The following is a 228,322-nucleotide window of genomic DNA, read 5'->3' on the forward strand; positions in this document are numbered from 1 at the left end:
TGAGACCTCGCGCGACTTTCGTCGAAACGATCATCTGCGTCACTTCACTGCGGCTGGAAATCATGGCGTGCTCCTGTTGAACATATCGGGCGGTTGTCTTCATTGCCGGCACGGTCGTGCCGATTACCTCGTCTGTCGTCACGCTTCGGGCGCATCTGCGTCGATTCGAGTATGACACCCTGCAATCACGATATCAGCGGCAAGGTCACACTAACCTGCAATCCCCCGCATTCCCGGTTGCGAAGCGCGATATCGCCGCCATGAGCGCGGATGACGGCGCGCGCCGATGTCAGTCCCAGGCCCATCCCTCCGGTGCTGCGGTTTCGCGATTGCTCGAGGCGGAAGAACGGCGCGAATACCTGCTCGAGCGCGTGAGGCGGAATGCCGGCGCCTCGATCGCTGATCTCGACCACGATTTCCGTCGCGGAATGGTTCAGTTGCAGCTCCGCCCTATGGCCGTATTTCAGCGCATTGTCGACGAGGTTCATGCACGCCCGCCGCAGTGAGAACGGCCGCCCGTTGAACGCGAGGCGATCGGGGCCGGCATACGAGACGGGCTGCCCCTGGTCGCCATAATCGTCGGTGATGGTGCGCAGAAGTCCCGCGAAATCGAAAACCGTGGTCTCCTCGTCCTTGTAGTCGTCCCTGAAAAAGGACAGGGCCGAGTCCGCCATCGCCTGCAAGTCGTCGACGTCGCGAAAGAGGCGCGCCCGTTGCTCGTCGTCCTCGATGAACTCGCCGCGAAGCCGGATCTTCGTGAGCGGCGTGCGCAGATCATGCGACATGGCGGCGAGCATCACCGTTCGGTCCTCGACGAATTTGCGCACTTGCGCCTGCAATGCGTTGAACGCCGCGATCGCCGCGCGCAGTTCTCCCGGCCCGGTTTCGCGGACGGGACCGGCGCGCGGATCGCCGCCGATGCGGCGCAGTTCGTCCGCGAACTGCCGGATCGGCTTCGAGAGAAAGTAAGTCGCAAGCACCGACGCCGCGAGAATCGACAACCCGACACATCCCAGTGCCACGGCGATCTGGCGGGGTTGCAGCAACCCCCAGTCACGCTGTGTGGCGATGAAGACAACCCAGCTTTCGTCGCGCAGTTCAACGGCAAGAAAATAGGCGCGGGAATGTTGACCGCGATCAAACCGGATGCCGGCGGAGAGCGGATCGTCCGAGCTGAAAAATACGCGAGGACGCTGGCGACCCTCGATCAGAAACCACCTGGACAGATCGGAATCCGCATCGGGCGGTTGCGCCACGGCCAGGCTGCGAGCGACCGTCGAGTTGGCCGCATACCATTCGGCCCGGTTGGACTCGATTTGCACCGCGCGGGCCAGTCGCGGGCGATCGATCGCCGACGCCGCATCGATCATGCGGACCGTGTCGTCGGCCCGGTCGAGCAACGCGGTCTCTCGGGCCGTCGGACCGGCAAGCTGGCTAAAGAGCACGGCGAGCCCGAGCACGCCGATGATGGCCGCGCCGACCGTGAGCGCAATCCGCCACGCGATGGTGTCCGGCGGACGCAACCGGATGCTCATCCGCGTCGAACCGCTGGCGTGAACATATAGCCGCCGCCCCGAACCGTACGAATGACGGAAGGCGTTTCGGCGTCGGCGTCGAGTTTTCGGCGCAGACGGCCGACCTGCACGTCGATGCTCCGGTCATAGACCTCGTGCGACGACCCGCGCGTGAGGTCGAGCAGTTGATCGCGCGTCAGCACCCGCTGAGCGTGCTCGGCAAACACGAGCAGCAGATCGAATTCGCTGCTGGAAAGAATGATCAGTGTGTTGTCCGCCGAGCGCAGTTCGCGCCGGGCGATATCCAGACGCCACCCGCCAAACGACAGTACCGGTCTGGTGTGGGTGCCCACCACCGCGGCCCCGGTTTGCGTCGTCCTGCGCAGCACGGCCTTGACTCGCGCGAGCAGTTCCCTTGCATCGAATGGCTTGACCAGGTAATCGTCGGCGCCCATCTCGAGACCCACTACCCGATCGACGTGATCCGCCACCGCCGTGAGCATGATGACCGGCACTTTCGAGGTTGCGCGTATCCGCCGGCACAGGCTGAAGCCGTCCTCGCCCGGCAGCATGACATCCAGAATGACGATATCGACGTGCTGGACATCGAGTGCCGCGAACAGGCTGTGTCCGTCGGTCGCGATGCTCACCTCGTGGCCATGCTTGCGCAAAAAGCCGGTCAGCAAGGACCGGATGTCCTCCTCGTCGTCAACCACCAGTACGTGCGGCATATCAGTCATTCCCAAATGCTAACCGGAGCGGCCCGACGATTGATGTCAGCCGTTCATCCCCAGTATTTCAGGGGCGACACATTGTATCGGCGCCGTAAAAAACCGCACATCATGCCGTTGAATCTCCTGCGTAATCTCGGGCTCCCCGACTGGAGGTTCCTGAATGGCAATTTCATCGAAAACGGCGCGGCGTGAAGGCGCCGCATTGGCGCATGCCGCGAGAAAAAATCGTCGCCGCGAATACCGGGCGCTGCTGGCCGCCGCCTCGCTTATGCTGGGTTCCGGCAGCGTCCGGGCGCAGAACGCGACCAATCCCGACGATTCCGGCTTCACCGTCCTGAGCAATGCCACCAACGTCACCCACTGGGGACTGGGCGCCGGCGTCGGTATCGAACCCTCGCCGTACAAGGGCGACAGCGCGAGGATCACGCCGATTCCGCTTTTCTACGTCGATAACAAATGGATCAGCGCGTTCGCCACGACGCTCGATCTGAAAGTCGGGCAATGGAACGGCGTCACCTTGGCCCTGCGTGGCAAAGTGGGCATTCTGGAGGGCTACAAGGGCTCCGACGCGCCGATCCTCAACGGCATGGAGAACCGGAAGAGCGTCACCTTCTGGTACGGCCCGGCACTCGGGTGGCAGAGCGGATTCGGCACGCTGACCGCCAGTTACCTCGTCGGCGGAAACAAAGGGCAGCAGGCCGCCGTCGACTTTAGAAAAGCCTTCGAATTCGGCAAATGGACCGTCGAACCGCATGTCGACACGAGGTGGCTGAGCGACAAATACGTCGACTACTACTATGGCGTGACGCAGTCGGAGGCGCGTGCGGGACGGCCGGCTTACGACGGGACATCCACGCTGAACACCACCATCGGGACGCGGGTCGCTTACCGGCTCACGCAGCAGCAGTCCGTCAGCCTCGATCTGCAGGTCACCCATCTCGGCGGCGGCATTTCCGATAGCCCGCTCGTCGGCAAGCGTTTCATTCCCGCGGCCCGGCTGGGCTACATGTATCAATTCAAGTAAAGCCGGTCATGTCGCGTGGTCCGGCGCTTGGGCCGCCGGAGCACGCTCGTTATCGACTCAAACCCGCTCAGACTCGCTCAAACCCGGCCAAACGCAGCCGCTTGCCTTTAGCGGCCTCGCGCCTGGCTTCGCATTTCACAGGAGCAGCTCGATGCTGTTTGGTCCGTCTCGCACAACACAGCGTTGCCACGCCACCTTCGACGAGAGCGCGGAAAGCGACCGCATGGACAGCCGGCATGTCGCTCGCGGGGGCTTGCGGCCCAACGAAGTCCCTGGCTCGGGTTTGGCGGGCAGCGTCCTCTCCGGCTGGAAAGCGTGGACGTCGAACCTGGGCCAAACAGATGCGCTGTGGAGCAACGATCTGGCCGAGAGCATGAATCTCCTGGAAGCGCTTCAACAGAATCGGCAGCTTCGCAAGAAGCTCGATGAAACACGGCAGGAAGTCGAGGTGCTGGTCGAGGCGCTGGAATACGCGAGAAGCATTGCCCCCTGCCAAAAGCTCAGGTCAGCCTTACCGGAATAGCTGGCGACACACCAAAAATACATTACAAAAACCAAACTAAAATTCAACGCCATTAATACGATAATTACATCTCTCCGACATTCACCCTGCATTGAGATTGTGTAAGTCAATTGCGCTGCGATTAATCCGGATATTCGCCTGTTCGATTCAATGCAAGCGCTTGACAGTCGGCGTACACTCGCTCGAAGCCAATGCCACAGGCATACGGCTCGCATAGCCGCCCGCGGTTGAACGGGTATCTGGGGGACTCTGGAGAACAATCAATGAGTTGGACACGGGAACAAAGAAACGTCACGATCGCCGCCTATCTCGGCTGGACACTCGACGCATTCGATTTCTTTCTCATGGTGTTCGTATTGAAAGATATCGCGGCGGAATTCAATACGAATATCCCGGCGGTCGCGTTCGGCATCATGCTGACCTTGATGATGCGTCCGGTCGGCGCATTGATCTTCGGCTGGCTCGCCGACAAGTATGGCCGTCGCCCCACGCTGATGGTCAACATCGCGTGCTTCTCGCTGCTGGAATTGCTGTCCGGCTTCTCGCCGAATCTCATCACCCTGCTGGTGCTGCGCGCGCTGTTCGGTATCGCGATGGGCGGCGAATGGGGCGTGGGCGGCGCACTGACCATGGAGACCGTGCCGCCGAAGTCGCGCGGCGCCGTCTCCGGCCTGTTGCAAGCCGGTTATCCGAGCGGCTATCTGCTCGCGTCGGTCGTGTTCGGCGTTTTCTATCAATACATCGGCTGGCGCGGCATGTTCTTCGTCGGCGTGCTGCCCGCGCTGCTCGTGCTGTACGTGCGCGCGCACGTGCCGGAGTCGCCGGCCTTCCAGACGCTCGAAAAGCGGGCGCGTCCGGGCCTCGTCGCCACGCTCAAGCGCAATGTCGGGCTGTCGCTCTATGCGATCGTCCTCATGACCGCGTTCAACTTCTTCTCGCACGGCTCGCAGGACCTGTATCCGACCTTCCTGCGCGTGCAGCATCAGTTCGACGCGCATACCGTCTCGTGGATCACGATCACGCTGAACGTCGGCGCGATTATCGGCGGACTGTTCTTCGGTTTCGCGTCGGAGAGAATCGGCCGCAAGCGCGCGATCCTCATCGCCGCGCTGATCGCGCTGCCGGTGCTGCCGCTGTGGGCTTTCTCGAGCACGCCGGTTCTGCTCGCGGCAGGCGCCTTTCTCATGCAGATTTCGGTGCAAGGCGCATGGGGTGTCATTCCGGTGCACCTGAATGAAATCTCGCCCGACGAAATTCGCGCGACGTTCCCAGGCCTCGTGTATCAACTCGGCAATCTGATCGCCTCGGTCAACGGCCCGCTGCAAGCCAGCGCCGCCGAAGCGCACGGCAACAACTACGCGCTCGTGATGGCGGTGGTGATCGGCATCGTGGCGCTGGTGATCGCCGCGCTGATTCCGTTCAGCCGCGAGCGCCGCGGCATCGACATGACGCAGTCGGCACGACAGGTCGCGGCACGCGTCACCTGAAACAGTCCGCCTGGGAGAAGCAAGCCCCGCGAGGCCGTTCCGATTACGATCGGAACGGCCTTTTCATTTCCGCGCGCTCCGACGCGCCGCGCGTCACGACAAGACCGGCCTTCGTCGGGTCCTCTAGAGGAGTTAGTCCACGGACGGCCTTGATCGCCATCGTCATCCTTCTTATCCTCAAAAAAACGCCTGTTTCAAATTCGCACTTGAATCGCTTGTTCGCGGGCCGCACGGCCGGCAACCAGGAGACGCCCATGGCAGTTCGCACGACAGGCCGGCATGCCGGCGACACGAAGTCCCGCATCCTCGACGCCGCCGAAACGCTCTTCATCGAATGCGGTTATGAGGCGATGTCGCTGCGTCAGATCACTTCGCGTGCCGAAGTCAATCTCGCGGCGGTCAACTATCACTTCGGCAGCAAGGAATCGCTGATTCACGCGATGCTGTCGCGCCGGCTCGACCGGCTCAACCAGGAGCGGCTCAAGCTGCTCGACCGCTTCGACCAGATGCTCGGCGCGCGGCTCACCTGCGAGCACGTGCTCGGCGCGATGTTCATTCCGGCGCTGCGGCTCTCACGCGATCCGCGCGCCGGCGGCAAGGCGTTTCTACGGCTGCTGGGGCGCGCTTATACCGATCCGTCGGCGTTCATCCGCGACTTTCTGAAGGCGCACTACGAGTCGGTGGCCGTGCGCTTTTTCGATGCGTTCCAGCGCGCGCTGCCGCATCTGCCGCGCGAGGAACTCGGCTGGCGTCTGCACTTCGCGATCGGCGCGCTCTCCGGCGTGCTGGCGGGCGCCGATACCGACGACCTGATTGCCGAGTTCTCGCAGGGCAAGTCGATGAACGACCTGCAACTGATCGCGCGCCTCGCCTCGCTGATGGTCGCCGCGCTGAAGGCGCCGTTGCCGGACAGCACGCAACTGGCCGCATTCGCGGCGGTGCTGGGCGACGCCACCGAAAGCGGCCTGACGGATACAGGCGAATGCCCGAGTGCGGGTGCGGCGGGTGCGGGTGCGGATGCGGATGCGGATGCGGATGCGGATGCGGATGCTGGTGCTGGTGCTGGTGCTGGTGCTGGTGCTGGTGCTGGTGCTGGTGCTGGTGCTGGTGCTGGTGCTGGTGCAGCCGCTGCGGCTGCGGCGGCAGACGCGCAGCAGGCGCAAGGCGGTAAGCGACCGCCACCTGCTTCCATGCCGGAAACCGAGCGCGCTGGCGGCAATCTCCCGGCGAACTCGTTTCATCATGCGTCGCAAGGGGCGGCTTAGCGAGGAAGCGGCACGGAGAATGCGGGCGATATACCTTAAGGAACCGGCCGGTCCACAGCCGAACGCCGTGAGCGCCGTCTACCCGCGCCGCACATCCAGGTCCCGCATCTCAGCGACGTCACGCTGCCGAACTGGTGATTGGACGCGAAGCGCAAGCAGGCGCGACCCGAAGCCGCGAGCAGGCCGCCCGGCAAAGTCGTCGCCCAGGCGTCCAGGCGAAGCAACCGAACCGAACCGTCAGCTTTAAAAAAACAACATGACGGCGAACGCATCCGCGCCCGTCGATGCGTTCGCACGCAGCGAAAAGATCCAGCGAAAAGGGAGGAAACGTCATGCCGTGGTTCATCCTGGTGCTCGTCATTGCGGCGCTCGCGCTCGTCTACGTTCAGGCGCGCGCGTCATGGTGGCTCGCCTGCATGCTCGTCTGGGTAGCGGCCGCGCAGGTCAGCGGAGCCGCGGGTCCGGCCGCGACGGTCTTGCTTGCCGTTCTGTTCGTCCTCCCCGCCCTCCTGCTGACCATCAAACCGCTGCGCCGCGCGTGGCTCGCGAAGCCGCTGCTCGAGCTCTTCCGCAAGATCCTGCCGCAGATGTCGCCGACCGAGCGCGACGCGATCGAAGCCGGCACCGTCTGGTGGGACGCCGAACTGTTCTCGGGGCGCCCGCATTGGGACACGCTGCTCGGCTACGGCCCGGCCACGCTTACCGCCGAGGAGCAAGCGTTTCTCGACGTCGAATGCGAGCATTTGTGCGACCTCGCAAACGACTGGGAAACCACGATGGTGTGGCAGGACCTCTCGCCGCAAAGCTGGCAATACATCAAGGAGCGCGGCTTTCTCGGCATGATCATTCCGAGGCAGTACGGCGGCAAGCAGTTCTCCGCCTACGCGCATTCGCAGGTCATCATGAAGCTCGCCACGCGCTGCTCGGCCGCCGCCGTCTCGGTGATGGTGCCGAACTCGCTCGGCCCCGCCGAACTGCTGATGCACTACGGCACCGAAGCACAAAAGAACCACTACCTGCCGCGCCTCGCGCGCGGCGAGGACATCCCCTGCTTCGCGTTGACGAGCCCCTACGCGGGCTCGGACGCCGCGGCGATTCCCGACGTGGGCATCGTCTGCAAGGGCGCCTTCGAAGGCCGCGAAACGCTAGGTTTTCGCGTGACGTGGGACAAGCGCTATATCACGCTCGGCCCGATCGCGACCGTGCTCGGCCTCGCATTTCGCGCGCTCGATCCCGACCATCTGCTCGGCGCCGATGACGAACCCGGCATCACCTGCGCGCTGATTCCGACCCGCCACCCCGGCGTCAATATCGGCCGCCGTCACTGGCCGCTGAACGCGGTGTTCCAGAACGGCCCGAACTCGGGCAAGGACGTCTTCATTCCCATCGACTGGGTGATCGGCGGACGCGCGCAGGTCGGCAACGGCTGGCGCATGCTGATGGAATGTCTCGCGGCGGGCCGGGCGATTTCGCTGCCGTCGTCGAACGTGGGCATGGCGAAGATCGCCGTGCGCGGCACCGGCGCCTACGCCGCGATGCGCCGCCAGTTCCGCACCGCCGTCGGCAAGTTCGAGGGCGTGCAGGAAGCGCTCGGCCGCATGGGCGGCAATCTGTACGTGATGGATGCCGCGCGCCGCCTGTCCGCGCAGGCGGTGGACCTCGGCGAGAAGCCCTCGGTGATTTCGGCGATCGCCAAGTATCACATCACCGAACGCGCGCGCACGGTCATCAACGACGGCATGGATGTGGTCGCCGGCAAGGGCGTTTGCATGGGGCCGTCGAACTTTCTCGCGCGCGCCTATCAGCAGGTGCCGATCTCGATCACCGTCGAAGGCGCGAACATTCTGACGCGCTGCCTGATCATCTTCGGCCAGGGGGCGATTCGCTGCCATCCGTATGTGCTGAAGGAAATGGCCGCGACGCGCGAAACCGATCGCGCCCGCGCGCTGCGCGATTTCGACGCGGCGTTCTTCGGCCACGCGGGCTTCACGCTCTCCAACGTGGTGCGCGGTTTCGTCCACGGTGTGACGGGCGGCGCGTTCATCGCGAGGCCGCGCGCGGCGCACGGTCCGCTGCTGCCGTATTACCGCGCGGCGACCCGCCTCTCGACCGTGTTCGCGTTGCTCGCCGACGTCTCCATGTTCGTGCTCGGCGCCGATCTGAAACGGCGCGAACGTATTTCCGCGCGCCTCGGCGACGTGCTCTCGCAGCTCTACCTGATCTCGGCGACGCTCAAGCGTTTCGAGGACGAAGGCCGTCAGGAAGAAGATATGCCGCTGGTGCGCTGGGGCGTCGAGGATTCGCTGTACAAAGCGCAGCACGCGCTCGACGGCGTGCTCGCGAACTACCCGAACCGCTTCGCCGCCTGCCTCGTGCGCGCGCTGGCGTTTCCATTCGGCCTGCCGTACCGCGAGCCGTCCGACCGGCTCGGCAGCGACATCGCCGAATTGATGCAGACGCCCGGCGCGGCGCGCGAACGTCTCGTGGCCGATTCGTATGTACCGCGTCCCGATGTGGATGCGCTCGGCTACGGCGAGCTGGCGTTCCAGTTGAACCCGCGCTTCATGCGGATCGAGCAGAAGCTGCGTGAAGCGGTCAAGCAAGGGCTGCTCGAACCGATGCCGCAGAGCTTCGCGCAACTGCCCGGGTGGACCGCGTCCGCCGAGCAGAAAGGCTTGCTCGACGCCGACGAGCGCCGCGTGCTCGACGACTATGCGCGCTACGGCGCGGAAGTCGTGAAGGTCGATGATTTCGCGGCCGACTTCGACATGCTCGCCGGTCTGCAACAACGCAAGGAGGCGCTCGACAAGGCGTTGGAAGCCGCAGCCTGACAAGGTTGCGAGCGTCTTGACGAGCGCCTGCAAAAAACATCCCGGCGAGGCACCCCGGATGCGTCCAACTCAGTGCACACTGACACACGTCCGACGCCCGCAAGGGGCACTTCCCGCGGCGCGCTGTCAGCGGAGCAACGACCGATATGAACGACTCTTATCTGAACTTCGTCAACTCGCCGCTCGGCGCGCGCCTCGCGCGCTCGCTCGGCTTGCCGAAGCCCGAGGTGCTGCGCCGCCATCGCGCGGACGAGCCCGAGTTCGGCGGCGTGGCGGCGATCGGCGCGGGACGTGAACCGCAGTTGCTCGATGCGCTCGCGAATCTGGTGGCGAGCATCGGCGTGACGAGCGTCGCGCATGAAAGCGCCGGGCTGTGGGTGCCGCTCGCGACTCACCACGGCTTGATGACGGGCCGTTTCGAACCGGCGGATTCCGGCTCGCCCGGCAGGCTCGCCGCACTGCTGTTCGATGCAAGCGGCATCAACGACAGCAGCCAGCTCGAACCGCTGCACGGATTCTTCCACGACACCTTGCGCTCGCTCGGCAAGTGCGGGCGCATCGTCGTGTTGGGGCGTCCGCCGGAAAGCTGCGCGAGCCCGCGCCAATGGACCGCGCAGCGCGCGCTCGAAGGTTTCACGCGTTCGCTCGGCAAGGAAGCGCGGCGCGGCATCACCGCGAATCTCGTCTATGTCGAGCACGGCGCGGAAAGCGGCGTTGAAACCTCGCTGCGATTCTTTCTGTCGCCGCGTTCCGCGTATGTGTCGGGCCAGGTCGTGCGCATCGGCAGCGCTGCTGGCACGGGCCCGCAAGCCGCCGCACCCGCGTTCGACTGGAAAGCGCCGCTCGCGGGCCGGCGCGCGCTCGTGACGGGCGCCGCGCGCGGCATCGGCGCGTCGATTGCGAGCGTGCTGGCCGCCGAGGGCGCGCATGTGATCGGCATCGACATTCCCGCCGCGCGCGACGCGCTCGATCTGACCATGCGTCAGTTGAACGGCACGGCCCTCGCCTTCGACATCGCAGCGCCCGAAGCGCCCGCGCAAATCGCGGCGGCGCTCGACGAACAGGGTGTGGATATCGTCGTGCACAACGCCGGCATCACCCGCGACAAAACCATCGCGAAGATGACCGCCTCGGTGTGGCAAAGCGTGATCGACATCAACCTGTGCGCGCAGGAACGGATCGACGACGCGCTGCTCGCCGCCGGCATCGTGCGAGACGGCGGGCGCATCATCGGCGTGTCGTCGATCAGCGGCATCGCGGGCAATCTCGGGCAAACCAATTACGCGACCTCGAAGGCCGGCGTGATCGGCCGCGTCCAAGGCATGGCGCCGCATCTTCGCGCGCGCGGCATCACGATCAATGCGGTCGCGCCGGGCTTCATCGAAACGCAGATGACCGCCAGGATGCCGTTCACGCTGCGCGAGGCCGGCCGCCGCATGAACGCGATGAGCCAGGGCGGCCAGCCGGTCGACGTCGCGCAAACCATCGCATGGCTCGCGCATCCGGGCTCGGCGGGCATCACCGGCCAGGTCGTGCGCGTGTGCGGACAAAGCCTGATTGGAGCGTGACCATGCGTGAGCCGGGTGATCCGTTCGGGGGCGGTCTTACCGTGAGCGCGGCGCGCCCGAAAACCGTGGTCGTCGAGCCCTTGCCCGCGCCGGCCAAGCTCTATGCGCGCGCGTTGAGCGGCATCGTCAAGCGCGCTCGCGCCACGCAACTGCCGGCGCTGCGCCTCGTGCGCCCCGCCGTCGCGCTCGATCCCGGGCCGATCTGGCGTTATGCGCGCGTGTGCGGCTTCATCCCCGAGCACGGCGTGCCGCTCACCTATCCGCATCTGCTTGCGTTTCCGTTGCATCTGCTGATGCTGACCGACCCGGCGTTTCCCTGGCCCGCGCTCGGCCTCGTGCATCTGGCCAATCATGTGCGGCTGCGCCGGCCGCTCGCGTACAAGGACGTCTTGCGCGTCGAGGTGGAATTCGGCGCGCTGCTGCGGCACGACAAGGGCCAGGCGTTCGTGCTGCATACGCGCATGTATCGCCGCGGCGAAGCGGTGTGGGACGGCGACAGCGTCTATCTGAAACGCGGCGTGCCGCCGACCGGCAATCCGCTCGATCCGCTCGAACTCGGCCCCGCCGCGCTGGAACGCATCGCGCGCTGGCAACTCGCGCCGCAACTCGGCCGCGACTATGCGGGCGTGTCCGGCGACTACAACCCGATTCACCTCACCGCGCTATCCGCGAAGGCGTTCGGCTTTCCGCGCGCGATCGCGCACGGCATGTGGACGCTCGCGCGCGCGGCCTCCGCGCTGCAACCGCCGAAGCCGCTCGCCGAGGCCACGCTGAGCGCCGAATTCAAGGTGCCGATGCTGCTGCCGGGCGAAGCGTCGCTGTGGAGCGCGTCGCCCTCGCTGATCGAACGCGACATCGAGGTGCGGGATATCGCCGGAGACAAACCGCATTTGCGCGGCCGCATGCAGTGGCGGCTGCAATGAGGCACGCAGGCGTGCGCGGGATTTCATCCATGCATGGAATTCGCGCCGCCGCGAATCGTTGTTGAATCAGGACGCCTTGAACCGATCGCAGTTCGCATCATTGAATCACCCGGGCACGACCCAAAGGAGCCGAGCATGTCCAACCCGCTGCCAGCCGTGCGCCGCGTCGCCATCGTGGGGGCCAACCGGATTCCGTTCGCCCGCTCGAACACCGCTTACGCGAGCGCGTCGAATCAGGACATGCTGACCTTCACGCTGCAAGGCCTGGTCGACCGCTACGACCTGCATGGCGAACGTCTGGGCGAAGTCGCGGCGGGCGCGGTCATCAAGCATTCGCGCGACTTCAATCTGACGCGCGAGTCCGTGCTGTCCACCACGCTCGCGAAGGAAACGCCCGCCTACGACGTGCAGCAAGCCTGCGGCACGGGACTCGAAGCGGCGATTCTGGTCGCCAACAAGATCGCGCTCGGGCAGATCGACGCGGGCATCGCGGGCGGTGTCGACACGACCTCCGATGCGCCGATCGCCGTCAACGAACGGATGCGCCAGATCCTGCTCGAAGCGAATCGCGGCAAGAGCGCCGGGCAGCGCATCGGCGCGCTGGCGAAGCTGCGTCCCGGCATGTTTTTCAAGCCGCTGCTGCCGCGCAACGGCGAGCCGCGCACCCGGCTTTCGATGGGCGAGCATTGCGAACTGATGGCCAAACGCTGGAACATCTCGCGCGAAGCCCAGGACGTGCTCGCTTACGAGAGCCACCGCAAGCTCGGCGACGCGTATGCGCGCGGCTTCGTCAACGATCTGATGACGCCGTACCGGGGCCTCGCGCGCGACAACAACCTGCGCCCTGACCTGACGCTCGAAAAACTCAGCGGCCTGAAGCCGGCATTCGACCGCGACGCCGGCACGCTCACCGCGGGCAATTCCACGCCGCTCACCGACGGCGCCTCGGCCGTGCTGCTCGCGAGCGATGAATGGGCCGCGCAACACGGCTTGCCGGTGCTCGCCTATCTGAGCTGGTCGGAGACCGCCGCGGTCGACTATTTCGACAAGCAGGAAGGGCTGCTGATGGCGCCCGCCTACGCGGTGCCGCGCATGCTGGCGCGCGCCGGGCTCGGCTTGCAGGACTTCGATCTGTACGAAATCCACGAAGCGTTCGCGGCGCAGGTGTTGTGCACGCTCGCGGCGTGGCAGGATGATGAATATTGCCGCACGCAGCTCGGTTTGCCGGGTCCGCTCGGCGCGATCGACCGGACGAAACTGAACGTGAACGGCGGTTCGCTCGCCACGGGTCATCCGTTTGCCGCGACGGGCGGGCGCATCGTCGCCGGCCTCGCGAAAATGCTCGCGCAACTCGACAAGCCGGCCGGCGCCGCGCGCGGGCTGATCTCGATCTGCGCGGCGGGCGGCCAGGGTGTGGTGGCGATTCTCGAACGCTGAGCGTCGCTCCGTTTCAACGTTGTTTTAGCACTTGTTTCACCGCATGTTTTCGCTTCGAACGCTATCGCCAGATTTGCCTTGATTGCTTCAATGACTGGCCGCGAGACCAGCACACGAATAGACGAAGCCACCGCTTCAGGAGACGACCGATGACCCAGCCCAACCCAGCCCCGCCCTCGACGCCGACCGAGTCCGCGTCATCGGCCAACGCGGCGAGCGAGGTTCCCGCTCAGGCGCCGAATCCGGCGTCGGCCAACGCGCCCGCCCAGGCGCCCAACACCGACGGCATCTGGTACGCGTCCTACCCCGCCGACGTGCCGCACGAAATCGACGTCACGCAATACGAATCGCTCGTGCAGTTCTTCGACGAATGCATCGCGAAGTTCCGCGAGCGCGTGGCGTATGTGAGCGTGGGCGCGAGCCTGACCTACGGCGAACTCGGCCGCAAGGCGACCGCGTTCGCCGCGTATCTGCAAAGTATCGGCGTGAAGCCGGGCGAGCGCGTCGCGATCATGCTGCCGAATACGTTCCAGTATCCGGTGTCGCTGTTCGGCGTGTTGAAGGCCGGCGCGGTGGTGGTGAACGTGAATCCGCTCTACACGGTGCGCGAGCTCGCGCATCAACTGAAGGACAGCGGCGCGCAAACCATCGTCGTGTTCGAGAACTTCGCGAAGGTGGTCGAGGAGGCGCTGCCGGGCACGAAGGTGCGGAACGTCATCGTGACGGGTCTCGGCGATCTGCTCGCCGACGGGCTGAATCTGAAGGGACGTCTGCTCAATTTCATGCTGCGTCACGTGAAAAAGATGGTGCCCGCGTATAACCTGCCGAAAGCGGTGCCGCTGCTCGAAGCGCTCGCGATCGGCTACTCGCGGCCCTTGACGCCCGTGCGCCCCACGCATGACGACATCGCCTTCCTGCAATACACCGGCGGCACGACCGGCGTCGCCAAGGGCGCGATGCTCACGCACAGGAACATCGTCGCCAATCTGCTGCAGGCGAAGGCGTGGGCCGAGGGGCAATTGAGCGGCGACGCGGAAACGGTGCTCACGCCGCTGCCGCTCTATCACATCTATTCGCTCACCGTGAACGCGCTGATTTTCATGGGACTCGGCGGGCGCAACATCCTGATCGCCAATCCGCGCGACATGAAGCGCGTGATGATGATCATCCGTCACGAGAAGTTCACCGGCATGACGGCGGTGAACACGCTCTACAACGCGTTCCTCGAAAACGAGGAGTTTCGCCAGCGCGATTTCTCCAACCTGAAGCTCGCGATGGCGGGCGGCATGGCGACGCAAAAGTCGGTGGCCGAGCGCTTCAAGGCGGTGACCGGCAAACCGATCATCGAAGGCTACGGGCTCACCGAATGCTCGCCGATCGTCTCGATGAATCCCGTCGACCTCATCCATCTGCGCGACTTCGAAGGTTCGATCGGCTTGCCCGCGCCCTCCACCCAGGTGCGCTTCAGGAAGGACGACGGCACGTGGGCGAACATCGGCGAAGCGGGCGAATTGTGCGTGAAGGGTCCGCAGGTGATGAAAGGCTACTGGAACCGCCCGGAAGAAACCGCGAGGACGATCGACAGCGACGGCTGGCTCGCCACCGGCGACATCGGCGTGATGGATTCGCGCGGCTACATTCGTCTGATCGACCGGAAGAAAGACATGATCCTGGTGTCGGGCTTCAACGTCTATCCGAACGAAATCGAAGACGTGATCGCGGCGCATCCCGACGTGCGCGAAGTCGCGGCGATCGGCGTGCCCGACGCGGCGCAAGGCGAGCGGGTGAAGGTGTTCATCGTCAAACGCAACCCGTCGTTGACCGAGGAACAGGTGATCGCCCATTGCCGCAAGAATCTGACGGGCTACAAGATACCGAAGCAGGTGGAGTTCCGCGATGAGTTGCCGCAAACCAACGTCGGCAAGATTCTGCGCCGCGCGCTGCGAGACGAGGAACTCGCGAAGCAAAAACCTGCCTGACAGGTAAGGCGCTGCTTGCACGAGCTTCATGCACATTGGCGCTCTATTCGTGGAGAGAGACTCGTGAAGCACAGTATGTCCGTGAGCTTGCGCCGATTGAGCAACATGCGTTCATGGCGGCCGTTGCTTGCCGGCTTGTCGCGGCAATGTTTGCTCGGCGCGCTGGGGGCCTGCCTCGCGGTGTTGGCCATGCCGCCGGCCCTCGCGCAAAACGACGACACGCCGCCCCCGCTGGAAACCGCGAGCGCCGTCAAGGCGCCGGCCACGCCGGCTTCGCAGGTCGGCAAGCTCACGCTGGATCAGCAGGTCAAATGGCTGCGCGCCGCGCAACAAAGCGGCGCGCTCGCAGCGCTTGACGACGCGCAACTGGTCGCGCTGTTCCAGTCGCTCGATCCGCTCGCGTTGCCGCGCTACATCAAGGCGGGGCCGAACGGCTATGCGTCCTACGAGTTCACGATGTCGCGCTCGGAACGCATTCGCGGTCAATGGCCCGATAAGCCCGATCACATGCTCGTGCGCCTCGCGCGCGACCCGCTGCGAATCTACGCGAAGTGGCTGCCCGACGGCACGCACGCGGGCCAGGAGATCATCTACGACGAGTCCAAACGCGCCGACGAAATGTATGGGCACCTCGGCGGCATGCTGAACGTCATGCCGCTGTGGACCTCGCTGAACGGCGCCCTCGCCCGTTCGCAATCGAATCATCACGTGCGCGATCTCGGCACCGAGTACATCGCCAGGCAGTACCTTGCCGAGGGCAAGAAATACATCGAGGCCGGCTTGCCGCGCTCGGTTCAGGTGGAAGTCAAAACGATCGAAGGCGTGCGCGTGGTGGCCTTCACGTTCGAAACGCCGATCGGCCAGCCGCGCTTCTACGCGAAGAAAGAGACGCTCGGGCTCGATCTGCGGCATCCGTATTTCCGCAGCGTCGAGTCTTACGACAACGACGGCAAGATCTTCGAACGAATCGTTTTCGAAACCATCACGCCGAAGACTTTCGACGACTCGACCTTCGATCCGAAGAACAAGGCGTACAAGTTCTAGCGGATCGCGCGCGGGGCCAGCACGAATGCGATGTGGGGTGCTTGCGCGTCGCCTGCCCGATGGTCTACCCGGTGGTCCACATCACGCCCCGCGCTCTGTTCATGGCTGTGCGCCACCATCTGGCCCGCGCGCACGGCGAGTTCCTTGAGCACGAAGTAATCCGACGCGCGCGTGAGGCCGATCAGCGATGCGGGCGCCGGCGCGAGCGTGCGGCTGAGAAGCGGCGCCAGCGTCGTGTACCAGAGCGCGCCGATGTCGTCGCCGGTGTCGAACGCGGGCAGCTTCATGCGCGCGACGTACCCGGCGAACGCGGGGCCGCACGCCAGCGTCGAATCGACCACCGCCAGCGTGTTGCCGCGCGCGGCCGCCTGCGCGAGCCACGGCCATGCGCCGCCCGCCGTGGTGGACAGCCATGCGCCTGTCAATACGAACGTGCGTCGGTCCATTGTTCGATCCGCTTGCCGTTTCAGGCCGCGCGTGCGTTGTGCCACGCGCGGACGCGCCTCACGTATAACCGCGCCGGTCGCGCCACGCCGCCGGCCAGATGCCCTGCTTGCCGGGCGCGAGAATGCCGTTCGGGTCGAGCGCGTCCTTGATCGTTTCCGAGAGCCGCAGCAACGCGCCGTCGTTGAAACTGTACTGCGCCGCGGCCAGATCCATGTACGCGAGATGCGCGCGATATTCGCCGTAGCCGGCCGCGCGCGCGTCGCTCATCAGCGAGCGCAGCAGCAAGCCGGCCTGCTCGACCTGGTTGGCGTCGTCGCGGTCGAAGATCGCCGCGAAAATATGATGCAGATGACGCACGCCCGCCGTGAAGCCGCCGTAGTAATCGAAGCCGTATTCCGCGGCGCGCGCCTTGACCATCGTGTATTGGCGCAGCGCGTCGCGGCCGGTCGCCGGACAGATCGGCGCGAAGTCCACATGCGCGCCCGCGCCGCCGCGCCAGTCGAGCATGCGAAACGCGCTCATCGCCGGAATGCCGGCGAGGTTGCGATCGCCGCCTGCGGTGGGCTCGGCGTCGCCCGCGTAACGCGCGGCGAAGAACCTTGCCTGCGGCACGCGAGCGAACGCGCGCTGCACGATCGCATAGCGCGCGTCGATCAGTTCGGGCGTGCCGTACAGCGCGAAATGCAGGTTCCAGCGGCCGACGTTCAGCTTCTCCAGCATCGCCGTCACCGCGCCCTCGGGCATCGCGCCCTTGCCCTCGTACCAGTGCGCGCGCGCCGACAATCCGGCGGCACGCCGCACGCCGCCCTCGATCACCGCGTGATTGCGGATCGTGTCATCGAGCCGCAAGGGCCGCAGGATGTCCACGATCGCTTCGAGATCCGCTTCGTGGCGAAACTGGATCTCGCCGAGCAGATACGCGGGCGGCGCGGGCATCAGCCAGACGCCCAGCTTGGTGACGATGCCGTAGTTCGACTGCATGAACATCGCGTCGAACGACGGCCCATAGCCCGGCTGATACAACTGCCATGCCGTGCCGATGTCGATCCCGCCCATGCCGGTGCGCAACACGTCGCCGTTGGCGAGCACCACTTCCATGCCGCATTGCGTCGCCGCGTGATCGCCGTAAGCGGTGTAGCCGAAGCCGCGCTCGAGCGTATTGCCGACCACGCTGCCCCAACCCGCCGCCGGCGGATCGACCCACAGCCGGTAGCCCTTCTCGCGCAGATGCGCGTGCAGCTCGAAGTAGCTGACGCCCGGCTCCACCAGCGCGTAGGCCAGCGTCTCGTTCACCTCGATGATGCGGTTCATCCGCTGCAGATCGAGCACCACCGAACCCGGCAGCCGTGGCGCGGCGCCGCCATAGGCGAAGTTGCGTCCGGTCGAGACCGTCCACAACGGAATGCGGAATTCGTTGGCGATCCGTAGCACCGCGCGAATCTCGTCGACGGAGGCGGGCAACACCGCGGCGCTCGCCGAAAACGCGGCGGGCTCGCCAGGCGCGAACGGATCGAGATACGCGGCAAGTCCGGCCGCGGAGCTCACCACCTGCGCTTCGCCGACGATCGCGCGCCAGCCGGCGAGCACGCGGTCGAACTGGGCGGCGGAGACGTTCGGCGGCAGGCTGCGGGTCAAGGTGTGTCCCTCGTGAGATGTCGACGATGCATTGGCGTGCGCCTCACTGCCACGCCTCCGGCTTGCCGCCGAGCGCGCTGCATACCTCGACGGCGATCGAGCGCAGCTTGCCTTCCGCGATCGGCCCGGACAACGCGTAGCCCATGCCGTCGCTGACCCAGTAGAAGGTGCGCCGGTTGCCGTCGCGCAACAGGCGGAACGCGGTTTCGTCGCGCGCGCTGCCGGTCACGTACAGCGTGAGCCGCGCGCCGCTCTGATTCTCGTACATGAATTGCGCGGCCGGCCCCGCTTCGCCGGGCAACAGACGCCCGCCCACCAGCGAATAGCCGTACTCCTGCAACGACGGCACCGAGAGCGGCCGGTTCAGGCGTTTGGACAGCCAGCTGATCAGATGCTCTTCCTCGCTCGCGGCCACTTCCACCGGATGACGCCGCTCCGGCGTGTACACCGCATAGGCGATATCGGCGCGCTCGGCGAAGCTCGGCGGCTGGCCGCCCAAGCCGCTCCACGCGCCGCCCGTCAGGCGCGGCGCGAGCGGCCCCAAGGCAAGCGCGAGCCCCGCGCCGGCCGCGAGCCAGCATGCCGCGATGCCGGCGCGCTGCCACCACGGCGCAGGCCGGCGCACCACGATGAAGGCCGGCTCGTCGGCCTCGTTGCGCTCATGGCGCGCGTCGGCTTCGCTGTGCCGCGGCGCGCCGCACAGCGCCCGCAACGCGGCTTTCTGCGCGCGCCACGCGGCCACGCGCGCGGCGGCCTGCGGGTGCTCCCGCAGTTGCGCCTCGACCGCGGCACGCTCCGCGTCCGGCAATTCGCCGTCGATAAACGCCGACAGCGCTCGCAGATCGAGCCCGCCGGGCAAGCTGGAATCGTGGTCGTCGTTATTCATCACGGATTTCTCACTACTTTTAACGGCGCGCTCTTACGCGCCGTTCCCGCGGCCGCCCCGTCGGCCGGCCCCACCGTCAGCAACACGCGCATGTGCTCACGCGCGCGCGAGAGCCGCGACATCACCGTGCCGATCGGCACGCCGAGCGCCTTCGACGCTTCCTGATAAGACAGTTCCTCCACGCACACCAGCAACAGCACTTCGCGCTGCTCGACCGGCAGGCAATACAGCGCGCGCTGCAGATCGCGCAGCACCAGACCGTCGACTTCGCCATGCGGCGCTTCGAGATTGCGCCACGGCGCGCTTTCGTCGTCGACGGCGATCTCGCGGCGGCCGCGCAATTGATCGATATACAGATGCCGCAGGATCGTCAGAAGCCAGGCGCGCAGATTGCTGTCGGGCCGGAACGCCGACCAGCGCGCGAGCGCGCGCTCCGCCGTGTCCTGCACGAGGTCGTCGGCCCACGCGCGGTCGCCCGTCAGTGCGCGCGCATAGCGGCGCAACTGCGGGAGCCACGCAACCACTTCCGCTTCGAAGCTCACCCGGCGCGCAAACGCTCAGTAGCCGCCGCTACTGCTGCCGCCGCTGGTGCTCGACGCGCTGTTGTCCGCCGTCGTGCACGCGCTCGTCGCGAGCGTGCCGAGTGCGAGCGCCATCATCACGAAGAGGATGGAAAAAATGCGGGATGCGTTCATATGAGTCTCCTGATGAGCGCCCGGCTCGAGGCGGGCGCGTGAATGGAGTGTGGGCCGCCGGCTGCAATCCGTCCGATTGCGTGCGGGATGCGAAATGCGTTATGCGTTATGTGCGATGTAACGCCGCCATGCCTGACTTAACGCTGGCACGTGGTGATTTATTCCGCGCGAACGTCACGCCGGCTATCTTTTTCCGCCACACCTATTCCGGCGGCCCGCGCATGGCGGAAGAAAGCGCGATTCGTCGGCAGATTCGTAACTCAACGTTACAGTCAATAGTTATCAGGTGCTTCCCTGCGCACAAGCCGTTATAGTGGTCGCAGTTCGCCCGCCGACGCGTTCCACCCTCATACAGGGTAGAATCGCGGCGAACAACCGTCTTTCTAACCTGAATTGTCCATGGCTTCCGCAGAATCGCATCCGCAAAACGACTTCATGAACGCTGCGCGCAAAGAACGAAAGCGCGTCGAGATCTATCTGGTCAACGGCATTCGCCTGACCGGGTGCATCGAGTCGTTCGATCAGTATCTGGTGATGCTGCGCACGCCTGTCGGCCTGCAAGGCATCTACAAGCGCGCGATCTCGACGATCCAGCTCGACACCGGCACGCGTCCGGCACCGCGCGCGGGGCGGCCTTCGCACGGCGAGCACACCACGCGTGGTCCGCATGGATCGCGCGAACCACGCGATCATCGTGAGCCGCGCGAACCGCGTGAACCGCGCGAGTCGTATGGCGCGCCGTCTTCGGAGCGTTCGTCGTCCGAGCGCGGCAACAGCACGTCCGACGGCCCCGTGGTCGTCACGCGCCGTCGGCGTCTGTTCGGCACCGGCGGCGACGGTAATCACGGCGGCGGCAATCATGGTGGTAACGGCGGCAATGGTGGGAACGGCGGTAACGGCGCCAACGAATAAACGGCCGCCGCGGCGGCCCGCTAGTCCGCCGGATGACCGAGCCGCTGCAAGATCTTCTCCAGACGCATCACCTGTCGTTCCGTCAACTCAAATCCGCTTTTAACCGCCAGCACGCGGCGCCGCCAGTAACCGGCGCTCAGCATGCGCAGCGCCGGTTGTCTCGTTGCCCACTCCAGGTGTTCCAACTCAGCTTCCACGACGTGTGACGCGTTAAAGCGCCGCGTGCGTGCGGGGTCTTTTCGATTCATGCTGTTCGCTGCCTTGTCGTTCGCTGGTCCTTTCCTGCTCCCTTCCCGACTGGACAACCCCGGGTTCACGGCATGCGGCGGATGTGTAGGTGTTCCCGCTCTGCTTTCCTGCGACACTCGGAGCACGAGTCAATGCAGCATGCTTTTAACTCGCCGCGACTCGCTTTGCGTTATGCTGAAATCATTGACTCGCGTCCAACGGAGCATGTCATGACCAGGCAGAAACAGCCCGTACCCCGCAATCCCATGAAAGCGCGGCCGTCCGCCGAGCCGGTTCAGTCCGCCGAGAGCCGGCTTGACGAAGCACTCGAGGAAAGCTTTCCCGCCAGCGATCCGATCGCCGTCGATATGACGGATCCGCATCACGTGTCGGTGAAAGAGGTGTCGTCGGCGGGCAAGAAGCGGCATTAGAGTCGGCGAGTCGGCGAGTCGCCGCCTCTCGCGCACGGCGTGTGTGCGCTGGCGAGACGAGCACGAACCCGGAAGATGATCCGCCGTAATTTGAGGGGAATTATTCCGGGCCGCAGCGGAAAACCAGCGGCTCACGCTCACGCGCTATCGTTCATCCGGCAAACCTGCCGCGCCGATTCGTTGTGGGATGTGTGCCGCGGAAAACAGCGGCGGTAGCCGCTTATGGACCCGCGATTCGAGCGCGGCTAGAAACAGCCCGCGCGAGGTGCCCCGCGGTGACTCGAGCGGCGGCGATCGATGCCGCCGCCTTACCCTCTGGCAGCCTTCAAACCATCGCGCTCAGTGCGAGGGCAAGCCGCTTTCCAATTGACGCTGCAGATCGCGCACCTGGCGTTGCGCGGCGCGCAGTTGCTCCTGCGCGGCGGCCTTTTGCTGCGCGAGCGCCGTTGCTTCGGCGCGGGTCTGCTGCTGCTGGCTCGCGACGATGGTCTGCTGCCGGTGCGCCACGTCGAGGTCGGCTTGCAGGCGGTTCGCGCGGTCTTGCGACAATGCGATCATCCGGTCCGTGAACGCCTTCTGCGCCTCGAGTTGCGTGCGGCGAATCTCGACGTCCGACAGTTGCAGCGTCTGACGCACGAAATCCTTGTAGATCATGTCGGCGCGCGTCGCGTCCTGCGTCTTGATGACGCGCCAGAAATTCTTCTGCTGGAACAAGGCCACGTAGTACGTCATCTCCTTGCCGTAAAACAGCAAGCTCGCGCCGTAACTGCCGTTGTATGTCGTGCGCAATTCGCTCACGTCCGAGCCGCGGATCATCTGCTGCAATTCCGCAACGTTCCCCGCGGCGGATTGCTTCGCTTCGTCCGGCGTCAGCACGGTGGTCTGCGCTTGTCCAGACTGAGCGGGCTGGTCACCCTGCGCGGCGCCCGGCTGGGAAACGACGCCAGCGCTCGCGCCGCTATCCGTCATCGCCTGCGCGGCGACGCCTTGCACGGCCCCCATCGTGACCAGTGCGGCCAAGGCAATCTGTCGTAGTTTCGACTTGTGGTCCATGTAAATCCTGCTTAAACAGTTTTTGTTTTAGTACAACCGTCTCATTATTACTCAGTTTCGCGTGTTTCGGGCTCTTCGTCAAAAATTTGGTACTTGCGCATTTTTCCCCACAACATCTTGCGGCTGATGCCCAGATTGAGCGCTGTATCCTGGCGGCGCCAGCCGTTGCGTCGAGCGGCGCAAGCACGCGGTTGGGCTCCGCCATGTCCCATTTGCCGCGGTCCACCCACGCTTGCGCGGCGCTTTCGGCCGGCACCGGCTGGCTTGCGCTCGCAAGCGCGGGCGATGCAATTGCAGGCCGACTACCTCAGCGTGCGAACGGGTTAGGTGCGCCTGAGAGTTTCAATGTGGCGAAGGCGTTCGATATTCCGAGGGCGTCGAAATCCGACGACTCGGACCTTCCTGACTTGCCGGGTCATCAATCCGGCGTCGATCAACTTCGTGCGTACAGGTGCAAGCTTTTCGCTAACCAACGAGTGGCCGCTGAAAATCGGCACCGCCATCGCACTCACCGGTCAATACAGCGCGGTCTCGCTCGCGACCTTTGAACGGATGTCGTTCGGCGCGCAGCGTTTTGCGCAAGGCCATCAACCGGGCGAAGCGTCAGGCGATTCCGATTGGAGCGATGTTCGCAGGCAACTGTTCGTTCACGCCGAGCTTCACGTATCGGCGCACATTCACGCCCTATGTTTCGTTCGACACGGCGCGTGTCGGTGTGCATGCGAGTAGCACTTCGCGGTCGAGGCTTGCGTCGATTGCGCTCGGTTTCAGGATCTCGGACGCGAAGTACTACAGCCTGGGATCTTGCAGTGGCCAAAGCGATCGGCGACGCGTCTTTGGAAGGCGCATCGCGCAGCCCGCGCATCAACGCGACCTTCTCGTACCAGCTGAATCGATGCGCACGGCGCGGCGTGCTGATTAGAGGTTCCACTATCAAACGACGCACGCGCTTTCACGTATTCTGCGCAAACGCTCTCGACCGGCGGGCGTGCAAGCCGCGAGTCGAGAGTCGCAAGTGGCAAGTCAATACCCCTGAAGCAAGAACCCAAGCGCCATATCAGGCATCACGGCGGCGAGTGACTCAAGTCCGCCCGAGATGCCAATCACGCCGCGCGCTCATGATCGCGCCGTCTTTTATCAAGGAGGAAGACAATGACGCAGTTCACCCAACGCACCCGTGCAATCGCGCTTCGCGCAGCCAGGCATGCAGCGCTCGCCGGCGTACTGCTCGCCGGCGCCGTCACGGCAATGGCGCAGACCGACAGCCCGGTCGGCACATGGCAAACCATCGACGATCACACCGGTCAGCCCAAAGCGCTCGTGCAGATCGCTCAGGACGACGACGGTTCGCTCAACGGCAAGGTGATCAAGGGACTGGGCCCGAACGACCAGCCGGGTCGCCGGTGCACCGCATGCACGGACGCGCGCAAGGATCAGCCGATTCTCGGCATGACGATCATCAACGATATGAAAAAGGACGGCGACGGCTGGGACCACGGCCAGATTCTCGATCCGGAAAACGGCAAGGTCTACAAGTGCAAGATGCACCTGGAAGATGGCGGGAACAAGTTGGTGGTGCGCGGCTATATCGGCGTTTCGCTGCTGGGCCGCTCGCAGACCTGGGTACGTCAGCAATAGCCCACGGACAATCCAGGCGCCGACGCCTGATCGCCTGTTAAGACGGATTGGCAGCCAGTTGGACGTTGGAGCCGCCTACGTGCCGCAGCCCCGATAGAAAAGAAAACGGCCGACGATCATTATCGTTCGGCCGTTTTTGTGCCTGAAATCGGCTAGGTGTAGTTGTCATGCAGCGTGCTTGAAGGGCGACGCATACGCGAACGGCGAGGACGGCTGTGGTTTGGACGGTGCCGGACTGTACCCCGCGGGGGCCGCAATCTGGGTCGTAGCCTCTTGTGCTTCAACGCTCTTCTGTTCCGCGCTCGCGTGGGTACGCATGCGGGCTTCCATTAAATTGCAGAGTTCTTCGCTTGCCGCGCCGAACAGTTGCTCCATTACACGTTTGAGGACGCCGGATTCGTGCCAGGCCTTGAAGCGACGATGGCAGGTTTGGTAGGACGGGTATTTGCGCGGCATGGCGGACCAGGTAGCGCCGCTGTACATCACCCACAGCACGCCATTCAGTACGGAACGGGTATTGGCAAGCGGCCGGCCGCGCAGTTCGGAACGCGGACGCAGCTCGGGCAACAACGGTGCGACGCGTTGCCATTCTTCGTCATTGATGTCACGGTACGGATTCATGGTTTCTCCTTTGTCAGAATCACGACAAAAGATATCCAGTCGTCCGGTGAGGGAATATAAGACGAGTCCGAATCTTGAAAATACGCCGCCGGACCGCGTGTATTCGCGTAGCGGATCGTGATCTATCGCGAAAGCATCACGGCCCGCTCCCGGCAGCGCTTCAGGTCAACGACGTATCGACGATCCGGCGCGGCGCGTCGAGATACTCCTTCGACTGCATTTCGACGATGCGCGACACCGTGCGCGTAAATTCGTTAGCCATCGGTCCGTCGACGTACAACTGCTCGGCCGGCACCGCGGCGGACATCAACAGCTTGACCTTGTGGTCGTAGAACACGTCGATCAGCCAGGTGAAACGGCGCGCCTCCGAGGCCATGCGCGCCGACATCTGCGGCACGCCGGAGAGAATCACCGCGTGAAAGCGGCTCGCCAGTTCGAGGTAATCGTTCTGCGAGCGCGGCCCGCCGCATAGCGTGGCGAAATCGAACCACACGACACCGTCCGCGCGGCGCAGCGCTTTCAGCTCGCGTTTTTCGATGTGCAGAATCGGGCTCTCGTCAGGCACGGCGGCGAGACGCGCGAAAGCGTCGCGCAACGCCTTGTCGGCGGCCGCGCCGAGCGGCGTGTGATACACCTCGACCTGAGCCAGCGTGCGTTGCCGGTAGTCGACGCCGGCGTCGACGTTGATCACGTCGACCTTCTCCTTGATCAGTTCGATCGCCGGCAGCATGCGATCACGGTGCAGGCCATCCGGATACAACGTGTCCGGCGCGTAATTGGACGTCATCACGAACTGCACGCCGTTCTCGAACAGCTTGTCGAGCAGACGGTACAGGATCATCGCATCGGCAATGTCGGACACGTGGAATTCGTCGAAACAGATCAGCCGGTAGCGCTTGGCGATACGAAGCGCGAGTTCGTCGAGCGGATCGGCCCGACCCTTCAGTTCTTCCAGTTCGCGATGCACCTCGCGCATGAACTCGTGGAAATGCAGCCGCGTTTTGCGCTGCACCGGCACGATCATGTAGAAGCTGTCCATGAGGAAGCTCTTGCCCCGCCCCACGCCGCCCCACATGTACACGCCGCGCGGCCGGTCCGGGTGGATGATCAGTTTCTTGAACGCATTGGAGCGGCGCGATTTGTATTCGACCCACTCTTCATAGCACCGTTGCAGACGGTCGACCGCCGCGCGCTGCGCCGGGTCCGATTGATAACCCCGCGTCTGCAGTTCTTTTTCGTAGTATTCGGTGACGTTCATTGTGTTGCTGCAAAAAGAAAGGCGGGAGGGATTGAACCCGCCCGCCTTTGTGGTGATGCGAAAGTGCTGCGATCAGTCAGGCGTGCGCGTCATTACATGTTCAGCGCGCGCTTGTCGACGGCCAGCGCCGCCTCGCGCATGACTTCCGACAGCGACGGGTGCGGATGGCAAATACGGCCGAGATCTTCCGACGCCGCCTTGAACTCCATCGCCACGACGGCTTCCGCGATCAGGTCCGACGCATTCGCCGAAATGATGTGCACGCCGAGCAGTTCGTCGGTCTTCGCGTCGGCGATCATCTTGACGAAACCATCCGCCTTGTTGATGCCGAGCGCGCGGCCGTTCGCCATGAACGGGAACTGACCCGTCTTGATCTCGCGGCCTTCCGCCTTCAGTTGCTGCTCCGTCTTGCCGACCCATGCGATTTCCGGTTCGGTGTAGATGACCCACGGAACGCAGTTGTAGTCGATGTGCGGCTTCTGACCGTCGATGATTTCCGCGACCAGCACGCCTTCGTCCTCGGCCTTGTGCGCGAGCATCGGGCCACGCACCACGTCGCCGATTGCGTACACGTTCGGCACCGCGGTCGCGCAGTGATCGTCGACGTCGATGAAGCCGCGGTCGTTGGCCTTCAGGCCGATGGCTTCGAGACCGAGGTTGTCGGTGTTCGGCACGCGGCCGATCGACACGATCAGGCGGTCGGCTTCGAGCGTTTGCGCGTTGCCGTCCTTGTCCGTGTAAGCGATCGTGACGCTGTTCGCGGTGGTCTTCACTTCGCCGACCTTCACGCCGACGTGAATGTCGAGACCCTGCTTCTTGAACTGCTTGGCGGCTTCTTTCGCGAGCGCCTGGTCGGCGGCGCCGAGGAATTCCGGCAGCGCTTCGAGCACGGTCACTTCCGCGCCGAGACGGCGCCACACCGAGCCCAGTTCCAGACCGATCACGCCCGCGCCGATCACGGCCAGCTTCTTCGGCGCCGTGTCGAAGCTCAAGGCGCCTTCGTTGTCCGACACGATCTTGTTGTCGACCGGCACGTTCGGCAGATGACGCGCCTTCGAGCCCGTCGCGATGATCACGTTCTTCGCCGTGACCACTTCGGTTTCGCCTTCGCCGCTCACTTCGATCTGCACGCCGGCGTCCGTCCTGCCGGTGAACTTGCCGTGACCTTTGAGCCACGTGATCTTGTTCTTGCGGAACAGGAATTCGATACCCTTCGTCATCTTCTCGACGATGCCTTCCTTGCGGGCCAGCATCTTCGTGATGTCGATCTTCACGTCCGACACGTTGATGCCGTGATCGGCGAGATGGTGCTGCGCGTTTTCAAATTCCTCCGACGAGGCGAGCAGCGCCTTCGACGGAATGCAGCCCACGTTCAGACACGTGCCGCCGAGCTTCAGCGCGCCGGCCGGGTTCTTCCATTTTTCGATACATGCAACCGTCTTGCCGAGCTGTGCGGCGCGAATTGCAGCGATATAGCCGCCGGGGCCTGCGCCGATCACGACGACGTCAAATTCTTTGGACATGACAATCCTTTTTATGACGGAACGGCGCGCGGCCACGTTTCGTGGCGCGCCCTGTTCCTGTACTGCGGAATGCGAAAGACGTGATGCTTATAGGGCGCCAGTTTGCGCAATGGCAACCGGCGCCGGCCGGAGCGGCTTTTACAGGTCGAGCAGCAGGCGCGCCGGGTCTTCCAGCGCGTCCTTCATGGCGACCAGCGACAGCACCGCTTCGCGGCCGTCGATGATCCGGTGGTCGTATGACAGCGCCAGATAGTTCATCGGACGGATCACGATCTGGCCGTTTTCGACCACGGCGCGTTCCTTGGTGGCGTGCACGCCGAGAATCGCGGATTGCGGCGGGTTGATGATCGGGGTCGACAGCATCGAACCGAACACACCGCCGTTCGAGATCGAGAACGTACCGCCGGTCATTTCGTCGATCGACAGCTTGCCGTCTTTCGCCTTCTGGCCGAATTCGGCGATCTTCTTCTCGATTTCCGCGAGGCTCAACTGATCCGCGTTGCGCAGGATCGGCACCACCAGACCGCGCGGCGAACCGACAGCGATACCGATGTCGAAATAGCCGTGATAGACGATGTCGTTACCGTCGATCGACGCATTCACCAGCGGGAACTTCTTCAGCGCGTGAACGGCCGCCTTCACGAAGAACGACATGAAGCCGAGCTTCACGCCATGTTCCTTCTCGAACTTGTCCTTGTACTTGTTGCGCAGGTCCATCACCGGCGCCATGTTCACTTCGTTGAACGTGGTGAGGATGGCGTTGGTTTGCTGCGACTCGAGCAGACGCTCGGCGATACGCGCGCGCAGACGCGACATCGGCACGCGTTGTTCCGGGCGGTCTTTCAGCCATTGATCAGCCGACGCCGGCGCCTTGACGTCCGGCAGCGACGGCTTGGCAGCCTTCGGTGCGGCGGCCGGTGCCGGTGCCGCGGCCTTGGCGGCGGGAGCGCCCGCGGTCAGCACGTCGCCCTTGGTGATGCGGCCGTCGCGGCCCGTGCCGGCGACGTCGCCGGACGACAGACCCTTCTCGGCCATCAGCTTGCCGGCAGCCGGCGAAGCAGCTGTGTTCGCACCCGTTGCGGATGCGGCTTGAGCCGCCGGTGCGGCAGCCGGTGCGGCGACAGGCGCCGGCTTGACTTCGGCTTCGACAGCAGCGGCGCCGGCCGTGCCTTCGGTGTCGATCTTGGCGATGACCTGATCGGCGGTGACGGTGTCGCCGTCGTTCGCGATGACTTGCGCGAGCACGCCGGCCGAGGGTGCCGGCACTTCGAGCACGACCTTGTCGGTCTCGATTTCGATGAGAATTTCGTCTTGAGCCACAGCCTCGCCGGGCTTCTTCTTCCACTGCAGCATCGTGGCTTCCGAAACCGACTCGGAAAGCTGGGGAACCTTGACTTCAACAATAGCCATTATGAATATCCTGAATACGTATCGGGTGACGGCGCGCGATCCATGGACTCGACGACCGCCTGCGAACCATGTCTGCCGCGAATGAACCCTCAATGGTCACTGGATGCGGCACGGGAAAGCGCGTGGCGCTTTCCCGGTTCGTCTGTTTTCGTTATTTAGCGATCGACGCGCTCTTGAGGCGGCCGAAAGCGCCTTCGACCAGCGCCTTCTGCTGCTCGTAGTGCTTCGCGTAGTAGCCGACTGCCGGCGAAGCCGAAGCCGGACGACCGCTGTATGCCAGCTTCTGCCCGTCCTTCATGCCTTCCTTCAGGTGGTGCTCGATGTAGAACCACGGGCCCTGATTCTGCGGCTCGTCCTGCACCCACACCACTTCGGTCGCGTTGTCGTACTTCTTCATTTCCGCTTCGAACTGCTTATGCGCGAACGGATAGAGCTGTTCGATACGGATGATCGCGACGTCGTTCGACTTCGATTCACGGCGATGCGCGAGCAGGTCGTAATAGACGCGGCCCGAGCAAATCACGACGCGCTTGACCTTCTTCGCGTCGATGGCCTGATCGATCTCACCGATTACCGGCTGGAACGAACCGTTGGCCAGTTCCGACAGATCCGACACGGCTTCCTTGTGACGCAGCAGCGACTTCGGCGTGGCGACGATCAGCGGCTTGCGGAACAGGCGGATCATCTGACGGCGCAGCAGGTGGAAAATCTGCGCCGGCGTGGTCGGCTGAACGACCTGCATGTTGTGGTCCGCGCACAGTTGCAGGAAACGTTCGATCCGCGCCGACGAGTGCTCAGGACCCTGGCCTTCGTAGCCGTGCGGCAGCAGCATGGTAAGGCCCGACACACGGCCCCACTTCACTTCACCCGACGAGATGAACTGGTCGATCACGACTTGCGCGCCGTTCACGAAGTCGCCGAACTGCGCTTCCCATGCGACGAACGTATTCGGTTCAGCGGTCGAGTAGCCGTATTCGAAGCCGAGCACCGCTTCTTCCGACAACACCGAGTCGATCACCGTGAACTTCGCCTGACCTTCGGCGATGTTCTGCAGCGGCACGTAGGTGCCGTCGTTCCAGCGTTCGCGATTCTGATCGTGCAGCACCGCGTGACGGTGCGTGAACGTGCCGCGGCCCGAGTCCTGACCGGTCAGGCGCACTGCGTAGCCCGACGCGACCAGCGACGCGAACGCGAGGTGTTCGCCCATGCCCCAGTCGAGCTTCGCTTCGCCACGGCCCATTGCGCGGCGGTCATTGATGACGCGCTCGACCAGCGGGTGAACCTTGAAGTTTTCGGGAATCGTGGTGATGCGCTCGGCGAGGCGCTTCAATTCGGCGAGCGGCACGGCCGTGTCGGCTGCGTCGGTCCATTTGCGGTTCAGAAACGGCACCCAATCCACCGCGTACTTGCTCTTGTAGTTCGAGAGCACCGGGTCGACGGTGTGATGGCCTTCGTCCATCGCCTTGCGGTAAGCCTTGACGTATTCGTCCGCGTCGGTCGCCGTGATCACGCCTTGCTGCGTCAGCTTTTCAGCGTACAGCGCGCGCGTGCCCGGATGCTTGGCGATCGTCTTGTACATCAGCGGCTGCGTGACAGCCGGCGTGTCCTGCTCGTTGTGGCCGAGCTTACGGAAGCAGACGATGTCGACGACGACGTCCTTGTGGAACTGCATCCGGAAGTCGATGGCCAACTGTGTGGCCAGCACGACCGCTTCCGGATCGTCGCCGTTCACGTGCAGCACCGGCGCCTCGATCATCTTGACGACGTCCGAGCAGTACAACGTGGAGCGCGAATCGCGCGGGTCCGACGTCGTGAAACCGATCTGGTTGTTGATGACGATATGCAGCGTGCCGTGCGTGCCGTAACCACGCGTTTGCGCGAGGTTCAGCGTTTCCATCACGACGCCCTGGCCCGCGAAGGCCGCGTCGCCATGGATCTGCACCGGCAGCACTTGCAGGCCGTTGTCGTCGCCGCGACGATCCATGCGCGCCTTCGCCGAACCTTCGACCACCGGGTTGACGATTTCGAGGTGCGACGGATTGAACGCGAGCGACAGGTGAACCGGGCCGCCGTCGGTTGAGATATCCGACGAGAAACCCTTGTGGTATTTCACGTCGCCGGCCGGCAGGTCGTCGACATGCTTGCCTTCGAATTCGGCGAACAGATCGGCCGGCATCTTGCCGAGCGTATTGACCAGCACGTTCAGACGGCCACGGTGAGCCATGCCGATGACGATTTCCTGCACGCCGCGGGCGCCGCCATGACGCACGACTTCGTCCATCGACGCGATGAAGCTTTCGCCGCCTTCGAGCGAGAAGCGCTTCTGGCCGACGTACTTGGTGTGCAGGAAGCGCTCGAGGCCTTCGGCGGCCGTCAGGCGATTCAGGATGTGCTTTTTCTTTTCGTTGGAGAAGTTCGGCGTCGAGCGAATCGACTCGAGCTTCTCCTTCCACCAGCGCTTCTGTTCCGGATCGCTGAGGTACATGTACTCGGCGCCGATCGTGCCGCAGTACGTGTCGCGCAATGCCTTGACGATCTCGCGCAGCGAAGCGCGCTCGAATCCGAAATACAGATTCGTTGCGCTGAACTCCTGGTCCATGTCGGCTTCGGTGAAGTCGTAGAACGCGGGTTCAAGCTCGGGGATCGCGGGACGTTCGCGGCGCTTCAGAGGATCGAGATTGGCCCATTGCGAGCCGAGGAAGCGATATGCGCCGATGAGGGACTGCACATAGACTTGCTTTCGCGCAGTGGCGAGATCTTCGCCACCGGTTGCCGTGCGCGGGATGAAGGCGTTGGCCTTGGCCCGTTGAGCAAACGATTCGACGATCGGGCCGTGGGCCACGTCGTTGGCACTGGTGCCATCCGATGCAGGGACGTTCTGCAACGCGTCGAAATAGCTGCGCCAGTTCTCGGGCACTGACGCCGGATTGTCGAGATATGCTTCGTACATTTCTTCAACGTACGGAGCATTGCCGCCGAACAGATAAGAGTTCGACTGGAATTGCTTCATCATTTTTACGCTCACCTTTCTTCGAGTTTCTCGAGAAATAGCGGGTTACAGAACCTTCCGCGACACGGCCTGACCGTTTAGCGGATTGCGCGAATCAAGTCTTGCTTGGAAGGACCTAAAACTTTGCACCCGGGGAGCATAGCACAGATCAAATAGTCCAGATAGCCGACGGTTTGCCGCTCAAGCCCGCCGCGACGGGCTTTGCGGCCGGTATCCAGTGCGCGCAACGGTCTTTCTGCGATAAACGTGGACGAACGCGCATCAACGGTTTGCCAACCGCTAGCAACTACGCACAGCGCGATTCGCGCGCCAGAAACGGCAAAAGCCACCCGGAGGTGGCTTTTGCCTGTCTTACCTTGCCATCATGCCGCGCAAGGCGAGGTCAATCAGTCCACGGCGCCCTTACGGCTTGCGCTGCGGCGCTCGTGTTCCTTCAGATAACGCTTGCGCAGACGGATCGATTGCGGCGTGACTTCGACCAGTTCATCGTCGTCGATGAATTCAACCGCGTATTCCAGCGACATCTGGATCGGCGGCACGAGGCGCACCGCTTCGTCGGTACCCGACGAACGCACGTTGGTCAATTGCTTGCCCTTGATCGGGTTCACGACCAGGTCGTTGTCCCGGCTGTGAATGCCGATGATCATGCCTTCGTACAGCGGCTCGCCCGGCGACACGAACATACGGCCGCGATCCTGCAATTTCCACAGCGCGTAAGCGACTGCCGCGCCGTCGTCCTGCGAAATCAGCACGCCGTTGCGACGCTCGCCGACCGCGCCTTCCCTGACCGGCTGATACGAGTCGAACGTGTGGCTCATCAGGCCCGTGCCGCGCGTGAGCGTGAGGAATTCCGACTGGAAGCCGATCAGACCACGTGCCGAAATGCGGTACTCGAGACGCGTGCGGCCACGGCCGTCCGACGCCATGTCGAGCATTTCGCCCTTACGGCGGCCGAGTTCTTCCATCACGCCGCCCTGGTGGGCGTCTTCCATGTCGACGGTCAGGTTTTCGTACGGCTCGTGCTTCACACCGTCGATTTCCTGCATCACCACGCGCGGACGCGACACGGCCAGCTCGTAGCCTTCACGGCGCATGTTTTCGACGAGAATGGTCAGGTGCAATTCACCGCGGCCGGCCACTTCGAAGGTGGTTTCGTCGCCGGTTTCCTTCACGCGCAGTGCGACGTTGTGGTTCAGCTCCTTCATCAGACGGTCGCGAATCTGACGGCTCGTGACGAACTTGCCTTCGCGGCCAGCGAGCGGCGACGAGTTGACGAGGAAGTTCATGGTCAGCGTGGGTTCGTCGACGGTGATCATCGGCAGCGCTTCCGGCTGTTCGGGCGAGCAGATGGTCACGCCGATGCCGATTTCCTCGATACCGTTGATCAGCACGATGTCGCCGGCCTCGGCCGATTCGACCTGCACGCGCTCCAGGCCCTTGAACGACAGCACCTGGTTGATCTTGCGATTCAGGATCGCGCCGTCGGGGCCCGAACGCACGGCTACGGCCATGCCCGGCTTGATGCGGCCGCGCGTGATGCGGCCCACGCCGATACGGCCAACATACGACGAATAGTCGAGCGACGTGATCTGCAGTTGCAGCGGCGCTTCCGGATCGGCCGGGCGAACCGGTACGTGTTGCAGCACGGCGTCGAACAGCGGACGCATGTCGCCTTCACGCACGTCCGGCGTCAGGCCGGCGTAGCCGTTCAAGCCCGATGCGTAGACGATCGGGAAGTCGAGCTGCTCGTCCGACGCGCCCAGCTTGTCAAACAGGTCGAAGGTCTGGTTGATCACCCAGTCGATGCGCGCGCCCGGACGGTCCACCTTGTTGATCACGACGATCGGCTTCAGGCCGAGCGCCAGCGCTTTCTTGGTCACGAAGCGCGTTTGCGGCATCGGGCCTTCGACGGCATCCACCAGCAGCAGCACCGAGTCGACCATCGACAGCACGCGCTCCACTTCACCGCCGAAGTCGGCGTGGCCCGGCGTGTCGACGATATTGATGTGCGTGCCTTCGTATTCGACCGCGCAGTTCTTCGACAGAATCGTGATGCCACGTTCTTTTTCGATGTCGTTCGAGTCCATCACGCGTTCGACGACCTGCTGGTTCTCGCGGAACGTGGCGGTCTGGCGGAGGAGCTGGTCGACGAGCGTGGTCTTGCCGTGGTCGACGTGGGCAATGATGGCGATGTTGCGTAGGGCGCGGGTCATAGGAAACCTGGGGACAGTTGGAGTGCGCCGAATGCTCATGCCGGTTACTTGGTTACTTCTCATGAACCACGACAAGCCCAAAGCGCACTTTTGGGAACCCAACATTATAGCACGCACGAATGAAGCTTTCTGGTATTCCCTGATAGAGCGAGCATCTTCGGCGCAGCGAAGCGTAGGAAACCATGCGACTTTCGCCGGGAAAATCCCACGCAAAACCGGTCAACGTATAACCTTGAGCAGCAAAAGTTCCTTGCCTAAGCTGTGGTAACGCTTGCCGCGTCAATCAACCCCGTCTTATAATCCTGCCTAGACAACCATTGCATTCGCACGAGAGTCATGACGAAGCCGTCCCCCACCCCGCCGCCCGAGATCAGCGAATACCAGGTCGGCGAAAGCGTCGGCTACCTGATCACGCGAGTGAGATCGACCATGTCGAATCTGGTCACGCAGCGCAGCATGGCCGAACTGGGCATCACCAGCCAGCAAGGCAGCATCCTGTTCATGGTGGCCAGCGGCAAATGCCTGCTGGCGGCCGAACTGGCCCGTGAATACGGCATTGACGCAAGCGCCGTCACGCGTCTGGTCGACCGGTTGGAAAAACGCGGCCTGCTGACGAGAGTGCGCAGCAACGAAGACCGACGCGTGGTTCGTCTCGCGCTGACGCCCGAAGGCCAAGCGATCGCCGCCAGGATGCCCGCGATTTTCACTGGCGTGCTGAACAGCCTGCTGGGCGGTTTCACTCCCGAAGAAGTGGGCTTTCTGAAAAGCATGCTGCGCCGCGTGCTGGTCAACGCCGGCGAACAAACGGGAGTTACCCGTGATGCAGCAAGCAAACCCGACAGCAAATCGTAAGAATTTGCTTGCAGTGTCCATCATTATCTTCACTCAAAGAGTCGAGCGAATGAAATCCCTTTCCCTGTCCGTGCCCGCACTTTCGAGCCGGGCCGCTGTCGCCGCCGCTGTGACGGCGCTCGCCCTCACGGGGTGCGCGAACTACTTCGGTATGAAAAGCGACAAGCAGATGTCGTCGCCGGCTCAGTACGAGTCCGCTCGGAGTCTGCCCAGCGAGAGCGGCCAATGGCCGTCGTTCGACTGGGCCAACCAGTTCGGCGACCCGCAACTGCCCAAGCTGATCGCGGAGGCGCTCGAAGGCAGTCCGTCGATCGCCCAGGCGCAGGCGCGCGTGGCCAAGGCTTCGTCGTATATCGAGAGCTCACGCTCGGCGCTGTATCCGAAGGTCACCGGCAGCTATTCGTGGACCCGCGAGCTGTTCTCGGGCAACGCGCTCTACCCGCCTCCGTACGGCGGCACCTGGTATAGCGAAAATAACGTGCTCGCGAGCGCGTCATGGGATCTCGACCTGTGGGGCAAAAACCGCCAGCGCCTCGGCCAGGCGGTGTCGCAGGAAAAAGCCGCTGAAGCCGACATGCAGCAGGCGCGCGTGACGCTCGCCGCGTCGGTGGCGAGCACGTACAACCAGCTCGCGCAGCTATACGCGCTGCGCGACATCGCCGCGCGTGAAATCGCCAACCGTCAGGAAATCGGCCGCATTACGAACGGGCGCGTCGCCGCCGGTCTCGACACCAACGTCGAGCGGCAAACCGCGAACGGCAACATCGCAACCAGCCAGTCGACGCTGACCGACCTCGACGGCCAGATCACCGTGGTGCGCTATCAGTTGGGCGCGCTGCTGGGCAAGGGTCCCGACCGCGGCCTGCAGATCGCCCAGCCGGTCCTGACCACCGGCGACACCGTGGCGCTGCCGAACAACCTGCCGGCCGATCTCGTGGCGCGCCGCGCGGACATCGTCGCCGCGCGCTGGCAGGTCGAAGCCGCGATGCACGACGTGAAGGAAGCGAAAGCGGAGTTCTTCCCGGACGTCAACCTCGCCGCCGGCTTCGGTTTCGACGCGTTCGGCTGGGGCCGCTTCCTCAAGGCGGGCAGCCGCCAGATGCAATTCGGCCCCGCCATCCACCTGCCGATCTTCGACGCCGGCGCGCTGCGCTCGCAGTTGAAGGGACGCTACGCCGATTTCGATCTGGATGTGGCGAACTACAACCAGACGCTGATCAACGCCCTCTCTGACGTGGCGACGCAAGTGTCGTCGATCCGTTCGATCGACCAGCAATCGGGCGACGCGCAGCGCGCGCTCGACGCGTCCACCAAGGCGTATCAGTTGGCCGTGATCCGCTACAAGGCCGGTTTGTCGCCGCAGTTGCAGGTGCTGACCGCCGACCAGAACCGCCTTGCCGCCGAACAGACGGTAACGAGCCTGAAGATGCGCCGCCGCGATATGCAGATCGGTCTCGTCAAGGCGCTCGGCGGCGGTTTCGACGCGACCCAGACCGGCCTCGTGGTGCCGACCGATGCCCCGGCGTCGGCCACCGCCGCGACCGCCGCCGCGAACTGACACGGCATCGGCACCAGACCCGCCCGCACACCCGAATAAACGACGACGCTTGAGAGAACCCGGAGCACATCAATGAGCACCCCCCAGCAGCCCGCTGCCCCCGCACAACCGGCCAACAACGGCAAACGCAAGCGCATGATGACGCTGCTCGTCATCGTGATCCTGATCGCCGCGATCGCGTACGGCCTGTACTACTTCCTCGTCGCGCGCTTCCACGAAGACACCGACGACGCGTACGTGAACGGCAATGTCGTGCAAATCACGCCGCAGGTCACCGGCACCGTCGTCGCCGTGAATGCGGACGACACGCAAACCGTAAAGGCCGGCGACCCGCTCGTCGTGCTCGACCCGGCGGACGCGCGCGTCGCGCTGGAACAGGCCGAAGCGAATCTCGCGCAAACGGTGCGCCAGGTGCGCGGCCTGTTCGCCGACGACAACCAATACCAGGCGCAAGTCGCCGTCCGCCAGGCCGATCTGTCGCGCGCTCAGGACGACCTGAAGCGCCGCCTGACGGTCGCGCAAACCGGCGCTGTGTCGCTCGAGGAAATCTCGCACGCGCGCGACGCCGTGAAGAGCGCGCAAGCCGCCGTCGACGCCGCCCAGCAGCAGTTGGCCTCGAACCGCGCGCTGACCGCCAACACCTCGATCGCGAATCACCCGAACGTGCTGTCCGCCGCCGCCAAGGTCCGCGACGCGTACCTGAACAACGCGCGCAACAACCTGCCGGCGCCGGTCACGGGCTATGTCGCGAAGCGCTCGGTGCAGGTCGGCCAGCGCGTCTCGCCGGGCACGCCGCTGATGGCCATCGTGCCGCTCGGCAGCGTGTGGGTCGACGCGAACTTCAAGGAAGTGCAGTTGAAGCACATGCGCATCGGCCAGCCGGTCGAACTGACGGCCGACGTGTACGGTTCGTCGGTGGTGTATCACGGCAAGGTGGTCGGTTTCTCGGCGGGCACGGGCTCGGCCTTCTCGCTGCTGCCCGCGCAGAACGCGACCGGCAACTGGATCAAGGTGGTGCAGCGCCTGCCGGTACGGATCGCGCTCGACCCGAAGGAGCTCGAACAGCATCCGCTGCGCATCGGCCTGTCGATGCAAGCCGACGTGACCATCAAGGACGACCAGGGCGGCCAGCTCGGCCAGGCGCCGAACACGGTCTATCAAACCACCGTGTTCGAGAAGTACGGCGACGAAGCCGACGCGGAAATCGCCCGCATCATCGCGGAAAACGCGGGGCCGAACGGCGGCACGCAGAAGTCGGCGCAAGCCGGCGGCGCGAAGCCCGCCGCCGCCGCTACGGCCGCGGCCGCGAAATTGATGTAAGCCGCGCAACGATTCCTACAAGGTTTTTCGCTTAATGGCTCAGGCTCAGGCGCAAGTTCCTCATCCGCCGCTCGAGGGCGCGCAACTGGTGATCGGCACCATTGCGGTGTCGCTCGCCGTCTTTATGAACGTGCTCGACACGTCGATTGCGAACGTCTCGATTCCGTCCATTTCGGGCGACCTCGGCGTGTCGTCCGACCAGGGCACGTGGGTAATCACCTCGTTCGCGGTGGCGAACGCGATCTCCGTGCCGCTCACCGGCTGGCTCACCGACCGCATCGGTCAGGTGCGCCTGTTCATGGCGTCGATCGTGCTGTTCGTGATCTCGTCGTGGCTGTGCGGCCTCGCGCCCACGCTGCCGTTCCTGCTGGCGTCGCGCGTGCTGCAAGGCGCCGTGGCCGGCCCGATGATTCCGCTGTCGCAAACGCTGCTGCTCGCCAGCTATCCGCGCGCCAAGGCGCCGATGGCGTTGTCGATGTGGGCGATGACCACGCTGATCGCGCCGGTGGCCGGGCCGATTCTCGGCGGCTGGATCTCGGACAACATCTCCTGGCCGTGGATTTTCTACGTCAACATTCCGGTCGGCGCGATTGCCGCCGCGGCCACGTGGATGATCTTCCGCAATCGCGATTCGGTGATTAAAAAAGCGCCGATCGACGGCGTCGGTCTCGGCCTGCTGATCCTTTGGGTCGGCGCGTTGCAGATCATGCTCGACAAAGGCAAGGACCTCGACTGGTTTTCGTCGACCACCATCGTCGTGCTGACGCTGGTTGCGGTGATCGCGCTCGCGTTCTTCGTGGTGTGGGAGCTGACGGCCGAGCATCCGGTGGTCGATCTGTCGCTCTTCAGCAAGCGTAATTTCACGGGCGGCACGGTTGCGCTGTCGGTCGGCTATGGCCTGTACTTCGGCAATCTCGTGCTGCTGCCGTTGTGGCTGCAAACCGATATCGGTTACACGGCAACCGAGGCGGGACTGGTCATGGCGCCGGTCGGCCTGTTCGCCGTGCTGCTGTCGCCGATCACAGGCAAGATCTTGCCGCGTACCGATCCGCGCTATATCGCGACGCTGTCGTTCCTCGTATTCGCGTTGTGTTTCTGGATGCGCTCGCGTTATACGACCGGCGTCGATACGTATTCGCTGCTGCTGCCCACGTTGATTCAAGGCATCGGCATGGCCGGGTTCTTCATTCCGCTGGTGTCGATCACGCTTTCGGGCTTGCCCGGCAACCGGATTCCGGCCGCATCGGGTTTGTCGAATTTCGTGCGGATCATGTGCGGCGGCATCGGCACCTCGATCTTCCAGACGGCGTGGGATCACCGCACCATCATGCATCACGCGCAACTGGCCGAACAGGCTAGCGCGTACAACCCGGTGTTCGATCAGTCGATCCGGCAAATGGGTGCGGCCGGTTTCAGTCAGCCGCAAGCTTATGGATTGTTCAACACGATGGCCACGCAACAGGCCGCGCAGTTGGGCGTGAACGATCTGTTCTTCGTGTCGGCCGGCATTTTTGTCGCGCTGATCGCGCTGATCTGGATCACCAGGCCGGAGCGTGCAGGCGGTGACGCCGGCGCGGCGGCGGCGGCCGCGCATTGAAGTTGTTGCGTCTTTCCGGGCGCGGCGAAGTGGAATGGAAAAAGGCGGGGCCGCTTTCGAGCGGTCCCGCCTTTTTTCCTTGCTTGGGCTTGGGCTTCTAGCGCTTTAACGCGGCCTGGCTCGCCGTCGTCACCACCAGCCGTTCCGGTGCGAGCACGCCTTCGCCTTGTTTCGCGACACCGAGCAGGCGGCCTTCCCCGTCATACACACGCACGCGCGGCGCATTCACCGCGTCGCCGGTGATCGCCAACTCCGACAGCTTCAGGCGTTGACCGTGCAGAAAGCGGCGAGTCGCGTCCTCATCCAGCCTGACGAGCGGGAACGTGGACAGCAGCGCGTCGACCGGTTGCAGCCACGCGTCCCGCTCGCTTTCCGGCGCGCTCGACAGAGCATCGAGCGTCACCGCGTGTTCCAGCGTCAGCGCGCCGACGCCGGTGCGCCGCAACGCCACCAGATGCGCGCCGCAACCCAACGCTTCGCCGATGTCCTCGGCGAGCGTGCGCACATACGTGCCCTTGCTGCACGTCACGCGAAAGGTCACGTCCGGCAGCGCGCAGGCGAGCAATTCGAGCGCGTGGATCGTCACCTGCCGCCCTTCCCGTTCGACCGTCTGACCGGCGCGCGCGTATTCGTACAGCGGCTTGCCGTCGCGCTTGAGCGCCGAATACATCGGCGGAACCTGGATGATGTCGCCGAGAAACTTCGGCAAAGCCGCAAGGACCGCCGCCTGATCGCACGTCACCTCGCGTGTGTCGATGGTCTCGCCTTCGGCGTCGCCGGTGGTCGTGCGAATGCCGAGGCGCATCGTGGCCTCGTAGGTCTTGTCGGCTTCGAGCAGATCCTGCGAGAACTTGGTGGCTTCGCCGAAGCACAGCGGCAGCAAGCCGGTGGCGAGCGGGTCGAGCGTGCCGGTGTGGCCCGCCTTTTTCGCCAGATAGAGACGTTTCGCGCGAATCAGCGCGTCGTTGCTCGACAGGCCGAGCGGCTTGTCGAGCAGCAGCACGCCGTCGAGCGCGCGCCGCGGCACGCGGGGGCGTTGAGGTGCGGTCATGTCAGAAAGACGGATCTTCGAGGTAAACGGAAAGCAAAACGGAAGGCGGCGCCAGGCGCATTGCAGTCAACGGCACGGCAGCGGGTAACGCCTGCTCAGTCTTCTTTCGCGCGGTTGGCATTCGCCTCGTCGATCAGACGCGACATTTCGACGGCCCGCTCGATCGTCTCATCGTAGTGGAAATGCAGCGTCGGCACGGTATGGATATGCAAGCGCTTGAACAGCTGATTGTGCAGATGACCGGCCGCATGCGTGAGCGCTTCCAGCGTCTGCTGCGGGTCGCCCGTCAGCGTCGTGAAATAGACCTTCGCGTGCGCGTAGTCCGGCGTCAGCTCGACGCTTTGAATCGTGACGATGCCGATGCGCGGATCCTTGACCTCACGCAGCAGTTCGGACAGGTCGCGCTGGATCTGATCGGCGATCTGCACGTTGCGATTGGGAGAAGAACGTTTTTTAGGCATGGTGTTGTGTGATCCGTTATGACGGATGCAAAAAGTTGATCGCGTAGCCGCGGTCTTCGTCATGCGGGCGGCATGTGAGCGGCTCGATGACCGTGGGCGGCTGCGGGCGCCATAGGCGACAGGCGCGCCGCCGTGGCTCAAAAAACAACGGGCGGAGCGGGCGCTAAAGCCCGCTCCGCCCGTTGAGCCGTGTCGCGTGAATTACAGCGTACGCGCGACTTCGGTGACCTCGAAGACTTCGAACTGATCGCCTTCGACGATATCGTTGAAGTTCTTGATCGACATACCGCACTCGAAGCCCTGACGGACTTCCTTCACGTCGTCCTTGAAGCGCTTGAGCGAATCGAGCTCGCCCGTGAAGATGACGACGTTGTTGCGCAGCACGCGCACCGACGACGAGCGCTTGACGAAACCGTCCGTGACCATACAGCCGGCCACCGCGCCGATCTTCGGCACCTTGAAGACCTGGCGCACTTCGACGGTGCCCGTCACGACTTCGCGCTTCTCCGGCGCCAGCATGCCCGACATCGCGGCCTTCACCTCATCCACTGCGTCGTAGATGATGTTGTAGTAGCGAATATCGACACCATTGGCTTCCGCCAGCTTGCGCGCCTGCGCATCCGCACGGGTGTTGAAGCCGATGATCACCGCCTTCGAAGCCGTTGCCAGGTTGACGTCGGACTCGCTGATGCCGCCCACGGCGCCGTGCACGATCTGCACGCGGACTTCGTCGGTGGAGAGCTTGAGCAGCGACTGCACCAGCGCTTCCTGCGAACCCTGCACGTCGGCCTTGACGATGAGCGGCATGTACTGCACTTCGCCTTCGCCCATCTGTTCCAGCATGTTTTCGAGCTTCGCGGCCTGTTGCTTGGCCAGCTTGACGTCGCGGAACTTGCCTTGACGGAACAGCGCGACTTCACGCGCCTTGCGGTCGTCCGGCATGACGATGACTTCTTCGCCGGCTTGCGGCACTTCCGACAGACCCTGGATTTCCACCGGGATCGACGGGCCGGCGGACTTGGTCGGCTTGCCGGTTTCGTCGAGCATGGCTCGCACGCGGCCGTAAGCGCTACCCGCCAGCACCACGTCGCCACGGTTCAGCGTACCGGACTGGACGAGGATCGTTGCGACCGGACCCTTACCCTTGTCGAGCTTCGCTTCGATGACGAGACCCTTGGCCGCCGCTTCGACCGGCGCCTTCAGTTCCAGCACTTCGGCTTGCAGCAGCACGTTTTCGAGCAGGTCGTCGATGCCCGCGCCGGTTTTCGCCGACACCGACACGAACGGCGAGTCGCCACCGTATTCTTCCGGCACGACGCCTTCCGCGACGAGTTCCTGCTTCACGCGCTCCGGATTCGCATCCGGCTTGTCGATCTTGTTGATCGCGACGACGAGCGGCACGCCGCCTGCCTTCGCGTGGGCGATCGCTTCCTTCGTTTGCGGCATCACGCCGTCGTCGGCTGCGACCACCAGAATCACGATGTCGGTTGCTTTCGCGCCGCGGGCACGCATGGCCGTAAAGGCCTCGTGACCCGGCGTATCGAGGAACGTGATGACGCCGCGCGGCGTTTCGACGTGATAGGCGCCGATGTGCTGCGTGATCCCGCCCGCTTCACCCGCTGCCACCTTGGCGCGGCGGATGTAGTCGAGCAGCGAGGTCTTGCCGTGGTCGACGTGACCCATGACCGTGACGACCGGCGGACGCGGCAATGCTTCCGCATCGCTGATTTCGCCTTCGACCAGCATCGCTTCCGGGTCGTCCAGCTTGGCCGCGACCGCATGGTGGCCCAATTCCTCGACGATGATCATCGCCGTTTCCTGGTCCAGCATCTGGTTGATCGTGACCATCTGGCCGAGCTTCATCATCGACTTGATGACTTCCGACGCCTTCACCGCCATCTTGTGCGCCAGATCGGCGACCGTGATGGTTTCCGGCACGTGCACTTCACGCACGATCGGTTCGGTCGGCGCCTGGAACGTGGTGCTCTGATCCTGATGCTTGCCGCGACCCTTCGGGCCGCCGCGCCAGCCGCGATCGACGCCGCCGCTGGTATCGCCGCGCGTCTTGATGCCGCGGCGCTTGGCTGCGTCGTCCTGCCAGTTGCCCTTGCCCGCCGGCTTCTTCTTGTCGCCCGCCGACGGCGCCGTCGTGGCGGCCGGAGCCGCGACAGCCGGCTTCCTGGCGGCCGGGCGTGCCGTTGCTTCACCTGCCGGACGTGCCGGCTTGTGCAGCGTGCCCTTGGCTTCGGCGGCCTTGGCCGGCTCAGCGGGCTTCGGTGCCGGCTCCGGCGCCTTGACCTGCGCCTTGCGCGGCGTGTTCATCATTTCGCGAATCGCACGCGCCTCGGCTTCAGCCGCTGCGCGACGCTTGGCGATTTCTTCCTGTTCGGCGCGCGCTTTCTCAGCGGCTTGACGCGCCGCGTCTTCCGCCTTCTTCGCAGCCTCGCGTTGCGCCGCGCGTTCCGCCGCGGCACGTTCGTCGTCCTGCTCGACGGCGGGTTGCGCAGCCTTGGCAGCCGCCGGTTCGGCTTTCGCCGTGACCGGCTGCGCAGCTTGCGCCGGCTGCTGAGGCTTCTCGCGAGCCGCCGCTTCGGCCGCAGCCGCCGCGCGCTTCTTCGCCGCTTCTTCTTCGGCACGGCGGCGCTCGGCTTCAGCAGCCTGCTCGCGCGCCTGACGTTCGGCTTCCTCGCGTTCGAGTTGTTCCTGACGCGCTTTCAGCTCCTGAGCCTGCTTTTCGAGCAGCTCGGCTTCGTGACGCGCTTCCTCTTCACGACGCTGGAGTTCCAGATCGTCGACGTCGGCCTCGGCCACATGATTCGATGCTTCCGCGCCTTCACTGACGGTTTCGTCGCGGCGGACGAAAGTGCGCTTCTTACGCACCTCGACCTGAATGGTGCGAGCCTTGCCCGTCGCGTCGGACTGCTTGATCTCCGACGTATGCCGTTTCGTCAGCGTGATCTTGCGCTTGTCCGCATCAGTCGAGCCGTGAGACTTGCGCAAGTGGTCGAGCAGACGCGCCTTGTCCGTTTCGGACAGGGTGTCGTCTTCGCTCGCTTTGGTGACGCCCGCCGCCTGCAGCTGCTCGAGCAGCACGCCTGCAGGCATTTTCAGTTCCGCGGCAAATTGGGCTACGTTGTTACTCGCCATTCATTCCTCTTAATGCAAGGACCGATTCCTTGCGGTTAGCATCGGGTCATGCGGCCTGACGGCCGCGTTCAATTTAGTGCGCCATGGTCATTTCTCACTGGAACCAGTGTTCACGTGCTTTCATGATCAACGCCTTAGCGGCATCCTCTTCCATTCCGGTCATCTCGACCAGTTCATCCACAGCCAGCTCGGCGAGTTCGTCGCGCGTCTGGATCTGGTGTTCGGACAGCTTGGCGAGCAGGTCGGCGTCGACGCCTTCCACGCTCTTCAGGTCGAGCGCTACATTTTCGACCTTTTCTTCGTTCGCGATCGCCATCGTCAGCAATGCATCGCGCGAGCGATTACGCAGTTCGTGAACGGTGTCTTCGTCGAATGCCTCGATTTCGAGCATCTCGTTGAGCGGCACATAAGCGATCTCTTCGAGGCTCGTGAAGCCTTCGTCGATCAGGATGTCGGCGACTTCCTCGTCGACATCGAGACGCGCCATGAACAGGTCACGCAATACACCGCGTTCCTGATTCTGCTTTTGCGCGGATTCGTCCGGCGTCATGATGTTGATCTGCCAGCCGGTGAGTTCGCTGGCAAGACGCACGTTCTGGCCGCTGCGGCCGATCGCGACCGCCAGCTCGTTTTCGTCGACGACGACGTCCATCGAATGCTTTTCTTCATCGACGACGATCGACTGGACGGCTGCCGGCGCGAGCGCGCCGATCACGAACTGTGCGGGATCTTCCGACCATAGCACGATGTCGACGTTTTCGCCACCGAGCTCGTTACGCACCGCCTGTACGCGCGAGCCGCGAATGCCGACGCAAGTGCCGATCGGATCGATACGTTTGTCGTAAGCGATCACGCCGATCTTGGCGCGCACACCCGGATCGCGGGCCGCCGCCTTGATTTCCAGCAGGCCCTGTTCGATTTCCGGCACTTCCATCTCGAACAGCTTCATGAGGAATTCGGGCGCGGTACGTGACAGTTCGATCTGCGGGCCGCGCGCGGTGCGATCGACCTTGGCGATATAGGCGCGCACGCGGTCGCCCACGCGCAGGTTTTCCTTCGGAATCAGTTGATCGCGGCGCAAAAGCGCTTCGACACGGCCGGTTTCGACGATGAAGTTGCCCTTGTCGAGACGCTTCACCGAGCCGGTCATGATGTGCTCGCCACGCTCGAGGAAGTCGTTCAGGATCTGTTCGCGTTCCGCGTCGCGCACCTTTTGCAGGATCACCTGCTTGGCGGCCTGCGCGCCGATGCGGCCGAATTCGATCGACGGCACCGGTTCCTCGATGTATTCGTCGAGTTGAATGTCGGGCTTCTGTTCACGCGCCTCGAACAGCAGGATTTCCTGATCCGGCTCCTGCAAACCGGCTTCGTCCGGCACCACGCGCCAGCGGCGAAACGTTTCGTGTTCGCCGCTTTCACGGTCGATATGGACGCGGATATCCGCGTCTTCTTCGAAGAGTTTCTTGGAGGCCGAAGCGAGAGCCGCCTCGAGCGCGGCAAATACCACGTCTTTGTCGACGTTCTTCTCGCGTGCCAGCGCATCCACCAGCATCAACACTTCGCGACTCATTGTTTGCGGCTCCTAAAGTCAACTTTCGGAACGAGGCGTGCTTTATCCATGTCCGCGAGCGTGAAATCAAGCATCGCGGCGCCTTCCTTCCCTTCAAATTCCAGACCGATCGTCTCGCCTTGCGGAGCATGCAGGATGCCCCGGTACGATTTCCGTCCGTCCAATGGCTTTTTCAATGTGATTACCACTTCGCTGCCTGCGAAGCGTTCAAAATCCGCCAGTTTTTTCAGCGGGCGGTCGAGACCCGGCGACGACACTTCGAGCCGCTCGTAATCGATATTTTCGACCGTCAGAACGTGCTGGAGCTGACGCGTGACTTTCTCGCAGTCTTCGATCGCAATGCCGGCCGGCTGGTCGATATAAATACACAACATGCCGCGCCCGGTGTGCTCGAGATCGACGAGCTCGTAGCCGAGTCCCACGACCGTGGTTTCAATCAGTTCCGTCAGTTGCACAGTGCCCTCTTAGATGTTCGCGCAGCGAGCCTGCCGCCTGTTTTGCAAACAACCAATGCGGGCCGCGCGCCAAGCCGGCGCACGTTCGTGCTACCCGAGATGCCAAACCACATAAACTGAGCGGCAAAAAAAAATGGGCTAAACGCCCATCATCTTATTGCCGGTGGTCGCACCTGAGCCGCACATGAAAAGCCGCACGCCCAGCGACTTCGCGATTGTAGCCATTTTTCGGGACAAACGCAAACCCGCAGAACGCCGCGTGAAGCGCATTTCCGCTTGATTTCATGGGAAATCGTTCGAACGATATGGCGACGCTTTGGGCCTTTTTGCAAGGCGGTTTGCGCGGCCCGCTCCTGGCTTGGCGAGCAAGCAGAGCGACTCTGCCCCGATTTGCGCTCACGCCGCGATTTTTATGCGCCGCATGAAATGCGCGGCGCTCGTCGATCGATTCCGCCGAGGGCCGCACGTATTAGGGAGCGCGATACGCGACAGCCCGCCACGCGCGACTTCGTTACCGCTTAACGGCCACGTGAGCGGCCGCGCGGCGCGCCGCCGCCGCGATTGGCGCCACCCGCATTGGCATTGCCGCCGCCCGCACGGTTGCCCGCACCGCCGCTGCCGCCGCGATTGCCGCCCGGCCCGCGACCGCCGCCGCCCGGATTGCCGCCAGCGCCGCCGACGCGCTTGCCGCCGCCTGCCGCCCGATTGCTATTGCCCGACGGCGCACGATTGCCGTCGACGTCACGTCCGCCACGCGGACCGCCCGTGCCGCCGCCCATCGGGCCGCTGAAGCCGCCGCCGGCCCCACGCCCCGCTCCACGGCTGCCATAGCCGCCGCCAAAGCCGGTGCCCGCACCGCCGCCGAAGCCGCCGCCCGCCGCACCACGACGACCCTGGCCGCGCGGCTGCTGCTCGAAACGGCCGTGTGACATCAGCACCGGCTCACGATTGATGAAGCCCATCGACGTTTGCATCGGATCCGGCTGCTTACGCTCCGGCGCGGCGCCGCGACCGCCCTTTTCTTCTGTCGGCGCCTTCAGGCCGACCGACGCCATCAGCGCGCGAACCTGATTGTCCTCGAGCTCTTCCCAGCGGCCGCGCTTCAAACCCTTCGGCAGCGAAATCGGGCCGTGACGGGTACGGATCAGACGGCTGACCATCAGGCCGGCCGCTTCGAACATGCGGCGCACTTCGCGATTACGCCCTTCGGCGAGGGCGACGTGATACCAGTGATTAGTGCCTTCGCCGCCGCCGTCGCGAATACGCAGGAAATTCGCCGGACCGTCTTCCAGCTCGACGCCATGCAGCAGCTTCTGACGCATGCCTTCGGCCAGTTCGCCGACCACGCGCACCGCATATTCACGCTCGACGCTATAACGCGGGTGCATGAAACGGTTCGCCAGATCGCCCGACGTGGTCAGCATCAGCAGACCTTCCGTATTGAAGTCGAGGCGGCCGACCGCGAGCCACTTGGCGGTTTTCATCGGCGGCAGCTTGTCGAATACCGACGGACGGCCTTCCGGATCGGCGTGACTGACGATTTCGCCGGTCGGTTTGTGATACAGCAGCACGCGCGGCGGCTTGTTGGCCAGCTTGCGCTTGACCGGCTTGCCGTTGATGCGAACCTGGTCGGTCGGCATGATGCGCTGTCCGATGTGAGCCGGCTCGCCGTTCACCGACACGCGGCCGGCGACGATCAGCTCTTCCATGTCGCGGCGCGAGCCCATGCCGGCTTCGGCCAGCACCTTGTGCAGCTTCGGCGCGTCGTCGTCCGCCGCCAGCACGCGCTTGGGCGCAGCCGGCTTGCCACGGCGCAGCATCGGCGCGCGCACGCCGCCGGTGGCGCTGTTGTCGGCATCGAATGCGGGCGAGGTGACGTACGAGAACAGATCGTCCTGGCCGGCTTCCGTGGCCGCGGCCGCCGGTGCTTCGGCGCCGCGGCGGTTCTGACGCTGACCGCCTTCACGCGGCTGACGCTCGCCGCGCCCACCTTCGCGGGCGCCGCCCTCGCGGGGTGCGCCTTCACGTGGACCACCTTCGCGTTTCGCCCCGCCGGCATTGCGCCGCGGACCCTGGCCCTTGGCGCCGGCTTCCTTGCGCGGCATGCGCACTTGCGCGACCACCTCGCCGTCAGGCGGGGCCTCGGTGACGACCGGCGCTCCTTGCGCGGGCGCGCCTTCGGCGCCCTTCGTCTTCGCTCCGGCGCGGCGCCGCGCGATCAGGCTGCGCGGCCCGCGACGCAGGCCGCGGCGCGGACGGTCCTCGCCGTCTGCTTCCGTGGTCTGCGCCGGGCGCTCGCCCTCGCCTGCCGATGCTTGCGTGGCGTGCGTCTCGTCAGCGCGCGCCGACGGCACGGCGCGCTCGGATTCGGACGAATCGGTGTCGTGGGTATGTGTCAAAACAACCTCAAAATGTCAGGTCGCGCGCGCCCATTGCGGGCGCGGCAAAAAAGTTCGGTTACGTCAGGCGCTGCGCGACTCGGGTTCGTCGTCGGTCAGAATGCCTGCGTCCTGTGCGGCATCGCGACGATCTTTACGATCGCCGTGCGCCGCCGTGGTCGGGTTCGGCTCGGCGGCGCGCTCCGTATTGCGGAGCACGCCCGAGTCGCGCGCGGGTATTGCGGGATCGGCCTGGGAGACCGGATCGTGATTCAGTGCAGGTTCGGCGGCGCCGGCCTGCGGTACAACCTTTGCCGCTTCTTCAGCATGTTCTTGCGCGGCCGGTGCGCCGGCAGCGTCGTCTTGCGACTCGGACGCCGCTGCGATATCCGCCGCTTTAACCGCCGTCTCCGCTGACTCCCTGTGTTCAGCATGCGGCGCTTGATACTCTTCAGCTATTTCCGTTCCCGCCGTTCCAGGCGTCTCTTCGACATGGCCGGTGTCTTCATGGCTGGCTGCGTCCGCCGATCCGGCCAGCGGCGCTTCGTTCGCTGCTTGCGAGGCTTCGTGCGGTTCGCCGCCAACGCTCGCGCCATGCGATTCGTCGACTGCCTCGTTCGTGCCGGAGTCGGCCGGCTCTTCGATCACGGCCTCTTCGCTCGCCGCCAATGCCTGAGCCGCTTCCACATCCGAAAACTCGATTGCGTGCTGCCCGAGAAGATCGGCGTTCAGTTGCGCGGACGGATCGGCGAGCGGCGGCAATTCGTCGAGCGCCGTCAAACCGAGGTCGTCGAGAAACTGCCGCGTGGTCGCATACAGCGCCGGACGGCCCGGTACGTCGCGATGACCGATCACCTCGATCCAGCCGCGGTCCTCGAGTTGCTTGACGACCTGCGTATTCACGGTGACGCCGCGAATCTCCTCGATATCGCCGCGCGTGACCGGCTGCCGGTAGGCGATGATCGCGAGCGTCTCGAGCACCGCGCGCGAATATTTCGGCGGCTTCTCGGGATGCAAACGATCCAGATACGAACGCATCGCGGGCTTGCTTTGAAATCGCCACCCCGACGCCAACCCGACCAGCTCCACACCGCGCCCGGACCAATCGCGCTTGAGGTCCTCGAGCAAAGTTCGAACGGTGTCTGCCGACACGCCGTCGGCAAAGAGCTTGCGCAACTCGCCGAGCTTTAACGGCTCCTGCGCGCAGATCAAGGCAGTCTCGAGGACGATCTTCGCCTCTTGGGTATTCATGCAGCCAGGTCGACCTTATGAGTTAGGGTCAAAGAACCGGATCAAACAGACGATGTGGAACTGAAGACGCGCTCGCCCGATTCTGATCGGTCATATTGATGGGAGCACGCACCGGGGGGAGGCGAAACAGGCATCGAGCCAAACCCAGCCGGACGGAGCAGCGATATTCCTGAAAGGAATCGCGTGACTGAGCGCCATATTACGCAAAAACAATCAGTGCGTAAAGGCGAAATCCCCCGCGCATATCCGGTCCCGCCTTGATCGGCGCACTTCAGCGCAACGACGCGTGCAAACGGATGGAAGCCGCTTTGCGCAAAAGAGCTTTAAACTTCCGTCCGGTCCGCCCGCTCGGCTTCGCTCATCACGGTGCGGCACGTTGCGCGAGGAACTGCTTCAGCCGTTCGACACCCGCATCCAGCCGCGCCGTGTCGCAGGCGTAGCACCACCGCACGAAACCCTCGCCTTGCGGGCCGAACGCGCTGCCAGGCGCCACACCCAGGCCGACCTCGCGCACCATCGCCTTGCACAGTTCAAGACTGCGCGAGGCGCCGGGCATCGAAAAGAACAGATACATGGCGCCCGGCGGCGCCTTCACGTCGACACCCGGCACCGCGGACAGCGCCCGCACCAGATGGTCGCGCGATGCCTTCAGGTCGAGCACGAGTTCCTGCGTGAAGCGCTCGCCCTGCTCGACGGCCGTGATGCCCGCCTGCTGAACGAACGCCGGCGCGCACGAGGTGTTGTACTCGACCAGTTTGCCCAGATCGTCCATCAGCGTGGCCGGCGCGACGATCCAGCCGAGCCGCCAGCCGGTCATCAGCCACGCCTTCGAGAACGAGTTCACGCAGATCACGCGTTCGTCGCGACCGGCGAGGTCGAGAAACGATGGCGCGGTGCGTGAGTGCGTGCCGCTCGCGCCGGGATCGGCGTCCGCGTAGTAAAGGCGTTCGTAAACCTCGTCGGCGACGAGCCAGATGCCGTGGCGCCGGCAATGCGCAAGCACGGTGCGCTGCTCGTCGCGGCTCATCACCCAGCCGGTCGGATTGTTCGGCGAGTTGATGAGCAGCATTCGGGTGTCCGGCGTCAGCGCAGCCAGTAGCCGCTCGATGTCGAGTTGCCAGCCGCGCTCGCCGTAGCCCAACGCAACGGTCTCGACATGCGCGCCGAGAATCTTGGGAATCTCGACCAGATTCGGCCACAGCGGTGTGACCGCGACGACTCGGTCGCCCGCGCCCACCACCAGTTGCGCGGCCAGCATCAGCGCATTGACACCCGCGCTCGTCACCGCGACGTGGTCCGGCGACGTCGGCCCATGCAATTCGCCGACGTAGCGGGCGAGCGCCGCGCGCAACGGCGCGATGCCCAGGTTGTGCGTGTAGAAAGTCGCGCCCGCGGCCAGCGCGGCGCTGGCCGAATCGCGGATGAACGACGGCGTGACGCGGTCGGACTCGCCGAACCAGAACGGCAGCACGTCGTCGACGCCGAATCCGGCGTTCGCGACTTCACGGATCTGCGAAGGACGCAGGGCGCGCACGGCATCGCGCGCATTCGGGATGGATGGCACAGGCAGATCCGATTCGCTCATCGAGGCTTCCAGACGGTGTCGGCTAGGGGTTGAGATTGCGCAGAGGCGATAGTGTAGCGTGGCGCCTGTCGTCAGGACGGCGAAGTCGGCGGTCAATCAGGCGCCGAGCCGAACCGCGACCCGCATCAGCCCAGCTCCTCCGCCCGTGCCGGCAATTGACGAATCAGTTCCCACACCGCCTCGGCCGCCGGCGATAACGAACGGTCGCGCCGCCGCACCAGTTCGACCGTGCGTTGCGCACGCGGCACCAGCGGCCGCGCCACCAGCGTGGCGCCCGCCGGCAGCGGCAACGCGAGCCAGGGGAGCACGCTCACGCCGACGCCCGCCTCGATCAGCCCAAAGACGGTCGCGGAATGACCCAGTTCCTGCACCACCGTCGCGTTGACACCGTGCTCCTGCATCACGGCGTCGATGATCGGCCGGCTGCCTGACGCGTAATCGAGCATGACGAGCTGCTGGCCCTCGAGGTCCGTCCATGCCACCTGCTTGCGGGCCGCCAACGGATGGTCGCCGCGCAAAACGACGCAGAACGAATCCGTCATCAGCGATTCGCTGAGTAGATCGTCGGCCGAAAAGGGGCCGATGATCACGCCGAAATCGACCTCGCCCGATTTGACCTTGCGGACCACGTCGCTTTGCACGTCGTCGCGCAAACCCAGTGTGATGTACGGAAACTGCCGTCCGCACGACGCCACCACGCCCGGCATCAACCGGCAGGCGACCGTCGGACTGGCGGCCACCATGACTCGTCCACGGCGCTGCTCGCCGATTTCGCGAATCTCGCGCAGCGCGTCGTCGAGGTCGTTCAATAGACGCGACACGCTCGCAACCAGATTGCCGCCGACATCGGTTAGCTGCACTTCGCGCGTCGTGCGGTCGATCAGCTTGAGGCCGATTTCCCCCTCCAGTTCGCGCACGCAGCGGCTAACGGCCGATTGCGTCAGGCCGATTTCATCGCCCGCCCGACTGAAGCTCTGCAAGCGGGCGACCTCGATGAAAACCCTGAGCTGGCGCAGCGTGACATTCATTTACCAACCTCATCAATGACGCATTTTGATGCGCATTGTATTCGCAAATTTCGCGTCGCAGCGGCGCAGCGGCTTTCGCTGCAATGCAGCGGGAAGGCGCAAACGCACGCTGGCCGGGCCTGATTGCACAAGATTGGTGATTGTCCCGATTTGCGTGATGGGTTTTTTGGATTCTCATACGCCCCTAGCTAGCGCCCGCGCTGGCCCGCCGCTACAGGGCTTCAGGCTGTTGGACTTATGTTGGCACAGTTCCTGCATTTACATGCACACAGGATCGGCGCCATGAGTTCTGACTGCATACAGGACCGTGGCAAGCCCGACCCCCTTGGCACTCGCCTATCGAGTGCATGGAGAGTGCGCGGCGCGGGGCAGCGCACCGGAGTTAGCTTCGCTGAGGTGAAACATGATGCTGTTCGACGATTTGAGAGACAACGAGTGGGCGCTGGTCGAGGCGTTGTTCTGTGCGGAGCCTGCACGGAGCGAACGGCGCGGTCGGCCACGCGTGGAAGCGCGCGCGGTCGTCAACGCCGTGCTTTGGGTGCTGTCGACCGGCGAAGGCTGGTCCAAGCTGCCCGGCCGCTATCCGTCGCCGCCGACTTGCCGCCGCCGCTTCGACGAGTGGCAGGCCGATGGTACGCTCGCCGAAATAGTCAAGCGACTCGGAACGAGCGGCCGCGAAATTTCGCTGCGCGGGCGGATCGGCGCCACCGCTGCGAAACCGCCAGCACCGCCGAGCCGCGACCGTCTGCGCGGCGCATTCTGGACCAATCCGGAATCGTGGCGCGCGCCGGTCAAGATGGCCTGACGCGAATCGTTTCACCCGGGCCCCTTATGGGCGCCCGGCACCTGTACAGGCCTTCGTGCGCCGCCTCTCGACGCCCGCCTGACTCGTCATGGGCACCGCTCGCCGGCGCGCCCAACGCAGTCGTCCCTTTCCACCCTGGCCTGCGCGCTGCGTCAGACGTCCGATGCAGCGAGAGCGTTGCGGGTGAAACATCCATTTACTATTACTTACAGCGTGCTTTCGTCGGTCGGCCTACCTTAGGGGTATGAAAACAGGCCTTGAGTCGATCGGCTTGACGGGAGCTCCAGCATGAAACCAATGTCACTGCTTCTGTGCGGCATTGTGGTTTCATCGATGGCCGCAGCGGCGCTTGCACAGCAACGGCCGGAAGGCTGGAACTGGCGGCCTGACCGCACCGCCAGCCTTCAAGCCTGGCAGCAGCGCGACGCGCGCAGTCGTGACTTCACGCCACCCGCGCCGCGCGGAGATTTGCGTGGCGACATCGCGAGCAACGTGCGCACTCGGCCGGAACCGCCCGGCGAGGATCCAGCGCGCCGGCGTTAGGGAGGGAGCGTCGATCAGAATTCGAATGGAAGCCCGAGCGTCCCGCTGAGTCATCCGCCCCGTTTGCTAATACCGAATGATTTGCTGTGACTTCGCCGTAGCCGTGAGCCCATTGCGGCAGTGCGAAGCGGATCGATTGGGGAACCACTGGATCCCGCCAACAGTCTCATTCAACGCCATTAGCACAGCGTGGCAGTAGTAATTCCGGTAGCCCGTATCCTCAAGATACGGGCTTTTTTTCATGACCGGACACGAGCCGACGCGCGAGCCACTTCGGCGGAAAGCGCCGGAATATGCCCGCAGTTTGCAGAACAACGAAATAACCGCCAGCCTCGTGCAACGGTCCGGAAACCAGCGTTAGCCGTGCGCCGAAGCTAGGGCCGCACTTCGAGCGCGGCGGTGGGCCGTGAGTCGGCGGTGGCGACGACGTAGTCGTTCATTCGCTGGTCCGTCCAGCTAAGCAACCGCTCGTCATGTGCGAGCCGCGCAAACTCAGCCTTGCCGCGCTCGGTGAGCACGGCGATGTCGACAGGTGCGTGAAAGCCCGGAGCCGGCGCGACGGTGCGCTGCCGAACGGTATCCATCAGGCCAAGCGCGCGAAGATATTGGAAAACGCCCGGCCGTCTGGCCCATGGGACCTGGCGATATTGCGCCCGCCGCAGCGCTTCAAGTACCGCTTCGTTGGAATACGTGGTCATCTCACTTCTTTCTTAAAGTGCAGCCATGACACATTTATGCCCAACACGTCACCGCGCCACCAGTGACGCGCGTAGCACCCGCCCTGGGCTGGAAGCGGGCTGCAAGTCATGCAGCCGGATTTCCGCCAGGTGCTGCCTGGTCTCGTTTTCGGAACCCCCGTCTGAACAGCGTGTTAGCGTTCTGTCCACGGCCGGCGATGCAACCGCTGCGGCGCGATAGCAGGTTCGTGGATTTGTCCCGAAAGTCATACGTTACCCCATCTAAATTGATTCTATTCACTTTATTAGCGCTTTTTTTTGCAGCAATCGTGCTATGGAAAAGCGCCCGCCGCCCGCTCGCCGTTTGTCTGCTCGCCCTGTTCTGGCTGCTCTCGGCCGGCTGGCTCACCGCGCCATTGCTGCAACTGGCGCAACCGCACCGGCAATCCCCTGCGCCCGCCACGTTCGCGCCGCGCACCGCGATCATCCTGCTCGGCGGCGGCACGATTTACGACGCCCACGATGTGCTCGTGCCGCCACGCGACGTGCTCACGCGCATCGCGGTGAGCGCGGCCAACTATGCGAACTGCAAACGCATGGCGCTCACCTGCGAGGTGATCGTGAGCGGTGGCAACCCACAGCGGCATCGCGCGACCGAAGCCGACACCTATCTGCCCTATCTGCTGGACAAGCAGGTGCCCCGCGCGGACATCGTGCTGGAAAACAGCAGCCGAACGACTTACGAAAACGCGCGCAACGTGTCGACCATTCTCGAGCGATCACATTACGATTCCTTGATACTCGTCACATCCGCGTATCACATGCCGCGCGCATTAATGAACTTCCAGTTATTCGGTCTCTCACCGCAGCCTGTCATCTCGAGCGCGCGGCGCGCCCATGTCGGTGTACTCCCGCGGTATGAAAATCTTGTGAACGCCGAGATCGCGTTGCACGAGCTGATTGGAATCGCACAGTTTCGTATTTATCGCGCAATCGGATGGTTCTGAAATGCGAGACATCGCAAAAGCCACGTTATTTAGAGATGCGAATATTCGCCGCGACAGCTCACCGAGTTGGAGGGCGCAGAAATCAACTGTAAATCTGACAACAGTCCTTGGACGGCAGTAACAGGATGTAACTAATTGTCATGGTCGTTACAAAGCGTCTGCTGGAGCGGATATTGCTGGCTAGAATGCACTGTCTTTCCATTTGGGTAGACAAATGTTCGGGTCCATAAACCACTCTGCGGAGGTAACGATGAAGAAAGTGTCCCTGGCGATCCTGGTTTCCCTCAGTGCCGTGACGGGCGCAGCTTATGCGCAAGACAGCGGCGTCACGATGAGCACCGATCCGGCCAAGGCCGCCGACGTCGAACAACGCGCGCAAGATTTGCAAAACCGGCAGCAAGCCATGGACAGCGCGCCGGCAGCACCCGCCCAACACCACAAGATGTCGCCGCATCACAAGAAGAAGGCCGCCAAGGCCGATGCCGCCAGTTCGTAAGCGCGGCTAGCCAGGTCATCGGCAGCATCGCCCGCTGCCTCGCCGTGAAGATTGAAAGCCGAAGCCGGCACGCCGGTTTCGGCTTTTTGTTGTCTAATGGCCTTCAGACTTGCAAAGGGACATTGCGACGTACTCACAGGCCTTCGACAAGCAGGCACCGACGGCCTGCCACGGCCTTCAGCACCGAGGCGCTGAAGGCAGCCAACGCCGCGCCGCAAGAGCCCCGTGCGGGCGCTCCAAGCCCGCTGCATCCGGCCGACGGTATGCTAAAGTCGCGCACCGACCGGCGCCCAGCCGGCATCCCCTAACCCGTGCGCACCCTGGTGCGGAGGACAGCATGAGCAACATCCAGCTAGATATCGAATGGACTGAAGCAGCATCCCGCAAGATCGAAAAATTGATGCCGCGCGGCGGTCAGGAAGCGTTCCTCGCGCTGCCGCCCGTCGAATGCCTGCCGATGGAAGGCGACGTGCTGTTTCTCGGCCCGGACGGCAAGCAGCAACCGTTCATCGTCGCCGAACGCCAGTATCACCACGACGGCGATGCCGACTGGACCATCATCCTGATTCTCGACGTCCCGCAAGCGACCCACTGAGCACAAACGGCACGCACCGCCCGGCGCCCGCCGTCGCGCGGCGCTCACCACCGCTCACGAACGCTCAGGCGATCTTCGACACCACGCGGATTTCCGCGTGTTCCACCCAATCCGCCACGGCTTTCCCGTAAGCCTCGATGTGCGCGGATTTCGCATGCGCCGCCAGCGCCTCCTGGCTTTCCCAACGCTCGACGAACACGAACCGGCGCGGCTCCTGCACATCGCGGTGCAGGTCGTACTGCAGCGCGCCTTGCTCGTTGCGCGTCGGCCCGACGATGCCTTCGAGCGCTTCGCGCAGCTGCTCTTCGTAGCCCGGCTTCGCCACCGAGATTGCGACCACCGCGATTTCCGACATACCGTCCCCCTTTTCACGAAAAGCAGCAGCATACCCGCCGTCTTTCAAACCTGCAGGCTGGCTCGCGCGTGCATCTGGCCGCCATTCGCGCGCGTCGTATGGGCTGACGAAAAGCGCGTGGAAAAGCGCATAACGTCTGAGTACCGTCTCGCCTGGAGTTTGGCGGGCGGCCACTCGCCACCCTGCTACGCTCGCCTCATGCACACGGCAGATCACGACGGGCCGCGACGGCGGCGATGAATGTGTCGCGCACGGCAAGCGCGCGCCATGCTCTCGCGCGAAGTCATGCCGGACGCCTCGCCGCAGCTGGTCGCAGGGTGATCAAATGACGTTATGCGTCTGTGATAACCCGCACATTCATGCAAATCGCAAACTGCTAGACTGGTTTGACCAATCCGCCGGAGTCCAGCATGGCTGGCATCGTTCTCCGCGTTCCCGCGCGCTTCGCGCCCCACCCCGCCGACGCCTGGGCTGTGCTTTCGTGGCGCGCTGAAACGCGCGCCGAATCGGTCTGCGCACCCCGTCATCCGCTTGCCGCGATGCCACTATGCCCGCTCTCATGCCTGCCCTTATGCCAACCGTCAGCGAATTGACCCTGAGCGGCCTGCTCCCGCATCTGGTCCGGGACGAGTCCGGCTGGACCGCGACGTGGCGCGCGCTGACCCTGCACAGCGCGTTCCAGCCCGTGCTCTCGGTCACGCACCAGTGCGTGGTCGGCTACGAAGCGCTGCTGCGCGCCTTTGATCCGGTGGGCTTGCCGGTCTCGCCGGAAGTGCTGTTCTCCGGCACGCGCTCCGCCGCCGACGCGCGCGAGCTCGACCGCATCGCGCGCTGCCTGCATGTGGCGAATTTCATGGAGCAGGGCATCAGCACTGGCTGGCTGTTCCTGAACACGCGCCCGCAGGTGTTCGAGACGGACTGGCCGCAACGCACCTTCATCGATGAGCTGTCCGCGCACTTCGGCCTGCCGCAGGAGCGCATCGTGATCGAGGTGCTCGAACAGCCCGCCGACGATGAATCCGCGGTCGCCAGCATGCTGGCCGCCTCGCAACCGCGCGACTTCCTGATCGCGATCGACGACTTCGGCACCGGCTTTTCGAATTTCGACCGCGTGTGGCGCTTCCGCCCCGACATCGTCAAACTCGACCGTTCGCTGGTCGCGCGCGCCGGCAAGCGCGAGGGCGACGATTCGATGATCAGCCACCTGATCGCGATGCTCCATCAATCCGGCACGCTGGTGCTGGCCGAAGGCGTCGAGACCGACGAGGAACTGATGATTCTGATGCAGGCCGACGTGGATTTCGTGCAGGGTTTCTGGCTCGGTCAGCCGCAGAGTTCGGTGCAGGCGGCGTGCGCCAAGGTGCCCGCGTTGCTCGAGTCGATGTGGGGCAAATTCGCCGACTACGAACGCGCGCACGCGCGCCATCAGCGGATCGGTTTTGAAGGTTTTGCGGAGGCGGTGCTGGCCGCGGCCGACGCCTACAAGCTCAGCGGCGATCTGCGCGACGCGGCGCAAGAAGTGTCGCATCTGCGCGAAGCGCGCCGGGTGTTCATCACCGATAGTCGCGGCGAGCAGACCCAGCCGTCGATCACCGCCGTTAGCGTGCCGCCGCCTCCGCTGCGGCTCGCGCCGCTTTACACGAACACGCGCAGCAACTGGTCGCGGCGCGCCTATTTCAAGCATGCGCTCGCGGCGCCGGGGCGCGTCGCCATGATGGGTCCGCACTATTCGCTGGCCGACGGCGAGGACTGCTACACCGCAGCCATCGCGTTCGAGCATGACGGCATGCATGTGCTTTGCGTCGACTTCGTGCCGACGAGCCCGAGCGCCATTGCACGCGCCGGCGGACGCGGCGGCAAGCGTTAATCGTCCACTCGTCCGCGGCCGGATTTGATTTCGCTGCGCTTGGCCTTGCTGTCGAGACGCCTCAGATTCGACGCGCGCGTCGGCCGGGTCGCGAAGCGCGGCTTGCGCGTGACGCTGACGCTTTCGATCAGTTCGTCGAGCCGCGCGAGCGCCGCCGCGCGATTCATCTCCTGAGTGCGATGCTCCTGCGCCTTGATGATGACCACGCCGTCACGCGTAAGCCGGTGATCGGACAGCGCGAGCAGACGCATTTTCAGCACCTCCGGCAACGACGACGCGCGCACGTCGAAACGCAGATGAATGGCGCTCGAGACCTTGTTGACGTTTTGACCGCCCGCTCCCTGCGCGCGCACCGCGGTCAGTTCGATTTCGTTCGGCGGGATCGGATAGCGGGATGTCATGGCATGCGATTGCGTAAAGAGATGCAAGTGTACACAGCGGCCGCGACGCCGAAAACCGCTTGCGCCGTCGGCATGGCCGCTTCATCGATAGCGCCGCCGCCATGGCGCACCGCTACGCGTTACCCGACGCCTCCGCGATTCTTGCGGCCAGCCCCGAGTCACGCTGCGTCGGCGTCTCGATAGCCTGCGCCAGCACGGCCCGCGAACCGATCACTTCCACCCGCTCGCGCGCCCGGGTGATCGCCGTGTACACGAGTTCGCGCGACAACACCCGGCTGAACGCCGACGGCAGCATCAGCACCGCGTGTTCGAACTCGGAGCCTTGCGACTTGTGGACCGTGAGCGCGAACGCCGTGTCGTGCGGCGGGAGCGCGGCCGGCGAGACCGCCCGCAGACCGCCGTCACCGGTACGAAAGTACACCCGCAACGCACCGCCCGCGCCCGGCAGCGCGATGCCGATATCGCCGTTGAACAGGCCCAGCGCGTAATCGTTGCGCGTGACCATCACCGGCCGTCCCGCGAACCATTGCGCGCCCACGGCGAGCGTCACGCCGGCCGAGCGTCTCACTTGAGCCGCCATGACCGCATTCACCTGATCGACGCCACGCGGCCCCGAACGCGTCGCGCACAACACGCGGAAGCGGTTCAACGCATCGAAAAGCGGCAACGGGTCCGGCGTTTCGGCGGCGAGCGCCGCGGCGAGCGCGTCCGCATACGGCGCGAAGCCCGCGGCCAGCCGCGCGACCGTGCGCTCGGCAAGCGTCGCGTGGGTATCTTCGTGAAGCGCCGCGGCGCACGGTTCGAGCGGATCGAGGCTCATGACGTCGAGCGCCGCGTTCGCCGAGCCGTTGCGGATCGCGAGCGACAAGCGGCCGATCGGCGATTCGAGGCCGAAGCGATAATTGCGCTCGAGCCAGACGACACAGTCGGCTAGCGGGCTTTGAAGCGGTGATGCCGCCGATCCCATCGCCGACGCGTAGGCAGACGAGACGGCGTGTTCGAACAGATCATCATCGGAGCGCGCAACGACAGCATCCGGCGCATCGGCACGCGCGAACAGATCGTCGGACGGTGCATGAAAATCGTCCGGCGCTTCTTCACGAGTGGACCGGCCGCCTCGCTGCTCGTGGACGCTTCGCGATGCACGCGGCAATGCTTGCGCGAGCCGCGCCTCCTCGATACCCAACGCGGCGGCGATCCGCTGCATCCCGGCTGGCGTGAAGTCCGGACGCGCGCTGAGTTCCGCGAACACCGCGCCGGCCTCGACGGCGGCCAACTGATCCTTGTCTCCGAGCATCACGAGACGCGTGCGCGGGGCGATCGCATCGAGCAGATGCGCGGCCATCGCGACGTCGATCATCGACGCCTCGTCGATCACCACAACGTCATACGGCAACGGATTGTCGCGATGATGCCGGAAACGCCCCCCCGGTCCCGAGCCAAGCAGACGATGCAGCGTGTACGAAGTCTGCGGCAAGCGCGCGGCGAGCGCGGGTGGCAATTCGCCGGCGCGCGCGAGCAAGGCTTCCTGCATCCGCTGCGCCGCCTTGCCGGTCGGCGCAGCGAGCGCGATTCGCAGATCGGCGCGCGCATCGAGCAAGCAGGCAAGCACGCCCACCACGGTCGTGGTCTTGCCCGTGCCCGGTCCGCCGCTGACGATGGTGAGCCATCCTGACAGCGCCATGACGGCCGCGACGCGCTGCCAGTCGAGCTCGTCGTCCTTCGGCGGACCGAAATAACGCAGCAGGCGCTCGTGCAGTGTTTTGGCGCTGGCGTCGGCGCTCGCATCCGCGCCGGTCGCGGCGTCGCCACCGCCCGCAACATGATCACGACCCCGGGCCTGGTCCTCGCGCACCCGCTGTGCCGCCGCACCCGCGTGCGCCACCAGCGAGCGCGCTAGCCGCCGCTCGTAGTCGTAGTAGCGCGCCAGATACAACCGCCCTTGCCCATCGACCACCAACGGACGCAACGCCGCGGCGCTCTGCGAACCGTCGCTCGCCATGCCGCTTGCGAACAGCGCCGCGCGCACCTCCGCGCCCGATGCCTCGAAGCGTCGCGCCAGCACCGCGAGCGGCACGCATACGTGCCCTTCGGCCGTCGCGCGGCTCGCGGCGAACGCGCCCCGCGCCGCCCATTTCACCGCCTCGCCCGACGCGCCGCCGCGCCGCGCCAGGGTGCCGATGCGGCGCGCGAAACCCTCGGCGAGCGCGATGCTGAAATCGGCCGGCGCAGGCAGATTCACGCCGATGTCGATGTCATCGAGTTCCGGCGGCGTCGAACCAGTGTGTTCGAGCCTGCTCATGCGGCACCTCCGATCATCGCCGCGTCGAGCAGCGCGACCAGTTCGAATGGGGGCCTGCGCCCATGCACGCCCGCCGGGCCGTCGGCATCGCGCCACTGCGGACGCACGCCGCGCACGAACAGATACAGATAGCCGCCAATGTGCGTGTCATACGAGTAGTCGCGCAGCCGCGTTTTCAGGTAACGATGCAGCGCGACCGTATAAAGCAGCGCTTGCAGGTGATACGCATGGCTCGCCATGGCCGCCTGGAGCGGCGCGTCGGCGTAGTCGGCGGCACTGTCGCCCAGATGGTTCGATTTCCAGTCGACGATCCAGAAGCGTCCGTCGTGTTCGACGATCATGTCGATGAATCCCTTGACGAAACCGCGCAACACGCCGGGTTCCAGCGCGACGTCGGGATAGCCGTGTTCGATCAGCAACTCGCGCAATGCCGGGAAATCGAGCGACGGCGCCGCGAACAGAAACTCCAGTTCATTGATTCGGCGGCGCGGGTCGAGTTTGGACAGCACCATGCCGGGCACGAGTTCGGTGGTCACGACGTCCGCGATCAGCTTGTGCATCATCGCGGGTAGACGCGTTGCGAGTTCGGGCACGGCCGGCGCCGGGCGCTCGCGCAACGCGCCGCGAATCGCGTCGGGCCAGGTTTGCGGTTTGGTGAAATCCGCCAGTTCGAACATGCGATGCAGGCAGTCGCCCGCCGCCGCGCCGCGCGGAAACGCGAGAATGTCGTCCTCGGCGTAAGACGGCGCCTGCTGCGCGCGCACTGGCACGAGCGGCGGCGCGGACACGAGCGCATCGGCGATCTCGTCGTGATCGGGCCGCACTTCTTCCACCGGCGCGTGCATCTCCTCGGTCTTGCTTCCCGCGGCGATCAGACCGCTGAAGCTCGCCATGCGCCACTGATCGCGCAAGGGCCGGCGATTGGCGCGCGCCTGCATCCGCGCGCCGCTGTCCTGGATGCTTTCCAACGGTACGCGGCGCGCCACTTTCGGCAACGCCTGCAACGTGATCGGACCGCCCGCCAGCGCCTGCCAGCTTGCCGACAAAGCGGCTTCGTCGGGCGGATCGGTGAGCCAGTCGTCAAAGCCGTGACCGCTGCCGCCCACCAGCCAGTTCAACACGCTGCGGCGCGACTCCCGGGTGGAACGCGACGACAGATACGTGCCCGCAACCAGATAGCAACGGTAGACAGCGCGCGTCAACGCGACGTAGACGAGCCGCGCCCGCTCCGCCGCCTGTTCGCGCACCGCGTGACGCGCCGCGCGCTCGGCCTCCTCGTCGTCGCAACCGTAATGCAGCACCGCGTCGCCCGTTTCGTCGTGATACTCGCGCGCGTCCGGCAAGCCGGAAGACGGCGGCTCACGCAGCGCGCCGTCGTTCAGGAACGGACAGAACACCACTGCATATTCCAGCCCCTTCGATTTGTGAACGGTAACGATCTGCACGAGGTTGCGATCCGATTCGAGCCGCAACTGCGCGTCTTCGCCGCCACCTTGCGTGCGTTGCGCGGCGAGCCAGCGCAAGGTCGGCGCGATGCCGGGTTGCGTGGCGGCGCGCGCCTGCACGAGTTCGGCCAGGTGGTTCACGTTCGTCAAACGACGCTCGCCGTCGGCTCCGGCGACCAGCCGTTGCGCGACGCGCAGTTCGCGCATCAGCGTGCGCCACATCACGGCAAAGCCGCGCTCGTGCCACAGCATCCGGTAGCGTGAAAAACGCTCGACCCAGCCCATCGCGTCCGCGGCATGCGCGGGGTCGTCGGCGGGTGCGGGCGCATCGGCGGCCTGTTCGAGACGCCACAACGCGGCGGCGTCGAGCCCGAGCCAGTCGGTCGCCAGCGCGGCGCGCAGGCGGCGCAGATCGCCGGGCGTGTCGACCGCGGCCAGCACGCGTTCGATCTGCTCCGCGTCGAGCGTCGCGAACACCGAGGCCTGCGCCAGTTCCACGCTGCCGACGCCCCACGCCGCCAGCACGCGTTTGATCAGACTGCCCTGTTTATGCGTTTGCACCAGCACCGCGATGTTGCCCGGTGCAAGCGGCGCGCCGCCGATCGTCACGGCGCCTTCACGCGCGCCGCGCAACAGCCGCACGATCTCGGCCGCGCACGCTTCGCTCGCTTCGCGCTGAGCCTCGCGCTTGGTCAATGCGGCGTCGCCTTGCGGCAGGCTCCAGATGCGGAAGTCGCCGGCGCTCGCGTCGGGGTCGGAGAAAGGCGGCCTGCGACGCTCGCCCGCGCGCACCGGCTGATAGTCGAGACCGTCGAGCACGAACGCCTGCGGATTGGCTTCGAAGAGCCGGTTGCAAGCCTCGACGATCGGCGCGGTGGAGCGCTGATTGACCGCGAGCGTGTAGCACGCCGAAGCCGCCGCGCGCGCCGCCAGATAGGTATGCAGATCCGCCGCGCGAAAACTGTAGATCGCCTGCTTCGGATCGCCGACGAGAAAGAGCGGCCCGGCCGGCGCGAAGATGCGGCTGAAGATCGCGAACTGCAACGGATCGGTGTCCTGGAACTCGTCGATCAGCGCGGCCGGATAGCGCGTGCGCAATGCATCGGCAAGCCAGGGGTGCGCCGCAAGCGCGCGGTAGAGGTTCGACAGCAGATCGTCGAACGAGACCACGCGGCGCGTGCGCTTGCGCGCCGCCAGTTCGGCCGGCGCGTAATCGAGCCAGGCCTGAACGAGCGAGAGCCAACGCGCGCGTTGCGCGGCTTCGGCCGCGACCACCGCGGCCGCCAATGCTTCGGCATGTTCGAAGAACGCGTGCTCGGGCGGTTCGAACTTCACCTTGGTGGCCTTCTTCAATGCCGACGCCGTCAGCTTCAACGCGGCCCGCGGCGGCGGCGCATGACAATCGCCCTGCGCGAAGTATTCGCTCCACGCGGCGATCGCCGCGCTCACGTGATCCGGCTTGTGCGTGGTCTTGCTGAGACGCTCTTGCGCCTGCGCGAGCAGACCGACGATCGCGTCGCGCTCCGCACACCAGACTTCGCAGGCCGCATCGAAATCGGCTTGCGGATCGGCGCCGCTTGCGCCCGGATCGGCCTTGCCCCAGCGCAACCGCGCCAACGGCTTCTTCAGACGACGCGCAAGCTGCTCGTCGAGTGAAGCGGGGCCCGCGCGTTTCGCCACCAGCCAGGCGGCGAACGCGGGATGCGCATGGGCCACCGGCTCGACCTGCTCGCGCCAGAAATCAGCCGCCATCTCGAAGCGCAACGCCGCGTCGTCGGCTTCCATTTCGAAGGCGAACGGCATGGCGGCGGCGAACGGCGCCTCCTGCAACGCGCGCTGACAGAATGCATGGATCGTGTGAATCGCGGCCTGGTCGAATGTGCGCAATGCGCGGCGCACTACCTTCAACGCGGCGTCACGCTCGATGCCCCCCTCGGGCGCGAGCGTCGTTTCAAAGAGACGCTGGATGAACGGATCGCCGCCGTCGTCGTCCAGGTCGATTGCCCGATGCAGTTCAGCGAGACGGCCGCGAATGCGCTCGTGCAATTCAGCGGTGGCCGCCTTGGTGAACGTGACGACGAGAATCTGATCCGCGTTCAGGTTCTTTTCGAGCAGCAGGCGCACGTACAACGCGCAAATGTTCCAGGTCTTGCCGGTTCCCGCCGACGCCTCGATCTGGTTGACGCCGTCGAGCGAACAGGCGAATACGTCGAGTTCCTCGGCAACCAGCGCGTGATGCTGAAGGGCGCGGTTCATGACGCGCTCCGCAGATGCTGCACGAGCGGCCTGAAAACGATCGACGCGAGATTGCCGAACGGTTCGTCGAGCGTGAGCGGCGTGCCGCGTAGCGCGATGCGCAACGCCGCATCGTCGGATTCGCCGCGCACGCGATCATTGACCCACACGCCCAGAGCCGCCGAATCGCTTTCGCTCACCTTGGTCCAGGCGCTCTTCGGGAAAAACCGCAGCGGCAACCTGCGCCCTGCTCTGAACAAGGCGGCAAGCGGCGCCAGTTCATCGAGCGGCGCGGCGACCGGCGCGAGTTCGAAGCTCTCGCCGCTGCCGTGCCACACAGTACGGCGCGGGCCATCCGGCTGCGCGGCGCAATAGACCAGATGCGCGAGCCACGCGGACAGATAGTCGCGCGCGGTGGGTTTGGCGTAGCGGAAAATCACTTGTCCGGTTTCCGTCAGCAAATTCAACGTGCCGTGCAATTGCAATGGCGCTTCGGCGGCTTCACGCAGCGCCGGGTCGTGTGGACCGAAGAGCGTACCCGCCATCTCACCGCTGTCGGGCCAGCGCGGCGCGATGTCGAGCACGAACGGCATGCGCTCGACGCCCGCGACCACTTCGCGGCGCACGCTGTCGGCAAGCTGGCGCAGCGCGCCGAGTTCCCGCGCACGCCATACCGCGCCGGTCGCGCCGCCCGGCAATTCGGGACTGGCCGCGGCGACGCGGCGTACGCGTTCGTCAAGCATGTCGTCTTCGGTATCGCTGTCGAGCAGTACGGGCAACAGACGCTCGGCCAACGCGTCGCGCCCGGCGTAGTCGAGTTCGAACGGTTCGGTGTCGAGCAGTTCGCCTTGCGCATCCGACAGCACGATGCCCAGGCGGTCGCGCAACAACTCCCGCGCCGGATGTCGCCAGAAGCGCACGAATTCGTCGAAGGCAACCGGCGCCTCGTCTTCCGGCGGCAATGGCTGATCGAAGAACGGCGCGGCGGCGGGATGCCGCGGCGCGGCCAGCAAGGTGGCCAGCTCCGCGCGATCGGCGTCGTAAGTGAACAGCTCGCCGCGCGGCGAAAAATAGTCCGATGCGAACGCCTGCAGCGGATGGTCGACGATGAACGCATGACGCGCCGCTTCGACTTGCGAGGGACTCGCGCCCTCGCCCGCCGACACTTGCGCGAGATGGTCGAGCAATTCGTCGACCAATGCGGCTGGCGGCAACGGCGCATTGTCGCGAATGCTGCGCCCCGTATACGCGATGAACAGGCGATCGCGCGCGGCCAGCAGCAGATCGAGGAACAGATTGCGCTCGTCGTCGCGGCGCTGCCGGTCGCCGGCTTTGCCGAACGCGGCCATCAGGTCGAACTCGTCGGCGCGCGCGAGACTCGGCAGCACGCCGTCGTCCATGCCGAGCAGGCAGACGATCCTGTACGGCAAACCGCGCAAGCTCGTCAGCGATGAAAACGTCACGCTGCCCCAGGGCACGCCGCCGCGCGCCGGGTCGTCGAGCGCTTCCGTGAGCGCGCCGCGCACCACCGCGGCCGGCAACGCGACCTCGTGCGCGCCGGCTTGCATGGCTTCGCCCATCTTGTCGATCGCGTCGCGCACGGCCGCCAGCGAATCGGCGAATGCCACGCCGCCGTCGAAACACTGCGCGAGCGTTTCGAGCAGCAGTTGCGTCCATTGGGCCGGCGTGCGTTCGTCCGCGCAACGCGCGGCGAAGCTGTCGATGTCGTCGACGAAACGCGAGAGGCGGCCGAGCAATTCGGCGTCCGAGCCGTCGGCGCCTTCGACCGGCAACCAGGCGTCGACCGGTTCGCCGCCGTCCGGCATCGCGTAACCCAGGTAAAGACGCGTGAGCGCATCGGCGAACGTGTGACGGGCGACCGGCACGTGTTCGCCGGTCGGCTCCACCGGCGCGAGCCCGCGCCGCGCGCCGGCCGCGGCCAGCCACTCCTGCGCGGCTTCGAGCGCGCTTGCGTCGATGCCGTAGCGCGCGGCGATCGCATCCACGCGCAGCCATTCGATCAGGTCCGGCGCACTCACACTGCGCTCGGGCAGCGCCAGCCAATCGAGCAGCAAGCGCGCGACCGGGTTGGCCTGCGACGGCGGCAAGCCGGTGATCCGATACGGAATGCGGCGCGTATCGCCGGGCGGCGCCGTGCCGAACACCGCATCGATCAACGGGCCGGCCGTCGCGAGATCGGAGACGGCGACCAGCACGTCGGACGGCTGCAAATCGTCGAACTCGTCGAACCAGCCGAGCAGGCGGTCATGCAGCACTTCGAGCTGCCGCGACAGGCTGTGGCACACATGGACTTCGATGCCGCGCTCGGTCGGCAACGCGTCGGGATCGATTTCCACGCGCAAATCGAGGATGCCGTTCTGCACGGCGGCAAGCCAGCTCGGCTGCGGATTCTCGGTGAAGTCGCCGGTCTCGCCGGATGCCGCGCTCTCGGTCAGCTCATGCAGCATATGCAACTGCGCCTGGGTTTGACGGCCCCATTCGGCCAGCAACGGATGCCCGACTTCCTGATAGTCACGCTGCCCGGCGGCGTCGAGCGCTTCGATGCGCCCTTCACTGACCACGTCGAACCAGAACTCGCGGCACGGGTTCATCACGTACAGACGCACGTCGACCCAGCGCGACAGCGCGCGCAACAATGCGACGTGCAACGGCGGCATGGTCGGCAGCGCGAACACGCTCACCGCTTCGGGCCAATCCGCCCTGGCGATCGCATCGAGATCGAGCGTGCCGATTTCCTCGAGGAAGCGATAGGCGGGCGGCAATGCGGCAGCCGGCGTTTGCGCGTCGCCCGCCACCTCGGCAAGCACCGCGCGCCACAATGCCGCCTGCCAGCGCTCATCTTCACGCGCCGCCTCGCTCGCACCGACGAGACGCGGGCCGTTGTCGTCCGCCGCGCCGCTCGCAAAGATCGAACCGCCCTTTTGCCATTGCAGCAACCATTCCGGGCGATAGGTCAGATAGTGGTCGAGCACGGTGGCCACACGTCGCGCCAGTTCGTAGCGCATGGACGCGTCCGCTGCATCCAGATAGGTACGCAGACGCGGCGACGCGTTCCAGGGCAAGGCTTCATCCGCCTCGCCCAGCAGCCGGTAGCAGCGCCACACGAGCCGGTCCGGCGCGAACGGCGAATGCCTGGGCACCTCGATCACCCCGCCGATCCGCGCCCACAGCCATTGGGCGAGATAGCCGAACTCGACATTCGCGCAGATGCCCTGGCGCGCGGCGATGTCCAGTTCGAGCCGCCGCCGCACCGCCGCGCTCGGCACGATCACGGGCTGCGCGGTCCACGGATCGGACGGCGCTTGCGCGAGGTCGTCGAGCAGCGCGCCGACAAGCGTTTCGTAGCGATTCGAGTAGAAGAGCTGGAGCATGGATGGGGAGGCCGGCGTGCGGCGCGAGCGAAACGCCCAGGCCGCGACAGAAAGTGAAGCGACAGCATAACAAAGGCGCTCCCAACGCAGAACCCGGCCGAATGGACGAGGTCAGATCGGGCGCAAAATCAGTTAGACTCGACGGCGGTTTGGGTCTGTCCCTGCAACGCCGTTTTCTCTGCGAATGGAATCCAGGCAGTCGATGCGCTATTCGGTTGAAATAAAAAAATTCCTTTACAGCCAGTACTTTTACGGCGGTCTGCGCATCGCGGTCGGCGTCTCTTTACCCGCGGTACTGTGCCTCGTCGTGTTCAACAATCGCGAACTCGGCTTCACGATCGCGACCGGCGCGCTCGGTGCCTGCGTGGTCGATATGCCGGGCCCGCTCAAGTACAAACACAACGAGATGCTGGCGTGCTCGGTGATCGGCTTCCTGGCCGCGCTCGCCACGGGCCTCGCCACGGTCAATTCGGTGGCGCTGTGGTGCACGGTGGTGCCGCTCACCTTCGTGCTCTCGCTGATCGTCGTGTACGGCAACCGCTGGCCGCAGATCAGCTTCGCCACGCTCTTCATGATGATCCTGACGCTGGAGGAGCGCTTCACGCCGATCCAGGCGTTCGTCAACGCGTCATGGATCCTGGTGGGCGGCCTCTGGTACACGTATTGGTCGACCTTCGTGAGCCGCTGGATGATGCATCGCATCGAGCAGCAGGCGCTCGCCGAAAGCGTGTTCGCGTGCGCCGACTATCTGCTCGCGCGGGCCGCGTTCTACGATCTCGACAACGATCTGGACGAGTGCTATCGGAATCTGGTCGACAAGCAGATCGCGGCGGTGGAGCGTCAGGACGCCGCGCGCGACATGGTGCTGCGCAACCTGCCCAGGCTCAAGAGCGGCAAGCTCGAACCGCGCCGCGCCATGCTGTTCAATCTGTTCATCAATACGGTCGATCTTCACGAACTGTTCGTCGGCACGCATACGGATTACCCGTTGGTGCGCAATACGTTCGGCGGCTCGGATCTGCTGGTGTTCTACCGCGACCTGATTCGCAAGGCGGCCGCGGATCTTGAGGAGATCGGGCTCGCGGTGCTGCAAAATCAGGCGCCGCGCATGCGCGTCAACGTGAAGGCGGAATTGCGCGCCATCGAGTTCGAGATCGAACTGATGCGCAAGCAGGACCTGCCGGCGAAGAATCCCGAGGCGTATTCGGCGGTGTCGTCCACGTTCCGGCGCATCTGGAGCGCCACGCGGCTGATCGACAAGATGCGCAAGAGCCTGTCGGGCGATCCGAGCGCGACCGAAACCGAATTGCGCCTCGACCAGGCGCTCAGCCGCTTCGTCTCGAGCCGCCGCGTGCCGTTCGGCCAGATCTTCTCGAACCTGACGATGGCCTCGCCGAGCTTCCGCCATGCGCTGAGGGTGACGATCGCGGTCGCCGTCGGCTTCTGGCTCGGCCGCCTGCTGCCGCTCACCAACGCGTACTGGATCGTGATGACCACCGTCATCATTCTGAAGCCGGGCTATTCGCTCACCAAGCAGCGCAATGGGCAGCGGATCGTCGGTACGTTGATCGGCTGCACGGCCAGCATCGCGTTGATCATCTTCGTCAAGGAACCGCACATCCTGCTGGTGGTGATGTTCGCGTCGATGGTGATGAGCTACAGCCTGCTGCTGTTCAACTATGCGGCAAGCGTGGTGTTCACCTCTTCCTACGTGCTCTTGATGTTCCATCTGCTGGCGCCGGGCAGCATGCGCATCATCGGCGAACGCGTGATCGATACGGTGGTGGGATGCGCGATCGCCATCGCGGCGAGCCATCTGTTCCCGTACTGGGAATACCGGCTGATGGGCAAGCTCGTCAACAACATGATCAGCGCCACGCGGCAGTATCTGGAAGCGAGCTGGTGGTGGAGCGGCAAGCCGGCCGCCGCCGTGATCGCCACCGTGACCGAGGCGGGTGCGCGCGCGCCGGCCGCGGCAATGGCGGATCCGGCGATCGATATCCCCAGACCGGCGCTGGCCGCCGCCAACGGCGGGGTCGATGTTGGAACAAGTCGCGGAGCGAGTGGTGGTGTGAGTAGTGGTACCGGCAGCGGGCCAGGTGCGGAAACGAACGCCAACGCGATTGCGCATGCCGGTGCGGCCGCCGTCGCCAGCCCGCCCGCCAAACCGCCGGCGACTGGCGCCTCCCCTGCCGCCGCGGCCGCTGCCACGGCGCTCGATCGCGACTATCGCTACCGGCTCGCGCGCAAGAACGTGCATGTGGCCTTCGCCAATCTGGGCCAGGCGTTTCAGCGCATGATGCTCGAACCGAAGTCCGCGCAAAAGTTCGTCCCTGAACTGAACGACCTGCTGGTGCGCAGCCACGTGCTCGCCTCGCAGATCACCGTGGTCGCGCCTTTGCTGCGCACCTCGGCGCAGCAGAACGACGGTGTTTCGCTACAGCCGCTGCAACGCGCGCTGAGCGTGGTTCGCGACAATCTGACCGAAGCCGAGGCCTGCACGGCGCTGCCCGCCGAGCAGGGCGAACAGATCAAACTGTTGAACCGTGAGCTCGATGCGATGGTGGTCGAAACCGAAAAGTCCCCGGACTATCCGGCGGACGCCGTAAATGACATGAAACTGCTCGCCCACCAGTGCAAACAGATGCTGAGCGCGTCGGCGCAGATTCGCAAGGACGCGAGCGTGATTCGCCTGCCGGAAGGCTGACACGGCGACGCGCGGGGGAAGAACGTCGCGCACCTGCCAACCCTCGGCAGAGGTCGCGTCGCGCACCCGCGCCAATGCGTTAGGGCGTTGTGGTTTTTAGCGTGCGCGGCAGGTCGCCGGTGATTCGGGCGTGGTTGTCGAACCGATGAACCGTGCCGTTCTATTGCGCCTGCCCGCTTGCGGGCCTGGCGACGGTAGCCGCGGCGGCTGCCGTGGAGGAAATCGACGGCGCCGTCGCATTCTGATTGTCGAAATCGCGCTTTTCCGTGATGGCGTTATAGAAAAGCGTGGCGATCACGAGCAATACCGCGACCACGATGAAAACGGCAATGCCGAAGGTCGGATTCTTCTTGCGCGGTGGCTTGTTCATGAGGCGGGCTCGGTTCGCGAGGCTGTCGCGGATAGGTCGGGAAAGGCGGCATTCTACGCCCAGCGAGCTTGCACTCGGCTTGCAGCCGGCGGACAAGCGCATGCTGCGACCGAGGCGGCGCCCATCCGCAACTCGTAGTTTGCGTGAATCACCTGTCTTACTAGCCGAAGCGGATCGCAGGGCGTTCTCGCGGACCGAGAATTTGCGCCTCCTACATTGGGAATATTCCTCAATTGCACGTTAGAGACTCTGGCGCTTTGTAAGCAGAATCCGATTTATTGCGCGCGCAGTAATAAACCGGCATTTAATATCAGCCTCAGCCGGCTTTTTGCGAAAAAACGCAGAAAATGCCCATGCTAGAGTGCACGCCCTGACGAGTTTTATTTTTCACCCGGCTCGCACTCGGCAATCCTCATCGAATTGAAAAAGAAAACCTATCTGGTGACCGGCGCCTCCGGCTTCATTGGTCGGGCGCTCGTTGACCGCCTTCGGCTGGAGGGGCACGACGTTCGTCGTGCGGTAAGGCGCATGGTGCCGGGAGCGTTCAACGTCCAATGCCCTCTTGGCGCGTCGGTCGACGCTTGGCATGACGCACTGGAAGGTGTCGATGGCGTCTTTCATCTCGCCTGGTCAACGGTTCCCAAGACAGCGGACAGGCTGCCATTGGACGACGTCACAACCAACGTGGTGGGCACGGTGGGTTTGCTGGAGGCACTTCGGCGACGCCCCGGCCTCCCAATGGTTTTCGCTTCGTCGGGCGGCACCGTCTACGGCGCCCCAGAGACAACGCCGGTTTCGGAAGCGCATCCCTTGAGGCCGCTAGGACTCTACGGCGCTTCGAAAGTATCAGCGGAGGTTTACGCGATGCTTTACCGCCGCCAATTCGGTGTCGATGCTCGCATCCTCCGTATCAGCAACCCTTACGGACCCGGCCAAAATGTCGAGGGACAACTTGGGGCGGCGTCGATCTTCGCCTGGCGCGCGTTGACCGGACACGAAATCCGGATCTGGGGCGACGGTTCAATCGTCCGCGATTATCTTTATATCGACGATGTGGTGGGCGCATTTTCCGCGGCGATAAAAGTCGATCCCGACGCGTTCGGCTCGAGCGAGCCCATTTTGAATATCGGATCGGGGCATGGAACGTCCCTGAAGCAAATCGTCGAAACGATCAGCGACATTCTGGGGCGACCGATCCGTGTTGAATATGAATCGTCGAGATATTTCGATGTTCCGGTCAACGTCCTCGAAGTATCGCGCGCTGAACAGTTGCTTGGCTGGACCGCGACTACCGGCTTGCGAGATGGCATGAGCAAAATGCTCGATTACTTTTCGAAACAACTGGTTTCACAGGTCCAACTCACTTGATAACGTCGATGCCTTTAATTTCGGTGGTAATACCTTTTTTTAATCAATTAAGGTTTCTTCGTCAAAGTGTGGAAAGCGTTCTCAGGCAAACCCACACTGAATTCGAAGTAGTCGTCGTCGACGATGGCTCCGACGAAGATCCGTCGGACCTCGTGCGCTCGCTGAACGACCCACGTATCAGGCTCATCCGGCAAACCAACGCCGGTGTGGCGACGGCGCGCAATACTGGAATCGCAGTCAGTAACGGCGAGTATTTCGTGTTTCTCGATGCCGACGACTGGCTGGCGCCAACGATGCTTGAAGATCTGAAGCATATTCTCGCGGCGACGCCAGATGCAGGCATGGCTTATAGCGACATCGTTCGCGTTGGCGAGGAAGGAGAAATCGCAGACGCTCATAAGATCGAGCATGCGAGAGATCAGTTAAGCGGGAATATTTTGGCGTCGCTTCTATTGGGCGGATATTTCCCGCCGGTCTGCGTGATGGTCCGAGCATCGGCACTAAACATGGTCGGGGGCTTCGATCAATCATTGGGCGGATGCTGTGATTGGGATATGTGGCTCCGCATTGCTGCCGCCGGGTTCAACGCAAGGTTTCATTCGCGTGAACTTGCCTACTATCGGCTCCATGCCCGTTCGATGAGTAAGGACTCGGCGCACATGCGATCGGCGGCGGTCTTAACTCTCGCAAAAAATATGGCGGCCTTTCCACAGCAGCTCGCATCCGCCACGCATCTGCTGGTGGAAACGTCGGCAGAAATGTATTCCGCCAATTCCGCACTAGCACGCGAGAAACAAGATTTGACGGAGTCCCTTACGCAGGAAAGGGACCGCATCGAGTATCTAGAAGAAGCGATAGCGGCGCTCAACGGTCAGATCAACCTGCTGACGGAAGGAAAAGCGTGGCTCGAGCAGCAATGGGAAGCGTACAAAAAAGATAACGAAAACAAGCAAGCGGTAATCGATTCCCTCGTGACCAACTCCAATATCAACCGATAGACAATCTAATTTTCAAGTCGGGCAAATTAAATATCGCCATGGTTCTTGATCTATTTCGCATTGCACGAAAACGCGCTGGCAGCCTTGTCGAGCCCATGGCCTATGCATTGAATTTGCCTCGCAACGATGCCAGGCTAGTTCGGCAGTCGTCGCTTTTCGATGCGGCGTACTACCTGAATGAAAACCCGGACGTCGCGGATGCGGCCGTCGACCCAGCCATCCATTACGTACGTCACGGATGGAAAGAAGGTCGTCAACCCGGCCCGATGTTCGACGGAAACCGCTATCTGGAAGACTACCCGGACGTTCGGCTCGCCAGCGTGAATCCGCTGGTCCATTACATCAAATTCGGCGATTCGGAAGGCCGTCAAACGCACGCCGTCACGTTACCGGGGGCTGATCGGAAAACCAACCGCGCCACGTCGCACACTGGTGCTGAACCTGGGTTATCCGTCGAGAAGGCGAGGGAAATTATCGCTGAGTCAGGGCTGTTTGACCGTGACCTGTATCTTCAGCTCTACCCCGATCTGGCGATCCTGCCTGATCCCCTTGATCACTACGTCCGGCATGGAAGCTTCGAAGGCCGGCGCGCACACCGGCTCTTCGATGGCCATTGGTACGCATCGGCTTACCGGGACGTGGCTCAGAGCGGTTTGCAACCGCTCGTCCACTACATCACGATCGGCAAGGCCGAGGGTCGCCGATGCGGACTGCAGCCGCGCATATTAGACAAAATCGAAAAGATGGTGGCGGAAGCCGGGGAACTCGAGAGCACGATCTTGCTTGACGCTACCTTGGTCGAGCCCGCGCTGCTGGGTTTCAATTACGGCGGCCAGTCCTGGCCGGGAATCGTTGCATGGCAAAAGCTTTTCGATTCGCTGCCTCACGCGTTCGATCACATCGTCTTTGTGCCGTGGCTCGTGCGCGGCGGCGCCGATCTGGCCGCGGCGAACGCGGTGCGGGCCGCCATTCAGCACCATGGCAATGATTCGACGCTCGTCGTGCTTACAGATCACGACCGGAGTGACTCGATCGACTGGCTGCCGGTCGGAGCACATGTTCGTGTCCTATCGGAATTTGGATCGTCGCTAACGCGGTCAGACAGGATTCAGATGGTGGAGTCGTTAATCCTGGCTCTGCGTCCGAAGTCAGTATTGAACGTCAACAGCGGCGCGTGCTGGGACAGCATTGTCCAGAAGGGTGCCGCTCTTGGCAAAGTGACGAATCTCTACGCCTGCCTGTTTTGCCGGGACTACACCGCCGACGGCCGAGCGGCAGGGTATGCGGACACACACTTCCGAGACAGCCTGCCATTTCTAACGAAAGTCTATTTTGACAACGCCGGCTTCATGCATGAACTCGCGAACGACTATGGTGTACCGGCAAGCCTGCGCGCGAGGATGATCACGCTTCATCAACCTATTGGCAACGTGTCTATCGGGAAATTCAAAACCGGTTCGCCACAGGGCAACCGGGTTATCTGGGCCGGCCGTTTTTGCATGCAGAAAAACGTGGATCTGCTGATAGAGATCGCCCAACTGGCAACAGACTTTCATTTCGACATCTATGGCTACGGCGACGACGCCTATCTGAAGAAGCTCAGAACCTTTGCAAACGTGCTGCCCAACCTGACCGTCAAGGGTCCGTTTTCCGCTACATCGGAATTACCCGTCGATGAGTACAACGCCTTTCTGTACACCTCGCTCTGGGATGGCCTGCCGCTCACCTTGGCTGACGTAGCTTGCATGGGCATACCGGTCGTCGCGTCCGCTGTCGGCGGAATTCCCGACCTTGTCACTGAGCAAACCGGCTGGTTGATCCGGGAATATAAGGACGCGGCTCCCTACGTGGACGCGCTTCGCGAAATTCGCCGTTCCCCCGATGAGGCCCGCCAGCGCGCCAGGCGAATGATGGCTTGGGTCAGGCAAGAGCACTCGTGGGACCATTTTTGCAAGACCTTGTCTGTGTCTCCGTCGTTTCTCGATTAACAGGCTGCTGAAATAAAGTCCGACAGAAGCAGCCTTTCTGCACTTACGCGGCTCTCGCCACAAGGTTTATCGCATTGTGCAATTTCAACGTGAATTCCACGCTTGTTCGGCAGTTTGAGGCCAATTTCTGGCTTCATTGCCGCGTTTTCGCTGCTACAGACGGACTTGTGTCAGTGAGCGCATGCGCACGAGGTTGTAGGCAGCCATGTTCAACACGAACATCTGGTCCACTTTCTTCAACCCGCGCACCACCACCTGGCGCATGCGCCCCACGGTCTTGGCCCACCCGAAGCCTTGTTCGATCAACTTGCGCTTTTGCTGCGAAATGGCGTAGCCCACGCTCGAGGCAATGGTATCGGGCACGGATGAACGCCGCCCCGAGGTGTTTTGCGCAACGTGCGGTGTGACCTTCATCTGCTGGCACGCCTCGATGAATTCCTGTGCGTCGTAACCCTTGTCTGCGCCCAGCGTGATTTCTGCGCTCGCATCTTCTGCCGCTTGCCGCGCGTCGTTGATCATGACCTTGGCCGCTTCGCGCTCGGCGTGCCCGTCAGCGCGCGTCACGCACGCGTTGACCACCAGACCATGTCGATTGTCGGTCAGCGTGTGGCCCATGTAACGCAATTCGCTGGCCGTATTGCCTTTGCGATAGAGCCGTGCATCGGGATCGGTCCGGGACTCATGCGTCTCGTTGCTGCGCTTCTCGCCTTTAAAGTCGCCTGCGTTGCCGCCGTCGCTGTCCTGATCGTCACTGTCCTTGGGCACGAAGCTCTTGTGCCCCGCCCACGCCTGGATCAGCGTGCCGTCCACGCTGAAGTGCTCTCCCGAGAGCAGGCACTTCTTCTCAGCGATCGCCACCACTTCGTTGAAGAATTCGATCACCGCATCATGCTTGATCAGGCGTTCGCGGTTCTTCGTGAAGACCGTCGGTACCCAAACCTCGTCATCCATCGCCAGGCCGATGAACCAGCGAAACAGCAGGTTGTATTGCACCTGATCCATCAATTGGCGCTCCGAGCGGATGCTGTAGAGCACCTGGATCAGCATGGCTCGCAGCAACTTCTCCGGCGCGATGCTCGGCCGCCCACCCTTGAGGTCGGCCTCGTACATCCCGGCAAACAACCGATCCATCTTCACCAGTGCTTCGTTCGCCATCACCCGGATCGAACGCAACGGATGCGACTTCGGAACGAAGTCGTCCAGCTTGCGCATGGAAAACAAACTCTCGGTGAATGTGTCGGCGCCGCGCATGATCTCCAAGGGGCAAGTGGGGGTCTTCCATCAACGCTTCAGGGGCCTTCAGCGATGACATTACCGCCGATACTTCAGCAGCCTGTTAAGTCATGACCAATTTTGATATCACAGCCGTCATAAACGGCCATTCTGAAGGCCTTTTGGCAAACGCTTCGCTCAACAGTCTAAGCAGGTGCGCTGACATTGCTGCTGCATCGGGATTGCGAGTGGAGATGCTCGCGGTGCTCGATAGGCCGACCGAGGTGACACTGCACGTATTCGAATCGTTCGCCGCCAAACGCGCCGACCTGAGAGTAGTGACAGTGCAGCACGGCGATACCGGCTATGCCCGCAACACCGCTGCAAACGAAGCCAGAGGCAAATGGATCGGTTTCCTCGACGCGGACGACATTTGGGGGGCCAACTGGCTACTTGAGGCCTATAAAGCAGCCGAAGCCGACCCGCGAAACGTCGCGTGGCACCCGGAGGTCAATGTCTACTTTGGCGTAACGCCCCATATTTTCTTGCACGTGGATATGGAGGATCCCAGTTTCCATCTGGCTCATCTCGCATACACGAACGCATGGACTTCGTTGGTCTTCACGTCCAGGCAGTTTTTGAGGGCTGTTCCCAACACCGGAACCGACCTCAAGAACAACATCGGCTATGAAGACTGGAGATGGAATATCGACGTTGTGAACAACGGCGGAATCCACAAAATTGTTCCCAATACCTCGCACGCAATTCGGACACGACATACCTCTCTGGTCAAGCAAACCTTTGCAGCGGTTTGCATTCCAAGACCGTCCGATCTGTTTCGCAACGAGATCAGGAGTCGCGCCCGGCGGACTGATGAGATCAGTCGGGCATTTGCCCGAGACGGCGCACCGGCAGCGCCGTCGAATACTTGATCCGCTCCATTTTAGACAAATATTCTTTCAGATCAATCACCCGGCGTCGGAATCCACGTGCATGGCACCTCCATGGCACCGCGGCCATTGCCACGGATCGTCATAACTCGTTCGACGACAGGCAGCGACCGGCCAGTTCCTGTCCTTGGCCATCGCGGCGATTGAGACATTCGATTGTTCGGAACACTTGAATATCGCTCGTCTGCATGAGATTCGCACGCGTCGACGCGTGGACCAAATCGCCGACCAATGCCCTTCCGGGATATGCGGGCATGTATAGGTGTTGGTCGTCGGCGCGCTCGTTGGAGCGAACGTTTCCGACGAGTTTTTCATCTTGCCCGTCAACGCTCGCAATTCGCGACAAGCGAACAGATTTCAGCTGGCGGCGATACCGTCTGAGCATTCTTGCGCAGGACGCCGGAACGCACACGGAACAGCGGAAGGACGCTCGGTGCATGCGCTCCGGGTCTGGCCTTATTCGGGATCTTGCCGCGGTGATTCTGAGCCAGTCGCAAGCCATTGTCATGCTGTCGACATACTGCGAAAGCCAATCACCCTCGCTCACGACGAAGTGAGGATTTTTTGCTGTTGCGTAATTGTTAAATATCGCAAGGCCATCCGACTCCCTATGGGTTTATGTAGACAAGTCAATTCGCCTATGAGAAAGTCTCGACGACGAATTGCGGGAACTTACATTGTCTTACCTTGTCGCGGCACGCCCAGCCCGGAATTCACTGGGCAGGAGCCGAATTTTTGATGCGTGCAACCGTTGGACCGCCTTTGGGTTCGACTTCTGGAAGGATTTCCGCACACAAGTCTCAGAAAAATATTACCTAAAGTTTCTGCTCCAACTGCCGTAACCTTGGCTAACACTGAGCTTTCTGTCTGCGACGATTAACTCTCGCGGCGATGCTGCTCGCCTTATTAACCAAGGCACCTGATTGTTAGATCTTTCCAATTACCGTTCGTCTGCACAAAGCACAATAGATAATTAGAAATCCTAATATTCGGGATTAGGTGTTATGACGGAGACCAAACATGACTACTCTTTTTTCGATCAGTTAACTAAGAAAGGAAAACGCAATGAACAAGAGCCGATATAAGCTGGTCTGGAATCGTCGACTTGGGACGCTGGTAGCGGCGGCCGAGACGCAGCGCGGCGTGCAGGGCGAACCGGGGCAAGCGGAAGTGGGACAGGGCGGAACCCCATTGAAATCAAAGGCGGCGCTGGCGGTATTGACGGCATTGATGCTGCTGCCGGTGAGTCAGGCGTACGCAGATAACCTTGCAGTCGGCGGTCAAAACGCGGGGATCAATGAGACCATCGGGGGCGCTGCGGCGGCGCCTACAGCGACCACAGGCGGCACGTTCCCCGCAGTCGCCGGAGCCGACGGCTCAAGCCAGAATACCGCTGTCGGTGTCAATGTGTCAGCGCAGGGGGGGGCCGCGACTGCATTGGGCGATACTGTCACGGCGAATGGTACGAATGCCACGGCGGTTGGCGCCAATTCGGTCGCAAATGGCACGAGAGCAGTAGCGTTCGGCGGTGGGGCGACCACGACGACCGGTGACGCGACTGCAATCGGTGCTCTTGCACACACTACTTCTGAATTCTCGACGGCGGTCGGTACCAATAGTTCAGCCGCTGGCGGAACGGCGGTGGGTTTTCAGGCGAGCGCGAATGCGAGTGACGCTACAGCAGTCGGTGTCGATTCCGTCGCATCCGGGATCGGTAGCGTTGCAATTGCCCGCGCACAGGCGACTGCCCAGAACGCAATCGCTATTGGTGAGAATGCCTCGGCAGTTGATCTGAATACCGTAGCGGTAGGCACCGGAGCGGTCGCAAGTACCAACAGTGCAACAGCACTAGGTCCCTTAGCGACGGCAAGCGGCGGCAGCTCAACAGCGATTGGCAACCAAGCCTTGGCAAGTGGGGGATCGGCCATTGCAATTGGTCAATCTACAACCGCATCAGCAATTACTTCTGTCGCGGTTGGATTTAATGCGAATGCCGCGTCGGCCAACGCGATTGCGCTGGGCACGCTCACCCAAGCGACGGGCACCAACACAATTGCGATCGGTAATGCGGCGGTGGCTTCGACCAACGAATCGACGGCGCTCGGTTCCGGCGCGGTCACACGTGCCGCAACGAACGTAAGTAGCGTCACGCTGAACGGGGTCACGTTCGGTGGCTTCGCAGGCGCGACACCGCTTGGTGTCGTGAGTATCGGCGCGGTCGGCCAGGAACATCAGCTGCAGAATGTCGCCGCAGGGCAGATCAGCGCCACTAGCACCGACGCCGTGAACGGCTCCCAGCTTTTCTCGATCGCTTCGCAGGTTGCGGCACTGTCGAATAACCTGACGTCACTCACAACCACCGTCAACACTATTTCGACAACCGGGTCGAACGGCACGGTAGCCGATCCAACAGGTACGGCAGTTGGCACAAATTCGGTCGTGTCCGTTCCCAACGGAACCGCTGTCGGTGACGGCTCGAATGTTTCGGGCCAGGACGGTACGGCGATCGGCACTCACACGACGGTCACGGCTGCACGTGCAACTGCCATTGGCACGAGCTCCAGGGTCACAGGCACGAATGGAACTGCAATCGGTGATGGTTCGAACGTCACCGCCACGAACGGAACTGCTATCGGCGCAAATTCCCAGGTCACCGCGAACAATTCGGTTGCCCTGGGTGCAAATTCAGTTGCAGACCGGGACAACACGGTTTCGGTCGGTGCGCCGGGTGCTGAGCGTCAAATTACCAACGTTGCAGATGGTACGGCTCCGACTGATGCTGTGAACAAGCGCCAGTTGGACGGCGCGATCAATTCGGTGCGCGATGAAATGTCGAAAAATCGCAAGGATGCTGCCGCCGGCACGGCGAGCGCTATCGCTATGGCGAACTTGCCGCAGGCTGTCCTGCCGGGCGAAAAAGTTGTCGCGCTTGGCGCAGGCAATTACGGCGGTCAGTCGGCTATGGCAGTGGGTCTCTCGGTCGCGACGCAAAAGTGGATGGTCAAAGGCTCGATCACGACCGCTGTTTCGGGTCACGGCTCGGTTGGAGCAGGCGCTGGCGTTGGTTACCGCTGGTAAGCAATTCGGCTGTCTCCCCGCTGCTGTCGCAGTTGCCTCACAGCGGCGGGCAGTCACCGTGAGCGGCGCAGTAGAGGCGTGTGCGGTCACATGCAGTCGTCTGTGTCAGAGCCAATGCTGACGACTGATCGGCTGCTTCGCCTCTAGAGCGGTCGTTTCAATTGCGTCTAATTGAACGGCTGAGATGGGTCCGATTTCTGGCGCTCGCATAACCCGCGGCGATCGAGCGAAGTCTGCGTCAGGGCTCGTTCGGCCGCCCTCTCTATCATCCAGGCTGCGACTGGTAGCATATGCCGATGATGCAGCAGTACCTGCGCACCGCCTGACAAGGCTTCGATCAACGAGCTACGCCATCGGCTACGCTCGCTACCTTTCTGTCCGCCCGCCATCGGCCAACAGCGGTCAATCGACACCGACTCTCGGATAGTCGACAATCGATGCCGCTCGCCCCCCCCCCCGGAATCGCCAAGATCATGTCCATACCCACGCTACGCCAGATCGACCGCCAGCTAACGAACGACATAGATCGGCTGCAAGCTGTGCGGAAAGGTGCTCCAGGTTATAGCGTAGCTGTCGAGGGCAAGTTGCCGACTCCGAACGCCGCCATTGAGGTACTCGATGCGCTGCCGCCAGGCAAAGGCCGCTCGGACAAGTTCGTCTACGAAATCGCTCACGACACCGAGGTGGTCGGTTGTCTCGAAATGGTGCGTGGCTATCCAGAGACCGACATCGCTTTCATCGGCCTGTTGCTGTTTCGGGAAGGGTCCAGGGACGAGGCTTTGGCCCACAGGTTCTGCGTCTCGCTGAAGCAATTGGGTCGCTTTCCATCGCAAACTTGGATTTCTGATGACGCGTGAGAACGACAAGGGCTTCGAGTTCGTCATCACCCTGGATGAACTGGCCACGAAACCAGCAGTACGGCGTGCCACTGCACGAGCGACATCCCCCTTGGGGTAACGCGCAAAGCCAACTGTGCTCATTCGTAACGATAGGCGCATATTCCCTGAAAATGCGTCTAAACGTCGGTCACTAAGAGCGCAAGTTACCACCTCTGAGGGGCCGCTTCCGGGAAGCATGACTGACCGTTGAGGGTCGGGCTGCGTCAGCCCGCTCTTCAATTTCATCGCCGGAAAGCGGCCAGAGGAATCTCGCGGTCCGGGAGCGGACCGTCGTCAATGCGTACTCCCGACCCACCTCAGCCGTTCGAGCTCTCGCAACCGTGTGGCGGCTTTCGGACTCGAACCGCCGTCTGATATCGCCGTTTTCTTCGACGGAAAGCTTTGGAGCCGAGAGTGCCCACACGCCTCGTTTGGAGATGCTGTAGGCAGTTTGCGACCCGATTATTCAATTCACGCTACTCCGATGGCAAGTCTCAAAGCGGTCAGCAATTCGAGAACGCAAGCCGGTAAATCAAAGCCACGAAACCAGCGCGAATGCGGAGACTTGTCTCGCCAGTCACGTAGTTGCTGCATGTACTAGCAACTAGCCGAGAAAACTGCGGTCAATAACGACGAAAGCCGCGCGCCGAAACGGAGTTTCAAATTGTTCAGTCGCTGCAGGAGATCTGATACACAGTCCAACCACATCCCCCACCGTTGACAACAGATTTTGGCGTTAGTGAAAAGCCGCTACCTTTTTGTGCGTTGCCGTCTCCGTCATACTTCGTGCAAATCCCGGCGCCAATTTTTTGGACGTAGTCTTTCGCCCCGTGGCCACATGGGTACTCCATCCCTTCCCACTTTGGTCGATCGCCCCCCTCGCCTACGAGAATGTCAACTGTTTTACCAGCGGCCGCCGTGCCCGGTAAAAGTGCGAGCACACCCAACACACCCGATATAGCTAACCCTCGCGCGGTTTTCACATAACCTCCTAGATTGGGAACGGACTATCAAAGATTACGTTGGTCGTTAGAAAACGTTCACGCGCTCACCGCTTTTAATATAGGGGTGCCCATACGAACTACCACCATTAAGCGAATATTCAATGTTCGCTTCATCGGAGGCATCTCCGTTCGCCGTCACTTCTCGGCAATCGTCTTGGGGAATATCCTCGTTCAAGATTATCTGCATGCCATTGTTCTTATCCTTAACAACGACATGCGTTTTTCCAATCGCGTTTTTCGTGCAGATAAAGAAGGTCACTGACATGATTTTCCAATTCTTAGACGTAGTAAAAAAGTAATGTAGACGAAAGAATCTAGAAACGAAAACAAATCGCTTCGGTTTATGTGCGGTAGGACACTGAAATTGAGTGATTAACGATGTGGCAGCTCGGTTACGCTTGGATTGCCGACCGGCACATTTTGACGAGCACTAGCAGGCTGCTGAAATACAGTCCGACAGAAGCAGCCTTTCTGCACTTACGCGGCTCTCGCCACAAGGTTTATCGCATTGTGCAATTTCAACGTGAATTCCACGCTTGTTCGGCAGTTTGAGGCCAATTTCTGGCTTCATTGCCGCGTTTTTCGCTGCTACAGACGGACTTGTGTCAGTGAGCGCATGCGCACGAGGTTGTAGGCAGCCATGTTCAACACGAACATCTGGTCCACTTTCTTCAACCCGCGCACCACCACCTGGCGCATGCGCCCCACGGTCTTGGCCCACCCGAAGCCTTGTTCGATCAACTTGCGCTTTTGCTGCGAAATGGCGTAGCCCACGCTCGAGGCAATGGTATCGGGCACGGATGAACGCCGCCCCGAGGTGTTTTGCGCAACGTGCGGTGTGACCTTCATCTGCTGGCACGCCTCGATGAATTCCTGTGCGTCGTAACCCTTGTCTGCGCCCAGCGTGATTTCTGCGCTCGCATCTTCTGCCGCTTGCCGCGCGTCGTTGATCATGACCTTGGCCGCTTCGCGCTCGGCGTGCCCGTCAGCGCGCGTCACGCACGCGTTGACCACCAGACCATGTCGATTGTCGGTCAGCGTGTGGCCCATGTAACGCAATTCGCTGGCCGTATTGCCTTTGCGATAGAGCCGTGCATCGGGATCGGTCCGGGACTCATGCGTCTCGTTGCTGCGCTTCTCGCCTTTAAAGTCGCCTGCGTTGCCGCCGTCGCTGTCCTGATCGTCACTGTCCTTGGGCACGAAGCTCTTGTGCCCCGCCCACGCCTGGATCAGCGTGCCGTCCACGCTGAAGTGCTCTCCCGAGAGCAGGCACTTCTTCTCAGCGATCGCCACCACTTCGTTGAAGAATTCGATCACCGCATCATGCTTGATCAGGCGTTCGCGGTTCTTCGTGAAGACCGTCGGTACCCAAACCTCGTCATCCATCGCCAGGCCGATGAACCAGCGAAACAGCAGGTTGTATTGCACCTGATCCATCAATTGGCGCTCCGAGCGGATGCTGTAGAGCACCTGGATCAGCATGGCTCGCAGCAACTTCTCCGGCGCGATGCTCGGCCGCCCACCCTTGAGGTCGGCCTCGTACATCCCGGCAAACAACCGATCCATCTTCACCAGTGCTTCGTTCGCCATCACCCGGATCGAACGCAACGGATGCGACTTCGGAACGAAGTCGTCCAGCTTGCGCATGGAAAACAAACTCTCGGTGAATGTGTCGGCGCCGCGCATGATCTCCAAGGGGCAAGTGGGGGTCTTCCATCAACGCTTCAGGGGCCTTCAGCGATGACATTACCGCCGATACTTCAGCAGCCTGCTAGGAGCAAAAATCCGACGGGCCGCTTCGGCTAGATCGGCCTGCGATGATGTTCTCTGCGCTCGGCGTGGCGTCAATCTGCTGCGCATTCGCGATGAAGGGTACAGCGCCCGCCGCGATTGCGTATTTCGGCGAACGTGACCGCCGATTTCGGGAACGTGACCGATCCGGCGGGGTTGGGCGTTGCGCGGTGTTGATTGTAGATTTTCTTGTTAGTTCTGGTCGAGTTCGGGCTCCAGGACGTTGGGTTTTAGGGATGCCTTTCTGAGGGATTCACCGGTGAGCGTGATCCGGTGATGACGCTGCATGAGACGGTCGAGCATTGCGTCGGCGATGGTCTCGTCGCCGATCCATCCATGCCAGTGCTCAATCGGTAACTGGCTGGTGATGATGGTCGCCTTTCCCGCCGAGCGGTCATCGATCATCTCGAGCAGATCGTTTCGAACCATCGCATCGAGGGGCGCCATTCCCCAATCGTCGAGTAGAAGCACGTCAACGCGGGCGACCTGCAGCAGCCATTTTGTGAAGCCCCCATTGCCGTGCAGAACGCGAAGCTCCTCGCCAAGTCGCGGCACGCGCAGATACAAGGCCGAATGCCCGCGCCGGCAAGCGTATTGGGCTAGGGCGCAAGCGAGCCACGATTTCCCAGCGCCGGTTGGACCGCTGATGAGCAGGCTGTAGCCGGCTTGGACCCAGTCACCGAGCGCGAGACTCGTGAGTGAGCGCGGATCAACGCCACGGCCAGCGCGCGTGTCGAGATCTTCAATGGCGGCTTGCGGATACTTGAGGCGCGCCTGCTTGAGCAGTCGGGTACGACGGCGATCATCACGCCAGCTGGCTTCCCGGTCGACCAGCAGTGACAGGCGTTCCTCGAAGCTCAGGCTGGCCGCACCGGGCTGCGTCAGTTGTTCTTCCAGGCCGTCAGCGAAGCCGTCCAGCTTCAGGGTGCGCAGTTGCGTCAGTGTCTGTTGCATCATCATGGTGGGTATCCTTTATTGGTAGTAGCCGGGGCCGCGTACATGCGCGTGGTTCGGGCTGATCCAGTCGGCAGGCGTTGCCACTGCTGCGCGGTCGCGGTTGTTGATCAGGATGTCGCGCACGTGGCGGTAACGGTGCACGCCCAGCTCCAGTGCTAGCGCACAGGCGGCTTCGAGACGTTCGCGGCCATAGCGACGTGAGAGCGAGAGCAATCCGAGGCACGCCCGATAGCCGTGTTCCGGATGGCGTTGCTCCTGCAGCAGCCGGGTAACAAGCACGCCGGTTGCCGCGCCGACCTGCTGTCCCCAATGAATCAGCCGCTGCGGCGTCCATTCCAGATGAGCGCGGTGCGCCGCCGGCATGTGCTCGACGACGGTGGTGTAGCCGCCTGCGCGCTCGTTGCGTGCGTGGCTGGCGACACGGCGACCGCGATGCAGCAGTTCGACAGCGCCCGCCGTGATGCGCGCATCGAGCTTGAGACCGACCAGCGCGTGCGGCACGCTGTAGCGGTGTTTGTTGATCTCGACGTGATAGTCGATGTGAACCGTCACTGTCTTGAAGCGCGCGAGCTCATAGGGCTGTGCCGGCAGCGGCTGCAGTGCCGGCGCGTCCAGCTGGGCGAATGCGCTGGCGCGACATCCCGGCAGCTTCTGGAACGGCCTCTCATTCAGGTTCTTGAGCAGCGGGCGGATCGCCTCATTGACCGAGTGGACCGACTCAAACCGGTGATGACGCAGGCGCGCCATGATCCAGCGTTCGACGACCTGGACCGCAACCTCTACCTTCGGTTTGTCCTGCGGACGATATACACGTGCAGGAAGGAATGACGTGCCGTAGTGACGCGCAAAGTCCAGCACGGTGTCGCCGGCGCGAGGTTCATAGCGATCGGGATCGGCAATCATCGCGCGCGGGTTATCCGGCACGATCAGCTGCGGCACGCCGCCATAGAAGGTCAGCGCACGTGCGATGCCGCCCAGCCAGTCCTCCATCGTTTCGGCTGGCGTCGCGCATGCGAACGTGTAACTCGATGCGCCCATGGCTGCCACGAAGATGTGCGCGCGGCGTCCAGTCGTCAGCGGCAACGTGGGGCCGGCGAAGTCGACAAACAGTTTCTCGCCGGCGCGGTGAATCTGACGCATCGAGCGCTTCAGGCGTTTCGTGAACGCCTTGTAGTGCTCGCAGAACTGCGTATAGCGGTAGGTCTGCCGGTCCGCGAACTCGGCCTGGTACTCCTCCCACAGCAACGTCAGCGTCATGCCCTTGCGACGCAGCTCCTGGTGGATGCGTCCGTAGTCGGGCTGGGCGTAGCCTGCTGGCCCCGTGGGCTTGCCGAGGAGCCGCCGCTCAAGGTCGCCTTCATCCATATCGCAGGCGCTTGCCCAGTCCAGCCCGGCGGCACCGGCCAGTCCTATGTACTTCGTGACCACGCCCTTGGATATACCCAGTGACGCGGCGATCCGATCGTGTGAGAAGCCGCCGTCGAATTTAAGTCGTAAAACGTCCTTGATCATGCGCATGTTCATCCGGTGCGCGGGCATGCTCTCTCCGGCAAAAGCCGGCGAGCATAGCCCGCGTAGTTGATGTCATGCGCAACGCCAATCCTGCCTTCCAGTCCGCTCGGTCACGTTCCCGAAATGACCGGTCACGTTGCCGAAATCGCCGGTCACCATCCCGAAACGGCCGGTCACGTTCGTCCGAAATACGCACCCGCCGCGATCGAAAAGATAGGTCGAATCCGAGCACGGAGCGCAGGTTCAGCCGCGTAAGAAGTGTGTGTTGCCCTATGCCCGACATTCAAGCCAGCACGTCAAGGCGGACTTTTTCGTGTCTGCGAGACATCTTGACAGCGATCGCTGATTCGATCGATAGCCATATCATCAACTGCGCCTAGGTATTGGGCTTTTTTCTATCTCACAACTTACGCATCATCTGCTTATCGTAACGAAGGTAAAGGGTGAGGCGGTTCGACGCGTCTGCGACATCCTGTTGATGCCACAAAGCGATGCCCAGAAAGAGTCACACAGCGAAGAAGAAGGGTTCGTAACGGGAAAGGTGAAGATCCAAACGCTGCCGGCCGAAGACGTAGACGCGCAAGGAACGGAAATAACGTTGCTTGATATTCGGGGGTTTGTGCGGGAAAGCCTTCAATCCACCGCATTGTGGGCGGCCATCGAGGGAGACCCCACAGAGGCCACCGATACTGAAGAAAATCAGGGCGCGAAGTTGTTGGCTGAATTGAGCGGGGAAGCTGCCCCGGACGATTTTTACGATCGGCCACCTGTGCCATCTTTCCACATCGGCCGCATAAGTCGGGAAGATGGAGAATTGCTCGCCGTCCAGCCGTCACTTCCTTGGATCCCTGACGATAGCCCAAAAGAGAAATTCGAGAAGTTGGTTTTGGGTGTCACCGCGCTAGCCAAAGCTACGACCGAGCGTATTCGACTGAATGAAGTCCTAGACACGTATCTGCGAACGATTTGGACGCTCAGTCTGTCAGTGCCGCTCTCTTACGTTGGAAAGCATCCCTTCGATCTCACGGGCGATGATATAACGTCGTCGTTCACTTTGAGCAACAAGACCGTAAGACCGAAAGTTCAGTCGCTGGAACTGACAGCTCAGCAAACTATTCGCGGAAAGACTGCCTTGACGGCACCAACCGATCCGGAGCCGCTGCCGTTTGAAGTCATAGTAGACGGACTTTCGCTTGCCCGCCCCTTGCGCTTTGGCGATGCCGCCGGGACTGTCGACGGAGTGCGTCCCCTTATATTCGTCGGAAAGATAAAGTCCGATATGGCGAGTTTGCCTAACGAATATAGCGGCGGACCACTTGAATTCGAAGCATATTTTTACTGGCAGCAAAGCGTCGTGCCCGTGGATCATAATGGCATTATGGTTCGAATTAATGGTGCAAGCGGAATTCTGTTTGATGAACATTTCCTAAAATATCAAATCTCCGAACAAAATCGTCTTCGGCAGATCACTGCAGAGATCTTCGTTCACCGGGGGCTGGATGCCGCATTGAACATCGACCGTGAGTCGTTCAATATTGCTCACCCTCATTATCAATTTCTGAAAAAATGGGTGCACCACTCGCTTCGGCAGTTGATTACACGTCAGAAATCGCTGACTGCAACCGCAAGCGGCGAGAGAATGCAGGGCAATCTGTCCGCCGCGTTAGATGAAATTCGCGGCATTGTGGTATCTGGGGTTCCACAGTCGCAGCAAGCCCGAAAGATCGAGTTTTCCTCTGCGCCGCCTCTGATCAGGCAAGCAGAAGGCGGCTTGGTATTCGATCGGGCCACTGTATTCAGTCCGCGAAAGGATAAAAAAGCAATCACGAAGTCGGACAAATTGCGAGAAGAGCTTCTCGAGCAACAGATAAAAGCCGTTGCAACAGTTTTGGCTGATTTTAAGGTGTTCGAATCGATGGATGATGCCACTCGCGACGAACTGCTAAAGAAAATTGTTGCTATCTTCTCGGTTGATTTCAAGAAATGAACGATTTCAATGCTGATTTTGGCGATCCAGACGATAGTTTTGAAAAAGGGATTGCCCCGACATCGACGGATCACGTTAACTTCGAGGTTCGGACGAAGTTTTTGCCTTGGCATAAACCCCGCAAACAATGGGTACGTAGTAAGCAATGGGCCGACAGTATTGGGAGGCTCATTGACAACTTGGACCTCGTCGCATCACAAAGACCGGTTCGATATTTGAGCTTGCCGGGGCCTGATCTTCTGGATGTTCGATCGATTCAGCCGGTGTGCGAGGCAAAGAACGTACCGCTGCAATTTCTCGGGCTCAACAGCGGCGACGACAATCCCGAAATTGGCCTTGAAGCCGCACTTTTGAACCGGGTCCGGTCTCTTCCTTTCATCCATCCCGCGTCGGACGTGGTAAAGGATCGTCTTGAACAGCTTGCAGTGAACAAGTCTGTAGCTTATGCGCGCGTGATTTCTGCCCAAAGATCCTTTGACGTCGTTAACATCGATCTGTGTGGTTCATTCGCCGAGGGTCCGACCGGCGTGAAAGGCGGGAACATCGTTAACGCCCTTTTCTCCCTCTTGCATCACCAAGCAAACCATCGTCAAGATGATTGGTTATTTTTTATTACGACCCGGTCAAACAAAGACATGGTTGACCCCCAAACTATGGTCCGACTGGTCGATGCCGTGAACGAGATCTTGGATGAAAGGCCGGAGCTGAAAGAAGAATTGCTCACGTCTGGTATTGTCAGGGAAAGTGACCTCACAGATGGACGCATCGATATCGAAAAGCTTTCCACCAGTTCGTATTCGAACTCGTTTGCGCTCGGGCTGAGCAACTGGGTGATACATTCGTTGCTTCGCGCTGAGCGCGCGTGGCAGGCCGATATGCTTCCGCATTACGAGTACCACGTTTTGCTCGACGATCCGTCTTGCGACATGCTGTCGTTAGGGTTTTATTGCAAGCGTGTCAGGGTTCCGCATACCGACGAGTTTGGACTCGCGCCCGTGGACGACAACATCCCAGAACCGCAACCGGACGCGATTAAGCTCCGCGCGAGAAGACTGATTCAGCGTCGAATCGCCGAACGACAGGATCTGGATCGGAAGCTCTACCAAGAACCAGATCTATATAAAGAATGTTTAGATACCTCCGCCAGTCTATTAGGTAGCTCCAGCTACGACGAAGCGAAATACAGAGAGTGGGCAACCGACGAAGAAACTAAGCTGGTCGCATTTATGCAGGCGGTCGGAATCGTCGAGCGAGTAGATTGACTCGCGTTTCTGGGAAACGCGGTTTTCCTAATCAGCATTGCTGGTGCCCGGTTGCATTCGCCAGTCGGGTGCCTGAATTTCGCGCTGCCGCGCCACGGCGGCAACGTTCCCTAATCGGTGAACGGCAGTGCTTCGGATTTCCGCGGCGCGCGCTTTGGTATAGGTAGTTCCGGTGGGACATTTCGAGCCGTGTTCGGTACGTGTGCCCGCACGTCACGTCATCGCATTTAAAGTCAATCTCCCAATGGGACAATTCTTCGAGCGCGAGACCGAGACGCTTATATTGGCCGGCGTCGCAATGTCTGGCGTGGTGCTTTCCACTACCACCCAAGCGCTCGCCATCGACTAGCTGGGCTTTTACAATGCGCACCGGCTACATTCGACGCTCGATTACGTCGCCCATAGATGTCCAGAAAAACCGGGCCGCCACACGGCGTGGTGAGGCGGCCTATTCGCTCAGGTCTGGATTCGCGAAACAGGGGAAAGACACAACTGTCTAACCGTCCGTGAAGCCGGGTCAACCCGTTCATCATAGATCCATAACGGTAACCTCGATGGAAAAATTGTCATCCCCGGAAGTCTCATATGACGACGGGCCGGCGGTAATCACATTCTCGGCGCCAGAAAAAACACCGGACCACATGTTACCGTTGCCTATATACGGCTTTTTCAGGTGTACATGGAATATGCCGCTTTCTGTTCCCGACACCTTCCAGTAAAAATTTCCCTCACACCCCGTCATCCACCCGTCAGATTGGATAGAGAAAGTTCGTGATTCTTGTGGCGCCACGTCTTGCGGGCCATAGTCAGGAGTTACTTCTCCATGCTCCAGCTTTTGGGACGACGAATCGTAGGTCAGCCAGTAACGTGATACGTTATTTACCGTGCATTCCGCGATTGCTGAAGCGTCTTTGTCATGGGTATGCGTGTCTTGACTCATCGTCATCTCCCGAAAATTGCTCTAAAGGGTACCGTGCGGAATGGCATTCTTCCGATGCAAATCGCGCAGTACGCCGTGGCCGTTTGAAGTGTTTCACCGAACGCTGTCACGCAAGTTTGCGACGGCGGCGAGGGCAAATAGTAGTAGCCGTTTGGACGCGAGCAAACCTATCAATGCTGATAGGGTACGCCCTCCGAAGTACAAGTTTTTCTCTTCGCGGTCACTCAGACTAGCCCGGAAACCTCCGCCGGCGGTTACCTAGGAGCCTTCGATGGCGGGGCGAGATCTCGCGCTGCGACCAAACGAGCATCTGTCAACGCTCCGGATCGCGATGCGGTTCTGAAAATGGTAAATTCATACGAAAACCACACCTAGAGAGAGCATATGGCCCGAGCCATGATCTGCGTCGGCGATACGACGACACATGGCGGACGCGTGCTGGAGGGTACCGCGACCGCCACCATAGACGGGAAACCGATCGCTAGCGTCGGGCACAAGGTACTTTGCCCGCAGTGCAAGGGGATCTTTCCGATCCTGCCCGCCACCGGGCGGAAGTACCCGCACAACTTCGGTGGACGCGAAACCGCCATTGAAGGCATGAAAACCGCGTGCGGCGCGACGCTGATCGCCTCGCAGTCGGCCGCCACGTTCGACGACGTCGGAGCCGACGAAGCAACGACCGGCGGTGCAGTAGCCGCGGCCGCTGCAGCGTTGGCCCCTTCGCCTACGCTCTGCCTCGAATGCCTGAAGTCTGCGGCCGGAAATGCTGCAACGATGATCGCGCGCGGGTGAAACCATGGCCGGCAATTCGATCGAGGCGCTTTTCTCCGAGCGCCAACAGCAATTGACCATGCGGGTGCACCTGTACACCCTTGTCGACGGCCTGCTCTACGCTGACGCGGCCAATGGATCGTCGCCCCAACGATTACGGTCGGCCGTAGCTGTGTTTGATAACACGCCAGACGCGTCGCTTGCCGACGCCGGGCCTTGGTTGATCGACTACGAAAGAGCATCCGGCAACATACGCCGAGTACTTTCCGCAATGGCCAGCAGCTCCGCGGGCGTGTCCTGGCTGATCAGTGGATATCCAATTGAACCGCTCGCCGACGAGCTACGCAGCCGCCTCGACGTACGCTTGCCGGATGGGCGCACGGCCCTCCTCCGATTCTACGATGCCCGCATCATGGCCGACGTGGCATCGCTGATGGAATTCACGCAACGCATGCAGTTCTTCGTCCCGACATTCGACTGGCTCGTCGAAGTAAATGGAAAACTGAAGGGAGTGCACCCGCATGCTTGAGCTGACAAGCGAACAGGTCGCGGGCCTTGCCGAGATCGACGCGCGCGGATACGTCGAGCGTGTGAGGCAGGATCTCATCAAAGCAGATCCGAAATTTGCCGACGACACGACCTTGCCGACGCGTCTCTGGAACGCGTACATCGCCGCGCGACAGCTCGGCATCCACGCCGACGAAAACGTCGAGGCGTTTTTGCGAATCGAAGCGTACGCGCCGAACTTCTACGCGAAGCCAGCCACGCGAGCGTGGCTCACGCGGCCCGGCCGATCACCAGACGAACGGTTTCACGATTACTTTCGCGTCATAAAGTGGCGCGTCCAACATCCGGAATACAACGGGGGGCTTGAGAATGGCAGCAGCACTTCCACTACTGGAGGGGGTATTGGCGGAGCTTGGACCGGTCTTGGTGCGAGCTGGCGCCGCCTTGTTGGGCGGCGTCGGACTGGCGGGGACAGCGAGCCTGTCCAGTGACACGCCGAAGGACGAGAGCAAGGCAAAGACCGACGCCAAGGCCGTGCCACGTACCGGCGAGAAGTGTAAGAAGTGCCCTCCGGAGGAAACTGGTAAAGCGGAGAACAAGAAGCACCATATGTCCAACCATTCTCGCGAGTATCAAGGTCGCATCTCGGGACGGCCGTACAGCAACGAGGGGGGATGGAACGAAGAATGGTTGTTCGGAGGCGTTTATTTCGACGGCTTTCTGCCAGCAGACTGCATGCTCCAAGAAGCCAAGTCACGGTATGCCAGATTCCTTCAGCGCGATGACGACGGCGAACTTGAACCCGCCGATTGGTTCAAAGGCTGGCCCACGACCATCTCAGACATTTCGCGGCAGGCCGACGCGATCAAGCCGTTCCCGCCAACGCGATTGACGTGGTACTTTGAAGAACCTGAGCCGCGAGAATACCTGCTCAAAGAGTTGATGCGAAACTCGGTCCTATCCGTCGTACAACCATAACCCGAGATCAAGATGGACTTCAGCCTTCAGTTCAGGGACCCCTCACTTGCTCCGACAGACTTCGAAGAGATCCTGTCGCGCATACACTTCGTCACGTCCACGATGGGTGCAATCGAACCAAACCTGGGGAAATGGTTTGCTCAAGGCGATACCGTAGCCGAAGCACTACTCTATCCGGCGTTCGAAGACGCCAAACCGTCGACTGCCCTCCTCGCAGTCCTAAAGCATGAGTTTTCAGCCGATCCGTCGCGCACTTTCGTGGCGCTGTGGAATGGGAATCAGAACAAGGGGCAAGGCGCGTCTCTCGCGTGCCATGTCGGCGAGAATGTCGGCCCGAACTCGTTCGATGCAAAAATCTCGGACGCTACGGTGCTCACGGACATTGCATCAGTTCAGCAAATTGTGAAAGCCACGGTCGCGGCATTCAACCCCGCTTACGTTTCTGTCTCCCCAAGGAGCTACGTCACTAAGCAGGTATTCGACGACAAGCCGGGAGTCGGGTGGATGATCTATTTGCCGAAGGTCATCACGCAACAGCACGTGCCAGAAGCCCGCGATCTCATCCCGGTTCCGGGGGCAGGAAAACTGCAGACCGGCACCATCATCGTCAGCACCGTAGACGCTCCTTTCTCGATGAAGAACCCCGAGCACATCGAGACGGCAAATCGCATCGAGATCCGACTCGTCGAGCAAGATCTCCTTCCCGCCTTCAAGGATCTGTAAGCGCGATGCCGGCGCGATAGTCCGCGTCGGCATCGTCGGTTAGAACAGTCCCACGGGCTGCGCCGCGTCATCCCAACTGAAGATAATCAGTTCCTTGCGAGCGGCCGCCCGCTCACCGCCGCCTCCGACGGTGTATTTGATATCCACCGTCTCAATGTGGAAACCTTCGAACGCATGCCGGATCGCCGGATGATCGTTAAGGCTCACGATCGCGCGGCCTTTGATCGAACGCAGCCGCGTCGCCATTTTCTCGTACTCGGCAAACGGGAAGGAGACGCCATATCCCTCGGTTTCGTAATACGGCGGATCGAGATAGAACAACGTGTGCGGCCGGTCGTACCGCTCGATGCACTCCGCCCAGTCGAGCCGTTCAATGAAGGTATTCGCGAGGCGCAGGTGTGCCGCGGACAGTTCTTCCTCGATGCGCAGCAGGTTCAGGCCGGGCGGCGTTGTTGTCGCTGTGCCGAACGTCTGCCCCTCCAGCTTGCCGCCAAAGCAGTTTTTTTGCAGGTAGTAGAAGCGGGCTGCGCGCTGGATATCGGTGAGCGTTTCCGGGATCGTATGCTTGAGCCACTCGAACACCTGGCGGCTCGTGAGCGCCCACTTGAACTGGCGCACAAATTCCTCGAGATGATGCTGCACGACGCGGTACAGGTTCACCAGTTCGCCGTTCACGTCGTTGATCACCTCGACCTTTGCAGGTGGCCGCATGAAATACAGTGCGGCGCCGCCTGCGAAGACTTCGACGTAGCACTCATGTGCCGGAAAGCGCGGAATGATGTGATCAGCCAGACGGCGCTTGCCGCCGATCCAGGGAACGATAGGGGTTGCCATATTTGGAATTGCCTTTTGTTTTTCAGTTAGAATTCGGCCCGCCTACCGGTAGGTGTCAGGGCCTCGGCTAATTCACTGGCTGGTTCAGTGGAAAGGCGACCGGGGGGCGTGTTACAGCACGCCCTCCGGTCGCCCTGTCTTTTCCCGCGCACGGAAGTGCGGTCAAAGTAACTTTCTAATGCCGGCTTCAGCCACCTGCCGGCGCCTGGGCGACAGGCGAGCGGTCTGGTGACGTTGCCTGCATAACAACGGTATCCGGCGACACCGCAAACTGCGTGATCGCCGCAGCCTGCCTGTCCGCGCGCGACGACGAGCCGAAGAAATACTCTTTCGAGCCGAGCACCATCGCAATCAGAATCCCGAACAGCGTATCGAGCGCGCGCGTCACGCCGTCGTCGAGCCGGATCTGTCTGGCCGCCAGCAGGAACTCGAGACCAATCACCGCAAAGAGCGCGACCGTATACATGTAGGCGAGATTTCGCGCCGTATGGTCGTGCTCCGCCGCCGCAAAATTGCGTGCACTCGCGCGATCGTCGGCCGCGACCCTGTCGGCCTGCACCTGGATGCCGGCCATGTTCTCCGCATGCGTGAACCCCGCCTGGCGCATCTTCAATGCGAAATCGTCGTCGGCCTGCTTCAGCGCGAGCAGCTGCTCGGGCGTCATCTGCTGGCCGGTCAGTGCGGACGTAACCGCGTCAACTGAACCATCGGTGAGACCGAGCTTGCCGGCGATCGCCGAGGCGGCCATCGCAGCAATGCCCGGCACCCCGCCCGTTAATGCCGTAACGAGCCACGGCGCAACCGTTTTCAGGACATCCATCATGCGCTCACCCCCAGTGCACGGTTGAGCTGCCAGCCGTATTCGAACGTTTCGTTCTCGACGCGCTTTTCGGCACACTCGATGTAATAGACCGACTGCTGGGCGGTCACCATACCGAGCAGCACCCGATGACCGTCCGCACCGCGCGCAGCGAGAAGCGCCTTCAGCGCCGCGATCGTCATCGCGCCCATGCCGCCGTCGACGGCGATATCGGCAAACGCGCGCTGGTTCTGGTTCAGCACATTCAGCGCACGCTGCAGGAAGCGCACGCCCGTCGCCGGCCCGGCGTTCACGCCGATGTCGAACAGCTTCTCCGCGAGCACCGGCGAGACCGCGTCGACCAGGTCGAACTTCGGCTGCTGCCAGTAGCGGCTGCGATAGATCTGCGCGGCGGTCGCGCGCGGCATGTCGCGCATCGCGCCGGTGTAGCCGGATGCGCGTGCGACCGCAGCGGTGACTCCCCACATCGTCTCGCCGCCCGCGTCGGCCGCATTGTTCGAGTAGCCGCCCTCGCGGCCGATCAGCGCATCGATTTTTTCGTCAAGTGTCATTGCTTCGTTCCCTGTCGGGTTTCTCTCGTCATGGTCTGCTCCAGCACCTCGAGGCGCTGCTGCTGCAACCGGTTGAGGATGTCGCCCTCGTTGATATGGGTGAACACCCACACGATCGAGCCCACGAGGAAGGTCTGGACGATGCCGAGCACAATCCCGAGCACCCACATCGCGCCCCTCGCCGTGTTCTTCATCGCGGCCACCCGGTCGTCGACGTCGCCGATCTGCGCCTCGAGCGCATCGCGTTCCTTCTTCCCCTCGTCGACACGCGCCCACAGCAGCTCGATGTCCTTGCGCGCGTTCTGGTTGTGAATCGACATCTGCGCGAGCGCACGGTCGAGCGCGGCGACCGGCTGCACCGATGTCTTGATGTCTTCAAGGCTTGCCGCGACGCTGCGCAGCTGCTCGCCGAAACGTGCGATCTGCACCGCCAGATCGTTGTTGTGCTGTTCACCCATCGGGCCGTCCGTTCCATAAAAAAACCGCCTCGCGTCCCCTATGCGGGCGCGGGCGGTCTGTGGTGATGCTGATGGTTATCTTCTGCCGGTCGCGTCAGTGCGGCGGCGCCGGCACCACGAGACTGATCTTCCTGCCCTTCTTTTTCCCGTGCCCGACTTTCGCCTTGCCTTTGTTGCCGGCGTTCAGCTCAACCTGCGTTTCCCAGCTGCGCCCCGCATAGGTGTTCGTCACCGACTCGATCAGGAAGTCGCCGTCCGCTTCCTTCTTGAAGCCCTTGAGGGTCACCGTCTTCTCGGCCGCGAAATCGGCCCGGCCGGTCATCGTCATCGTGCTTTTGGCGGTGTGGTGATTCAGCTTCTGAAGACGGGCGTTCGCCGCGGCTTTCGCGGCCTCCGGGCTCGCGAACGCGTGCCGCTCGGTGTGCACCGCAGAGGCGCCGGGCGGCGCATCGGGATTCGGGATCGTCAGATCGATCTTCTTTCCGGTCTTCGCGTCGTGCACCTTCGTGCGCACCGCGACGAAGCTCGCGCGATCGGGAAACGTGATCTCGTAATCGAGCAGCATGTCGGGCGTCAGCGTGATCGTGGGCAGCGGCTTGCCGCTCACGCTCCGGCCGGCACCGCGACCGGCCACGATCAGCCTGCCCGCCTTTACCGTCGCTGTTGCGCCGTGCTGCCGCGCGAGCCGCGTGATGAAGTGCAGGTCGCTCTCGCCGAACTGGTCGGCACGCGGCACCGGCGCGTCGACGCTGCATGCGGCCGTCCACCGGTTGCGGCGCGCGACGTCGCCGACGATGTCCGCGAGCTTCGCGTTCTCCCAGCTGCCGTACCGGTGCGTCTTGGCAGTCGCCCGCATGTTCGCGGGCTTGCCGCGGATCACGACGGATGAAGGCGGCCCCTTCAGCGCAATCTCGTCGACCGCGTATTCACCGAGGAACGACAGCCCTCTGCCGCTCCAGCCAAGCGAGATCTTCAATGTGGCGCCCTTGGGCGGAAACTGGATCCTGCCGTCGCGATCGTCGAGCTCGATCTCGCACTCGTCGGACTCGAGCCCCGGCCTGTCCACCGTGCGGATGCGCAGCACGCGATCCTGGATCACGCGCGTGATGTCGTCGCCGTTCGCGACGATCTGGAAAATGGCCTGCATAAGTCTTCCCTATGTCCAGAGCTGGACCGGTTCATCGCGCTGCACGTCGAGATCGGGCAGCGTGATGAGGATGCCTGCGGCAAACGGCTGCGTGCGTGCGGCGAGCCCCGGATTCGCTTCGTACACCGCCTCGACCACGCCCGCGAGCGACCCGTAGAACGCGTAGCAGAGCTCGTCGAGCACATCGCCGTCAGAGGTTCTTATAGTCTTCGCCATAGCGGCCGAACTCCAGGCTGAAGGTCTGTTTGCGCGGGGCGCCGTCCGACATCAGCGCCTCCTGCTCCTCGTCGACGCCCTGCAGATACCAGCGGCCGAGCACCTCGCCGTAGCCGGTCGTGAGCTGCACCGGCACCATCCGGTCGCCGATTGCGCGCAGCGCATCGATCTGCCTGGCTCCGGGACCGGAGGCGGCAAACACCACACCCGAGAGCGTGATCGTCTCGCCGCCCTGGCTGACCGCCTGCAGCGCCTCCTGCCGGTTCAGACGCTCCTGCGACGCGACCTTGTATTTGGTGGTGCGCCGCAGCCTGTCGAACGCTGCGGTCGACAGGTTGAAGTGGAACGTATCCCCCGCATCGGACGTGAGCGTCATCAGGTGGGGCGTGGCGCCCGAGGCGCCGCCGAGCAGGCCCGACAGCAGCGCCCCGGCGCCCGTCGACGTCGCAAGCGATGCAGGCGATGGAGCTTCCTTAATGCCGGCCCATGCATTGAACTTCGTGCGCACGTCGCCGAGCGCCGTGTTCACCGAGTCGGCCGCCGACTTCACCAGCGGATGATTCGATGCTGTGGCGATCCTGAGCACGCTGCTGACCGACGACTGCACGGCATTGAAGCTGCGCACTACCGTGCCGACCTTGGGATCCAGATCGCCCGCTACCGACAGCGCACTGCCCGCGCCCGATAACAGTTCGGCGGCGCTTGTCAGATTGCCGGTGGCGAGCTTCTGCAGCACCGCCGCCGTGTTCGCACTTGCAGCGCGGTTGCGTTCATAGACGCGGCTCATGTTGCGCACGCGTTCGGTCGCGATGCTCGCCTGTGTCGCCGCCTGCGTGATCTGTCTTGTGAAATCCATACCGCCTCCTACAGATGAGGGCTATCGAACATCGCCGAGCGGTTGTTCTTCGCCAGTTCGTCTTTCATCAGGCGCTGCAGTTGCGGCGACACCTTCGCGAGGAAGCGATCCGCGGCGTCGCTGCCCGGCTCGCCCTGGAACGTGACGTGAAAGACCGGCGCGAAGGTGTTCTGCTGGTCGATCTTGGCGACGGGCTTCTCCGACCCCGGCGCCCTCTCAAGCGCTTTCGCTTTCGCGAGCGCTTCGGCTACCGCCGGCGGCTGACCGTCGTTGCGCGAAGCGTTATACGAAAGCGCCAGCTTCGCGACCGCCCCGAGCGCTTTCTCACCCGCGAACGTTCCCAGCGCTCCGCCGGCGAGGCCGCCGACCGCCGCGCCGACCGGCCCGCCGAATGCACCGATCATCGCGCCGACCTTCGCGCCCAGCACGCCCCCGGCCAGACTGCCGGCGATGCCCGCGAAGCCCTGTGCCTTCGCAGCCCGCGTGTCGTCGCCGGTCGCCACGGCGTACGCATTGTTTGCGGCCAGCCCGAGCTTGAGCACCGTACCCGCCATAGCCAGCTTGCCGGCATAGGGCAAAACGCGGGGCATCACGCGACCGAGCACGCCACGCGCGGCGCCGAACACGCGGGCAAAACGCCCGCCTTTGGACGCAGCGCTGCCGACGGATCCGCCTTTTCCCGCCGCAGTCAGTTCGTCGGCAACCGCGCCCGCAGCGCTACCGAACCCGCCACCACCGGACATGTTGACGACAAAGACACGCTGCACGCCGGCCGACGCCGCGGCGCCACGGAGCGCCTCGATCGCACGGCCAACGGGACCCGATCCGCTACCGCCCCCTCCACCACGTGCGCCGCCTCGCGCGACGAGAATCGACCCGCGCGCAAGGTCGAGCGCACCACGACCGATCTGGAAAAGTGACTTTGCGCCGCGATAGGCGATCAGGCCGGCCGCGACACCCGCGACCGCCATTGTGGTTTTGGGCGCGGCATCAGTGATCTTCGTGAGCCCCTCGCCCGCCGTCTTCGCCGCATGCCCGACCGCGTCAGTCACGGGCCGCAACGCATCGCCGATGCTGCGCATCGCATCGTTCCACTGCTGGCCGACCTCGCTCCAGACCTGCTTCGACGCATCGCGCCGGTCAGCGAGATCTTTCGCGATCTCGCCGCTTGCCTGCGCCGACTCCTTCTTGAGCTTCTGGTACAGGTCCGCGTTCTGGAGGTACGCGGTGAGCGCCGCCTTCACCTGCATGTCGTTGAAGAGGTCGCCCGTCTTCATCGTGTCTTCGAACGCGGCAATCTGCGCGCGGCGTTTATCCGGATCGGCTTCGCCGTTTATGCGCGTTGCGGCGTCGGCAAGCTGCTTCGCCTTCGCGGGATCGGTACGCTCGATATACGCGCGCGCGAGAACGAAGGAAGCCTCGAGCGTCGACCAGCCCTTGCCGATCGCTTCACGCATTTTGGCTTCGTAGTCGACGCCGGCCTTTTTGTAGTTGTTCGCGGTTTCATTGGATCCGATTTTGGAGAACCAGTTTTTGAGGTTGTTAGCCGCTTCGTCCGCGGTGCCGGCCGTCTTCATCTGCACCTGCAGCATCGCGCCCAGCTGCGTGACCGAGTCCTGCCCGGTGATGCCGATCTTCTGCATTTCGGCGAGCAGCACCGGAAACCAGCGGGCCATGTCCGCCGACTCGAACGAGCCTTCCTTGCCGAGAAACGCGATCGCCTCGAACGCCCTGGCCATCTGCTTCGGGGCGGTGATCTTCGCGTTCTGCTGCAGCGACTGGATCATCCGCGCGGTCTCAACCGTGGTCGCCCCCTGACCGATCGCGAACTTCGCGGCAAGGGGCGCAAAGTCGAGCGCACGGCTCACGTCCATGCCGCCCGCGACCATCTGGTTGACCGCGTCGGCGAGCTCATTGCGGCCGATGCCGTTATCACGCGCGTCGCGGCGGATGCGCTCGCCCATCGACGCTTCCTGCGCGGTGCGGGCAATCCCCGCCTTGATCGCGATGTCGCGGATGATCGCCTGATAGTCCGCCGAGATCGTGGCCGGCACCGCGACGGCGGCCGAGAATTTCACGGCGTCGCCGATCGCGCCACGCGCGCCCTCACGGCCGGCGGCGATGCGCTCCTGGCCCGTTGCCTTCAGCTCCAGTCCGCGCACCGTGCGACCCAGGCGCGTATACGCCCGGTCGAGCCGGTCGACCTCGATGCCGTTCTCGCGCAGCGTGCGCAGGTTCGACTCGATCCTGCGGCGGATGCCGTCGGCTGCGCGGTCGCCCGCCGCGTGCAGCCGGCGGAACTCGTCCTGCAGTTTCACCGTCTCGCCGATCGTGCGCTGCCACAGCCGCGTTTCGTTGGCGGTCTTGCGCAGGCTGACGATCCGCGAGCTGGTTTCGGTGATCGCGCGACCGAATGTCGCCGAGACGGCGCCGCCAATCACGATCCCGAGTGCAATGTCGCTTGCCATTACATTCCTCCATCAGATTCCCCCATCACATTCCCCCTCTGGTTTCCCCGCTAGTCGGTGAGCCACCAGATCACCTCGTCGAGCGTCATCGCGTCGATCGAGGCGGGTTGCACGCCGTGCTCCTTAAGCAGCCGCTTTGCCAGCGCCTTGAGCGTTTTCTGGCTGATGCGTGCCAGCGGATGTGAGGCGAAAGTAGGCATCCTGGACGCGGTGATAATCACCGAGATCCATGCCCTCCAGGTCGTTCGGCGACACGCCCGCGAGCGCCGCGAAAATCGCCAGTTCCTGCCCTTCCTCGTCGCCGGGCGCGATCTTCTGCGCGGCGCGCATGTCGCGCACCTTCGGGCGCCGCAGCGTCAGGGTGTCACGCACGACGCCGTCGAATGCCACCGGATAGTTCAGCTTCACGGTGACGCTTTCGATGCGATCGACTACGTCATTGCCAACATTGCTTTGCACATTGCTGTCCATCTGTCCCGCCTCAAATAGAAACGGCGAGCCGTGCGGCCCGCCGTTCAGATTAAAAAGTCACTTTGCCGCGAAGGCTGTATGCCGTTACATGCCGATCGCCTTGCGGATCTCGGCGAGCTGGTCGACGCCGTCGATGATGCGCACCATGCCGAGCACATCGATCTCGTGCACGACCGCGCCGTCGATCTCCAGCTTGTAATAGGTCAGCGATACCGTGAATTTGGCGTCGACCTTCTCGCCCGGCTTCCAGTCGCCACCATCGACCTCGGAGAGCATCCCGCGAAACGTCGCGGCGACGGCCTTGGTCGCGCCCTTGATGTCGCGGAACGCACCGCGAAACACGCCGTTAAATGCGGTCGCATCGGCAAGACCGAAGAACTTCAGCACGTCGCGCTCCATCGTCGACATCTGGAACGCGGCCTCGAGCGCCTCCATGCCGAGATCGACCTTCACCGGCGCGTCCATGCCGCCGGCACGATGGTCGTCGGTCTTGATCTTGAGTTTCGGCAGCGTGCACTGCGTGGCGCGACCCGCAAAACCCTTGCCGTCGCTATACACGTTGAAGTTATAAAGTGTTTCCGGAGTCACGCATCACCTCTCAGGTGTTGATATCAGGGATTGGTATCGAGCACTTCGGTCAGCCACTGGTTGGTGACCTCGAAGCGGAAGTTGGGGTTCTCTGCCGGCGGCACGTCGGTGAAGCGGATGTTCCAGTACACCTTGCCGTCCTCGAGCTGCGTCGCGGTGTTCAGCTCCGGATCGGCATACACCTCGAAGTTGATCAGCGCACCCTGGTTCTTCAGGTCGCGCATGAACGCCTGCAAGCCTTCGGTGACGTCCTTCACATAGGTAGCGGTAATGCCGCGGTCGACCGCCCACTTGTGGCCGGCGAGCACCGCGTCCATCACGATGTCGAGCGTGCGCACGCGCGTGACGAACTTCCATTTGGCGTCGCTTGACAACGTGCGGTTACCCCACAGGCGATACCCGCCGTCGCGGATGATCGTCGCGATGCTGGCGTTATTGAGCAGGTTCGCGCGACAGGTCTCGTCGCCGTCGAGAAACTCGATCGGCCGCTTCGTCCCGGTGATGTCGGTGATTTCCTTGTTCGACGGCGACGCCCAGAACCCGATGTTCGCGTCGGTCTGGCAGAAGAGGCCCGCCGCATACGACGAAGCCGGTGCATCAACGTCAGCGTTGGCAGTCGTGTCCCACATCGTCGCACCGGGATCGACCATATAGAGCCGCTTGCTGCCGAAGTTCTGCGCGTAGGCGATCGCCGCTTCGTCGTCGGTGTTCGGTCCGTCGATGATGCCGATCGCGCGGAGTTTGCCGGCCAGCGAATCCATTGCGGTCGCGACCGCCTGCGTCGACGAGAAGCCAGGTGTCAGCAGCAGGCGCGGCTGCACGTTGTACTTCGACTTCGCGTCGAGCAGCGACTGCAGGCCGGTGCGTGCGCCGCCGGCACTCACGCCACCGATGATCGCCGAGGTGAGCGCTGCAGGCTCATTTCCGTCTGCTGCGCCGGCAGCCACACCGGTGGCGACAATCACCGCCGTACTCTGCGCATAGATCGCGCGGGCCGCTTTGGCAATCGCACTGCCTTCGCCGAACGCGGCGACCGCCTCGCGGTAGCTCGTCAACTGCACCGGCACATTCGGCGCTGCCAGATCCGCGCCGGGCGTGTAGGTATTGACCATGCCGACAATCGACGAACTCGGCACGGCGATGGTGCGCGGCCCGGTGTCGACCAGCGACACGGTCACGCCGTGGAAAAACGAGGTTGCACCCATGAATATCTCCAGGGAAACAGCTAAAGAAAAAGCCGCCTGGGCAGGCGGCTTCGGGTGATGGAACGCGGGGCTCCGGCAACGTGCCGGAGCAGCGCTCAGGTCACGAAATCGGGTGCGGCAGGCAGATCGACGTTCGGCCAGCCGGTCGCGTCGGCGAGGTCCCGCAGCGCCTGGCGATACCTGAGCAGCGCCGTGAACTGGTCGGCTGTGAGTGTCGTGCCATCGCCGATCAGCTTTTCATCCTGATGCCGGGCGACGAGCCAGTCGGTCGCCGCGAGCGCGCCATCGCGCCTCGCACGCATCATGTCGGCCTGCTGCGCACGCGTCGGTGGCAGCGGATCGAATAACGCCGGCATGCCGTCAGCGTCGAGCGCGAGGCGCTTGCCCTGACCCTGTCCGTTGATCAGTTCCTGCCACAGCCCAGCCGTGATTTCGACCGCCTTGACGGCGTCCGGCACCGGACTGTCAACGCTGTCGTAAAAGCCGGTGATCGCGCCCTGCGCGTCGTATGCTGCGAATTTCTGTCCCATGATGTTCCTCAGTACCCGATACTGATCCACGAAATACCCGTTGAACCGGAAGACGCCGTGCCCGCGATCACGTTGAAACTGGTCTTGCTGCCGTTCCCCTGGAAACCCAGTGAGATGGACGCGGCATTCGGGGTGATCACGGTCCCGGTATTGCCCGCAGCCAGAATGAACGCGTTGGGGTAAGCGACCGGCAGCGTGACCGTCTGCATCGATTGCGTTGCGATCGTGCTGGTGCCCCACTGGACAATCAATCCGCTGGGCAGCTTCGCATAGCCGTTATTGGCAAGCGACTGCGAGAACGCATTGCGGCGGAACAGGAACGATCCGCTGATGACCCAGGCGCCGGACAGCACGGTAAATACGCAGTCTTCGCCAGGATTGAGCGCCACGCTCGTCACCAGCCCTGTCCCGCTATCGATCTGGTCCGCGCCCGCCGCGGAAATCGTGACGATCCCGCTCGACGATGTACTGACCTTGCTGCAATGGAGACTTGCTCCGTTAGGCAACCCGGCGATCGGCGGAAGCGTCGCGGCCTGATTGGCCGTGTTGTTAAAAACCACTCTCGAACCGATGTAACTGTTGTCCATCGTCGTCGACGCGACGGTGGCCTGCCCCGAGTGAAGTGGCGAGTACTGAAGCCCGAACTGACTGAGAAACGCCGTCGTCGCAAGCTTCGTGCTGTTGTCGAACTGCGCCGGCGTCGGCCCTCGCGGCGTGCCGGTGAAAAATGGCGAGTCGAGCGCGGCCTTCAACGCAAGCGCGTTCGTCACCGTCGTCGCGAAGTTAGGGTCGTCGCCGAGCGCGTCGGCCAGCTCCTTCAGCGTGTCGAGCGTGGCCGGCGAGGCATTCACAAGCGCCGCAATCGCGGCCTGCATGGCGACGAGCGTCGCGTATTGCGGGTGCGGATTGTCTGCGCCCGCGTGCGCGTCCTGCTGCGCTCGCAGATAGCGCGTGCGGTTCGCAAGCTGCTTTGCCTGCCGGTTGTCGACTCCATCCGGGCCACCCATGACGGGGTCCGACGTTTCCAGCTGATAAACGCCCTCTTCCCACTGGGCGATTTCCACAAGGTCTGCCATCAGGCGATACTCCCTCTGTTGTATTGTCCATTGCGCATGGCGACGCCGTTATGGCGGATCGGCACAGCCGTGTAGTCGAGCAGGGCAAGCAGGCTGCGCGCGGGTGCGTAGCGCCCGAGCACGGCCTTCAGGCTGTCCGCCTGATCGCGCGTGACCGGCTGCTGAAGCTTCACGATGTATTCGGCCCACGCGTTCGCGCGGCCGTGCACGTGGTCGCCATTGCGCGTGATTGAACCGTCGCGACGCCGCGCGAGCCGCCCTTCGACCAGCTCGACCTCGCCGAAGCCGAGCCGGCGGATCACCTCCCGCACCGCCCACGGCGTGCCCTTCCTGCGGTGCAGTGCGAGCGAGCCCTTGATCAGCGCCCGCTTCGCGTCTTCGGATTCGGCCAGTTCCCAGCCGTCGACGGCGAGCGCCCACGCGAGCCATGGCAGCCAGCCAGCCGGACACCGGTCCGCATCCCACAGCGTGCGCAGGATTTCGGGATCGACACCCGGCGCCATGACGATCGCCAGCGCCGTTTCGAGCGGGGTCTGGTTGGCCGGTAAAAGTGCATCACGCATCGTCCACCTTCATGTTGAGCGCGATCGACGTGCAATTGGCGAACTGCCGCGGCGTACAGATAACGTGCGCGGACGGCGATCGCAGATCGACATCGATCACGCCGGAATCCGGCGGATGCAGCGCACCGTAGATGGCGGAGAGCGACATGCCGGCACCCAGCTTGCGGGCACTGGCGATGGCCTTGTCGAGTGCTGCGCGACGCGCCTCGAAAACCGCTTCGCCGCCCGGACCGCTGCCGACATGGACGTCCGCCTCGACGGAGAAATCGACGCGCTCGCCGGCTGTCACCAGCACTTCGTCGTTCAGCGGCCGGACGTCCTCGGGCGAGACCGCTGCGGTCACCGTGTCGATCAACGCCTTCTCAGGCACACCGTCGCCCACCGCTGACAGGAGCGTCAGGCGGACGACGCCCGCCTCCGGACGATCCACCCTGACGTCCAGCACGTCCGCCGAGGCATTCATTGCCAGCGCGACATAGCTGCCGGATGGACCGGCCACGGTCGAGCGCTCGATCGACATCTGCGTGCGCAGTTTCAGCCGCTCGTCGCCTTCGAGCGTCGGCCCGACCGGCGGTGTCGCATCCGCGTCGCCTGGATCGATGGTTGCCCGTTCGATGTCGAGCAGCGCCGCGAGATGCTCGAGATCGGCACCGGTCGAAAACGCCAGCATCACCGCGCGTGCGGCGTCATTGACCCGCGCACGGAACCGCACTTCGCGGTAGGCCGCAAGCTCGATCAGCTTCACGACGGGATCCGACTCCAGCGCCGCGCTCCAGTCGGCGTAGATGCTTCTGAAATGCTCGAGCTTCTCCTGATAGATATCCTCGAAGTCGAGCGTGTCGACCAGATCCGGCGGATCGATCGCACTCAGATCAATGGTTGTCACGTGCTCACCTCGAAAACTGCGTCGTCGCCTTCGTAGACGCCCTGAATACGAAACGTCACCTGGCCGTCAACGATCGATGCGACCGTGACGCGGGAGACCCTGATGCGCGGCTCCCATCGGCCGATCGCGCGGGCCGCTTCCGCCTGCGCGGAAGAGATCCAGCCACGCGTTACCGGCAGATCGACCATGCGGGGAATGTCCGAGCCGTACTCGGGCCGTTCGCGCCGCGTGCCCTTGCGGGTCGACAGGATGTCGCCGATGCTCTGCTTCAGGTGCGCGATGCCGGTGACCGGTTTGCCCGTCTGCCGGTCCATGCCGACCAGCGCCGTACCCGCGCCCATCGTCAGGAACCGTCCGCGACGCGTTCGAAATCGGGATGGCGCTCGAGCAGCGCGATCTGTTCCTCGTCGGTAGCGGTCACCGTGCTCCTCTCGACGGCGAGCGTGCTACCGTCGGCAAACACCAGCGTGCGCGACCTGAACGCCTTATCGCGGAAAGTGACGGGTACGATATCCGCGGCGACCGTCGGCGCGAGAACCGGGACCGGCACTGGCATATCACTATCATTCGGCATTTCGGGACTCCAATAAAAAAGCCCCGCGAAAGCGGGGCCAGGAAAACTGGTTTGAGTTCAGCGGCAAGATCCGCCCGGATCTGAGCTCCGTCTATGCGGGATCTCCATCGATGCCGGTCCAGGGGTGCGCCGGCGGTGCTTCCAGATGCTTGTTGGCGTTGAAATGCCACTGCAGAAGTCCGGGTAGCCAGGCGACGGGAAAAACGTAATAGACGGCGGGCCGTCCATGCGAATCGACAGGCGAGGTGATATCCCGCGCGGCGCCCTGAGTCTGATCCGATGCCTTGAGGAAAAGCCTTGCGGTCTGCTGCTGCACCCGGTTCACATAGGTCGCCGCCGCGCCGTCGCCCTGGTAATACAGGCATTGATTGTTGTCGAGAGCGAGCGTGACTCCTTGCGGAGTGTGGCTGATGATTGAACGTACAACGGTATCTTCCAGGCCCATTTTTTCTCTCCTGTCAAACGGGATTCAAGGCTCCGCCATCAACGTGTGTCGGACAGCCGCCGTGCCCAGGCCCTTGCAGGATCCGCAAACGGCCGTCAGCGGCGAATCACAAGAAACTCCGGCCGGTCAGGCACGTGATCAGACTTTGCCCTTCGACGCGCGAGCTTGAAATAGTCCTTCCGTCATGGGTTGAACAGCACGTGTATGGGCCTCAAAAAAAAACAGGAGCAAAGTCGCTTTGCAATAGTCAGACAGGCGGATCACTCAGCGCCCCCGCACCGTTACTCATATGCTTGTGATCCGGCAGCGACACGCCCTTCGATTTAACGGTGCCCGTGAAACTCGCATCACCGTCGATCTCCGATGCGGGACCGCCCGCCGCGTTGCTGCCCGTCATGCCGCCCTGGAACGTCAACCGTTTCTGCGTCGTGCTGTTGCCGGTGAACGTTGAATCCGGCGCATCGACCAGCAGCTTCGGCGCGGCCTGCGTGATGCCATCCGCCGTCAGTTCCATCTGCGTGTCGCCGATGCGGAAAACGATCCGGCCGCCGGCCGGCACCGACAGCACATATTCGTGCGCATCGTGGTCGTAATGCTCGTGCGCGCCGTCCGGCCAGTCGGTCGCCGTCAGGTTCCCGGCATGGCCGTTGGCCCCGCCGTGCGTGTCGCTATAGAAGCCGGCCAGCACGAACGCACCGGCAAGCGTGCCCGACGGCGCCAGCACGACGGCCTGCTCACCGATCGATGGTGGACACCACGTTCTCACCCGTCCGGCGGCAAATGTCTTCCACGGCAGGAGCGCGCTGACCCACTCGCCGTTGCGCACCCGGCAGCGCGGCGGCTCGTACTGCACATCATCGATATAGCCCGCCTGCACGATGCTCGCGATCAGGCGATCGATCTCGCCAATCTCGTAGTCGCTCATGTGGCTATCCTCCGGACAGGTCCTGTGCCGGGTCCAGGTACTCCGCGCCCGCCGCAGTACCCGTGTCAGGATCGACGCCCCACAGCACAGCGGAGCCGACCGCGGGGAACGGCGCGGCGACATCACCGAGATCAAACTCGTGCGTCCACTCGACGAGCCAGACCAGATACGCGTCGAGCTCCGGCCTGAACGGATCGTCGCCGATCTGCACGAGCTTCGCCGGTGTCACTGGCACCTCCCAGGTCTGCGCGTGCACGGCGCACGCGATGCGCGCGGCCAGCTCGCGCACCGCGAGATCCGCGTGCAGCCCAAGCGGATCGCAGATCGCCCGCGCCTGGAAGCGCCCGATCAGCGACGTCTGACCGGTGCCGGGATCATGTCCCGGTTCCATTTCCGACATTTCTACTGCAATGCTGGGCGTTGGAATCTTCCGGCCGATGCGCGGATACGCATCGATCGGCGAGATGTCGGGCAGCGCGGTTCGCAGGCCCGCGATCATCGCGTCATGCAACGTTTTCAGGTTATCGAGCACGCCGGATACCTCCTGTCGCCTTCTGGATTTCGTAGTTCACTTCCTGCTTCAGGATGACCATCAGCCGCGCCTCGCACATCTGCGCGGCGCGACGGAACGCGGGGTCGCCGGTCTTCGACCAGTTCACCGTCACGACCTCGAACGGCGTGCGGGCCTTGCCTGTTCGCTGATAGATCGGCCCGTCCGGTTTGGCCTTCGTCTGCCGCCAAGCGCCATCGAAGGCGAACCGCCCCGCGCGCATGCCTTTTTTCGTTTCGCGTACGGATCCCAGCCGGTGGGCTTCGACTGGATTCAGTCCGAGCCACACCTTGCCGGTGTCAGCCGAACGCATGAAGAAGTACAGCCGGCTGCGAATCACCTTCTGCGGGATCTGCGTGCCGCGGGACACTTCCTTGCCGGTCTGGCTTTTGATCCATGCCGCGGTCTTGCGCAGCGTGCGACGCCACGCAGCCTGCATGGCAGAGGGCGACAACCCCTGCAGCGCGGCGGTCACCTCGTTTACGTCGATCTCGACTTTCAGTGCATCCATCAGCAGCGCCTCATCAACGGGGTCTTAGCGGCACTGATCAGCGGGGTCTTAGCAGCAGAACGGTCCAGCCCGTGCCGTCAGGCTGCAGTTCGAAGACGACGTAGTCATCGACGCCGACCGTCACGATGCTGCCCTCGCGGATCGCGACGGCGTCCGCCTCGCGCACGCTCACCTGCGGATGCTCGAGCTGCGTGCGCTGCCGTCCGAGATCCGGACCGAGCCAGGGCGCGGCGAACATGCCGCGCAGCGGCTCGCCGTCGACGGTGATGTCGTCGTCGGCCAGATCGCGGATCACGGCGTCGTCGAGATCCGCGACCAGATCACGGAACGCCATACGCGTCTCCTCAGACCGTCAGCTTGATGACGGCCTTCGGACGCGTGCACAGGTGGATCGGATTGGACTGCGCCTCGAGCTCGACGCCCTTGCCGAAATCCATCAGCTCCTGCTTCGCGTAATACGGCAGGCCATTCGTGTTGACGGTCTCCATGTAGTCCGCGGGAGCGAAGCGCGTGATGAACAGGTCCGGCACACCTTCCGGAACGGCCCACGCTTCATCGTCAGCCACATAGCCGATGTCGCCGACGCGACCGCGATAGCGCTCGAAGGTGCAGCCGCCGAATTCGAAGGTGTCGCGGGCGTCGCCTCGCAGCGCCGACGCCATCGCCGTATTGAGGTACGTTTCCTTCACCGATTTCAGGACAATGAGACGGTTCCAGAAGTTACGGCCGCACAGCACACGCACGCCGGTAAAGGGCGTATTGCCCAGCGCATCTTCGGTCGCGTCGAGCAGATCCGCACACTTGAGGCGCACCTCGGTGTCGGCCTTGCCGAGCTCGAAACTGATCACCGTCTGCTGGATGCCAAAGCGATCGAGCAGGTCCGCCACGACCGACTTGCCGTCGGCATCGAGAATCAGCCCCTTGACCGCGCCGATCCGGTGGAATTCGTGCGTCGCGTCGAGCTGCCGACGCATTTTCGCGAGGCGTTTGTTGATGACGGTCTGGATCGCTTCGAGCTCGGTCTCCGAGCCGAATGCGCGCAGGTTCTGGATCTCGTCGGCGCCGATCGTCGCGCGCTGCGGCAGGTGAACCGTGTTGAACGGAATCATGTTGCGCTTGCTGCCGACGACGACAGCGCCGGAAGCGCCACGCTGCCCGGTCGGCACGAGTGCGAGCGTGTCGCCGTCGCGCTCGATCTGCACCACGGTGGTCGTGATGCCTTCTTCCTCGAAGAGGCCGAGGGTGGCGAGCCGGCTGGGCACCTGCGGCTGCTCGTTGATCGCAGCGCTGAGCGACGACAGCGAGAACGCGTCGTCATTGAGAAGGGCGATATCCGCCATAAGATTCTCCTGGAGTGGGTATGTGATGCGACCGCCGGCGTTTGGCGACGGCCACATGGTCGGAACGACGGCGGGGGTTAGCGGACGATCACGTAGTGCGCGGCGAGATCGCTGCGCGCGGCGGCATCGAGCCCCGTGAGTCGGGCTTCGGCGACCTCGGCGAGACGCACGATGCCGACGGCCGGACGGGGGTCCGTTGATGCCGCAAGGGGGCCGTAGAGGATCGCGGTCGCGATCTCGGAACCGTCGGTTGCCGTGTTGTCATACGGCGCATATTCGCCGGTGCCGGTCGTGCCGAGCAGTTGGCCGGCCGGCAGCGCGTCGCCTTTCGCGACGACGATCTGCTCGCGCGAGATGCGGCCCGCGCCTTCAGAAAGAAGAAACTCGCGGGTGTTCATGCCCTGCGTCCTGATGGTGGTCATACCGTTGCTCCTGTGTGCGCCTGAAGATGAACAGGCCGTTATCAAAGTGACTTTGCGACGCCCCTGCGGGCGGCGTAGATCGACGACGCCTTCGGACCCGGCGCCGCACCCTGCGTCGTACCCAGCACAGATCGGCCGGCCGCATGCGGGACCGGCTGCTGCCGGTTGTTCACGCGCGGCTGGCTCTGTGTGACGCGATCGAACAGGCGCGCACGCACCTGGTCGGGGTTCAGGCCATCGCCAACAAACTGCGCGGTCAGTTCAGGCAGCTTCGCCGCCAGACACAGGCCGGCAATGTCCGTTGCGTTCCGGACTGCTGCGTCGATCGTGGCGCGATCCTTCAAGGCGGTGAGCGTGACGATGTTTTCCGCGCACATGGACAGGTTGGCTGCGCGGCAGGCGTTAAACACATGGGCGGCCAGCACGCCGGCCTCTTCCGGTGCTGGCACCGGCTCGGGGGGCGCCGGATCCGGCGGCGACGGTTCGGGTGGAGTCGACGCCGGCGGATCACCGACCGGTGGATCATTAGCCGGTGGATCTGCGCTCGATGGATCTGCGGTCGATGGATCTGCGGTCGATGGATCTGCGGTCGGCGCATCGCCCTCCGCCTCGACCAGCGCCTGCACCGGCTCCGGCGGATTCCTGAAACGGGCAAGCAGGCCGGCCGCATTCGTCGACGCCGCCAGTCGCACCGGCTCCTCGATCACGTCGCAGAAGCCAAGCGACTGCGCTTCGAGCGCGGTAAGCCACGTCTCCGCATCCATCATCGCGGTGAGTTCCCCGTCCGTCTGGCCGCTCTTGCGCCGGTACGCGGCGAGGATGCCGTCGCGCGCCTTGTCCATCATGTCGGCCGTGCTGCGCAGATCCGCCGCCGAACCAAGCGCGATCGTCCACGGGTTGTGAATCATCAGCATGGCGTTTTCAGGCATCACGACCTGGTCGCCCGCCATCACCACCAGTCCGGCGGCGGACGCAGCCACGCCATCGACGCGTGCGGTGACCTTGCCGGCGTACCTTCGCAGCGCGTTGTAGATCGCGAACGCGTCGAACACGTCGCCGCCCGGCGAATTCACGGCGACGATGACCTCCATTGCGCTCGCCGCGGCGGCATCCAGCTGCGCGATAAACGTCTTTGCATCGGTGCCCCAGAATCCGATCTCGTCATAGATCCGGATCTCGGCGATGGCTGCGCCCTGCGCGTTCGTCATCGCCCGGATGTCCCACCACTTACGGTTTTTCATCTACGGTTCCTGCTTCTGGATAAGCGTATCGGGTACCCCATCGCCCGCGATGTCGCGCGAGCGGGGATCGGTGTCGTAACGCAGGCCAAGCGCATCGGCCCGCGCGTTGTCAGCGGCGTTTTCGCCGTCGACCTGTTCCGGGTCTTCGCCCTGTTTGAGGATCGATGCCGAGCGGCTCGTCAGTCCCGAGCGGATCGCCAGCTTCTGCGCGTTCACGTCCTGCACCGGATGGATGTACGGCCAGCCCTGCGGCACCCAGCGCACGCGCAGGTATTCACGCCGTGTGCGATGGAAGTCCGGCATCGACATCGCGCCCGACAACGCGCACGCGTCAACCCACCACGCCCACGCGCGGCGGCAGTACTGGTGAATGAAGATGTTCCACTGCAGCTGCTCGATCGAGCGGCGGAATTCGTTGAGCAGCACCCGCAGCACACGGTCGCCCACCTCACGCAGATCGCCGGTGAGGATCTCGTACGGCATGCCCACCGACGCGGCGGCGGCCATCAGCTGCTGGCGCATGAACGGGCCGTAATCGGCTCCGGCGCCCGGTGGCGTCGCAAAGCGCATGTCCTCGCCCGGCGCCAGTTCCTGCACGGTGCCGGGTTCGAGTGACACGACCGGCGAGAAGCCGTCCGAGTCCAGAACCAGCCCCTCGCCCGTGACCGGATCACCCAGGAGGCCCGGCTCTGCATTCGGCTTCACGAGAAAGCCCGCGAACAGGTTGCTGATTTCCTGCCGGAACAGCACGGCGTCGTCGAAGTTGTCGAGCGAGTGCAACCGCAGCAGCACGGTCGACAGCTCCGGCACGCCGCGAATCTGCCCCGCGCGCAGCGGCTGGAACACGTGCGCCATGTCGTCAGCCGGAACCGGCACGGTCATGAGACCACCGCCCGTCATCCGGTTGTATTCGCCAGGGTGACGACGCAGCAGGTGATAGGCAACCCGTCGGTCATCACCGTCGTATTCGACGCCGTTGATGATCTCGCCGCCATCCGGCCGCAGTTCATTCTTTTCGACCGGCAGCAGGTCACCCTCGAGCACTTGCAACTGCAGCGGCACCGGCAGGCCGTCATCGGGATGACGCATGCGCCGGCGCACCAGCACCTCGCCGTCACCAAAGAACGCACGCGCCGCGAGGGTCTGCTGCCCGTAAAAGTCGAGCAGGCCGTCCGCGTCGGACTCACCAACCCAGTCGTCCCACAGCTGCTTCTGCTGCCGCCGGACAACGGGATCCGGGTGTTGCGGATGCGGCTGGATGCCCGTGCCGATCGTGTTCGACACCAGCCGCGCGATCGCCGTCTTCGCCCACGGATCGTTGCGGATCGCGTCGCGCGCGCGGCTGCGGATGAGCGGCAGGTTCTGGACCGCCGCCGCATTCGGCCCGGCGCCTGACGTCTGCCACGACCGGGCGCGTGCGCCAGCGGAACTCGCCGCTTCATAGGCCGCCGCTTTCAGGCGTGTCGGCATCACGAAACCGCGCTTCGCGAGTGACGGATAGGTGCGGTTACCTGCATCGTTCATCGCACCCCCTTGCCGCCGTGCCGAAGACGGAACACGCGCGAGCGCGGATTCGCCCGATCGAGCGCGCGCACAATCTCGGTCTGCGCTTCACGCAGTTCCGCGATCGAACGGTAACGGACCTTCCGGTCCGCGTACTGGACCTCGAGTTCGCCCTTCGCGATCGCGGACTGGATGCGGGCGAGATCCGCCGCTGTATAGGCCATACCGTGCTCCTGTCATGTGCTGCTACCGGCGCTTCAGATACGTTGACCGCGCAGTGCGCCGGCCCTGAATGCGCGAAACCCCGCTCGGCGGCGGGGTTTCAGGTGTGTTGCGTGGTGCGGGTGCGCGTGTGGGTGTGGGTGCGGCCGTCGCCACCGGCGGATCCGGCGGCGGATTCATCTCCGCGACTGCCGGCAGACCGGTGGCAACCGGTACCGTGTCGAACAGCGATACCTGCGACAGGCGCTGCTGCTCGATCATCCAGTGCGCCTCGGTCATGAGGTGCGTCTTGATGCTGCGCGCCGCGTGCAACGCGTACACCTCGCAGTCGAGCGCCTCATTGCGTGCACCGGCCTTCTTCTGCCAGATCCGTTTGCTGCCGGTACGCCCCGGTACCTTCACTTCCGCGGTGAGCTGCTGCAGGTAGTCGGCACGCGCGCCCCGGTACCAGTGCATGCGGCCGGCGCCGTCATCTTCGAGTTTGAGCCGGTTATCGAGAATCAGATCCTTCGCCTTGCTCACACCGACCATGTACGGGCGCAGCCCGTACTTCGCGGCCTTGCTGTTGTTGCGCACCGAGTCGACTGGCGCCTTCGGCACGCTGAATATTTCCGCATCGATCTGCTTTGCGCCCTTGATCGCCATGATGTTGATGCCGCGCTTCTGCGCGACACGCACATAGCGATAGACCGCATCCGACGTCGAGCCGTCCGACGAGTCGATCGACGCGGCCTTTACGCGCAGCACCCAGCCGTTCGCATGCCGGTAGCCCTGCGTGAGCAGATCGGTGAGTGCGCCCCATACACCACCCACCATCGGATCGGTGCCCTGCTCGAGCACGTTGCCGTAGATTTCATCCCACAGCACCAGCCAGCTTTCCTCGCCGCGGCCCCAGGCGCGCAGCACGATCGCGATCCGGTCATGCTGCACGTCAATGCCGGCGGTGAGCACCAGTGCGCCGGCCGGCACGGTGAAGACGTCATAGTCGAGCGCACGTTCGGCGAGCAGATCGATCTCGGGAATATCGCTCTCGTATCGGTACGGGCGCCCTTCGGTGTTGTTGACGAACGAGCGCATCTTGGTGTCGTCGCCCGCGCGCAGCGCTTTTTCCGCGACGAGCCGCTTCTTGACGAGCTCCGCGAGCCGCGAGCCGGGAAACGGCGACACGAGTTCATTGAGCCGGAAGCCCGCGACGCCGTGAAACGCGGCGGTCGCCACCCACCGCCCGCGCCGCACCGCGCGAAAGCGCGCGGTGTCGTCCCACAGACTGCCGCAGAACGGGCACGCGTAGCGCGCGGACTCGGGCGTCGCCAGCCCAAACACCTCATGCGGCTTCTCCGCATTCTCGGTCCACGTGACGTTATCCCAGGCCAGTTCGTGCTCTTCGCCGCAATCGGGACACGGCACCAGATACCGGCGCTGGTCCGACGACTCATAGGCCTGCGCGATCCGCGAGAAGCCCTCGATCGTGGGTGTGCCGCCAAAGATGACCTTGCGACGGCTGTTCGAATAGCTCTTGGTGCGCTCCTCGAGCAGCGTGATCGAATCGCCCTGCTCGCGAACGTTCTCGTTGGTTTCGTCGGGCTCTTCCACGGCCACCACCGGCGCGGGCGTCGACTTCACGCTCGACGCCGAGTTCGACGTAATGAATTTCAGGAAGCCGCTCGCAAATACCTTGTTGTCCCATCGCTCGTCGCGGGCGCGACCCGCATGCGCCGGCAGCTTGTCCCGCAACCGCGGCGTGACCTCGACCATCGGCTTGAATTTCTCATCATTGAAGTCCTTCGCCGACTTCTCCCTGGCGAACATGATGATCATCGGGCACGGATCGATGTCGATGCGCCGCCCGATGTAGTTCAGCAGCACGCCATCGGTCCAGGCGACCTGCGCCGACTTCATGCAGACGACCTTCTGCACGCGCGGATCGTCCAGCGCCGCGTGCATGCCGTGCACCCACGGCGTGATGTCCGGATTGTATTTACCGGGCCGCGCCGTCGCCTTCGCACTCAGACGGCGGTAACGCGTGGCCCACTGCGTCGTCCCGATCTTCTCGGCGGGCTTCAGCAGGTTCGCCAGACGCCGCATCACTGCGCGCACTGTCTGCGTCGTATCGAGCCATCTGCTCGAGACATCCATTGATGTGTTCATTCAGCAGTTCGACGTCAACGTCGATCCCGTAAAGCGTGCGCAACTCGTGCGCGATCCGGTCCGGCAGCGACAGCAGGTCCGAGCGGAACGCGCCGACCATCTGGCCGAAGGCCCGTTCCAGCTGTTCTGCGTTGACGAGTTGCCCTTTCTTTTCCGCGAGGGTCAATAACTTGATTTCGCGATCGACCCGCTCCGTCATCGCGCGCTCGGCGACGAGATCGATCCCGGTGTTACTGCCACGACCAGCCGCCATTTCACGAAGGTGGCGAATGTACGCGATGCGCACGTCGTCCACCGACGCCTGCCGGTAGTCGATGCCGAGTTTGTCGACGAGGCGTGACACGGCCGACTGGTCGAGGTCCAGGTGATCGGCGATCTGCTGTTGGGTTGGCATGAATATGACCCCCCCTGGGGAATCACCAGTAGAGAAAAAACGCGGGTGCGAGCCCCCGTGTCCTGAGCGGCTATAGGGTCCCCGGCGGGTAAATGCAACAAGAGGCCAGAGCGCCGGGGCGACGTCGCGACCCAAAGGCCGGCACCGCGCAGAACCCACCGGTCCGGCCGCGACCGCGTGAGCATTTCACCGCTCCAATGCAAAAAGCCCCGAGGCTCACGCACTCAGGGCTTCACAGAAATTCAGGGCGAACGACTCCACCGTACTCAACAGGCTCCGTTAATTCTTCTTTTGTCCCGAGGAGGTTGCACGACTCACGCGCGGTGCCAGCGAATTCATTTGCTCATCAAACGAACGCGAGTCTAGTCGTGTGTTTTCTGAAATGCAAGCGTCAGGCACCACGCAATCCTCGCCTGAACTGCGCTTCGGTGATCGAATCAATCTGCGTGAGCACTGCGCCGAGCCATTCGAAGCGGGCGGCCCATCGACGATGATACTGATCGAGCGGCACGCCGAGTGCCTGCGCCCGCTTCGCGGCGTTGACCGGTTCCTTTCCACTGCCGTTGCAATGCGTGCACAGGTGCGGCACTTCCGCGAATGGCCGCTCTTCGTAAAAGCCCTTTCCATAGCACGTCGGACAGGGCTCGCGATCGCTGATCGGCCAGCGCGAGAAACGCAGGCGCGCATCGATGGCGTCGCGCACCGGCCGGCAGGACCTGCAATCGACGCGGCGCACGATCCTTCCGCCACCGCCGCGCATGCCCCGACCGCCGCATGCAGAACACTGGTCAGCAATCCATTCGATGATCGCACGCTCGGCGAAGCGCACAAGCAACGACGGACCATCCGATGCAACTTCACCGTCACGCTTCGGGTCACGCAACTTCGCGTCACGGAACTTCGCACCGGCGGACTTGCCGCGCCGGTACCGACTGCCGTCCGCGATTCGCGACGCAAGCAGCAGCGATGCGCGGTGCAACGCACGGCGCCGCAGGTCCTGCCCGTACTTCATATGCCACAGCATGTTGCCGAGCTCGTCGACCATCGCGAGCGCACCCAAAGTAACCTGGCGATCCGGCGCGACATCGGCAAGCTGCACCCGCACGTTCATCGCAATTCCGGCTCTTTCCTTCAGTTCGCTCATCGATCAACTCCTTCATGTCCCAATGTCCTGATGTCCCAAGGGAAAAAGGTCAGGCGTGCGAGCGCAGCGCGCGACATGCGTGCTGCACACGTCGCGCATGTCGCCCGCCTGCGCACCCACGTGAGGGCGACCCTTGGGACGTTGGGACATGGGTCGGCTCCAGGCACAGCCGGCCGCGCGCCGACGCTGGCGCAGCAGCGCGCCAGCGCGTCGGACATGGCGCGCTGCGCGGTGTTGGACATCACCATGAATCCGCGCAACGTCATACGGTCAGAGCGGGCTGTCATCGTCATCACCCGCTGCCACCGCGATCGCCGCAACCGCCGCGACCGCGTCCGCGGCGACCGGCGCCTCTTCTTCAGGGACGTAGTACCAGCCGCGCTTGCCCGTCGACTCCCGCTTGCGCACCCAGCCAAGGGACTTGAGCGCCTTGCCCACGCGCCGCTGCTCCGGAAGTGTCCACTTGGACGTATCGAGCTTCAGGACATCGGCGAGGATCTCCTCCATCGTCGTGCGCGATGAATACTCGATCGCGCGCGCGATCTTGTCCTCGTACACATCGCCCTCGTAGCGCTCGGTCTGCTCGATCTCGAACAGGGGCCGCTCTTCTTCGGTCACGTGCCAGATGACGCGCCTGCGATACAGGTGCACGGCTTCTGCCCATAGCTGGTCGCGATCGCGCCGCAGCGCCTCGATATCGACCGGACCACCGACGCGGATCGGCCAGTAACGCCGGTTGCCGGATTCGTCCTTCAGGTAGGTATCGAAGTTCACCGAACCCGCGAAGACACCCTGCCGGTGCACGTCGGTCGCCCGCTTGCCGTAGAAGTTCCGGAAGCGGTCGGTCTCGGTCGCGAAGAAGCTTTTTGCCGCCGACGAATCGCTCTTGTTCAGCGAGTCGAGCTCGGCCAGCTCGATGATCCACTTGCCGGCCATCACCGCGTACGTGTCTTTCTCGCCGATGCGGATCGGGGAATTCGTGTACCACGGCTTGCCGGCCAGCACCTCGAGCGCCGTCGATTTGCCCCACCCCTGCTTGCCTTCCAGAATCAGTACGTTGTCGGCCTTGCAGCCGGGTTGCATGACACGCGCGACGGCGGCGATCATCCACTTCATGCCGGCAAGCTGCACGTATTCGCTGTCGGCGACGTGCAGGTACTTCGTCGGCCACGAACGCACGCGCGGCGTGCCATCCCAGACCAGCCCTTCGAGGTATTCGCGCACGTCGTGATAGTGATGCCGGTCGGCGACGAGCAGCACGGCGCTCATCACGATGTCCTGTCGCACCGCGATCCCGTACGACTGGGACAGCCACAGCACGCAGCGGATATCGTCCATGTCCGACCATTCGCCCAGTTCGCCCTGCTGGAAGGGCGGCACCTTGCGCTTGACGACGCGGCCCGCGAAGTCATCCTGGGCGATCACACCCTGCCACGCCTTATGGTTCGCGAGGATCAGGTGCACGTTGCCGAGTGTGGGCAGCAAGGTGCCTTTGTCCGAGCGCGCGAGCTTCATTTCCCACGTATGCGCGCCGTTCTCTGCCTCCCGCCCGTCCCATTCCTCCGGTGCAGCGCCAGCGGACGTTGGGTGCGGAACAGCTTCCGCACCAGTTACCGTGCGCGTGCCGGTTGCCGCCACCGGCGACACGGTCCCGGCTGGCGCAATAGCTGTGAGCAGGGCCGACTGGATCTGCTGCCTGACCGCATCGAGCCCTTCCTCGCAATGAAGGTCATTAAAATCGGTCAGCTTCCGCTCGCCACGATCGGCGAACCGCGGGAACACGACGCTCGCATTGCCGACCTCGGCTGCCGCTTCGTGCGCGTACTTCAGGCCCGTGTTCTCGAAGCGCCTTTTGCGCTCAGGCATCACGTCATTGCCATAGCTCAGCTCGATGAATCCCACGCCGTGATCGTCGCGCCTGAACTGCGCGCGCACCCTGTACCACGTCTGTTTCGTCTCGATACGTATGGCGTCGGCACCGATCACGAGTTCGCCACCATAGCCGAACTCGTCGGCGAGGTGTTCCCGCAGGCGCTGTTCGATCTTCCAGTCGTCGTCCGCGCAGATCATCAGATGCAGGTCCGGATAGGTGTCGCGCAGGTAGCGCGCAGCGGGCCGGATGCCGGCCGCGTCGAAACACACCGACAGCGGCACCGCCTCGTCCGTTGCCATGCGGATCGAGCGCCCGGTCGCGTAGCCTTCCGCGATCATCGCGACCCTGTCATCCACTGCAAGGTCGCCGAGAATGAACGAAGCGCCCTTCTTTTCCATACCCTTGTTGAACCGCTTCGCGCCGTCCGGCGTGATCTTCTGCAGGCCGACGAGGCGGATACCGTCCGCATACTGGAACATTGGCACCAGCAGCGTGCCCTCGTCGTCAAAGCGCACGGCCTCTGGCGTGATCTGCTTGCGCTCAAGATAGGCCGATGCGCCCTCGTCGCGCGCCTTGTGCCACTGGCTGCGCGCACGGTTGGCCGCCATCTTCGCGGCATGCGCGCGTTTTTCGGCTTCGGCGCGTTCGGCCGCTTCCTGGCGCTGGCGGGCCGCATCGATGTCTTCCGGTGTCAGCGCTTCGCCCTGCCACTGGAACGCCTGTGCGCCGTTGTCGTTACCGGACCACCGGCCGAACGCGCCGGTATAGCCGAGGATCAGGCCACCGCGCTCGATCCTGTGCAGCGAGTACCAGTACTTCTTGCCCGGACCGTATCGATGCGGCTTGCCGTCGTCGGCGGGATGCCCGTCGGGCAGCGCGGGATGCCCTGCCGACTGAAGCTGCGAAATGATCTGGTCTAGCGAAGACATTCGAGAATTCTCCTTTCGAGTTCGCGTTGATGAGAGAAGGAGCGCCAGGCGGCCCGTCCGGCGACATAGATCTGTCGCCCCGACGACGCCCGGCGCGGTACCGGATGGCGGCGGCGCAGCAATGAACTGGCACTGTGCAAAGTCACTTTGTCTCCGTGGCGCGGCCCGCGCGCAGGCGATGCCATTCGGCGGCGTGGCGCACGGTCAGCAGCGCGTATTCCGCATCGTCGACGTGCCAGCGGATGTAGCCGAAGAAGTTGCGGCGCTCGTCGCGGGTCGGCCGCGCCGCGCAGTAACGGGCCGCGCACGAAATCCAGAGATCGACGAGCCCGAGTGACCGGCAGGCCTGAAGCAGCATGTCGGCGGCAAAGGGGGAAAAGAGCGGCTGCAGGAATGCGGCGGCCTGCTGGGGATCAGTACGCGCGACGACGCCCAGCTGTCGCATCGCGCACGCAAGGCGCCGGTCGTCGTCGCACGCGAGCTGGATGCGGGCGCGCTCGGGGTTGCAGCAGCAACGCTCGATTGGGAAACGCGGCGCCACTTACCTGCGGCCCAGTTTGGCGAGACGGCCGGCCGTCCTGATCAGGCGCTCGAAGAGGCGCTGGCCCTTGCGGCTGACCACCGTCAGCTGTTCCGCCTCGTTGATGTCGATGCGACGGTCGGCGACCGCACGCACGACCTCCGATGCGACCTCGCCGACATGCGCCTGCAGATGCAGCGTCGCGCGCGTGAGCGATTCGACATCGTGGTGATCGTCGGTGGCGTGTTCTGCCGCGTCGACACTACGCTCGGCGATCAGGCCGAAGCGCTCATTGAGCGCGTGTAACGGGTCGAGCGCGAATGGCGCGCTTTCCTTCTTTTCCTGCATCCATTCAATCAGCAGCTCGAACATCTCCATCGACAGGCGGTTTTCGCCCTCCCCGCGCAGACGCAGCCGCAACGATTCGGTGGCGATGCCCTTGCCACGACGCAGGGTCAGGAAGTTCGCCGCGTCTGCCACGCCACCCGGCGTATTGCGGACCGACGTGTAGAGGACGTCGAGCCATTCGGTACCACTGTATCGGCACGTCATTGCAGCCCCGATTCTTTGGATTGGGTGTTTTTCATTCTGTTTACCGCGACCCGGCATCCGTACGATGCGAACATGACCCGACCAGCGATAAACGCCATGCTCAGGAAACCGTCAGTGCGTCGTGTGAGCGCAATCGGCCGCCGCCGGTTGCTTGGTGTTGGCCGAAAAATAGTTAAACAGCGCCTCAACATTGGAGACTCTGGGGTCTGCGACCCGACCGAGAGCAATCTTGGTGAGCGTGTCGTAAGGTATGCCGGTGGCATCTGCGATCGACCGCCACTTGCCCTTTGTCTCCTGCAGGCAGCGAACGACAGTCGCCAACCACGTTTCCTCGTTTTCATTCATCGCCGCGCCCTCACGCCATAGTGAAGCCCGATATTAAGTCTTTTATGGCTATTTTTCAAGGCAACTTTGCCATGAACTTAGACACATGTGTCTAGCCATATTCGGCAACATTCCTTCATGAAAAAGCCGTCAATCCGGGAAGTCCTTGCCGCCAATCTAAGCCGGCTAATGGATGCGCACCCCGTTCTCAACACTCAAATGCGACTTGCAACGCGCTCCGGCGTTGCACAACGGACGATCGGCCGAATGAAGAACGCCGAGGTAGACCCGCAACTGGGACACGTGGAAGCAGTGGCAGACGCACTGGGGGTCAGCCTGACTGAGCTATTGACCGACAAGAGCGCGCAATCTCCGTCGTTGGAATATGATGAAAAGAGCCTTGCCGAGTTGTCCGCAGAGGATCGCGCAAAGATCCAGGCATTCATCGACTTCATCCTCGCATCGCATCGAGCGGACGCGGCCGACACCGGTACCGCACTGAACTTCTCAAAAACTATTTACCCAACGGCGGCACAGAAGGAAATGGCAGGCCGCGTAGCTCAACGTCAATTATCAAACAAAACGTTGAGCATCGATGAAGACCAAAAAACACCACGGGGCGGAAAGCGCAGACGTCGCTGATCTGGCCCAGTATCGCGCGCGGCTAAGGGCGGCCGACGCCAGCACAACCAGCGCCACAAGCTCCCAGCAAGAGAGAGTTGATCGAGCCCGAGAAGCGGTTCTCGCGCAAATCGACTCACTCAGCTCTCCCCCGATCGCCTTCGCAACGGTGCTGCTGTCCCAAGACGGCACGGTCACCCTTGCGGCCACCGGCATAGAACCTGAATTCGCGCCTGCTATCGAATCGGGGCTGCTGGACTTGCAGCGCCGCATCCGAGCGCACAGACTCCGCCATCAACCACGCCCGCGGGGCAGCGCTGGCAGAATTGGGATGATTCCCCTCCTGTCCACAGCGTTCCTTGCCGCAATCTTCATCAACCAAATCGCGTGGGTCGACGTCGCCCTGTCACTGGCGGCGCAACTCACGATTGGTTTAAGTCTTAATCCCCGGCGCCGGAACGGCTAGCTAGACAACGGCGACTCGTCGCACTCGCGAGTCGCCGTCCTGCCGTCGATCACTCGCGCGAATTAAGTCATATATGGCTTGACTAGATAAGCCATAAAAGACTACATTCCTCCGTGACGCGCTTTCGCGTCTAACCGGAGATCTGAATGAAAAGCATCGAAATGAACGGAGAAGCCCGCCAGTCGTGGCTTCGACGCGAACAGGGTTTGCCGACCGAGCCCGCGGACGGCTACACCGTAGTGCGCCAAAGTGACTTTGAGAGGTCCAGGATCTGGCGGGCGATCTTCATCGCAGCGGCGATTGCCGTAGGCATTGCGCTGTTCCAGCCCGCGCCCGCCGACGCGCCCCCGGCCACCGTCCCCGCAAAGGCGACTGCGTAAGCCGCTGCGATGGCCGAGCGAATTTCCGTCACCGACGTCGACATCGCCCGCGAGTTTCGACTCCGCCGCGTCGCCGGTCCGGCCATCAATGCCCTCAAGAATCCCGCCTTGCGCCTGTGTCTCAGGAATTGCGCCGAGTTGCGGAAAAAACAGCGCCACGCTGACCAACCCACGCCAGACGGCAAACGTCTTGCCTCCGGCGATTCGGACTAACGCCAAATGTACAGACCGATGTCAACATCGCAGATCGACACCGGACGTAGAGATACGATCGGCCTTCGAACCATCGTCAAATACGACCCTATGGCTCCGCGTCCAACGACGCCCATCCTCGTCGGAAAATATGTCGTCGCGCGAAAGCCCATAGCAGATAGCGTTCACACCCTTTACATGATCATGGACGGCCGCGACGTCGTCCGTACGCAGATCTCCTATCCAAGTGTGGCCGACTGCGAGGGTGCTATCCGGGCCGCCGCAAACGCGCGAACGGAAACCGCGCGTGCGCTTGCAAAGGCGAAAAAGTCGGCCAGGAAAGGCTGGCAGGCGCGGCCGATGCGCGTGAAGGAGGCGGCATGATCTTTGGTCTGCTCGTCGCCACCACGACATGTATCGCCGTCTGGCTCCTGACCGGCTCCGCGCAGCAACGCGCAGTCGGCGCAGTGTTCGGCCTGATCGATTCCATCCTCTGGCTCCTCGCCGGCGTATCCGCCGGCAAGCTCATCATCGTCGCCATCGCCGCGTTCTGCGCGCTCTGCTTCGCGCGACCATTCCTGCGCAGCTATCGCTACGCGCGAATCCGGAGACACTATGTCAAATAATCTCTCCCCGATCTGCAAGGCGCTGATCGCGTTTTTCGCCGGCCAGCGTGACCCGCTCACGATCGACGACATTGAAGCGGCGTTGCCGCACGCCGACCGGCAGGCGCTCCGCCTGGAGTTGCACCTGCTGGTGTGCGCCACAGTCGTGCGGCAGGCAATCCGGCGGTCGGACGAACGCCTCGTGTACTGGCTCGCAGGCATTGCGATCGCTCCGTTCGACGGCACGCTGTTTCACTACGCACCGGACGCGACCTTTGCCGACGTCGGCGGTATCCCGCCGAGGCGGGAGGTCAACAATGGCTAACGCGCGCTCGTTACTGGAAGCCGAACCGATTGTCACCGGCAACACAAAGGCCGCGGTCAAGGCCGCTGGCGGTGGATCGTCGGATCTCTGGACTGTCCCGCCCGACCAGATTCACTACGATCCGCGCGACAACGTTCGCCCGCTGGATCAGGACCGCGTGCGGCACCTCGCGGAACTGATGAAGGCGAATGGATACGACCGGAAGAAACCGCTCGGGTGTTTCGTGCGCAAGGTCGACGGTCAGGACCGGATCTTCGTGTATGAAGGCCAGCACCGCTATCACGCTGCCCTGCTCGCCATCAAGGAAGGCGGGTTCGCGAAGGACAAGGAGATCGACCGGCTGCCGGTCGTAATCGATGAAGCGAAGTCGGTGAATCGCGTCAACCTGATTTACGCCGGCATCACGAACAACGACGGCGAGAAGCTGACGCCGCTGCAGCTTGCGGAAAAAGTCGTGGAACTGCAGGAATTCGGCGAATCGAACGCCGCGATCTGCAAGCGACTGAACGTCACCGACCAGACCATCCGTGATGTCCTGCTGCTTGCGAACGCACCACTGACCCTGCAGGAGCTCGTCCGCAACAAGGTCGTTTCGTCGACACTGGCGATTGAAGAAATCCGGGCGCACGGCGGCGAGAAAGCCCTTGAGCGGCTCCAAAGCGCCGCAGCGCAGGCTAAGGCAGGCGGGAAAGCGAAGGTCACCAAGAAGGCGCTCGCGAAACCCACGGCCCACAAGGTCACCGAGGCGCATGCAAAGCAACTTTTGCAGGCGCTGCAGTCGGTTCTGCACGACCCTGTGTTCGGCAAGCTCTCGCCCGGCACGATCGCAGCCGTGCATACCGCTCTTACTCCGCATGCGGACTTGCTCGATGCCGTGCCGACCGGGCAGACCGTGCATCCCATCCATGTTCCGAATGAGCACGGTGCCTTTGCAGACTGCGAGAATATCCGGGCTCCGATCACCGGACGTTATGGCACTCACCCCGCGCAAATTCACCTTGCACAGCCCGACGTTGGCGTCTGGATCTATTCGATCAGCGCGCAAATCGGCCATTGCGCGAAAACTGGACTGCCCTCGATTCGCCACTTCGACGCGACGTTTCCGACGCGCGGCCAAGCCATACGGGCAGCCGTGAGTGAATTCACGGCCCTGCTTGAGCGACCGAATGTTAAGGGTGCAAAGGAGCTTGCGACAGTGCGCAAATGGCTGGACAAGCTCTGGACGATGCCCGACCCGGACTGGACCGAAGAAATAGCAAAGGAGTCCGCTAAATGATGGTTCTCCCGGCCACTTCTACCCCACGTCCGCTGCCGCGTAAGCGGGGTGCGGCGGACAAACGCCCACGGCTTTCCTTCGCTGGCGCCGTCCCGGCGCACGCATCGAACGACGACGTCAACAGCAGCGGGCTGGCGCCCGCAAAAGCGATCCAGACGAACGAAGCGCCGCTCGCGCGGCGAAAAGCTATCCAGAAGAAGGAAAGCGAGTCGGTTACCCGACTCGCAACGATCGCGCGAATCGAAGCCCTGCGCCTCGAGATCCGCAAGCTGGTCGAGGTCGTCGCACTTGGCGCGGATATCGAACTGCTCGACCTCATGCGCGACGAGGTCGGCAGCTATAGCCGGCATAAAGCTGCGCAAGAGGCACGCACGTGGGCGGAACAAGCGCGTCTATCCATCGAAACAGGGTTGATGCAGCTCGACCGAGCGATCAATCCGATGTCGTAGTAACGACCCGACATAGAGTGTGTCAAATGAATACTGTTTTTCTTTTGATGGCGCAGTTCGGCGCACGTGCGGTCATTCCGATTGATGAAGTCTGCCGCTCGTACTTCCCGCACCTTGAAGTGGACAAGCTGCTTCGAAAGATCACTTACGGAGAAATCAAGCTACCTCTCGTTCGGATCGAATCATCGCAAAAAAGCGCAAAGGGCGTATACGTGCAGGACCTAGCCAACTACATCGACGAGCGCCGCGCAGCAGCAAAGAAGGAATGCGATCAGCTCGCCGGCATCGCGTAATCCTGCGAGGGCGCAATCACATCCAGCCACTTCCAGTTTTCGTACTTGTCGCCCACCTTGCGCACGTGCGTGTAACGCTTCAACGTATTCCAGCTGCGGTGGCCACTGACTGCGGCCACCCGCTGGATCGTCCATCCCATTTCCGACAACCTGCTCGCGCCCTCGTGCCGTAGATCGTTCAGATGCAGGTCGTCAATCTCCAATAGCTGCACTGCGTTCGTGAATGCGGTGCTCGCCGTAAGAGCGCGGTACGGAAAGATACGATCGTCCACTCGCGGCTGCGCCTTGACGATCCGCAATGCTTCTGGCGTCAGATCCACCCAGGTGTCGTTTCCCACTTTTGTGTTTGGGTGTTTCAGGTCGCGGACCATAACGCGACATCCGTCCTCATCGAGGTCGTCCCAACGAAGCCGGCAGATTTCACTGATTCTTCGCAGCGAAAAAATCGTGAAGGCTGCCAGCACCTGCATCGGAATACTGTCGGGCGTTCCGTCCCGCACCTTACCGAACTCGGCCATTATGCGATCCATCTCATCTAGCGTTGGGCGACGTTCACGATGCTTTGATCGGCCAACAAGCCCCATTCTCGTCAGCGCGACGCGCGCGTCCGCGACCACCGAGGCATCGACCGGATAACCCCAGGCCGGCCGGGCCAAGGTGATCACGCTGGACAGGTGCGCGAGATAGTGGCCACGCGTCGATGGCGCGACCTCAACCGTTCGCATGTAGGCAACGATGTCCGCGCTTTCGAGCTGCGCCGCCTTCACCTCGCCCAAGGTTGAGCCGGAGATCTGGTTCAGGATCATTCTCTTCGTACGGTCTAACGGCTTGCCCAGTTCCGCGATGTATCGCTTGATCATTTCCTTGACTGGTGGGTTCTCCTGCAGCGCGGCCTTCAAACCGTCGGCGTGCGATAGCGCGGCCTCGCGCTGCTTAATCCAGATCTGCGCCGCCTGCCGACGTTCAAACGTCTTGGTTTCCTGATGCAGGACCTTGCCGGCCTTACGCACGCGGACTTGTGCCTTATACGAGGTGCTACCGTCCTTGTTCTCTCTTGGTGTAATTGTGCCCATCTCTGCTCACTTGCCTGTAGTGTGGTGCCACGCGAAAATGGCACCCATTTTGGAGCCTTGGCACCGCAAAAACAAGAGGAAACGAGAGACCACCCGAGCAAACAAGAGGTGCATCGATCGGCGTCAATGCCACGCCAGTAAAGGATATCGCCGTCTACCAAGGGTTACAGGGAGAAGCGCACCGGCAGCGCCGTCGAATACTTGATCTGTTCCATCGCAAAACTGGAGCTCACGTCGTACAGCGGCACGGCGGCGATGAGAAGCTTGTAGACGCGATCGTAGTCGTCGATGTCGGACACCACCACGCGCAGCAGGTAATCGGTTTCGCCGCTCATCCGGTACACCTCCACTACCTCCGGAATATCCTGAACCGCACGCGTGAAGCTCTGCGCCCACGCCTCGGTATGCTGGTTGGTGCGCACCGCGACGAATACGGTCGTGCCCACGCCCAGCTTGCGGGCATCGCAAAGCGCCACCTGCGCGCGAATCACGCCCGCCTCTTTCAGACGCTGCAGCCGTTTCCAGCAAGGCGTTTGCGACAGATTCACCCGCTGCGCCAACTCGGCGATCGGCATGGTTGCGTCTTGCTGCAGCAGTTCGAGCAGCTTCCGATCGATGATGTCCATTCCCATTCTGATGCCTCTGTAGGAAATTATTCTACTTTTAAGACTTCGAGGGGAATTATATGGAAACTCTTTCTCCGGGGAAATCGGTATAAATGTCGCTATTCGAAATAACCGACAAGCGGCAGCGCAGCCGCGCAACGATCATGAGCCAAAACCTTTCTTCGACGCCCCGCGATCGTTTCCAGGCCCACGGCGGGCAACCGGCTGAAGCGGCCCGAACCGCCTCGGACGTTCAAGCCCGAATTCGAGCCGCCGCGCCGTTGCACGACCACGGCAGCGCGCCTCTCAAACAGTTATGCGACGCGCTCGACGCGATCTTCGAAGCCTGTTCGACATGTCCCGAGCCGTCGGATTCGGCGTTGTTCGCGCGCGGTATGCGTGTCGCCCTCGCTGAAGCCGCGGCCACCCCCGACTTGCTGACGCCGGCACAACGCGAAGGCGCGGCGGAGAATTACCGTCGTCATCTGCTCGCCGCCGATCCACATGGCCGCTATGCGATTGCCGCGCTCGTGTGGCTGCCGCAACAGGCGAGCCCCGTGCACGCGCATCACACGTGGTGCGGCTACGCTGTGCTCGATGGCAGCTTGAACGAAACGATCTTCGAATGGAATAGCGCGCGGCAATGCGCGAGCGCCGCGCGGACGCAAGCGCGCAATCGCGGCGCGGTGTCGTTCGCACGCGGCGGACGCGGCGCCATTCATCGGCTGGGCAATGGCACTCTTGCGCCCGCCGTCTCATTGCATGTCTACGGCGTGGCGGGCGCGCGAATCGCCACGCATGTCAACGACATCGTGCGCGTGACCGAGGCGCCGGCGCGCGTTTGAAAACTCACGCCTTGCGTGCGCCGCGCAGGCTGCGGCGCACCACGAGCGCAATCAACTCTTGCCGCCCGCTTCTCCCGCAGTGGGAATCTGCGGCGGAATCGGCGCGGTCTGTCCGGTTGGCGGCGGCGCCGGACGCGGTTCGTGCGACACGTCGCGCGCCACCGCGACCGCCGCATGCGCGGCCCGCACCGACGACGCCGTTTGAACCTGCGCATGGGCATGGCCGTGCGCACCGGACTCAGGCAACGCGTCGTCCCCGAAAGGCTGACCTTCGCTATCCTTCGACGACGTGAACAAGCGCATCTGCGGCAGCGGAATCTCAATCCCGGCTTCGTCCATCTTGCGCTTGAGGCGCAGATTGAACGCGCGCGCCACGCTCCATTGCTGCAGCGGCCGGGTCTTGATCTGCCCTTTTACGACCATCCAGTTCGGATCGAAACGGTCCAGCCCCCACACCTCGATCGGCCCGAGCATCTCGCGCCGGTAACGGAAGTCCGCCATCAGGTCGGCGCCGACTTCGCGGATCAGCTGCGTGATCTGATCGACGTCCGCGGAGAACGACACCCGCACTTCGAACACTGCGTAAGCAAAATCGCGCGACAGGTTCTTGACGATCTTGATCTGCGAGAACGGAATCGCGTGAATCGCGCCCTGGCCGTCGCGCAGGCGCACGGTGCGGATCGACAGGTGCTCGACGGTGCCCGCGTGGCCGCCGTCCACGTCGATCCAGTCGCCCACGGAGATCGTGTCCTCGATGATGATGAACAGGCCCGTGATGAGGTCGGTCACGAGCGACTGCGCGCCGAAACCGATCGCGAGGCCGATCACGCCGGCGCCCGCCAGCAGCGGCGTCACGTTGATGCCGAGGTTCGCCGCGGTCACGATCCCGGCGATGGTCATGATCGAGACGAGCAGCACATTGCGCACGAGCGGCAGCATCGTGCGCGCGCGCATGCTCGGCGCGCGCGACTTGTTGCGCGGACCGCCCGGATTGAGCGCCTCGGTGATCGCCGTGTCGACCAGGATCCAGAGCAGCCACGCAATGAACACGGTCGCGATGATCGCCGTCACCGCATGCGCGATACCGCGCGCCGCAACGTTCTCCTCGACCACGGCCGCGAGCGACACGCCCCACAAACGCGCCGCCAGTTCGAAGAAAAACAGCCAGATGAAGAGCGTGAGCAGCGTGCCGCAAAAGCGCAGCAGGCGCGTCAGATACGGCGAGCGGCGGCGGGCGCGCGCGCTGCGCGGACGCGTCATGCGCAGCACGATGGCCGACAGGAAGAACGCCAGCACCAGCAGCAACGCCGTCACCACCGAAATCTGCAGCACGTTCTCGCTGGTGCCCGAGCCGCCGAGCGTGGCTATCACCGAGGCGGTGGCGAGCACCAGCACGGGCACGTGCCACAGCGCGGCGAGGACCTCGAAGGCGTCGGTCGCCGCCTTGTGATCGTTGCGCTGCTCGTAAGGCCGATTGCGAATCAGATGCGCGACCGGCCGGCGAAACGCGAGCGCGAAGTAGCCGGTGAGCACGGCGGCCGTCATGTTGGCCGCGGTCGAGATCAGCGCCGCGAGATTCGTTCCGAGTTGATGCGCGACGTCGTAATTGACGGCCGCATCGCCGAGCGCGCCGCATATGCCGATCACGAACAGCGCACGCCGCGCATGATCGATCAGAAGACGCACCGCGATGCGCCGATGCCCCGAGCCGAACAGCGAAAACATGATCAAACAGATCGCGGAGAACACCGCCCCCGCCACGATCGCGTAGGCGACCACCATGCCGAGCGTTCGTCCGAGCGCATCGGGCATCGCGCGCACGAACAGCAGCGCCGCGACAAACGCGATGATCCACGGTCCGACGCGGCGCAGCGCGAAGATCAGCAGCTCGCGCGTGGTGGGATTCGGATTCAGCCCCATGACGATGCCGAAGCGCCGGTACAGCCGGTGTTGTCCATAGATCAGCGCGCCGGCGCACGCGCCCCAGCCGGCGAGCATCGCGATCATCGAAAACAGCACGCGGCCGAAGCTCTCGCGCCCCTGGCCCGAGATGATCGTGAAGAGTTCGTTGCCGGCCGCGTTGAGGCGACCGCCCCAATAGCGCACCGGCGTGCGGCCCTGATGCATGTCGGATTCGAACGACGCGATGCCCGACGCGATCGCGCCGAGGAGGCCGGCACTGGCCTGCGTCTGCGCCGGCACCGGTGGACCGACGTTCTGCGAGACGTCGCGTAGCTTCTTGAGCTGGGCGACGAGCGCGGTGCGCTGCCGGTCGTTGTCGAGCGTGGCGATCACGCTGTCGAGCGAGCGCGCCAGTTCCGCCTGGCTCGCGGGCGACGGCGCGGACGCCGCCTGCGCCGCGGATGCGCCCGAAGCGGCGGACGCGGGCGTCGCCGTGGCGCTGTTGATCAGGCTCTGCAAGGCCGGGATAACCGGCGTGCTGCTGCCGGCGGCCTCGGCGTTGGCGGGCGTGCAGCCGGCGTAGAGGATCAGCGCGAGGAATACCCCGGCCACCCATGCGCCGAGCCACGCCGCGACGCGCGTGGGCGAGGTGGGGTGGACGTCGCCCCCGGCATGAGGAGAAGGAAGATGAAAGGTGGCGCGAGTCGCCGGTTGCCCGCCGTTGAACGGCGCAGCCTCGGACTCACGCCGCGAAGAGCGTGACTGCATGGCGATCCGTGAAAAAACGGGAGACGCCAGTGTAGCCGCACTTTTATCGGGCGCGACCGAACATGCGTAACGGAATGTTAGGGCGCTTGCGCTCGGCAGCGGGTGTGGGGATCGCCCTACCCACCGCGCCGCGGGCGCCTGCCTGCCAGGCCAGGCCGCGCCATTCAGGCTCAATAGGCGACTGTCGCGATCTGACGCACGAAGCGGCCCTGCTCCAGTTCGTCGACGAAGGCGATTGCGTAGTCTTCCGCGGAAATGCGGCTATTGCCTTCGGCGTCGGCCAGCAGCGCGCCCGTGCCGGTGCGGAATTGGCCGGTGCGCTCGCCCGGTGCGATCAGCGCGGCCGGCGCAAAGAAAGTCCAGTCGAGATCGGCGACGCCACGGTAGTAGTCAAATGCGTCGCGGTGCGCGAGCGCGACCGGCTTGTAAGCGTCAGGGAAACCCTCGGTATCCACCAGTTGCTTGCCCGGCGCGACTTCGAGCGAACCCGCGCCGCCCACCACCACGAGGCGCTTCACGCCCGCCGCGCGCACGCCTTCGACCAGCGCGCGAGTCGCCGTGGCGAGCGCCGCCTCGTCACCTTGCGGCGGCGCGTAGGCGCTGGCGACGACGTCGTGCCCGCGCACCGCTGCGCCGACGCTCGCGGCGTCGAGCAGATCGGCTTGCGCCGCCTTCAGGTTCGCCACGTCGGCCGGCACCCGCGCCGGGTTGCGCGCCAGCGCCGTCACCTCGTGCCCGCGACGGGCCGCTTCCGCGGCGATCCGCGAACCGATCGTGCCGGTGGCGCCAAACAACGCGATCTTCAACTGTTTGCTCATTTCGATGCTCCTTTGATTAGCTTATATGTAACTATATTGATTACATATAAGACGGAAAAAAGAGGGGTGGGTACCCCTTGATTATCAGGCGCGCGCGCTGACTGACAAACACGCGCATTCCCGGACTGCTTGCTCACGCCTTATCGATGCGAACGCCGCTTGCGCTCCCTGACCCGCTCCGCGCGCACGACATCCGCCGTGGCATCGGCTAGCGTGCGGGCGCCGAGCGATGCTTCCATGGCCTGCTGCGCTTCGTCGATGATGCCGCTCAGCACGCCTTGAATATTACGGCCGACCATGCACGCGGGATTCGGCTCTTCCCGATGCAGCCCGAATAAATGTGGATCTTCCACCGCACGGTATATCTCGAGCAGGCTGATATTCCCGGGCGCCCGGGCGAGCAGCGCGCCGCCGCCCGCGCCAAGCTGCGAGGTGGTGAGGCCCGCCTCCGCCAGCATGCCCAGCAAACGCCGGATCAGTGCGGGATTGGTGTTCACGCTGCCCGCAATCATCTCCGACGAAAGCGGCACGCCCTGCTGCAACGACAGCAGCGCAAGCACGTGCACCGCAAATGCGAACCGGCTACTCGTATTCACAACACCCCTGCCCGGCGACCACAATATGTAACCATATTAATTACATTTGACCGGGCCGTCAAACGTTCGCGCGCGCCGGGGGTCGAACGGACGGTCACTTGTCCATCTGCTTTTGCGCGTCGCCGGAATCGCCCGCTGCGGACGAAGACGCCGCAGCGTTCGTCGATGAAGCGGTGCTCTGCGCGGACCACTGCTGCAACTTGCGGCCCGCGGTCTCCAGGCTCTGCCCGGTCAGCGCGGCGGCCTTGCCGAGTTGTGCATTGGCCGCGCTCGCGGCGCCTTGCAGATTGGCCTGCGCGCCCGAAGCAAGCGCCTTGGGGTCGATAGTGACCGACGGCGCGGAGGCCGAATCGAGATTCTGCTGCGCGGCGGATTTGGTCGCGTCGACCTGCTGGCCGATGTAGCTAGCCGCCTGATCGAGCTTTTGACCGGCCGCTTGCGCGGCGTCGTTGAGCTTGCCGGCGACCTGCCCGGCGGACGCATCGTTTTTCTGGCAGGCCGTGAGGCCGCCGAACACGGCGAGAACCAGAACGACACGGTGCAACAAAGGCGAACGGATGGATGAAATCATGTTTGAGTGTGAGCCGCGCCAAGCGGCTTCCGCATGCGAAAACGCGCCAATGATACGCCGTCGCGTGGCGCTTTCGCCCAGCATCGGCCGATCGTCCGGATCGCGCTGCGAACGCGGGCGCATCTGCTGGCATTCCGCGCCATTCGAACCCGTTCATTGCGTGCGGCGTCGCGGTTCTGTCAAACGCGTTGGGGTAGACTGGCTTCGCTTGGATGAGCGTGACGAGCGCTTGGTGTGTTCCGTTGATCAACTGGAGGCATACGATGGCAGCAAAGAAGATTCTGTTCCTGACCGGCGACTTCGCCGAGGATTATGAAACGATGGTGCCGTTCCAGGCACTGCAGGCAGTCGGCCACGTGGTCGACGCGGTCTGCCCGAACAAGAAGGCGGGCGACCGGATCAAGACGGCGATCCATGATTTCGAGGGCGACCAGACTTATACGGAGAAGCCTGGTCATCAGTTCACGCTCAACGCGACCTTCGACGATGCCGATCCCCGCCAGTACGACGCGCTGGCAATCGCGGGCGGCCGGGCGCCGGAATATCTGCGGCTCGATCCCAAGGTAATCGAAGTCGTGCGGCAGTTCGCCGAAGCGGGCAAACCGATCGCCGCGATCTGCCATGCCGCGCAACTGCTGGCCGCCGCCGACGTGATTCGCGGCAAACGCATTTCCGCCTACCCGGCGTGCGCGCCCGAAGTGAAACTGGCGGGCGGCGACTATGCCGACATTCCGGTGGACGCCGCGATCACCGACGCCAACTTCGTCACCGCGCCCGCATGGCCCGCGCATCCCGAGTGGCTGCGCCAGTTCCTCGTGCTGCTCGGCACCCGGATCGAACTCTGATCGAAGTCCAGTCGAGGTCCGATCGAGCCGGATGCCACCATCCGGCTTTGATCCGGCCATGATCCGACTCCGGGTCAAGGCGAGCGCCATGCCCTCATGGCCTCGCGCATTGACCTAAACCGCGCACATTTTGAGAGTAATCCGATAGTTCGCAGCGAAACGGCTTTCTATAGTCAACGGTTGACTTTGGAGTGCCTTTCGATGGAACTGACTGACTGGATCGTCGTGCTCGTCGTCACGTTGATGGCGATCGCTTTTTTCTGCGGGCGCACGCCCGCCAACTGGTCGCGTGAAAACCGCGCGCGGCGTCTGGCCGGCGCGCGCATGCTGGTGCTAGCCGCATGCTCGCTGTGGGCGGCGCTGCTGCTCGCCGCACGTGGCCTGTTCGCGCTGGACGGCGTGCTCGGCTTGCATCCCGCGCCGCTCGAGGCATTGACCGGCGTCACGATCCTGATCGTCTGCGCCTGCTACTGGTTGATTCGCGGCAGCAAGCTGCTCAAACCGCGGCGGCTCTTTAACGCCTGCTGATCACCGGACACCGACGCCGGGTTCGGCATTGGGGGCATTCAGCGCCGCGCCGCCACCCGAACCTTGGCTGTCACGCTCATCCGAGCCCATGCGCGCCTCGCGCACGTCACGCATCGCATCAACGCCGCCCGCCTCCAGCGGAACCCGCGGATCGGCAACCGCCTGCGCATTGCGCGCCCGGGCTTCGGGTAGCGACACATAGAACGTCGTGCCCTCCCCCTCTTTCGACTCCACCCAGACACGCCCGCCGTGCCGCTCCACCACGCGCCGCACGAGCGCGAGGCCGATGCCCTCGCCCGCCACCACATTGCCGTGCAGCCGCTGAAACGCATTGAATAGCCGGGGCAATGCGACCACCGGAATCCCTAGCCCGTTATCCCGCACGTAAAAGATCCGCAGCGAATGCACGCCGAGCGGCGGCGGCGTGGTCCCGATTTCGATCCTGCCCTCGCGGGCGGGATCCAGATAATTGACCGCGTTGCCGATCAGATTCGCGAATACCTGCTCGAGCGCGGTGGCGTCGCCCCACACCGCCGGCAACTCGTCGACGCTGATCTGCGCGCCGCGCGCCCGGATCGAGCCTTGCATCGCATCGATCACGCGCCGCACGATATCGCGCACCTCGACCTTCTGCTGACGGTATTCGACGCGGCCGACACGCGACAGCCGCAACAGCGCGTCGATGATATGCGATGCCCGCAGCACGGCCGTTTGCAGATAATGCAACGCCTCGCCGATGTCCTCGTCGACCACCCGTTCGATGCGCTCGCGCGTCCCAGCGCCAAGCGACGACTCGCGCACCGCGACGCGCAGTTCGTCGCACGCGCGGATCAATTCCTTCGAAAAGCCCTGCAGATTCACGAGCGGCGCACGCAGATCGTGCGACACGCTGTAAATGAACATCTCGTTCTCCTGGGTCTGCTGCCGCAGGCTCTCGTTGATGCGCGCCAGTTCGGCGGCGCGGCGCGCGAGGTCGGCGTGGAAACGCGCCTGGATGCGCTCCGCCTCGAGCAGGCGCCGGCTGGTTTCATGCAAGGTCAGGTCGAGCCGGGCGATTTCATCGCCGCCTGCTGCGATCGGCGCCAGCGGCTCGTTGCCCGCGAGGCGCCCGGCGTTGTCGGACAGCACGGCGAGCCGGCCGCGCACGCCGCGCGTGAACAACCAGACGGCCAGCGCGACGAACAGCAGCGAGCCGAACACGGCGGCGCCCACGAGCATCTGCTGCCGTTCGCGCGCGGCATCGGCGGCGTTCAGGCGCTGCATGTCGAGACGCCGTTCCTCGCTCTGGAATGCCACCACCTGCTGACGGAAGCGATCGAGCACATCGGATTGAGCGAGGTCGCGAAAGCGCTCCAGCACGTCGGGTCGCCGCCGCGAATGCAGCATGTCCTGCATGCGGTCGGACCACTGGCGATAGGCTTGCACCGATTGACGCAACTGAACCACGCGCGCGACTTGCCGGGGGTTGTCCGCGACCAGTTCGGCAAGCTGGTCGATGCGGCGGTCGACGTCCATCCACAGTGCGAGCGGCGTGGCGAAACGGCTGTCGTTTTCCAGCACCGCGCCGCGCAGCGCGACCGATTCGCCGAGCACCGGCTCGAGAATCGCGGTGGTCTGCCGCAGCACTTCCTGGCTATGGAGAGCCCAGCGCTCCGCTTGCGCCGAATCGGATTGCGCCTTGACCAGTCCGGACAGCAGCGCCAGTTCGAAAAGCGCCGGAATCGCGATCAGCAGCAGGCCTTTGGTGGTGAGTCTCATGCGTGCGCATCGGAAGTCGGGGGCCGGCAGATCATGCGCGGGGAGCGCACATTATGTCGACGTTTCCAGCGGAAAATAAAGGGGCGCGCCATTTATTGGGCGCAATCGGCCATGGCAACCTGCGCGCACATGCGTTGCGCATCGGGCGGCGGGTATTCGGCAGGCGAGCACTCGAAAATATCGGATGACGCACAATCTCGGAACATGACGCCCAAAATAGAACCTAAATGCACCTGTATTGTGCTTAAAGTCGCACAAATCAAGGCCGTTCGTTCCGAGCTCGCCGAAGTCGCGCAAGCGCTAGCCACCAATCTCGGTGCGAACCGCACCGAATAGACGCTTCACGCACAACATTGGCCCATTTCTTGCGTTCGTTGCCCGCTTTTTTGGCATACGCAGGAAACATCGATGGAAAGTCTTAAAACCGGCACCGACACCCTCTTTCTCTTATTGGGTGCGGCAATGGTGCTGGCCATGCATGCCGGGTTCGCGTTTCTGGAACTCGGTACCGTGCGCAAGAAAAATCAGGTCAACGCGCTGGTCAAGATTCTGGTGGATTTCTCCGTCTCGACAATCGCGTATTTCTTCATCGGCTACACGATCGCATACGGCACGCAGTTCTTCGGCAACGCTCAAACGCTGGCCGCGCATAACGGCTACGAGCTGGTGCGCTTCTTCTTCCTGCTGACCTTTGCCGCGGCGATTCCGGCGATCGTGTCGGGCGGCATCGCGGAGCGTTCCAAATTCAATCCGCAACTCTTCGCCACCTTCGTGCTGGTCGGCTTCATCTACCCGCTCTTCGAAGGGATCGTCTGGAACAACCGCTTCGGCATTCAGAACTGGCTGACCGGCGTGTTCGGCGTGCCGTTCCACGACTTCGCCGGCTCCGTGGTCGTCCATGCGTTCGGCGGCTGGGTCGCGCTGCCGGCCGTGCTGCTGCTGGGCGCGCGTCATGGCCGCTACCATCGCGACGGCGGCATTGCCGCGCATCCGCCGTCGAATATTCCGTTTCTCGCGCTGGGCGCCTGGGTGCTGGCGGTCGGCTGGTTCGGCTTCAACGTGATGAGCGCGCAAACCATCGACAAAATCAGCGGCCTCGTCGCCGTCAATTCGCTGATGGCGATGGTCGGCGGCACGCTGACGGCCTGGCTCGCGGGCCGCAACGATCCCGGTTTCACGTACAACGGCCCGCTCGCCGGGCTGGTCGCCGTGTGCGCCGGCTCGGATCTGATGCATCCGCTCGGCGCGCTGCTGACGGGCGGCATCGCGGGCCTGCTGTTCGTCTTTATGTTCACCTGTGTGCAGAACCGCTGGCGCATCGACGACGTGCTCGGCGTCTGGCCGTTGCACGGCTTGTGCGGCGCGTGGGGCGGCATTGCGGCGGGCATCTTCGGCTTGCCTGCGCTGGGCGGCATCGGCGGGGTGTCGTTCGGGGCGCAACTGGTGGGGACGTTGGGCGGCATCGCGGTGGCGGCGCTCGGCGGCACGCTCGTGTACGGCGCGATTCGCCTGACGGTGGGCCTGCGGCTCGACCAGGAGGACGAATACAACGGCGCGGACCTGTCGATCCACAGAATTTCGGCGACGCCGGAGCGCGAAAGCGTCGGCTGACGCATTCGCCGCGCGGCAGCCTTCGACGGTTCAGTGGCGAGCAGGGCCCGAGGATGCGCCGGCGCTTGCCGCGCGAGCCGCTCCTAGCGGGACGATGAATCCACCGCGTCCGCGTTGCCGCCGACGATGCCGAATTCGATCGGACAACGCGTATAAAACACCGGCACGCTGCCTTGCCGCACGGCGGCGAGCAGCGTTTCGGCTTCCCCTTCGGTGACGGCGAAAATCACCTGCACCGGCTGATCCGCCAATTCGAAGAAACGCGCCGCGTGACGCGCGCCGGCGTGACCAATGCCTTCGGCGGCCGCCACGACGGTCGCGCCGCGAATGCCGGCCTGTTTGGCGACCGACAACAGCCATTCCACGACCGGCTGATGATCATGACGCCGGTTCTGCTCGCTATAAAACGTCAGCTGGTAGCCTTTCTTCATGTCGGCCTTCCTTGTTGAAGCCTGGCGGACCCGCACTCGACGTCGGCAGGCGCTGACTTCATTCTAGGTCACGCCCACGTGATGCCCGCAACGCCTATCCAACGACCCGCGCGACTACCCCACGCCGCCGCCCCGACCTGTCCCCACATGCGCTAGCCGGTGTTAGACTTGCGCGCTGGAAATGGCATTCTCCCTTAACCGCCGTGGTGGCTGATGATGCCTGCTTCGCCCGGGTGACCGCGGACGCGGCAGCGCGTCTCCCGCTCAGCCCGGTTTGTCGACCTTCCGGTTTTGCCAGGCCTCTTCCCATGTATTGGTCCATTCTCGCGGTCGCCGTCGGCGGCGCGCTCGGCTCGCTGTTCCGCTGGTTTCTCGGCATCCGCCTGAACGGCTTGTTCGTCAGCTTGCCGCTCGGCACGTTCGCCGCCAATGTGATCGCCGGCTACATCATCGGCGTGGCGGTCGCGGGCTTCGCGCGGGCGCCGCACGTCGCGCCGGAATGGCGGCTCTTCGTCATCACCGGGATGATGGGCGGACTCTCGACCTTCTCCACTTTTTCAGCCGAAGTCGTGCAGCGCCTGCAGGACGGCCGGCTCGGCTGGGCCGCGGGCGAGATCGTGATTCACGTGGGCGCGTCGCTCGTCATGACCGTGCTTGGTATCGCCACGGTCTCGTTGCTGTCGCGCTGAGGACGCCGCGGCGTGCCCCGTCACACGCCGAATGGGAACGTATCGGGCGTGCCTTCGCGCATCGGCGTCGGAAGCGGTTCAACGGCGCTCGTGTGATCGACCCAGACATAAGCGTCGAACTGATCGGCGAGCGACGCTTGCGCATAGTGGCTATAACGCTCGGTGTCCGGCCGATAGATCACGCCGATGAAACGTTCCAGCAGCGGTTCGCTCAAGCGCGTCCGCAACGCGTCATGCACACCGGGGCGCAGATCCAGAAGAAAGCGCGGCTGCCCCGCGCGGTGCATCCAGTATTCATAGCTGTCATCCAGCGCCGGACGCACTTCCTTCACCTCCATCGGACCATCCCAGTCGCTTGCGGCGGCGACGGTGCCCGCGTGCGTGCCGAAGCCGATCAGCGCCGCCTCGTCGCCGAAGTACTCGCGGCATAACTGCCCGACGTTGATCTCTCGCGAGATGCGCCCCATCTCGGTCGCGCTGGCGTCGCCGATATGCGAGTTGTGCGCCCACACCACCGCGCGCGCGTGCGGGCCGCGCGCGTCGAGCGTATGGCGCAGCGTCTCGAACATATGCGTGTCGCGCAGGTTCCAACTGTGCGCACCGCCGTAATACATGGCGCGGTAGTAGCGCTCGGCCGACGCGACGAGGCGTGCGTTCTGCGACGCGTCGAAGAAAGTCTCGCCGTCATGCTCCGCGTAGTCGAGCCGGTTTCTCAGCAGGTCCTGCAATTGAGCGACGACGTGTTGCTCGCATTGCGCATAGCCGCCCTCGAGCGCCGCGCGTCCGTACACGGCCGGGTCCTTCTGCCACGGACCGAAGCAACCATAGCGTTCGCGGGCAATACGGGCCGCGGCGGGATCGACGGAGTCGAGGTAGCGCAGCACCGCGTCGATCGACTCGGAGAGGCTATAGATATCGAGCCCATAAAGACGCGCCTGACGCTCGTGCGGAAGAGTGGCGTTATGGCCGCGCAGCCAGTCGGTGAACGCCTTCACGTCGGTATTGCGCCACATCCACGTCGGAAAACGCCGGAACGGCGCTTCGCGACCGCTGGCGGGCGGCCGATTCCGCACGTGCCGGTCGAGCGCCGCCGCGTCGGGCCAATCGGCTTCCAGCGCGACGATCGAGAAGCCATGCTCCTCGATCAGCCGCCGGGTGATGGCCGCGCGCAAGCGATAGAACTCGGCAGTGCCGTGGCTCGCCTCCCCGAGCAGGACCACGCGCCGCGCGGCGAAGCGGTCGGTGAAATACTCCAGTATCGCGGACTCGAAGTCCGTGAACGGCTCGGCGGCGGCGCGGATCGCCGCGGCCAGATCATCCGGCGCACGAGCGTGTTGCGTCGGACTGTCGGCGACGGCCGGCGGATCGAGCATCACGTCTTCGGCCGGCCAGCCGTCATCGCCGATGAGCGGCACGAACATCACCGCGCCGAGCGTCCGTTCGTCGTAGTCGTGTTCGGTGCGGCGCACGACTTTCACGAGCCGCTGATGGTATCGCTCGTGACCCACGGGCATGATGAGCCGGCCGCCGAGCGCGAGTTGCTCGCGCCACGCCCGCGGCACGTGCGGACCGCCGGCGGACGCGAAGATCGCGTCATACGGCGCGCCTTCCGGCAAACCGTGCGTGCCGTCTCCGGTATGCACCGTGACGTTGTCGATGCCCAGGCGCGCGAGCGTTTCGCGCGCGGACTGCGCAAGCGCCGCGTGGCGCTCCACCGTGTCGACATGCGCGGCGATGGCGGCGGCGATGGCGGCGGCGTAACCCGATCCGGTGCCGATCTCCAGGACCCGGTCACCGGGGCGCAACCGCGCCGCCTCGATCATGCGCGCGACGATGTAGGGCTGCGAGATGGTCTGCTGCTCGGCGATCGGCAACGGTGTGTCGTCGTAAGCGAATTCGCGCAGATGCGCGGGCACGAACTCTTCTCGCGGCACGCGCCGCATCGCGGCCAGCACGTTCGGGTCGCCGATGGAGCGCCCGGCGATCTGGCGCTCGACCATCAACTCGCGTGCCTCGGGCAAGTTGGTCATGGCTGCTCCTTGACGCTACGCCTCCCGCATTTCATAACAGGTCGCGAAGCTTGTAGTACCACATGCCGAGGACAAGGCCGGGTGCGCGCAGCATCGCGCCGCCCGGAAAACGACGATGGCGGATGCGGTTGAACACCTCGAACCGCGAGGTTTCTCCCGCGATGCTGTCGGCCATCAGTTTGCCGGCCATGCCCGCGAACACCAGGCCATGACCCGAGAAGCCTTGCACGTAGTAGATGTTGTTGCCGAGCCGCCCGAGGTCGGGCGCGCGGTTCATGGTGATGTCGACGAACCCGCCCCACGCGAATTCCACGCCGAGATCCCCTGTTTGCGGGAACACGTCGGTCATGCGCACGCGCATGCGCTCGACGAGATTGCGCGGCGCCTTGGCGCTATACGTTTCGCCCGCGCCGAACAGCAACCGATGGTCGGCGCTGAGCCTGAAGTAATCCAGGACGAGGTTATTGTCCGACGCCGCCGCCCGGCCCGGCATCAACGCATCGGCACGGGCCTGTCCCATCGGTTCGGTGGCGACCATATAGGTGCCGACCGGCATGATGCGGCCTCTCAGTTCGGGCGCCAGTTCGTCGCCGAACTCGCCCAGATAGACATTGCCGGCGAGCACCACGTAACGGCAGCGCACCTCTCCCTCGGCGGTCTTGACGACCGGCTCCCGCCCTCGCTCCAGCCGGAATGCGGCGGTGTTTTCGAATAGCCGCACGCCGGCGCGGCGTGCGGCGGCGGCCAGTCCGAGGCAGTACTTCAACGGATGCAAATGGCCCGAGCCGGCATCGTAGGCGCCCGAAACAAAGCGATCGCTATTCAGATGTCCGGCGATCTGCGCGCGATCGAGCCATTGCAACGGGTAATCGTAGACACGCGCCATGTGCTCCACCCAACGACGCAGCGCCTCCGACTTGCGCTTGCGCAACGCGAGCGTCAGGTAGCCCGAGATGTAGTCGCAATCGATGCCGTAGTCGCCGATGCGCTGCCTGAGCAGGCGCATGCCGTCGATCGACGCGTCCCACGCGGCCCGCGCCACTTCGCGCGGACACTGCGTTTCGATCGCATGCTCGCCTTCCGCGCCGAAGCCCACGAGCGCCTGGCCGCCGTTTCTTCCCGATGCGCCCCAGCCGATGCGATGGGCTTCGAGCAGCGCAACCGTGTAACCCATTCTGGCGAGTTCCAGCGCACAGGAGAGGCCCGCATAGCCCGCGCCGATCACACACACATCCACCGCCATCGATTCCTGGAGCGGCGCGCAGAGCGGCGCGCGAACCACGCTCGCCTCGTAGTACGACTTCTCCAGAACGCCCAGCTCTTTTTGCAGTAATCCGGCCATCAAGGCGCCTCCTCGCGCGCTCGCAGTCAGGCAACCCGTCAGGCAACCCGTATGTTGAGGAACTGCCACGGGTCGCTATCGTCCCGTGGCTCTTCGTAGAGCCGCGAATGCTGCGTGAGCGGCGTCCATTTGTCGTAGACGCCGACGACCTCGCCAAGATACGGGCGCGCGACGCGCATGACGGTTTCGTAGTCGATGTCGTCGGGCTCGATCACCCCCGCTCGAGGGTTGGACAGCGCCCACACGATGCCGCCGAGAATGCCGGCCACCACCTGAAGACTCGTCGCCGTGTTATGCGGCGCGATGCGGCGTGTTTCCTCGGTGCCGAGCTGCGAGCCGAACCAGTAAGCGCCGCGCTCGTTGCCCATCAGCAGAACGCCGAGTTCGTCGATGCCCTCGGTGATCTCCTCGCGCAAGATCCGCTCGCGTTCCTGCGGCACCCATCCGCGGCCGGCGAGTTCGTCGATTGAAAGCACCGCGTCGTCGCAAGGTCGATACGCGTAATGGACGGTCGGCCGATAGACGACCTCGCCGTTTTCCCTGAGCGTGAGATGGTCCGCGATCGAGATGGACTCGCCGTGCGTGATCAGAAAGCCGTGATACGGTCCGCCCAACGGCGTCCAGCTACGTACCCGGGTGGCGAGGCCCGGGCGCGTCAGATAGATTGCCGCGTCCGAGCCGAAGCCGTGCCGGCGAGCGTCGGCGGGCCAATGCCGTTCGTGCGTTCCCCAGCCGAGTTCGGCCGGCTGCAAGCCTTCTTCGATGAAGGCCTGCACGGACCACGTGTTGACGAACTCATTCGGCGCTTTCCTCGCCGCCGCGATCTGCGTGTCGTGTTCGGCGATGTGGATCGCCCGGATGTCGAGCCGCTGCGCGAGCGTTGCCCAGTCCTCGAAACTCGCGAGCCGTCCCACCGGCATATTGCTGTCCGCCGCCATGTTGACCAGCGCCTGCTTGACGAGCGACGAGATCAGTCCGGGGTTGGCGCCTTGCGTCAAAATGGCCGTGGGTCCGTCGCGCTTGTCGAGGCGGAATGCGAGCACGGCTTCTCGCAACGCATAGTTACTGCGGCGCGACGGCGGCCCCTTCTGGCTCGCGCCGCCTCCGCTCCACGGTTCGATCGAGGTATCCAGGTACAGCGCGCCGCATTCCCAGCAATACCGCACGAGCGCTTCGCTGGACACGTTCACGGAGAGATTCAGCAGAAAGTCGCCTTCGCCGACGAGCGGTTGAAGCACGGTCCGGTAGTTTTCCTCGGTCAGCGCCTCCTGCACGATCGCCACGCCGTACTCCTGCGCGATGGCGATGTCGTCGGTGGGCAGGCAGAGCACGGTCACCGCGCCGGGGTCCATGTCGATGTGCCGCAGCAGCAGCGGCAGCGACGAACTCGCGATACATCCGAAGCCCACGATCAGCATCCGGCCGTCGAGTCGCGCATGTTTCGTGTCGAAAGAAGAGGCGTTGTTCATGGCGCGTGGCAAACCGTTGAGCATGACACCCCGGTTACAGCAATGCGCGTGCCGCCACGCGGACAGTGTCGCTATCCCACGCCGTCGCGAACCTCTCCTGGCGACCCGCGCGCGCTCGGATCGATAGCCGCGTCGGCAACATTTACATGGCTTGCATGCCGAACCATTCGATGGCGACACAGGCGGCAAAGGCGGTGTTTCCACTACTCAAGAAACGTACTGGGCACGCCGTTAATGCAGACAGTAGCCGTCCATTGGAATAGGCCCGGAGACTCCATAGCACGGCCCCAGCATGCCAGCCGATACACCCTTTCTCAAATCCGTTCTCGCGACTCCGACGGCGGCCGATTGCCCCGTGACGACGGGCGTGCGCATCTCGCTGCTCTCGTCCATCTTCGCGGATCGGCGCTCGCTTCTCATGTCCGGCTTCGCCACCGCCTTCGTCGCGCTGGTCGCGTTCGCGCGCTTGCATGAGGCGTGGACGTTGGCCTGGCTTATCTGCGACGCGTGCGTTCTCGCCGCCCGGCTGACCATCGCTCAGGCGCTCGTCTCGCAGCGAGCTTCCGCGCTCGCGCATCTGCGCCGGCCGCTGACGTTCTACGTGCCGCTTTCGCTGCTGGCTTCCGCGTTCCTCGGCGGCGGCACGATGCTTTGCGTGATGTCGGGAGACGCGGCGCTCGCCTCGCTCGCCATCATGGTGACGGCCGGCATTCTCGGCGGCATCGCATCGAAAAACGCGGCCATACCGCGCCTTGCGATTTCGCAGATCTGTCTCGGCGCATTGCCGATCGGCATTGGCGCATTGCTCGCGCCATCGCGCGATTACTGGATTCTCGTACCGCCGCTTTTCATCTTCAGCACCGCGATGGCGTCGATTGTCCGGCGTCACTATTTTTCGCTCAGCGCATTGATGACCGCCGAGGAAAATCACGCGCAACTCGCCGCCCGCTTCGATGCCGCGCTCACGCACATGCCGCACGGCCTGTGCACCATCGACGAAGCGGGCAAGGTCATCATCGCCAACGGCCGCACAGCCGAACTGTTCGGCGCGAAGGCGGACGCGCTGCTGCTCAATGTGCCGTTTCCCGATTTCCTCTGGCACGTCGGCGTAAAAAAACTGGGCGAGCCGCGCGCACGACAATGGGTGGACGAATCGCGGGCGTGGCTGTCGGAAGGGCGCGGCCCGCTCGAACTCGACCTCGGCAATGGACGGAAGCTCGAGATGTCCCGCAACGTGGTGCCGGACGGCAGCGCCGTCATCATTATCGAAGACGTCACGGAGCGGCGGCGAGCCGAGGCGGAGATCCTGCATTGGGCCAGTCACGACCCGCTCACCGGCTTGTCCAACCGCCGCCGCCTGCGTGAGCAACTGGAGCAGATGTTGCTGCGGCAGACGAGCGGCGCCCATCGTGCGTCGGCGGTGATGTATCTGGATCTGGACGGCTTCAAGTGCATCAACGACAACCTCGGCCACCATGCCGGCGACGAAGTGCTGAAGGCCGTGGCGCATCGGCTCGAAAAAGGCTTGCGGCACGGCGAGACGGTGGCGCGGCTCGGCGGCGATGAATTTGCGATCGTCATCGAACGTACGACGCCCGCCGCGTGCGCCGCGCTTGCGCGGCGACTCATCGAGCAATTGTCGAGACCGTACCCGCTATCGTCCGGCGGAACGGTGACCATCGGCGCCAGCGTCGGCATCGCACTCACCGTCGACGGCGAGACGCTCGAATCGCTGCTCGAGCGCGCCGATACGGGCTTGTATGAAGCCAAGGCCGCGGGGAAAGGCACCTTCCGCTTCGCCGCGGCGAGCAGCGTGGAAGCGCTCGACGAGAGCGCTCCCGGCGCGCCGTTGCGGATGCAGGAGTAGCGACGTCACGCCGCGATTCTGGCGGCGAGCGGACCGCGCGGATTTTCCGCGCGGCGTTCGCGTGTCGCATGTCGCGTGAAAATCGTTGGCTCATGGAGCGGGCCCGGAGATTGCCGCCAACGCATAAGCTGCATGACAAGCCGCACTGACGCGGCTGGCTAGGAGGAGCGAGGCGAATGGAACAGCTACCGTTCTTCACCATCGGTCATTCGACGCGGCCGCTGCCAGAATTCATCGCCCTGCTGGAAGCGTCGCGGATTCAGACCTTGGCCGACGTGCGGAGCATTCCGCGTTCCCGCACGAATCCGCAGTTCAACCAGGAGAGCTTGCCGCAGGCGCTCGCGCATGCCGGCATCGACTACGTGCACCTCGTCCGGCTCGGCGGCCGGCGCGGCCGCACCAAAGCGGCGGGCGCGTCGCCGAACGCTTACTGGACGCATCCGGCCTTTCGCAACTACGCGGACTACGCGATGAGCGAGGCGTTCCAGGCGGGTCTCGCGGAATTGCTCGAACTGGGGCATCGGCGACGCACGGCGATCATGTGTTCGGAAGCGGTCTGGTGGCGGTGCCATCGTCGCATCATCACCGATTACCTGTTGCTGCACGGCGAGACGGTCGAGCACATCATGGACGCGCGGCATACGAGCCCCGCGACGATGACGCCGGGGGCGTCGCCGCAGCCGGGGTTGATACTGCATTATCCGCAGGCGCCGGATTAGCGATCCGGGGACGTGTGTGGGGTCATGCGCCGCGCCGGCTTGAAATTTTCGGCAGAGGTTCTAACCTGGAATTCGCTCGGGCAGACGACTCGTGTCACGCGCCGAGCGCGTCGCGGCATCTCGGCATCGCGGCGCGTGATCGCGGCTGTCGATTGCCGGCTCTCCGGGCCGTTAGCTCAGCTGGTAGAGCAGCGGACTTTTAATCCGTTTGTCGGCGGTTCGAATCCGCCACGGCCTACCAAAGAAAGAGAACGAAAAACAATACTTTGCTCAACACTGGAAAGCCACTTACTTCACCGTGGGTAGCTTTACGGTGTGGCTGAATCTTGCCGAATCTTGCGGAATTCACGCTTGTGCGCATTAAGCGCGCGGCACGCTGATTGCTGAACCTCATGGTCAAGCAGACGACGATCGTCTGCGTCGACATTCCAGTTCAATCAAGGAGGAACGGATGATGAACAAGGCAACCAGCATATTGATCGCGACCGTCACGGCACTCGCGCTGTCGGGCGGCGCTTATGCACAGGCGGGCGGAGGCTCGAGCGGCGACGGTACGTCAGGCAGCACGGCTGGCCCGGCGAACCAGGTGAACGGTGCAACGAGCGGCTACGGCACGCCAGGCGCCACCGGTTCGGACAGCGGGAACGTCGCCGGGTCGCCGAACTCGGGTTTGCCGAGTAGCACGAACAGCTCGAAGTCCGGCACCAGCGCGCCCAAGAGCAACAACACGCTGGCGACCCCGAGCACCAAGTCGCCGGCCGCCGGCCAATAACGCCGGAACACGGCATTCACCGCGCCGGCCGCTCGGCCGGTACGCCGGCGGAAGCGAGGAGTTCGTTCTCGACCAGATCGAACTTCAGCGGCGCGTCCGCGGAAAGGTGTTTTCTCTGCACGACGCGCCGCCACGTTCCATTCGCGTCCGGCTTCCGATAAAACGCCACCACCGCCACGTACTGCGTGTCGCGCCGCATCGGCTGCGACACGCTTGCGGCCGCGCCGGGGTTGACCACCGTCGCGATGCTCGCTTGCAGGTCTTCGGCGAGCACGGTCTTGTCGTTCTTCAGCAGATCGTCGTATGACGCGGCATCGAAGCGCTTGCGGTCCTTGAGCTGGTACACCCTGACCGCGACCGAATACGGCCGGTTCGCGTCGTCGGGATTCAGAGCGGCGCCGAGGCTGACCGGAAAAACCGAGAACGCGCGGCACCTATCGACCGCGAAAATCCACCAAGCGACGCTAAATATTCGCGTGGATGAATCACGCCAAAAAAAAGGCGTCACGTTTCCGTGACGCCTTAAAAAGTTCTAGCCATTCCGAGGGCCGTGCTAGAACCTGAGAGACGGCATTCGAAAGTTCGGCCGGCGAGGCTGCGCCCTGAACGGCGCGCAACACGTGGACTCGAGCACTTAGCTCAAGCGCCTAAGCGCGGACTGTTACCGTGGACTGTGGAAAGGCACTCGACCAGACACTACGCGGACCACGGTAGGTATCGGGAGATTTCAAACGCAAGGACCCGAACCCGTCTTTCGAAATGAGGTTCCATTTTTTATGGTTATGCTGACTAAGTCAAGCAAAATCTAAACACACGCGATCCGTTCCGGCAAAATGTTCCGATACAATAAACGTTCGGAGAAATAAGAACGCAATGCCCCAACATGGGGCTGTTCCAAGGCCTTGGCGGGTGAGCCGCCGGCGAGCCGGCGCGTAAAGAAACTGAAATATAGTTCCAAAAAAACCATGAACCGATCCACGTCCTCCCGAATCGCCGCCGACCAGGCCAAAGAAAAAGACGGTCCCGGCGAGGAAGTCACCGCGCTGGCACGCGGCCTCACCGTGCTGCGCTCCGTCGCCGCCGCCGACGCCCCGCTCAGCAATCGCGAACTGACTGAGATCACCGGAATTCCCAAGCCCACCGTCTCGCGCATCACCGCCACGCTGGTCAGCGCGGGCTTTCTGTTCCGCTTGCCCGACAGCGAGCGCTTCGTGCTGACGTCGTCGGTGCTGGAGTTGAGCAACGGCTTTCTGCGCAACTTCGACATTCGGGCGCGCGCGCGGCCGTTCCTGATCGAACTCGCCGAACGGACCGCGCTCTCGGTGCATCTGGCCGTGCGCGACCGTCTGGACATGGTGGTGATCGACGCGATCCGGCCGCGCTCGGCGGTGCTGGTGTCGCGCCTCGAGATCGGCTCGCGCATGAACCTGAGCCGCACCGCCATCGGCCGCGCCTATCTGGCGGCGCTCGCGGAGCCTGAGCGCGAAAAGCTGCTGATCGGCCTGCAAGCCGCGGAAGGCGACGACTGGGGTCACGTCGGCAGCCGGCTCGAAAGCGCATTGCAAGAAACCATCGAGCAAGGTTTCGCAATCGCCACCGGCGAGTGGCACGACGGCCTGAACGCGATCGCCCTGGGCTTCATTGGACCGTCGGGCGAACGCTATGCGGTCAACTGCGGCGGCTCCGCCGACCAGTGCCCGCGCGATTGGTTGATATCGCGCGCGGCGCCGGCCCTGCTCGAATGCGTCTCCCGGATCGTTCTGGAAATCGGCGGCACGCCGGGGCGCCGACTCGACAACTGAGACGCCCGAGGGCTCGCCGGTCGGCGGCCATCGGCAACCAGACGTCCTGTAACCCTCGTAACCAAAAGAAAAATACACGGGTGGACTGTTACAGAGCCCGCGACGTAGGATCATGCATTCCCGTCGCGGACGCTCGCCCTGGCTCGTTGCCACTGCGTCGACATTGCATCGGCATTGTTTGATAGCGCACCGGCGATCCGTCGTGATGCCACGTTGGGTTAGCATCTCTGTCCCGCGCCTCGGGTAGCATCGCGCTGAACACGCGCAGCGCCCGCACTGTCGAAACCGCCTGTTACGCCGCGCGAGCCGGGCCGCCGAACTGTCCCGGCGGCTCGTATGCGAGCGGCTCACATCAAAAGCCAGCCACCTGACGAACCGATGGACGAACAACAAAAGCATTCGGAAACCACACGCCCCGCCGCCCCGGCTTCGCCACCGTCCGCGAGCGGCGCGCCCGGCGCGGTAAAGCGCCACCGCGGCCGCAACCTCGCGCTGCTGGTCGCGGCGCTCGTCATTCTCGGGGTCGTGCTGTGGCGCTGGCATCCGTGGGGCGGCCCAGGCGGCGGCGCAAGCGGCGCTTCCAGTGCAAGCGGCGCGAGCGGTGGAAGCGGCGGCCGCGCGGGCCGCGGCGGGCCCGGCGGCATGGCCAACATGCCGCAGCCCGTGCACGTCGCAACGGTGACGCAAGGCGAGATGCCGGTGGTCCTCACGGCGCTCGGCACGGTCACGCCGCTTGCCAGCGTCACGGTGCTGCCGCAGTTGAGCGGCGTGCTGCAAGACGTGTATTTCAAGGAAGGCCAGATGGTCAAGAAGGGCGACGTACTTGCCCAGATCGACCCGCGCCCCTATCAGATCTCGCTCGACAACGCGCAAGGCACGCTTGCGCGCGACGAGGCCTTGCTGCAAACCGCCCGGCTCGATCTGAAGCGCTATCAGACGCTTCTCGCGCAAGACTCGATCGCGAGCCAGCAGGTCGACACGCAGGCCTCGCTCGTGCGCCAATACGAGGGCACCGTGAAGTCCGACAAGGCGAACATCGACACCTACAAGCTCGACCTCGCCTACGCGCGCATCACCGCGCCGGTGTCGGGGCGCGTCGGCCTGCGCCAGGTCGATCCCGGCAATTACGTCACGCCGAGCCTGACCAACGGCATCGTCGTGATCACGCAGTTGCAGCCGATCAGCGTGATCTTCACCACCTCCGAAGACAACCTTCAGCAGATCCTCCAGCAAACGCAAACCGGCGCGAAGCTTTCGGTCACCGCTTACGACCGTAGCAACACCACCTCGCTCGAAGGCGGCACGCTCGAAACGCTGGACAACCAGATCGACACCACCACGGGCACGGTCAAGCTGCGCGCAGTGTTCCAGAACACGAAGAGCCTGCTGTTCCCGAATCAGTTCGTGAATACGCGTCTGCTCGTCAACACGATCAAGGACGCGGTGATCGTGCCGACGCCGGCCGTGCTCAACGGCTCGATGGGGCAGTTCGTGTATGTCGTGAAGCCGGACAACACGGTGAGCGTGCGGCCCGTCAAGGTCGGCCCGGTGGACGGCGAGCGCACCAGCATCAAATCCGGTCTGCAAGTCGGCGAGCGCGTGGTGATCGACGGTTCCGACCGGCTCAAGGAAGGCGCGAAGATCACGATTCCAGCCGAAAAGCCGCGCGGCGCATCGGGCGCGCATGGCGCAAGCGGCGTGGCCTTCGCGTCGGGCGCATCCGGCGCACGCGCGCATCGCGGCAAACACGCGGCGCAAGCCTCGCAATAAAGTAAAGGCACGGCCATTACCGCATGAATCCATCCCGCGCCTTTATTCTGCGTCCTGTCGGCACCGCGCTTCTGATGGCGGCGATCATGCTGGTGGGTCTCGTCGCGCTGCGCTTCCTGCCGCTCTCCGCGCTGCCCGAGGTCGACTATCCGACCATCCAGGTACAGACGTTCTATCCGGGCGCGAGCCCGGACGTGATGACCTCGTCGGTCACCGCGCCGCTCGAGCGGCAGTTCGGACAGATGCCGTCGCTGAACCAGATGTCGTCGCAAAGCTCGGCCGGCTCGTCGATCATCACGCTGCAGTTCAGCCTCGACCTGCCGCTCGACATCGCCGAGCAGGAAGTGCAGGCGGCCATCAACGCAGCCGGCAACCTGCTGCCCTCCGACCTGCCCGCGCCGCCGATCTACGCGAAGGTCAATCCGGCCGACGCGCCGATCCTCACGCTCGCGATCACGTCGAAAACGCTGCCGTTGACCCAGGTGCAGGACCTGGCCGACACGCGCCTCGCCCAGAAAATCTCGCAGGTGGCGGGCGTGGGTCTCGTGAGCCTGTCGGGCGGCCAGCGCCCCGCCGTGCGAATCCAGGCGAATCCGCGCGCGCTCGCCGCATACGGCCTGAATCTGGACGATCTGCGCACCACGATCTCGAACCTGAACGTCAACACGCCGAAGGGCAATTTCGACGGCCCCACGCGCAACTACACGATCAACGCGAACGACCAGTTGACCGACGCCGAGGCCTACAAAAGCGCGGTGATCGCGTACAAGAACGGCCGCGCGGTGATGCTGACCGACGTCGCCACCATCGTGCAAGGCCCCGAGAACACCAAGCTCGGCGCCTGGGTCGACAACACGCCGGCGATCATCCTGAACGTGCAGCGCCAGCCGGGCGCGAACGTGATCCAGGTGGTGGACAGCATCAAGAAGCTGTTGCCGCAGTTGCAGCAGTCGCTGCCCGCCGCGCTCGAGGTGCGGATCGTCACCGACCGCACCACCACCATCCGCGCCTCGGTGCGCGACGTGCAGTTCGAACTGGCGATGTCGGTGGTGCTGGTGGTGCTGGTGATGTATCTGTTCCTTGCCAACGTCTATGCGACCATCATTCCGAGCTTGTCGGTGCCGCTGTCGCTGATCGGCACGCTCGCCGTGATGTACCTGTGCGGCTTCTCGCTAGACAACTTGTCGCTCATGGCCTTGACCATCGCGACGGGCTTCGTGGTCGACGACGCGATCGTGATGATCGAGAACATCGCGCGCTACGTGGAGCAAGGCGAATCGCCGTTGGAGGCCGCGCTGAAGGGCTCGAAACAGATCGGCTTCACGATCATCTCGCTGACGGTTTCCCTCATCGCCGTGCTGATTCCGCTGCTCTTCATGGGCGACGTGGTCGGCCGCCTGTTCCACGAATTCGCGATCACGCTCGCCGTGACCATCGTGATCTCGGCCATCGTGTCGCTCACGCTGGTGCCGATGATGTGCGCGAAGCTCCTGCGCCACTCGCCGCCGCCTGAGAGCCACCGCTTCGAAGCGCGGGCGCACCGCTTCATCGACTGGGTGATCGACCGTTACGCGGTCGCGCTCACATGGGTGCTGAACCGGCAGCGCTCCACGCTGGTCGTCGCGATTCTCACGCTGGTGCTGACCGGCGTGCTGTACGTGTTCATTCCGAAGGGCTTCTTCCCGGTGCAGGACACCGGTGTGATCCAGGCGATCACGCAGGCGCCGCAGTCGGTGTCGTATGCGTCGATGGCCGAGCGCCAGCAGGAACTCGCCGCGCAGATTCTCAAGAACCCGGACGTGCAAAGCCTCACCTCGTTCATCGGCGTGGACGGCAGCAATATCACGCTGAACAGCGGCCGCATGCTGATCAACCTGAAGCCGCGCGACGACCGCGACAACACCGCGAGCGAAGTGATTCGCCAGTTGCAGCGGGACGTGGCGCATATTCCGGGCGCGTCGCTGTACATGCAACCGGTGCAGGACCTGACCATCGACTCGACAGTCAGCCCGACGCAGTACCAGTTCATGCTGACCGATCCGAACATCGGCGAATTCACGACGTGGGTGCCGAAGCTCGTCGAACGGTTGAGGCAGTCGCCGGAACTCGCCGACGTCGCCACCGACTTGCAGGACAACGGCCAGTCGGTCTACGTCGAAATCGACCGCGCGACCGCGTCGCGCTACGGCATCACGCCGGCCACCGTGGATAGCGCGCTGTACGACGCGTTCGGCCAGCGCATCGTCTCCACCATCTTCACGCAGTCGAACCAGTACCGCGTGATCCTGGAAGCGCAGCCGCAGATGCAGCACTACACCGAGTCGCTGAACTCGATCTATCTGCCCTCTTCCACGGCGACGGGCGGCCAGGTGCCGCTGTCGGCGATCGCGCGGTTCATCGAAAAACCCGCGCCGCTGCTGGTCACGCACCTGAGCCAGTTCCCGGCCACCACCGTCTCGTTCAATCTCGCGCCGGGTTCGTCGCTCGGCGCGGCCGTGAAGGCGATCGAGCAGGCGCAGAAAGACATCGGCTTGCCGGCCTCGTTCCAGACGCGCTATCAGGGCGCGGCGCTGGCGTTCCAGGCGTCGCTGTCGAACGAACTGTTCCTGATCCTCGCGGCGATCGTCACGATGTATATCGTGCTCGGCGTGCTGTACGAGAGCTTCATTCACCCGATCACGATTCTGTCGACGCTGCCCTCGGCCGGCGTCGGCGCGCTGCTCGCGCTGCTGATCACCGGGCACGATCTGGACATCATCGGCATCATCGGTATCGTGCTGCTGATCGGCATCGTGAAGAAGAACGCGATCATGATGATCGACTTCGCGCTCTACGCCGAGCGCGAGGAAGGCAAGGCGCCGCGCGAGGCGATCTACCAGGCGTGCCTGCTGCGCTTCAGGCCGATTCTGATGACCACGCTCGCCGCGCTGCTCGGCGCGCTGCCGCTGATGCTCGGCACGGGCGCCGGTTCGGAGTTGCGCCGGCCGCTCGGCATCGCGATCGCCGGCGGCCTGATCGTGAGCCAGTTGCTGACGCTGTTCACCACGCCGGTGATCTACCTCGGCTTCGACGCGCTCGCGCGCCGCATGCGCGAGCGCTTCAATCGCGGCAAGCCGGTGCCGCCCGCCACCGACGCGGGAAGCTGACCGATGAACCTGTCGCGTCCGTTTATCTCGCGCCCGGTCGCCACCACGCTGCTCGCGATCGGCATCGCGCTGGCCGGTATTTTCGCGTTCACCCAACTGCCGGTCGCGCCGCTGCCGCAGGTCGATTTTCCGACCATTTCCGTGCAGGCCTCGCTGCCGGGCGCGAGTCCGAATACCGTCGCCACCAGCGTCGCGAGTCCGCTCGAACGGCATCTCGGCTCGATTGCCGACGTCACCGAAATGACCTCGATGAGTTCGGTCGGCTCGACGCGCATCACGATGCAGTTCGGCCTGAACCGCGACATCGACGGCGCCGCGCGCGACGTGCAGGCCGCGATCAACGCCGCGCGCGCCGACCTGCCCACGAGCCTGCGCAGCAACCCGACCTATCACAAGGTCAATCCGGCCGACGCGCCGATCATGATTCTCGCGCTCACGTCGAATACGCTGACCGCCGGCCAGTTGTACGACTCAGCCGCCACGGTGCTGCAGCAGTCGCTCTCGCAGGTGGACGGCGTCGGCGAAGTGGACGTGAGCGGCTCGGCCAATCCGGCCGTGCGGGTCGAGCTGGAACCGCAGGCGCTGTTCCACTACGGCATCGGTCTCGAGGACGTGCGCGCGGCGCTCGCCGCGGCCAACGCGAACAGCCCGAAAGGCGCGATCGAGTTCGGCCCCAATCGCGTGCAGATCTACACCAACGACCAGGCGAGCAAGGCGTCGCAATATCGCGACCTCGTGATCGCCTATCGCAACGGCGCGGCCGTGAAGCTCTCCGACGTGGCCGAGGTGGTCGATTCCGTCGAGGATCTGCGCAACCTCGGCCTCTTCAACGGCAAGCGCTCCGTGCTGGTGATCCTGTACCGCCAGCCGGGCGCGAACATCATCGAGACCATCGACCGCGTCAAGGCGATGCTGCCGCAACTGCACGCGTCGCTGCCCGCCGATGTCGACATCACGCCGACCGCCGACCGCTCCACCACGATCCGCGCCTCGCTGAGGGACACCGAACTCACGCTGGTGATCGCGATGGCGCTGGTGGTGATGGTGGTGTTCCTGTTCCTGCGCAACTGGCGCGCCACGCTGATTCCGAGCGTGGCCGTGCCGATCTCGATCATCGGCACGTTCGGCGCGATGTACCTGCTCGGTTTCTCGATCGACAACCTCTCGCTGATGGCGTTGACGATCGCCACCGGCTTCGTGGTCGACGATGCGATCGTGGTGCTGGAGAACATCTCGCGCCATATCGAGAACGGCGTGCCGCGCATGAAGGCCGCGTTCCTCGGCGCGCGCGAAGTCGGTTTCACGGTGATGTCGATCAGCATTTCATTGGTCGCCGTGTTTCTGCCCATTCTGCTGATGGGCGGCATCGTCGGGCGGCTCTTTCGCGAGTTCGCGCTGACGCTGTCGCTCGCGATCGGCGTGTCGCTGATCGTCTCGCTCACGCTCACGCCGATGATGTGCTCGCGCCTGTTGCGCGAGCCGCACGAGAAAAAGGAAGAAGGCCGCTTCGGCCGCTGGCTGGAACGCGGCTTCGCGTCGATGCTGCGCGGCTATGAGCGCACGCTCGGCTGGGCGCTGCTGCATCCGCGTTTGATCGTCACCGTTCTGCTGTTCACGATCGGCCTGAACATCTGGCTGTACATCATCGTGCCGAAGGGCTTCTTTCCGCAGCAGGACACCGGCCGGATGATCGGCGGCATTCAGGCCGATCAGAGCACCTCGTTCCAGGCCATGAAGGGCAAGTTCGCGCAGATGATGGAGATCGTCGGCAACAACCCGGCGGTGGACAGCGTGGTCGGTTTCACGGGCGGCCGGCAGACCAACGCCGGCTTCATGTACGTCTCGCTCAAACCGAAGAGCGAACGCAAGATTTCCGCCGACCAGGTGATCCAGCAACTGCGCGCGCCGCTCGGCGACGTGGCCGGCGCGCGCACCTTCCTGCAGGCGGTGCAGGACATTCGCGTGGGCGGGCGACAATCGAACGCGCAGTACCAGTTCACGCTGCTGGCCGATTCCACGCCCGACCTGTACCTGTGGGGGCCGAAGCTCACCGAGGCGCTGCAGGCGCGCCGCGAACTGGCCGACGTGAATTCCGACCAGCAGCAAGGCGGCCTGGAGGCGATGGTGACGATCGACCGCGCCAGCGCGGCGCGGCTCGGCATCAAGCCGGCGCAGATCGACAACACCTTGTACGACGCGTTCGGCCAGCGCCAGGTGTCGACGATCTACAACCCGCTGAACCAGTACCACGTCGTGATGGAAGTCGCGCCGAAGTACTGGCAGAGCCCGGACATGCTGAAGCAGATCTACATTAGCACGTCGGGCGGCAGCGCGAGCGGCGCGCAGACCACGAACGCGCCGGCGGGCACGGTCACCACGCAGACCACCACTTCGTCGAGTACGAGCACGAGCACCAGCGCGTCGGCGGGCGGCACGGCGGGCACCACCGCATCGAGCGCGGCCACCATCGCCGCGGATTCCGCGCGCAACCAGGCGATCAATTCGATTGCGACGAGCGGCAAGTCGAGTGCTTCGTCGGGCGCGGCGGTGTCGACCTCGAAGGAAACGATGGTGCCGCTGTCGGCGATCGCGAGTTTCGGGCCGGGGAATACGCCGTTGTCGGTGAATCACCAGAGCCAGTTCGTGGCCTCGACGATTTCGTTCAATCTGCCGCCGGGCGTGTCCTTATCGACGGCGACTCAGGCGATCTACGAGACGATGGCGCAGATCGGCATGCCGGCCACGATCCACGGCAGCTTCCAGGGCACGGCGCAGGCGTTCCAGCAGTCGATGTCCGATCAGCCGATCCTGATTCTGGCCGCGCTGGCGGCGGTGTATATCGTGCTGGGGATGCTGTATGAAAGCTATATTCATCCGCTGACGATTCTGTCGACGTTGCCCTCGGCGGGCGTGGGCGCGTTGCTCGCCTTGCTGCTGTTCAAGACCGAGTTCAGCATCATCGCGCTCATTGGGGTGATCCTGCTAATCGGCATCGTGAAGAAGAACGCGATCATGATGGTGGACTTCGCGATCGAAGCATCGCGGCAAGGGCTGTCCTCGCGCGATGCGATTTTTCAGGCTTGTTTGCTGCGCTTCCGGCCGATCATGATGACCACCTTCGCCGCGCTCCTCGGTGCATTGCCGCTGGCGTTCGGGCGCGGCGAAGGGGCGGAACTGCGGGCGCCGCTCGGCATTGCGATCGTGGGCGGCCTGATCGTCAGTCAAATGCTCACGCTCTATACCACGCCGGTGGTTTATCTCTACATGGATCGGGTTCGGGTGAGGTGGGAGGCGAGGAAGGCGCGGCGGGGGGGAACGGCGGCGACCTGACCAATTCAGTCGCGGCGCGAAACCCCTACGGCCTATGCCCCGCCGCCCACTCCTTCACCGCTTTCAACGTGTTCTCGACGTGCTTCTCCGGCGAGAGGCTCGTGTACTCGTAAATGATCTTGCCGTCCGGCGCGATCACGTACGACACGCGGTTAGCCATCGACGCATGCATCGGCATGCCGGCGTCGTATGCGCCGATAACCTTCGAATCGGCGTCCGCCGCCACCGGAAATTTGCTGCGGCATTCGCTGACCGAAAACTTCGTCAACGTATCGATGTTGTCGTGCGACACGCCGATCACCGTCGCGCCATATTTCTTGTACTCGTCGACGGCTTCGGCAAACTGGTGCGCCTCGATCGTGCAGCCCTTGGTGAAAGCCGCCGGATAGAAGTACAGCACCACCGGCCCTTTCTTCAACTCGTCGGCGAGCGAATAGGTGTAGGTCTTGCCGCCAAGCGATGCCTGCGCGGTAAACGGCGGCGCGGCGTCGCCCGGCTTGAGCGTCGCCGAGGCCGTCAGCGAATGCATGGCGATTCCCACCGACATCGCGGCGGCCAGCGCCGCCGATACCAATTTTCTGTTCATCCGCAGTTCCTCCTGGCGTGAATGCACGCGGTTCGTCCAATGACTCGAAGGTCGTGGCGACCTCCCATGCCATTGGACCACGTATGAACAAGCGGCGTCGGAATCCGCCCTGAAGATGGGAACGCGAGCCGCCGCCCGCAACCTTAGGCGGCCGCCTCCTCGACATGCGCGCCAAACCACAGCGCCGCGCACAGATTCAGCTCGGCCAGCACGTCGGGCGTGAGCGCGGCGAAGCCGGGCGGCGCATCGGGGCCTGCCGCGATCGACGCCGCATCGGCGCCCTCGCCGGCCGCTTCCGCGACACGCAGCAACGCGCCGAGCATGCCGCCGCGCGAGACGATCGCCTCGCGAATCCGCGGCGCGAGGCCGAGTTTCTCCAGCACCGCAGCCGGCGTGCTGCCGACCACCACATGCACCAGCGAAAAAATGCCGGTCATGAAAGCCGCATCGGCGAATTCGTCGTCGGCCGGGCGCAGCCGGCTTGCGGCCAGTTCCATGAAGCGCGAGCGCGTGCCGGCCAGGTGCACCAGCGGATCGGCGCGCCACGGCAGATCGCCGCTGTCCGCGTAGAGCAGCAGTTGCGCCCAGCGCGCGATCTGCCGCGTGCCCGCGGCGATGATCGCCTCGCGCAACGACGCAATATTGCGCCCGAGGCCGAACGCACTCGAATTGACGAGGCGCAGCAGTTGCACCACCACGCCGGGGTTCAGCTTGAGTTCGGCCTCCAGCTCGACGATGCCGGCATCGCGCGAAAGCAGTCCCAACAGACGCAGCAGGCCCGGCCGCAGCGAGCGGTTGCGCGGCGCGGTCAACACCTGCGGCCGCGCGAAGAAGTACCCCTGGGACAGATCGAAGCCGAGTTCGCGAGCAAGCATGAAGTCCTCGCGCGTCTCGATCTTCTCGGCGATCAGCGTCTTGCCGTGAGCGCGCACGGCCGCCGCCAACCCGGGCAGCGCGTCACGCGCGGTCAGCAGAAAATCGATCTTGACGATGTCCGCATACGGCAACGCCGCGAACAGTTCGTCCGACAGTTCGCTGACGTCGTCGAGCGCCACTTCGAAACCGGCGCGTCGCAATTCGGTCAGCCGCCGCGCCAGTTGCGGATCGAACTTCACGGTTTCGAGGATTTCGAGCACGAAGCGCTCGGGCGGCATCAGATGGACGATGTCGTTAAAGAGCAGCGCGCGGTCGATGTTGACGAAGCCGCGATGCCGCCCGAGCACGGCCGGCACACCGATCCCGCCGATGGTGCGCGCCACCACGTGCGCGGTGGCCTGGGCGTCGTTGCCGACTTCGGCATAGTTATGCGCGCCCGCTCGAAACAGCAATTCGTAGCCATGCAACGCGCCGTCGCGATCGAGAATCGGCTGGCGGCCCAGGTAGACGAACTGGCCCGCAACATCGGCTCTACCATCGGCCCTAACATCGGCCCCGGCATCGGCGCCCGCGGCAGACGGATCGAGTAGCCCGCTACGCCGGGAAATAGCCCTGACAATGTGACGTTCAGACATGGATCATCGGCGCAAGGGTTCGGAAAGGCCATGCAGCGGCGTCACAACCGGCACTGCATAACAGGTTTGCCGTATTAACGGACACCGGGCCGTCGCGCTTTAACCGAACAGGTCCGGAAGCACGGCCAGCGCGTGACGACTCCCTTACAGCATGTTTCTTGCATCAATCGCTAAAGATTTGCCGGCGCGGGTCGTTATCTTGTTCTGATGGGGCGGCCTGATACCTCTCGACCCGCCCGAGCACGGCGGACCGCGAGCCGCTCCGCCTGCAGACGAACACAGGTTGCCAGCGACAAACATGGAAGCGAACAGGATCACCGCGCCCCGCCGGGGCTCCTTGCGCACGGTCGTGGACCGGCTTCGGGCGTTCGGCCGGCGCGCGGACGTCAAGCCGCGGATGGCCAATAGCCGCGCCGCGCAACTGGAACAGGTGGTCGGCGCGGTCGATCTGCTCGCGCATGTCGACCGCGAACTGCGCTTCATCTACGTGTCCGACGCCAGCCTGCGCTTCATCGGCTACCACCGCGAGTATCTCGAGACCGTCACGCTGCACGAACTCGTCGCGCCCGCCGACGTGGCGCGCCTCGACGCCCTGCTCGCGCGCGCCGCCGCGTCGGGCAACGTCGAGAAGGCCACGCTCGGTCTCATCAAGTCGTTGACCTATCCGATCACGGTGGAACTGCGCGTGGTGCGCAGCAATCACGACGGCATCGACGGCTACGCGATCGCCGGCTTCGACGTTTCCGCGTGGCGCGCCAGCGAGGAACGCCTGACCCAGGCGCTGCATCTGGACCGCCTCACCAATCTGGCGAATCAGCCGGCGCTGATCCCCGCCGTGCTCGACGCGCAACAGCAAGCCGACGCGCACGGCACGCCGGCCGCGCTGCTGCTGCTCGACATCGACGACTATCAGCGCGTGAACCGCGCGCTCGGCTACGACGCCGGCGACGAGATGCTGCGCGACACCGCGCGGCGTCTGTTGAACATGACGAGCCCGAGCGAGACCGTCGCGCGCGTGGCGAGCGACGAGTTCGCGATCCTCGTCAAGCCCGCCGCCAGCCGCACCGACGCGGCCGCCGCCGCGGAAGCGCTGGCGCGGCGCCTGTTGACCGCGATCCAGCAGCCGTATGCGTTCAACGGCCAGCAGGTGCATCTGTCGGCGAGCATCGGCATCGCGCTCTATCCCGACGTGCGCCATGCCAACGACACCGCCGGCCACGACACCCATCTGCTGCGCTGGGCCGACCATGCGTTGCTGCAAGCCAAGGCGGCCGGCGGCAACACGCTCGCCTTCTACGTGCCGGACGACAACCCCGCCGACGCCGAGCGCCTGAAGCTCGAGGCCGATCTCTACGACGGCGTGCGCAACGGCGAGTTCTCGCTGCACTTCCAGCCGATCACGAGCAGCCGCACGCACGGCGTGGTCGGCGTGGAAGCGCTGATGCGCTGGTCGCATCCGGTGCATGGCCTCGTGCCGCCGTCGATGTTCATTCCGCTCGCGGAGTCGATCGGCCTGATCAACTTCCTCGGCAACTGGGTGTTGAAGGTCGCCTGCATGCAGTTGATCCAATGGGACGCGCAGGGCATCTCGCTGCAATACGTGGCGGTGAACGTGTCGCCGCAGCAGTTCCGCGACCCGCGTTTCAAGGACGCCGTGCACGAGGCGATCGAGCTGACCGGCATCGATCCGCGCCGCCTCGTGTTCGAGATTACGGAAAGCCTGCTGATGCACGACCCCGCGCACGCCAAGGTGCTGCTCGAGGATCTGACCGCGATGGGCATCCGCTTTGCCGTCGACGATTTCGGCACCGGCTATTCGAGCCTGGCTTACCTGCAACGATTCCCCCTCGCCAAGCTCAAGATCGACCGGAGTTTCGTCGAGAATCTGCTAACCTCGCGAAACGATCAGGCCATCGTTAGCGCCGTCGTCGGCCTCGCGCAAACACTCGATCTCGAACTGGTGGCCGAGGGCGTCGAAACGGAAGCGCAGCGCGCGCTGCTCACCGAAATGGGATGTGACCACATACAGGGATGGCTCGTCTGCCAGGCGCTGCCTTCCGAGGAACTCGCGCAGCGTTTCGAGGCGCGCTCGCTTCACCTGCACACCGTCTAGCGATGCGGTCCCAGCGCTCACGCGGCGAAACAAGCCGGCTCATGGCCGGCGTGGCATTCATTGGAACAGGTATGGCTTCTGCGGGATTCACATGGTAAAGGCGGCAGTGCTCGACCGGCTCTGGACGCGAATGAGCGAGCGCGGCGATTTTCCGATGCTGTCGCAGTCGCTGCGCAGCACCATGGCGGCGATGAACAATGACGACCTCGACTTCACCGGCCTCGTCCAGGTGGTGTTATCGGACTTCGCGCTGACCCAGAAAGTATTGCGGCTCGCCAATTCGGCGATGTACATGGCGTTCGGCGGCAACATCACCACGGTTTCGCGCGCGCTGATGGTGCTCGGCATGGACGCGGTCGGCCACCTCGTCGTCGGCCTGAAGATCGTCGATCACTTTCATCACAGCGCGCCGCGCCGCATCGACGCGAAACTCGAATTGAACCGCACCCTGCTCTCGGGCTGCGTCGCGCGCAAGCTGACCGAGCGCGGCGATCTGCGCGCCGGCGAGGAAGCCGTGGTCTGCACGCTGATGCGGCAGATCGGCAAGCTGCTGGTGGTGTTCTATCTCGACGCCGAGTGGGACCAGATCCGCCGGCATATCGACGACGGCGCGCTCGAGACCGACGCCTGCGTGCTGGTGCTCGGCGTCACGTTCGACGAGATCGGCGCCGAAGCCGCGGTGCGCTGGCGGCTGCCCGACATGATCCGCTCCGGCATGGGCGAGTTCGACCCGCAGGACACCGAGCAGCCGCGCCAGGTGCAATGGCTGCGCGCGATCACCAATTACTCCACGGCCGTCGCCGACGTGCTCACCCAGTCGGGCATGCCGGAGGAGGAGCGCGAGGCGCGCATCGGCGAACTGGCGCAGGAATATAGCCGCGTGCTGAACACCGATCCCGAAGTGCTGCTCGAGATGAGCGTGGCGCTGGCCCGCGAGGAAGGCGGCGACGGCGTGATGCGCGAGATCGTCGAATTGCGCGCCAACGCGGACGCGATCGCGCGCGAGGCGCTCAATCCCGAAGCGCGCATCGCGGCGGGCGTGGAGGATCTGCGCGGTCTGCCCACCGGCAGCCCGCTCGCGCCGGCGCTCGCGATGGCCTCGGAAACCGTGCTTGCCGGACTGGGTTTTGCGCGCACCGTGATGTTCGTCAAGCACAGCAACGGCACCTTCAAGGCGCGTTTGGGTCTCGGTCCGAAGATCGACGCGGCGCTGCCCCGGCTGACGTTCAACACCGCCTTCGAGCCCGACGTGTTTCATCTCGCGATTGCGAACTCGGTCGGCATTTTCATCGAGAACGCGCGAGATCCGAAGATGGTCGCGCGGCTGCCCGAGTGGTTCCGCCGCTCGTTCGACGACGCCCGCGCCTTCGTTCTGTTGCCGGTGGTCGACGAAACCGGGCAGACGGTGGCGCTGCTGTACGGCGACTGGTCGCATACTCAGGAGCCACGCAGAATCTCACAGAAGGAAATGAGCGTGTTGAACGAACTGGCCAAGGAGTTGGGCCGTTTTTTTGGTCTGGGGCAGATGCGGGAAATGGAGACGATGTGAAGGCGTGGCGTGATCGTTGATCGCGGCGCTTCACTTGTTACCGGTTCTGCATTTGCCCGACGCCTCGCGTGCGGAGCGCGGCATGTTCCGCATGCCGCAGCCTTCGGATACACGCCTCAAGCCTCAATCCTCAATCCTCGATCCGCTCCAACCCTTCCGCGCTGCGATCCGCCACCCCTGCCCACGCGCCCGCCATCAAGCCCAACTGGGCGACCTCTTCCACCGTCAACGGCTGCAGGCGCGCGCACATGGCCTCGACGTCATCCCATGCGCCGCGCTCCAGCGCTTCGACCGCGGAGAGCAACAAGCCCAACACGCCCTCACGATGCAGAATCGCCGCCTGGATCGGCCGCGACAGCGTCAACACATTGAGCGTGCTTTCGAGCGAGCCGCCGAACACCGCATCGACGAATGAAAACACGCCGGTGAGAAACGCCGCGTCGGCCTCGTCACGCCCCGCTTCGGGCAAGCGCTCGATCGCCAGTTCCATGAAGCGCGCCCGGGTCGCCGCGAGTTGCAGCAAGGGATCGTCCTCGAGCGCGACCTTGCGGCCGTCGGCGTAGAGCAGCAATTGCGTCCAGCGCGCGATGCGGTCGGTGCCCGTCGCGTTGATCGCTTCGCGCAGCGTCGTCACCTTGTGGCCGACCGCGAGGCCGCTCGAATTCGCGAGCTTCATCAGATGCATCACGAGCACCGGATTCAGTTTCAACTCGGCTTCGAGCTGCGCGACGGTCGGATCGCCCGCCAGCAGTTGCAGCAGATTCAGCAACGCATGCCGCGGCGCGCTGACACGGCGCGTCAACGAGGTCTGCGCACGCGCGAAGAAATACCCCTGGAAACGGTCGAAGCCGAGCGCCAGCGCCGCCTCGAAACCGGCCTGCGTGTCCACGCCCGACGCGATCAACAATTTGCCCGCCGACTTGAGCACGCTCGCGAGCTTGGGCAACAGCGCGGCCGGCGCGCGTGTCACGTCGATCTTGACCACGTCCGCGTAAGGCAGCAGCCTGGCGAAGCTCTCGTTGGGCTGCGTCACTTCGTCGAGCACGAAGCGGTAGCGCCGGCCATGCAACTGCACGATGCGCTCGATCAGCGCCTCGTCGACTTCGATTGCGGGCGACAGTTCGAGCATGAAGCGCTCGGCGGGCAGCCGCTCGATTGCGTCGTCGAGCAGCAACTCGCGGCTTACATCCACGTAAGCCGGATGCCCGGTGAGCGCGCCGCGCACGTGGCCTTGCACGAGGCCGCGAACGATCGCGTTCGCCACCTGTTGCGCGGGACTCGGCGCGCGGCCCGGCGCCGCGTCGGGCTCCGCCTGGGTGTTCGGGTTTGAAGCCGGCTCGTTGGCCGCGGCGTCGGGCCATGCCGGCGCGCGGACCTTGATCTCATAGCCGCACAGCATGCCGTCCCGATTCAGAATCGGTTGCCGCGCAAAGCTGGCGTTCAATTGCGTATCGTCCGTGGCGCCTGTATGGCCCGGATTTTCGATTGCGATGGTGGTGCTCATTCCGATCCCCCGCTCAGCGCCACCCCGGCGCCTCCTGCTGTATTTTGGTTTTGCTGCATCGACAGCGTGCGGCCCAAGGTCTGAAGCCCAGAAGCCGTTTCGCCCGCGATGCGCCAGGCGATTCTATCTCACGCCGTTATCCGCGGACATGCCTGTGAAGCAATATCTGGAAATATTTGGCGAGCGGCCTGAACGATAACCGGCCAGCCATGGACAATGCTTGAAGGGACGAGCGACTCCCTGCAAAACATCGATCTGAAGAGCGCATCGAGGGGGCCGCCGGCGCTCCGACTCGCGCCGTGGCCGGTATCGCTTCCGGGCTTTCAATATGCAAACGGCCGCTGTTCACGATCAGCGGCCGCTTGCATTTACTTCAAAAAGAAACCCTCACCAGGCATTACTTCAACACGACCTTCACATCGAAGTACTTCGCCGCGAAGCGGTCGATCGTGCCGTCCGCCTTCAGTTCCTTGAGCGCCTCGTTCAACGCGTTCTTCAGCGCCGTATCGCCCTTGCGGATGCCGAAGCCGACGCCCGCGCCGAGCAGTTTCTCATCCGTGACGACCGGGCCGGCGAACTCGTATCCCGCGCCCTGCGGCTTCTTCAGAAAGCCCTTCGAGGCCGCTTCCGCGTCCTGGAACGCGGCGTCGAGCCGCCCGGAGGCGAGGTCGGCGTAGATCTGGTCCTGCGTCTGGTACGGCACGACGTCGACACCGGCGGGCGCCCAGCGCGCCTTTGCATACGCTTCCTGAATCGTGCCTTGCAGCACGCCGACGTGCTTGCCCTTGAGCGAGGCCGGCGTCGGCAACAAACCGCTGCCCTTCTTCGCGATCATCTGATTCGGAATCGAATAGATCGGATCGGTGAAGTCGACCGCCTGGCGGCGCTGATCCGTGATCGTCATGTCGGAGTTGATCGCGTTGAACTTGCGCGCCTGCAACGCCGGAATCAGGCCGTCGAACGAATTCTCGACCCACACGCATTTCGCCTTGAGCTTCGCGCACACCGCGTTGCCGACGTCGATATCGAAACCTTGCAGTTCGCCCGACGGCGACTTCGATTCGAACGGCGCGTACGACGCCTCCACGCCGAAGCGCACTTCCTTGATGTCCGCCGCCGACGCGGTGCCTGCCGTTACCGTGACCGCCGACGCCGCGAACAGTGCGAGCGCAGCCATGTTTCGCCAATTCATCTTCATTACGGGTGTTTCCTCTACGGTATTGAATAAGACGGAGCCGAATCCGGGCAAACATGATTGCCGCGCCAAAAAGGCGATTCAAACTCGCGCGGCCGGTGTGGTGCAACGCAACAGCCGCGAGGCGGCGATTGTACAGGCCGGGTTGCGTACGACTGACGGGGCGAGGCAAGCGCGAGCGTCGCGCGACGCCGGATCGATGCACGTCGAACGTGCAAATCCGTGTCGCGTTCACGCAAGGCGGAGCAGAGAAAACAACTGAAGCGACGCGCGGCTAGACGAGTTGCGACAGCGTCTCGCCGGTGGTTTCGATCACCAGCAAACCGGCGCGCAAACCCGGCTTGACCGTGGCGTTCGGAAACACGATGCGCTCTTCATCGTGACGCACGGTGTAGCGATAGTCGCCGTCGCGCGCGAGCAGGGTACCCTTCGCGAACGGCGTGAAGTTGGGCACGTCCTCGGCCAACAGCAATTCGAACGCTTCACTGTGCTTGGTGAGTTGATCGATCACGGTGAACACGCGCGGCATCGCCGCCTGCGTGTTGCCGTTCGTCCCGGCGAGCAGATGACGCAGCGCTTCATCCGCGCCCGCGAATCGTGTCAGGTCGTTCTGGCCGAACGGCTGCACCTTGCCGAGTTCCAGCGTGCAAGCTTGTGCACGGCAAGTCTCAGCCGTGAAGTTCGAGAACGTGTTGGCCCTGGTGGTATGCAACAGCACCGCGCTGATGCGCGCCTCGCCGAGCCATGCGAACATCGCGCGCGAAAACGGCTTGCCGGTATGCGGCAACAACGCGAATTGCTCGAAGGCGGAGGCGCGAATCGCCGTATGCATGTCGACATGCCAACGCGCGCCCGGCTTATCCGACGCGGCGGCGAAGAAGCGCATCGCCGCCTGTTCCAACGCGGCGGCGCGCGGCGCTTCGTGGCTGCGCGGCAGTTGTTCGTGCCGTCCGCTGAAGAGGCGGTTCAGATCGTCGTCGCGATAACGGCACGCGTCGCGCATGGCGTCGACGTTGCCGAGGATCACCATCAAGCGGCAGGTCAGCGCGGCATCGCCGTGCGCGATATCGCGCACGAGACGCGACAGCAGTTCGATCGGCGCGGTCTCGTCGCCGTGAATGCCGGCCGAGGCGAGCACGCTGCGCGTATCGCGCTCCTGCGCCGCGGGCTCGATGACGAGCACGCCATCGTCGAGCCACGACCAGCGCGCGCCGTGGGCACACGTACCCTGCGCCTCATGTGCGGCAGGCCGCGAACCCGCCAGCGTATAGGCGAGGAAATCGTCGAGCAGCGCAACCGGCATGCCGTGCTCAGCGCTGGAAGTCATACAGCGAGCCCAGCGCGAGAATCTGCGTCAGTTCGTCGAGCGCGGTGCGCGATTCGGCGAGCAATTGCGGATCGGTCAGATCGGCCGGCGCGAGGCGGTCGCGATAGTGCTTTTCGATCCACGAATCGAGACGGCCGAACAGCTTGTCGTCGATCCACACGCCGCCGTTCACCGCCGCGCGCTCCGCGTCGTCGAGCACCACGCGCAGCCGCAGACACGCCGGGCCGCCGCCGTTCTTCATGCTCTCGCGCAAATCGAACACCAGCACGTCGTCGATCGGACCGGTGCGCGACGTCAAACCGTCGAGGTAGGCGGCAACGCGCTCGTTCTCGCGGCACTCTTGCGGCACGACCAGCACCTGCTTGCCGTCGGGGCGCGTCAGCAACTGGCTGTTAAACAGATAGGAGGTGACGGCGTCGGCCACGCTCACCTGCGCGTCGGGCACTTCGATCACGTTGAACTCGGCCTTTAGCCCCAAGAGCTTCGAGCGCAATTCGTCGTACACCGCCTTCTGTTCGACGAACGCGAGTTGATGACAGAACAGCGTGGTGCGATTGCCGACCGCGATCACGTCGTTATGAAACACGCCCGCGTCGATCACGTCGGGGTTCTGCTGCGCATAGACCGTGGCCGCATCCGCGAGACCGTGGCGCTGCGCGATCGCGCGGCTCGCCTCGAAAGTCTGACGCGCGGGGAAGCGCTTCGGCTCCGGTCCACGGCGATATTCGCTGCGGCCATAGACGAAGAATTCGACGCCACGTGCGCCATATTCAGCGCAAAAGCGCGTGTGATTCGCCGCGCCTTCGTCGCCGAGCGCCGGCGTGCCGGGCAGCGCTTCGTGAACGGCGAAACGGCCGTCGTCGCTGAAAATCGCGCGCAACGTGCGGCGCGTGGATTCGTGTTCGATCGCGCGATGCAGCTTGCTGCACAGATTGGCCGGCGTGAAATGCACGCGGCCGTCGTGCGTATCGGCGGACGGGCTCACGGTGGCCGCGTTCGCCGTCCACATCGCCGACGCGGAGCTTGCGGCAGCCAGCAACTCGGGGGCGTCTTTCGCCACGCGGGCGATGACCGTGGCGTCGTCGCCGGAAAAACCGAGCTCGCGCAACAGGCGCATCGACGGACGCTCCTGCGGCGGCAACACGCCCTGATGAAAGCCGAGGTCGGCCAGTTGCTTCATCTTGCGCAGGCCCTGCTTGGCCGCCGCCTTCGGGTTCGCAATCGACTTCTCGTTGCTCTGCGACGCGACATTGCCGAACGAGAGCCCCGCGTAGTTGTGGGTCGGGCCGACCAGGCCGTCGAAATTGGCTTCAGTGGCTTGCATCGTCGATCCTTAGAATTGAAGGCCCGGCGAGACGCTCGCGGGCATGTGCAGTTGCGCGCTTTCGACGGACGCCATCGGATACGCGCAGTAGTCGGCGGCGTAATACGCGCTCGGCCGGTGATTGCCCGAGCGCCCCGGACCGCCGAACGGCGCGCCGGAAGAAGCCCCGTTGGTCGGCCGGTTCCAGTTGACGATGCCCGCGCGGATGGTGCGCTGGAAATGCGTCCACAGCGCTTCGTCGTCGGCGAGCAGGCCCGCCGAGAGACCGAATTCGGTGTCGTTGGCCTTGTCGAGCGCTTCGTCGAAGTTGCCGTAACGGATGACTTGCGCGAGCGGGCCGAAATGTTCCTCGTCGGGCAGATTCTTCACGGCCGTTACGTCGAGAATCGCGGGCGTGACGAAGCCGAGCTGCGGATCGCGCTGCTCCATCTTCAGCCACGCTTGCGCGCCGTCGGCCAGCAAACGCTCTTGGGCGGCGACGAGCCGCGCAGCCGCGCGCGCCGAAATCACCGCGCCCATGAAAGGCTGCGGGTCGGCGTCGTATTCACCGACGCTGATGCGCGACGTGACCTCGGTAAAGCGCGCCATGAAGCGGTCGCCGAACGCGTCGTTCGGCACGAAGATGCGGCGCGCGCACGTGCAACGCTGCCCCGCCGACAGAAACGCCGACTGGATCGTGTGATGCACGGCGGCGTCGAGATCGGCAACCGGCCCGATCACGAGCGGATTGTTGCCGCCCATCTCCAGCGCCAGCACGATCTCGGGCCGCCCGCCGAACTGCTTGTGCAGCAAGGTGCCGGTATCCGAGCTGCCGGTGAAGAACAAACCGTCTATCTGCCGATGGTTCGCGAGCGCAATGCCGGTCTCTTTCTCGCCTTGCACCAGGTTCAGCACGCCCGCGGGCAAGCCCGCGTCGCGCCAGATCTGCACGGTGACAGCGGCCACGCCCGGCGCGAGTTCCGACGGCTTGAACACGACCGCGTTGCCCGCGATCAGCGCCGGCACGATGTGCCCGTTCGGCAGATGGCCCGGAAAGTTATACGGCCCGAACACCGCCACCACGCCATGCGGACGATGCCGCAATACAGCCGTGCCGTCCGCCATCGCCGAACGTTTTTCGCCGGTGCGTTCGTTGTAGGCCTGAATCGAAATCTCGACCTTCGCCGCCATCGAAGCGGCTTCGGTGCGCGCTTCCCACAGCGGCTTGCCGGTCTCGCGGCCGATCGCCTCGGCCAGCGCCTCCTTGCGCTCGGTCACGAGCGCGGCGAAGCGGCGCACCACGCCGCAACGCTCGTCGAGGCTGAACGCGGACCACGCCGCAAACGCGCGGCGCGCGCTGCGTACCGCGCGATCGACGTCGTCCGCCGACGCGCTGTTGCCTTCCCACACCGTCGCGCCCGTACCGGGGTTGCGCGACGCGAATGCGGGTCCCGTGCCGGCGGCCCATTCGCCGTCGATGAAAAGCTCGCTCATGATCATCCCTGTTTATGTTTCAACGGCAGCACCCGCACCGGGTCGCCTGCCTTGACGTCGAGCGCCGCGGCCTCGGCGGCGCACAGACGGAACACGCCGTCTTGCGGCACGCCCGCCGCCGCGCCCACGCGAAAATCGCCCAGCGACGTGTTCGATACCAGCGACCGCGGCGCATCCTGCGGCGCGCCCGCCGGCACGTCGGCGATCTCGACCGGCACCACCACGCTCTCGCGCACGGTGCGCAAGTCGGAGATGTGGCATTCGAGCACCGGGCCCGCGTCGAAGATATCGACGTGGTTCTCGTAGCGCAGCCCTTCCGATTCGAGCATGCGGCGCGCCGGAATCGTGTCGCTGTGCGTGAGGCCGACGCATTGCTGCGCTTCCTCCGGCAGCAGTTCCACGTACACCGGATAGCGCGGCATCAGTTCCGCGAGAAACGCCTTGCGGCCGTGCGAACTCAGGTAGTCCGCCGCGTTGAAATCGATCTGGTAGAAATGCGAGCCGACCGCGCGCCAGAACGGCGACGTGCCCTGCTCATCGAAATGGCCGCGCAATTCCGCGCACAGACGCTGCGGAAAGCGTTCGCGAAACTGCGCGAGAAACATGAAGCGCGAGCGCGACAGCAAGCCGCCGACACCGCTCGTGCGGTAACGCGGGCTCAGGAACAGCGAGCACACTTCGGCGTAACCCGTGAGGTCGTGCGAGATGTTGAGCGCGCGCATGCGCGTCCAGATGCCGAGGTCCTGGCTCGCGTGCACCACGGTACTCACGCGATAGTTGTAGAACGGCTGCTGCAGACCCACCGCCGTTTCGATTCCGCAGACGCCGGCCACGTCGCCCGTGTCGGTGTCTTCCATCACGAAGAAATAGCCCGCCTCGTGCGGCGCGGCTTTGTCTTCCATCGTGCGGCGCGCGCGTTCGATGCGCGCGACAAGCGCCTCGCGATCCGGCTTGAACGTGGTGAGGCCCGGGCCGGTTTCCTGCGCGAGACGCATGAGCGCGTCCACATCGCCTCGTTGCACAACGCGAACGACGATCATCGTGCGTCTCCCGATTCTTGCTGATGCGGCTGGTGCAGCGGCACGCAGCGCACGGTATCGCCCTCTTCCACGCCGAGCGCCGCGCGCGCCGCGTGAGACAACGACGCGCCGGCTTGCTTGTTCGCGGCGAGGTCGCCGAGTACGCAGCGAAATTCCCCGTCCGCGCCGTTGTGCGCGATCAGATACGTCGCGCCGTCGGGAGCGGCCGCGGCTTCATGGACCACGCGCGTTTCATTGCGCGCCACGCACGCACTGCGGTCCACTTGCGCGGTCAGCACCGGGCCCGCATCGAAAATATCGACGTAGCGGTCCGTTTCGAAACCTTCTTCCAGGTGGATCTCGTAGGCGAGCAACGCCTTCGAGTCCGGTTCGCCGAGCACGCGTTGCGCCGCTTCCGGCAACAGCGGCACATAGATCGGATAGGTCGGCATCACTTCGGCGATGAAGGTGCGGCTACGGCCGCCCGATTCGATTTCGATGTCGGCGAAATCGCGGCCGAAAAACTTGCGGCCCACGGCTTCCCAGAACGGCGACACGCCCGCGTCGTCGGTGACGCCGAGCAGGAGCGAGAACACCTCGGACGTGAAGCGCTTGCGATTGGCGGCGATGTACATCATGCGCGCCCGCGACATTAGATGCGCGGCCGCGTCGCCGCGCAGCGACGGGTCGATGTAGTAGCCCGCGAGCCGGCTCTTGCCGGTCAGTTCATGCGACATGGTGAGCGCGTGAATCTTGCGGTTCACGTGCAATTCGCGCGACGCATGAATCAGCGCGTCGTTGCGAAACGCGTAGAACGGGTCCGAGTAACCGGCGGCGGCGACGATGCTCGCCGTGCCCATCAGCTTGCCGCTTGCCGAGTCTTCGAGCACGAACAGGTAGAACTCCTCGCCCGGAAAATCGACCTCCGCGCGAAACGAGTCTTCCGACAATGCGACGCGCGCTTCGAGCGCAGCCCGGTCGTGCGGCAGCGAATGCAGCACCGGTTGCGCGGTGCGCGCCATGTGTTCGAGCGCATCGAGATCGGCGAGGCGGCCGGGGCGTACGAAGAGCATCATCGTTCCTGTTGAATGTGACGCATGATGGCGTGGGTTATTTCAACGGCGCTTCGGCCTTCACGCCGACGATTTGCTCGATGGCCTTCGCGAGACGCGCGAAGCCCTCATTCATGTCGTCGAGCGGCATGATCAGCGACGGCACGAAGCGCAGCACGTCCGGCCCCGCCATCAGCATGATCACGCCGTGCTGGCCCGCCGCGGTGACGAAGTCTTTCGCGCGCCCTCTGAACGCATCGGTCAATTCCGCGCCGATCAGAAGACCCTTGCCGCGCACCTCCTTGAACAAACCGAAGCGCTCGTTGAGTTTCGCGAGGTGAGCCTTCAATGCATCGCTGCGCGCATGCACGCCTTCGAGCAGCCTGGGATCGCTGACCAGTTCGACCACCTTCTCGGCGATCGCCGAAGCCAGCGGATTGCCGCCATACGTCGTGCCGTGCACGCCGACCTTGAAATGCGCGGCCAGTTCGTTGGTGGTCAGCATCGCGCCGATCGGGAAACCGTTGCCGAGCGCCTTCGCGGTGGTGAGGATGTCGGGCGTGACGCCGGTTTCCTGGTACGCGTAGAAATAGCCGCTGCGGCCCACACCCGTTTGTACCTCGTCAAAAATCAGCAGTGCGCCGTGCTGATCGCAGGCCTCGCGCAGCGCCTTCAGGAACGCCGGATCGGCCGGGATCACGCCGCCCTCGCCCTGGATCGGCTCGACGATCACCGCGCAGGTTTTCGCGCCGATCGCTTTCCTCGCGGCGTCGATATCGTTGTACGGCAAATGGACGATGCCCTCGGGCACCGGGCCGAAGCCTTCCGAATACTTCGGCTGACCGCCGACGCTCACGGTGAAGAACGTGCGGCCATGAAACGACTGCGTGAACGAGACGATTTCGAATTTATCCGCGCCGTGGCGCTCGAACGCGACGCGGCGCGCCAGCTTCAGCGCGGCTTCGTTCGCTTCGGCGCCCGAGTTGGCGAAGAACGCGCGGTCGGCGAACGTCAGATCTTCCAGACGCCTGGCAAGGCGCAGCACCGGCTCGTTGGTGTAGCCATTGCCGATGTGCCACAGCTTGCCGCCCTGCTCGTGCAGCACTTTCAGCAATTCGGGATGCGCATGACCGAGCGCGGTGACGGCGATGCCGCCGGCGAAGTCGATATAGTCGCGGCCTTGCGTATCCCAGACGCGCGAGCCGAGACCGCGATCCGGCACGAAGGGCGCGGGCGCAAACACCGGCACCATGACTTCGTCGAAGGTCTGTCGTGTCACAGTCAGGTCGTTCATGGCAAATCCTCGTTACAGGTGAGAGGTAATACCGTTAGTGTAGGAAACCGCAGGCGATACGTCTTGCGCATACGCGACGCTTTCTATGAGCTTCCACGCGCCGCACGCGATGCGTCACGCTCGATCGCGGCTTGTGCCGACTTATTGCGGCTCGTTGCGGCTCGTTGCGGCTTACTGCAACCCCATCGCGGCTTATTCCGGCCGCTCGATCAGCGCGCCCGCGCGCGGCTCGCTGGCCGCGACGCCGGTCGCGCCGGTCTGTTTGTCGATCCAGTTGCGACGATCCTCGCGCGGTGTGACACCAAAACGTTCGCGGTACGCATTCGAAAAGTGCGCCGCCGATGAAAACCCGCACGCGAGGCTGATCTGCACGACCGATTTGCTGGTGCGCTGCAATTGCGTGCGCGCTTTCGAAAGCCGCAGCCCCAGGTAGTATTTGGACGGCATCGAGCCGAGATACTGGCGAAACAGCCGCTCCAGTTGCCGCCGCGACACGCCGACGAGTCCCGCGATTTCGTCGGTGGTGAGCGGGTCTTCGATATTCGCTTCCATCAGCAGCAACGCGTCGTTCAAACGCGGATGGCGCTCGCCCGGCGCCGTCACGAACGGAATGCGCTGGCGCTCCTCGCCCGCGCGCAATACGCCGACGCCGAGCGTGTCCGCGATCCGGTCGGCCAGTTCGGGCCCATGATCGCGGCCGATCATCGCCAGCATGAAATCGACCGTGGCCTGGCCGCCCGCGCAGGTGGCGCGATCGCGGTCGATTTCGAAGATCTGTTGCGTGACGATCGAGCGTTCGAACTGCTCGGAGAACTGCTGATAGGTTTCCCAGTTGACGCTCACGCGATAACCGGACAACTGCCCCGCCATCGCGAGCCACCAGACGCCGTGATGAATGCCGGTCACGAGCGGCGTGCGCTGCCCGACGCGCGACAGGCTCGCCAGAAACAGCCGGTAGTCGGCGAATTGCTGAAACCGTTCGCTGACGACGATCAGCCAGTCGCACGCAATCGCATCGCCGAACGCCGCATCGGCCGGCCAGTGCGCGCCGCCCGACAGCGGCACCGCGCGGCCGTCCCACGAACACACCTGGACGCGGTACAGCGCGCGGCCGTCGATTTCATTGGCAAGATTGAGCGCGTCGACAATCGGCCCGACGCCCGACATCGATACGGGCGGCAACGCGACGATTGCAACCTGCGTGGTGCGAGCCGGATTGGAGGGACGGGCCATCGCTCGATGAAACGCGCAGCGCGAGCCGCGCGTTACTTCAGGCTGCCGGAGAGGAACTGCTTGAGCCGTTCGCTGCGCGGCGTGGTGAGCACCTCGGCGGGCAAGCCCTCTTCCTCGGTGCGGCCTTGATGCAGGAACATCACATGATTCGACACGTTGCGCGCGAAACCCATTTCGTGCGTGACGACGATCATGGTGCGGCCTTCTTCCGCGAGCTTCTGCATGACCTTCAGCACTTCGCCGACCAGTTCGGGGTCGAGCGCGGAGGTGGGCTCGTCGAACAGCATCACGTCGGGGTTCATGGCGAGCGCGCGCGCAATCGCCACGCGCTGCTGCTGACCGCCCGACAGATGCGACGGATACTGCTTTTCCAGACGCGGCGCGAGACCGACCTTCTCGAGATATTCGCGCGCGCGATCTTCGGCCTCGCGACGCGGCAAGCCGAGCACATGAATCGGCGCCTCGACGATGTTCTCGATCACGTTCATGTGCGCCCACAGGTTGAAGTGCTGGAACACCATTGCGAGCTTGGTGCGGATGCGTTGCAGTTGCTTGTGATCGGCCACTTCGAGATTGCCGTGGCGGTCGGCCTTGGTCTTGACCGTTTCGCCGTCGACGACGATCTGCCCGGCGTTCGGCCGCTCGAGAAAATTGATGCAGCGCAGGAAGGTGCTCTTGCCCGATCCGCTCGCGCCGATGATGCTGATCACGTCGCCCTTGTTCGCGTTCAGCGAGACGCCCTTGAGCACTTCGTTGTCGCCGTAGCGCTTGTGGATGTCCTGAACGGCGAGCTTGCAAGCTTCGGTTTGAGTCGTGTGGAGCAAGATGCTCTCCCTTGGAAAATACGGATCAATCTTGGTGACGGCGCGCATGCGTCGCGCCGCTCATGCGTACCCGGTTCGCTCAATGCGTGCGCACCGCCAGGTAACCCAGCCAGTGACGCTCGGCGCGGCGGAACAGCGCCACCAGCGCGAACGACACCACGAGGTAGATCAGCGCCGCGAGGCCGAACGCGTCGAACGACTGATAGGTGGCGGAATTCGCGTCGCGCGCCACCTTCAGGATGTCCGGCACCGTGGCCGTGAACGCGACCGTGGTGGCGTGCAGCATCAGGATCACTTCGTTACTGTACAACGGCAGTGCCCGGCGCAGCGCGGACGGTATCACAATGCGGCGGTACATCGTGAACCCGCTCATGCCGTAGGCGCGCGCCGCTTCCACCTCGCCATGCGAGGTCGAACGGATCGCGCCGGCGAAGATCTCGGTGGTGTACGCGCAGGTGTTCAGCGCGAAGGCGAGAATCGCGCAGTGAAAACCGCTGCGGAAAAACGCGTCGAGCAGTTGATGCGAGCGCACGAATTCGAGGCTGTACATGCCGGTGTAGATCAGCAGCAATTGCACGTACAGCGGCGTGCCGCGAAACACATACGTGTAGAGGCGCACGGGCGTGGACAGCCAGCGCTTTTTCGACACCCGCGCCACCGCCAACGGTATCGCCAACACGAAGCCGATGCCGACCGACGCCACCAGCAGCCATAGCGTGACCGCGAGGCCCGAGATGCGCTGACCGTCCCAGTACAGGAACGCGCGCCAGAATTGATTGAGGATATCGATCATGGTGGCTCAGAGCTCCGCGTGCCGCACGCCGATCGAATAGCGCCGTTCCAGCCAGATCAGCGCGAGATTCGATACGGTGGTGATCGCCAGATAGATCAGCGCGGCGACCAGGATGAAGAAGAACATGTTGAACGTGCTTTTGCCGGCGTCCTGCGCGGCCTTGACCACGTCCGCGAGACCGATGATCGACACCAGCGCCGTGGCCTTCACCAGCACCTGCCAGTTGTTGCCGATGCCGGGCAGCGCGAAACGCATCATCTGCGGAAACAGGATGCGCGTGAACACGCGCGCGCCGCTCATGCCGTAGGCGCTGCCCGCCTCCAGTTGGCCGCGCGGCACCGCGAGAAACGCGCCGCGAAAGGTCTCGGTGAAATACGCGCCGTAGATGAAACCGAGCGTCAGCACGCCGGCCACGAACGGATCGATGTCGAACTGCGGCAGCTCGAGCGCGTCGGTGAGATTGTTGACCGCGATCTGGATGCTATAGAACAGCAGCAGCATCAGCACGAGGTCGGGCACCGAGCGGATCAGCGTCGTATAGCCGGTGGCGAGCGCCCGCAGCGGGCGGTTGAACGAGAGTTTCGCCGCCGCGCCCGCGAGGCCGAGCAGCACGGCGGCCGCCAGCGAGAGGACGGACAGCTCGATCGTCTGGATCGTGCCGGCGAGCAGCACCGGGCCAAAGCCGTAAAGGAACACGCGTGTCTCCATCCAGGTTCGTTGGGATGTCATGGACGACGCCGGCTTGCCTTGGCCGCTCGTCGTAGCATGGCGCGGAGTCTCGCAAGCGAAAATTAAATGCTCAAAGGCGGGCGCGCGCTTTGTTGCGGCGCATCAAGGCGGACGGTGAGGACGCGGGAGGCTTGCAGCGCTTGGTGCTGCGGGCGGCGGGGGTTGGCGGGCTCCCACGCGCACCGCGCGCGCCGAGGCGATTTAGCAAGTTTCGGGTCGCTTTTTCGATAGATGGGAACGGTTGGAGACGGCGCGGAGACCGGCCGAAAAATACCCGTATGGTTCGTATATGAGTCGCGAAGCCCTTTCGTGACTCATCGATGAACCGCTTCTTGAGGTCGACCTCCCTGCGAACGGCCGACACGACACAACGCTCGCGACCCCGGGCGGTCCGAAAAAAACCTACTCGAGCCCCAGCCGCGACCGGATCGCCGGCAGCATATGCTCCACGGCCGCGCGCCCCTCTTCGATCGCCGGCGCCGCGCGGTGAAAATCGAAAATCCCCATGCCGCCCAGCCGCGGCTGAATCAGAATGTCGGCCGGTTCGCCCGCCAGGCGGCTGCGCGTGATCCGCACCTGCATGATGTCGATGCTCTGCGCGATCGAACTCAGCATGGACGGCACGCGCGCGCTCGGCGCGGGCGGCACGCGCACGTCGGTGGTGAAGCGCGCGTCGGCCGGCGCGAGCCAGCGCGGCCACGGCTTGCCGTTGCGGCGCAATGCGACCGGCGGCGGCGCATTCGGATCGATGGCGGGCGTGTCGACCACCGCGCCGCCGAAGTCCCGGCCGTTCAGAATGTCGTTGTTCAGATCGATGGCGATCACGCAGTCCGCCCGCATGCCGCGCGCCACCGAAACCGGCACCGGATTGCTCAGCCCGCCATCCACGAGCCAGACGCCGTTGTGCCACACCGGCGTGAAGATGCCCGGAATCGCAATCGACGCGCGCACCGCGTCCACCACGCTGCCGTCCTGCAACCAGCTTTCGCGGCCCGAATCGAGTTCGGTGGCGACCGCCGCGAACGGCATGTTCAACTGCGCGATCGAGCGGCCGGCGAATTTGTCGGCGAACAGTTGAATCACCTTGCGCCCGCCGAGCAAGCCGCCCGACAGGCGCAGATCGAGCAGCCTCACCACCGTCTGCCACGTGAGGCGCGACACCCACTCCTCGAGCCAGTCCAGGTCGCCGTTCGCGTAGACCGCGCCCACCAGCGCGCCGATCGACGTGCCGCACACCACGTCGGGCTTGATGCCCGCATCGTGCAGCGCGCGAATCGCGCCGATATGCGCCCAGCCGCGCGCGGCGCCGCCCCCCAATACCAGCCCGATGCGGCTGTACCGACGTCGACGTATCATGCTTGCCCCCGTCTTCTGTCCTGCGTCTTTTCTCGTCTATCGACCACGCACCACGTCCGAACGCGATGTGGTGTACACCTTCTGATACTGGTCGAAGTGCACGTTGAAAATGCCTTCTTCCGTCACGCCGCCCTCGCGCCACTTCCAGCTCCACACGGTCTCCGGCTTCAGCGGAAACACCGCGACCTCGCCCGGCTTGCCGAGCAGGCGGCGCACTTCGTCCTCGCTCATGCCGATGCGGATCTTCGCGAAGTTGGCGGCGGTCAGCACCTGCGTGATCGCCTGCAATTTGCCGTCGCGGTCGATGTCGACCATGTAGGTGTTCAGCCCTTGCGGGCCACGTGGATATTCGAAGCGTTTTGAACCGTCGGTGTATGTGCGCTCGGTCTCCGGTTTACCCATTTGATCGCGAATCTGCGCCTCGGTCGTGACGCCCGGCGTCATGTTCTTGAGGAGGAGCGCGTCGGGTTTGACGGCGTTGAACAAGTCCTTGAGTTTTTGCACGGCGCGGTCGCTCTGTTGTTGGTCGCAGCCGCTCAGCGCGACGGATCCCGCCAGCATGGCGACGATAAGCAGTTTGAGGCTCACAGCGAGTTTCCTGTAGTGATGCGGGTCGGGCCAGGCCCGTCCGCATCTCGTTGTGTAGTGTCTGCTACAGGATAACCGCGCAAGGAAAAAACCGCGAGCGAGAGCCGCGAGCCAGCGCGTGCGGTCGCGCGAGCCGGCTCGACATGAAAGAGGATGAAAGGCGGGATGAAAAGCGCGTGGCCTGAAAAGCAAAAAGGCGACGCTGTGCAAGCGTCGCCAGGTCGGTCGATACGGTCAACCGGAAGTGACAGCGGCCAGGTGGCCGCCTGAGACGAAGCACCGCGGACGACGCGCAGCGGTCAGGTTCCGGACGAAGCGGTGAGAGACCTTGGCCTCTGACCTTGCGCCATCGCCGGAATGAACGGACCGCTGCTGGTTTGGCCGCCCTGGTCCCTCGAAAAGCCTTCCAAGTGCAGCTAATCTAAACGGATTGGACACTTTAGACGAGAGCGCGTTTACACCGAATTGGCAGAGGATTTGCGTTCCGTGACAACCTCGGCCGCGCCGCGAGCGGCAACGCGCGCGTTCCTTATCCGTGCATGAAGGCGGCGAAGCCCGCGCGACCCGCGCCTTGCAGCACCGAATCGTTTTGCGGCGTGTGAATCCGCGCGCACAGCACGTCGCGGTAATGGCGTTCGAGCGGATTGTCGCGGCTCAAGCCCGGATTGCCGCTCGCCTCCACCGCCAGTTGCACCGCCTCGATCGACTGATTCGTCACCGTGTATTTGACCAGCGGCGCTTCGTCGAGCGTCATGTGCCGCGCATGCGCGGCGGCGTCGAGCACGACGCGGTTGTTGAACAGCAGCGCGTCGATGCGGCCGAGCGTTTGCTCGAATGCGGGCAGGCTCGCGAGCGGCGCGCCGAGATTGCCGGGCTTGCGCTCGACGGCCCAGCGCGCGAACCAGTCGCGGGCGGCCCGCGCGACGCCGTCATAAACGGCCGGCAGCAGCACGCTCATCCACGCCAAACCCAGCGCATCCAACCCGGCGCCCAGCTCGCCTGGCGGATGCACGTCCACCGCGTGCGCGGCGGGCACGAACACGCTGTCGAACACCAGTTCGTGACTGCCGGTCGCGCGCATGCCGAGATGGTTCCATTCGCTGCCGACGCGCACGCCGGGCGCATCGCGCGGCACGAGCCAGACGCCGACGCGCGGCGGCGTCTCGTCGCTGCGCGCCCACACCGCTAGCCAGGCGAGGCCGGGACTGCCGGTCGAATACAGCTTGCTGCCGTCGATGATCCAGCCGTCGGCGCCGCGCCTCGCGATCGTCGACGGCAAGCCGCCGCGCGCCGGGGTGCCGAGTTCGGGTTCGACGCGCAGCGAGTTGATCAGCGCGCCGTCGCGCACCGCTTCGCGCGCGACGCGTTCGCGCAGTTCGACCGGCCAATGCGGATTGCCCTGCAAGCGATGATGAAACAGATACTGCATCACCAGCACGAGCGCCGTGGACGGCTCGCCGCGCGCCACCGCCCGCACCACCTTCAACGCGTGCGGCAAGCTCGCGCCCGCGCCGCCGAGCGCAACGGGCACCGTCAGCGAGAGCAGGTCGAATTCGTGCAGGCGCGCGAGGTTCGCATGCGGAAATTCGGCCGTGCGATCGTATTGCGCGGCGCTCGCGGCGAACTCGCTCGTGAGTTGCGCGAGCAATGCGTCGAAGGCATCGCTGTCAAGCGGCGGATGACGGCGGGTCACTGCGGGATCGGCAAGCGGGGCATTCATGCGAGGGCTCTGCAGGGTGATGACGGCGGCGGCAAAAGCATCGGAAAGTTCACGGCCTTCATGGCCTTCATGGCAAGGGAAAGCTGCGATCGAAACTCGGGCGCACGTCGAGATGCGCGCGGATCACGTTGGCCGCTTCGTAGGTATCGGCGGTGCGCTGCTGCGCGGCGACCACGCTGTCGTCGATCGCCACGGGATGCACCTGACCGCGTCGATAGACCGTTTTCAATACGTCCGTCGGCAAACCGGTGACGCGCGATTGCATCGCCGCGACTTCGTCGGGATGCGAGAGCGCCCAGCGCTGGCCGATCGCCACACGCTTCAGGAAGTCGGCGAGTTGCGCGCGCTTCTCCGCAATCGCGCGCTCGGTCGCCACCTGATAGCTGAGTCCTTCCGACAGGCCGACGCCGTTGGCGATGATGCGGTCGCGATCGCGCGCTTCGCCGAGCGCGGTGTACGGGTCCCACACGGACCACGCGTCGACGCTGCCGGACGCGAGCGCCGCCTTGGCGTCGGCGGGCGCGAGGAAGACGAAGGTGACGTCGGTCAGCGGCACGTTGGCTCTTTTCAATGCGGCAAGCGCGAGATAGTGGCCGATCGAGCCGCGCGTCGTCGCAAGGCGTTTGCCCCTGAGGCTCGCGGCGTCGGTCAACGGCGAATGTTCGCGGACCACGATCGCCAGATCGAGCGGCGTCGAGCGGGTGGCCGCGACCGCGCGCACTCGTGCGCCGGCGGCGAGCGCGAACACGAGCGGCGCATCGCCGAGGCCGCCGACATCGACGGCGCCCGCGTTCAACGCTTCGCCGAGCGGCTGCGCGGCGGGAAAATTGAACCACTCGATCTTGTACGGCAGGTCTTTCAGTTGACCGGACGCTTCGAGAATGCCGCGCGTCTGCAACGACTGGTCGCCCACTTTGAGCACCGGCAGATCAGCGGCACGCGAAGGCGCCGCGCACAGCATCGCGCAGATCGCGAGCGTCGCGACGACGAACGGTTTGATTAGCAGGGATTGCGGGAATCGCGCAACGGATGGGAGCGAAAACGAAGAACGGGAAGTCGTCATAGCGGCGCTTACGTCATGGCATCGAGATGATGGGTCATTGACGATAAGGGACGCGTCCGCATAAGACAAACGCCTTATTCTTCTAAGCAAATACGCGGATTTTTATCGAACGGCGAGGTTCACCGTGAAGCGATTTCGCGCGCGCGGCGCAGCGCGGGCGCGCGGCTTGAACCGCGCACCGTGCGTGCCCGCTTCGCCGCTTTGCCGCTTTGCCGCGCCCTACCCCGCATCGCTTGCTTCACCCGCCCGCTCGCGTCAACACGCGAACACGCCAACACACCAACACGCGCCAAATCAGATCACGTGAAAACCATGCGTGCCGTCGCGGCCGAGTTGCTCGACGAGGCCATACTCCCACTCCAGATAGGCGTTCATCGCTTCGCGCGCGTTATCGGTTCCCTCGTAAGGACGCCGGTAACGGTCGATACGCGGCGACGCCAGCCGCGTCTCACCGCTCTCGACCGGCAAGCCCGCCTCGATCCACGCGCTCGTGCCGCCGCTCAGCACCTGCACCGGTTTGCCGGTCGACGCCGCCAGTTCGGGCGCCGCGAAACGCGCGAGCAGGCTGCTGCCGCAGGTCACCACATAACGTCGCGCGTCGGGCAGCTTGTCGTGCAGGGCCGTCTCGAGCTGGCTGCGAATCACGAACCACGCGCCGGGAATGTGCCGCTTCACATAGTTCGCGCTGGTCGTGAAATCCAGCACGACGGTGCCGGGCGATTGCAGCAGCGTGACCAGTTCGGCCGGCGTGATTTCGTCGACGGCGGGCGGCGTGGGCGCATGGCGAGCCGCGGGCGGCGCCGCGCCTTTTTCGCTGAAGTCCGCGGCGGTCAAACCGTCCACCACGTACACCTCGATGTTCATCTGCGCGAGCCACGACGCGGTCATGTTCGCGCGCACGCCGTCGCTGTCCGCGAGAATCACGCGCGCGCCGCGCACCGGCGCGACCATGTCGGTTTCCTGCACCAGCTGGCCGCCCGGCACACTGCGAAAGCCGGGCACGTGGCCCGCTTCGTACTCTTCCGGCGTGCGCACGTCGAAGCGATAGACGGTGCGCACCGCCTCGTCGGCCCAGCGGCGCGCTTCGTCACGCGAGGTGCGGCCCACTCGCGCGCGCTCGGCCACCTCGCGCGCGGCGTCGGCGGCGGCCAGCCGAAGCGTGTCGTCGAGCACCGGATCGAAACGGCGCAAGCTGCCATGCGCGAGCGGCTGACCGGCAAGGGTCCAGCCGATCGTGCCGTTGCGCAGCGCCGCGACCGGATTCGGCACGCCCGCGTTGATCAGCGTCTGCGCGCCGATGATGCTGCGCGTGCGCCCCGCGCAATTGACGATGATCCGCGTGGCCGGGTCCGGCGCGAGCTGCCGCGCGCGCAACGCCAGTTCGGCGCCCGGCACGCTGATGCTGCCGGGAATGTTCATGGTCTGGTACTCGTCGAAGCGGCGCGCGTCGAGCACCACCACGTCGGCTTCGCGATCGAGCAGCGCCTGCACCTCGGGCGCGGTCAGCGACGGCGTATGACGCTTGCTTTCCACCAGTTCGCCGAAGGCCTTGCTCGGCGCGTTGACGTCCTTGAACAACTCGCCGCCGGCGGCGCGCCAGCCTCGCAAACCGCCTTCGAGCAGCGTGACATCGGTATAACCCAACTCATCCAGACGGCGCGCGGCGCGCTCGGCGAGGCCCTCGCCGTCGTCCAGCACGACGATCGGCACGGCGAGGCGCGGCAAGCGCACGGGCGCGTCCAGTTCGAGGCGCGACAGCGGCAGATTGGCGGCAAACAGCGGATGACCGCGTGCGTGCGGATCTTCCTCGCGCACGTCGACGAGCGCGATTTCCTCGCGTTCGAACAGTGCGCGGCGCACGTCTTCGAATGACCGGGTACGGAACTCTTTAACGAAACTCATGGGATCACGGACTCCTTCGAAACATTCCAGATATTCGGCAGCACGTCGTTCGAGTAGCCGGAGACAAACGCCTTGCGGCCACCGCCGGCCGGATACACCGAGCGCGTCACCGCGCCGATGTTTCCACCGTACACGTGAATGCTGATCGACGTACGGTCACCAAAAGCGTTGCTCACGCGATGGATATCGCCGATGCGCGGCGACACCGCGTCCACCGTGCCGGCCGCGAGGCGTTTCGCCGCCCCCGTTTCCACCAGCGCGCCGTCCGCGGCGATGCGGTATGCCTGCGCAATTTCCGCGCCACGCAGCACGCCGATCAAACCCCATACGGTGTGAGCGTGGACTGGCGTCGACTGCCCCGGCCCCCACACGAAACTGACGACCGAAAAACGCTGCCGCGCATCCGCGTGCAACAGGTATTGCCGATAGCGCTCGGGATCGGGTTGCGCGAACGCGTCGGGCAGCCAGTCGTCGTGGGCGATCAGTTCGCGCAGCGCGGCGCCGCCGGCTTCGAGCACATGCGCTTCGGGCGCCGCTTCGTCGACGAGCGACGCAATCCGGCCGACGAACGCGCGCAAGCGGTCGGGCCTCGAAATTCGGGTCATCGGTGGTTAGAAAGAATAGGTCAGAAGATAAGGCGCGGCGAACTATTCACGCACCGCGAGCGAGCGCCGCATTGAAAGTGTCGGTCCACATCGGTGCAACATCGACATGCCGCTCGATCACGGCGGCGCGCGCGAACGTGTCGGCCACCTGCTGTTCGCTCGCGATGTCCGCCGAGGTGACGCCGGTGACGCGGCGTGCCTGGCTCTGGTTGCGGTACAACGAGAGGATCGCCGCTTCCGGCACGCGCAACTCGGCGGACAGGACTTTGGCATACGCGTCCTGATGCCGGGCGAACCACTGGCACGCGCGCTGCAGCCGCACCAGCAGATCCGCGCACGCCGCCCGCCGCGGCGGATCGGCAAGCGCCGCCGGATGCCCGTAATACAGGTAGTTGCCGGACAGGTAGCCGTTGGCGTTTTTCAGCACGCGCGCGCCCGCTTGCGAGATCGCGAGCGGCACGTTGTAGCCGTAGATCGCCCAGGCGTCGAGCGAGCCGGCGTTGAAGGCCGCGAAGCCGTCGCGCGGCGCGAGCGAGGCCGCCTGAATATCGTTGAACGACAGCCCCGCTTCCTCGAGCATGCGCAGCAGGTAGTAATGCGTGGTGGTCGCGCGCAGATAGCCGACGCGCTTGCCCTTGAGATCGGCGATCGAACGGATCGCCGAGCCTTTCGGCACCAGCACGACCTGGTTGTTGACGTCGTCCTTGTAGACCGCGATCACGCGGATCTGCGCGTTTTGCAGCCGCGCGAAAATCGGTGGAATCTCGCTGCCCGAGGCGATGTCGAGCGAGCCGCCGTTCATCGCCTCGATCATCGCGTTGCCGGACTGGAACTCGGACCAGTCGATCGTGTACGGCGTGTCGGCGACGCCCGCGGTTTTCAGCAGCGTGGCGTCGCCGCCTTTGTAGGTCGCGACGCGCAAGCGGACCTGGCTCAGGTCGAGATGGGGATCGGTTTTGTCGTTTGGCGCGGCGTTTGTGGTGGCGTTTGCGGTGGCGTTTGCGGTGGCGTTTGTGGTGGCGTTTGTGGTGGCGTTTGCGGTGGCGCTTGCGGCGGAGGCCGCTTCGGAGATCAGGCCCGTGCTGGCGGTGAGCCACGCGGCGGCCGGCAACGCGGCCACGAGCTGGCGGCGCCGGAGCGACGCCGGCGAATCGGTAGATTGGGTCATCGTGGGGGAAGGTTCAGGTGAGGACGTCGGGCTCGGCTTCGACCAACCCTTCCAGCAGGCTCTGGAATGCGAATAGCGCGCCGCCCGCGCGGCCCACCTGCTCGTGCGTGAGCGTGGCGACGTCGTGCGGAATCGGCTGCGGCGTGCCGGCGGCTTCGGCAAGCAGTTGCGCATGGCAGGCATTGTCGAGCGCGATGTACCACCAGGCCGCGGCCTCGACGCTCGGGCCCGCCGTGAGAATGCCGTGATTCTTCAGGATCACCGCGCGGCGTTGGCCGAGCGCCGCCGCGATGCGCGCGCCTTCGTCGGTATCGAGCACGACGCCGCGGAAGTCGTCGAACAACGCGTGGTCCTGATAGAACGCGCACGAGTCCTGGGTGAGCGGATCGAGCGTGCGGCCAAGTGTCGACCACGCCTTGCCGTACAGCGAATGCGTGTGCGCCGCCGCGATCACGTCGGGACGCGCTTCGTGAATCGCCGCGTGAATCGCGAAGGCCGCCTGATTCACCGGTCCTTCGCCGACCACGATGTCCCCTTGCGCATTCACCAGCAGCAGATCGGACACGCGAATGCGGCTGAAATGCTTGCCGAACGGATTGACCCAGAAGTGATCGGGCCACTCGGGATCGCGCGCGGTGATATGCCCGGCGAGCCCCTGATCGAAGCCGTGGCGCGCGAACAGACGAAACGCGACCGCAAGCCGTTCCTGCCGGTAGCGGCGTTCGTCCGCGATGCTTTCGCGCGGCGGGACGTCGTCGAACCAGAACTTGCGCAGCGGCGCGTGACGTTCGAGCGTGGACGAATCCCGGGTGCGTCGCGGGGCTAGTGAGAGATCGGTCATCGCGCCTCCGTTCACGCCGCCACGCGCTCGACGCGCGCGATCCGCTCGCGGGTCGCCGGAATCAGTTCGCGGCCGTAGTCGATCGCGTCTTCGAGCGGATCGAAGCCGCGCACGAGGAAGGTCGAGACGCCGAGCGCGTAATACTCGGCGAGCGTCTCGGCGACCTGGTCCGGCGTGCCGACCAGCGCCGTCGAATTCGAGCGGCCGCCGATTTCCTTGGCAATGCCGGTCCAGAGGCGCTCGTCGACGCGGTCCGATTCACCGGATGCCGCGAGCAGCCGGCGCGCGCCCTCGCTCTGCGCCGGCCCGCCGACCCCGAGTCCTTGCGCCGCGCGCAGCCGTCGGGTCTCTTCGAGAATATGGTCCGCGCGCTCCCACGCGGCGGCTTCGGTGGCGGCGAGAATCGGCCGGAACGACACGGAGAAGCGCACGCTGCGGCCGTGTTTGGCGGCTTCGGCGCGCACGCGGGCGACTTGCTCCCGCACTTGCGCTTTCGATTCGCCCCACAGCGCGTAGACGTCCGCGTGACGGCCGGCGATTTCCAGCGCGGGCGCCGACGCGCCGCCGAAGTACACGGGGATGTGCGGCTGCTGCACCGGCTTCACTTCGGAGAAAGCCTGTTCGAAGCGGTAGTACTGGCCGTCGTGGTCGAAGGGTTCGGCTTCGGTCCAGACACGGCGCAGGATGTGCAGGTATTCGTCGGTGCGGGCATAGCGTTCGTCGTGCGAGAGGAAGTCGCCGTCGCGGCGTTGTTCGGCGTCGTCGCCGCCGGAGATGATGTGCACGGCGAGGCGGCCGCCCGAGTAATGGTCGAGCGTTGCGAGCTGACGCGCGGCGAGCGTCGGCGCGACGAAGCCGGGGCGATGCGCGAGCATGAAATGCACCTTGCTCGTGACGCTGGCCGCGTGCGCGACGGTCAGGAGCGCGTCGGAGCTCGTGGAATGATGCGGCACCAGGATACGGTTGAAACCCGCGGCTTCGTGAGCACGGGCGAATTGCCCGACGTACTCGATGTCGATCGCCGGACCTTGCGGCGCGTGCGTTTCAGACACCTTGCGGGTCTGGATCATGCCGATGAATTCGATGGACACGATGGGGGTCTCCCGGAATGGATGGGTGTGCGCCCGGCGTGGATAGACTCGGCTGGGCGGCGGCGGTTCTTGTTCGACGCATTTGCTGTTTGCTCAGGGGAGTTAAGGTAACAGCGCTGAATGCGCTTGTTAAATATTGATCGGCGATATGTTTATCGGGTTTGGGTGGAATGAGGCTTGGCGTTTCGGCCCCGCAGCGCGTGGTAGCTCGGCGGCCCGGATGTATTCCAGGCGGAGACAGCCAACTGGTTGTTGCGCGGGGCGATTTGTTTGCGAAGGTCGCAAAGCCCCGCAACCCGAGGCAGCGGAACGCCGAATGGATGGCGCGCGGAGCATGGCTGACCGCGGAAGTAGCCGTGCGCGCGAGGCACAGGTGATCGCGCTAAAAACCGAGCGCGAGATATTGAAGAGAAGAAGTCACGCGAGGCGCGGCCTGGCCGTCAGCCGCGCCCCAACCCATCAATCCGCTCCCTGACTTGCGCGATCACCGGCGCCCAGTCACCGACCCGCGGCTGTCGAAACAACGCCACCGAATCGTACCAGGCCGTGACCGGCGAGGCATCGCCCCAGAACCATGCGGATACGTGGTCGATCATCAGGCAGGTCGGCACGCCGAGCGCACCGGCCAGATGCGCGGGCCCGCTGTCGATCGTGACCACCAGATCCAGATTCGCCAGCAACGCCGCTACATCGTCGAATCCGGATCGAAAATGATGCGTCAGGTCGACGACTTCCAGCCCCTTGGCTCGCCACTGCGCGACCGTCTCGCCGCGTCCCGGCGACAACGCGAAATAGCTCACGCCCGGCACATTCAATAGCGGTTCGAGTTGCCCGACGGGCACCGAGCGCCGCATGTCGCGGATATGCTCGGGATTGCCGTTCCACACCAGCCCGACCGTGCGATTGCGCTTGTTACCGGCGACGCGCGCGTCGACATGGGCGTCGATCCGCTTGCGCCATGCCTGAACGAGCGACGGCTCGGCGCTCAGGTACGGCGCGCCCCATCCGGCAGCCTCGAAAACGCCGAGCCGCAGCGGCAGGCTCATCAGCCCGCAGTGGAAATCGGGCCGTGTTTCGAGGCTCGTTTCGAGCGGTAAATCGGCGGGCAATATCCGCTCGAACAAATGCCGCAACGGCCCGTCGTGACCGAAGATGACCCGGCCGCCTTCGCGTCTCGCCCGCTGCGCCAAAAGCGGCAGAAAGCGCACCGCCCAAAGGCAGTCGCCATTGCCTTGTTCGCCATAGACAACCAGCGTCTTGCCGGCCAGCGATTCGCCCCGCCAATGCGCGCTGATTGCCGCGAGCGCATGCTGCGCGTTGTTGAGATCGTCGGCGAACGCGACGCGTGCTTCGTAATGCGCCCAGCCCTCGGCGAAACGCCCGGAACGAAGTTCGAGTTCCGACAGGTCGAACAGCGCATGCGCGTTGTTCGGCGCGAGCACCAGCACGTGCCTGAGCAACGCCTCGGCTTCGGCAAAACGCGCCTGCTCCTTCACGCACAGCGCGAGCTTGTGTAGCGCCACCGGGTTGCCGGGCACGACGCGCACCGCTTCGCGCAGCAGCCGCTCGGCCGTGGCGAAGTCGTCGCGCTGCTGGATGGCCGCGGCGCGCCAGATCAGCGCGTCGGCGTTTTCGACGTTTTGCGAGAGCAGCAGTCCGGTGGCGGACTCGACCAGCGCCCAATCGCGCATGACGAACGCCGTCTGCGCAATCGTGTGAAGGAGCGTGGCTTCGTGGGAAGGATCGAGTTGATAGGCGCGCACCAGCGCGGCAAGCGCCTCGCGTTGGCCCGCTTTGTCACGGCCTGCGTGCTGCAGCAGCATCTGGCCCAACGCGAGCCACTCGGCGGCGCCCGCATTGGGCGCGGCGGCACGCGCGCGCAAGTCCGCCAGTGGGCTACTGGGGGGCAGGGTATTCAGGTCGTTCATCGGGAAGGCGCCACGCCGCGTGGCATGAAGACGAAGCCGCGCGGGAAACGCCCGTTACGGCGCACTCGCCGCGATCTTCGGCGTGCTGACCGCGACATCGCCGCACTGCGCGCGGTGGCGCAGCGCGTGGTCGATCAGCACGAGCGCGAGCATCGATTCAGCGATCGGCGTGGCGCGAATGCCGACACACGGATCATGCCGCCCGAACGTTTCGACGATGGCCGGCTGCCCCGCCTTGTCGATCGAACGGCGCGGCGTGCGAATGCTCGACGTGGGCTTGATCGCGATCGACACCGTGATGTCCTGCCCGGTGGAAATGCCGCCGAGCACGCCGCCCGCGTGATTGCCGACGAAGCCCTCCGGCGTCAGTTCGTCGCCATGCACCGAACCGCGTTGCGCGACGCTGGCGAAGCCCGCGCCGATCTCGACGCCCTTGACGGCGTTGATGCCCATCATCGCGTGCGCGATGTCCGCGTCGAGACGGTCGAACAGCGGCTCGCCAAGGCCGACCGGCACGCCGGAAGCCACCACGTTGATGCGCGCGCCGATGGAGTCGCCCTCCTTGCGCAGCGCGTCCATGTACGCTTCCAATTGCGGCACGATCTCGGCGTTCGGCGCGAAGAACGGATTTTCACGCACTTGCGCCCAGTCGACGAAAGGCACGTCGATCTCGCCGAGCGCGGCCATGTAGCCGCGAATCTCAGTGCCGAACTTCTCGCGCAGCCACTTCTTCGCGACCGCGCCCGCCGCCACCGTGGGCGCCGTCAGACGCGCCGACGAACGGCCGCCGCCGCGATAGTCGCGAATGCCGTATTTCTGCCAGTAGGTGTAGTCCGCATGACCTGGGCGGAACGTCTCGGCGATGTTGCCGTAGTCCTTGCTGCGCTGGTCCGTGTTGCGGATCAGCAGCGCGATCGGTGCGCCGGTGGTCTCACCTTCGAACACGCCGGACAGGATCTCGACCTTGTCTTCTTCCTGACGCTGCGTGACGTGGCGCGACGTGCCGGGTTTGCGGCGGTCGAGTTCGAGCTGGATGTCGGCTTCGTTGAGCGCCATGCCCGGCGGGCAGCCGTCGATCACGCAGCCGATAGCGGGACCGTGCGATTCGCCGAAGGTCGTGACAGTGAAAAGCGTACCGAGCGTGTTGCCGGACATGGGCGTCGTCCAAAAGAAATGCGGGGGAAGCGTTATTATGCCAGCCCGCATGGCGCGAGGGCGGGTCGCCCGCGTGCTTATGACTTGAGGACAAGCCGTGAGCGCCGCGACGCCGACGGGGCCTTACTTGCGCGCCCCACGCAATTCGGTGACGATCCGCTGCAGCATCTCCGGCGTCGCGAGCGCCGGATCGATCGGCTCGCCCACCGCCAGGGTCAGCCGGCTCATCACGCCCTTCTGCATCGGCCGCGGCCAGCGCGCATCGTCGGCGCGCGAAAACACGCTGCCCCACAGGCCGCGCAGCGCCATCGGTATCACCGGCGCGGGCGTGCGCCGGATGATTTCGGTCACGCCGTGGCGAAACGGATTCATTTCACCGGTTCTCGTGAGCTTGCCTTCCGGGAAAATACAGACCAGTTCGCCCTCGGCGAGCGCCTGCGCGCATCGCTCATAAGCGCGCGTGAGCAACTGGGCGTCCTGATGCGCCGGCGCGATAGGGATCGCCTTCGCATGACGGAACACCCAGCCGGCGAACGGCGACCTGAAGATCTGATGGTCCATCACGAAACGGATCGGCCGCGGGCTCTCCGCCATGATCACGATCGCGTCGACAAAGCTCACGTGGTTGCACACCAGCACCGCCGCGCCTTCCTCGGGAATGCGCTCGGCATGCACGAGACGCATCCGGTAAAACGTATGCACGAGCACCCATGCGATGAAGCGCAGCAGAAACTCGGGCACCAGCGAATAGATGTAGGTCGCGACGACGATGTTCAGCAACGCCGTAACCAGAAAAATAGCCGGAATGCCGAAGCCCGCCGCGGTCAACGCCATCGCCATCAGCGCCGAGACGACCATGAACAACGAATTCAGAATATTGTTCGCGGCGATGATGCGCGCGCGGTGGCTCGGCTGGCTGCGGCTCTGGATCAGCGCGTAGAGCGGCACGCTGTAGAACCCGCCGAACATGGCGAGCAGGAACAGGTCGGCCAGCACGCGCCAATGCGCGGGCCGCACGAGAAATTCGCCGACGGCGAGCAGATGTCCCGCGGGCGGCAGCGCGCGGCTCGCGAAAAACAGGTCGATTGCGAACACGCTCATGCCGATCGAGCCGAGCGGCACCAGGCCGATTTCGATGCGCCGCTTCGAGAGCTTTTCGCACAACAGCGAACCGAGGCCGATGCCGATCGAGAACGTGCCGAGCAGCACCGTCACCACGTCCGGGTCGGCGGAGAGCACGTTTTTCGCAAAGGTGAAAAACGACGACAGAAAAGTCGCGCCGACGAACCACAGCCACGATATGCCGAGCAGGCTCAGAAACACGGTGCGGTTTTCGCGCGCCAGCTTCAGGTTGCGCCACGTCTCGCTAACCGGATTCCAGTTGATGCGCAGATCCGGCTGCGGCGCCGCCGTGACCGGCACGAAGCTCGACACGAAGCGCCCCGCCAGCGCAACCGCGACACAGGCGCAAGCCAGCACGATCGCGCCATGTTCGACGAACCCCGCGCCGGCGCCGCCGACGATCGTGCCGATCAAGATCGCGACGAACGTGCCCATCTCGACCATGCCGTTGCCGCCCACCAGTTCCGCCTTCGACAGATGCTGCGGCAGGTACGAGTATTTGACCGGTCCGAACACGGTCGAATGGACGCCCATCAGAAACGTGCACGCATACAGCAACGGTGCGTTATGCAGCAGAAAACCCGCGCCGCCGATCAGCATCACGACGATCTCGAAGCTCTTGACGAAGCGCGTGAGCATCGCCTTGTCGTACTTGTCGGCGATCTGGCCGGAGGTGGCGGACAGCAGCACGAACGGCAAGATGAAGATCGCCGAAATCAGAAACGCCGCCGTTTTCGGATCGACGCCGGAAAAGCGCGCCGCCTGATACGTGACGAGCGACGTGAAGCCGATCTTGAAGACGTTGTCGTTCATCGCGCCGAGGAACTGGGTCCAGAAAAAAGGCGCGAAGCGGCGCTGCCGCAGTAGCCGGAACTGCGATTCGTGCGCCTCGTGCGGGCGCGCGGCACGACGGCCGGCAGGTATCGGACGATCGCTCATGAAGGTCGGGGAACGGGTTGAACGGGCAACGAGAGGGAAAGAGACGCGGGCCCGGAGACAAAAAAAGCGCGCGCTTTCGCGCGCGCCTTGACTACATTTTCGCGCTCACGGCAACGCCGAACGCCGCGGCGAGCCACCGCGCATCAACGCGCCGGCTGCTGCTCCTGTTGCTCTTCCGGCCAGTCGCGGATGTATGCCTTGAGCATGCGATTTTCGAAGCCCTGCTCTTCGACCACCGCCTTCGCGACGTCGTAGAACGAGATCACGCCCATCAGCGTGCGGGCTTCCATGACGGGCAGATAGCGCACGTGGTGCTCGAGCATCATGCGGCGCACTTCGTTGACGTCCGTTTCGGGCGTGCAGGTGAGCGGATGGTCGTCCATGACCTTACGGATCGTTGACGTGCCGACGCTGCCGCCATGCTTGCTCAGCGTGAGAATGATTTCACGGAAGGTGAGCATGCCGACCAGGTCGCCGTATTCCATCACGACGAGCGAGCCGATATCGTGCTCGGCCATGGTGTTGACTGCGTCGTGCAGCGTGGTATCCGGCGTAACCGTGAAAAGGGTGTTGCCCTTGACTTTAAGAATGTCGCTGACTCGCATGATCGTCTCCCGTGATACCCGCTAAGCTCGTAATGCATGAATGACTTTCGATCCTAGCGGAAAGGCCCATAAAAGGAAAGCGGCCCGCCCGCCAAGGCGCGGCGGGTGTTCGCCTGCCCGAACCCGCATGAGCGCTCGCGCGCGCATCGGGAAAACCGCGCTTGATGCGGTTCGTGCCGGTGATAGGATGGCCGCCACTTTCACCTTTCGCGAGGCCTTCCGTGGCCCCGCCGCCCAGGATGTCCGCCAACCGTTTCGATACGCTTGCGCTGCACGCCGGCGCCGCTCCCGACCCCGCCACCGGCGCGCGCGCCACACCCATTTACCAGACTACCTCCTTTTCGTTCCGCGATTCGGACCACGCCGCGGCGCTCTTCAATATGGAGCGCGCCGGCCATGTCTATTCGCGCATCTCCAACCCGACCGTGGCCGTGTTCGAGGAGCGCGTCGCCGCACTGGAGAACGGCGCGGGCGCGATCGGCACGGCGAGCGGCCAGGCCGCGCTGCATCTGGCGATCGCCACGCTGATGGGCGCGGGCTCGCATATCGTCGCCTCCAGCGCGCTATACGGCGGCTCGCACAATCTGCTGCATTACACGTTGCGGCGCTTCGGCATCGAGACGACCTTCGTCAAACCCGGCGATCTCGACGCATGGCGCGCCGCGCTGCGCCCGAACACGCGCCTGCTGTTCGGCGAGACGCTCGGCAATCCTGGCCTCGACGTGCTCGACATCGCCGCGCTCGCGCAGATCGCGCACGACCAGCGCGTGCCGCTGCTGGTCGACTCCACCTTCACCACGCCCTACCTGCTCAAACCGTTCGAGCACGGCGCCGACTTCGTTTATCACTCGGCCACCAAGTTTCTCGGCGGCCACGGCACGACGATCGGCGGCGTGCTGGTGGACGGCGGCACCTTCGACTTCGACGCCTCGGGGCGCTTCCCCGAATTCACCGAGCCCTACGAGGGCTTTCACGGCATGGTCTTCAGCGAGGAAAGCACCGTCGCGCCGTTCCTGCTGCGCGCGCGCCGCGAGGGTTTGCGCGACTTCGGCGCGTGCCTGCATCCGCAAGCCGCCTGGCAACTGCTGCAAGGCATCGAAACGCTGCCGCTGCGCATGGAACGGCACGTCGCCAACACGCGCCGGGTGGTCGAATTCCTCGCCGCTCACGCAGCGGTCGAAACGGTCGCCTATCCCGAACTGCCGACGCATCCCGACCATGCGCTCGCCAAGCGTCTGCTGCCGCGCGGCGCGGGCGCGGTGTTCAGCTTCAACTTGCGCGGCGACCGCGCCGCCGGACGCGCGTTCATCGAAGCGCTCTCGCTGTTCTCGCACCTCGCGAACGTGGGAGACGCGCGCTCGCTGGTGATCCACCCCGCATCGACCACGCACTTTCGCATGGATGCCGCCGCGCTCGCCGCGGCGGGGATCGCCGAAGGCACGATCCGCCTGTCGATCGGTCTCGAAGACCCCGACGATCTGATCGACGACCTCAAGCGCGCGCTGAAGGCCGCGCAGAAGGCGAGCGGGTCGGGCGCATCCGCAGGAGGCGCATCGGGCCCAGCGCATAGGGATGCCAAAACCGGCGCATCCGGCCAAGGCGCGATTGAAGCCAGGACCGATGCCTTCCCGTCCGCCCCTGCCGCCAAACCCCGCCCGGAGTCCGCATGATCCTCACCGTCCAAGGCAAACCGGCTTACGTGTACACCGGCGGCAAGCCGTTCGATGCAAACCTGCCGACCGCCGTGTTCATCCACGGCGCAGAGCACGACCATAGCGTCTGGGCGCTGCAAACGCGCTACTTCGCGCATCACGGCTTCGGCGTGCTGGCGGTGGACTTGCCGGGACATTGCCGCAGCGCCGGCCCCGCGTTGACCACCGTGACGGCGACGGCTGACTGGCTGGCCGCGCTGCTCGATGCCGCCGGCGTGCAACGCGCGTTCGTGGCCGGCCACAGCATGGGCTCGCTGATCGCGCTCGACTTCGCGGGCCGCTATCCCGAGCGCGCCACGCATCTCGCGCTACTCGCCACCGCCATGCCGATGGCCGTCTCCGACACGCTGCTCGAAGCCGCGCTGCATCGCGAGCCCGATGCCATCGCCATGGTCAACGAGTGGTCGCACTCGACGCTCGCGGCCAAGCCCTCCTGCCCCGGCCCCGGCTTCTGGTTGCACGGCATGAACCAGCGGCTGATGGAGCGCGTCGCGGCAAGCGGCGAACCGCACCTGTTCCATACCGACTTCACGGCTTGCAATACCTACGCGGACGGCCTCGCCCGCGCCGCCGAGGTGCGTTGCGCGGTGCGCCTGATCGTCGGCCGGCGCGATGCGATGACCCCGCCGCGCGCCGCCAGGGCGCTCGCCGATGCGCTCGCGCAAAGAGGCGTGGCGATCGACACCGTGATGCTCGAAGCCGGCCATGCGCTGATGACCGAGCAGCCCGACGCCACGCTCGACGCCCTTTTCAGCTTCGCTTCCAGCCCGCCTCGCGTCGCCTCATAACGACCGGCAAACGAAAGCGAAGCCACCACGATAGCCGCGGCGAAACATGCGCGCCATCGGCCGAACGGCCAGGTTGCGCGCATGCGCCGATAGCCGCACAATGGATCGAGCCTGTCCTGTTTGCCGTGCGCTTTCGGGCATTGCGGCACGCGGCAAAGCCATTCGAAGCGACGGGCACGGAATCGGGAAGCATGGAAATTCGGAGGCCGTGATGGGTCATACCGCACACACCGATCACTTCGCGAGTTTCGCGGAGTTCTATCCGTTCTATCTGAGCGAGCATCGCAACACGGTTTCGCGGCGGCTGCATTTCGTGGGTTCGCTCGGCGTGATCGGCTGTCTCGCCATGGCGCTCGCCACCGGCCACTGGCTGTGGCTGCCGGTGGCCGTAGTCTGCGGATACGGCTTTGCCTGGGTCGGGCATTTCTTCTTCGAGAAGAACCGGCCGGCCACCTTCCGTCATCCGCTCTATAGCCTGATGGGCGACTGGGTGATGTTCAAGGACATCTGCGTCGGCAAGATCTCGCTGTAGTTTTCATGCCGCCGACGCATTGCCCGCCGGGCCGCTACGCCGCCTGATGCGGCATGGACGAAGCGCCCTGCACGCTCTCCTGCGCACGCGCCGCGCGCGAGGCCGCGCGTGCGGCCAGCAACGCTGCGAGCGTCACCTTCAGCTTGTCGTTTTGCAGCGCGGCCAGAAGCGTTGCGCCGTCCACCCGCGTGGAGTTGAGTTCAAGCTGATATTGGAGTTCGGCGCGGTCGATGATGAACAGGTCGAACAATCGCTCAACCGTGATCTGCGCCGGATTCGCCAGCAGAAGGAAATGCGGGCGCACGCCGTCTTCCTGCAATTGCGCGATCCATTCGATTTCCTCGAGCTTTTGCAGCAGGTTGATCGTGGTGTCCAGATCGCGGCGAAGCATTCGCGACAGGTCGGGCACGGTGTAGCCGCGCTCGCCGGCGTCGCGCGCCTCGGCGAGCCGCGCAAGCAGTTCGAGCGAATCGAACAGATTGCTGCCCTCGAACGTGGGCCGGTGAAACTGGCCGATGCGAATCGCCGGCAAGGCGGAGGCGATCATCGCGCCCGCCAGGGTGATGAACCAGCACAGGTACATCCACAGCAGAAACAGCGGCACCGCCGCGAATGCGCCGTACACCGCCGTGTAGGTGGGAATGCGGCGCACGTAGTAGCCGAAGCCGCGCTTGGCGAGTTCGAAGGCGATTGCGGCGGTCACGCCGCCGATCACCGCATCGCGCCATTCCACGCGGCAGTTCGGCAGATAGACGTAGAGAATCGCGAAGGCGAGCGCCGTCAACGGCAGCGCCGCGCCCGTGAGCGCCCATTCGATGACCGGCGTCATGCGCTGGGCCGCCGTGAAGGTCATGGATTGCGTGAACAGGTAGGATGAAATCGACAGGCTCACGCCGATCAGGATCGGGCCGAGCGTGATGATCGCCCAGTAGACGAGAATGCGCTGCGCGATCGGCCGCGCCTTGCGCACGCGCCAGATCACGTTGAACGCGGATTCGACGGTCATCATGGTCATCACCGCCGTGACGAACAGCACGATCATGCCGATCGTGGTCAGCCCCTTGGCCTTTGCGGCGAACTGGTTCAGATACTTGAATATCTGACTGTTCAGTTGCGCGGGCATCAGGTGGTCGGCGAGAAAAAACTGCAGCGACTCCTGAAACGAGGCAAAGAGCGGAAACGCGGTGAACAGCGCGAACGCCACCGTGGCGAGCGGCACCAGCGCGAGCATGGTGGTGAACGTGAGGCTGCCGGCCACCTGCGGAATGCGGTCTTCGCCACTGCGCTTCGCGGCAAACTGCGCGAGCCGTTTGAGCGTGTCGAGATCGAAACGCACCCTGGACAACAAACCTGCCTCCTTGCTTCGTGAACCGGTGTTTCAGGAGAGGACGAAGACCTGGCCGAACGGCCATGCATGGCCTCTCCAGCGGACCCAGCCCCTATAATACCCGTTCACCGATGAGGCTTATGAAAGACATTCTCGTGCTCTATTACAGCCGTCACGGCGCCACGCGCGAGCTTGCGCTGGCGATCGCGCACGGCGTGGACAGCGTTCCCGGCATGCAGGCGCGCGTGCGCACGGTGCCGGCGGTTTCCACCGTCTGCGAGGCGTCGCAGCCGGACATTCCGGCCGAAGGTCCGCCCTACGTCGAACTGCGCGACCTCGAGGAATGCGCGGGTCTCGCGCTCGGCTCGCCCACCCGCTTCGGCAACATGGCCGCGTCGCTCAAATACTTTCTCGACGGCACCACGCCGCAATGGCTCTCGGGCGCGCTCGCCGGCAAGCCGGCCTGCGTGTTCACGTCCACCGGCAGTTTGCACGGCGGCCAGGAATCCACGCTGCTCTCCATGATGCTGCCGCTTCTGCATCACGGCATGCTGATCGTCGGCATTCCGTACACCGAGAGCACGCTCACCACCACGCAAAGCGGCGGCACGCCGTACGGCGCGTCGCATTTCGCGCGCGCGGGCACCGCCGAACAAGGCATCTCCGCCGACGAGAAAACACTCGCCGTCGCGCTCGGCGCACGCGTCGCGCGCACGGCGGCTTGCATGAGCGAACGGCCGTGAACGAGCCGGATGCCGGAACGCAGCGGCGTGAACCCGGTACGTCCAATGCGCCCGATGCGCCCGCGGCCGTCGACGCTGTCGATGCGCGAACGGTCGCGAGCGCGCCGCTTGCACGGCCCACCGCCAGCGAGCCGCCCATGCGCATCGCAGCCAATGCTCCGAACGCGGAACCGTCCGATCGGGACCACGATGCCGAAACGGTCGGCACCTCGGCCACGGACACTTCGGCCATGCCCGCAACCGCCGCGCACCTGCGGCAAGGCAATGCCGGGGCACGCGGCGCCACAACCGCCCTGCCCGTGCGGCAAAAAACCGCCGCCGCGCTCGGCGCTACCACCGCCTTGCTCGCGCTGATCGTACTGTGCGCCGCGTGGGAAGGGTGGCTCGCGCCGCTGCGCCCCGGCGGCTCGGCGCTGCTGCTCAAGGCCGTGCCGCTGCTGCTCGCGCTGCCGGGCGTGTGGCGGCGCCGGCTGTACACGCTGCAATGGGCGTCGATGCTGATCCTGCTGTACTTTGCCGAAGGCGTAGTCCGCGGCTGGAGCGAGCGCGGTTTGAGCGCGCGCCTCGGCTGGCTGGAAGCGCTACTCGCCGTCGTCTTTTTCGTCTGCGCGATCGCCCATGTCGCGCCGTTCAAGCGCGCGGCCAAGGTGGCCGCGAAGCTGGCCGGCCAGCAGGCCGCCGAAGTCGGCGGCGAAGCGGGTGGCGAAGCGGGCGACGAAGCAGGTGGCGAAGTGGGTGGCGAAGTCGGCGGCGACATGGACAGCGAAGTGGCCGGCGAAGCGGGCGCCAAAGTGCGCGGCGAAGTCGACGGCAAAGCACGCGCCAAGGTGCACACCAAAGGCCAGGCGGCTGCCGAACCAGCCGCTGAACCGCCCGCCGAAGTAACCGCGAAGCCAGCCGCCGAACAAGTCACGGAACCATCCGCCACGCAGGCCAAAACCCTCACCTGACGAAAACCGCGCGCCACGCCTTGATTTCTTCGTCCGAACACACCGACCGACCCACATGACTCAAGCCGCTTTCCTCTCCGCCTGCCGCGACGCCATCGGCCCCAACCAGGTGCTCACCGATCCGCACGACACCGCGCCCTACCTCACCGATTGGCGCCGCCGCTACACCGGCGCGGCCTGCGCGGTGCTCTGCCCGGCCACGCCCGCCGAAGTCGCGGCGCTCGTCAAACTCGCCGGCGAACATCGCGTCGCGCTGGTGCCGCAAGGCGGCAACACCGGTCTCGCCGGCGGCGCCACGCCCGATGAAAGCGGCGCGCAGGCGGTCATCAGCTTGCGGCGTCTGAATCGCGTGCGCGACATCGATCCACACAACAACACGATCACCGTCGAAGCCGGCGTCGTCCTCGCCGAAGTGCAAAGACATGCCGAGGAAGCCGGCCGCCTGTTCCCCTTGAGCCTCGCCGCCGAAGGCAGTTGCACGATCGGCGGCAATCTCGCCACCAACGCGGGCGGCACCGCCGTGCTGCGCTACGGCAACACGCGCGAGCTATGCCTCGGCCTGGAAGTGGTCACGCCGCAAGGCGAACTGTGGGACGGCCTGCGCGGACTGCGCAAGGACAACACCGGCTACGACTTGCGCGATCTGTTCATCGGCGCGGAGGGCACGCTCGGCATCATCACGGCGGCGGTGCTCAAGTTGCATCCGCAACCGGCCGCGCGCGTCACGGCGCTCGCCGGGCTGGCTTCGCCCGATGCGGCGCTCGACTTTCTCGCGCTCACGCAACGCGTCGCCGGGCCGCTTCTGACCGGCTTCGAACTGATGTCGGATTTCTGCCTGCGGCTGGTGGGCCAGCACTTCGAACAGATGCGCTATCCGTTTGCCGAATCGCACGCGCAAATCGTGCTGCTGGAATTGTCGGACAGCGAAAGCGAGGAACACGCCCGCGCGCTGTTCGAGCGTCTGATGGAAACGGCGCTCGAAGAAGGTCTCGTGCAAGACGCGGTGGTCGCCGAAAACCTCGCACAGTCGCGCGCTTTCTGGAATCTGCGCGAACACATTCCGCTCGCGCAAGCCGAGGAAGGTCTGAACATCAAGCACGACATCGCGGTGCCGATCTCGCGCATCGGCCGCTTCATCGAGGAAACCGACGCCGCGATCGCCCAGGCGGTGCCGGGCGCGCGCATGGTGACGTTCGGCCATCTCGGCGACGGCAACCTGCACTACAACGTGCAGGCGCCCGAAGGCGGCGACGCGATGGCGTTTCTCGACCAATACCAGAGCGCGATCAACCAGATCGTCTACGACAGCGTGCATCGGCATCGCGGCAGCATCAGCGCGGAACACGGGCTCGGCCAGTTGAAGATCGACGAAGCGATGCAGTACAAGCAGGACGTCGAGGTGCGGTTGATGCGCGCCGTCAAGCTCGCGCTCGATCCGCTGAACCTGATGAACCCCGGCAAGGTGCTACGCTAAGGTTTGAAGCCGCCGCGTTTCTGAACGCGTCTGAACGCTATAAATCGCAGGAGCCGTAGCCGTGAAGATTCGAGTGTTGTCCGATCTGCATCTGGAGAACGACGAGCCCGATCTGATCCCGCATGCGCAGGCGGATCTGATCGTGCTGGCGGGCGACATTCACAATCACGCGGCCGGTCCGCGCTGGGCCGCCCAGATCTTCGACGGCGCCGCGCCGGTGGTCTACGTGCCCGGCAATCACGAATACTACGACGGCGAATTCGGCGCGCTCGAAGCCGCCCTGTACGACGCGGCCGCGCAAGTCGACAACGTGCACGTGCTGAACAACGCCGCGCTGGTCGACCGCCAGGGCGGCTGGCGCATCCTCGGCACCACCTTGTGGACCGACTTCGAGCTCTACGGCGCGGACCCTGACACGCTCGCCGGGTCGATCGACGCGTCGCGCCGGGTGATGCTCGACTTCCGCGGCCCGATCCAGATGAACTGGCCGCACGACCCCCACGACTCCCCGCGCGACTTCACGCCCGACGACTCGCTCGCGCTGCACCGCCGCGCGCGCGCCTGGCTCGAAAGCGAGCTTGCCAGGCCGTTCGCCGGCAAGACGATCGTCGTCACGCATCACGCGCCGCATCGGCTGAGTCTCGCCGAGCATTACGCGCAAGACCGCGCGTCGGCGGGCTTCGTCAATCATTTGCCGGAACTGGTGCGCTCGCCCGTCGCGTTGTGGATTCATGGGCACACGCACACGTCGTTCGATTACACCGTGAACGGCACACGCGTGGTCTGCAATCCGCGCGGCTACTTCGACCGGCGCAGCGGACAGTGGGAGAACCCACAGTTCGCATGGGATAAGGTCGTCGAGGTGTAGCGCCGCCGCACTCGCGGCACTACGCTGTTGAGATCGCCGTGCCGGCGAGGCGCTGGTCCGTGGAGGTCGCTCATGTGTGGTCGAATCAGCCAGTACCGCGATCCGCATCTGTACGCCCGGCATCTCGGCCTCGCCGATCCGCTGATGCTATTCGACGCCGCCGACCGCCGTCCCGGCTATAGCCTCGCGCCGGGCACGCATCCGCTCACGATCTACCCGGACCAGACGCTGCGCGCGATCCATTGGGGCTATTGCCCGGACTGGGCGCGCGAGCAGCATCTGCCGCAGACGATCAACGCGCGCGCCGCCACCGCGCCGAACGCGCGTTACTTCGAGCAACTGTGGAAAACCGGACGCGTGCTGGTGCCCGCGGACGGCTGGTTCGAATGGCACGCGGAAACGGCGCCCGAAAGCAGTGACAGCGCGGGCCCCGCCGCGGAGGTTGCCGCCATGGTCCGCCAGCCCTACTACGTCCACCTGAAGAGCGACGCGCCGATGTATCTGGCGGCATTGTCGAGCGTGCGCGGCACGGAACCGCAAACCGAAGGCATGGGACTGGTGATCGTGACGGCCAACGCCGAGGCGGGTCTCGTCGACGTGCACGACCGGCGGCCGCTGGCATTCGGACCCGAGGCGGCGCGTCGCTGGCTGGACCCCGCATTGCCGGCCGACGAACTCGAACATCTGACGCGCAGCGCCTGCCTCGCGGCCGGGCGGTTCCGCTGGCACCGGGTGGGTCCCGGCGTCGATCGCGTGCTCAACGACGAGCCGGGCCTGATCGAAGCGCTGGATTAACAGCGGAAGGCGCACAGGCGCCGCTCAAGAAAAACACCTCTGCTGGCCCGCACTATCCAACGCGATAACGACGTTCAACGGTCGCGCCGTTGTCCCCGCGCATCGGGGCGCGCGATCTTGATCGGCACGAGTTGCGGCTGCTGTTCGCGCAGGCGGCGCAGCAAATCGCGCGATGCGGCGATTCCGATCAGTCCAAGCATGACGGCCACGCCGATCATCAGATGCGTATCCATGAATCCCTCGTCCTTCCAGTTGTTGCGATTTGCCGAGCGGCGGTGAATGGAGCGCGTGCGGCCGAAGCGGCAGCGCGTGAACCACACGTTAGCAAATCGACTTGAGCACGAAAGTAAGGAAATGTTGCGGCGCGGCGGTTGTGTAACAGCCTGTCACCGCGCGGCGCGCCACCCCGTCCGCCAGGCTCAGCCGCGCGCGAACTGGCGCAATTCCGCCTGATCGGCGGCCAGCGTGGCGGGCAGTTCGTCGCGCAGAAACTCCACCCACGTGCGGATTTTCGCGTCCAGGTACTGTCGCGACGGATACAGCGCATACAGATTCATTTCCTGCGACGTGTATTGCGGCAGCAACCACACGAACGCGCCGCTACGCAAACCGCTGATCGCCGAATAGATCGGAATCAGGCCGATGCCCATGCCATTACTCACCGCCACCGCCATCGCCTCGGCGACGTTCACCTGGAACGGGGTGGGCCCGAGTGTGATCGTTTCCTCGCCGTTCGGGCCGTCGAAGGTCCATTTGTCGGACGGAAACACCGGCGCCACCATTTGCAGGCAGGTGTGGTGCGCGAGATCGGCGGGCGTCTGCGGCACGCCGTGCCGTTCAAGATAAGCCGGCGACGCGCAGGCGATGCTGAAGGCGCTGCCGAGACGCTGCGACACCAGCCCCGAGTCGGGCAGGCTGGTGGCCAGCGTCAGCGAGACGTCGAAGCCCTCGTCGAGCAGATCGGGGATGCGCTGCGCGAGCGTCAGTTCGACGTGCACGTCCGGATAGCGCTGCTGATAGCGGCCGACCGCCGGGACCACGTAATGCTGGCCGAAACTCGTCATCGCGTGAATTTTCAGCTTGCCCGCGGGGCGGGCGTGGGCATCGCCCGCCTCGGCTTCGGCCTGATCCACATAGGCGAGGATCTGTTCGCAGCGCTGCAGGTAACGTTCGCCCGCCTCGGTCAGCGCGATGCGGCGCGTCGTGCGGTTCAACAGGCGCGTGCGCAGATGCGCTTCCAGATCGGACACCGCGCGCGACGCGTACGCCGTGGTCGTGTTCAGGTGCTGCGCGGCACCCGTAAAACTGCCCGCTTCGACGACGCGGACAAATACGCGCATGTTTTGAAGCGTATCCATGCCTTTCCTTGGTAATCCGGACCGATTGTTTCACGATTCGTAACGGCGATTATCTCAAGTTCCGTAAGAATGCCTTGCACCGTTACGGGTTATTCCGCAATCGATCAAAAAATATAATGACGCACAAGCTTCTATAGCCAATTTTTGGAGGAATCGTGCAGTCTCCGGTGCCAAAACGGATCGCCGCAACCGCTGTTCTTACGATCCTATTAACAATCGCGGGATGTGCAAGCACCGGAGGCATCGCGCCGCAGGCGAGCGGCATCGAGCCCGCCGCGCTCGACGCGGGCAACGCCATCCGGGCCGCCAATGCCGACGCGCAATGGCCGGCCGCCGACTGGTGGCACGCCTTTAACGATCCGCAGCTCGACGCGTGGATCGAGGCCGCGCAGGCCGGCAATCCGGGCCTCGCGGCCGCTCAGGCGCGCGTGCGCGAAGCGGCGTCGATGGCGGGCGTCGCCCGCGCGGCGCTGTCGCCGCAAGTCAACGGCAATCTGTCGATCCAGCGCCAGAAGTGGGCCGACAACCTGTACTACGGGCCGGGGCCGCTCGCCGGCGAGCAATCGTGGAACAACACGGGCACGCTGGAACTGTCGTATCACCTCGACCTGTGGGGCAAGGACAGCAACGCCGCCGAGCGCGCGCTCGACGCCGCCCACACGAGCGCCGCCGACGCCCGCGCCGCGCAACTCGAACTGCAAGGCAATGTGGTGCGCACGTACATCGAGATGTCGATGAACTACGCGCTGCTCGACATCGCCCAAGCGACCTTGCGGCAACAGCAGCAAATCGTCGACCTGGCGAACCGGCGGCTGAAAGGCGGCCTCGGCACGCAACTGGAAGTGAGCCAAGCCGAAACGCCGATGCCGGAATACGAACGCCAGATCGACGCGCTCGAGGAAAAGATCGCGCTCGGCCGCAATCAGATGGCGGCGCTGGCCGGCAAGGGCCCCGGCGCGGGCGACTCGATCCGGCGTCCGGCGCTGTCGCTCGCCACGCCCGCCGGCCTGCCGAGCGCGTTGCCCGCCGATCTGATCGGCCATCGGCCGGACGTGGTCGCCGCGCGCTGGACGGTGGCGGCGCAGGCGCGCGGCATCGACGTCGCCAAGGCCGGCTTTTACCCCGACATCGACCTGCTGGCGTCGATCGGCGGTTATGCGGCGATGGGCCCGCTGTTCCAGTTCCTGAAGAGTCCGTCGCATAGCTGGACGGCCGGTCCCGCGCTGTCGCTGCCGATCCTCGACGGCGGGCGCCTGCGCTCGCAGCTCGGCGCGGCGTCGGCCGGATACGACGAGGCCGTCGAGCGCTATAACCAGGCGATCGTCGGCGCGTTGAAGGACATCTCCGACCAGGTGATCCGCATCCGCTCGCTCGCGACCCAGGCCGCCGACGCCGAGCGGTCGGTCGCGGCGGCGCGCAAGAACTACGACCTGTCGCGCGAAGGTTATCGGCGCGGCCTGACGGACTACCTGAACGTGCTGATCGCGCAAAACCAGTTGCTGCACGCCCAGGAAGGCGTCGCGAAGATTCAGGCCGAGCGCCTCGGCGCGCACGCGTCGCTTGTCACCGCGTTGGGCGGCGGGCTCGACGAGCCGGCCAACGGTCCGCAGGCGAATGAGACGCTGCCGGGGCATGGCAAGGGCAAGGGCCAGGCGAACAGCCAGGCGGCGGCGGGTTCGAACGCTGCGGCTGCGGTCACGCCGTCGCAAGCGGGTTCAACCGGCCGCGCGAAAAACAACGCGCCCGCCACGCGTGATGCGGTCCACACGCGAAGCCCCGCTATCACGCCGAAGAAGCCGTCATCGGCCGCGGCCAACGCGCAGCCCATAAGCGCCGCGGCAGACACGCCGTCGCGGGCCGCGGTCAACGCAGAACACATAAACGCCGCGGCAGCCACACGGCCGCGATCCGCCAACGCGGCTGCGCCCGCGGCCGAGTGAGGACCATCATGCCCCTCTCTTCGTCAACCGCGCCACGCCCGACGCCGTTCGCCCCGCTCCGCTCCGCCGCCGCCGACTGGGCGCGCACCGACGGCCTCACCTGGATCTATCTGTTCAAGGCGCTCGCCGCGTGCTTCCTCGCGCTCGGCATCGCGATGAAACTCGACCTGCCGCAGCCGCGCACCGCGATGACCACCGTGTTCATCGTGATGCAGCCGCAAAGCGGCATGGTGTTCGCCAAAAGCTTCTACCGGATTTGCGGCACGCTGGTCGGCCTCGTCGTGATGCTCGCGCTGCTCGGCCTGTTCGCGCAGCAACCGGAAATGTTCATCGTCTCGACCGCGATCTGGGTCGGCATCTGCACCGCGGGCGCGGCGCGCAACCGCAACTTCCGCTCGTATGGCTTCGTGCTGGCCGGCTACACCGCGGCGCTGATCGGCATCCCGGCCTCGCAGCATCCGGACGGCGCGTTTCTGAGCGCGCTCACGCGGGTCGCCGAAGTGGTGCTCGGCATCGTCTGCGCGGGCGCGGTGAGCGGCCTCGTGTTCCCGCAGTACGCCGGCTTGCAGATGCGCGGCACCGTGCGCGCGCGTTTCTCGGCCTTCGTCGAGTATGTGTCGGCGTCGCTGGCCGGCCGCAACGATCGCGCGCAAATCGAGGCGACCAACGCGCGCTTCGTCGCCGACATCGTCGGGTTCGAGGCGGCGCGCAGCGTGGCCGTGTTCGAGGGACCAGACTCGCGCATGCGCGGCGGCCGGCTCGCGCGGCTGAACAGCGAGTTCATGACGGCGTCGACGCGCTTTCACGCGCTGCATCAGTTGATGAACCGGCTGCGCGATGCGGACACGAGCGGCGCGGCCGTCGCGATCGATGCGCTCGAACCGTACTTCAAGGAAATCGCGCCGCTGCTCGCGAAGTCCGGCGAGCCCGTACTGAGCGCCGCCGATGCCGCTCACGCCGCCGCGCAACTCGAGGCCTACAAGGCCGAGTTGCCGAAACGCGTGCGAGCGACGCGCGCGCAGCTCGACGTGTACCCCGACGCGCCGCTGCTCGACTTCGACACCGGCGCGGAGCTGCTGTACCGCTTCATCGACGATCTGCATGCCTACGCGGCCACGTATGCGTCGCTCGCTGTCGACAACCACGAGCGCGAGCGCTGGATCGAGCGTTACGAGCCCAAAACCAACGCGATCGCGGCGGGCGTGTCGGGTCTGCGCGCCGCCATCGTGATGCTGGTGCTCGGCGCGTTCTGGATCGCCACCGCCTGGCCGAGCGGCTCGACCTTGACGTTGAACGCGGCCGCCGTGTGCGCGCTGGCCTCGTCGTCGCCGGACCCGAAGCGCACCGTGTTCCAGATGGCCGGCGGCACGCTCGCCGCTGCGGTCATGGGCATGATCGCGGTGTACGGCGTGTTTCCGCACATCGACGGATTCCCGCTGCTGTGCGCGGCGCTCACGCCGTTCCTGCTGCTCGGCGTGTTCATGACGACGCGGCCGGCGCTGGCGGGCTATGGCGTCGGCTACTGCATCTTCTTCTGCTTCCTGGCCGGCCCGGACAACGTGATTCACTATGACCCGAGCGGCTTCATGAACGACGCGCTCGCGCTCGTGCTGTCGATGCTGGTGTCGTCGGTGGCGTTCGCCGTGTTGCTGCCGCCGTCGACGCCGTGGCTGCGCAACCGCCTGCTCGTCGATCTGCGCCGTCAGGTGGCGCTGGCGAGCCGCGCGAGCCTCGGTCGCGTGCGTTCGCGCTTCGAGAGCGGCGCGCGCGATCTGATGTTCCAGATCAACTCGCTCGCGCCGAACGAACCCGAACTCAAGCGCGACACGTTGCGCTGGCTCTTCTCGGTGCTGGAAGTCGGCAACGCAGTGATCGACCTGCGCCGCGAAGTGGCGGCGCTGCCCGCCGACGCGCGCTACGCCAGGTCGATGCCGTGGCGCATCTCGCTGCGCGCGATGCGCGGCGCGCTGACCGCGCTGTTCGACGCGCCGCGCGCGGACCGTTTCGACCGCGCGCTCGCGGCGACCGCCGATGCGATCGCCGCCGTTCAGCAGACGCTGGCCGCCTTCACGCCGCCGCGTGAGGAGCGGCATCGGTTGCAGCGCATTTTGAGTCACCTGCATTTCATTCGTACCGCGCTGCTCGATCCGCAATCGCCGCTTGAAGCGTTGATGAGCGGAACTGCCGGCGCGTCGTCAGAAGGAGTTCGCCATGCCGCGTGATATCGCCGTTTTCGACGCCTACGTGCCGGCCATCGTGCTGCTGTTCATCGCGGGCGCGCTGCTCACCTGGATGCTGGATCGCGCGATCGCCTATACGGGCCTGTATCGCGTGGTGTGGCACCCGTCCCTGTTCCGGGCCAGCTTGCTCGTGTGTGTGTGCGGCGTGCTGGGTCTCGCCGTTTATCGTTGATCAGAGTCGAAACATGACCATCCGAAATATCGTGGGCTTCATCGCGACAGCCGTTATTTTTGTCGTCGCAATTTTGATTGGACGCGTGTTGTGGGTTCATTACATGGATGAACCCTGGACGCGCGACGGACGCGTGCGCGCCGAGATCGTCAACGTGGCGCCGGACGTCTCGGGCGCCGTGGTCGATCTGCCCGTGAAGGACAATCAACTGGTGAAGAAAGGCGATCTGTTGATGCAGATCGATCCGTCGCACTACCAGATCGCCGTGGAGCAGGCACAGGCCGCCGTGGCGGCACGCAAGGCCGAATTGCAGATGAAGCGCGACGACGCCCGCAGGCGCGCCGACATGGATGCGCTCGTCGTCTCGCGCGAGAGCCGCGAGAATGCGACGCATACGGCGTCCGCGGCCGAGGCCTCGTATCAGCAGGCGCTCGCCGCGCTCGATGCGGCCAGGCTGAATCTGGCGCGCACGCGGGTCGTCTCGCCGGTCGACGGTTACGTCACCAACCTGAACGTGTTCCGCGGGGACTATGCGACAGCGGGCACCGCCAAGCTGGCGATCGTGGATAGCCACTCGTTTTGGGTGTATGGCTACTTCGAGGAAACCAAGCTGCCGCGCGTGCGGGTGGGCGATAAAGCCGAGGTTCGGCTGATGAGCGGCGGCACGATTCAGGGGCACGTCGAGAGTATTTCGCGCGGCATTTACGACCGCGATAATCCGCAAAGCCGCGAGTTGCTGGCGGACGTGAATCCGACCTTCAACTGGGTGCGCCTCGCGCAGCGCGTGCCGGTGCGCGTGAAGATCGACTCGGTGCCGGACGGGATCGTGCTCGCGGCGGGGATTACCTGCACGGTTGTCGTTAAACCGGGCTAATGGTTATTCCCGCGGTTTTCCCGCGGTTGTTCCCGCGCGGCGTCAATCCAGACACTCCGCCGCCCGCTTGCGCAGCACCGCGCCGAAATCGTCGAGCCAGCCGATCGACAGACGCCAGCTCTGCCAGTACAGATCCACGTCGATGTGCTTGCCGGGCGCCATCTCCACCAGTTCGCCGCTCGCCAGATGCGCGGCGATCATCCGTTCGGGGCACATGCCCCAGCCTAGCCCCGTCACGCACGCGCGCAAGAAACCGGCAACGTGCGGAATCCAGTGCAGCGGCGGATCGATTTCCGCGCGCGTGATGCGGCGCATGAAGCGCTTTTGCAACTGGTCCTTCGGATTGAAATCGATGCACGGAGCGCGCCGCAAACTCTCGCGCGTGACGCCGTCGGCAAAATGGCGCGCGAGAAAAACCGGCGAGCAGACCGCCAGATAGCGCATGCGCCCCAGACGCGTGGACCGGCAGCCCTGCACCGGCTCGGCTTGCGTGGTCACCGCGCCTTGCACGCTGCCGTCGCGAATCCGCTGCGCGGTGTGGTCCTGATCGTCGATCACGAGATCGAGCCGCATTTCCCGTTCGACGCAGAACTGCGCGACCGCGTCGATGAACCAGGTGCCGACGCTGTCGTCGTTGACCGCCACGCGCAACGCCGGCCACGGCTCCACCAGCGCGCCGGGCAGCGCCGGCAAGCGCCCCGTCAACTCCGCTTCGAGCAATTGCACGCGTTCGGTGTGGCGGCACAGCAGCGCGCCCGAGGTGGTCGCGACACACGGCTGGCCGCGCTTGACGAGCACGCTGCCGACCCGCTCCTCGAGCAGCTTGACGCGCTGCGAGACCGCCGACGGCGTCACGTTCAGTTCGCCGGCTGCACGCTCGAACGAACCGTGCCGCACCACGGCGGCCAAGGCGTCAAGCAACGCATAGTCGAGCATTAGCGTTCCTTAGTCTGCGTTAAGTAAATTAGCTTCTCTTATGAAAGCCGAAACCGCAGACTAGCCCCGTTCGCTTCACTCGTCTACTGGATCCATTATGAACTGGCTGTCTTTTTCTCACGGCGCCGCCCTGTGCGCATCGCTGATCGTCACGATCGGCGCGCAGAACGCCTTCGTCCTGCGCCAGGGCATCATGCGCTCGCATGTCGGCAAGATCGTGCTGCTGTGCGCGCTGTCGGATTGCATTCTGATCGGCGCGGGCGTGGGCGGCGCGTCGGTTCTGGTGGAGCGCTACCCGCTGTTCGTGCACACCATGCTGTACGTCGGGCTCGCTTATCTGGCGTGGTTCGGCATCAGCGCGCTGCGGCGCGCGGTGCGTCCGGGCCATGCGGTGCTGGATGCCGATGCAAACGGTGCGGCCTCCGGCGCACAAGTGCAGCGCGCCGTGCCGGTCATGCTGATGACGCTGGCTCTCACATGGCTCAATCCGCACGTCTATCTCGACACCTTCCTGCTGATCGGTACGGCCGGCGCGCGCGAACCGGCCGACGCGCGGATGGTGTTCGCCCTCGGCGCGATGGCGGTGAGCGGCGTCTGGTTCGTCGGCCTGGGTTACGGCGCGCGCGCGTTGGCGCCGCTGTTTCGCCGCGCAACGGCATGGCGCATTCTGGACGGCGCGATCGGCAGCATGGTGTTGCTGCTCGCGGTGACGCAGTTGCGCTAGGCGCGGGCACGGGTGCGCCTCTCACTGCCCTGTTACTTCCGCGCTTCCTGCATACCTAGCAATTCCCGCACGAGTTGCGCCGACACGTAATGCGGGCCATCGAACAGATAGGTCCGATAGCCGCGATACGCGAGCAGTTGTGGCGTCAATTCCTCGGCGCGCGCCGGACGAAACGCGCCGCCCCCGGCGGGACGAAAAGCCTCGGCGATGATCCGCACGCGATGCTTGCCGAGCCGCGCGGCCAGCGCATCCGCATAGCCGCGCGCGGCGGCCGGGCCGCGTGCATAAACACCGCAACCGTCCTGTAAAAACACGCCGACGTCGCGCGGCAGCCAGCCGTCGAGCCACGCGGCGAGCGCCGCTCCGCCGATGTTCGAGTTGTCGTAGACGCTGATCCACAGAGGCCGCGGCAGTTGATCGAGCAAGGGCGCGAGCGATGCGGCGTCTTGCCAGGTCGGATCGACTTCCACCGGAAAGTAATACCCGTCGATGCGAACCGGCGGCCGCACCGCCGCCAGTTTCTTCGAGCGCTCGACCAGTTGCGCCGCTTGCGCGCGCGCCTGTTTCTCGTCGAAACGGCCGGCGAGACCGACGATCACATTGCGCGCCCACGGCTCGCCGGCGATCCGCGTCCAGTCCGGCAAACGGCGGGCCGTGCGCAACGCGGTGCCCTGCGGATTGCCGAGCGGCAGAAACGACGTGTCGTCCACGGCCGTCCACTGCACCAGCAGATCGGTCACGCCGAGGCGATCCCAATCGCCGCGCGGATCCACGTGGTCCTCGTCGAGCTGCCAGACGACGCCTTGCGCCAATGCGCCGGTGTCGCCGGATGCGGGCGTCGCGCAGCCGTGGACCAACGCCGCGCACGCGCTCGCCGCGAGCAGCGTGCGCCGGCGCGGCGATGCCGGTTCGCCGGCTTGCGTCTGAACGCCGGGCGAATTACGCATCGAGTTGCCGCTGCCGTTTGGAATGAAAGCCACCATGTTCTCCGCGCCAGCCGCGCAGGGTCGAGACATCTGGATTATCCACGCACATCGCCGGCATTGAAGTCATTCGGCTCAATACGAGTAGATCATCCCGAAGAACACGCCGCGCGCGCGTTCGTCGCCGGCGATCTTCAGGCGGTACTGCACGGACAGGTCGACATACGAACGCGGCGCATCGTACTGGCTGTCGCGGAACCAGTAACGCGTCGAAATCCCCACGCCCGCGCCGAACGGAATGCTGTGATTGACGCTGGAATCGTAGTCGGCGCCGATCACCGCGTAGGGGAACACCGTCCACTTCGGGCTGTAGCTGTCCATGCGGAAGGTGCGGCCCAGTTGCAAATTGGTGGTCGCGTAGACCGAGCCGGTGTTCAGATAGGCGCCCGTTTCGGCATAGAGCTTCGCGGTCCACCATGACGGCACGTCCACGCGGCGTTCGATGCCGAAGCCGCCCGAATACGCGAGCCGCGCGAGCCAGTCCGGGTTGACGCGCGAGCCGATCGGAATGATCCGTTCGAAGGCGACGATCGCGTCGATCTGCGAGAACGGCTTGGCGCGCGCGCCGACGGTGGCCTGCAAGGTCTCCGCGCCGCTCGCGCCGCCGTTCTTCACGCCGAAGCTTTCGTAGCCGCGCGCGTACAGTTCGAGCATCCGCTCGCCGAGACTGCCGAACGGACGCCAGTACGCTTCCACGCCGGCTTGCCAGTTGTTCGAGGTGCCGGGCGTCGGCGACGACGCATAGCCCGGCTGCATGCCCGCGCCGCGATAATTGAGCGACGTATTGAAGCCCCAGTCGCGCGTCACTTCGGCGTGCGCGCTGCGCATGTCGTTCAGTTGCACGGGCGTCGGGGACGGCGTGTCGCCGGCGGGGCTCGCGCTCGCGTCGATCGCTTGCTCGAAGTAGCGCGCGGCCTCGCGATTGCGATGCGCGTGGAGCGCCGCATAACCCGCGTCGGCGTGGGCGGCGGCCGGCAGGGTGCCGGCCTCGTCGGCCATGCTGAAGCGCTGGTAGGCGACGCGGTTGTTGCCGGCGCGCTGCGCGATGTACGCGGCGCTCATGTCGGGCAGCGCGTCGAGCATGCCGGCCGCAAGCATCTGTTGGGCTTCGTGCGTCGCGCCGCGTTGATCGCCGGCTGCGCTCAGTGCGTTGATCAATTGCACGCGATGCTGCGGATCGTCGGGCGCGGCCTTCACCGCGTCGCGTGCATGGGCTACGGCAGCGCTTTTGTCCTTTGCGGCGGCGGCCAACGTCGCGGCGCGCGCCGCCGCGAAGCCGGGATCGGCGGCGTAGACGTCGCAGCTCGCGCCGAACCGGTCGACAACGCAGTCGATCACCGGGCGACGGGCGGGGTCGAGGGAAAGTTGCGGGGGGTTTGGTGCGCTCGAAGCGCTCGAAGCGCTCGGTGCGTTCGGTGCGTTCGATGCGTTCGGTGCGTTCGATGCGTTCGGTGCGCTCGATGCGTTCGATGCGTTCGATGCGTTCGATGCATTCGGTGCGTTCGAAGCATTCGGTGCGTTCGAAGCATTCGGTGCGTTCGGTGCGTTCGGTGCGTTCGGTGCGTTCGGTGCGTTCGGTGCGTTCGGTGCGTTCGGTGCGCTCGAAGCGCTCGATGCGCTCGATGCGCTCGATGCGCTCGATGCGTTCGATGCGTTCGGTGCGTTCGAGGCATTCGGTGCATTCGAAGCGTTCGAAGCATTCGGTGCGTTCGACCCAACAAAGCCGCTCGCTGCGCGAGCACCGCCCGCCGCCTCGCCACCCGCGCCCACCCCACCCAACGCCTGCCGCGCCCGCTGGCGACGCAGCGCAATCGCCGCATCCGTGTCGTCACCGCCCGCCTTCAGCGGCGCGAGCAGATCGAGCGCGCGCCGCGGCTGCCCTTGCGCGATCCACACATCGGCGATGATCGCGCGCGCCACGCGCTGATCGCGCTGCGTGGCGCCAGTGAGATGCAATGCCTTGTCGAAGTCCGCCTCCGCCTCGACCGTCCTGCCTTGCGCGGCCAACGCGTAGCCGCGCAGCGTGAGCGGCATGATCGCCGTATCGTTGGCCGCGACCGCCGCGCTTGCCGCGGCCTGCGCACCCGGCAGATCGTTCGCAGCAAACAGCGCGTCGATCAGTTGCAGACGATAGCCGAGGTGGTCCGGCGCATAAGCGACGGCCTCGCGCGCGAGTGCCACGGCCTCCACGTCATCGCCCTGCTGTCGCGCCGCTTGCGACGCCGCGGACGGCCTCGGCGCAAGCCGGCTGCCGATAAAGCCGCGGCGCAAGCGCAACTCGTCGCTGTCGCCGAAGCGCTTGACGGCATCCTGATCGGCGTTCCACGCGTCGCTGTCGTGACCCGCCGCGCTCGCCGCGTCGATGAGAAGCAGGCGCAGCCGCAGCAGATCGGGACGCAGCGCGACCGCCTGATTCGCATACTTGACGGTCCCCGCGAAGTCCTTCGCCGCATACGCTTTGTAAGCCTGCCGCGCGGCGTTGAGCGCGGCCCCGCTCAACGCGTTCGGATCGCCCGGTTGCCGACGGGCCGGACGGGCGACCGCGCGCGTCGACACGTTGAGCGCGTCGATCTGCTTGCGGCGCGCCACCAGCGCCGGATCGCCGCCGAGCTGCGCGATGGCGTCGCCGAGCGAGCGGCTCGCCTCGCCATAACGGCGTTGCGCGGCCAGCGCGTTGGCGAGCAGCACCCGCAGCGATACGACGTCGGGCCGCTGACGAATGGCCTCGCGCGAGCGCGCGACGGCGCCCGCGTAGTCGCCGCGACCGTAGGCGTCGTACGCTTCCTGGGCGACGCGGTAAGCGGCGCCGGTCAACGGCAGCGTGTCCTGCCCGGATGCAGCCGGGCGCGGCGCGTTCGCCGCGCCTTGCGCGCAGACCGGGCCGCTCACGCACAAAGCGCCGGCCAGCATCGCGGCCGCGACCGCACGCAGGGTGAAGGCCGGAGCTTGAGCTTGAGCTTGAGCCGATGCCGATGCCGGAGCCGGAGCCGGAGCCGGAGACGGAGCCCGAACCGATACCGAAACCGGAGCCGATGCGCCATAAGCCGCCACCAAGGACTCGCTCAAAGACCGACCCAAAGACCGGCTCAAAGACCGACCCAAAGAATCAGCCAAAGCCCCCGCCAAAACCACCGAACCTGAAGACGAAAGCGACGACGAAACCCGCGCCATCCCCGCACGCCGGTTGAAAAATGAATCGATCATTCGGAGGCCGCCAGAGCGCCCTGCAGGCGGCGCTGTTGCTGGATTACGTTGTCGAGCGCGTCGGGCGAGATCACGCCGCGCGCCACCATGTAGTCGCCGATCCGGCCGTGCCGGTCCGGGCGGTAGTCCTGCATCGCCGCTTCGAACGCCTCGCGGCGCACGTGGCCGTGCTCGATCAGCAGATCGCCGATCAACGGCACGCTGCGCGCCGGCACGGGCACGGCCGCGGCCTCGCCGGCGGCGCCGCGTGCCGCCGCGCCCTCGCCTTCCGGCCAGCCGATCGCGACGCCGCGCAACAGACGCAGCCCCGCGGCGATCTCGCCTTCGCGGACGATCTCCTGCTGCACCGGCCCGCCCGCCAGCGCGCCCAATTCCGCGACCACCGGCTCCGCCAGCGGACTCGCGGTCAGCAAGATCGTGCGCCCGCCCGCCTCGTCGGCTTGCGGCAACACGCGATGCCGCACGATCGCCTCGAGCGGCAGCCGCGCGGCGTCCGCCTGAACGCGTTCGACGTCCAGCCGGCCACGCGGCAAATCGGACTGGAAGGCGATCGCTTCGGCGAGCGTTTCCTCGTCGAGCCAGCCCTTGGCCATCAGCACGCGGCCGAGCGGCGCCTCGCGCGCATGGCTTTCGCCGAGCGCCTGTTCGAGCTTGTCAGGGTCGATCGCCTGCCACGACAGCAGCAATTCGCCCAGGCGCTGGCGTCGATTATTGAAGCCCTCCGCGGACGGAAAGTCGTGCATGGTCTTGTCCCATGCGAGCCGCTTGCCCGTCACCAGATGCGTGATGAACATCTTCCATGCGCGCGAGACGGCCATGAAATTGACGAAGTTGCCCACCACCATGCGCGGCACCGACAGCACGCCATGCTCCCAGCCGTACAGGCGGGTCACGAAGTAGATCCGCTGCACGACGCGCAACACGAGCGCACAGCCGTTGGCCCACAACAAGCCTTGCAGCCAGGCCGAATCGGCGAACGGCGAAGCGATCAGTTCCGGCATCCAGCCGAGCAGACCCGCGCCGGCGAACAGCAGGAACTGCGCGACCAGCACATACGCGAGAATGCCGACGAAGGCCGTGACGATCCCCTTGCGGTCACGGAACAGCAGATAGCGGTTAGTGAGCGAGCCGGTCCAGCCGGTCTGCTTCCACCCTTGCAAACCGATGCCGAGCGTCCAGCGCGCGCGTTGCCGGTAAGCGGTGCGGAACGTATCGGGAAAGAATTCGCGCACGCACAGCGGCATCGTCACGGTGATGTCGCGTTCCTTGCCGAAGCCGAACCACGCCTTGCGGCGCGTCGCGAACTGCACCGGAAAGCGCGCGAAAATCGACTGCATGCCCATCTTGCCCAGACGCGCGCCGACGTCGTAGTCCTCGGTCAGGCTTTCCGTGTTGAACGGCTGGTTGTCGGTCTCGGCGATCAACCCGAGCAGCGCGCGCCGCGAAAAACAGGTGCCCACGCCCGCCGAGGGCACCGAGCCCACCAGGCTCTCGCGCACCACCAGATCTTTCGCGTGCCATTCGGCGAACTCGTCCATGTAGGTGCCGGCCACGAGTTCGAACCAGTTGCGCTCGAGCGACGCCACCGGCAACTGGATCATGTCCTTGCGCGGCAGCAGGTAGTTGAAAAAGCGCAATTCCACCGGATGCAGCACGTCCTCGCTGTCGTGCAGCACCACGCCCGCGAACTCGATGCCGGCTTCCTTCTCGTACTTGAAGATCGCCTGGATCACCCAGTTCAGGCAGTCGGCCTTGCAGGTCGGACCGTCGTGCGGCACTTCCACGCGGCGCAACTGTTTGTAGCGGCGGCGCATGCGTTCCACTTCGGCGATGGTCTGCGGATCGTTCTGATAGGTGCCGACGAACACCACATAGTTGCGGTAGTCCATCACGCGCACCATGTCCTCGATCATGGCCGCGACCACGTCGTACTCGTGCCACGCGGGCACCATGATCGCGATCGGCTGCTCATCGCGCTGATACAACTGCGCGGCGGTGAGCGGCTTATAGGCGCGCTGCACCGTCAGGCGGCGATAAAGCAGCCGGGTCCAGTACCAGAGATCGATGAACAGATCGTCGAGACTGGACAGCAGGATGATGAACGCCACCGCCGCCGCGGCGTATTCGAGCCCGTGGTAGTAATGGGCGACCGCATAGCCGCCATACCATTCGATCAGCGCGAGGCTCACGACTTGTCCTGATGCCTGCGGCGCGCCACGTTGGCGATCAGCAGCAGGACGAGCAGCAACGCGACGAGCGCGGCCGGCACGCCCCAGCGCACCCAACCCTGCATGAACCACGGACCGTGCACGTCGCTCGCGTCGACCACCTCGCCGGGATGGCGCGTGTCGAACTGGCGCAGCGTGCCGCTCGCGTCGACGATCGCGAGGTCGCCGCGCGAGAGCCGCAGCGAGGCCGGCAGGATCGCCGCCGTGTCGCCCACCGTGCGATACGCGATGCCCGACACGTTGCCCGACCTGACCGCCTCGATCACGCCGACGCGGTTCAGACCCGACACGTCGGCGAGCATCTTGCCGGATGCGTCGGTGAGCGACAGGCGGTCTTTCGACAGACGCGCGACGCTCTTCTCGTCGGCGAGTGTGACGTCGGCGGCAAGGAAGGCGCCCTTCGGGTTCACCGCCTCGCCCTCGCGCGCGACGGTGAAGCTCGCGCGCGTCGGCGCGATGCCGCTCGCGTTCGCAAGGCGCGCGACACGCGACAGCACCAGGGTCGCGTCGTCGAGATACGAGGCCGGCACGATCACGTTCGCCTCCGACGCGAAGCGCGCCACCATGCCGGTGAAGTCGTCGTCGACCTTGGCGGCGGCGAGCGTCAGATGACTGCTCGGCAACACCGCGACCGGATGGCTCAGGCCGCGCTGGCAGCCGGCTTCCGGCTGGCGCTGGAACACCACGCGCAGCAGGTTGTTCGGCGCGAGCGCGTAATGCGGCACGCGCGCCTCGATGCGCTGAGGCTTGCCGTCGGCGCTGAGCAGTTGCGAGCCGATCAGCACGTCGTTGAAATACACCGAGGCGGTCTGCGCGCTGTTGCCGGGCGTGGGCGACGCGGCCACGTCGAGCACCACCGTCGACGGCAGCTTGCCGTTGCCGGACGCGGCGCCGAGGTCGAAATTCGCGTCCCAGGTGGCGCGGCCTTGCACGTCGAGCGTGCGCGGCTGGCCGCCGAGCAGCGACAGCGCGATTTCATCGCCGTGCGAATTCGGTGCGGTGTCGATCTGATGGACCACGAGACGGCTCGCCACGTCGATCGGACGCCACGTGCGCGCGAGCAGCGCCACGGCGTCCTTGTCGCCGAGCACGATCGCGGTTTGTCCGCCGAGGTGCGCGACCCGCACTTCGCCCGGCGAGAGCGGCTTCGCGACGGCGTCGAGCGCGCGGGCGCGCCATGCGTCGAATGCTTCGGCCGCGCCGGGGGCCGCGCTCGCCACCTGCTCGCGCAACGCGTCGAGCGTGCTCTTCAGCGTGCCGCGCAGCGCATCGTCGACGACGATCACGTCCGGCGCGAACGCCGCGCGCGGCGTGAGCGCGACCAGCGCGCCGGCTTCCGCCGCATTCGCCAGTTTGTGCGAGCCGCCCGCGGCCAGCGCGGCAAACGCCGGAATCGCGCGCAGCGGCGCGGGCACCTCGATGTCGCTCAAATCGACGGTGTCGCCCACGGCGGGCCAGGCGCGCGTCAGCGGCGCGCGGCCTTCGCGTTGCAGCAGCGCTTCGACGCGCCAGCCGGCATCGAACGCCGGCGCGCCCAAGGCGCGCGCGCCGAGCATGACAACCGGCTTCTGCGGCAATGCGCTCCACGCGCCGCGCAGATCGACGATCGCGTTCGGATCGTAGCGATAGGTCAGGCGCGAGGTCGGCGCGATGCGCCAGAGGTTGCCGATCGCGGTCTGATCGGTGCACACGTCGTCGCTCAACACCGACGACCAGTCGAGCCCCACGCGCACGAAACCGCTCGGCCGCGCCGCGCCGTCCACGCCGAGGCTCGCCGAGGCGTCGCCCTGCTCCTGCGTCGGACTGCGCGAGAGCACCGGCGAGCCGTCGAGCGACACCAGCAGGGTGGTACGCCCGCCGTTGCCGCGCAGATAGCCGCCGTCGATCTGCAACGACGCATCGCTCAAGGGCACGCCGGCCGGCACCGGCAGATACAGCTCCTGACGCGCGTCCGGCGCATGCAGCACGACCGGATCGCGCATGCCGAGATCGGCCAGCGATACGGTGCGTGTCGCGAGACGTCCGCTGCCGAGTTGCGCGAAACTGCCCGCGACGTCGGCCGGCTGTTGGGCGTGCGCGGCGGCGGCCAGCAACAGCAGCGCGGCGAGCGCGTTCGGGCGGGCGCGCGTGAAGCGGCGCATGGGCGTATCGGAGGTCACGTCGGAGATCACCTGGTTTTGTCTCTTGATTGGCGCGCAAGCGGCGAAACCGGATTGCGCGGCATGGATAGTCTGGAACTAGTCTGGAACGGTCAGCCCGGCGCTGCGCCAGGCTTTGCGTTGGATGTCCTCGCTCGCGGCGCTACCGGGGCGGCGAGCGAATCCCTGCAATAACGGCACCGCGGGGCGTTTCCTGAACCCCGCCGCGCATTCCGCGCGTATCTTTGCCTTCGCGAGATGCGCCGCGTTCGGCATATGCGCCGGCAAATGCACATGCACACGCACAACGAACACCAACCGCCATTCTCGCGCCTCGCGCTCGGACAGCGGCGTCCCGCTTCTCTTCTCTACTGCACAACGCCAGGCAGCGGCACGCGCGGCACATAAGGCATTTCGCCGATGCCGCCGCTCGCGAATTCCTCGAACGGACGTCCGCTCAGCGCCGCGACGATCCGCTCGGAGGCATGGCCGTCGCCGTATGGGTTGACGCGATGCGCGAACTCGTCGCGCTCGCGCGCGTCTTCGAGCAAGCCCGTCACCGCGCGCACGATCGCCTCGCGCGCCGTGCCGACGAGGCGCACCGTACCCGCCGCCACCGCTTCCGGCCGCTCGGTCACGTCGCGCATCACGAGCACCGGCTTGCCGAGCGCGGGCGCTTCTTCCTGCACGCCGCCAGAGTCGGTCAGGATGATCGTGGCGCGCTGCATCAGGCGCACGAAGCCGAGGTAATCGAGCGGCTCGATCAGATGAACGTTGCGCGCGGCGCCCAGCGTTTCCTGCACGGGACCGCGCACGTTCGGATTCAAATGGACCGGATAAACGATCTGCACCGCATTGGTTCGGGCGAGATCGGCGAGCGCCGCGCAAATGTTGGCGAAGCCCGCGCCGAAGCTCTCGCGCCGATGGCCCGTGACCAGCAGCAACGGCAGCGCGCCGTCGAGGAACGGCAGGCGCGCGTCGAGTTCGGCGCGCAACGCCGGGTTCGCGGCGATGCGCGCGGTGGTGAGATTGAGCGCGTCGATCACGGTATTGCCGGTTACGATCACCTTACCGTGCAGCGCTTCGTGCGCGATGTTCGCCTTCGAGCTCGCGGTGGGCGCGAACATCAGATCGCTCACGAGGTCGACCACGCGGCGGTTCATCTCTTCGGGCCAGGGCTGCACGAGGTTGCCGGTGCGCAGCCCCGCCTCGACGTGGCCGATCGGAATGCGGCGATGAAACGAGGCAAGCGCCGCCGCCGACGCCGTGGTCGTGTCGCCGTGCACCAGCACGCGATCCGGCTTGACCGTGGCGAGCACCTCGTCGAGCGAGGCGATCAGACGCGACGCGAGGCCGTTGAGCGTCTGGTTGCCGGTCATGAGGGCGAGATTGTGATGCGGCACGATCTCGAACAGATCGAGCACCTGATCGAGCATCTGCTGATGTTGCCCGGTGACGCAGACCACCGATTCGAGGTCGGCGCTCGCTTCCAGTTGCTTGACGAGCGGCGCCATTTTGATGGCTTCCGGCCGCGTGCCGAAAATCGACAGAATTCGCGTTGGCATGGGTCCTCGTTCTTCTTGAACTCGGTGGATGGAGGGCGATGCACCAGGCGCGATGCATGGATACCGCAGGCGTACTGCGGAAGAATTCTATCGCGTATTTCCGCCGTTTCCGTGGCGGATTTTCACTGGATTCGCGAATCGCGCAGCGGGCCGTGGCACAGCCATTGCTGCTCTTCGTTCGCCGGCAAACAACCCGTCGAGGCACACGCTGCCGAGGACGAGTCGCCGTTTTCAAGTCTCAATCCAGCACATCCACCGGTGGGAGGCCCCATGCTTCGATACGCTGCAATCTTCTTCGTGATCGCGATCATCGCCGCTGTATTCGGCTTTGGCGGCGTCGCCGCGGGCGCGGCGGAAATCGCGAAGGTTCTGTTCTTCATCTTCGTGGTGATCTTCCTCGTCACCTTGTTGATGGGCTTGATCCGACGCTGACCACCGCGTCGGCCGCGTCGGCGCGAAGCGCTTGCGCCGGCGCGGCTCGCGGCGGCCGCATTGCAATATTTGCCACACGGTCTTGCAATAGCTGCCGCCCGCGCCGGGTTTTACCGTTTCGCGCCCGCCATGCGCGCGGGAAATGGCGGTATTCCGATGAGTGCGGAGCGTGTGGAGTGGCGAGGAGTGCGAGCGCGGCGACGCTGAACCTCACGCCGCAGTACGGCTCGGGCCGCTGACCCGACGCCGGATTCAGGAGAAGTTTTCCGCTTCGTAAATGCGCCGCCCCGCGGCATCTTTCGCGCCGAGGATCGGCTCGAAATCGATCGGCCATTCGATGCCGATGTCGGGATCGCTCCACAGGATGCAGCGCTCGAGTTCCGGGAACCAGTATTCGGTGGTCTTCCACAGGCATTCGGCGACGTCGGAGAGCACCACGAAACCGTGCGCGAAGCCGGGCGGCACCCACACCTGCCGATAATTGGCCGCGCTCAGATACGTGCCGGACCATTTGCCGAAGTTCGGCGAATTGAGCCGCACGTCCACCGCGACATCGAACACTTCGCCGATCACCACGCGCACGAGGCGGCCTTGCGGACGCTGCACCTGATAGTGCAAGCCGCGCAGCACGCCGTGCACCGCGCGCGAATGACGGTCCTGCACGAAGTTGAAATCAGGCGCGACGTCCTCGATAAACTCGTCCGCGCTGAAGCTCTCGAAGCAGAAGCCGAATTCGTCGCAAAACACCTCGGGCTCGATGAGCTTGACCTCGGGCAACGCCGTCGACATTACGTTGTTGCCCATTGCCACTGTGCTCGTAAGAAGCCTGCCCGGCGAACAATGCGGCCCCGGGGGGCCGCGTGCAAACAGTCATGAAGCAGTCAGGAAGCGCGCCGCCGACGCGGCGCCTGCCTCGCGAATTACACCTCGGTCTACACCTCGGTCGCCACGCGGCTGCGCGCCCGATACTCGGTGGGCGAGAGCGCCATGCGCTTGCGAAAGATCTTCGCGAGACGATCGCCGTTGCCCGTGCCGCTGCGGCGCGCGATCTTATCGACCGGCAATTCGGTTTCCGTCAGGAAGTTGCAAGCAATGCGCAGCCGCACCTGCAGCAGATAGTCCGAGGGTGTGACGTGCATTTCGTGCTTGAAGCGCCGCAGGAAATTGCGCTCGCTCATCGCCGCCACCTGCGCGGCGTCGGCAACGGACACCTGACGGTCGCAGTTCGCCTCCATCCAGCGCGCGGCCGCACGAATTTTTTCGGCCACGCTGAGCGTGCCGCCTTCCGCCTGCAGCGGCACCCATGTGGCCGCCATGCCGGGCATCACGCGGTCGGCGACCCGGCGTGCCAACTCCGCGCCGAGATCGCGCTTGATGAACATCAGCGCGCTGCGGGCGCACTCGTCGCGATCGCTGGAGGCGGCCTCGGCCGCGACGCCGCCCAGATAGCGGGCCGCTTGCAGCGCGTCGTGGTCGGTGGGGCCGGCGGCTTCCAGCACGAGCCTGCCCTCGCCGATCGTTTCGATCGCGCGGGTGCGCATTTGCACCGAGCGCAGCCAGCCCAGCAAGCGCTCGTCGCGCGCCGCCGCGTGTGCGCCGTAGCCGCCCGCGATGAACAGCACGTCGAAGCCGCTGCCGTAGCGCGTGTCGATCCGGTCGGTCCAGATTCGCGCCAATGAGGAACTGGCGACGCTGCCGCCTTCCATCGAAAGAAACTGCACGTCGTAGGGCGGTTCTTCGCCGGCATGCGAGTCCGCCAGTTCGTTGGCGGTCTGGAACATCTCGACGACGGTGCCCGGCCCGAGCAGCCAGAAACCGTCGAACAGCAACACGCCGATTCGCCGCGCCACACTCCGCAAATTCGGAGCCGGCGTATGTAACCAGGTAACCCTCGCAGTATCAAGGTGCATATGCGGCATGATGTTTCCTCAAACTGTCGTTCGTTGTGGACCCATTGCTCCGCCGCCGGCTTATACGTCCAAATGAATTAGACGGCTTAAACCGCGGGCAAAGCCGATTAGCGGATTATGCGTGATGTTAGCGGAACGAATGGCTATAGTAAAACTTAAAATCAAATCACCATCGGCAAACGCAATGTATGAAGAAAACCTTGATCCGGCGTTTGATATAGCCGGCCGGGGCTGATGGCGCGACAGCGGCCGTTGGTCTTGCGTTGGTTTCGGACCACACCCGGAGAGCCGCATGGCGCTTGGCTTTGCGCCATCGTCCGGGCGGCTCGCATACCACCGAAGCACGCCGCGCGCGACAGCGCCGGCTCACCTGGCCCATCGAAAAGTGTTTCACATCTGAACTCCGGAATCCGGCGATTAATAGCGATTCAATCCGGCGCTTATTCGCAAATCAGGAATTTATCGGCATTATCATCGCCCTCGCTCCGCTTATTACCGAATCACCGGAATCGGGCATTTTCGGAAATATTTTCAGAGCGATCAAAAACGTTTCTAAAATGAAACATCCGGCGTTTTCAAGTCTGATTAATCGGCGGCGCGAATAAAGTCAGACGAAAAATCCGGGCGCGGCGGTGATCGACAAAATCCTGCGCCCGCATGCCGCCGTCACGTCATGCGCGATTCGTCGAGCGCCGCGCCTTCCACCGCCGCGTGGCGTGCGCGCCGCTCGCCGCGCTTGCGACGCAGTTGCGCGAGACGCTGCCGGCCGTGCGTCAGCGAGGCGACCGCATGAAACGCGAGCGGCGCGAACACCAGCCCGAACAGCGTGGCGGCCAGCACGCCGCCGAACACGCCGGTGCCGACCGAGCGGCGGCTCTCGGCGCCCGCGCCGCTCGACACGACCAGCGGCACGACGCCGAGCAGAAACGCCGCCGAGGTCATCACGATCGGCCGGAAACGCGCGCCGGCGGCGTCCGTCACGGCACGCGCCAACGGCGCGCCGCGCCGATGCAGATCGCGGGCGAACTGCACGATCAGGATCGCGTTTTTCGCCGCGAGGCCGATCACGGTGATCATGCCGACCTTGAAGTACACGTCGTTGGGCAGGCCGCGCAACAGCACCGCGGCGACGGCGCCGATCACGCCGAGCGGCACGACCATCAGCACCGCGAGCGGGATCGTCCAGCTTTCGTAGAGCGCCGCCAGCGCCATGAACACCGCCAGCAGCGACAGGCCGATCAGCAACGGCGTGAGCCGCGCGGCCACGGTTTCCTCGCGGGCCGCGTCGACCCAGTCGTAGCCGATGCCGACCGGCAACGCGGCGGCGAGCCGCTCCATTTCCGCCATCGCGGCGCCGGAACTGTAGCCGGATGCGGCGTGGCCGCTCACGTCGAGCGACGGATAACCGTTAAAGCGCGTCAGCATCACCGGACCGATGGTCCATCGGCGCGCCGCGATCGCCGAGAGCGGCACCATGCCGCCCGTCGCGTTGGGCACGGCGAGCGCCAGCAGATCGTCGTCGCTCATGCGCGCGGCGGCGTCGGCGGCGATCATCACGCGGCGCATCCGGCCGCCTGCCGGGAAGTCGTCGATATAGGTGGAGCCGAAGGTGCTGCCCAGCACCTCGGCGATGCGGTCGAACGACACGCCGAGCGCATACGCCTTCGCGCGGTCGACGACGAGTTCCACACGCGGCGCGTCGGGCAGCGCCTCCGAATGCACCGAGGCCAGCACGGGACTCGCCCTGGCCTGCGCGAACAGTTGCTCGCGCGCGGCCTTCAGCGCGTCGAGCCCGACTCCGCCGCGATCTTCCAGGCGGAAAACGAAACCGTCCGAATGCCCGAGGCCCGGCACCGACGGCGGCAGTTGCGCCTGCACGTCGCCATCCATGATCTTGTCGAACTTTTCGTTGAGGCTGTCACGCAGCGCGAGCGCGCCGGTGCCGCGCCTGTCCCAGTCCTTCAGTTCGACGAAGGCCATCGCCACGTTCTGCCCGCTGCCGGAGAAGCTCCAGCCGATCACGCTCGTGACGTTCGCGATGCCCGGCTCGCCGTGCAGGATGTTTTCCATGCGCTGCACGACGGCCAGCGTGCGTGCCTGCGTGGCGCCCGCGGGCAACTGCACCAACACCTGCAACTGGCCTTGATCCTCGCTCGGCAGAAAACCGCCCGGCATCCGCGCATACAGCACGCCGCAGACGCCGACCAGCACGACGTAAATCGCGAGCATCGGCCCGATACGGCGCAGCGTGCGCGCGGTGAGGGCGCGATAGGCGTTCGCGGCGCGATCGAAGCCCGCCGTAAAGCGGCTGGCCGCGCGCGCGGCGAGGCCCGCCACACCGCGCCGCGCGTCGCGCTGACGAACCGATTGCCGCTGCGGCTTCAGCAGATTCGCGCACAACGCGGGCGTCAGCGACAACGCCATGAACGACGACACCAGCATCGACGCGATCATCGCCACCGCGAACTGCCGGTAAATGCCGCCGACGCCGCCCGGAAAGAACGCCATCGGCACGAACACCGCCGTCAACACCGCGGTCACGCCGACAATCGCGCCGCCGATCTGCGACATGGCCTTGCGCGTGGCCTCGCGCGGCGGCAGATGCTCTTCCTCCATCACGCGATGCACGCTCTCGACCACCACGATCGCGTCGTCGACGAGAATGCCGATCGCGAGCACGAGGCCGAACATCGTGAACACGTTGATCGACAGGCCGCACGCGTACATCGCGAGAAACGCGCCCATCAGCGTGACCGGAATCACCACGGTCGGCACGAGCGTGTAGCGCAGATCGCGCAGGAACAGCCACATCACGAAGAACACCAGCGCCACGGCTTGCGCGAGCGTGACGAGCACTTCATGAATCGCGATCTGCACGAAATGCGCGTTGTCGAAAGGGATTTCGACGGCGACGCCGGGCGGCAAGCCTTTGGATAGTTCGGCAAGACGCGCGCGAATCGCGTTCGACGTTTCGAGCGCGTTGCCGCGCGGCCCGAGTTGAATGCCGACCGTTGCCGCGGCCTTGCCGTTCAGCCGCGACCAGAACGCGTAGTTGTCGCGCCCGAGTTCGACCCGCGCGATGTCGCGCAAGCGCACCGCCGAGCCGTCGGGCCGCGCCTTGATGACGATCTGGCCGAATTCGGCCGGCGAGATCAGTTGCCCTTTCACGCTCACCGAGGCCGTCAGTTGCTGGCCCGGCACGAACGGCGCGTCGCCCAGCGTGCCCGCCGTCACGGCCGCGTTTTGCGCGGCGATCGCGGCGTTGACTTCGGCGGCGCCGAGTCCGTACTCGCGAAGCTTCATCGGATCGAGCCAGATGCGCAGCGCTTCGTCGGCGTCCCAGAGTTGCGCGGAGCCCACGCCCGGCGCGCGCTTGAGTTCGCGCAACACATAGCGGCTCAGATAGTCGCTCAGTTGCACGGAGTCGCGCGTGCCGTCCGTGGAGGTGAGCGCGACCAGCATCAGGAACGTGTTGGCCGACTTGAACACGGTGATGCCCTGCTGCACGACCTGCTGCGGCAAGCGCGGCTCGACCTGCTTGAGGCGGTTCTGGATGTCGACGAGCGCGAGGTCGGGATTGGTGCCGGGCGCGAAGGTCGCGTCGATTTCGAGCTCGCCGAGGTTGTCGCTGGTTGTCTGGTAGTACAGCATGTTGTCGGCGCCATCGAGGCTTTCCTCGATGATGCTGCCGACATTGGCGTCCACCACTTCGGTCGACGCGCCCGGATACGTCGCCGCAATGACGATGCGCGGCGGCGCAAGACGCGGATACTGCGCGACCGGCAGCAGCGGAACCGCCAGCGCACCCGCCACGACGACGGCGAGCGCGACGATCCACGCGAAGACCGGGCGGTCGATGAAGAAGAAAGGCACTTAGCGGTCCGGGATGGGCGGCTCGAAGCGCGGGGCGTCGACGAGGCGAGCCATATGCAGCGCGTCGGCCAACACTCCGTCGCGCAGGGCATAGGCGCGCGAGCGGCCTTCTTCGACAAAGCCG

The 228,322-nt window shown here is 64.5% G+C and carries 200 protein-coding genes, 1 tRNA gene, 3 pseudogenes and 1 riboswitch (2 of these 205 only partly in view); of the genes and pseudogenes, 78 read left to right on the forward strand and 126 right to left on the reverse strand.

What is annotated here, in order from left to right:
- The 3 genes from cynS to CUJ90_RS10910 all read right to left on the reverse strand — a co-directional run.
- Positions 1-64: the beginning of a cyanase gene (gene cynS, locus CUJ90_RS10900; RefSeq protein ID WP_114162684.1), read on the reverse strand. 386 nt of this gene lie to the left of the window's left edge; only the first 64 of its 450 coding nucleotides appear in the window; it begins with the start codon at positions 62-64; its stop codon lies beyond the left edge, outside the window.
- 121 nt (positions 65-185) lie between these two features.
- Positions 186-1,535 carry a sensor histidine kinase gene (locus CUJ90_RS10905; protein ID WP_114162685.1) on the reverse strand — a complete coding sequence of 450 codons (1,350 nt, stop codon included), beginning with the start codon at positions 1,533-1,535 and terminating at the stop codon, positions 186-188.
- On the reverse strand, positions 1,532-2,254 hold the full coding sequence (locus CUJ90_RS10910; protein ID WP_114162686.1) for a response regulator: 723 nt from the start codon (positions 2,252-2,254) through the stop codon (positions 1,532-1,534). Before CUJ90_RS10910 ends, CUJ90_RS10905 begins: the two co-directional genes overlap by 4 nt.
- Before the next feature lie 154 nt (positions 2,255-2,408).
- Here CUJ90_RS10910 and CUJ90_RS10915 point away from each other — a divergent pair, with 154 nt between their 5' ends.
- The 10 genes from CUJ90_RS10915 (at position 2,409) to CUJ90_RS10960 (ending at position 16,329) form a co-directional block, all read left to right on the forward strand.
- Positions 2,409-3,272 carry a MipA/OmpV family protein gene (locus CUJ90_RS10915; RefSeq protein WP_244219907.1) on the forward strand — a complete coding sequence of 288 codons (864 nt, stop codon included), beginning with the start codon at positions 2,409-2,411 and terminating at the stop codon, positions 3,270-3,272.
- Positions 3,273-3,423: 151 nt separating this feature from the next.
- Complete coding sequence (locus tag CUJ90_RS10920) at positions 3,424-3,795, forward strand: hypothetical protein (protein WP_114162687.1); 372 nt, start codon at positions 3,424-3,426, stop codon at positions 3,793-3,795.
- Positions 3,796-4,058: 263 nt separating this feature from the next.
- Positions 4,059-5,282, forward strand: coding sequence for an MFS transporter (locus CUJ90_RS10925; protein WP_114162688.1), 1,224 nt, complete (start codon positions 4,059-4,061; stop codon positions 5,280-5,282).
- Positions 5,283-5,536: 254 nt separating this feature from the next.
- Entirely contained in the window at positions 5,537-6,547 is a 1,011-nt protein-coding gene (locus tag CUJ90_RS10930; RefSeq protein ID WP_244219908.1) for a TetR/AcrR family transcriptional regulator, read from the forward strand.
- Between the two features lie 332 nt (positions 6,548-6,879).
- Entirely contained in the window at positions 6,880-9,378 is a 2,499-nt protein-coding gene (locus CUJ90_RS10935; protein ID WP_114162689.1) for an acyl-CoA dehydrogenase, read from the forward strand.
- 146 nt (positions 9,379-9,524) lie between these two features.
- Positions 9,525-10,946, forward strand: coding sequence for a 3-oxoacyl-ACP reductase (locus tag CUJ90_RS10940; protein ID WP_114162690.1), 1,422 nt, complete (start codon positions 9,525-9,527; stop codon positions 10,944-10,946).
- 2 nt (positions 10,947-10,948) lie between these two features.
- Entirely contained in the window at positions 10,949-11,869 is a 921-nt protein-coding gene (locus CUJ90_RS10945; protein ID WP_114162691.1) for a MaoC/PaaZ C-terminal domain-containing protein, read from the forward strand.
- A gap of 135 nt (positions 11,870-12,004) precedes the next feature.
- Positions 12,005-13,306, forward strand: a complete 1,302-nt coding sequence (locus CUJ90_RS10950; RefSeq protein WP_073429890.1) for an acetyl-CoA C-acetyltransferase — start codon at positions 12,005-12,007, stop codon at positions 13,304-13,306.
- Between the two features lie 149 nt (positions 13,307-13,455).
- On the forward strand, positions 13,456-15,285 hold the full coding sequence (locus CUJ90_RS10955; RefSeq protein WP_114162692.1) for an AMP-binding protein: 1,830 nt from the start codon (positions 13,456-13,458) through the stop codon (positions 15,283-15,285).
- A 105-nt stretch (positions 15,286-15,390) separates the two neighbouring features.
- Complete coding sequence (locus CUJ90_RS10960; RefSeq protein WP_114162693.1) at positions 15,391-16,329, forward strand: DUF1571 domain-containing protein; 939 nt, start codon at positions 15,391-15,393, stop codon at positions 16,327-16,329.
- Here the strand turns inward: CUJ90_RS10960 and CUJ90_RS10965 are convergent.
- From CUJ90_RS10965 to CUJ90_RS32825, 5 genes are read right to left on the reverse strand one after another with little or no spacing between them, the layout of a single operon-like run.
- Positions 16,326-16,775 (reverse strand): hypothetical protein, encoded by a 450-nt coding sequence (locus CUJ90_RS10965; protein ID WP_114162694.1) that lies wholly within the window; start codon positions 16,773-16,775, stop codon positions 16,326-16,328. The genes CUJ90_RS10960 and CUJ90_RS10965 overlap by 4 nt on opposite strands.
- 58 nt (positions 16,776-16,833) lie before the next feature.
- Positions 16,834-18,411 (reverse strand): FAD-binding oxidoreductase, encoded by a 1,578-nt coding sequence (locus tag CUJ90_RS10970; RefSeq protein ID WP_114162695.1) that lies wholly within the window; start codon positions 18,409-18,411, stop codon positions 16,834-16,836.
- Between the two features lie 43 nt (positions 18,412-18,454).
- Positions 18,455-19,297 carry an anti-sigma factor family protein gene (locus CUJ90_RS10975; protein ID WP_073429885.1) on the reverse strand — a complete coding sequence of 281 codons (843 nt, stop codon included), beginning with the start codon at positions 19,295-19,297 and terminating at the stop codon, positions 18,455-18,457.
- A complete protein-coding gene (locus CUJ90_RS10980; protein WP_083083908.1) occupies positions 19,297-19,839 on the reverse strand; it encodes an RNA polymerase sigma factor in 543 nt (180 codons plus the stop codon). Before CUJ90_RS10980 ends, CUJ90_RS10975 begins: the two co-directional genes overlap by 1 nt.
- A gap of 15 nt (positions 19,840-19,854) precedes the next feature.
- Entirely contained in the window at positions 19,855-19,992 is a 138-nt protein-coding gene (locus tag CUJ90_RS32825; RefSeq protein WP_167449654.1) for a hypothetical protein, read from the reverse strand.
- A 399-nt stretch (positions 19,993-20,391) separates the two neighbouring features.
- Between CUJ90_RS32825 and hfq the strand changes: the two genes are divergently transcribed.
- Positions 20,392-20,904, forward strand: a complete 513-nt coding sequence (gene hfq / locus CUJ90_RS10985) for an RNA chaperone Hfq (protein WP_083083909.1) — start codon at positions 20,392-20,394, stop codon at positions 20,902-20,904.
- Positions 20,905-20,924: 20 nt separating this feature from the next.
- Here the strand turns inward: hfq and CUJ90_RS10990 are convergent, their stop codons facing one another.
- The gene (locus CUJ90_RS10990) at positions 20,925-21,152 is read right to left on the reverse strand and encodes a hypothetical protein (protein ID WP_073429882.1); all 228 of its coding nucleotides are present in this window, start codon (positions 21,150-21,152) and stop codon (positions 20,925-20,927) included.
- 210 nt (positions 21,153-21,362) lie between these two features.
- Between CUJ90_RS10990 and CUJ90_RS10995 the strand changes: the two genes are divergently transcribed.
- A complete protein-coding gene (locus tag CUJ90_RS10995) occupies positions 21,363-21,563 on the forward strand; it encodes a hypothetical protein (protein ID WP_083084329.1) in 201 nt (66 codons plus the stop codon).
- A 339-nt stretch (positions 21,564-21,902) separates the two neighbouring features.
- Here the strand turns inward: CUJ90_RS10995 and CUJ90_RS11000 are convergent, their stop codons facing one another.
- On the reverse strand, positions 21,903-22,616 hold the full coding sequence (locus CUJ90_RS11000) for a DUF2968 domain-containing protein (protein WP_114162696.1): 714 nt from the start codon (positions 22,614-22,616) through the stop codon (positions 21,903-21,905).
- Positions 22,617-22,663: 47 nt separating this feature from the next.
- Positions 22,664-22,887: pseudogene (locus CUJ90_RS11005) on the reverse strand (helix-turn-helix domain-containing protein); the annotation flags it as partial.
- Between CUJ90_RS11005 and CUJ90_RS33815 the strand changes: the two are divergent.
- Positions 22,869-23,509: pseudogene (locus tag CUJ90_RS33815) on the forward strand (ShlB/FhaC/HecB family protein); the annotation flags it as partial. The pseudogenes CUJ90_RS11005 and CUJ90_RS33815 overlap by 19 nt on opposite strands.
- Before the next feature lie 259 nt (positions 23,510-23,768).
- Complete coding sequence (locus CUJ90_RS11015; RefSeq protein WP_114162697.1) at positions 23,769-24,254, forward strand: DUF2147 domain-containing protein; 486 nt, start codon at positions 23,769-23,771, stop codon at positions 24,252-24,254.
- A gap of 165 nt (positions 24,255-24,419) precedes the next feature.
- Here CUJ90_RS11015 and CUJ90_RS11020 read toward each other — a convergent pair whose 3' ends face one another.
- From CUJ90_RS11020 to typA, 6 genes are all read right to left on the reverse strand, one after another.
- The gene (locus CUJ90_RS11020; protein WP_073429878.1) at positions 24,420-24,875 is read right to left on the reverse strand and encodes a transposase; all 456 of its coding nucleotides are present in this window, start codon (positions 24,873-24,875) and stop codon (positions 24,420-24,422) included.
- Positions 24,876-25,035: 160 nt separating this feature from the next.
- A complete protein-coding gene (zapE, locus tag CUJ90_RS11025) occupies positions 25,036-26,133 on the reverse strand; it encodes a cell division protein ZapE (protein WP_073429877.1) in 1,098 nt (365 codons plus the stop codon).
- Between the two features lie 92 nt (positions 26,134-26,225).
- Complete coding sequence (lpdA, locus tag CUJ90_RS11030) at positions 26,226-27,656, reverse strand: dihydrolipoyl dehydrogenase (protein WP_114162698.1); 1,431 nt, start codon at positions 27,654-27,656, stop codon at positions 26,226-26,228.
- Between the two features lie 138 nt (positions 27,657-27,794).
- Positions 27,795-29,066, reverse strand: a complete 1,272-nt coding sequence (odhB, locus tag CUJ90_RS11035) for a 2-oxoglutarate dehydrogenase complex dihydrolipoyllysine-residue succinyltransferase (RefSeq protein ID WP_073429875.1) — start codon at positions 29,064-29,066, stop codon at positions 27,795-27,797.
- Between the two features lie 151 nt (positions 29,067-29,217).
- Complete coding sequence (locus CUJ90_RS11040) at positions 29,218-32,079, reverse strand: 2-oxoglutarate dehydrogenase E1 component (RefSeq protein WP_073429874.1); 2,862 nt, start codon at positions 32,077-32,079, stop codon at positions 29,218-29,220.
- Positions 32,080-32,462: 383 nt separating this feature from the next.
- Entirely contained in the window at positions 32,463-34,289 is a 1,827-nt protein-coding gene (gene typA / locus CUJ90_RS11045; protein ID WP_114162699.1) for a translational GTPase TypA, read from the reverse strand.
- A 336-nt stretch (positions 34,290-34,625) separates the two neighbouring features.
- On the opposite strand from typA, the gene CUJ90_RS11050 reads away from it, so the two are divergent.
- The 4 genes from CUJ90_RS11050 (at position 34,626) to CUJ90_RS11065 (ending at position 39,616) form a co-directional block, all read left to right on the forward strand.
- The gene (locus tag CUJ90_RS11050) at positions 34,626-35,141 is read left to right on the forward strand and encodes a MarR family winged helix-turn-helix transcriptional regulator (protein WP_083083915.1); all 516 of its coding nucleotides are present in this window, start codon (positions 34,626-34,628) and stop codon (positions 35,139-35,141) included.
- 49 nt (positions 35,142-35,190) lie between these two features.
- On the forward strand, positions 35,191-36,699 hold the full coding sequence (locus tag CUJ90_RS11055) for an efflux transporter outer membrane subunit (protein ID WP_114162700.1): 1,509 nt from the start codon (positions 35,191-35,193) through the stop codon (positions 36,697-36,699).
- Between the two features lie 72 nt (positions 36,700-36,771).
- Complete coding sequence (locus CUJ90_RS11060) at positions 36,772-38,019, forward strand: EmrA/EmrK family multidrug efflux transporter periplasmic adaptor subunit (RefSeq protein WP_114162701.1); 1,248 nt, start codon at positions 36,772-36,774, stop codon at positions 38,017-38,019.
- A gap of 34 nt (positions 38,020-38,053) precedes the next feature.
- Positions 38,054-39,616 carry a DHA2 family efflux MFS transporter permease subunit gene (locus CUJ90_RS11065; protein WP_073429863.1) on the forward strand — a complete coding sequence of 521 codons (1,563 nt, stop codon included), beginning with the start codon at positions 38,054-38,056 and terminating at the stop codon, positions 39,614-39,616.
- A gap of 97 nt (positions 39,617-39,713) precedes the next feature.
- Here the strand turns inward: CUJ90_RS11065 and truB are convergent, their stop codons facing one another.
- From truB to CUJ90_RS11110, 9 genes are all read right to left on the reverse strand, one after another.
- A complete protein-coding gene (gene truB / locus CUJ90_RS11070) occupies positions 39,714-40,667 on the reverse strand; it encodes a tRNA pseudouridine(55) synthase TruB (RefSeq protein WP_114162702.1) in 954 nt (317 codons plus the stop codon).
- Between the two features lie 95 nt (positions 40,668-40,762).
- Positions 40,763-41,128, reverse strand: coding sequence for a 30S ribosome-binding factor RbfA (rbfA, locus tag CUJ90_RS11075; protein WP_114162703.1), 366 nt, complete (start codon positions 41,126-41,128; stop codon positions 40,763-40,765).
- A gap of 201 nt (positions 41,129-41,329) precedes the next feature.
- Positions 41,330-44,275, reverse strand: coding sequence for a translation initiation factor IF-2 (gene infB / locus CUJ90_RS11080; protein WP_073429859.1), 2,946 nt, complete (start codon positions 44,273-44,275; stop codon positions 41,330-41,332).
- A gap of 94 nt (positions 44,276-44,369) precedes the next feature.
- A complete protein-coding gene (gene nusA / locus CUJ90_RS11085; protein ID WP_073429857.1) occupies positions 44,370-45,845 on the reverse strand; it encodes a transcription termination factor NusA in 1,476 nt (491 codons plus the stop codon).
- Entirely contained in the window at positions 45,842-46,300 is a 459-nt protein-coding gene (gene rimP, locus CUJ90_RS11090; protein WP_114162704.1) for a ribosome maturation factor RimP, read from the reverse strand. Before rimP ends, nusA begins: the two co-directional genes overlap by 4 nt.
- A 518-nt stretch (positions 46,301-46,818) precedes the next feature.
- A complete protein-coding gene (gene rluB / locus CUJ90_RS11095; RefSeq protein ID WP_114162705.1) occupies positions 46,819-48,699 on the reverse strand; it encodes a 23S rRNA pseudouridine(2605) synthase RluB in 1,881 nt (626 codons plus the stop codon).
- A 63-nt stretch (positions 48,700-48,762) separates the two neighbouring features.
- The gene (gene scpB, locus CUJ90_RS11100) at positions 48,763-49,929 is read right to left on the reverse strand and encodes an SMC-Scp complex subunit ScpB (RefSeq protein WP_114162706.1); all 1,167 of its coding nucleotides are present in this window, start codon (positions 49,927-49,929) and stop codon (positions 48,763-48,765) included.
- 361 nt (positions 49,930-50,290) lie between these two features.
- Positions 50,291-51,514 carry a pyridoxal phosphate-dependent aminotransferase gene (locus tag CUJ90_RS11105; protein ID WP_083083921.1) on the reverse strand — a complete coding sequence of 408 codons (1,224 nt, stop codon included), beginning with the start codon at positions 51,512-51,514 and terminating at the stop codon, positions 50,291-50,293.
- 125 nt (positions 51,515-51,639) lie between these two features.
- Positions 51,640-52,542, reverse strand: a complete 903-nt coding sequence (locus tag CUJ90_RS11110) for a LysR family transcriptional regulator (protein ID WP_073429849.1) — start codon at positions 52,540-52,542, stop codon at positions 51,640-51,642.
- Positions 52,543-52,948: 406 nt separating this feature from the next.
- On the opposite strand from CUJ90_RS11110, the pseudogene CUJ90_RS11115 reads away from it, so the two are divergent.
- Positions 52,949-53,344: pseudogene (locus CUJ90_RS11115) on the forward strand (transposase); the annotation flags it as partial.
- A gap of 291 nt (positions 53,345-53,635) precedes the next feature.
- Positions 53,636-53,890 carry a hypothetical protein gene (locus CUJ90_RS11120; protein ID WP_114162707.1) on the forward strand — a complete coding sequence of 85 codons (255 nt, stop codon included), beginning with the start codon at positions 53,636-53,638 and terminating at the stop codon, positions 53,888-53,890.
- A gap of 374 nt (positions 53,891-54,264) precedes the next feature.
- Here the strand turns inward: CUJ90_RS11120 and CUJ90_RS11125 are convergent, their stop codons facing one another.
- Positions 54,265-54,588: a hypothetical protein gene (locus CUJ90_RS11125; protein ID WP_073429845.1), complete on the reverse strand. Its 324-nt coding sequence runs from the start codon at positions 54,586-54,588 to the stop codon at positions 54,265-54,267.
- A gap of 266 nt (positions 54,589-54,854) precedes the next feature.
- Here CUJ90_RS11125 and CUJ90_RS11130 point away from each other — a divergent pair, with 266 nt between their 5' ends.
- The 3 genes from CUJ90_RS11130 (at position 54,855) to CUJ90_RS11140 (ending at position 56,665) form a co-directional block, all read left to right on the forward strand.
- Entirely contained in the window at positions 54,855-55,574 is a 720-nt protein-coding gene (locus CUJ90_RS11130; protein ID WP_422879703.1) for a YdcF family protein, read from the forward strand.
- 250 nt (positions 55,575-55,824) lie between these two features.
- The gene (locus tag CUJ90_RS11135; RefSeq protein ID WP_073429841.1) at positions 55,825-56,070 is read left to right on the forward strand and encodes a hypothetical protein; all 246 of its coding nucleotides are present in this window, start codon (positions 55,825-55,827) and stop codon (positions 56,068-56,070) included.
- Positions 56,071-56,407: 337 nt separating this feature from the next.
- Positions 56,408-56,665, forward strand: coding sequence for a hypothetical protein (locus CUJ90_RS11140; protein ID WP_007182306.1), 258 nt, complete (start codon positions 56,408-56,410; stop codon positions 56,663-56,665).
- A 64-nt stretch (positions 56,666-56,729) separates the two neighbouring features.
- On the opposite strand, the gene CUJ90_RS11145 is transcribed toward CUJ90_RS11140, so the two are convergent.
- On the reverse strand, positions 56,730-57,020 hold the full coding sequence (locus CUJ90_RS11145) for a putative quinol monooxygenase (RefSeq protein ID WP_073429915.1): 291 nt from the start codon (positions 57,018-57,020) through the stop codon (positions 56,730-56,732).
- A gap of 571 nt (positions 57,021-57,591) precedes the next feature.
- Between CUJ90_RS11145 and CUJ90_RS11150 the strand changes: the two genes are divergently transcribed.
- Positions 57,592-58,887 (forward strand): EAL domain-containing protein, encoded by a 1,296-nt coding sequence (locus CUJ90_RS11150; protein ID WP_114162709.1) that lies wholly within the window; start codon positions 57,592-57,594, stop codon positions 58,885-58,887.
- Here CUJ90_RS11150 and arfB read toward each other — a convergent pair.
- The 4 genes from arfB to recC all read right to left on the reverse strand — a co-directional run bounded on the left by arfB (position 58,884) and on the right by recC (position 68,662).
- Positions 58,884-59,288 carry an alternative ribosome rescue aminoacyl-tRNA hydrolase ArfB gene (arfB, locus tag CUJ90_RS11155; protein WP_011487834.1) on the reverse strand — a complete coding sequence of 135 codons (405 nt, stop codon included), beginning with the start codon at positions 59,286-59,288 and terminating at the stop codon, positions 58,884-58,886. The two genes, CUJ90_RS11150 and arfB, sit on opposite strands and share 4 nt — an antisense overlap.
- Before the next feature lie 112 nt (positions 59,289-59,400).
- Positions 59,401-61,590, reverse strand: coding sequence for an AAA family ATPase (locus CUJ90_RS11160; RefSeq protein ID WP_114162710.1), 2,190 nt, complete (start codon positions 61,588-61,590; stop codon positions 59,401-59,403).
- Entirely contained in the window at positions 61,587-65,291 is a 3,705-nt protein-coding gene (gene recB / locus CUJ90_RS11165; protein ID WP_114162711.1) for an exodeoxyribonuclease V subunit beta, read from the reverse strand. Before recB ends, CUJ90_RS11160 begins: the two co-directional genes overlap by 4 nt.
- Positions 65,288-68,662 carry an exodeoxyribonuclease V subunit gamma gene (gene recC, locus CUJ90_RS11170; protein WP_114162712.1) on the reverse strand — a complete coding sequence of 1,125 codons (3,375 nt, stop codon included), beginning with the start codon at positions 68,660-68,662 and terminating at the stop codon, positions 65,288-65,290. The genes recB and recC overlap by 4 nt, the downstream gene beginning before the upstream one ends.
- Before the next feature lie 202 nt (positions 68,663-68,864).
- Between recC and CUJ90_RS11175 the strand changes: the two genes are divergently transcribed.
- On the forward strand, positions 68,865-71,369 hold the full coding sequence (locus CUJ90_RS11175; protein ID WP_114162713.1) for an FUSC family protein: 2,505 nt from the start codon (positions 68,865-68,867) through the stop codon (positions 71,367-71,369).
- A gap of 160 nt (positions 71,370-71,529) precedes the next feature.
- Here the strand turns inward: CUJ90_RS11175 and CUJ90_RS11180 are convergent, their stop codons facing one another.
- The gene (locus tag CUJ90_RS11180; RefSeq protein WP_073429828.1) at positions 71,530-71,739 is read right to left on the reverse strand and encodes a hypothetical protein; all 210 of its coding nucleotides are present in this window, start codon (positions 71,737-71,739) and stop codon (positions 71,530-71,532) included.
- A gap of 420 nt (positions 71,740-72,159) precedes the next feature.
- Here CUJ90_RS11180 and CUJ90_RS11185 point away from each other — a divergent pair, with 420 nt between their 5' ends.
- From CUJ90_RS11185 to CUJ90_RS11195, 3 genes are read left to right on the forward strand one after another with little or no spacing between them, the layout of a single operon-like run.
- Positions 72,160-73,107, forward strand: coding sequence for an NAD-dependent epimerase/dehydratase family protein (locus tag CUJ90_RS11185; protein ID WP_161553691.1), 948 nt, complete (start codon positions 72,160-72,162; stop codon positions 73,105-73,107).
- Between the two features lie 8 nt (positions 73,108-73,115).
- Complete coding sequence (locus CUJ90_RS11190; protein ID WP_114162715.1) at positions 73,116-74,105, forward strand: glycosyltransferase; 990 nt, start codon at positions 73,116-73,118, stop codon at positions 74,103-74,105.
- 38 nt (positions 74,106-74,143) lie between these two features.
- Positions 74,144-76,093 carry a glycosyltransferase family 4 protein gene (locus CUJ90_RS11195; protein WP_114162716.1) on the forward strand — a complete coding sequence of 650 codons (1,950 nt, stop codon included), beginning with the start codon at positions 74,144-74,146 and terminating at the stop codon, positions 76,091-76,093.
- A 153-nt stretch (positions 76,094-76,246) separates the two neighbouring features.
- Here the strand turns inward: CUJ90_RS11195 and CUJ90_RS11200 are convergent, their stop codons facing one another.
- Positions 76,247-77,344 carry an IS5 family transposase gene (locus CUJ90_RS11200; RefSeq protein ID WP_073432981.1) on the reverse strand — a complete coding sequence of 366 codons (1,098 nt, stop codon included), beginning with the start codon at positions 77,342-77,344 and terminating at the stop codon, positions 76,247-76,249.
- 92 nt (positions 77,345-77,436) lie between these two features.
- Between CUJ90_RS11200 and CUJ90_RS11205 the strand changes: the two genes are divergently transcribed.
- From CUJ90_RS11205 to CUJ90_RS11215, 3 genes are all read left to right on the forward strand, one after another.
- On the forward strand, positions 77,437-78,237 hold the full coding sequence (locus CUJ90_RS11205) for a glycosyltransferase family 2 protein (RefSeq protein ID WP_114162717.1): 801 nt from the start codon (positions 77,437-77,439) through the stop codon (positions 78,235-78,237).
- A 1,083-nt stretch (positions 78,238-79,320) separates the two neighbouring features.
- Complete coding sequence (locus CUJ90_RS11210; RefSeq protein WP_114162718.1) at positions 79,321-81,333, forward strand: YadA-like family protein; 2,013 nt, start codon at positions 79,321-79,323, stop codon at positions 81,331-81,333.
- 473 nt (positions 81,334-81,806) lie between these two features.
- Positions 81,807-82,190 (forward strand): hypothetical protein, encoded by a 384-nt coding sequence (locus CUJ90_RS11215; RefSeq protein ID WP_244219909.1) that lies wholly within the window; start codon positions 81,807-81,809, stop codon positions 82,188-82,190.
- Positions 82,191-83,240: 1,050 nt separating this feature from the next.
- Here the strand turns inward: CUJ90_RS11215 and CUJ90_RS11225 are convergent.
- The 4 genes from CUJ90_RS11225 to istA form a co-directional block, all read right to left on the reverse strand.
- Positions 83,241-83,480 (reverse strand): hypothetical protein, encoded by a 240-nt coding sequence (locus CUJ90_RS11225; protein ID WP_114162719.1) that lies wholly within the window; start codon positions 83,478-83,480, stop codon positions 83,241-83,243.
- Positions 83,481-83,803: 323 nt separating this feature from the next.
- The gene (locus CUJ90_RS11230) at positions 83,804-84,901 is read right to left on the reverse strand and encodes an IS5 family transposase (RefSeq protein ID WP_073432981.1); all 1,098 of its coding nucleotides are present in this window, start codon (positions 84,899-84,901) and stop codon (positions 83,804-83,806) included.
- A gap of 297 nt (positions 84,902-85,198) precedes the next feature.
- Positions 85,199-85,966, reverse strand: a complete 768-nt coding sequence (gene istB, locus CUJ90_RS11235; protein WP_114162720.1) for an IS21-like element helper ATPase IstB — start codon at positions 85,964-85,966, stop codon at positions 85,199-85,201.
- A gap of 12 nt (positions 85,967-85,978) precedes the next feature.
- Entirely contained in the window at positions 85,979-87,502 is a 1,524-nt protein-coding gene (gene istA / locus CUJ90_RS11240) for an IS21 family transposase (protein WP_114162721.1), read from the reverse strand.
- A 451-nt stretch (positions 87,503-87,953) separates the two neighbouring features.
- On the opposite strand from istA, the gene CUJ90_RS11245 reads away from it, so the two are divergent.
- Together CUJ90_RS11245 and CUJ90_RS11250 are read left to right on the forward strand one after the other, a co-directional pair.
- Positions 87,954-89,462 carry a hypothetical protein gene (locus CUJ90_RS11245; protein WP_114162722.1) on the forward strand — a complete coding sequence of 503 codons (1,509 nt, stop codon included), beginning with the start codon at positions 87,954-87,956 and terminating at the stop codon, positions 89,460-89,462.
- Positions 89,459-90,724: a PP_RS20740 family protein gene (locus tag CUJ90_RS11250; protein WP_152035345.1), complete on the forward strand. Its 1,266-nt coding sequence runs from the start codon at positions 89,459-89,461 to the stop codon at positions 90,722-90,724. The genes CUJ90_RS11245 and CUJ90_RS11250 overlap by 4 nt, the downstream gene beginning before the upstream one ends.
- A 31-nt stretch (positions 90,725-90,755) precedes the next feature.
- Here the strand turns inward: CUJ90_RS11250 and CUJ90_RS33745 are convergent, their stop codons facing one another.
- Both CUJ90_RS33745 and CUJ90_RS32360 read right to left on the reverse strand, forming a co-directional pair.
- Positions 90,756-91,094 carry an ogr/Delta-like zinc finger family protein gene (locus tag CUJ90_RS33745; protein ID WP_422879686.1) on the reverse strand — a complete coding sequence of 113 codons (339 nt, stop codon included), beginning with the start codon at positions 91,092-91,094 and terminating at the stop codon, positions 90,756-90,758.
- Between the two features lie 159 nt (positions 91,095-91,253).
- Positions 91,254-91,664, reverse strand: coding sequence for a hypothetical protein (locus CUJ90_RS32360; protein ID WP_152035346.1), 411 nt, complete (start codon positions 91,662-91,664; stop codon positions 91,254-91,256).
- A gap of 384 nt (positions 91,665-92,048) precedes the next feature.
- Between CUJ90_RS32360 and CUJ90_RS11255 the strand changes: the two genes are divergently transcribed.
- The 5 genes from CUJ90_RS11255 to CUJ90_RS11275 are packed head-to-tail and all read left to right on the forward strand — an operon-like array spanning position 92,049 to position 94,643.
- Positions 92,049-92,456, forward strand: a complete 408-nt coding sequence (locus tag CUJ90_RS11255; protein WP_114162724.1) for a PAAR domain-containing protein — start codon at positions 92,049-92,051, stop codon at positions 92,454-92,456.
- Positions 92,457-92,460: 4 nt separating this feature from the next.
- Positions 92,461-92,964 (forward strand): DUF4123 domain-containing protein, encoded by a 504-nt coding sequence (locus tag CUJ90_RS11260; RefSeq protein WP_114162725.1) that lies wholly within the window; start codon positions 92,461-92,463, stop codon positions 92,962-92,964.
- Positions 92,957-93,433 (forward strand): hypothetical protein, encoded by a 477-nt coding sequence (locus CUJ90_RS11265; protein ID WP_244219910.1) that lies wholly within the window; start codon positions 92,957-92,959, stop codon positions 93,431-93,433. The genes CUJ90_RS11260 and CUJ90_RS11265 overlap by 8 nt, the downstream gene beginning before the upstream one ends.
- Positions 93,387-93,920, forward strand: coding sequence for a restriction endonuclease fold toxin 5 domain-containing protein (locus CUJ90_RS11270; RefSeq protein ID WP_244219911.1), 534 nt, complete (start codon positions 93,387-93,389; stop codon positions 93,918-93,920). The genes CUJ90_RS11265 and CUJ90_RS11270 overlap by 47 nt, the downstream gene beginning before the upstream one ends.
- A 12-nt stretch (positions 93,921-93,932) precedes the next feature.
- Positions 93,933-94,643 (forward strand): immunity 52 family protein, encoded by a 711-nt coding sequence (locus CUJ90_RS11275; RefSeq protein ID WP_114162727.1) that lies wholly within the window; start codon positions 93,933-93,935, stop codon positions 94,641-94,643.
- A gap of 39 nt (positions 94,644-94,682) precedes the next feature.
- Here CUJ90_RS11275 and CUJ90_RS11280 read toward each other — a convergent pair whose 3' ends face one another.
- The 34 genes from CUJ90_RS11280 to CUJ90_RS11445 form a co-directional block, all read right to left on the reverse strand.
- On the reverse strand, positions 94,683-95,477 hold the full coding sequence (locus tag CUJ90_RS11280) for a DNA adenine methylase (protein ID WP_114162728.1): 795 nt from the start codon (positions 95,475-95,477) through the stop codon (positions 94,683-94,685).
- A gap of 187 nt (positions 95,478-95,664) precedes the next feature.
- Positions 95,665-96,300, reverse strand: coding sequence for a hypothetical protein (locus CUJ90_RS11285; protein ID WP_244219912.1), 636 nt, complete (start codon positions 96,298-96,300; stop codon positions 95,665-95,667).
- Positions 96,297-96,848 (reverse strand): glycoside hydrolase family 108 protein, encoded by a 552-nt coding sequence (locus CUJ90_RS11290; RefSeq protein WP_114162729.1) that lies wholly within the window; start codon positions 96,846-96,848, stop codon positions 96,297-96,299. Before CUJ90_RS11290 ends, CUJ90_RS11285 begins: the two co-directional genes overlap by 4 nt.
- Positions 96,845-97,306, reverse strand: coding sequence for a hypothetical protein (locus CUJ90_RS11295; protein ID WP_114162730.1), 462 nt, complete (start codon positions 97,304-97,306; stop codon positions 96,845-96,847). Before CUJ90_RS11295 ends, CUJ90_RS11290 begins: the two co-directional genes overlap by 4 nt.
- A 94-nt stretch (positions 97,307-97,400) precedes the next feature.
- Positions 97,401-98,453, reverse strand: coding sequence for a phage late control D family protein (locus CUJ90_RS11300; protein WP_114162731.1), 1,053 nt, complete (start codon positions 98,451-98,453; stop codon positions 97,401-97,403).
- 9 nt (positions 98,454-98,462) lie between these two features.
- On the reverse strand, positions 98,463-98,669 hold the full coding sequence (locus tag CUJ90_RS11305; RefSeq protein ID WP_073432252.1) for a tail protein X: 207 nt from the start codon (positions 98,667-98,669) through the stop codon (positions 98,463-98,465).
- Positions 98,644-99,525: a phage tail protein gene (locus tag CUJ90_RS11310; RefSeq protein ID WP_114162732.1), complete on the reverse strand. Its 882-nt coding sequence runs from the start codon at positions 99,523-99,525 to the stop codon at positions 98,644-98,646. The genes CUJ90_RS11305 and CUJ90_RS11310 overlap by 26 nt, the downstream gene beginning before the upstream one ends.
- Before the next feature lie 8 nt (positions 99,526-99,533).
- Positions 99,534-101,993 (reverse strand): phage tail tape measure protein, encoded by a 2,460-nt coding sequence (locus CUJ90_RS11315; protein ID WP_114162733.1) that lies wholly within the window; start codon positions 101,991-101,993, stop codon positions 99,534-99,536.
- 123 nt (positions 101,994-102,116) lie between these two features.
- Positions 102,117-102,464, reverse strand: coding sequence for a phage tail assembly protein (locus CUJ90_RS11320; protein ID WP_244219913.1), 348 nt, complete (start codon positions 102,462-102,464; stop codon positions 102,117-102,119).
- A gap of 84 nt (positions 102,465-102,548) precedes the next feature.
- Positions 102,549-103,052 (reverse strand): phage major tail tube protein, encoded by a 504-nt coding sequence (locus CUJ90_RS11325; RefSeq protein WP_114162072.1) that lies wholly within the window; start codon positions 103,050-103,052, stop codon positions 102,549-102,551.
- 23 nt (positions 103,053-103,075) lie between these two features.
- On the reverse strand, positions 103,076-104,257 hold the full coding sequence (locus CUJ90_RS11330) for a phage tail sheath subtilisin-like domain-containing protein (protein ID WP_114162734.1): 1,182 nt from the start codon (positions 104,255-104,257) through the stop codon (positions 103,076-103,078).
- A gap of 95 nt (positions 104,258-104,352) precedes the next feature.
- Positions 104,353-104,787 (reverse strand): phage tail assembly chaperone, encoded by a 435-nt coding sequence (locus tag CUJ90_RS11335; protein ID WP_114162735.1) that lies wholly within the window; start codon positions 104,785-104,787, stop codon positions 104,353-104,355.
- Between the two features lie 8 nt (positions 104,788-104,795).
- The gene (locus CUJ90_RS11340; protein ID WP_152035347.1) at positions 104,796-105,863 is read right to left on the reverse strand and encodes a gp53-like domain-containing protein; all 1,068 of its coding nucleotides are present in this window, start codon (positions 105,861-105,863) and stop codon (positions 104,796-104,798) included.
- Positions 105,863-106,426 (reverse strand): phage tail protein I, encoded by a 564-nt coding sequence (locus tag CUJ90_RS11345; protein ID WP_114162737.1) that lies wholly within the window; start codon positions 106,424-106,426, stop codon positions 105,863-105,865. The genes CUJ90_RS11340 and CUJ90_RS11345 overlap by 1 nt, the downstream gene beginning before the upstream one ends.
- Positions 106,419-107,312, reverse strand: coding sequence for a baseplate assembly protein (locus CUJ90_RS11350; RefSeq protein WP_114162738.1), 894 nt, complete (start codon positions 107,310-107,312; stop codon positions 106,419-106,421). The genes CUJ90_RS11345 and CUJ90_RS11350 overlap by 8 nt, the downstream gene beginning before the upstream one ends.
- The gene (locus CUJ90_RS11355; protein ID WP_114162739.1) at positions 107,309-107,653 is read right to left on the reverse strand and encodes a GPW/gp25 family protein; all 345 of its coding nucleotides are present in this window, start codon (positions 107,651-107,653) and stop codon (positions 107,309-107,311) included. The genes CUJ90_RS11350 and CUJ90_RS11355 overlap by 4 nt, the downstream gene beginning before the upstream one ends.
- A gap of 2 nt (positions 107,654-107,655) precedes the next feature.
- Complete coding sequence (locus CUJ90_RS11360; RefSeq protein ID WP_114162740.1) at positions 107,656-107,868, reverse strand: hypothetical protein; 213 nt, start codon at positions 107,866-107,868, stop codon at positions 107,656-107,658.
- Between the two features lie 109 nt (positions 107,869-107,977).
- Complete coding sequence (locus CUJ90_RS11365; protein WP_073429777.1) at positions 107,978-108,331, reverse strand: hypothetical protein; 354 nt, start codon at positions 108,329-108,331, stop codon at positions 107,978-107,980.
- A 247-nt stretch (positions 108,332-108,578) separates the two neighbouring features.
- Positions 108,579-109,256 carry a phage baseplate assembly protein V gene (locus CUJ90_RS11370; RefSeq protein WP_114162741.1) on the reverse strand — a complete coding sequence of 226 codons (678 nt, stop codon included), beginning with the start codon at positions 109,254-109,256 and terminating at the stop codon, positions 108,579-108,581.
- 4 nt (positions 109,257-109,260) lie between these two features.
- A complete protein-coding gene (locus tag CUJ90_RS11375; protein ID WP_114162742.1) occupies positions 109,261-109,788 on the reverse strand; it encodes a hypothetical protein in 528 nt (175 codons plus the stop codon).
- Positions 109,778-110,317: a phage tail protein gene (locus CUJ90_RS11380; protein ID WP_114162743.1), complete on the reverse strand. Its 540-nt coding sequence runs from the start codon at positions 110,315-110,317 to the stop codon at positions 109,778-109,780. Before CUJ90_RS11380 ends, CUJ90_RS11375 begins: the two co-directional genes overlap by 11 nt.
- Before the next feature lie 37 nt (positions 110,318-110,354).
- On the reverse strand, positions 110,355-110,651 hold the full coding sequence (locus CUJ90_RS11385; protein ID WP_114162744.1) for a head-tail joining protein: 297 nt from the start codon (positions 110,649-110,651) through the stop codon (positions 110,355-110,357).
- Positions 110,652-110,661: 10 nt separating this feature from the next.
- Positions 110,662-111,657: a major capsid protein gene (locus tag CUJ90_RS11390; RefSeq protein ID WP_114162745.1), complete on the reverse strand. Its 996-nt coding sequence runs from the start codon at positions 111,655-111,657 to the stop codon at positions 110,662-110,664.
- A gap of 77 nt (positions 111,658-111,734) precedes the next feature.
- Complete coding sequence (locus CUJ90_RS11395) at positions 111,735-112,079, reverse strand: head decoration protein (protein WP_114162746.1); 345 nt, start codon at positions 112,077-112,079, stop codon at positions 111,735-111,737.
- A gap of 41 nt (positions 112,080-112,120) precedes the next feature.
- Positions 112,121-113,320 (reverse strand): head maturation protease, ClpP-related, encoded by a 1,200-nt coding sequence (locus tag CUJ90_RS11400; RefSeq protein ID WP_114162747.1) that lies wholly within the window; start codon positions 113,318-113,320, stop codon positions 112,121-112,123.
- Entirely contained in the window at positions 113,321-114,844 is a 1,524-nt protein-coding gene (locus CUJ90_RS11405) for a phage portal protein (RefSeq protein ID WP_244219914.1), read from the reverse strand.
- A complete protein-coding gene (locus CUJ90_RS11410; protein ID WP_073429762.1) occupies positions 114,841-115,047 on the reverse strand; it encodes a phage head-tail joining protein in 207 nt (68 codons plus the stop codon). Before CUJ90_RS11410 ends, CUJ90_RS11405 begins: the two co-directional genes overlap by 4 nt.
- Positions 115,048-115,069: 22 nt before the next feature.
- A complete protein-coding gene (locus CUJ90_RS11415; RefSeq protein ID WP_340638531.1) occupies positions 115,070-117,142 on the reverse strand; it encodes a phage terminase large subunit family protein in 2,073 nt (690 codons plus the stop codon).
- Complete coding sequence (locus tag CUJ90_RS11420) at positions 117,024-117,587, reverse strand: helix-turn-helix domain-containing protein (RefSeq protein ID WP_208645215.1); 564 nt, start codon at positions 117,585-117,587, stop codon at positions 117,024-117,026. Before CUJ90_RS11420 ends, CUJ90_RS11415 begins: the two co-directional genes overlap by 119 nt.
- 391 nt (positions 117,588-117,978) lie before the next feature.
- Positions 117,979-118,731, reverse strand: coding sequence for a DnaJ-like cysteine-rich domain-containing protein (locus tag CUJ90_RS11425; protein ID WP_083083965.1), 753 nt, complete (start codon positions 118,729-118,731; stop codon positions 117,979-117,981).
- 270 nt (positions 118,732-119,001) lie between these two features.
- Complete coding sequence (locus tag CUJ90_RS11430; RefSeq protein ID WP_114162749.1) at positions 119,002-121,533, reverse strand: VapE domain-containing protein; 2,532 nt, start codon at positions 121,531-121,533, stop codon at positions 119,002-119,004.
- 142 nt (positions 121,534-121,675) lie between these two features.
- Complete coding sequence (locus tag CUJ90_RS11435) at positions 121,676-122,074, reverse strand: hypothetical protein (protein ID WP_114162750.1); 399 nt, start codon at positions 122,072-122,074, stop codon at positions 121,676-121,678.
- Positions 122,075-122,605, reverse strand: a complete 531-nt coding sequence (locus CUJ90_RS11440) for a phage regulatory CII family protein (protein ID WP_110404823.1) — start codon at positions 122,603-122,605, stop codon at positions 122,075-122,077.
- Between the two features lie 111 nt (positions 122,606-122,716).
- Positions 122,717-122,950: a hypothetical protein gene (locus CUJ90_RS11445; RefSeq protein WP_083083969.1), complete on the reverse strand. Its 234-nt coding sequence runs from the start codon at positions 122,948-122,950 to the stop codon at positions 122,717-122,719.
- Positions 122,951-123,067: 117 nt separating this feature from the next.
- On the opposite strand from CUJ90_RS11445, the gene CUJ90_RS11450 reads away from it, so the two are divergent.
- From CUJ90_RS11450 to CUJ90_RS11495, 10 genes are all read left to right on the forward strand, one after another.
- Positions 123,068-123,571 carry a helix-turn-helix domain-containing protein gene (locus tag CUJ90_RS11450; protein ID WP_083083970.1) on the forward strand — a complete coding sequence of 168 codons (504 nt, stop codon included), beginning with the start codon at positions 123,068-123,070 and terminating at the stop codon, positions 123,569-123,571.
- Positions 123,525-124,016, forward strand: coding sequence for a hypothetical protein (locus tag CUJ90_RS11455; RefSeq protein ID WP_083083971.1), 492 nt, complete (start codon positions 123,525-123,527; stop codon positions 124,014-124,016). The genes CUJ90_RS11450 and CUJ90_RS11455 overlap by 47 nt, the downstream gene beginning before the upstream one ends.
- Positions 124,017-124,162: 146 nt before the next feature.
- Complete coding sequence (locus tag CUJ90_RS11460; RefSeq protein ID WP_083083972.1) at positions 124,163-124,396, forward strand: hypothetical protein; 234 nt, start codon at positions 124,163-124,165, stop codon at positions 124,394-124,396.
- Between the two features lie 9 nt (positions 124,397-124,405).
- A complete protein-coding gene (locus CUJ90_RS11465) occupies positions 124,406-124,609 on the forward strand; it encodes a hypothetical protein (protein ID WP_083083973.1) in 204 nt (67 codons plus the stop codon).
- An 18-nt stretch (positions 124,610-124,627) separates the two neighbouring features.
- Positions 124,628-124,972, forward strand: coding sequence for a beta-hexosaminidase (locus tag CUJ90_RS11470; RefSeq protein ID WP_227470770.1), 345 nt, complete (start codon positions 124,628-124,630; stop codon positions 124,970-124,972).
- Positions 124,969-125,214: a hypothetical protein gene (locus tag CUJ90_RS11475; RefSeq protein WP_083083975.1), complete on the forward strand. Its 246-nt coding sequence runs from the start codon at positions 124,969-124,971 to the stop codon at positions 125,212-125,214. The genes CUJ90_RS11470 and CUJ90_RS11475 overlap by 4 nt, the downstream gene beginning before the upstream one ends.
- Positions 125,204-125,518, forward strand: coding sequence for a hypothetical protein (locus tag CUJ90_RS11480; RefSeq protein ID WP_083083976.1), 315 nt, complete (start codon positions 125,204-125,206; stop codon positions 125,516-125,518). Before CUJ90_RS11475 ends, CUJ90_RS11480 begins: the two co-directional genes overlap by 11 nt.
- Positions 125,511-126,794 carry a ParB/RepB/Spo0J family partition protein gene (locus CUJ90_RS11485; RefSeq protein ID WP_083083977.1) on the forward strand — a complete coding sequence of 428 codons (1,284 nt, stop codon included), beginning with the start codon at positions 125,511-125,513 and terminating at the stop codon, positions 126,792-126,794. The genes CUJ90_RS11480 and CUJ90_RS11485 overlap by 8 nt, the downstream gene beginning before the upstream one ends.
- Complete coding sequence (locus CUJ90_RS11490) at positions 126,791-127,243, forward strand: hypothetical protein (RefSeq protein WP_083083978.1); 453 nt, start codon at positions 126,791-126,793, stop codon at positions 127,241-127,243. The genes CUJ90_RS11485 and CUJ90_RS11490 overlap by 4 nt, the downstream gene beginning before the upstream one ends.
- Before the next feature lie 26 nt (positions 127,244-127,269).
- Positions 127,270-127,536: a pyocin activator PrtN family protein gene (locus tag CUJ90_RS11495; RefSeq protein WP_073430028.1), complete on the forward strand. Its 267-nt coding sequence runs from the start codon at positions 127,270-127,272 to the stop codon at positions 127,534-127,536.
- On the opposite strand, the gene CUJ90_RS11500 is transcribed toward CUJ90_RS11495, so the two are convergent.
- Together CUJ90_RS11500 and CUJ90_RS11505 are read right to left on the reverse strand one after the other, a co-directional pair.
- Positions 127,515-128,609 (reverse strand): site-specific integrase, encoded by a 1,095-nt coding sequence (locus CUJ90_RS11500; RefSeq protein WP_083083979.1) that lies wholly within the window; start codon positions 128,607-128,609, stop codon positions 127,515-127,517. The two genes, CUJ90_RS11495 and CUJ90_RS11500, sit on opposite strands and share 22 nt — an antisense overlap.
- Positions 128,610-128,773: 164 nt before the next feature.
- Complete coding sequence (locus CUJ90_RS11505; RefSeq protein WP_083083980.1) at positions 128,774-129,241, reverse strand: Lrp/AsnC family transcriptional regulator; 468 nt, start codon at positions 129,239-129,241, stop codon at positions 128,774-128,776.
- Positions 129,242-129,378: 137 nt separating this feature from the next.
- Between CUJ90_RS11505 and CUJ90_RS11510 the strand changes: the two genes are divergently transcribed.
- A complete protein-coding gene (locus CUJ90_RS11510; protein WP_114163531.1) occupies positions 129,379-130,059 on the forward strand; it encodes a cysteine dioxygenase family protein in 681 nt (226 codons plus the stop codon).
- Positions 130,060-130,110: 51 nt separating this feature from the next.
- Here CUJ90_RS11510 and CUJ90_RS11515 read toward each other — a convergent pair whose 3' ends face one another.
- From CUJ90_RS11515 to CUJ90_RS11530, 4 genes are all read right to left on the reverse strand, one after another.
- Positions 130,111-132,729, reverse strand: a complete 2,619-nt coding sequence (locus CUJ90_RS11515) for a mechanosensitive ion channel family protein (RefSeq protein ID WP_114162751.1) — start codon at positions 132,727-132,729, stop codon at positions 130,111-130,113.
- Between the two features lie 170 nt (positions 132,730-132,899).
- A complete protein-coding gene (locus CUJ90_RS11520; RefSeq protein ID WP_114162752.1) occupies positions 132,900-133,547 on the reverse strand; it encodes an NAD(P)-dependent oxidoreductase in 648 nt (215 codons plus the stop codon).
- Between the two features lie 140 nt (positions 133,548-133,687).
- Positions 133,688-134,143, reverse strand: coding sequence for an Rrf2 family transcriptional regulator (locus CUJ90_RS11525; protein ID WP_114162753.1), 456 nt, complete (start codon positions 134,141-134,143; stop codon positions 133,688-133,690).
- Between the two features lie 94 nt (positions 134,144-134,237).
- A complete protein-coding gene (locus CUJ90_RS11530) occupies positions 134,238-134,714 on the reverse strand; it encodes a BCAL1086 family glycoprotein (protein ID WP_073430108.1) in 477 nt (158 codons plus the stop codon).
- A gap of 263 nt (positions 134,715-134,977) precedes the next feature.
- Between CUJ90_RS11530 and CUJ90_RS11535 the strand changes: the two genes are divergently transcribed.
- Together CUJ90_RS11535 and CUJ90_RS11540 are read left to right on the forward strand one after the other, a co-directional pair.
- Positions 134,978-135,559 carry a DJ-1/PfpI family protein gene (locus tag CUJ90_RS11535; protein WP_083083984.1) on the forward strand — a complete coding sequence of 194 codons (582 nt, stop codon included), beginning with the start codon at positions 134,978-134,980 and terminating at the stop codon, positions 135,557-135,559.
- A 201-nt stretch (positions 135,560-135,760) separates the two neighbouring features.
- Positions 135,761-136,087: a hypothetical protein gene (locus CUJ90_RS11540; protein WP_114162754.1), complete on the forward strand. Its 327-nt coding sequence runs from the start codon at positions 135,761-135,763 to the stop codon at positions 136,085-136,087.
- Here CUJ90_RS11540 and CUJ90_RS11545 read toward each other — a convergent pair whose 3' ends face one another.
- Entirely contained in the window at positions 136,088-137,845 is a 1,758-nt protein-coding gene (locus CUJ90_RS11545; RefSeq protein WP_114162755.1) for a sensor histidine kinase, read from the reverse strand.
- Between the two features lie 408 nt (positions 137,846-138,253).
- On the opposite strand from CUJ90_RS11545, the gene CUJ90_RS11550 reads away from it, so the two are divergent.
- Entirely contained in the window at positions 138,254-139,456 is a 1,203-nt protein-coding gene (locus CUJ90_RS11550; RefSeq protein WP_114162756.1) for an ammonium transporter, read from the forward strand.
- 83 nt (positions 139,457-139,539) lie between these two features.
- Here CUJ90_RS11550 and CUJ90_RS11555 read toward each other — a convergent pair whose 3' ends face one another.
- Positions 139,540-139,887, reverse strand: a complete 348-nt coding sequence (locus tag CUJ90_RS11555) for a DUF190 domain-containing protein (protein ID WP_083083987.1) — start codon at positions 139,885-139,887, stop codon at positions 139,540-139,542.
- 168 nt (positions 139,888-140,055) lie between these two features.
- A riboswitch (Fluoride riboswitch) is annotated at positions 140,056-140,117 on the forward strand.
- A 78-nt stretch (positions 140,118-140,195) separates the two neighbouring features.
- Between CUJ90_RS11555 and crcB the strand changes: the two genes are divergently transcribed.
- A complete protein-coding gene (crcB, locus tag CUJ90_RS11560) occupies positions 140,196-140,576 on the forward strand; it encodes a fluoride efflux transporter CrcB (RefSeq protein WP_114162757.1) in 381 nt (126 codons plus the stop codon).
- A 20-nt stretch (positions 140,577-140,596) separates the two neighbouring features.
- Here the strand turns inward: crcB and CUJ90_RS11565 are convergent, their stop codons facing one another.
- From CUJ90_RS11565 to CUJ90_RS11575, 3 genes are read right to left on the reverse strand one after another with little or no spacing between them, the layout of a single operon-like run.
- A complete protein-coding gene (locus CUJ90_RS11565; RefSeq protein WP_114162758.1) occupies positions 140,597-142,606 on the reverse strand; it encodes a protein-L-isoaspartate(D-aspartate) O-methyltransferase in 2,010 nt (669 codons plus the stop codon).
- Positions 142,607-142,637: 31 nt separating this feature from the next.
- Positions 142,638-143,948, reverse strand: coding sequence for an NAD(P)/FAD-dependent oxidoreductase (locus tag CUJ90_RS11570; protein WP_083083989.1), 1,311 nt, complete (start codon positions 143,946-143,948; stop codon positions 142,638-142,640).
- 38 nt (positions 143,949-143,986) lie between these two features.
- Complete coding sequence (locus CUJ90_RS11575; RefSeq protein ID WP_114163532.1) at positions 143,987-145,417, reverse strand: homospermidine synthase; 1,431 nt, start codon at positions 145,415-145,417, stop codon at positions 143,987-143,989.
- 292 nt (positions 145,418-145,709) lie between these two features.
- Here CUJ90_RS11575 and CUJ90_RS11580 point away from each other — a divergent pair, with 292 nt between their 5' ends.
- The 4 genes from CUJ90_RS11580 to CUJ90_RS11595 all read left to right on the forward strand — a co-directional run bounded on the left by CUJ90_RS11580 (position 145,710) and on the right by CUJ90_RS11595 (position 148,775).
- Complete coding sequence (locus CUJ90_RS11580; protein ID WP_114162759.1) at positions 145,710-147,284, forward strand: sensor domain-containing diguanylate cyclase; 1,575 nt, start codon at positions 145,710-145,712, stop codon at positions 147,282-147,284.
- A gap of 176 nt (positions 147,285-147,460) precedes the next feature.
- Positions 147,461-148,003 (forward strand): DUF488 domain-containing protein, encoded by a 543-nt coding sequence (locus tag CUJ90_RS11585; protein WP_114162760.1) that lies wholly within the window; start codon positions 147,461-147,463, stop codon positions 148,001-148,003.
- Positions 148,004-148,168: 165 nt separating this feature from the next.
- Positions 148,169-148,244: transfer RNA gene (locus tag CUJ90_RS11590), tRNA-Lys, on the forward strand.
- Between the two features lie 213 nt (positions 148,245-148,457).
- Complete coding sequence (locus tag CUJ90_RS11595; RefSeq protein WP_083084345.1) at positions 148,458-148,775, forward strand: hypothetical protein; 318 nt, start codon at positions 148,458-148,460, stop codon at positions 148,773-148,775.
- Positions 148,776-148,791: 16 nt separating this feature from the next.
- Here CUJ90_RS11595 and tssJ read toward each other — a convergent pair whose 3' ends face one another.
- On the reverse strand, positions 148,792-149,226 hold the full coding sequence (tssJ, locus tag CUJ90_RS11600; RefSeq protein ID WP_244220022.1) for a type VI secretion system lipoprotein TssJ: 435 nt from the start codon (positions 149,224-149,226) through the stop codon (positions 148,792-148,794).
- Between the two features lie 514 nt (positions 149,227-149,740).
- Here tssJ and CUJ90_RS11605 point away from each other — a divergent pair.
- The 4 genes from CUJ90_RS11605 to CUJ90_RS11620 all read left to right on the forward strand — a co-directional run bounded on the left by CUJ90_RS11605 (position 149,741) and on the right by CUJ90_RS11620 (position 158,823).
- Positions 149,741-150,577 (forward strand): IclR family transcriptional regulator, encoded by an 837-nt coding sequence (locus CUJ90_RS11605; RefSeq protein ID WP_114162762.1) that lies wholly within the window; start codon positions 149,741-149,743, stop codon positions 150,575-150,577.
- A gap of 378 nt (positions 150,578-150,955) precedes the next feature.
- On the forward strand, positions 150,956-152,347 hold the full coding sequence (locus CUJ90_RS11610; protein WP_114162763.1) for an MdtA/MuxA family multidrug efflux RND transporter periplasmic adaptor subunit: 1,392 nt from the start codon (positions 150,956-150,958) through the stop codon (positions 152,345-152,347).
- 23 nt (positions 152,348-152,370) lie between these two features.
- Positions 152,371-155,493: an MdtB/MuxB family multidrug efflux RND transporter permease subunit gene (locus CUJ90_RS11615; RefSeq protein WP_114162764.1), complete on the forward strand. Its 3,123-nt coding sequence runs from the start codon at positions 152,371-152,373 to the stop codon at positions 155,491-155,493.
- A gap of 3 nt (positions 155,494-155,496) precedes the next feature.
- A complete protein-coding gene (locus CUJ90_RS11620) occupies positions 155,497-158,823 on the forward strand; it encodes an efflux RND transporter permease subunit (protein ID WP_114162765.1) in 3,327 nt (1,108 codons plus the stop codon).
- A gap of 25 nt (positions 158,824-158,848) precedes the next feature.
- Here CUJ90_RS11620 and CUJ90_RS11625 read toward each other — a convergent pair whose 3' ends face one another.
- Positions 158,849-159,409 (reverse strand): peroxiredoxin, encoded by a 561-nt coding sequence (locus CUJ90_RS11625; RefSeq protein WP_114162766.1) that lies wholly within the window; start codon positions 159,407-159,409, stop codon positions 158,849-158,851.
- Between the two features lie 143 nt (positions 159,410-159,552).
- The gene (locus CUJ90_RS11630; RefSeq protein WP_114162767.1) at positions 159,553-160,920 is read right to left on the reverse strand and encodes an EAL and HDOD domain-containing protein; all 1,368 of its coding nucleotides are present in this window, start codon (positions 160,918-160,920) and stop codon (positions 159,553-159,555) included.
- Positions 160,921-161,218: 298 nt separating this feature from the next.
- Between CUJ90_RS11630 and CUJ90_RS11635 the strand changes: the two genes are divergently transcribed.
- Positions 161,219-163,033 (forward strand): putative bifunctional diguanylate cyclase/phosphodiesterase, encoded by a 1,815-nt coding sequence (locus CUJ90_RS11635; protein ID WP_114162768.1) that lies wholly within the window; start codon positions 161,219-161,221, stop codon positions 163,031-163,033.
- Positions 163,034-163,124: 91 nt separating this feature from the next.
- Entirely contained in the window at positions 163,125-164,582 is a 1,458-nt protein-coding gene (locus tag CUJ90_RS11640) for an HDOD domain-containing protein (RefSeq protein WP_114162769.1), read from the forward strand.
- A gap of 130 nt (positions 164,583-164,712) precedes the next feature.
- Here CUJ90_RS11640 and CUJ90_RS11645 read toward each other — a convergent pair whose 3' ends face one another.
- The 25 genes from CUJ90_RS11645 to CUJ90_RS11765 all read right to left on the reverse strand — a co-directional run bounded on the left by CUJ90_RS11645 (position 164,713) and on the right by CUJ90_RS11765 (position 194,432).
- A complete protein-coding gene (locus tag CUJ90_RS11645) occupies positions 164,713-166,086 on the reverse strand; it encodes an EAL and HDOD domain-containing protein (RefSeq protein WP_114162770.1) in 1,374 nt (457 codons plus the stop codon).
- A gap of 397 nt (positions 166,087-166,483) precedes the next feature.
- Complete coding sequence (locus CUJ90_RS11650) at positions 166,484-167,284, reverse strand: ABC transporter substrate-binding protein (RefSeq protein WP_114162771.1); 801 nt, start codon at positions 167,282-167,284, stop codon at positions 166,484-166,486.
- A 271-nt stretch (positions 167,285-167,555) separates the two neighbouring features.
- Positions 167,556-168,608 (reverse strand): succinylglutamate desuccinylase, encoded by a 1,053-nt coding sequence (gene astE, locus CUJ90_RS11655; protein WP_244219915.1) that lies wholly within the window; start codon positions 168,606-168,608, stop codon positions 167,556-167,558.
- Positions 168,592-169,932, reverse strand: a complete 1,341-nt coding sequence (astB, locus tag CUJ90_RS11660) for an N-succinylarginine dihydrolase (RefSeq protein ID WP_114162772.1) — start codon at positions 169,930-169,932, stop codon at positions 168,592-168,594. The genes astE and astB overlap by 17 nt, the downstream gene beginning before the upstream one ends.
- 9 nt (positions 169,933-169,941) lie before the next feature.
- Positions 169,942-171,405, reverse strand: coding sequence for a succinylglutamate-semialdehyde dehydrogenase (gene astD, locus CUJ90_RS11665; RefSeq protein ID WP_114163534.1), 1,464 nt, complete (start codon positions 171,403-171,405; stop codon positions 169,942-169,944).
- 2 nt (positions 171,406-171,407) lie between these two features.
- On the reverse strand, positions 171,408-172,445 hold the full coding sequence (gene astA, locus CUJ90_RS11670; protein WP_073430057.1) for an arginine N-succinyltransferase: 1,038 nt from the start codon (positions 172,443-172,445) through the stop codon (positions 171,408-171,410).
- The gene (gene aruF, locus CUJ90_RS11675) at positions 172,442-173,497 is read right to left on the reverse strand and encodes an arginine/ornithine succinyltransferase subunit alpha (protein ID WP_114163535.1); all 1,056 of its coding nucleotides are present in this window, start codon (positions 173,495-173,497) and stop codon (positions 172,442-172,444) included. Before aruF ends, astA begins: the two co-directional genes overlap by 4 nt.
- A gap of 37 nt (positions 173,498-173,534) precedes the next feature.
- Positions 173,535-174,770 carry an aspartate aminotransferase family protein gene (locus CUJ90_RS11680; RefSeq protein ID WP_114162773.1) on the reverse strand — a complete coding sequence of 412 codons (1,236 nt, stop codon included), beginning with the start codon at positions 174,768-174,770 and terminating at the stop codon, positions 173,535-173,537.
- 192 nt (positions 174,771-174,962) lie between these two features.
- Positions 174,963-176,003, reverse strand: a complete 1,041-nt coding sequence (locus CUJ90_RS11685; RefSeq protein WP_114162774.1) for a GlxA family transcriptional regulator — start codon at positions 176,001-176,003, stop codon at positions 174,963-174,965.
- 32 nt (positions 176,004-176,035) lie between these two features.
- Positions 176,036-176,827, reverse strand: a complete 792-nt coding sequence (locus tag CUJ90_RS11690) for an ABC transporter ATP-binding protein (RefSeq protein WP_073430113.1) — start codon at positions 176,825-176,827, stop codon at positions 176,036-176,038.
- A gap of 79 nt (positions 176,828-176,906) precedes the next feature.
- Entirely contained in the window at positions 176,907-177,620 is a 714-nt protein-coding gene (locus tag CUJ90_RS11695) for an ABC transporter permease (RefSeq protein WP_073430060.1), read from the reverse strand.
- A 6-nt stretch (positions 177,621-177,626) separates the two neighbouring features.
- Complete coding sequence (locus CUJ90_RS11700; protein WP_083084350.1) at positions 177,627-178,316, reverse strand: ABC transporter permease; 690 nt, start codon at positions 178,314-178,316, stop codon at positions 177,627-177,629.
- A gap of 435 nt (positions 178,317-178,751) precedes the next feature.
- Positions 178,752-179,705 (reverse strand): patatin-like phospholipase family protein, encoded by a 954-nt coding sequence (locus tag CUJ90_RS11705; protein WP_073430061.1) that lies wholly within the window; start codon positions 179,703-179,705, stop codon positions 178,752-178,754.
- A 36-nt stretch (positions 179,706-179,741) separates the two neighbouring features.
- Complete coding sequence (gene bamE / locus CUJ90_RS11710; protein ID WP_114162775.1) at positions 179,742-180,293, reverse strand: outer membrane protein assembly factor BamE domain-containing protein; 552 nt, start codon at positions 180,291-180,293, stop codon at positions 179,742-179,744.
- Between the two features lie 529 nt (positions 180,294-180,822).
- Positions 180,823-182,013 carry an acyl-CoA dehydrogenase family protein gene (locus CUJ90_RS11715; protein WP_114162780.1) on the reverse strand — a complete coding sequence of 397 codons (1,191 nt, stop codon included), beginning with the start codon at positions 182,011-182,013 and terminating at the stop codon, positions 180,823-180,825.
- Positions 182,014-182,080: 67 nt separating this feature from the next.
- On the reverse strand, positions 182,081-182,974 hold the full coding sequence (locus tag CUJ90_RS11720) for an ABC transporter substrate-binding protein (RefSeq protein ID WP_114163536.1): 894 nt from the start codon (positions 182,972-182,974) through the stop codon (positions 182,081-182,083).
- 396 nt (positions 182,975-183,370) lie between these two features.
- Positions 183,371-184,978, reverse strand: a complete 1,608-nt coding sequence (locus tag CUJ90_RS11725) for a rhodanese-related sulfurtransferase (protein ID WP_114162782.1) — start codon at positions 184,976-184,978, stop codon at positions 183,371-183,373.
- A complete protein-coding gene (locus tag CUJ90_RS11730) occupies positions 184,975-185,583 on the reverse strand; it encodes a cysteine dioxygenase family protein (protein ID WP_114162784.1) in 609 nt (202 codons plus the stop codon). Before CUJ90_RS11730 ends, CUJ90_RS11725 begins: the two co-directional genes overlap by 4 nt.
- A 46-nt stretch (positions 185,584-185,629) precedes the next feature.
- A complete protein-coding gene (locus CUJ90_RS11735; protein WP_114162785.1) occupies positions 185,630-186,751 on the reverse strand; it encodes an ABC transporter substrate-binding protein in 1,122 nt (373 codons plus the stop codon).
- 13 nt (positions 186,752-186,764) lie between these two features.
- Entirely contained in the window at positions 186,765-187,592 is an 828-nt protein-coding gene (locus CUJ90_RS11740; RefSeq protein WP_114162786.1) for a class II aldolase/adducin family protein, read from the reverse strand.
- Between the two features lie 11 nt (positions 187,593-187,603).
- On the reverse strand, positions 187,604-188,683 hold the full coding sequence (locus CUJ90_RS11745) for an LLM class flavin-dependent oxidoreductase (protein ID WP_114162787.1): 1,080 nt from the start codon (positions 188,681-188,683) through the stop codon (positions 187,604-187,606).
- Between the two features lie 440 nt (positions 188,684-189,123).
- Positions 189,124-190,611 (reverse strand): tetratricopeptide repeat protein, encoded by a 1,488-nt coding sequence (locus CUJ90_RS11750; protein ID WP_114162788.1) that lies wholly within the window; start codon positions 190,609-190,611, stop codon positions 189,124-189,126.
- Between the two features lie 54 nt (positions 190,612-190,665).
- Positions 190,666-191,766 carry a chorismate synthase gene (gene aroC / locus CUJ90_RS11755; RefSeq protein ID WP_114162790.1) on the reverse strand — a complete coding sequence of 367 codons (1,101 nt, stop codon included), beginning with the start codon at positions 191,764-191,766 and terminating at the stop codon, positions 190,666-190,668.
- Positions 191,767-191,889: 123 nt separating this feature from the next.
- Entirely contained in the window at positions 191,890-193,827 is a 1,938-nt protein-coding gene (locus CUJ90_RS11760) for an MFS transporter (protein WP_114162791.1), read from the reverse strand.
- A 143-nt stretch (positions 193,828-193,970) separates the two neighbouring features.
- On the reverse strand, positions 193,971-194,432 hold the full coding sequence (locus CUJ90_RS11765; protein WP_073430072.1) for a CBS domain-containing protein: 462 nt from the start codon (positions 194,430-194,432) through the stop codon (positions 193,971-193,973).
- Positions 194,433-194,671: 239 nt separating this feature from the next.
- Here CUJ90_RS11765 and CUJ90_RS11770 point away from each other — a divergent pair, with 239 nt between their 5' ends.
- The 3 genes from CUJ90_RS11770 to CUJ90_RS11780 all read left to right on the forward strand — a co-directional run bounded on the left by CUJ90_RS11770 (position 194,672) and on the right by CUJ90_RS11780 (position 197,464).
- Complete coding sequence (locus tag CUJ90_RS11770) at positions 194,672-196,102, forward strand: O-acetylhomoserine aminocarboxypropyltransferase (RefSeq protein ID WP_114162793.1); 1,431 nt, start codon at positions 194,672-194,674, stop codon at positions 196,100-196,102.
- Positions 196,099-196,932, forward strand: a complete 834-nt coding sequence (locus CUJ90_RS11775; RefSeq protein WP_114162795.1) for an alpha/beta fold hydrolase — start codon at positions 196,099-196,101, stop codon at positions 196,930-196,932. Before CUJ90_RS11770 ends, CUJ90_RS11775 begins: the two co-directional genes overlap by 4 nt.
- Before the next feature lie 211 nt (positions 196,933-197,143).
- Entirely contained in the window at positions 197,144-197,464 is a 321-nt protein-coding gene (locus CUJ90_RS11780; RefSeq protein ID WP_083084023.1) for an Mpo1-like protein, read from the forward strand.
- Positions 197,465-197,498: 34 nt separating this feature from the next.
- Here the strand turns inward: CUJ90_RS11780 and CUJ90_RS11785 are convergent, their stop codons facing one another.
- Positions 197,499-198,812: a YihY family inner membrane protein gene (locus tag CUJ90_RS11785; protein ID WP_208645216.1), complete on the reverse strand. Its 1,314-nt coding sequence runs from the start codon at positions 198,810-198,812 to the stop codon at positions 197,499-197,501.
- 119 nt (positions 198,813-198,931) lie between these two features.
- Between CUJ90_RS11785 and wrbA the strand changes: the two genes are divergently transcribed.
- The 5 genes from wrbA to CUJ90_RS11810 all read left to right on the forward strand — a co-directional run bounded on the left by wrbA (position 198,932) and on the right by CUJ90_RS11810 (position 203,621).
- Positions 198,932-199,534, forward strand: a complete 603-nt coding sequence (gene wrbA, locus CUJ90_RS11790; RefSeq protein ID WP_083084025.1) for an NAD(P)H:quinone oxidoreductase — start codon at positions 198,932-198,934, stop codon at positions 199,532-199,534.
- A complete protein-coding gene (locus tag CUJ90_RS33750; RefSeq protein ID WP_422879687.1) occupies positions 199,531-200,484 on the forward strand; it encodes a DUF2069 domain-containing protein in 954 nt (317 codons plus the stop codon). The genes wrbA and CUJ90_RS33750 overlap by 4 nt, the downstream gene beginning before the upstream one ends.
- Before the next feature lie 55 nt (positions 200,485-200,539).
- The gene (locus CUJ90_RS11800; RefSeq protein WP_114162797.1) at positions 200,540-201,958 is read left to right on the forward strand and encodes an FAD-binding oxidoreductase; all 1,419 of its coding nucleotides are present in this window, start codon (positions 200,540-200,542) and stop codon (positions 201,956-201,958) included.
- Positions 201,959-202,019: 61 nt separating this feature from the next.
- Entirely contained in the window at positions 202,020-202,826 is an 807-nt protein-coding gene (locus tag CUJ90_RS11805; RefSeq protein ID WP_073430078.1) for a metallophosphoesterase, read from the forward strand.
- Between the two features lie 72 nt (positions 202,827-202,898).
- A complete protein-coding gene (locus tag CUJ90_RS11810; RefSeq protein ID WP_114162798.1) occupies positions 202,899-203,621 on the forward strand; it encodes an SOS response-associated peptidase in 723 nt (240 codons plus the stop codon).
- 74 nt (positions 203,622-203,695) lie between these two features.
- Here the strand turns inward: CUJ90_RS11810 and CUJ90_RS32830 are convergent, their stop codons facing one another.
- Together CUJ90_RS32830 and CUJ90_RS11820 are read right to left on the reverse strand one after the other, a co-directional pair.
- Positions 203,696-203,854 (reverse strand): hypothetical protein, encoded by a 159-nt coding sequence (locus CUJ90_RS32830; protein WP_167363289.1) that lies wholly within the window; start codon positions 203,852-203,854, stop codon positions 203,696-203,698.
- Between the two features lie 186 nt (positions 203,855-204,040).
- Positions 204,041-204,979: a LysR family transcriptional regulator gene (locus tag CUJ90_RS11820; protein WP_114162800.1), complete on the reverse strand. Its 939-nt coding sequence runs from the start codon at positions 204,977-204,979 to the stop codon at positions 204,041-204,043.
- Between the two features lie 155 nt (positions 204,980-205,134).
- Here CUJ90_RS11820 and CUJ90_RS11825 point away from each other — a divergent pair, with 155 nt between their 5' ends.
- The 4 genes from CUJ90_RS11825 to CUJ90_RS11840 are packed head-to-tail and all read left to right on the forward strand — an operon-like array spanning position 205,135 to position 210,205.
- A complete protein-coding gene (locus tag CUJ90_RS11825; protein ID WP_114162801.1) occupies positions 205,135-206,919 on the forward strand; it encodes an efflux transporter outer membrane subunit in 1,785 nt (594 codons plus the stop codon).
- A gap of 8 nt (positions 206,920-206,927) precedes the next feature.
- The gene (locus tag CUJ90_RS11830) at positions 206,928-209,141 is read left to right on the forward strand and encodes an FUSC family protein (protein WP_114162803.1); all 2,214 of its coding nucleotides are present in this window, start codon (positions 206,928-206,930) and stop codon (positions 209,139-209,141) included.
- Entirely contained in the window at positions 209,131-209,331 is a 201-nt protein-coding gene (locus tag CUJ90_RS11835) for a DUF1656 domain-containing protein (RefSeq protein ID WP_073430084.1), read from the forward strand. The genes CUJ90_RS11830 and CUJ90_RS11835 overlap by 11 nt, the downstream gene beginning before the upstream one ends.
- A gap of 13 nt (positions 209,332-209,344) precedes the next feature.
- Complete coding sequence (locus CUJ90_RS11840) at positions 209,345-210,205, forward strand: efflux RND transporter periplasmic adaptor subunit (protein ID WP_114162804.1); 861 nt, start codon at positions 209,345-209,347, stop codon at positions 210,203-210,205.
- A 42-nt stretch (positions 210,206-210,247) separates the two neighbouring features.
- On the opposite strand, the gene CUJ90_RS11845 is transcribed toward CUJ90_RS11840, so the two are convergent.
- Entirely contained in the window at positions 210,248-211,141 is an 894-nt protein-coding gene (locus CUJ90_RS11845; protein WP_083084040.1) for a LysR family transcriptional regulator ArgP, read from the reverse strand.
- A gap of 97 nt (positions 211,142-211,238) precedes the next feature.
- Here CUJ90_RS11845 and CUJ90_RS11850 point away from each other — a divergent pair, with 97 nt between their 5' ends.
- On the forward strand, positions 211,239-211,865 hold the full coding sequence (locus CUJ90_RS11850; RefSeq protein WP_114162805.1) for a LysE/ArgO family amino acid transporter: 627 nt from the start codon (positions 211,239-211,241) through the stop codon (positions 211,863-211,865).
- 32 nt (positions 211,866-211,897) lie between these two features.
- Here the strand turns inward: CUJ90_RS11850 and CUJ90_RS11855 are convergent, their stop codons facing one another.
- The 5 genes from CUJ90_RS11855 to wecB all read right to left on the reverse strand — a co-directional run bounded on the left by CUJ90_RS11855 (position 211,898) and on the right by wecB (position 221,983).
- Positions 211,898-212,812: an alpha-amylase family protein gene (locus CUJ90_RS11855; RefSeq protein WP_114163538.1), complete on the reverse strand. Its 915-nt coding sequence runs from the start codon at positions 212,810-212,812 to the stop codon at positions 211,898-211,900.
- Between the two features lie 111 nt (positions 212,813-212,923).
- On the reverse strand, positions 212,924-215,758 hold the full coding sequence (locus CUJ90_RS11860) for an NfrA family protein (protein ID WP_114162807.1): 2,835 nt from the start codon (positions 215,756-215,758) through the stop codon (positions 212,924-212,926).
- A 290-nt stretch (positions 215,759-216,048) separates the two neighbouring features.
- Positions 216,049-218,241, reverse strand: a complete 2,193-nt coding sequence (locus tag CUJ90_RS11865; protein ID WP_114162808.1) for a glycosyl transferase family protein — start codon at positions 218,239-218,241, stop codon at positions 216,049-216,051.
- A complete protein-coding gene (locus tag CUJ90_RS11870) occupies positions 218,238-220,421 on the reverse strand; it encodes a cellulose biosynthesis cyclic di-GMP-binding regulatory protein BcsB (protein ID WP_114162810.1) in 2,184 nt (727 codons plus the stop codon). Before CUJ90_RS11870 ends, CUJ90_RS11865 begins: the two co-directional genes overlap by 4 nt.
- A gap of 365 nt (positions 220,422-220,786) precedes the next feature.
- A complete protein-coding gene (gene wecB, locus CUJ90_RS11880) occupies positions 220,787-221,983 on the reverse strand; it encodes a non-hydrolyzing UDP-N-acetylglucosamine 2-epimerase (protein ID WP_114162813.1) in 1,197 nt (398 codons plus the stop codon).
- Between the two features lie 270 nt (positions 221,984-222,253).
- Between wecB and CUJ90_RS11885 the strand changes: the two genes are divergently transcribed.
- Positions 222,254-222,415 carry a DUF1328 domain-containing protein gene (locus CUJ90_RS11885; RefSeq protein ID WP_073430090.1) on the forward strand — a complete coding sequence of 54 codons (162 nt, stop codon included), beginning with the start codon at positions 222,254-222,256 and terminating at the stop codon, positions 222,413-222,415.
- A 252-nt stretch (positions 222,416-222,667) separates the two neighbouring features.
- On the opposite strand, the gene rfbC is transcribed toward CUJ90_RS11885, so the two are convergent.
- Together rfbC and CUJ90_RS11895 are read right to left on the reverse strand one after the other, a co-directional pair.
- Positions 222,668-223,219 (reverse strand): dTDP-4-dehydrorhamnose 3,5-epimerase, encoded by a 552-nt coding sequence (gene rfbC, locus CUJ90_RS11890; protein WP_073430091.1) that lies wholly within the window; start codon positions 223,217-223,219, stop codon positions 222,668-222,670.
- A gap of 128 nt (positions 223,220-223,347) precedes the next feature.
- On the reverse strand, positions 223,348-224,334 hold the full coding sequence (locus CUJ90_RS11895; protein ID WP_073430092.1) for a GlxA family transcriptional regulator: 987 nt from the start codon (positions 224,332-224,334) through the stop codon (positions 223,348-223,350).
- Between the two features lie 290 nt (positions 224,335-224,624).
- On the opposite strand from CUJ90_RS11895, the gene CUJ90_RS11900 reads away from it, so the two are divergent.
- Complete coding sequence (locus CUJ90_RS11900; RefSeq protein ID WP_161553692.1) at positions 224,625-224,930, forward strand: hypothetical protein; 306 nt, start codon at positions 224,625-224,627, stop codon at positions 224,928-224,930.
- A gap of 61 nt (positions 224,931-224,991) precedes the next feature.
- On the opposite strand, the gene CUJ90_RS11905 is transcribed toward CUJ90_RS11900, so the two are convergent.
- Positions 224,992-228,198, reverse strand: a complete 3,207-nt coding sequence (locus CUJ90_RS11905) for a multidrug efflux RND transporter permease subunit (RefSeq protein WP_114162816.1) — start codon at positions 228,196-228,198, stop codon at positions 224,992-224,994.
- Positions 228,199-228,322 carry the end of a GNAT family N-acetyltransferase gene (locus tag CUJ90_RS11910; protein ID WP_114162817.1) on the reverse strand. It continues 440 nt past the right edge of the window, so 124 of the gene's 564 nt are visible here — the last part of the coding sequence; its start codon lies beyond the right edge, outside the window; its stop codon occupies positions 228,199-228,201.

It is taken from the genome of Paraburkholderia terricola (assembly GCF_003330825.1).
Taxonomy (GTDB): domain Bacteria; phylum Pseudomonadota; class Gammaproteobacteria; order Burkholderiales; family Burkholderiaceae; genus Paraburkholderia; species Paraburkholderia terricola.

What these genes read in the sequence shown, in the direction of transcription:
- CUJ90_RS10905 (WP_114162685.1), bottom strand. Translation starts at nt 1,535, where the DNA reads ATGAGCATCCGGTTGCGTCCGCCGGACACCATCGCGTGGCGGATTGCG.
- CUJ90_RS10910 (WP_114162686.1), bottom strand. Translation starts at nt 2,254, where the DNA reads ATGACTGATATGCCGCACGTACTGGTGGTTGACGACGAGGAGGACATC.
- CUJ90_RS10915 (WP_244219907.1), top strand. Translation starts at nt 2,409, where the DNA reads ATGGCAATTTCATCGAAAACGGCGCGGCGTGAAGGCGCCGCATTGGCG.
- CUJ90_RS10920 (WP_114162687.1), top strand. Translation starts at nt 3,424, where the DNA reads ATGCTGTTTGGTCCGTCTCGCACAACACAGCGTTGCCACGCCACCTTC.
- CUJ90_RS10925 (WP_114162688.1), top strand. Translation starts at nt 4,059, where the DNA reads ATGAGTTGGACACGGGAACAAAGAAACGTCACGATCGCCGCCTATCTC.
- CUJ90_RS10930 (WP_244219908.1), top strand. Translation starts at nt 5,537, where the DNA reads ATGGCAGTTCGCACGACAGGCCGGCATGCCGGCGACACGAAGTCCCGC.
- CUJ90_RS10935 (WP_114162689.1), top strand. Translation starts at nt 6,880, where the DNA reads ATGCCGTGGTTCATCCTGGTGCTCGTCATTGCGGCGCTCGCGCTCGTC.
- CUJ90_RS10940 (WP_114162690.1), top strand. Translation starts at nt 9,525, where the DNA reads ATGAACGACTCTTATCTGAACTTCGTCAACTCGCCGCTCGGCGCGCGC.
- CUJ90_RS10945 (WP_114162691.1), top strand. Translation starts at nt 10,949, where the DNA reads ATGCGTGAGCCGGGTGATCCGTTCGGGGGCGGTCTTACCGTGAGCGCG.
- CUJ90_RS10950 (WP_073429890.1), top strand. Translation starts at nt 12,005, where the DNA reads ATGTCCAACCCGCTGCCAGCCGTGCGCCGCGTCGCCATCGTGGGGGCC.
- CUJ90_RS10955 (WP_114162692.1), top strand. Translation starts at nt 13,456, where the DNA reads ATGACCCAGCCCAACCCAGCCCCGCCCTCGACGCCGACCGAGTCCGCG.
- CUJ90_RS10960 (WP_114162693.1), top strand. Translation starts at nt 15,391, where the DNA reads ATGCGTTCATGGCGGCCGTTGCTTGCCGGCTTGTCGCGGCAATGTTTG.
- CUJ90_RS10965 (WP_114162694.1), bottom strand. Translation starts at nt 16,775, where the DNA reads ATGGACCGACGCACGTTCGTATTGACAGGCGCATGGCTGTCCACCACG.
- CUJ90_RS10975 (WP_073429885.1), bottom strand. Translation starts at nt 19,297, where the DNA reads ATGAATAACGACGACCACGATTCCAGCTTGCCCGGCGGGCTCGATCTG.
- CUJ90_RS32825 (WP_167449654.1), bottom strand. Translation starts at nt 19,992, where the DNA reads ATGAACGCATCCCGCATTTTTTCCATCCTCTTCGTGATGATGGCGCTC.
- hfq (WP_083083909.1), top strand. Translation starts at nt 20,392, where the DNA reads ATGGCTTCCGCAGAATCGCATCCGCAAAACGACTTCATGAACGCTGCG.
- CUJ90_RS10990 (WP_073429882.1), bottom strand. Translation starts at nt 21,152, where the DNA reads ATGAATCGAAAAGACCCCGCACGCACGCGGCGCTTTAACGCGTCACAC.
- CUJ90_RS10995 (WP_083084329.1), top strand. Translation starts at nt 21,363, where the DNA reads ATGACCAGGCAGAAACAGCCCGTACCCCGCAATCCCATGAAAGCGCGG.
- CUJ90_RS11000 (WP_114162696.1), bottom strand. Translation starts at nt 22,616, where the DNA reads ATGGACCACAAGTCGAAACTACGACAGATTGCCTTGGCCGCACTGGTC.
- CUJ90_RS11015 (WP_114162697.1), top strand. Translation starts at nt 23,769, where the DNA reads ATGACGCAGTTCACCCAACGCACCCGTGCAATCGCGCTTCGCGCAGCC.
- CUJ90_RS11020 (WP_073429878.1), bottom strand. Translation starts at nt 24,875, where the DNA reads ATGAATCCGTACCGTGACATCAATGACGAAGAATGGCAACGCGTCGCA.
- zapE (WP_073429877.1), bottom strand. Translation starts at nt 26,133, where the DNA reads ATGAACGTCACCGAATACTACGAAAAAGAACTGCAGACGCGGGGTTAT.
- lpdA (WP_114162698.1), bottom strand. Translation starts at nt 27,656, where the DNA reads ATGTCCAAAGAATTTGACGTCGTCGTGATCGGCGCAGGCCCCGGCGGC.
- odhB (WP_073429875.1), bottom strand. Translation starts at nt 29,066, where the DNA reads ATGGCTATTGTTGAAGTCAAGGTTCCCCAGCTTTCCGAGTCGGTTTCG.
- CUJ90_RS11040 (WP_073429874.1), bottom strand. Translation starts at nt 32,079, where the DNA reads ATGATGAAGCAATTCCAGTCGAACTCTTATCTGTTCGGCGGCAATGCT.
- typA (WP_114162699.1), bottom strand. Translation starts at nt 34,289, where the DNA reads ATGACCCGCGCCCTACGCAACATCGCCATCATTGCCCACGTCGACCAC.
- CUJ90_RS11050 (WP_083083915.1), top strand. Translation starts at nt 34,626, where the DNA reads ATGACGAAGCCGTCCCCCACCCCGCCGCCCGAGATCAGCGAATACCAG.
- CUJ90_RS11055 (WP_114162700.1), top strand. Translation starts at nt 35,191, where the DNA reads ATGAAATCCCTTTCCCTGTCCGTGCCCGCACTTTCGAGCCGGGCCGCT.
- CUJ90_RS11060 (WP_114162701.1), top strand. Translation starts at nt 36,772, where the DNA reads ATGAGCACCCCCCAGCAGCCCGCTGCCCCCGCACAACCGGCCAACAAC.
- CUJ90_RS11065 (WP_073429863.1), top strand. Translation starts at nt 38,054, where the DNA reads ATGGCTCAGGCTCAGGCGCAAGTTCCTCATCCGCCGCTCGAGGGCGCG.
- truB (WP_114162702.1), bottom strand. Translation starts at nt 40,667, where the DNA reads ATGACCGCACCTCAACGCCCCCGCGTGCCGCGGCGCGCGCTCGACGGC.
- rbfA (WP_114162703.1), bottom strand. Translation starts at nt 41,128, where the DNA reads ATGCCTAAAAAACGTTCTTCTCCCAATCGCAACGTGCAGATCGCCGAT.
- infB (WP_073429859.1), bottom strand. Translation starts at nt 44,275, where the DNA reads ATGGCGAGTAACAACGTAGCCCAATTTGCCGCGGAACTGAAAATGCCT.
- nusA (WP_073429857.1), bottom strand. Translation starts at nt 45,845, where the DNA reads ATGAGTCGCGAAGTGTTGATGCTGGTGGATGCGCTGGCACGCGAGAAG.
- scpB (WP_114162706.1), bottom strand. Translation starts at nt 49,929, where the DNA reads ATGAATACCCAAGAGGCGAAGATCGTCCTCGAGACTGCCTTGATCTGC.
- CUJ90_RS11105 (WP_083083921.1), bottom strand. Translation starts at nt 51,514, where the DNA reads ATGAGCGAATCGGATCTGCCTGTGCCATCCATCCCGAATGCGCGCGAT.
- CUJ90_RS11110 (WP_073429849.1), bottom strand. Translation starts at nt 52,542, where the DNA reads ATGAATGTCACGCTGCGCCAGCTCAGGGTTTTCATCGAGGTCGCCCGC.
- CUJ90_RS11120 (WP_114162707.1), top strand. Translation starts at nt 53,636, where the DNA reads ATGAAACCAATGTCACTGCTTCTGTGCGGCATTGTGGTTTCATCGATG.
- CUJ90_RS11125 (WP_073429845.1), bottom strand. Translation starts at nt 54,588, where the DNA reads ATGACCACGTATTCCAACGAAGCGGTACTTGAAGCGCTGCGGCGGGCG.
- CUJ90_RS11135 (WP_073429841.1), top strand. Translation starts at nt 55,825, where the DNA reads ATGAAGAAAGTGTCCCTGGCGATCCTGGTTTCCCTCAGTGCCGTGACG.
- CUJ90_RS11140 (WP_007182306.1), top strand. Translation starts at nt 56,408, where the DNA reads ATGAGCAACATCCAGCTAGATATCGAATGGACTGAAGCAGCATCCCGC.
- CUJ90_RS11145 (WP_073429915.1), bottom strand. Translation starts at nt 57,020, where the DNA reads ATGTCGGAAATCGCGGTGGTCGCAATCTCGGTGGCGAAGCCGGGCTAC.
- CUJ90_RS11150 (WP_114162709.1), top strand. Translation starts at nt 57,592, where the DNA reads ATGCCAACCGTCAGCGAATTGACCCTGAGCGGCCTGCTCCCGCATCTG.
- arfB (WP_011487834.1), bottom strand. Translation starts at nt 59,288, where the DNA reads ATGACATCCCGCTATCCGATCCCGCCGAACGAAATCGAACTGACCGCG.
- CUJ90_RS11160 (WP_114162710.1), bottom strand. Translation starts at nt 61,590, where the DNA reads ATGAGCAGGCTCGAACACACTGGTTCGACGCCGCCGGAACTCGATGAC.
- recB (WP_114162711.1), bottom strand. Translation starts at nt 65,291, where the DNA reads ATGAACCGCGCCCTTCAGCATCACGCGCTGGTTGCCGAGGAACTCGAC.
- recC (WP_114162712.1), bottom strand. Translation starts at nt 68,662, where the DNA reads ATGCTCCAGCTCTTCTACTCGAATCGCTACGAAACGCTTGTCGGCGCG.
- CUJ90_RS11175 (WP_114162713.1), top strand. Translation starts at nt 68,865, where the DNA reads ATGCGCTATTCGGTTGAAATAAAAAAATTCCTTTACAGCCAGTACTTT.
- CUJ90_RS11180 (WP_073429828.1), bottom strand. Translation starts at nt 71,739, where the DNA reads ATGAACAAGCCACCGCGCAAGAAGAATCCGACCTTCGGCATTGCCGTT.
- CUJ90_RS11190 (WP_114162715.1), top strand. Translation starts at nt 73,116, where the DNA reads ATGCCTTTAATTTCGGTGGTAATACCTTTTTTTAATCAATTAAGGTTT.
- CUJ90_RS11195 (WP_114162716.1), top strand. Translation starts at nt 74,144, where the DNA reads ATGGTTCTTGATCTATTTCGCATTGCACGAAAACGCGCTGGCAGCCTT.
- CUJ90_RS11200 (WP_073432981.1), bottom strand. Translation starts at nt 77,344, where the DNA reads ATGCGCGGCGCCGACACATTCACCGAGAGTTTGTTTTCCATGCGCAAG.
- CUJ90_RS11205 (WP_114162717.1), top strand. Translation starts at nt 77,437, where the DNA reads ATGACCAATTTTGATATCACAGCCGTCATAAACGGCCATTCTGAAGGC.
- CUJ90_RS11210 (WP_114162718.1), top strand. Translation starts at nt 79,321, where the DNA reads ATGAACAAGAGCCGATATAAGCTGGTCTGGAATCGTCGACTTGGGACG.
- CUJ90_RS11215 (WP_244219909.1), top strand. Translation starts at nt 81,807, where the DNA reads ATGTCCATACCCACGCTACGCCAGATCGACCGCCAGCTAACGAACGAC.
- CUJ90_RS11225 (WP_114162719.1), bottom strand. Translation starts at nt 83,480, where the DNA reads ATGTCAGTGACCTTCTTTATCTGCACGAAAAACGCGATTGGAAAAACG.
- CUJ90_RS11230 (WP_073432981.1), bottom strand. Translation starts at nt 84,901, where the DNA reads ATGCGCGGCGCCGACACATTCACCGAGAGTTTGTTTTCCATGCGCAAG.
- istB (WP_114162720.1), bottom strand. Translation starts at nt 85,966, where the DNA reads ATGATGATGCAACAGACACTGACGCAACTGCGCACCCTGAAGCTGGAC.
- istA (WP_114162721.1), bottom strand. Translation starts at nt 87,502, where the DNA reads ATGCCCGCGCACCGGATGAACATGCGCATGATCAAGGACGTTTTACGA.
- CUJ90_RS11245 (WP_114162722.1), top strand. Translation starts at nt 87,954, where the DNA reads ATGCCACAAAGCGATGCCCAGAAAGAGTCACACAGCGAAGAAGAAGGG.
- CUJ90_RS11250 (WP_152035345.1), top strand. Translation starts at nt 89,459, where the DNA reads ATGAACGATTTCAATGCTGATTTTGGCGATCCAGACGATAGTTTTGAA.
- CUJ90_RS32360 (WP_152035346.1), bottom strand. Translation starts at nt 91,664, where the DNA reads ATGAGTCAAGACACGCATACCCATGACAAAGACGCTTCAGCAATCGCG.
- CUJ90_RS11255 (WP_114162724.1), top strand. Translation starts at nt 92,049, where the DNA reads ATGGCCCGAGCCATGATCTGCGTCGGCGATACGACGACACATGGCGGA.
- CUJ90_RS11260 (WP_114162725.1), top strand. Translation starts at nt 92,461, where the DNA reads ATGGCCGGCAATTCGATCGAGGCGCTTTTCTCCGAGCGCCAACAGCAA.
- CUJ90_RS11265 (WP_244219910.1), top strand. Translation starts at nt 92,957, where the DNA reads ATGCTTGAGCTGACAAGCGAACAGGTCGCGGGCCTTGCCGAGATCGAC.
- CUJ90_RS11275 (WP_114162727.1), top strand. Translation starts at nt 93,933, where the DNA reads ATGGACTTCAGCCTTCAGTTCAGGGACCCCTCACTTGCTCCGACAGAC.
- CUJ90_RS11280 (WP_114162728.1), bottom strand. Translation starts at nt 95,477, where the DNA reads ATGGCAACCCCTATCGTTCCCTGGATCGGCGGCAAGCGCCGTCTGGCT.
- CUJ90_RS11285 (WP_244219912.1), bottom strand. Translation starts at nt 96,300, where the DNA reads ATGATGGATGTCCTGAAAACGGTTGCGCCGTGGCTCGTTACGGCATTA.
- CUJ90_RS11290 (WP_114162729.1), bottom strand. Translation starts at nt 96,848, where the DNA reads ATGACACTTGACGAAAAAATCGATGCGCTGATCGGCCGCGAGGGCGGC.
- CUJ90_RS11295 (WP_114162730.1), bottom strand. Translation starts at nt 97,306, where the DNA reads ATGGGTGAACAGCACAACAACGATCTGGCGGTGCAGATCGCACGTTTC.
- CUJ90_RS11300 (WP_114162731.1), bottom strand. Translation starts at nt 98,453, where the DNA reads ATGCAGGCCATTTTCCAGATCGTCGCGAACGGCGACGACATCACGCGC.
- CUJ90_RS11305 (WP_073432252.1), bottom strand. Translation starts at nt 98,669, where the DNA reads ATGGCGAAGACTATAAGAACCTCTGACGGCGATGTGCTCGACGAGCTC.
- CUJ90_RS11310 (WP_114162732.1), bottom strand. Translation starts at nt 99,525, where the DNA reads ATGGATTTCACAAGACAGATCACGCAGGCGGCGACACAGGCGAGCATC.
- CUJ90_RS11315 (WP_114162733.1), bottom strand. Translation starts at nt 101,993, where the DNA reads ATGGCAAGCGACATTGCACTCGGGATCGTGATTGGCGGCGCCGTCTCG.
- CUJ90_RS11320 (WP_244219913.1), bottom strand. Translation starts at nt 102,464, where the DNA reads ATGGACAGCAATGTGCAAAGCAATGTTGGCAATGACGTAGTCGATCGC.
- CUJ90_RS11330 (WP_114162734.1), bottom strand. Translation starts at nt 104,257, where the DNA reads ATGGGTGCAACCTCGTTTTTCCACGGCGTGACCGTGTCGCTGGTCGAC.
- CUJ90_RS11335 (WP_114162735.1), bottom strand. Translation starts at nt 104,787, where the DNA reads ATGGGACAGAAATTCGCAGCATACGACGCGCAGGGCGCGATCACCGGC.
- CUJ90_RS11340 (WP_152035347.1), bottom strand. Translation starts at nt 105,863, where the DNA reads ATGGCAGACCTTGTGGAAATCGCCCAGTGGGAAGAGGGCGTTTATCAG.
- CUJ90_RS11345 (WP_114162737.1), bottom strand. Translation starts at nt 106,426, where the DNA reads ATGCGTGATGCACTTTTACCGGCCAACCAGACCCCGCTCGAAACGGCG.
- CUJ90_RS11355 (WP_114162739.1), bottom strand. Translation starts at nt 107,653, where the DNA reads ATGGGCGCGGGTACGGCGCTGGTCGGCATGGACCGGCAGACGGGCAAA.
- CUJ90_RS11360 (WP_114162740.1), bottom strand. Translation starts at nt 107,868, where the DNA reads ATGCCAGTGCCGGTCCCGGTTCTCGCGCCGACGGTCGCCGCGGATATC.
- CUJ90_RS11365 (WP_073429777.1), bottom strand. Translation starts at nt 108,331, where the DNA reads ATGGGCCTGGAAGATACCGTTGTACGTTCAATCATCAGCCACACTCCG.
- CUJ90_RS11370 (WP_114162741.1), bottom strand. Translation starts at nt 109,256, where the DNA reads ATGAGCGACTACGAGATTGGCGAGATCGATCGCCTGATCGCGAGCATC.
- CUJ90_RS11380 (WP_114162743.1), bottom strand. Translation starts at nt 110,317, where the DNA reads ATGGATGCACTGAAAGTCGAGATCGACGTAAACGAGGTGACCGCCGCG.
- CUJ90_RS11385 (WP_114162744.1), bottom strand. Translation starts at nt 110,651, where the DNA reads ATGGCGTTCCGTGATCTGGTCGCGGATCTCGACGACGCCGTGATCCGC.
- CUJ90_RS11390 (WP_114162745.1), bottom strand. Translation starts at nt 111,657, where the DNA reads ATGGCGGATATCGCCCTTCTCAATGACGACGCGTTCTCGCTGTCGTCG.
- CUJ90_RS11395 (WP_114162746.1), bottom strand. Translation starts at nt 112,079, where the DNA reads ATGACCACCATCAGGACGCAGGGCATGAACACCCGCGAGTTTCTTCTT.
- CUJ90_RS11400 (WP_114162747.1), bottom strand. Translation starts at nt 113,320, where the DNA reads ATGAAAAACCGTAAGTGGTGGGACATCCGGGCGATGACGAACGCGCAG.
- CUJ90_RS11405 (WP_244219914.1), bottom strand. Translation starts at nt 114,844, where the DNA reads ATGAACGATGCAGGTAACCGCACCTATCCGTCACTCGCGAAGCGCGGT.
- CUJ90_RS11410 (WP_073429762.1), bottom strand. Translation starts at nt 115,047, where the DNA reads ATGGCCTATACAGCGGCGGATCTCGCCCGCATCCAGTCCGCGATCGCG.
- CUJ90_RS11420 (WP_208645215.1), bottom strand. Translation starts at nt 117,587, where the DNA reads ATGCCAACCCAACAGCAGATCGCCGATCACCTGGACCTCGACCAGTCG.
- CUJ90_RS11425 (WP_083083965.1), bottom strand. Translation starts at nt 118,731, where the DNA reads ATGAGCGAACTGAAGGAAAGAGCCGGAATTGCGATGAACGTGCGGGTG.
- CUJ90_RS11430 (WP_114162749.1), bottom strand. Translation starts at nt 121,533, where the DNA reads ATGTCTTCGCTAGACCAGATCATTTCGCAGCTTCAGTCGGCAGGGCAT.
- CUJ90_RS11440 (WP_110404823.1), bottom strand. Translation starts at nt 122,605, where the DNA reads ATGACGTGCCGATACAGTGGTACCGAATGGCTCGACGTCCTCTACACG.
- CUJ90_RS11445 (WP_083083969.1), bottom strand. Translation starts at nt 122,950, where the DNA reads ATGAATGAAAACGAGGAAACGTGGTTGGCGACTGTCGTTCGCTGCCTG.
- CUJ90_RS11450 (WP_083083970.1), top strand. Translation starts at nt 123,068, where the DNA reads ATGAAAAAGCCGTCAATCCGGGAAGTCCTTGCCGCCAATCTAAGCCGG.
- CUJ90_RS11455 (WP_083083971.1), top strand. Translation starts at nt 123,525, where the DNA reads ATGAAGACCAAAAAACACCACGGGGCGGAAAGCGCAGACGTCGCTGAT.
- CUJ90_RS11460 (WP_083083972.1), top strand. Translation starts at nt 124,163, where the DNA reads ATGAAAAGCATCGAAATGAACGGAGAAGCCCGCCAGTCGTGGCTTCGA.
- CUJ90_RS11465 (WP_083083973.1), top strand. Translation starts at nt 124,406, where the DNA reads ATGGCCGAGCGAATTTCCGTCACCGACGTCGACATCGCCCGCGAGTTT.
- CUJ90_RS11470 (WP_227470770.1), top strand. Translation starts at nt 124,628, where the DNA reads ATGTCAACATCGCAGATCGACACCGGACGTAGAGATACGATCGGCCTT.
- CUJ90_RS11475 (WP_083083975.1), top strand. Translation starts at nt 124,969, where the DNA reads ATGATCTTTGGTCTGCTCGTCGCCACCACGACATGTATCGCCGTCTGG.
- CUJ90_RS11480 (WP_083083976.1), top strand. Translation starts at nt 125,204, where the DNA reads ATGTCAAATAATCTCTCCCCGATCTGCAAGGCGCTGATCGCGTTTTTC.
- CUJ90_RS11485 (WP_083083977.1), top strand. Translation starts at nt 125,511, where the DNA reads ATGGCTAACGCGCGCTCGTTACTGGAAGCCGAACCGATTGTCACCGGC.
- CUJ90_RS11490 (WP_083083978.1), top strand. Translation starts at nt 126,791, where the DNA reads ATGATGGTTCTCCCGGCCACTTCTACCCCACGTCCGCTGCCGCGTAAG.
- CUJ90_RS11495 (WP_073430028.1), top strand. Translation starts at nt 127,270, where the DNA reads ATGAATACTGTTTTTCTTTTGATGGCGCAGTTCGGCGCACGTGCGGTC.
- CUJ90_RS11500 (WP_083083979.1), bottom strand. Translation starts at nt 128,609, where the DNA reads ATGGGCACAATTACACCAAGAGAGAACAAGGACGGTAGCACCTCGTAT.
- CUJ90_RS11505 (WP_083083980.1), bottom strand. Translation starts at nt 129,241, where the DNA reads ATGGGAATGGACATCATCGATCGGAAGCTGCTCGAACTGCTGCAGCAA.
- CUJ90_RS11510 (WP_114163531.1), top strand. Translation starts at nt 129,379, where the DNA reads ATGAGCCAAAACCTTTCTTCGACGCCCCGCGATCGTTTCCAGGCCCAC.
- CUJ90_RS11515 (WP_114162751.1), bottom strand. Translation starts at nt 132,729, where the DNA reads ATGCAGTCACGCTCTTCGCGGCGTGAGTCCGAGGCTGCGCCGTTCAAC.
- CUJ90_RS11520 (WP_114162752.1), bottom strand. Translation starts at nt 133,547, where the DNA reads ATGAGCAAACAGTTGAAGATCGCGTTGTTTGGCGCCACCGGCACGATC.
- CUJ90_RS11530 (WP_073430108.1), bottom strand. Translation starts at nt 134,714, where the DNA reads ATGATTTCATCCATCCGTTCGCCTTTGTTGCACCGTGTCGTTCTGGTT.
- CUJ90_RS11535 (WP_083083984.1), top strand. Translation starts at nt 134,978, where the DNA reads ATGGCAGCAAAGAAGATTCTGTTCCTGACCGGCGACTTCGCCGAGGAT.
- CUJ90_RS11540 (WP_114162754.1), top strand. Translation starts at nt 135,761, where the DNA reads ATGGAACTGACTGACTGGATCGTCGTGCTCGTCGTCACGTTGATGGCG.
- CUJ90_RS11545 (WP_114162755.1), bottom strand. Translation starts at nt 137,845, where the DNA reads ATGAGACTCACCACCAAAGGCCTGCTGCTGATCGCGATTCCGGCGCTT.
- CUJ90_RS11550 (WP_114162756.1), top strand. Translation starts at nt 138,254, where the DNA reads ATGGAAAGTCTTAAAACCGGCACCGACACCCTCTTTCTCTTATTGGGT.
- CUJ90_RS11555 (WP_083083987.1), bottom strand. Translation starts at nt 139,887, where the DNA reads ATGAAGAAAGGCTACCAGCTGACGTTTTATAGCGAGCAGAACCGGCGT.
- crcB (WP_114162757.1), top strand. Translation starts at nt 140,196, where the DNA reads ATGTATTGGTCCATTCTCGCGGTCGCCGTCGGCGGCGCGCTCGGCTCG.
- CUJ90_RS11565 (WP_114162758.1), bottom strand. Translation starts at nt 142,606, where the DNA reads ATGACCAACTTGCCCGAGGCACGCGAGTTGATGGTCGAGCGCCAGATC.
- CUJ90_RS11570 (WP_083083989.1), bottom strand. Translation starts at nt 143,948, where the DNA reads ATGGCCGGATTACTGCAAAAAGAGCTGGGCGTTCTGGAGAAGTCGTAC.
- CUJ90_RS11575 (WP_114163532.1), bottom strand. Translation starts at nt 145,417, where the DNA reads ATGAACAACGCCTCTTCTTTCGACACGAAACATGCGCGACTCGACGGC.
- CUJ90_RS11580 (WP_114162759.1), top strand. Translation starts at nt 145,710, where the DNA reads ATGCCAGCCGATACACCCTTTCTCAAATCCGTTCTCGCGACTCCGACG.
- CUJ90_RS11585 (WP_114162760.1), top strand. Translation starts at nt 147,461, where the DNA reads ATGGAACAGCTACCGTTCTTCACCATCGGTCATTCGACGCGGCCGCTG.
- CUJ90_RS11595 (WP_083084345.1), top strand. Translation starts at nt 148,458, where the DNA reads ATGAACAAGGCAACCAGCATATTGATCGCGACCGTCACGGCACTCGCG.
- CUJ90_RS11605 (WP_114162762.1), top strand. Translation starts at nt 149,741, where the DNA reads ATGAACCGATCCACGTCCTCCCGAATCGCCGCCGACCAGGCCAAAGAA.
- CUJ90_RS11610 (WP_114162763.1), top strand. Translation starts at nt 150,956, where the DNA reads ATGGACGAACAACAAAAGCATTCGGAAACCACACGCCCCGCCGCCCCG.
- CUJ90_RS11615 (WP_114162764.1), top strand. Translation starts at nt 152,371, where the DNA reads ATGAATCCATCCCGCGCCTTTATTCTGCGTCCTGTCGGCACCGCGCTT.
- CUJ90_RS11620 (WP_114162765.1), top strand. Translation starts at nt 155,497, where the DNA reads ATGAACCTGTCGCGTCCGTTTATCTCGCGCCCGGTCGCCACCACGCTG.
- CUJ90_RS11625 (WP_114162766.1), bottom strand. Translation starts at nt 159,409, where the DNA reads ATGAACAGAAAATTGGTATCGGCGGCGCTGGCCGCCGCGATGTCGGTG.
- CUJ90_RS11630 (WP_114162767.1), bottom strand. Translation starts at nt 160,920, where the DNA reads ATGTCTGAACGTCACATTGTCAGGGCTATTTCCCGGCGTAGCGGGCTA.
- CUJ90_RS11635 (WP_114162768.1), top strand. Translation starts at nt 161,219, where the DNA reads ATGGAAGCGAACAGGATCACCGCGCCCCGCCGGGGCTCCTTGCGCACG.
- CUJ90_RS11640 (WP_114162769.1), top strand. Translation starts at nt 163,125, where the DNA reads ATGGTAAAGGCGGCAGTGCTCGACCGGCTCTGGACGCGAATGAGCGAG.
- CUJ90_RS11645 (WP_114162770.1), bottom strand. Translation starts at nt 166,086, where the DNA reads ATGAGCACCACCATCGCAATCGAAAATCCGGGCCATACAGGCGCCACG.
- CUJ90_RS11650 (WP_114162771.1), bottom strand. Translation starts at nt 167,284, where the DNA reads ATGAAGATGAATTGGCGAAACATGGCTGCGCTCGCACTGTTCGCGGCG.
- astE (WP_244219915.1), bottom strand. Translation starts at nt 168,608, where the DNA reads ATGACTTCCAGCGCTGAGCACGGCATGCCGGTTGCGCTGCTCGACGAT.
- astB (WP_114162772.1), bottom strand. Translation starts at nt 169,932, where the DNA reads ATGCAAGCCACTGAAGCCAATTTCGACGGCCTGGTCGGCCCGACCCAC.
- astD (WP_114163534.1), bottom strand. Translation starts at nt 171,405, where the DNA reads ATGAGCGAGCTTTTCATCGACGGCGAATGGGCCGCCGGCACGGGACCC.
- astA (WP_073430057.1), bottom strand. Translation starts at nt 172,445, where the DNA reads ATGATCGTCGTTCGCGTTGTGCAACGAGGCGATGTGGACGCGCTCATG.
- aruF (WP_114163535.1), bottom strand. Translation starts at nt 173,497, where the DNA reads ATGCTCTTCGTACGCCCCGGCCGCCTCGCCGATCTCGATGCGCTCGAA.
- CUJ90_RS11680 (WP_114162773.1), bottom strand. Translation starts at nt 174,770, where the DNA reads ATGAACGACCTGACTGTGACACGACAGACCTTCGACGAAGTCATGGTG.
- CUJ90_RS11685 (WP_114162774.1), bottom strand. Translation starts at nt 176,003, where the DNA reads ATGGCCCGTCCCTCCAATCCGGCTCGCACCACGCAGGTTGCAATCGTC.
- CUJ90_RS11695 (WP_073430060.1), bottom strand. Translation starts at nt 177,620, where the DNA reads ATGATCGATATCCTCAATCAATTCTGGCGCGCGTTCCTGTACTGGGAC.
- CUJ90_RS11705 (WP_073430061.1), bottom strand. Translation starts at nt 179,705, where the DNA reads ATGATACGTCGACGTCGGTACAGCCGCATCGGGCTGGTATTGGGGGGC.
- CUJ90_RS11715 (WP_114162780.1), bottom strand. Translation starts at nt 182,013, where the DNA reads ATGAATGCCCCGCTTGCCGATCCCGCAGTGACCCGCCGTCATCCGCCG.
- CUJ90_RS11720 (WP_114163536.1), bottom strand. Translation starts at nt 182,974, where the DNA reads ATGCTGTGCGCGGCGCCTTCGCGTGCCGCTGATCTGCCGGTGCTCAAA.
- CUJ90_RS11725 (WP_114162782.1), bottom strand. Translation starts at nt 184,978, where the DNA reads ATGAGTTTCGTTAAAGAGTTCCGTACCCGGTCATTCGAAGACGTGCGC.
- CUJ90_RS11730 (WP_114162784.1), bottom strand. Translation starts at nt 185,583, where the DNA reads ATGACCCGAATTTCGAGGCCCGACCGCTTGCGCGCGTTCGTCGGCCGG.
- CUJ90_RS11735 (WP_114162785.1), bottom strand. Translation starts at nt 186,751, where the DNA reads ATGACCCAATCTACCGATTCGCCGGCGTCGCTCCGGCGCCGCCAGCTC.
- CUJ90_RS11740 (WP_114162786.1), bottom strand. Translation starts at nt 187,592, where the DNA reads ATGACCGATCTCTCACTAGCCCCGCGACGCACCCGGGATTCGTCCACG.
- CUJ90_RS11750 (WP_114162788.1), bottom strand. Translation starts at nt 190,611, where the DNA reads ATGAACGACCTGAATACCCTGCCCCCCAGTAGCCCACTGGCGGACTTG.
- aroC (WP_114162790.1), bottom strand. Translation starts at nt 191,766, where the DNA reads ATGTCCGGCAACACGCTCGGTACGCTTTTCACTGTCACGACCTTCGGC.
- CUJ90_RS11760 (WP_114162791.1), bottom strand. Translation starts at nt 193,827, where the DNA reads ATGAGCGATCGTCCGATACCTGCCGGCCGTCGTGCCGCGCGCCCGCAC.
- CUJ90_RS11765 (WP_073430072.1), bottom strand. Translation starts at nt 194,432, where the DNA reads ATGCGAGTCAGCGACATTCTTAAAGTCAAGGGCAACACCCTTTTCACG.
- CUJ90_RS11770 (WP_114162793.1), top strand. Translation starts at nt 194,672, where the DNA reads ATGTCCGCCAACCGTTTCGATACGCTTGCGCTGCACGCCGGCGCCGCT.
- CUJ90_RS11775 (WP_114162795.1), top strand. Translation starts at nt 196,099, where the DNA reads ATGATCCTCACCGTCCAAGGCAAACCGGCTTACGTGTACACCGGCGGC.
- CUJ90_RS11780 (WP_083084023.1), top strand. Translation starts at nt 197,144, where the DNA reads ATGGGTCATACCGCACACACCGATCACTTCGCGAGTTTCGCGGAGTTC.
- wrbA (WP_083084025.1), top strand. Translation starts at nt 198,932, where the DNA reads ATGAAAGACATTCTCGTGCTCTATTACAGCCGTCACGGCGCCACGCGC.
- CUJ90_RS11800 (WP_114162797.1), top strand. Translation starts at nt 200,540, where the DNA reads ATGACTCAAGCCGCTTTCCTCTCCGCCTGCCGCGACGCCATCGGCCCC.
- CUJ90_RS11810 (WP_114162798.1), top strand. Translation starts at nt 202,899, where the DNA reads ATGTGTGGTCGAATCAGCCAGTACCGCGATCCGCATCTGTACGCCCGG.
- CUJ90_RS32830 (WP_167363289.1), bottom strand. Translation starts at nt 203,854, where the DNA reads ATGGATACGCATCTGATGATCGGCGTGGCCGTCATGCTTGGACTGATC.
- CUJ90_RS11820 (WP_114162800.1), bottom strand. Translation starts at nt 204,979, where the DNA reads ATGGATACGCTTCAAAACATGCGCGTATTTGTCCGCGTCGTCGAAGCG.
- CUJ90_RS11830 (WP_114162803.1), top strand. Translation starts at nt 206,928, where the DNA reads ATGCCCCTCTCTTCGTCAACCGCGCCACGCCCGACGCCGTTCGCCCCG.
- CUJ90_RS11835 (WP_073430084.1), top strand. Translation starts at nt 209,131, where the DNA reads ATGCCGCGTGATATCGCCGTTTTCGACGCCTACGTGCCGGCCATCGTG.
- CUJ90_RS11840 (WP_114162804.1), top strand. Translation starts at nt 209,345, where the DNA reads ATGACCATCCGAAATATCGTGGGCTTCATCGCGACAGCCGTTATTTTT.
- CUJ90_RS11845 (WP_083084040.1), bottom strand. Translation starts at nt 211,141, where the DNA reads ATGCTCGACTATGCGTTGCTTGACGCCTTGGCCGCCGTGGTGCGGCAC.
- CUJ90_RS11850 (WP_114162805.1), top strand. Translation starts at nt 211,239, where the DNA reads ATGAACTGGCTGTCTTTTTCTCACGGCGCCGCCCTGTGCGCATCGCTG.
- CUJ90_RS11855 (WP_114163538.1), bottom strand. Translation starts at nt 212,812, where the DNA reads ATGCGTAATTCGCCCGGCGTTCAGACGCAAGCCGGCGAACCGGCATCG.
- CUJ90_RS11860 (WP_114162807.1), bottom strand. Translation starts at nt 215,758, where the DNA reads ATGCTGGCCGGCGCTTTGTGCGTGAGCGGCCCGGTCTGCGCGCAAGGC.
- CUJ90_RS11870 (WP_114162810.1), bottom strand. Translation starts at nt 220,421, where the DNA reads ATGCGCCGCTTCACGCGCGCCCGCCCGAACGCGCTCGCCGCGCTGCTG.
- wecB (WP_114162813.1), bottom strand. Translation starts at nt 221,983, where the DNA reads ATGCCAACGCGAATTCTGTCGATTTTCGGCACGCGGCCGGAAGCCATC.
- CUJ90_RS11885 (WP_073430090.1), top strand. Translation starts at nt 222,254, where the DNA reads ATGCTTCGATACGCTGCAATCTTCTTCGTGATCGCGATCATCGCCGCT.
- rfbC (WP_073430091.1), bottom strand. Translation starts at nt 223,219, where the DNA reads ATGGGCAACAACGTAATGTCGACGGCGTTGCCCGAGGTCAAGCTCATC.
- CUJ90_RS11895 (WP_073430092.1), bottom strand. Translation starts at nt 224,334, where the DNA reads ATGCCGCATATGCACCTTGATACTGCGAGGGTTACCTGGTTACATACG.